Genomic DNA, 222505 nt, shown 5'->3' on the forward strand with positions numbered 1-222505 from the left:
TGGCCGACGAGACCGCCTGGAATGTCGGGCTGTCCTGCGGCGGCACCATCCGCGTCTTCGTCGAGAAGGTCGGTTAGTCGTGAAGCTCGCAATCCTGCACGAACTCAATGCCGAGCGCGCCGCGCGCCGGCCGGTGATCCTGGTGACCGACACCGAGAGCGGCGAGCAGCGGCTGGTGAAGGCGAAGGATTTTGCGAGGGATCCGCTGCGCACCGAGCTGGAGAAGCAGCTCCGCATGGGCAAGAGCGCCAGTGTCGAGGCCGGCGGCAAGAAGCTGTTCCTCAACGTCTACGCGCCGACGGCAAAGCTCGTCATCGTCGGCGCGGTCCATATCAGCCAGGCGCTGGCGCCGCTGGCGCGCTCGCTCGGCTACGACGTGACTGTGGTCGATCCCCGCACGGCCTTTGCAAGCCCGGAGCGCTTCCCGGACATTCCGCTCATCGCCGAATGGCCGGACACCGCGCTGCCGCCGCTCAACGTCGATGCCTATACGGCGTTTGTCGCTGTGACGCACGATCCGAAGATCGACGACCCCGCGCTGCTGCACGCCTTCGAGCGCAACTGCTTCTACATCGGCGCGCTCGGCTCGCGAAAGACCCATGCCAAGCGTGCCGACCGGTTGCGGGCGCAGGGCGCCAGGGAAAGCGACATCGCGCGCATCCACGCGCCGATTGGCCTTCCGATCGGCGCGGTCTCTCCATCCGAGATCGCGGTGGCGATCATGGCCGAGATCACGGCCGCGCTTCGGCTGCCTCCAAAGGAAAAAGAAGAAGCGGCATGAAATTCGGACCAGCGAGCCCGAGGGATGCGATTGGCGGGGTGACCGTCCACACCCTGCGCCAGGGGCCGCTGGTGCTGAAGAAAGGCACGACGATCGGCGCCGCCGAGGTCGAGGCGCTGGAGCGTGCCGGCATCAAGGACATCGTCGTGGTGCGGATGGAGGCCGGTGACGTCTCCGAGGACGTCGCGGCTGCCAGCATCGCGCTCGCCGTCGGCGGCGAGGGTATTCATGTCGAACGCGCCTTCACCGGGCGCGCCAATCTGTTCGCCGCGCGCCCGGGCGTGCTGGTGATCGACCGCGCTGCGGTCGACCGCATCAACAATGTCGACGAGGCCATCACCTTCGCCACGCTCACCGCCTACAAGCCGGTGGTCGAGGGCGAGATGGTCGGTACCGTCAAGATCATCCCGTTCGGCGTCGATGGCGCGTTGCGCGATGCGGCGGTGAAGGCGGCCGGCAAGGACGTGCTGAAGGTCGCGCCTTACGTCATCAAGCGCGTCGGCGTCGTCTCGACGCTGCTGCCGGGCCTGTCCTCCAAGGTGATCGACAAGACCCTGCGCGTCACCGCCGAGCGGCTCGCGCCGGCCGGCGCCAGCATCATTGCCGAACGGCGTGTCCCGCATGAGGAGCAAGCGCTATCGGCCGCGATCAAGGAAGTGCTGGGCCTCGGTGCCGAGCTCGTGATCGTGTTCGGCGCCTCTGCGATCGCCGATCGCCGCGACGTGATCCCCGCGGCGGTTACCGGCATCGGCGGCGAGATCGAGCATTTCGGCATGCCGGTCGATCCCGGCAATCTGTTGCTGATCGCCCGCGCCGGCGGCGTCCCGGTGCTGGGCGCGCCGGGTTGTGCGCGCTCGCCGGTCGAGAACGGTTTCGACTGGGTCTTGATGCGGCTCCTCGCCGGCATCAAGGTGACGCGGTCCGAGCTGATGGGCATGGGCGTCGGCGGTCTCCTGATGGAGATCGTGACGCGGCCGCAGCCGCGCACACAGCCGGAGACGGAGGGCAACAGCCAGGTCGCGGCCATCGTGCTCGCGGCGGGCCGTTCGACCCGCATGGGCGGCCCGAACAAGCTGCTCGCCGAGCTCGACGGCAAGAAGCTGGTGCGCCTTGCGACCGAGCAGGCACTGGCCTCGAAGGCGTCAGAGGTGATCGTCGTCACGGGGCATCAGGCCGAGCTGATCGAGCAGGCCCTGCAAGGCCTGAACGTGAAATTCGTCCGCAATCCGGATTTCGCCGGCGGCATCGCCAGTTCGGTCAAGGCGGGCATCGCGGCCGTGTCGGAGACCTGCAGCGGCGCCGTGGTGTGCCTCGGCGACATGCCGCTGATCGATGCCGGCCTGATCGACCGTCTCATCGACAGCTTTGCACCCGACCGCGGCAATCTCATCGTCGTTCCCGTCAGCGAAGGCCGCCGCGGCAATCCCGTGCTGTGGTCGCGTCGCTTCTTCAAGGAGCTGATGACGCTCGACGGCGACGTCGGCGCGCGGCATCTGATCGCCAAGCACACCGAGGCGGTGGCCGAAGTGCCCGTCGACGGCGAGAGCGCCTTCCTGGACATCGACACGCCGCAGGCATTGGAAGCGGCAAGGCGGAGCTAGTCCACCCTGCAAGGTTACTAAAGGCCGCCGACCGTCTTGAGGACCAGCTTTGGAGCTGATCCCGAAAGGTCGTGGACCAGCGTTGCCGACATGGCATCGCTTTCGCAGATGAAAGCGTTGCTGAGCGCATAGGTTCGGCCGGATAGCGTGAAGGCCAGCTTGATGCCGCCGCAGATGCGGTCTGTGTCATTTTGCTGCGAGGGGCGGACTTCCCGGAATAGGTCGTAGAGGTTTGTTCCGACCACCAGCGGTACTTTCTCGCAGACGTCGCAGCCGCTTGGAAGTTGCTTGGTCAGCTCAGCCACATCGTTGGGGGCGCTCAGAAACGTCTCCGAGAGCAGGATCGTCGGTGAAAGCCTGAACAGGCGTGTCTGCAGCAGGCGGATGTCCGGTGCGAGCTTGAGCTCCTTGGTCCTTTTGATGTGCTCGCCGATTCGTTGGACCAGAGCCCGGTCCTGAATTTCCTCGAGCCTGACTTCGTTGACGGCGTCCGCCGGAGCCAGGACGGCGATCATGGAAGCGCCCTTCGGCGGTTGGGTTGCGACCTGCAGCCTTGTGCTTGTCGCAATGCCGTTCTGGAATTCCTCGTTCTTGTTCGAGAACCTTTCTTTCGGCTGGGCCGTGCTCTTCCAGCCCTTGGCGATCACCGTCACCTGCGCGTCCTTCGGGATCGTCCCGTACACGCAGACGGAAGAACGTCCCCGACTCGGACAGGCATAGGCGTCGCGAAAGAAGCCGCTTTGTTGGTCGGCGAAACAGGCATCTGCCGCCGACAGCATGGCGAGTATGACGAGTGACAAGGACCTCATGCGATCAGGCTTCTCCTCCCGGGCCACAGCGGCGAGCCTACCTGGGCGGCCGCAATGATGCCAGAGGGGCCGGGCATGCGATGTCTTCGGCAGGTCGCATCCCCCTATCGAGAGGGGCGCCGCAGCGAGCGGCGTAGGTCCGCCGCCATGGTCCGTCGCAGCTCTACGTGTCGGCGGACAAGTCGCAACTCTCCCGAAGCGACGGCTTGTTCGACCACGTAGCTTTTCAACCACCCGTTCACCATCTGGAAACGACCGCGGCTTAGAGTCAGCCGCACCTGCCTTGGGGGGAGGGGTTTTTCCATGGCTTCGAACGTCGTCGCGCGCCGTTGCGCGATGTTTTTCTTTGCGCTGTCCGTCTGTGTCACCGGTGCCCGCTACATCACCGAAGCCCATGCCGCCGGCGCCTTTGCAGTCGGCAAATGCGGCGCTTATGGCCAGGCCTATGACTATGGCCACGAGCACGAGGCCCGCGCCGCGGCGCAGAAGCAGTGCAACGGCGATTGCACCACGGTGACGATGAAGCGCGCCTGTGCCGCGATGTCGGTCGATATGACAAATCCCTGCGGCGCCTATGGCTATGCCGTCAAGCCGAAGATCTCGGCCTCGCTCAATGCCGCCACGCGCGAATGCTACAAGTACGGTGGCAAGGAATGCGTGATCCGCGCCTGGGCCTGCGACGCCAAGGGTTGATTTCTTGTATAGTCATTCCGGGGCGCGCGGAAGCGCGAACCCGGGGTCTCGAGATTCCGGGTTCGGTCCTTAGACCGCCGGAATGACAATCGAGGGAATACATGCAGTTCGACACCAAGATCGCAGTCGTGATCCGCACCGATCTTCAGACCTGGCAGAAGCTCAACGTCGCCTCCTTCCTCACCAGCGGCATCGCCGCCGCTTTTCCCGAATGCATCGGCGAAGCCTACGAAGACGCCTCAAGCACGAAATATCATGCGCTGATCGGTCAGCCGATCCTGATCTATGGTGCCGACGGTCCGGCGTTGTCGCGTGCGCTGGACCGCGCGCTCACTCGGAACGTCACGCCGGCTGTCTATACCGAGGACATGTTCAAGACCACGCACGATGCCGCCAACCGCGAGGCGGTGAGGGCGGTCGCGCGCACCGAGCTCAATCTCGTCGGCATCGCCATGCGCGCCGAGCGCAAGGTGATCGACAAGATCGTCGACGGCCTGAAGTTCCATAGCTGATGTCCGCCTGCGAAGTCCTGTCACCGCGCTGTCATGACGGCGGCACGTTGCGCAACGATTGGGCGGTTTGACCCGGATCAAGTGCCGGCCGCGCGCGGCCGCTACTCTGCCATTCGCAATGCGAAGGAGCAGAGATATGCCGACCATGAAAGCCGCAATCGTCAAGCAATTCGGCAAGCCGCTGGTGATCGAGGACGTGCCGGTGCCGCAGCCTGGTCCCGGCGAGGTCCTGGTCAAGGTCAAGGCCTGTGGCGTCTGCCATACCGATTTGCACGCTGCCTCCGGCGACTGGCCGGTAAAGCCGGTGCCGCCCTTCATCCCCGGCCATGAGGCCGCTGGCATCGTCGCCGCGCTCGGGCCCGGCGTGAAGAATCTCAAGGTAGGCGACGCCGTCGGCGTCGCCTGGCTGCATGATGCCTGCATGGCTTGCGAATATTGCGAGACCGGCTGGGAGACCCTGTGCGAGCACCAGCACAATACCGGCTACAGCGTGAACGGCGGCTTCGCCGAATATGTCATCGCCTCGGCCGCCTTCGCCGCGAAGCTGCCGGCGACGGTGGATTTTGCTGCCATCGCGCCGATCCTGTGCGCCGGCGTCACCACCTACAAGGGATTGAAGGAGACCGAGGCCAGGCCCGGCGAGTGGGTGGTGATCTCAGGCGTCGGCGGGCTCGGCCATGTCGCGATCCAGTACGCCAAGGCGATGGGGCTCAAGGTCGCCGCGGTCGACATTGCCGAGGACAAGCTCGTGCTTGCACGCGAGGCCGGCGCCGATCTCGCGGTCGATGCGCTCGCAGCCGGCGCTGTCGACAAGGTGCTGGCCGCGACCGGGGGCGGAGCCCATGGCGTGCTGGTGACGGCCGTCTCGACTGCCGCGTTCGCGCAGGCGCTGAAGATGGTGCGCCGCAAGGGCACCGTCAGCCTCGTCGGCCTGCCGCCGGGTGAATTCCCGACGCCGATCTTCGACGTCGTGCTCAAGCGCATCACGGTGCGCGGCTCCATCGTCGGTACGAGGCGCGACCTCGACGAAGCCATCGCGTTTGCCGCTGACGGCAAGGTGAAGGCCGAGGTGGCCAAGGTGCCGCTCGCGGAGATCAATCACGTCTTCGATCGGATGAAGGCCGGCAAGATCGAAGGCCGCATGGTGCTCGACTTCGCCTAACCTCTGCCGGGAGCAGGGCATGGCCCGGACAACGAAGATCGTCTTCCTCGGCGCCAGCAGCGCATCCTTTGGGATGAGCATGTTCCGGGACCTGTTCTCGACCCGCGATCTGGCCGGTTCAACACTGGTCCTGGTCGGGCGAAGCGTCGACCGGCTCGGCCGATCGACGCGGCTCGCGAAACTGCTCAACGAGAGATCCGGCGCCGGCTATGCCATCGAGGCCACGACGGATTGGCGCGCGGCGCTCGACGGCGCCGAGTTCGTCGTGCATTCCACCGCGATCGATCGCAATCGGCTGTGGCGGCTCGATTTCGAGATTCCGCGCAAATTTGGCATCCATCATACGCTGGGTGAGAACGGTGGGCCCGGCGGTTTGTTCTTTACGTTGCGCACCTTGCCGGTGGTCTTCGACTTCGTGCGCGAGATCGAGATCCGCTGCCCGCGTGCGACCTTCCTCAACTTCTCCAATCCGGAAAGCCGCATCATCCTGGCGCTCGGGCGGTACAGCAGGATTCGCAGTGTCGGCCTCTGCCACGGAATATTCCTTGCCCGTGGCGATGTCGCCCGAATTTTGGGGATGCCGGAAAGCCGGGTGGATGTGTGGGGTGCAGGCCTCAATCATTTCCAATGCCTGACCGAAATTCGGGATCGCGAGACGGGCGAGGACCTCTATCCGCTGTTGCGGGAGAAGGAGCGGGATTTCGATCCAACCTTCTCGCCCCTGACGCGGAAGTTGCTGCATGCGTTCGGCTACTGGCTCGGCTGCGGCGACAGTCATGTTGGTGAGTATCTCTCGTTCGGCTGGGAGGCCGGCGAGGGTGGCTACAATTACGACTGGGACGAGAGCGAACGCGCGAAACTGGCGCGGCTGATCGATGATGTGCTCGCTGGTCGTGCCGATGTGCCGGACTGGTGGTCGGCGCCGTCGGGGGAGCGCGCGATCAGCATCATCGCCGCCATCGTTCATAACCGGAAGCAACTTATCGAATCCGCCGTCGTCCACAATCGACAGGTGATCCCGAACCTGCCGGCCGATGCCGCGGTCGAGGTGCCGGTGGTGGCAGATGCCGCGGGCATCCACCCTGTCTCGCTCGGGCCGCTGCCCGACGGCGTGGCCAAGCTGATGACGACCCAGGTTCAGGTTCAGCAGATGGCGGTGGAGGCGGCGATGCATGCCTCGAAGGAAATGGCGCTGCAAGCGCTGCTGCTCGATCCCGTCATCCATTCCGAGCAGGCCGCGCGCGGCCTGCTCGAGGAGTTGTGGGAGATCAACCGACCCTACATCCGGCCATGCATCTGAGCGGCCGACCACCCCCAGCGCGCCGTAGCCTACGCCGGTGGCATGCCTGCAAATTTCGCCAGGTCGGGGTCAAGACGATCCCAGCCGTGACCGCGCGCGGCGAAAGTGACTGCCTGCGGCCTGTAGCGGGCGGGCTCGTCGAGGCTCGCCGCCCGGATCGTGAAGACGTCGGGCTGTGCTGCGAACGTCATGTAAACAGGAACGCCGCATTGCGCGCAGAAGCCGCGCGTCTTCACGTTGCCGCTGTCGGCGACCATGTCCCAATGCTTCGCTTCGCCGCTCAGCGTGACGCCGGCGCGCGCGAACGTCGCGTAAGAGCCGTGGCCGCTGCCGCTTTCCCGCTGGCAGTCCCGGCACTGACAGTGATTGCTGAACAGCGGCTCGCCGGAAATCGAATAGCGGATCGCGCCGCAGGCGCAGCCGCCGGTATAGGGCTTGTCCATCGCGATATCTCCCACTCACTCTTCGCCGCTGATCTCGTCGAGCTTGCGCACAACCTTCTTCCAGCCGCCGCTCATCACCGTGTAGGCCGACTCGTTCCTCGGCAGGACGAAGCCCGCATGGACCAGGCGGATCCGCGTGCCGGCTTCGACCGGCGTGAGCGACCACGTCACGACGGTGTCGAGCGGTGCGCCATAGCCGGTGTTGCGCTCATCGCCGCCCTTCCAGGCGTAGACGAGGCGGCGGTTTGGTACGACCTCCAGAACCCGGCAATGGATCACGCCGTCCCAGTTGCCGCCCGGCGTGGTCTGGAACGTGAAGCTGTTGCCTTCGACGGCCTCGAAGCCGGTCGGCTGCATCAGCCAGCGCGCGATCAACTGCGCGCTGGTCAGCGCCTTCCAGATCGTCTCGGGCGTGTGAGGGAAGACCTCGTCGATGACGATGTCCCTCGTTTCGGCTTTCAACGCGGCAGCACTCACGGATCGATCTCCTTCAAGAGGTCACGCAGGTTCTGGAAACGCTCGCGCCAGAAGACGCCGTAATGATCCATCCAGGTCACCAGGGGTTCGAGGCCTTGCGGCGCGGCGCGGTAATAGACGTTGCGGCCCTCCGCGCGCTCGGCGACGAGACCGGCCTGCTTGAGAGACTTCAGGTGTTGCGAGATCGCGCCCTGAGTGACGCCGCTGCCACGCGTCAACACGGCGACGCTGATCTCCGTGCTCTCGAACACGCGCTCGAACACGGCGCGCCGCGTCGGGTCGGCGAGGGCGCGCATCACGGTGGTGACGGGGTTTGGGGCAGCTTCGAGCATGCCGATCGATTAGCATTCGCTAATTCATTAGTCAACACTAATCTAACCTCAAAGGCGCTTGCCTACGATGGACTTGACTATGACTGACCAGTCAGTCATAAAGTTCGAATGACCAGGAAGCCGATCAATGCCGCCTTGCCGCCAGCAACTCGCGCCAGCGCCAAGGGCCCTGAGCCCGCTCGCAGCGACGAGGCGCCTGCCACAAACCGCGCTACGCGCGCGGCGGAGCGGCGTGCGGCGATCGTGGAAGCGGCGATGGAGGAATTCATCGCGCGCGGGTTTGCGGCGACGCGGCTCGACGACATCGCCAAGCGGGCGGGCGTCGCCAAGGGCACGATCTACCTGCACTTCAAGGACAAGGAATCGATGTTCGAGGAGCTGGTGCGCATCGTCATCGTTCCCGTGGTCGCACGGCTGACCACGCTGCCGCCGCCGGCGGGCTCGGTGCGCGACCTGATCGAGGCTTTCGCGAGCAACTTCCTGAACGAGGTGATCGGCACGAGGCGCGGCGATCTGGTGCGCCTGATCGTGGCGGAGGGCCCGCGCTTTCCGTCGGTCGCCGATTTCTATTACCGCGAGGTGGTCTCGCGCGGGATCACCGCCATGCGCGCGCTGATCGAGCTCGGCATCGCCCGCGGCGAGATCCGGCAGAAGGACCTCGCGCGCTATCCGCAGATCCTGGTCGCGCCCGCGATGATCGCGGTGATCTGGCAGAGCCTGTTTGCGCGGCACGCGCCGCTGGACGCACAGGAGATGCTGCGCGTCCATCTCGATTTGATTTTTGGCGAACGGAGCACGACATGACGTCGTCGCAAGCAATTTCCGTATTGGCATTGGTAGCTGTGCTTGCAACCGGGCTTGCCGGGTGCAACGAGAGGCGTGATCCCGGCTTCCAGGGCTGGGTCGAGGCCGACATGATCTTCGTCAGCCCGGACGAAGCGGGGCGGGTCACCAAGCTCAACGTCCGCGAAGGCGACGAGGTCAAGGTCGGTGACGCCCTTTATTCCGTCGACGACGATCTCCAGCGCGCCGATCTCAATCAGAACAAGGCGACACTGGCGAACGCGCAGCAGACCTATGACCGGGCGGCCTCGCTGAGCAAGACCGGCTCGGGCACGCAGGCCAATCTCGATGCCGCCGTGTCGGCCTTGCGCGTCGCGGAAGCGCGGGTGGCGACGTCGGAGACGCGGATGGCGCGGCGCAAGGGCTTTGCGCCCGTCGCCGGCACCATCCAGCAGATCTATTTCCGCGAGGGCGAGATGGTGGCGGCGCAGCGTCCGGTGCTGTCGATCATGCCGCCCGGAAACATGAAGCTGCGCTTCTTCGTGCCGGAAGCCGAATTGCCCAAGCTCGCGATCGGCGACACGGTGCGCGTCTCCTGCGACAATTGCGCGGCCGACCTCACCGCAAAGATCTACTTCATCGCAACCTCGGCCGAATACACTCCGCCTGTCATCTACAGCCTCGATGAGCGCAACAAGCTCGTCTATCTGATCCAGGCGCGGCCCTCTCGTCCCGATGCCTTGCGAGTGGGGCAGCCGATCGACGTCTATCTCAATCCGAAGACACCCGTGGCGGACAAGCGATGAGCGGCGGCAACGGCATCGCGATCGACGTCAAGGGTCTGACCAAGTCGTTCGGCGGCCGCGAGGTCGTGCACGATCTGTCGATGCAGGTGAAGCGCGGCTCGATCTACGGTTTCCTCGGACCCAACGGCTCGGGCAAGACCACGACCATCCGCATCCTCTGCGGGCTGCTCACGCCCGATAGCGGCGAGGGCACCTGCCTCGGTTACGACATCCGTCGCGATGCCGAGAAGATCAAGCGCCAGGTCGGCTACATGACCCAGCGCTTCAGCCTGTACCAGGACCTGTCGGTGCGCGAGAACCTCGAATTCGTCGCGCGGCTCTATGGCGTCACTGACGCGCGCGGTGCCGCGCGTGACATGATCAGGCGGCTCGGGCTCTCGGGGCGCGAGGAGCAGCTTGCGGGCGAGCTCTCCGGCGGCTGGAAACAGCGGCTGGCGCTGGGGGCCTGCACGCTGCCCAATCCGCAATTACTGCTGCTCGACGAGCCCACCGCCGGCGTCGACCCCAAGGCGCGGCGCGATTTCTGGAACGAGATCCACGCACTCGCAGCCGAAGGCCTCACGGTGCTGGTCTCGACCCATTACATGGACGAGGCCGAGCGCTGCCACGAGATCGCCTACATCGCCTACGGCTATCTGCTGGCGCACGGCACGGTGGAGGAGGTGATCGCGAAATCCGCGCTGACGACCTACACCGTCACGGGCGAAGGCCTGAACGAGCTCGGCACCGCGCTCTCGGGCAAGCCCGGGATCGATATGGTGGCGCCGTTCGGCACCTCGCTGCATGTTTCCGGCCGCGACGTCCCGGCGCTCGAAGCCAGCATCGCGCCCTGGCGCGAGAAGGGCGGACTGCACTGGCAGAAGTCGCAACCATCGCTCGAAGACGTGTTCATCGAGCTGATGGGGCGCTCCAAGGACAATTTCCAATGAGCGCCGTCGACCATGCCTCGCCACGACGCGAAATCCGCGAGCGCTTCGGCTTTCTGCGGCGCTCCTATGCGATGCTGGTCAAGGAGTTCATCCAGCTCAAGCGCGATCGCGTCTCGTTCGCGATGATCGTGATGTTGCCCGTGATGCAGTTGATGCTGTTCGGCTATGCCATCAACACCACGCCGCGCCATCTGCCGAGCGCCGTGCTGCTCCAGGAGGACTCCGATCTCGCCCGCTCGATCCTGAAGGCCCTGGAGAATACCGCCTATTTCCGCTTCCTCTATGAAGTGCACGACGTCGACGACTTCGACAACCTGCTGAAATCCGGCAAGGTGCTGTTCGGTGTCGAGATCCCGCGCGGCTTCGAGCGTGCGGTGCGGCGCGGCGACAGGCCGGCGCTGCTGGTCGCCGCCGACGCCACCGATCCGGTCGCGGCGAGCGCGGCGCTCGGCTCGCTCGGCATGGTCGTGCAGACCGCGCTCAAGCACGATCTCTACATCGGCGATCCCCCCGAGATGCCGTTCGAGATCCGCGCGCACGCGCGCTACAATCCGGCCGCAGTCTCCAGCCTCAACATCGTGCCGGGGCTGGTCGGCACCATCCTGACCATGACCATGCTGATCTTCACCGCGCTGTCGGTCACGCGCGAGGTCGAGCGCGGCACCATGGAGAGCCTGTTGTCGATGCCGATCAAGCCGGTCGAGGTGATGCTCGGCAAGATCATCCCTTACGTGCTGGTCGGCTTCGTCCAAGCCTTCCTCATCATCAGCATCGGCGTCGGCCTGTTCGGCGTGCCCGTGCTCGGCAACCTCGTCCTGCTGGCGCTGCTCTCGACGCTGTTCATCACCACCAACCTGTCGATCGGCTACACGATATCGACATTGGTGCAGAACCAGCTCCAGGCGATGCAAATGTCCATGATGTTCTTCCTGCCCAGCATCCTGCTCTCCGGTTTCATGTTCCCGTTCGCGGGCATGCCGGCGTGGGCGCAATATCTCGGCGAGGGTCTGCCGCTGACCCATTATCTGCGCATCGTCCGCGCCATCATGCTGAAGGGCGCGACCATGCAGAACCTGCACTTCGACACGCTGGCGCTGGCGGCCCTGATGCTGCTCGCCATGACCATCGCCGTGACGCGCTTCCGTCGCACGCTGGATTGAGGCAAACTGCCCTGTGACGTCATTCCGGGATGCGCCAGCATCGAACCCGGAATCTCGAGATTCCGGGTTCGCGGTTGCGCCGCGCCCGGAATGACAAGGGGGTGGAATGGTCAGGTTTGCCAGCAGGAAGACACGGCAGCATGCCGTCCTCTCAAACGATTTCGAGCGCGAGCTGACGCGGGAAGTGCTGCGCACCGAGCTGTTGCGGGTGCGGGCGCTGATCCTGACGGGGTGCGTCATGATGCTGTTCCTCACCGCGATCTATTTGCTCGATCCCGCTGTCGTCGACCGGGTCTGGCGCGGGACGGAAGGGATCATTCAAGTCTACGGCCTTCTCTTCGGCTTCATCCTGTTCGAGGTCTGGGTCCACACCCAGATCAGGAAGAATCTCCGTCTCGATCGCGACCTGCCGGTGATCAGGCGCTATATCGGCGCGCTGATCGAGACCTCGGTGCCGACCGTCATCCTCATCCTGCAAATCCGGTCCATGGGCGCGAGCCAGGCTCTCGGTTTCGCAGTACCGCTCATGTATTTCATCTTCATCATCCTCTCGACTCTGCGGCTCGATTTCTGGCTTTCCACATTCACGGGTCTGGTGGCTGCCGCCGGGCTTCTGACGGCCGCGCTGCACTACAACCTGACGAGCGAGACCGGCGAGCCCCTGATCTACTTCCACGCCGTGCGCAGCGTGGTCATCCTGATCTGCGGCGTGCTGGCGGGTGCCGTCGGAGCGCAACTGCGACGGCAATTCGCCGCGAGTATTACGGCAGCGACCGCGCGCGACCGCGTGACGAACCTGTTCGGGCAGCACGTCTCCCCCCAGGTGGTGGAGCGGCTGATGGCCGCCGGAGCCAGCGCGGGCGGCGATCTCCGCCGTGTCGCGGTGATGTTCGTCGATTTCCGCGGCTTCACCGCCGGCGCGCAGTCGCGCACCCCGCAGGAGGTGGTCGATCGGCTCGACGGCGCCTTTGCCGTGCTGGTCGACATCCTCGACCGCCACGGTGGCATCGTGAACAAGTTTCTGGGCGATGGCTTTCTGGCGTTGTTCGGCGCGCCGCTGGAGGCTTCCGACGCCGCGCACCGCGCGGTCGCCGCCGGCCGCGAGATGCTGACCGCGATGGACCGCATCAACGCGCAGACGAGCTGGCCGCTTCGCATCGGCATCGGCATCCATTTCGGCGAAGTCGTCGCCGGCAATATCGGCTCACCCCGCCGCAAGGAGTACACGGTGATCGGCGACACCGTGAACTTTGCTTCGCGCCTGGAGGCGTTGAACAAGGAATTCGGCTCGCAGTTCCTGATCTCGGCATCTGTCCGTGAAGCGCTGGGTGACGACGGCGACGACGCCGTCGCGCTCGGCGAGGTCGAGGTGCGCGGCTATGAGCGGAAAGTGCCGGTGTTTCAGCTCGGATAACCTCTCCGAGGCCTGTGAGCCAAACGGGTATCATAGTAGTGCTTGACTCGCCAATCATCTAGTCATCTATATGACTATATGAATCCAGCGCCGCTCGACGACCGCCTGCCACGCTATCAGCGCCTGCGCGACGACCTCGCGGCGCGGATCAACCGCAATGAATGGCGGCCGGGCGAGCCGATCCCGTCGGAAGCCGAGCTGGCTGCGCATTACGGCGTTGCCATCGGCACCGTGCGCAAGGCGATCGACCAGCTCGTCAGCGATACCGTGCTGGAGCGGCAGCAGGGCCGCGGCACGTTCGTGCGCCGCGCGCGGTTCAACTCGTCGCTGTTCCGCTTCTTCCGCTTCCAGTCCGAGAGCGGCGAGCGGCGCGTACCGAAGAGCCGGATCATCCGCCGCCGAAGCGTGCCGGCGACGTCGGCGGTCGCATCCGCGCTGCGTATTCCCATCGGTGAGCCCGTGATCAGCCTGTCGCGCCTGCGCCTGATTGATGACGTCCCGCTGCTCGCGGAAGAGATCTGGCTGCAGCAATCGCGCTTCGCGAAGATCCTGGAGATTGACACCGCCGAATTCGGCGATCTCCTGTATCCGCTCTACGAGGAGCGCTGCGGCGAGGTCGTTGTCTCGGCCGAGGAAATCCTCACGGTCGAGACCGCCAACGAGATGCAGGCGCGCCTGCTGAGGCTCGAGCCGCACGCGCCACTGATTGTGATCGAGCGTCTCGCGCTCGACCTCGAGCGCCGGCCCATCGAATGGCGCAGGTCGCGCGGGCCGGCCGACCGCTTCCGCTATCACGCCGAGATCCGGTGAGGCGGTTCTTCAACGACATCAACCAATAAACGAGTACAGGGGTAGGAAACATGTCGAACTGGTACAGCGAGAGCTCGCCGCTGGAGCGGCGCACGTTCTGGGCAAGCTTTGGCGGCTGGGCGCTCGATGCGCTCGACGTCCAGATGTTCGGCCTTGCGATCCCGGCGCTGATCGCAGCTTTTGGCATCAGCAAGGCTGATGCCGGCCTGCTCGGCTCGGTCACGCTGTTCTTCGGTGCGTTCGGCGGCTGGTTCGGCGGCTGGTTCGGCGGCGCGCTCGGCGATCGCTTCGGCCGCGTCAAGGCACTGCAGATCACCGTCGCCACCTTCGCGCTCGCGACCTTCGCCTGCGCCTTCGCAATGACTTACACCCAGCTCCTGGTGTTGAAGGCGATCCAGGGCCTCGGCTTTGGCGCCGAATGGGCCTGCGGTGCGGTGCTGATGGCCGAGATCATTCGGCCCGAACATCGCGGCAAGGCGCTTGGCTCGGTGCAGAGCGCCTGGGCTGTCGGTTGGGGTGCAGCCGTGCTGCTGTCGGCACTGGTCTTCACCTATGCACCGGCGGATATCGCCTGGCGGCTGCTGTTCGCGCTTGGGCTGTTGCCCGCGCTCCTCATCATCTTCATCCGCCGCGGCTTGAAGGAGCCACCGCGCGCGGTCGCGGCCGAGAAGACGCCATTCTTCGCCACGCTCTCAGGCATCTTCCATCGCGACGTGCTGCGCTCGACGCTGATCGGCGGTCTGTTCGGCATCGGCGCGCATGGCGGCTATGCCGCGCTCACCACTTTTCTGCCGACCTACTTGCGTGAGGTGCGGCATCTGTCGGTGCTTGGCTCCAGCGGCTATCTCGCCGTGATCATCGTTGCCTTCTTCTGCGGCTGCGTGACCAGCGGCATCATCAGCGATCGCATCGGGCGCCGCGCCAACGTCGCCTTGTTCGCCACGGCCTGCATCGTGACAGTGCTGATCTACATCTTCGCGCCGCTGACGAACGGCCAGATGCTGGTGCTCGGCTTTCCGCTCGGTTTCTTCTCCGCCGGCATTCCTGCCAGCATGGCGGCGCTGTTCAGCGAACTCTATCCCGCCGGCGTGCGCGGCACCGGCGTCGGCTTCTGCTACAATTTCGGCCGCATCGTCTCCGCGGCGTTCCCGTTCCTGGTCGGTTTCCTCAGCGACCATATCGGACTTGGACCCGCGATCGGCATCGATGCGGCCCTTGCCTATTCGCTGGTGCTGATCGCGGTGCTGCTGCTGCCGGAGACGCGTGGCAAGGTGTTCGAGCAGACCGCTGCGACGCGCGTCTGACATCGAGGCGACATTGCCGCCGACCATCGATACCCATGCCCATGTCTTCCATCGCGGCCTTGAGCTCGCGTCGGGCCGGCGTTACGCGCCCGACTACGACGCGCCGCTGGCGCTCTATCTGGAGCAGCTCGACCGGAACGGCATGAGCAATGGTGTGCTGGTGCAGCCGAGCTTTCTCGGCAGCGACAATTCTTATCTGGTCGCGTGCCTGAAACAGGCAGCCGGTCGTCTGCGCGGCATCGCCGTGGTCGATCCCGCGGCGGCCACGGACGAGTTGCGCGCGCTCGATCGCGCCGGCGTCGTCGGCATTCGGCTCAACCTCGTCGGCCAGCCCTTGCCGGATCTTGCCGCCGGTGAATGGAAGGCGCTGCTCGCGAACCTGAAGGCGATGGGCTGGCAGGTCGAGATCCAGCGCAATGCGGCCGATCTCGCCGCGCTTGCGCCGCAGCTGCTCGATTACGGCGTCGCCATCGTGCTTGATCACTACGCGCTGCCGGATCCGAAGCTCGGTGTCGTTGATCCCGGCTTTCGGTCGGTGCTCAAACTCGGTGCGACACGAAACGTCTGGGTCAAGATCTCTGCGCCATACCGCAACGGCGCGGCGGGCGAGGAGTTTGCCAAGGCGGCCTATCCTTTGCTCCGCGAAGCCTACGGCCTCGATCGCCTGTTGTGGGGCAGCGACTGGCCACACACGCAATTCGAGGCGACGCAGACCTACGCGAAGAACCGGGAATTTCTTGATGCGCTGATCGCCGACAAGAGCGAGCGCGCGCAAGTGCTGGCGTCGCCGCTTCAGCTCTTTCGTTTCTGAATCTCTTCCCCCGATTGCTCCGATTGCACTCAATTTTGGGGCATGACGAGCGACGTTTTCGGCTTGTAGAGTGCCGCGCGATGCGGCCGGTCGCGGCCGCGACTTGCATGAGGAAACGAAAATGCAGCGCCGCTACGTCACCGTCGACGTGTTCACCGACCGCGCCTTCGGCGGCAACCAGCTCGCCGTGGTGCTCGATGCCGGCGGGCTGACGACGCAGCAGATGCAGGCGGTCGCCACCGAGTTCAATTATTCCGAGACCACCTTCGTGCTGCCGCCGCGCGACAAGGCAAATGACGCAGAGGTGCGCATCTTCACGCCGGTCCGGGAGCTACCGTTCGCGGGCCATCCCAATGTCGGCACGGCCTTCGTGCTGGCGGGAATCGCGAAAGAGCCGAAGCTGCGGCTGCTGTTCGAGGAGAAGGCGGGTCTGGTTCCGGTCGATATCGTGCGGGAGCAGGGCAGGGTGATCAGCGCCGAGCTCACCGCGCCACAGCAACTGTCGAGGCTTGCGCCGCTGTCCGCGGCCGACGTCGCCGCCTGCATTTCGCTGGCGGCGGATGACATCAGGACCGATCGTCACGCGCCGCAAGTCGTCGGTGTCGGAACGCCGTTCGTGGTGGCGGAGGTGCGATCGCGCGAAGCCGTGCGCAGGGCCAGGCCCGACGCAGCAGCCTTTGGCCGGATGCTCCCGCGCGACGGCGCTTTCTCAGTCTACTTCTACACGCGCGATGTGCCGGCAGCGGAGGCGCCCTGCGAGCGTCAGGCGCGGATGTTCTTTCCCGGCGCAAGCGGCCTGATCGAAGATCCCGCCACCGGCAGTGCGACGGTCGCCGCTGCCGCGCTGTTCGCCGATCTCGATCCCATGCGCGACGGCGAATTGAAGCTCACCATCGGCCAGGGCTTTGACATGGGCCGTCCCAGCATGCTGCTGACGCGTGTGCGCAAGCAGGACGGCAAGATCGTCTCCGCCCATGTCGGCGGGCAATGCGTGCAGATGATGGAGGGAACGTTCAACCTCGCGGGAGGGTAACTTGTCATTCCGGGGCGCGCGTAGCGCGAACCCGGAATCCATCTAGCCGCAGGGTTGGTGGAGGAATGGATTCCGGGTTCGCGCCAAGAGGCGCGCCCCGGAATGACGGCGACGGCTAAACCTGCCGCCCCGCCAAATTCTTCACCGCAACCCCGTCGCGTTCCTCGATGATCTCCGCGATCATCTGGCGATGGCAGTGGGTGTGGTCGCGCTCGTAGCAGAGCAGGCACACAGGGCCGGCCTTCTTCACCAGCGACGAAAGTTCGTCCATCGCTTCCCTGGCTTCTGGCGCCTTCAGGTGCGTTGAGAAGATCTTCTCCAGCACGTCGTATTGGCCGCTGCGGGCGGCGAGGCGGCCTTCCTTCGGTGTGCCGAGCGCGGCGAGATGGACATAGGCGATCCCACGCTCGTCGAGGCCTGCCGCCAGCTGCTTCTTGGAAAAGCCCGGGCGGCGGGACGACGTCACGGCGCGCACATCGACCACGAGCTTGACGCCGGCTTCTTCCAGCTCGTCGAGCACCGCCTTGGGCGGCGTCTGCTCATAGCCGATGGTGAACAGCTTATTGGCCTTTGCCATGGACCACCCTCAGCTCACGCGCGCAATCAGTTCCATGGCGCCGGCCGGCGCGCGCACCTTGCCCTCGTGGATGACATAGGCGAACACGTCCCGCGGCTCCTTCTTCGGTTTGCCCTTGTCAACCTTCGGAAGGTCGTCGGGTTCACCGCCCGAAGCCCAATCCTGGAAGCGCCTGGCCCAGGCATCGAGCTGCTTCGGCGGATAGCAGGTCTTGATCTCGTCATTGCCTTTCTGCAGCCTTGCATAGACGAAATCGCCGGCGACATCGGCGATAGCAGGATATTTGCCGTGCTCGGCGAACACGACGGGCGTCTCGAACTCGCGGATCAGCGCGACGAAGTCCGGCGTGCAGAAGCTGTCATGGCGCACTTCCACGACATGGCGCAGCGCGCGCCCGTCGAGCTTGCGCGGCAACAGCTCCAAGAACTTGCCAAAATCGGCGCCGTCGAATTTCTTCGTCGGGGCGAACTGCCACAGCACCGGCCCGAGATGGTCGCCGAGTTCCAGCACGCCGGAATCATAGAACCGCTTGATGGAATCGCCGGCCTCGGCGAGCACGCGGCGGTTGGTGGCGAAGCGCGGCCCCTTCACCGAGAACACGAAGCCATCGGGAACTTCGCTCGCCCATTTGCGAAAGCTCTCCGGCTTCTGCGAGCCGTAATAGGTGCCGTTGATTTCGATCGAGGTCAGCTTCGAGGCGGCATAGGACAGCTCCTTCGCCTGCGCCAGCTTCTCCGGATAGAACACGCCGCGCCAGGGCTCGAAGGTCCAGCCGCCGATGCCGATGAAGATGTTGCCGGATTTTTTTGACGCGGTTTTTGCTTTGGCCACGGAATTTCTCGCATCGACGGGGAGGGACCCCATCCTAGTCAAACCAGTTGTGATTGGCCAGTTGGCCCGCCCCGTCTAAGCTTGCGCCCGGACCCGCGAAAAAAGGAGAACAAGATGCGGATGCTGTCGGTGGGAGCGGCGCTCGTCGTGATGACATCTGCTGCCATGACATGGCCCGCTTTGGCCGACGACGACGCGAGAAGCGCACAGAAACTCGCCCAGCAGGGCCGCGACGATTACTGGCATTGCCTGGCGCGGGAATATTCGCGCGACTCCAATCAAGGCCTGTCGGAGCAGGATTTCGGCCGCTCGGTTGCGGGCGCCTGTCCCTCGGAGCGGCAATATTACCGGGTCGCGCTGCTCGACTATCTCACCACGCAGTATCCGACCATCGATGCCGACGCCCATCTCGCCACCGCGAACAGGGCGGTGGAGGCGGCGCAGAAGGACATCGTGATGGCCTTCGTCAAGCACCGGCCGCCGGCGAAGTAGGGAATGGCGAGTGGCGAATAGCGAGTAGGGCGGAAGCCCGGGTCGTCTCATTCGCTACTCACCATTCGCCACTCGCCCCCTTTCGGCAGCTCTTCCGGCCGCGCGCTCATCCATGGTATCACTCGCCGCATCTCGAGCAGGGATGGACTTGCATGTCGTCTGAGTCGGTGGGGGGCATTCTGGGGGCGATCGTCGCAGCGGTCGTGCTTGCGGCTGCCGTCGTGTTCGGGCCGATCGGTCAGTACGGCAAGCCGCCCAGGCCGGCGAAAGTCGAACCGGCCCCGGCGGCAGCGCCGTCGGCCCCAGCCGCTCCTGCGCCGCGTGGGCCGATAATTCGGGAAGTGCCCAACCAATAGAGCAGGAAAACGAGCTTTCTGCCCCTTGCGAAGCGCTTCTGCCGTCCCCATCTAGCCTGTAACGGCGACGTTGAGCGAAGAGCTCCGTCGCTGGGACGACCTTGGAATAGCTCAGGCCTGCGCCGGATGTACGCGCAGGTCCGCCGTTCCGGGGTCGTTGGCATTTTAGGGCCTCTTTTCGGCCGTTCCCCAGAGACCCCGGCTTGGCAGCGCAGGACGCGGCGGATATACGCTGCCGTCATGAACGAAGCGATCAGACCCGGCGCCGACATCCCGCCGCAGGCTCAAGAGGGGCCGGAACTGTCGGTCATCGTCCCGACCTTCAACGAGCGCGACAACGTCACGGTGCTGTACCGGCGGCTGGAGGCGACGCTCGCCAATATCGCGTGGGAAGTCGTGTTCGTCGACGACAACTCACCGGACGGCACCTGGGACGTCGTGCGCGCGCTGGCGCAGCGCGACAGCCGCGTGCGCTGTGTCCGCCGCATCGGCCGTCGCGGCCTCTCGGGCGCCTGCATCGAGGGCATCCTCGCCTCGAGCGCTCCCTATGTGGCCGTGATCGATGCCGACCTCCAGCACGACGAGACGCAGCTGCCGAAGATGTTGCTGCTCCTCGCCAGCGATCAGGCCGACCTCGTGGTCGGCAGCCGCTACATCGAGGGCTACAAGAGCGAAGGCTTCAACAAGCAGCGCGCCGGAGCCAGTGCGCTTGCGACCGAGGTCGCCAGGAAGATGCTGCGGGTCGAGATCGCCGATCCCATGAGCGGCTTCTTCATGATTCGCCGCGACCGTTTCGAGCAGCTCGCGCCAAAGCTCTCCGTCCACGGCTTCAAGATCCTGCTCGACGTCGTCGCGAGCTCGCACGGCAGCTTGCGCGCCGTCGAGATCCCCTACACTTTCGGCGCCCGCCAGCACGGCGAGAGCAAGCTCGATTCCATGGTCGCACTCGACTTCCTGGGTCTCGTGCTGGCCAAGCTGACCAACGACATCGTCTCGCTGCGCTTCATCCTGTTCGCCATGGTCGGCGGCATCGGCCTCGTGGTGCACTTGACCACGCTGTTCATCGCGCTCCAGCTGTTCAACGCGCCGTTCGCGGAGGCGCAGGCCGCCGGCGCCGTCGTCGCCATGACCAGCAATTTCATCCTCAACAACTTCCTCACCTATCGCGACCAGCGGCTGAAGGGCTTTGCGCTGCTGCGCGGCCTCATCGCCTTCTACATCGTATGCAGCGTCGGCCTGCTCGCCAATGTCGGCGTCGCCTTCTCGGTCTACGACCAGGAGCCGATCTGGTGGCTGGCCGGCATGGCCGGCGCGCTGATGGGCGTGGTGTGGAACTACGCGATGTCCGGACTGTTCGTCTGGCGCAAGAAATAGCACGCCATGGGCGGGGCCGACGCGCGGATCGTCCGCAACACCGCGCTGCTGATTCTCGCGCTGATCGGATTGCGGCTCGTTGCGGCCGCATTCACGCCGATCACGTTCGACGAAGCCTATTACTGGATGTGGTCGAAGAATCTGGCGGGCGGTTACTACGACCATCCGCCGATGGTCGCCTATGTGATCCGCGCCGGCACCATGATTGCCGGCGATACCGAGCTCGGCGTCCGCCTCGTCTCGATCCTGCTGGCGCTGCCGATGAGCTATGCGGTCTATCGCTCTGCCGCGATCCTGTTCGGCGGTGCGCGCGTGGCCGCGACCAGCGCCATCCTGCTCAACGTGACGCTGCTGGCCTCCGTTGGCACGCTGATCGTCACGCCCGATGCGCCGCTGCTGGTCGCCTCCAGCTTCGTGCTGTTCTTCCTCGCCAAGGTGCTGGAGACCGGCCGGGGCGCCTGGTGGCTCGCGGTCGGTGCGGCGGTCGGCGCGGCGCTGCTGTCGAAATACACCGCGATGTTCTTTGGGCCGGCGATCCTGATCTGGCTCGCGGCCGTGCCGAAGCTCAGGCGCTGGTTTCTCTCGCCCTGGCCCTATCTCGGTGGCCTCGTTGCCTTGGCGCTGTTCTCGCCGGTGATCCTGTGGAATGCGGACCATCAATGGGTCTCGTTCGCAAAGCAGCTCGGCCGCGCCAGGATCGAGGACTTCCGCCCCGTCTTCATTGCCGAGCTGATCCCGACCCAGATTGCCTTCGCGACGCCGCTGGTCTTCATCCTCGGCGCGATGGGCCTGCACGCGCTGACCTGGCGGCGCGCCGGCGCGCTGGCCTCGCGCGTGCTGATCGAGACGATGTTCTGGACCATCGTCGTCTACTTCGTCTGGCATTCGCTGCATGCCCGCGTCGAGGCCAACTGGTTCGCGCCGGTCTATCCGCCTTTCGTCATCGCCGCGGGGGCCGCCGCCAACCTCGTGCAGTGGAAGCCACGCCAGCGGTGCCTGGTCGATTTCTGCCTGCGCTGGGCGGCGCCAACAGGCATCGTGATGTTTGCAGCCCTGATCGTGCAGGCCAATACCGGCTGGCTGTCCGGATATCGCCGCGATGCCACGGTGCGCAGCGTCGGCGTCGGCTGGCGCGAGCTTGCCGCCGAGATCGAAACGGTGCGCGCACGCAGTGGTGCGACCTGTGTGCTGGCGCAGGACTACGGCACCACGGGCTGGCTCGCGTTCTATCTGCCGCGCGGCACCTGCGTCGCGCAGCAAGGCCAGCGCATCCGCTGGGTCAACATGCCCGAACCCGATCCCAGGCTGCTCGCCGGCAAGCTGCTCTATGTCGACGAGCTGCGCGCAGGAGGCCATCCCGCCCTCGATGCTCTCTTTGCGCAGGTGACGCAGATTGCCCAATTGCAGCGCAAGCGCGGGCCGCTCGTGGTCGAGACCTATGGCATCGACCTGCTGGAGGGTGCCAAGGGCGAGGTGCTGGATCGCTCGCCGCCGCCGGAAGCGCGGTAAGCCCTACTGTCCCCCCATCGTCGTCCCGGCGAACGCCGGGACCCATACCCCAGGGAGAAGTTTAGCGAAGGCTGTTCGTGGGTGGTTTTTCAGTTCGGAACGGCAACCTGCGCTCATCGATAGATCACGCGGTATGGGTCCCCGCGTCGGGCGGGACGACGGCGGAGTGTTGGGCCGATGGCAATGGCTATTCAGTCGATCACCTCGGCCTTGGTCGCGGCCTCCTTGGGCCCATCCCGGTCGCGCCAGAACCAGACCGTCACGATGCCGGAGCGGCCGCGGACCTGGGCGAGCAGGGGCCCGGACAGGATGCCGTCGGGAGCGCCGCTGAAATCGGCAGTGTCGAGCAGCGTATCGCTCAGCGCGAGCTGCGCATCGTTCTGGGCGGCAATCTCCATCAGGCGGCTTGCGACATTGACGGTATCGCCTGTCGCCGTGATGTGCTGATGGCTTTCGCCGAGCCGGGATGCGACGATCGGGCCGCAATGCGCGCCGATCTTGAAACCGAGCTGACCTGCGATCGCCGGCGGCAGCGAGGCGATCCAGCGTTCGAGGCCGCGATGCAGATCGATCGCGCATTTCAGCGCGCGCGCCGCGTCGTTGGGCATCGCGCGCGGTAGCCCGAACAGGATCATGGCGCCGTCGCCGAGAAAGCCGGTGATCATGCCGTCATAGTCGATCGCGGCCTTGTCGATCAGTGCATGAAACGCCTTCAGGAGAGTCCTGAGTTCGTTCGGATCAATTCGCTCGCTCAGTCCGGTGAAGCCGGAGAGATCGACGAAGACCACGGCTGCGTCCTGCCGGACGGGCTTCGACAGGAAGTTCGGATCTCGCGCCAGCCACTCCTGCAGCGCGGGAGCCTGGAATTGCGCAAGCGACCGGCTCTTGGCGGCAAAATATTGCGTGCGGCGGCCTCCGGCCCACAGCTGCACGCCGGCAAAGACCGCAACCGGCGGCATTGCCGCGGCGAGCGTGGTTGCGGCGTTCAGCCAGACACCGTGCGTGAATGCGAACAGGTTGACGCCGGCCCAGGCGATCATCACCGCGGCCGCCGTCATGATGCCCAGCGCGCTGCGCCGCCAGGCGAGCAGCCCGACCAGCAGCATCGGCAGCAGGATCGCAGTGAGCGCGTCGGCAATGCGGACCCTGCGGTCGCGCACCATGGCGTCGCCGGCGACGAGATGCGTGATCGCGGTCGAGACCACCTCGACCCCGGGCATCAGGGAATCGAAGGGCGTCGGATAGAAGTCGCCACCGCCGGCGACCGAGGCGCCGATCACGACGATCCGGTTCTCGATCGCCGCGCGATCGAGCGTGCCGTCGAAAATGCTCTGGGCGCTGACGGTACGGATCGTGCGCCGCGGGCCGTAATAGGTGATCGGCAATGCCAGATCGCCGTCGGTCGGCACCGCGCGATCGCCCAGCATGAGATGGTCCGGCGCGACCGTCAGCGGCTGGTCGAGCGCGCGGGCCGCGACGCGCAAGGGGAACGACAGCTCGACCTTGTCGCGCGTCCGGAACAGCATCGGTACCGATAGCGGTGAGCCCGATTGTCCCGTCGCGACGTTGACGACGCCGACCTCGGCGTGTTCAGCGAAGGCGGGCAACGGCTGCAGGAAGCGCTCGGCCTGCGGCAGAGTGGCGAGGGGACCTTCGCTGTTCGGATCCACGGTCTCGCTGGCGGAGGGGAAGATCGCCGCGGCGGCGAGCACCATGGGACCGGTGGCGAGCGTGCTGGCGAGCGTGGCATCGCCGATCGCAGCGCTGCGGTCGACGAGCAGGAGATCAATCCCGATGACCTTCGGCTTGAACTGCACGATGGTGTCGACGACACGGGCGAGATCGGCGCGTGGCAGCGGATAGCTGCCGCCGCGCTTCACCACGGTGTCGTCGATCGCGACGATGGTGACGAGGTCGGGTGGACGCCGCACGCCGCGGGCTTGCGTCCGCCAATCCGTCAGCGTGGCTTCGAGGCGGTCGAGAAAACGCAGACGACCGTTGGCGTGCGCGGCAAAGATGCCCGCGCCCCACAGCGCGGTGAGGACGAGTGCCACCAGGATCTGAACGCGTCGGTTGCGCATGCGCTCGTTTTGCAATCTTCTATTGTCCAAATTCAAATTTCGTGGGCGAGCGTTGTTGACCCGGTCTTATTGCCCGAGTCTTGCCATGAGCGCGTCGACGCGCGGCTGGCCCCAGGTCTTGACGGTCAACGGGCCGGTTGCCTCGACATCGACGCCTTCGCCGGGTCCAAGCACGACGCCGCGTCCACGAGCCCTTCGGGTCACGCCGACCCGGCCGTCGGCGACGAACACGGAGGTCTTGGCGTCGGCGACATCGACCGCCCATTTCGTGCCGCGCACCGCGGCGATCGCTTGCGGCGTCAGCACCTTGAACGGATTGCCCCGCGGCTTCCGGGGCACCTCGACCAGCAGGGCTTTGCTGCTCAACTCCACGGAGTCTATATGTCCGTCGCGGTTGGCGTCCTTAAGTTCAAATCTGGCGCCATTTTCCGCAACGATGGTGATGCCGTTGTCGCAGCGCCAGGTCTGCGTCCCGGCAGCAGACGGCGATGCCGTGCAGCCCAAATTGGCACCAGGCTGCGCAGTCGCAGATCCAATCAACAGAAACGACCCCGCCAGGGCGAAAAGCCCTGCGCGCGCAATCCCTCTCATGCCAGCCTCCGTTTGCGTGCACGGCACAGTTCAGGGCAAATCGATACGGTACCGTATGACGCGCAGAGGCTGCTGAAAAGTGCCGAGATAGGAGCTACTTTCTCGCGGCGGCGATTACCAGAACCGACGTGATCAACTTTCGGTCACAGCGCCGTGCCGCGTGAGGGCGCAGGGCCCGGACGCGGAGCCCGCCAGCCTCGCGCAACGCTTCCGCGCTACGGTCGGGGCCAGTTGGCGACCACGAAAATGACGTTGTTGAATGTCTCGTGGGTGCGGGCCGCAAGCGTCGAAGAACCGACGTGAGCCGGTCGAGAAACATGGTTAACAGATGCGTCTAAGTCCGTAATTCTGCGGGATTTTTCTCAAAACGGGACAGCATTAACGAGTTGCCCCATATCCGCCCGAACTTAATCTGCATTTAACTAAAAGTCGCCTTAATGACGCTCCGACCCTCTGCGAGATGCTGTTCCCGGATCGTGACCAGCGGCACTTTGAAGGGGGACCGAGTGACACCGTCCTGGACGCAAGGCGAATGAGTACGAGTATCGCTGCGCAAAGTATCGCGGCACGGAAGTCCAAAAATCCTGGCAAGAATTCTCTTCGGAAGCCTTCCCGGAAAATGACCACGGCCAATTGGCTGGGCACCGCGGCGATCGGCTGCGTCCTGATGGGCGCCGGCTGGATCATCTACAGCAACATTCTCGGCGCGAGCGTCTACCCCACCGTCGGCAGCATCGGTTATGACGAACCGGTGGTCAGGCGCGCGCCCAAGGTCGTGCTGCGCGAGGCCGGGGAGGCCATCAGGGAAACCTTCGCGCTGCTGCCCGACCGGCTCCAGGTCGCAGCTCCGATCTCGCGCGAGATGTTCAACGAGCGCTTTGCCGCGGCCGCGACGCAAGGCGTGCCGTCGAATGCAGCGAGCGCAGCGCCCCCGACCCAGGTTGCGCTGGCCAAGGAGACTTCGAAGGACGCCCCGAAGCAGAGCGTGGTCGCGAGGGTCGCCGACGCGCTGAAGCCGGCGGCCAAGACTGCTGACAAGACTGCTGACAAGACCAGGCGCGCGCCGGATGCCCAGATGCAGCTGGCCTCGGCCGATCCGGCCCAGATCGTGCCGGCGCCCGAGGCGCAGCCGAAATCGTTCGCCGACCGCGCCAAGGCCGCGGTGATGTCGATCACCGGGCCGCGCCAGTCGATGGTGGAAAAGCTCTGGGGCAAGCGCGAGCCGTCCGGCGGGCTGCTCGCCTACGCCTCGGCCGATGCCAGCGTGACCGCGTCCATCGCGCCGAAGGAGCAGAACCCGATGTTGGGCGGCGCGCCGCCCTATGAGCGCGACACTGCGGTCTACGACATCACCGCGAAGACGGTGTATCTGCCCGACGGCACCAGGCTCGAGGCGCATTCGGGCCTCGGCTCCAATCTCGACGATCCGCGCTCCTCGAAAATCCGCATGCGCGGCGTGACGCCGCCGCACATCTACACGCTGAAGCCGCGCGAGGCGCTGTTCCACGGCGTGCCGGCGCTGCGCCTGACGCCGATCGGCGGCGAGAGCGCGATCCACGGCCGTGACGGCCTGCTCGCGCACACCTTCATGCTCGGGCCGAACGGCGACTCCAACGGCTGCGTGTCGTTCAAGGACTATTACGCGTTCCTCGACGCCTACCGCAACAAGGGCATCCGCAAGCTCGCGGTGCTGGCGCGGGTGGAGTGAGGCAGCGCGATCGGCGCGCGGTCGCCGTCATCAGGCGCGGACGCCGCGCATGATTCCGGTCTTGAGCTGGCGCGGCATGAGGTTGCCGTCCCAGCCGCAATTGTAGCGGATGCGAATTGAACCTGCCGCGCATCGAGCGGCCGGCCAGGAGCCGCCAAAGACCGGCCCGACCAGTTGCTTTGCCATCGATCGCCTTCATTCGCCGCAAGCGATCGTCGGTCCATGCGAGTTCTCCCCTTGGATCTGCGGTTCCCTTACCTAGTTAAATGCGCCCGTCGTGGAACGTTGATATCAGGCGGCATGACATCCCGCGCAACTTCGCCGGCTCAAAGCGGCGGCACGACGGCAAGCGGCGCTGACGAGTGATCAGCGCACAAGGGACGTGCTTCTGGAAATGCGGAGGAGTACCGATTGCGAGCGTAGTTTCAGGAGCGGCAGGTGTCAGCGCGATCCCGAGCAAGCTTACAACTTTGGCGCGATGCATCGGAGTTTTGCACTGCGCTCGATCGATAAGATTGACGTGCGCTGGCCCACACGCCTAGGCTTGATCGATGCCCGAAACCATCCAAGAGGAGATCAAGCGAATCGAGAGACAGATTGAAACCTACGAAGCTTTCGATCTGGCCGAGAAGGCGCGGTTTAATCGCGAGTCCTACCTTTGGACCGCGGAAGATCGTATAGAGTGGCAGGAGCTTCAAGCCGACAACGAGCTCATGCTTCGCAAGCTGCGCGAAGAGCGAAATGCACTGCTCGAACAGCTAAAACCGCCATGACCGCAATTTCACCGGCCTTGATGCGAGTCGGCTAGATTCAACTTGGCCTTGCAATCCGACTTGCCTGAAGTTGTGATGAACCGAAGCAACAACTGCGTTTTCCAACCTTGTTCATTGCCTCTGTCGGATTTCGCCGCATTGTTTCTTCGAATTTCCTCTTGATTGCAGGAGCCACCTGGCTGCTGCGCAACCTGCTCAGCGCGATGCGGCTCGAGAGCGAGCAGGCCAGCGGGAAGAATAAAGCTGCAGCATCGCACGCTCCATCAAGTCAGTGCTTCGACTTGCGCGATGATCGCGAAGCGATCCGAGAGTTCGGCCAGCGCGACCTGATGGACCGTCCGCGCGTCCAGCGTGCCGCCGCGGCCGTCGGGCAGATCGCGGGTGGCGCAGGCGTCGGCCGCGATCGTCGTGCGCAGGCCGAGGTCAAGCGCGGCGCGGGCGGTCGAACTGACGCACATGTGGGTCATGAAGCCGGCCAGCACGATGTTCTTGAGTCCGGTCGCCGCCAACCTGGCCTGCAGGTCGGTGCCGGCAAAGGCATTCGGCAGCGCCTTCTCGATCACGGGCTCGCCCGCGAGCGGCACCAGGCGCTCGACGATCGCGCCGCGCGCGGCCTCGCGGTCGAACAGTCCGCCGGCGCGGCCCTTGTGCGCGACATGGAAGATCGCAGCTCCGCTCTCCCGTGCGCGCGCGAGCAGGCGTGCAGCCGCGGCGATCGCCGCTTGCGCATCGGGCAGGGCCAGCGGACCGGCGCAATATTCGTTCTGGATGTCGATCAGCACGAGGCAGGCCTCGTTGAGCTTCGGCGGATTGAGATCGGCGCCGGCGAGTTCGAGCAGGGTTTTTGGAGCGGTCATGGCGGTCAGCCTTTCTCAGGATGTCGGATGGCGTCACCCTAGCGCAGCCGTGGCCTGCCATTGTGCAGGAATATTGCGGAATATGGCTGCAAATTTGCAGGATATGCCATCGCCTGCTAGGCTCGCGGAATGAACTGGGACGACCTGCGCATCATCGCCGCGGTGAGGGACGAGGGCACCTATGCCGGCGCCAGCGCACGGCTGCGCATCGACGAGACCACCGTCGGCCGCAGGCTCGCGCGCATCCAGCGCGATCTCGGCGTGCCGCTATTCGACGCCGTGGACGGCATGCGGCGGCCGACGCGCCACTGCGAGGCGGTGCTCGAACATGTCGGCGCGATGGCCGCCCATGCGGCGGCGATCGACCGCATCAAGGACACTCAATCCGGCCCGGTCGGACGGCTGCGCATCGCCTCGACCAATGCGGTCGCCGAAGAGCTGTTGGCGCCGCATGCGGCCAGCTTCCTGCGCGATCACCCGGGGCTGACGCTGCAATTCCTCACCTCCAGCGGCAACGTCAAGTTCTCGCGCTGGCAGGCCGATCTCGCGATCCGCCTGCGCAAACCGGAAAAGGGCGACTTCACCATCTCCAAGCTCGGCGAGGTCAGGCTGTATTTCTTCGAGCCCGCGGACCGCAGCGGTGCCGAGCCGGTCGCGTGCATCTATCCCGACGAGCTCGAGGCGATTCCCGAGCAGCAGTTCCTCCGCGCCAAGCGTCTGACGAACGCGCGCTGCGTCACCGACAATGTCCGCATCATCCGCACCATGATCCAGTCGCATCAGGCTATCGGCGTGCTGCCCGAGCACAGCTGCGGGCCGCTGCTCGCCGACCGCAGCCTGCGCGCCACGCTGCTGCCGAAACGCCGCGACGTCTGGCTTCTGGTGCAGAACCACCTCAAGCGCGATCCGGCGACGCGCGTGACGATCGAGTGGGTACGTCACTGCTTCAGGGATTTGTCCCACGGCTGACCGCTGACGACGTTCATGGCCTCGCATTGAACGCGGGTCGCGGGACGTGCGACCAAATTCGCAAGTTCGCCGGGGATTGCCCGCGCGCGCAGGTTGCGTAATCTCGCGACGTCGACGTCTTTGAACAGGGCCGCTGCATGACCACTCTTGAGCAAACGATCCGTCCCTCGGCACGATCGCGGGAATGGAAGGCGATTCTCATCCTGATCCTGCTGATCCCGGTGCTGTGGTCGCCGCCGTTCCTGTTTCGCTACTTCCTGTATCAGCCGTTCAACATCCCCTCGAATTCGATGGCGCCGACGCTGATGGTCGGCGACTACGTCTTCGCCGCGAAATATGCCTATGGCTACGGCCGCTATTCCTTCCCCTTTGCTTCGTCCTGGATCTCGGGCCGCTTCCTCGCCGCCGAGCCTAACTATGGCGATATCGTCGTGTTCCGGACGGCGAAGGACAGTGCGGCCGATTACGTCAAGCGCGTGGTCGGACTGCCCGGCGACCGCATCCAGATGCGGCAGGGCCGGCTCATCCTCAACGACCGTCCGGTGACGCGCGTCGCGCTGAAGGAGGCACAAGCCGGCACCGCCTGCGGGGGCGATGACGAGGCGAAGGTCAAGCGCTGGCGCGAGAGACGCTGCCGAACGGCGCGAGCTATGTGACCTACGACTGCCTCGACAATGGCTTCCTCGACAACACCAGCGTCTTCACGGTGCCGCCCAGCCACCTCTTCGTGCTCGGCGACAACCGCGACAACTCAACCGACAGCCGGATGATGTCGACGTTCGGTTTCGTGCCGATGGATAATCTCGTCGGCAAGGTCGCGCGAATCATCTGGTCGCTCGACGAAGACGGCGAGCCGCGCTTCGAGCGGTTGGGGAAAGTGGAGTGAGGCTTCCTCTGTCATTCCGGGGCGCGCCTTCTTAGGCGCGAGCCCGGAATCCATTGATCTACAATCTTAGACGGCAATTTGCGGATACAGGTCGATCCATTGAGGATTCTTCTCCTCAATGAGCCGGACCTTCCATTCCCTTCACTTCTTCAATTCCTTCTCGCGTGCGATGGCGGTGAGGGGATCGTCGTAAATCTCGAACCAAACGAGCCTGTCGACAGAGTACCGTTGGCTGAAACCGGCGACGGCTTTGCTCTTATGTTCATAGATGCGGCGCACGATGTCATTCGTCACGCCGATGTAGAGCGTGCCGTATTTCTTGCTGGCGAGAAGATAGACGTAATAGGCCATGAGCACGCAGTGAAATGGATTCCGGGCTCGCGACTTCGCCGCGCCCCGGAACGACCACCTCTACCGCTTTGACGTGCATGATCGAAAAACAAAAACCCCGGCATCGCTGCCGGGGTTTCGCATGTCTCGACTGTGCCTGAGAGGCTGGATCAGAAGTCCATGCCGCCCATGCCGCCGCCCGGGGGCATTGCGGGGCCGGCGCCGCCCTTCTTGGGCAGCTCGGCGACCATGGCTTCCGTGGTGATCAGGAGCGCGGCCACCGAGGCTGCGTTCTGGATCGCGGTGCGGACCACCTTGGTCGGGTCGATGATGCCCTTCTTGACGAGGTCGGCATATTCGCCGGTCTGGGAGTCGAAGCCGTAATTGTAGGCCTTGTTCTCCAGGATCTTGCCGACGATCACCGAGCCGTCTTCACCGGCGTTGATCGCGATCTGGCGGGCGGGCGCCGACAGCGCCTTGCGCACGATCTCGACGCCGGTCTTCTGGTCGTCGTTCTTGGTGCGCAGGCCCTTGAGCTGCTCGGAGGCACGGAGCAGGGCGACGCCGCCGCCCGGGACGATGCCTTCCTCGACAGCCGCGCGGGTCGCATGCATCGCGTCATCAACGCGATCCTTGCGCTCCTTCACCTCGACCTCGGTCGCGCCGCCGACGCGGATCACCGCGACGCCGCCTGCGAGCTTGGCGAGACGCTCTTGGAGCTTCTCGCGGTCGTAGTCCGAGGTGGTCTCCTCGATCTGCGCCTTGATCTGGGCCACGCGCGCCTCGATGTCGGCCTTCTTGCCGGCGCCGTTGACGATCGTGGTGTTCTCCTTGTCGATCATCACCTTCTTGGCGCGACCGAGCATGTTGAGCGTGACGTTCTCGAGCTTGATGCCGAGATCTTCCGAGATCGCCTGGCCGCCGGTCAGGATCGCGATATCCTGCAGCATGGCCTTGCGGCGATCGCCGAAGCCCGGAGCCTTGACGGCCGCGACCTTCAGGCCGCCACGCAGGCGGTTCACGACCAGGGTCGCGAGGGCTTCGCCTTCGACGTCCTCGGCGACGATGACCAGCGGCTTGCCGGTCTGCACCACGGCCTCGAGCAGCGGCAGCAGCTCGTTGAGCGAGGAGAGCTTCTTCTCGTTGATGAGGATGTAAGCGTCGTCCATCTCAACGCGCATCTTGTCGGCGTTGGTGACGAAGTAGGGCGAGATGTAGCCGCGGTCGAACTGCATGCCCTCGACCACGTCGAGCTCGGTCTCGAGCGACTTGGCTTCCTCGACGGTGATGACGCCCTCGTTGCCGACCTTCTTCATGGCGTCGGAGAGGAACTTGCCGATCTCCTGGTCGCCGTTGGCCGAGATGGTGCCGACCTGGGCGATCTCGTCGTTCGAGGTGACCTTCTTGGAGTTCTTCTGGAGGTCCGCAACGACCGCCTCGACCGCGAGGTCGATGCCGCGCTTGAGGTCCATCGGGTTCATGCCGGCGGCGACCGACTTGGCGCCTTCGCGCACGATCGCCTGGGCCAGCACGGTGGCGGTGGTGGTGCCGTCGCCGGCCGCATCAGCGGACTTGGAGGCGACTTCGCGCACCATCTGGGCGCCCATGTTCTCGAACTTGTCCTCGAGCTCGATCTCCTTGGCGACGGTGACGCCGTCCTTGGTGATGCGGGGAGCGCCGAACGACTTGTCGAGCACGACGTTGCGGCCCTTCGGGCCGAGCGTGACCTTCACCGCGTTGGCGAGAATGTCGACGCCGCGCAGCATCTTGTCGCGCGCATCGACCGAGAATTTGACTTCTTTGGCTGCCATCTGGATTTTCCTTGGAATGATTTGACTGGAGGGAGAAGGGGGCTCTTAGGCCGCCTTCTTCTTGGACTCGCTGACCTCGAGAACGCCCATCACGTCGCTCTCCTTCATGATCAGCAGGTCCTGGCCGTCGATCTTGACCTCGGTGCCGGACCACTTGCCGAACAGCACGCGGTCGCCAACCTTCAGGTCGATCGGGATCAGCTTGCCGGACTCGTCGCGGCCACCCGGGCCAACAGCGACGATTTCGCCCTGGGAGGGCTTTTCCTTGGCAGTGTCGGGAATGATGATGCCGCCAGCGGTCTTCTCTTCTGCGTCGATGCGCTTGACCACGACGCGGTCGTGAAGCGGACGGAATTTCATGCAGTCCTCCTAAGCAATTGCACGTGTTGAGGATTTTGAGATTGTTAGCAGTCGTTGCCCGCGAGTGCTAGCACAGGCGAGGCTGAGATAAGCCAGGAATTTTGCGGGGGCAAGGCCTTCTAGCAGAAAAATTAGCACCCGAAAGCGCGGACTGCCAGAATCTCTTTGCCATCGTTAACCGACGCCGGGCCCGTATTAGCACGGAGCTGTATCTGCTGCTAACGCATTGAATTTCAACAGCTTGTTAAACTTTTGGGCTTGAGATGGGTTGTCAGTTTGCGTCACATTTCTCTCATGTGAGCGCGTCGTTTCCGGGTGGCTCCCGGGGCACCGATCAAGCCACCCCCCGAATGCGCTCCTGCAAAGGAGGTTTGGCATGGGACTGCGGAGTGGGGGCGTTTCCGAGGATTTCCGGAAACAGATGCTGGGCTACGGACTGACGACGGCGCAAATTCTCTATCGGATGCCGGATCATCCTTCGCTGCTCCAGACCTATGTCTGGCAGAACTACGACATGTTTCCGAAATTTCCGGCGCTGAAGGATTTCCTGGCGTTCTGGCAGGAAAAGCTCGACGGCCCCCTCCATTCGGTCACGGTGGCGCATTCCAAGCTGATCAAGCCGGCCGAGCTGCGCGCCGTGGATGGTGTGTTCCGGCTGCATTGAACACCGGTCTCGTGGGGTGGGCAAAGGCGCGCACTTCGCGCGCCGTGCCCACCATCACTCCGCGATATCCGGCAAATGGTGGGCACGCTGCGCTTTGCCCACCCTAAGAAATCACGCCATCAGACGCCGCCGCTGCAGTAGCGTTTCCACATCGCGCGATAGGCGTCGTCCACGGCTCGCGCATATGAGACGGGGTTGCCGGCGGCCGCGGCGTTGATCTGTGCGGGCAGTTCGCGGCGCAATCGGTCGAGATCCCCGATCCGCGCCGCGCGGCCGACTGCGATCTCGACATATGCCTCATCGCTGTCTGCGACCCAGTCCGGCAAGCCAAGCGCGGTGAGGATGGCGCCGGCGGCACGGCTGGGCAGACTGTTCCCGAGCTTCGCCACCACGGGCACCCCCATCTGCAGGGCTTCCAACGTGCTGACGCCGCCGTTCTGGGGGAACGGGTCGAGGGCGATATCGATACGATTGAACGATGCCAGATGTTCGCTCCGCAAAGTGGCTCCGAGCAGATCGACGCGTGCGGCCGGCAATCGACAAGCCGCAAATCGCGCCAGCAGCTTGTCGCGAACCAGCTGATCGTCCAGAGCAACATCCTTGATCAGCAGTCGCGAGCCAGGGACCCGATCGAGAATCCTGGACCAGACTTCCGCAGCCTCGTCCGAAATCTTGCTGATGCGGTTGAAGACACCGAACGTGACGAAGCCGTTCGAGAGAGCAGGCGCCTGCGCCCGCGCAATCCCGGCCGGCAGCGGCGCCAGCGTCACGAAGCATGGCAGGTCGACAACGGTCTCCGCAAACAAATTCCGAACCGCGGCAGGAATCGCGACCGGATCCGAGAACAGATAATCGATCGTCGGCAGCCCGGTGCCGGTGCCGTGGCCCCAGCCGTGCACCTGGATCGGTGCCGGCTTGCGCGCAAACACGCCGAGGCGGTTTCCTCTGGTGTGGCCGGACAGGTCGATCAGGATATCGACGCGATCGGCGCGAATCTGAGCGGCGAGGCGATCGTCGGTCCATTGCGAGGCGTCGCGCCAGCGGTCGGCGATCTCCTGGAATTCGCTCGTCGTCGCATCCGCTTTCGACGAGCAGGAGTAGCACACGATCTCGACCTGCGCGCGGTCATGGTGTTGCAGCACGGGCTTGAAGATGAACGCGGCCGAATGCGCGTTGAAATCCGACGAGACATAGCCAAGCACCAGACGCCGATCCGGATCGCGGCTGTTGTCATGGGGCGCCGCCGCCACCTCTGCAGCGATCTTCGCGCCGATCCGCTCCCACCACACTTGCCGCGCTTGCTGATGCTGTTCGACGCTGGCGTCCGGCGCGAAATCGAGCGTGAATATCTTGCTGGAGATCGCGCTCTGGAGGTCAGGCCGGATGTCGAGAGCTCGGTCGAAGCTGGCGAGGGCTTCGTCGACCCGGCCCAGCCCGGCGAAACAAAGGCCCAACACAAGGTGGGCTTGGTCGGAATCGGGAGCGATCGCGAGAGCCCTCTCGCAATCGGACAATGCCTCGGCAATTCGCTGCGTCTGGAGCAGGACATTGGCGCGCCAGAGCCATCCGTTCACGTCGTCGGGTGCCAGGGCGATTGCCCGATTGCAATCCGCCATGGCCTCGTCAAACCGCTGAAGCTCCCGCAATGCGACGGCGCGGTTCGCCAGTGCAGCGGCATAGTCGGGCTTGATCGATAGCGCGCGGTTCAGGCTTGCAAGAGCTTCGTCATAGTTGCGCAGACGGCAGAGCGCAGAGCTCCGGCCGTTGTAGGCTTCGGCAAGGTTTCCGTCCAATGCGAGCGCCCGATCGTAGCTCTCGAGCGCTTCGAGGTGCAGATCAAGCGCCGCGTTGGCGTTGCCGAGATTCGACAGGGCCAGGGCGTAGTTGGGCTTTAGGGCGAGTGCCCTTCGATAGCTTGCTCGGGCCTCATCGTGGCGTTTCAGCCCGTTGAGCGCGACGCCCAGGCCCATGTGAGCTTCGGCAGATCGCGGATCCACGGCAACCGCCCGGCTCAGTAGAATCTCAGCCTGCTGATAGTTCTTGGCATCGGACTCCAGAATGCCGAGCATATGCAGCGCGATGAATTGATTGGGCGCGATCTGCAGCAGTTGTCGATAGGTCACACGTGCCTCGGACAGGAGTCCTTTCTTGTGCAACTCGAGTGCGCGCTGAAGCAATGGCAGCACTTCGGCCTTCTGCCGTTTCTGGAGCCGGGCATTCTGAAATGCACGCTGACCGACGCTGCTGCCCATGAATCAATTCCCTCAGATCTCCCGGCGAGATTAATTCAGCGAGAGAATGAATACGAGACGATGCCCGCTCGCCACGACAGCCTGGGACAAGCTACGGCCGGTTGGGTTCGTCGAGCTCATTGCCCCAGGCCCCGCAATTGCTGCTTCGCCCAAGACTGGGTAATCTGCCCTACGGGTTGGCCCCGTCGGGCGGGCGCGGCTCGGATCAGGGAGGCAGACAATGGCCAAGCAAAAGGCATCGAGACCCGCAACGAAGACTGCGGTGAAGAAGCGGAGCGGCGTGAAGGCAGCGGCGCGATCCCCGGCTCGCGCGGCGGTCAAGGCGAAGGCGCGCACCGTCGCTCCGAAGAAGCCCGTGCGGCCGAAGCAGCGTATCGCCGTCAGCCATCACCGCGAGGAAGACTTCAAGGCCGACGGCCTGCGCGCCTATGCCAAGTACCGCGATCTCGGCATTGCCGACGCGACCCATGGCCTCGCGCAGGCGCATGTGATCCGCCTGCAGGGCCCCTGCAATCCGGCCGAGGTGTCCAAGCTCCATTATCACGACGTCGAATTCCAGATGGTCTACGTGCTCAAGGGATGGGTGAAGACCTATATGGACGGGCAGGGCGAGACCCTTATGAAGCAAGGCAGCGCCTGGACCCAGCCGCCAAAGATCAGGCACATGATTCTGGATTATTCCGATGATGTGGAACTGCTGGAGGTGATCCTGCCGGCGGAGTTCAAGACGGTGGAGCTGAAGGCGTAGGCAACGCCTACCGCCGCTCTCTCTGTCGTCATGCCCGGGCTTGTCCCGGGCATCCACGTCTCGGCCGCAGCTAAGAACGTGGATGGCAGGGACAAGCCTGGCCATGACGGCAGTTTGTCAAGCCAACACCCCCACCATCGCGCCCATCAAGCACGTGGTCAGCGTGCCCGACACGATCGACTTCAGCCCGAGCGCGTTGATCTCCTCGCGCCGCTCGGGCGCCATCACGCCCAGGCCGCCGATCATGATGCCGAGGCTGGCGAAATTGGCGAAGCCGCACATGGCATAGAGCATGATCAGGCGCGAGCGCGGGTCGAGCGCGTCGGGCGGCAGCTTCGAGAAGTCGACATAGGCGATCAATTCGTTGAGCACGGTCTTGGTACCCATCAGGCTGCCGGCGATGATCGCCTGATCCCACGGCAATCCCATCAGCCAGCACACCGGCGCCATGACCAGGCCGAGCAGGCGCTGCAGCGAGATCGCGGCGCCGCCGATGTGCGGGAGCAGGCCGAGCGTGGCGTTGACAAGATAGACCAGCGCCACCAGCACCAGCAGCATGGCGACGATGTTGAGCAACAGTTCGAGGCCGGCAGTGGTGCCCTTCACGATTGCGTCCATCGTGCCGGACACATTCATCTCCGGATCCTCCAGCGCGCCGCCGGTGCGCTTGTCGGAGGTCTCGGGCACCATGATCAGGCTGACCAGGATCGCGGCCGGCGCGCCGAGCACGGAAGCGATGACGAAATGCGCGGCGGCGTCGGGAATGAGGGGAGCAAGCAGCGTCGCATAGAGCACCAGCACCGTGCCGGCGATGCCGGCCATGCCGCCGGTCATCACCAGGAACAGCTCGCTGCGGGTCATCTGTGCCAGATACGGCCGCACGAACAGCGGTGCCTCGACCATGCCGAGGAAGACATTGGCGGCGGTCGACAGCCCGACCGCGCCGCCGACGCCGAGCGTGCGCTCCAGCAGCCAGGCCATGCCGCGGACGATCGGTGGCAGCACGCGCCAATAGAACAGCAGCGTCGTCAGCACGCTCATCACCAGCACGATCGGCAGCGCCTGGAACGCCAGGATGAAATCGGCGCCGGGCACCTTCAAATCGAATGGCAGGGTGCCGCCGCCGATATAGCCGAACACGAAGGCGGAGCCGGCGCGGGAGGCCGCCGAGATCGCGCCGACCGCGTCGTTGATGGTGCCGAACGCATGCGCGACGACCGGCAGCTTCAGCAGCACGAGGGCGGTGACGAAGGTCGCGGCGAGGCCGACCGCCGCCTGGCGCAGCGAGACCGCGCGGCGATTCTCCGCCAGCGCGAAGGCGATCAGCAGCAATGCGAAAATGCCGAATGCCGATTGCAAGCGCAGCATGATGTCCCGAAGCCCTCGATGATTATGGCCGGGTGTACACTGCAAAGGCAATGCCGTTGGGGCGCGGAAGCCCGAGATGGCCTCGTGTCCCGGACAAGCCGCAACGCATCAGCGTTGCGGCGCAGGGCCGGGGACCCAGACGACCAGGCGCGAGATCGTGAAGGCATGGGCCCCGGCTCAGCAGCGCGTCATTGCATGCCGCGCTGCGTCCGGGGCAGGAGACCGAGCATAGAGGAATCAATGAGATCCCTACTGTGGCATGGGGGTGTTTTCGCGTTTTGTTAGCCCCGTCCGACGAACGGCATCTTGGTCGCCATCACCGTCATCGTCAGCACGTTGGCATCGAGCGGCAGGTTGGCCATGTAGGCGACGGCGTCGCCGACCGCCTTGGCGTCCATGCGCGGCTCGTGCTTGGTGGTGCCGTCGGGCTGCAGGACGCCGGGGCCGTTGACCATGCGGTCGGTCATCGGGGTCGCGGCATTGCCGATGTCGACCTGGCCGACCGCGATGTCGTACATGCGCCCGTCGAGATTGCTGGCCTTGGTCAGGCCGGTGATGGCGTGCTTGGTCGAGGTATAGGCGGCCGAGAACGGCCGCGGCGCATGCGCCGAGATCGAGCCGTTGTTGATGATGCGGCCGCCGCGCGGGCTCTGGTCCTTCATGATGCGGAAGGCGTGCTGGGTGCACAGGAACGGGCCGGTGAGGTTGGTGTTCACCACCGCCTGCCACTGCTCGAGGCTGAGGTCCTCGAAGTTCACCGCCGGTGCGCCCATGCCGGCATTGTTGAAGAGCACGTCGAGGCGGCCATAGCTCGTCTTCACCTTGTCGAACAGTGCGGCGATGGAGTCCGGCTTGGTCATGTCGGCGGTGACGCAGAGGCTCTTTCCGGCGGGGCCGAGCTTCGCCGTCTCCTCGAGCATGTCGAGCCGGCGCCCTGCGAGCACCACGGTGAAGCCGGTGTTCATCAGCGCCAGCGACGCTGCGCGCCCGACACCGGTGCCGGCGCCGGTCACCAACGCGATCTTTTTCGCTTCACTCATCGTTTCCTGCCTTTTCTCTTCTGCTGTCAGGTTTTGGGTTCTTTTTCGTTCTTGTAGGGCGGGCGCGGAATGTTCTGGTGCGCAGCGCGCAACGCCGCCGACCAGCGCGAGCGCAAATCGTGGAAATAAGGCTCGCCCGCTTCGATCCGGTGGTTGAGATCGGCTTCGCAGGCGTCCGTGCGCACGACCAGCACGTCGATCGGCAGGCCGACGCCGAGATTCGAGCGCATGGTCGAGTCCATCGAGATCAGGCCGGTCTTCAGCGCCTCGTAGAGCTCGACGTCGTAATGCATGGCGCGGTCGAGCACCGGCTTGCCGTATTTGTGCTCGCCGATCTGCAGGTAGGGCGTGTCGGTGGTGCACTCGATGAAATTGCCGGCGGTGTAGACCATGAACAGACGCATGCGCGCGCCCTTGATCTGGCCGCCGAACAGGAAGGAGACGTCGAAGGACACGTCCTCGGATTTCAGCGCCGGTCCTTCGGTCGCATGCACCGCCCGGATCGCCCGGCCGATGCGCTGGGCGGCCTGGAACATGGTCGGCGCGTTCATCAGCGTCTCGATTTCGCCCGTGTTGGGGTCTTCCAGGCCTTCGGTCAGGGTGGAGAGCACCGACTGGCTGATGGCGAGGTTGCCGGCGCTGGCGATTGCCATGATGCGCTCGCCGGGCTTGGAGAAGATGTGCAGCTTGCGGAAGGTCGAGACGTTGTCGAGGCCGGCATTGGTGCGGGTGTCGGCGATCATCACCAGACCGTCCCGAACCAGGATTCCGCAACAATAGGTCATTTCCAGTCCCCGAACGCGTTTGCGCGGAATTACTAGCCAATTTCAGGGAGCCATGAAACCCCCGATTCCCGCGGGGGGAAGGCTGTCATTCCGGGCTCGCGCTGTGCGCGCCCCGGAATGACAGCTAACTTGTCGCTCAATCCGCGGCATCGACCAGAAACGCCTCGTCGACGGGCACGCCAAGCGCCGTGACCAGCCGGTTCGTCTCCGCAGCCATGCCGACGATGGCGAGCAGTTCGCCATATTCGGCCTCGGTCATCCCCTTGGCCCGTGCCGCGGCCGTGTGCGAATGGATGCAGTAGCTGCAGCCATGGGCGATCGAAACCGCGACGTAGAGCATTTCCTTGGTCTTGGGGTCGAGCGCACCCGGAGCCATCACGTCCTTGATGCTCTCCCAGGTCCGCCGCAGCGTCTTCGGATCGTGCGCCAGCGCCCGCCAGAAATTGTTGACGAAATCCGATTTCCGCACCTTTCGGATGTCGTCGAAAACGGCGCGCGCGTCGGCGGAGAGTTCGTCATCCGAAAGCAGTTTTACAGTCGCCATGGGCTACCTCGCTGGGCTGATCCGATCCCGCGATTGTAGCACGGCGTATGCGCTCGTCCGCCAGCACCTAGCTCTGCCGCTGTGACTGCGATTGCGACTGCCCGCCGCGGCTGGTCTGCTCGACCTTCACGGCCACCGCCAGCGTTTCCGTGCCGCCGCCATAGCGCGTGCCGCGCACCGGTGCCGCGCCGAGATAGTCGAGCCCGATCGCAACGCGGACATGGGCGTCGGTGGCGCAGATGCTGTTGGCGGGATCGAAGCCGACCCAGCCGAGATCCGGCACGTAGGCCTCCGCCCAGGCATGGCCGGCCTCCTGATGCGCCGTGTCGTCCGATCGCAGAAAGTGCCCGGAGACGAACCGCGCCGGCACGCCGCCGGCCCGGGCGCAGGCGATGAAGATGTGCGCGTAATCCTGGCAGACCCCGCGCTTGAGCGCGAACGCCTCCACCGCGGACGTGCCACTGTTGGTGGGGTCTTCGTCGAACGTCATGTGATCGGCAATCTGCGTCATCAAGGTGTGCAGAAAGCCGAGCGTGTCGCTCTCGGCCTCGCTGCGCAACTGGCGCGCGACCGCCGTCATCGCCGGATTGACGGAGGTGAGGTCGGTGGAACGCAGGAACATCCCGGCCGGGAAACGCTCGTCCGTGCCGCGCAGCACGCCGCCGGTATCGTGGGTCTCGATCAACCCTTCTGCCGTGATCCGGATGTCGCCGACAGGTCCGCAGGACAGCACGTGGGTGACGTTGCCGAACGCGTCCTCATGCATGTCGAGCTTGGTGTCGGTGGAGACGTCGATCTGCCATTCCGCGACGTATTGCCCGTCATGACTGCCAGGCGTCATGCGCAGGATCTGGATCACGCTGGTGGCCGGCGGCTCGTAGCGATAGGTCGTGGTGTGCAGGATTCGCAGGCGCATGGTGGACCGTTGTTCTTGCGTCGTCATTCCGGGGCGATGCGCCAGCATCGAACCCGGAATCTCGAGATTCCGGGTCTGGTCCTTCGGACCATCCCGGAATGACGGCGTGTATCAGATCAAATACTGCTTCGTGATGATTTCGCCCAGCCTGGAATTGTCCGTGATGAATTCCTGAATGAATTCATGCACGCCATGCTGGAAAATGTCGTTCATATTGCTGTGTTCCAGCCGGTTGCGGATGCCGCGGGCGTGGCGCTGGGCCGGGCCCTGGCGGCCATAGGCGACGCCGATCTGGTCGAGGTTGCGGACGAGATTGCCGTAGCAGCTGGCGAGCGAGCGCGGCAGGGTGTCGTTGAGGATGAGCAGATCCGCGATCAGCCACGGCTTCAGCGTCTCGCGATAGACCCAGTGATAGGCCGTCAGCGCCGAGACCGAACGCAGGATCGAGCTCCATTGATAGAAGTCGAGCGGGCCGCCGACATGCTCCTCCTCGGGCAACAGCACGTGGTACTTCACGTCGAGAATGCGCGCGGTGTTGTCGGCGCGCTCCAGATGCACGCCCATGCGCGAGAACCAGTACGCGTCGTTGCGCAGCATGGTCCGGTAGGCCGAGCCGTCGAAGCGCAGCGAGGTCTCCTGCACGAAGCGCAGGAACTTCGCGAGGTCCTCGCGCGTCGAGGTGCCCTTGCTCCACACCGCCTGAAGCTCGATCCAGGCCGAGTTGATGGTGTCCCACATCTCGCTGGTGAGCGCGGTGCGCACCGAGCGCGAGTTCAGCCGCGCCGCCTCGATGCAGTTTCTGATCGAGGACGGATTGTTCGGCGAGAACGAGAGATACTCGACGACGTTGTGCTCGTTGGCCTCCTCGTAGGCCTGGTAGAAGCTGGCGGCGACCCCGGCGGTGAGCAGCGCCGAATCCCATTCATTGGTCTTGCCGATATAGGCGGCGGGAAGCGCGGTGACGCGCAGCGTCGCGTCGATGGTGCGCGCGAGATATTCGGCCCGTTCGACGTAGCGGGCGAGCCAGTAGAGGTTTTCGGCGGTACGCGACAGCATCTCTCTACTCGTCCAGGATCCAGGTGTCTTTGGTGCCGCCGCCCTGGCTTGAATTCACCACCAGGGAGCCTTCCTTGAGCGCGACCCGGGTGAGTCCGCCCGGCACGATGGTGGTGCTCTTGCTGCCCGTGAGCACGAAGGGGCGCAAGTCGACATGGCGCGGGGCGAGGCCGGATGCGGTGCAGGTCGGGCAGGTCGAGAGCGCCAGCGTCGGCTGCGCGATGAAACCTTCCGGCTCGCGCTTGAGCTTGTCGCGGAAAGCTTCGATCGTCGCCTTGGTCGCAGCGGGGCCGATCAGCATGCCGTAGCCGCCGGAGCCGTGCACTTCCTTGACGACCAGCTCGCTCAGATTGTCCAGCACATAGGCGAGGTCCTTCGGCTCGCGGCAGCGCCAGGTCGGCACGTTCTTCAGGATCGGCTCCTCGCCGAGATAGAACTTCACGATGTCGGGCATGTAGGAGTAGATCGCCTTGTCGTCGGCGATGCCGGTGCCGACGGCGTTGGCGAGCGTGATGTTGCCGGCGGCGTAGGCCGACATCAGGCCGGGCACGCCGAGCACGGAGTCGGGACGGAAGGTGAGGGGATCGAGGAAATCGTCGTCGACACGGCGATAGATCACGTCGACCCGCTTCAGCCCTTCCGTCGTCCGCATGAACACTTCGTTGTTCTTGACGATGAGGTCACGGCCTTCGACCAGCTCGATGCCGAGCTTGTCTGCGAGGAACGAGTGCTCGTAATAGGCCGAGTTGTAGACGCCGGGCGTGAGCAGGGCGACGGTCGGCTCGCTGGAGGCGCTCAGCGGCGCGACCGAGCGCAGGGCTGCGAGCAGCTCGTCCGGGTAGCGCTCGACCGGCGCGACCTTGTGGCGGGCGAACAGATCCGGAAACAGCCGCATCATGATCTCGCGGTTTTCCAGCATGTAGGATACGCCCGACGGCGTGCGGGCGTTGTCCTCCAGCACGATGAAGTCCTCGGCGTCGACCCGGACGATGTCGATGCCGGCGATGTGCACGTAGACGTCGTGCGGCACCTGCTGGCCGTTCATCTCGGGGCGGAATACCGGGTTCTGGAAGATCAGATCGCCGGGCACGATCTCGGCGCGGAGGATGTCGCGGCCGTGATAGATGTCGCGCAGGAACATGTTGAGCGCGCGCACGCGCTGCTTCAGGCCCTTCTCCAGCAGCGCCCATTCCTTGCCGGACATGATCCGCGGGATCACGTCGAAGGGGATCAGGCGCTCGGTGGACTCGGAATCGCCGTAGACCGCGAAGGTGATGCCGATCCGGCGGAACAGGAGCTCGGCCTCCTGGCGCCGATATTCGAGGGCTTCCGGGGGCGTTTCCTTGAGCCAGCGCGCCAGCTCCCGATAGGCGGGGCGAAGGTCTCCGCCGGCAATATTCATTTCGTCAAACGCGACTGCCATAGAATCCGACTGTTCTCCCTGGCCATGCCGTGAGAGTGCATGACTTCCCTAGGAGGTAGCAAGGGCCGGGCCAGCGCGATAAGCATGGAGGAGGGGCATTTGCCGGGGACGGCCGGCGGCCTGCCTGAAAAAATGGCTGAGGACTGCTTATTTCAGAAGCAAAACCACGTGACTTCAACGCGTTACCTCGGCAAAGTCGGCGTCACAGGTGAGGGACTTAAGGCATGAGCGACATCGTCACGGCGGGCATTCTGGTCATTGGGGACGAAATCCTGTCCGGCCGGACCAAGGACAAGAATATCGGCTTCATCGCCGAATACCTGACCAATATCGGCATCGACCTGAAGGAGGTCCGGATCGTTTCCGACGACGAGGCCGACATCATCGCCGCCCTGGATGCGCTGCGGCATCGCTACAGCTACGTCTTCACCACGGGTGGCATCGGACCGACGCATGACGACATCACCGCCGATGCCGTCGCCAAGGCGTTCGGCGTCGGTATCGACCACCATCCGGAGGTCGTCGCCCGCTTCCGCGAGCGCTGGAGCGAGCAGGACCTCAACGAGGCCCGCCTGCGCATGGCCCGCATCCCCGACGGTGCCGAGCTGATCCAGAGCGCGACCATCCTCGCTCCCGGCTTCAAGATCGGCAACGTCATCGTCATGGCCGGCGTGCCGTCGATCATGCAGGCGATGATGGATATCGTCTCGCCCAAGCTGAAATCGGGCGTGCGCATGCTCTCCGAATCGGTCCGCGCCAATGCGCGCGAGGGCGACATCGGCAGCCCGCTGCGGGCGATCGCCGCCGCCCATCCCGACACCATCATCGGCAGCTATCCCTTCATGGACGAGGAGCAGAAGCCGAACACCAATCTGGTGGTGCGCTCGCGCGATCCGGAGAAGCTCGCCGCGGCGATGGCGGCGGTGAAGGAAATGCTGGCGGGACTGAATATCACCCGCTAGCAGAAGACGCTCGAGACGAATGGAGACGACGATGGGTGAAGCACCGGAACTGAGCGCGCAGGAGCGCGCGGGCAGGGCCTTTCCGGTCTCGTGGGACCAGTTCCACCGGGACTGCCGGGCGCTGACCTGGCGGCTCAACGAGGTCGGTCCGTTCCACGCCGTGATCGCGATCACCCGCGGCGGCCTGGTGCCCGCCGCGATCGTGGCGCGCGAGTTAGGGGTGCGCGTGATCGACACGGTCTGTATCGCCAGCTACGATCATGACAAGCAGGGCGAGCTCCAGGTCCTCAAGGGCATTTCGGACGCGGCCATGAAGCTCGGCGGCGGCACCGGCAAGGGACTCCTGATCGTCGACGACCTCGTCGACACCGGCAAGACCGGCAAGCTGGTGCGCGAGATGCTGCCGGATGCGCATTTCGCCACCGTCTACGCCAAGCCGATGGGACGCCCGCTGGTCGACACATTCATCACGGAAGTGTCGCAGGACACCTGGATATTCTTCCCCTGGGACACCGCGTTGTCCTACCACCCGCCGCTACGCGACGGGGCGGCGTAACCGAGTGCGAATGGCGAGTGGCGAATGGCGAGCAATGAATCCCCAGTTCGCAATTCGCCATTCGCTACTCGCCCCCTGCAAAACCGCGTCACGCCCGCCGGCGATATCATCGCCACCCCATATCGCGGCCTCTTCACCGGCAATCGCGGCATCATCCACGATCCCGCGACGAAGACGCTGCTGAAGAGGCGCTGGTCGTCGCCGGCCTGGATCACGTGTCTATGCGAGTTCCGCGGCTGGCGGCGGCCGGTGATGGCGCGGCGCAGCTGGACCGAGCTGTTCTTCCTCGACGAGGCCACCGCCTTTGCCGCGGGTCATCGTCCCTGCTTCTTCTGCCGCCGGGACGATGCCAGACGATTCCGCGCCGCGTGGGAAGCGGGCAATGGTGTGAGCGATGTCAGCGCGAAGGCGATCGACGCCGCCCTGCATCGGGAGCGGCTCGATCAAGGCAAGAAGCGGTTGCACCCGCTTCCGATGCCGCTGCCAGACTTGCCTGAGGGCGCGATGGTACAGCAGGGCGAAGACAGCTTTCTGCTGATGCACGGAAAGGCACTGCTATGGTCGCCGGCGGGCTATGCCGCCAGCGAGCGTCCGCTTGAGAACCTGGAGTTACTGACGCCCCCCTCGACGTTGCGCGCGATCATCGCCGGCTATCGGCCAGTGGTGCATCCAACTGCTTTGGGCTAGAGCGAGGCCGACCACGGCGTCGTGATCACCCCAGCTTCTCGCGCGCCAGTGCGGCGCCGGCGCCGAGCGCCATCAGCTTGGCTTCGGCGATCTCCCGCCGCATCGGCGCCATGCCGCAATTGGTGGTGGCGATGATGTTGCTCTTCGGCACGAATTGCGACACCGCGTCGATCACCTTCACGACGTCCTCGGCCGTCTCCACCGTGTCGCTAGCGACGTCGATCACGCCGGCCTGCACGATCTTGTTCTTCAGCAGCGCGAGCAGGTCGAGCGGCACCTTCGAGTTGCGGCACTCGATCGCAACCTGCTGGATCGGGCTGGCGTCGATTGCCGGGAAGATCTGCTCGTACTGCCGCCATTGGCTGCCCAGCGTCTCCTTCCAGTCGGTGTTGGCCTTGATGCCGTAGCCGTAGCAGATGTGAACGGCGGTTGCGCAGGTCAGGCCCTGCGCGGCGCGCTCCAGCGCCTTGATGCCCCAATCGTTGACCTCGTCCATGTAGACGTTGAAGGCGGGCTCGTCGAACTGCACGAGATCGACGCCGTCGGCCTGCAAGGCCTTGGCCTCCTCGTTGAGCAGCTCGGCGAAGGCAAAGGCCATCTTCACGCGGTCGCCATAGTAGCGATCCGCAATGGTGTCGATGATGGTCATTGGGCCGGGCAGGGTGAACTTCAACTTCTTCCTGGTATGTGTGCGCGCCACGCGCGCCTCGAAGGCGTGGACGCGATCCTTCAGGCGGAGCGGCGCGACCACCTGCGGCACCATCGCCTTGTAGCGGTCCTTGCGGATGCCCATCTCGACCTTGTGGGCGAAATCGATGCCCTCGATCTTCTCCAGGAAACCGTGGACGAAATGCTGCCGTGCCTGCTCGCCCTCGGTGACGAGGTCGATGCCGGCGTCCTCCTGGATCTTCAGCCAGATCAGGGTCGCATCGCGCTTGGCCCGGAGAAGCTCGTCGCCTTGCGCCTTCCAGGGCGCCCAGAGCATGTTGGGCTCGGCCAGCCATTCCGGCTTCGGCAAGGAGCCGGCGATCGTGGTTGGAAACAGCATGGCGGCCCTCCCGGCAGGTTGTGTTGCGCCTCTTCCTGCCATGACTTAACGTCGAGGTACAGAACAACAAAAGTCGCTCTCTAGTCCGACGGCGATGACAGGGAAGGCCAAAGAAAAGGCCAGGGGAAGGGTCGTGATCGATCTCTATTACGCGCCGACGCCGAACGGCTGGAAAATCTCGATCATGCTGGAGGAACTCGGGCTGCCCTATACGGTGAAGCCCGTGAACATCCGCGCCGGCGAGCAGTTCAACCCTGACTTTCTCGCGATTTCCCCGAATAACCGTATCCCGGCCATCGTCGATCACGATCCTGCCGACGGCGGTCCTCCGTTCTCCGCCTTCGAGACCGGCGCCATCCTGATCTATCTCGCGGAAAAGACCGGCCGGTTCTTGCCGACGGACTTGCGCGGGCGTTCGACCACGATCCAATGGGTGATGTGGCAGATGGCTGGGCTCGGCCCGATGCTCGGCCAGCATGGACATTTTGCGCTCTACGCGGCGGAGAAGATCCCCTATGCGATCGAACGCTATCGCGACGAGGCCGCGCGGCTCTACGGCGTGCTCGACCGGCAGCTGGAGAAGACCGGGGCTTATGTCGCCGGCGATTATTCCATCGCCGACATCGCCTGCTTCCCCTGGACCATGACCCACAAGGCGCAGGGCTTCACGCTCGACGACTATCCGAACGTGAAACGCTGGTATGCCGAGGTCCGCGCCAGACCGCAGGTGCAGGCCGGGCTCGCGATCGGCAAGTTCGCGAAAGAGCCGTTCGACGAGGAATCACGCAAGATCATGTTTGGCCAGCGGGCTAAGGAAGTTTTGGGAAAGAGATGAGCTCCGCTCGCTCCGCGTCATTGCGAGCGAAGCGAAGCAATCCAGGATCTTTGCACGGAGGGATTCTGGATTGCTTTGTCGCTTCGCTCCTCGCAATGACGGTGGAGAGAACGGGACAAACAAACAAGGAACCCCCTATGATCGAATTCTTCTTCGACTGTTCCAGCCCCTGGACCTATCTCGCCTTCCACAACATCCAGCCGCTGGCCAAGGAGCTGGGCGCCGAGATCGTCTGGCGGCCAATCCTGGTCGGCGGCATCTTCAACACGGTCAATCCGAGCGTCTACGCTCAGCGCGAAAAACCGGTGCCGCTGAAGGCGCGCTACATGAAGAAGGACCTTCAGGACTGGGCGCGCTCGGCGGGCCTTGCGATCAAGATGCCGCCGACCGTGTTCCCCGTGAACAGTGTCAAGGCAATGCGCGGCTGCATCTGGCTCGGCAAGGACATGGTGCCGTTCGCAACCGCCGTGTTCGAGGCCTATTGGGGCGAGGACAAGGATATTTCGCAGGATGCGGTGCTCGCCGAGATCTGCAGGAAAGTCGGCATCGAGGAGCAGAAGTTCTTCGCTGGTATTGCCGAGCAGGGCATCAAGGACCAGCTCAAGGCCAATACCGAGGAGGTCGTCGCCCGGGGCGGCTTCGGCTCGCCGACGATCTTCGTGAACAAGACCGACATGTACTTCGGCAACGACCGCCTGCCGCTGATCCGCGAAGCGCTTCAGCGCAGCAAGGCGAGCGCGGCCTGATGGTACGTGCTGTCGTGTGCAGCGCGCTCGGTGCGCCCGAGACGTTGCGGCTGGAAGAATTTCCGTCCCGTGCGCTGAAGCCGGGCGAGGTGCGCGTTGCGATCCGCGCCGCCGGGCTGAACTTTCCCGACGTGCTGATGGCCGCCGGCGAATACCAGCTCAAGCCGGAGCTGCCGTTCACGCCGGGCATGGAAGCTGCAGGCGACGTCAGCGAGGTGGGATCGGAGGCAAGCGGCGTTGCCGTCGGCGACAAGGTCATCGTGAAGATGCGCCACGGAGCCTTCACGGATGAAGCGGTGGTGACGCCCTCGCAGCTCACGCCGATGCCGTCCACCTTTGACTACGCCGAGGCCGCGACCTATCTCGCCGGCCACGGCACGGCCTATCACGCGCTGATCGACCGCGGCCGGGTCGGGCCGGGTGAGGTGCTGCTGGTGCATGGTGCCGGCGGCGGTGTCGGTCTTGCCGCCGTCGAGATCGGCAAGATGCTGGGCGCGATCGTGATCGCGACGGCCTCGAGCGACGAGAAGCTTGCGATTGCGAAATCGCGCGGCGCCGATCATCTCGTGCGCTATGACCGTGAGCCGTTTCGCGACGCGGTCAAGCGGATCACCGACGGCCGCGGCGCGGACGTCGTGTTTGATCCGGTCGGCGGCCAGGTCTTTGAAGATTCCATGCGCTGCATCGCCTGGGGCGCGCGGCTCCTCGTGATCGGCTTCACCGGCGGCATCGGCTCGGCCAAGACAAATCTATTGTTGATTAAGGGCGCCAGCGTGCTCGGCGTGCGTGCCGGCGAAGCCGTGCGGAAAAATCCCGCGCTCGGCGAAGCGCGCCTCAAGGCGCTGCTGCAATGGGCGGAGGAGGGCAAGCTGCGCCCCAACGTCTCGCATCGCCTGCCGCTGGAGGACTATGCGAAGGCGATGCGGCTGTTGATCGACCGCAAGGCGATCGGACGGGTAGCGCTGGTGATGGAGTGACGGTGTTGTAGGGTGGGCAAAGGCGCTCTTGCGCCGTGCCCACCATCTCTCTTCTTTGAAAAAAATGCGTGGGCACGCTTCGCCTTGCCCACCCTACGAGGGCGTCACTTGTACTCCCGCTCCGTCCACCACGGGAAGTAATCCGGCATGTCGGTCGAGACCTTGTTCTTGAACTGCGCCGGCCGCTTTTCCAGGAACGACACCACGCCTTCCTTGACGTCGTCGGAGCGGCCGCGGGCGTAGATGCCGCGGCTGTCGACCTTGTGCGCCTCCATCGGATCGTCCGCGCCCATCATGCGCCACATCATCTGGCGGATCAGCGCGACCGAGACCGGCGCCGTCTTCGCGGCAAACTCCTTGGCAAGCGCGCGGGCGGTCGGCAGGAGATCATCCGGCGCCACGACCTTGCTGACGAGACGGCCCGCAAGCGCCTCCTGCGCCGGGAAGACGCGGCCGGAATAGCACCATTCCAGCGCCTGCGAGATGCCGACGATGCGCGGCAGGAACCAGCTCGATGCGGCTTCCGGCACGATGCCGCGCTGGGAGAACACGAAGCCGAAACGTGCAGCGTCCGAGGCAATGCGAATGTCCATCGCGAGTTGCATGGTGACGCCGATGCCGACCGCGGGCCCGTTCACCGCGGCGATGACCGGCTTGAGGCACTTGAAGATGCGCAAGGTCACCTGGCCGCCGCCGTCGCGCACCTGCGGATCGCTGTAATCGACCTTGCCGTCGGCGAGACGCCTCACTGGCCCGCGCCGCGCATCGCGGTCGAACGTGTCGGCACCGGACGACAGATCCGCGCCCGCGCAAAAACCGCGGCCGGCGCCGGTGACGATGATGGCGCGGACGTTGTCGTCCTTGTCGGCGGCGTCGAACGCGTCGATCAGCTCTGCTTGCATCTGTGCGTTGAACGCGTTGAGCTTGTCGGGCCGGTTCAGCGTGATGGTGAGGATCTGCTCGGCGACCTCGTATTTGATCGTCTCATACGCCATGGTGGTTTCCTTCCTTTGTTTCTTTTCGTTGTGTGAGCGGCAGAGGCTCTGACCCTCCCCTGGAGGGGGAGGGTCGATCGCGCGAAGCGCGAGCGGGGTGGGGTGATCTCTCCACGCGGGCACAGCGTCCGCGGAGAGACTGTCACCCCACCCCGTCTCACATGTCGCTGCGCTCCACGTGAGCCGACCCTCCCCCTCCAGGGGAGGGTGAAGCAATAAGCTCGGCATACTCTTTCAAGCAAGTCATTCGGGCTTGTGCCCAAAGGGTACGCCCTGGAATGATCCAACGTTGCTAATGTGCCGGCGGCTCGGGCCAGGGCCGCTGCGGGCCACGCAGGCCCTCGAACGCCTTGGCCATGCCGAGCACGCCGATGTCGTCGAAGCGCCGGCCGACGATTTGCACGCCGATCGGAAACCCCTTGGCGTCGAAGCCGCCGTTGACGGAGATCGCGGGGTTCTCCGACATATTCCACGGCACGGTATAGGCGATGTGCTCGAACGGCTTCATGGGATCGTTGGTCGGCGAGGCCCAGTCGGCCGGATAGTTGACGTTGGGCGCGGTCGGCGAGATCACATAGTCGAGCTCGCAGAACAGCTTTGACGCCGCCGCGCGGATCGCCATCGTCTGGTTGAAGCCGCGGATCACGTCGACGCCGGAGAGCCTGGCGCCGGACTCGCCCCACTTGAAGATATAAGGCAGCACCTTGGCCTGCTCGGCCGGCGCCAGTTTAGACAGATCGTCCCACATCCGCGCGCGCCAGAAATTGTCGAGGCCGTCGAGCATCTCGCGCGTGAGGATGCCGTCGACCTGGGTCACGACCGCGCCCGCGGATTCGAACGCCTTCGCCGCCTTTACCGCGACCTCGCGCACCGGCTTCTCCAGCGGCAGGCCGCAGCCGGGATCGAGCATCAGGCCGATGCGCAGTTTTCGCGGCGACTTCTCCAGCCCTTTCCAGTTGAGCGGTTCGGCCGGCAGGCTCATGCCGTCGCGCCGGTCGGGTTTTGCGATCACGCTCATCATCAGCGCGCAGTCGTCGACCGTGCGCGTCATCGGGCCGGCAACGCGGCCGACATAGGTGGGATCGATCGGCACGCGGCCGAAGCTCGGCTTCAGGCCGACCAGGCCGCACCAGCCGGCGGGCAGCCGCACCGAGCCGCCGATATCGGTGCCGAGATGCAAGGGACCATAGCCGGCCGCTGCCGCCGCGCCTGCGCCCGCGCTGGAGCCGCCGGGATTCTTGGAGAGGTCCCAGGGGTTACGCGCCAGCGCATGGAAGCTGGAGAGACCGGAGGACAGCATGCCGTAATCCGGCATGGTAGTCTTGGCGAAGATGACCGCGCCGGCCTCGCGCAGCCGCGCGGCGGGCGGGGCGTCCTTCTCGGCCGGCACGAGCTTGACACTGGCCGCGCCCAGCGGCACCGGCACGCCCTTGGTCGCGATGTTGTCCTTCACCGTGACGGGCACGCCGTCGAGCGCGCCGGACGGCTCGCCGCCGGTCCAGCGCGCAGTCGAGGCCTTTGCGGCCTCGCGCGCGGCGTCGGGATCGAACGCATAGAGTGCCTTCAGATGCGGTTCCCACGCGGCGACATGCGCGAGCACGTCCTCCAGCACCTCGCTCGGCGAGAACTGCTTGGCGCGATAGCCCGCGATCAGATCGACCGCGGACAGATCGTGCAGCGAGGTGACCGCCTCTTCGACGCTCTTCTTATGCATGGGCTCCCACCGGCATGCGCGTCTCGATGATGCGGGCGAACATGCTGGCGCCGATCGGCAGGATCTTGTCGTCGAGCACGAAGCCGGGATTGTGCACGGGCACCGAGCCGTCATGGCCGACCCAGAAATAGGCGCCGGGAATGGTCTGCAGCATGTCGGCGAAATCCTCGCTGCCCATCTTCGGCTGGGTGCGGGTGATCACGTTGGCGGGATCGACGATGGTGCGCGCGACCTCCTCGACCACCTTGGACTGCTCGACCTGGTTGACCAGCACGTCGAAGGTGTCGCGGATGTCGACGTCGATCACGCAGCTATAGGCGCTCGCGATGCCGGCGCAGATCGTGCGGATGCGCTCGGCGATCAGGGTGCGGACTTCTTTCGAGAAGGTGCGGATGGTGCCGCAAAGATGCGCGTCGCCGGGAATGACGTTGTAGGCGGAACCGGCGTGAATCTGGGTGATCGAGATCACCGCGGCCTGCAGCGGCTCGACGTTGCGGCTGACGATGGTCTGGATCGCCTGCGCCAGCGTGGTCGCGATGATCACCGCGTCCTTGGAGCGTTCGGGCATCGCGCCATGCGCGCCGTAGCCGGTGATGCGGAGGTCGAAGAAGTCGGCGCTGGCCATCGCGGGGCCGGGCAGGATCGCGATCTCACCGTGGTTGAGGTCGGGCGCGTTGTGCAGGCCGTAGAGCTCGTCGCAGGGAAACTTCTCGAACAGGCCGTCCTTGATCATGGCGCGGGCGCCGCCGAGGCCTTCCTCGGCCGGCTGGAAGATCAGGTGCACGGTGCCGTCGAAGTTCCTTGTCTCGGCGAGGTAGCGCGCGGTGCCGAGCAGCATGGTGGTGTGGCCATCATGGCCGCAGCCGTGGAAGCGGCCGGGGATCTTCGAGCTCCATTTCAGATTGGTGTTCTCCTCCATCGGCAGCGCGTCCATGTCGGCGCGCAGGCCGATGCGCTTGCCGCTCGAACCCTTGCCCTTGATGACGCCGATCACGCCGGTGCCGCCGAGGCCGCGATGCACCTCGATGCCCCAGCTCTTCAGCTTGTCGGCGACGATGCCGGAGGTGCGCACTTCCTCGAAGCCGATCTCGGGATGGGCGTGGAGGTCGCGCCTGATAGCGGTGAGTTCGTCGGCGTAGCCGTCGATGCGGTCGATCGTGGGCATGTGTCCTGTCCAGTTAGCGTGAGGGAGGATCGAAAACAGGGCCGTTCGGTTTGATGCGGATGCCCGGCCGCAGCCGCGTCCAGGGCAGGGAAGCGGTGTCGGCCGGCATTGCGCCGGGGGCGGCGCAGATCATCAGCTTCTCCGCGATCGGCTCGAAATCGGCGCGGAAGTGGACCGAGCTCTTGTTGACCAGGATCTTCTGCGCGGTCGGCTCGATTCCGACATAGCGGTACATCGCCTGGTCGGCGAGCTGCGCCTTGTGCGAGGAAACAACCACGCGGACGTCGCCGATGCGCAGGCAGGCGGAGGGACCCATCTCCATCTCGCGGCCGCCGTAATAGGGGCCGGGCGCGATGAAGCGGCCGTCGGAGAGCTTTTCGACCACGAAGGTCTCGCGATAGGGCTCATCGCCGGGGATGCCGGACTTGCCGCCGAGCGAGAGCGTCACGCTGGCGCCGACGCCGGCCGCATGCGCGGCCCTGGCCGAGTCCGGATCGTAGATCGCGCCGGTGGCGGCGCTCGCCTTGTTGCGCACCAGTGCGCGCAGCATGCCCGTCGTGTCGGAATCGCCGCCGGCGCCGGGATTGTCCTGGGTGTCCGCGATGATGATCGGCTTGCTCGCATTCCTCGAAAGTTCCATGGCATGGCGCACGCCATCGTCAGGCGACCAGATCTTGCCGTCGAAATCGTCCTCGTGGCTCTCGATCAGCTTGACGATCGCATCGGCCGCGCGGTCGGCGTCCGCTTGCGTCTTGCCGTAGGCGAATACGCTCGGCCCGCAATCGCGGAAATCCGCGGCCGGGAAGCCGGGCGCGAAAGAGAGTGTCGGAACCGAATCGCCCTCCAGCGCAGCGAGCTTCTCGTAGATGCCTCTGGTCGGTTGGTCGTTGGTACATTGCCAGCTGATCGGGATCAGGAACGGCAATTGCCGGAACGCCTTTGCGAAGCGCTGCTTCGTCTGCAGCAGCAGCGCCAGATGTCTCGCGCAGGCGCGGCCGGTCTCGGCCATGTCGACATGCGGATAGGTGCGGTAGGCGATCAGCGCGTCGGCATGCTCGATCATCTCGGGCGTGACGTTGGCATGAAGATCGAGGCTGGTGACGAGCGGAACATCCTTGCCGATGACGCGGCGCACGCGCGCCAGGATCTCGCCTTCGCCGTCGTCGAGATGCTCGGTCACCATGGCGCCGTGCAGGTCGAGATAGACCGCATCGATCGGCCCGGCGGCTGCGATGCCGTCGACGATCACCTTCACGATGCGTTCGAAGGCGTCCTTGGTGACATGGGCCGAGGGGCTCGCCCCGCAGGCAATCGTCGGAACCAGTTCCCAGCCGCTGGCTTCAGCGCTGTCGACGAAGCCGGCAAGGCCGACATTGATGCGCCGCATCACCTTCAGCACGCCGGCGCCTTCCGTCATCGCCGGCCAGCCGCCGCCATGCTGGAAGTCCGCGAATGTCGCCTTGGTCGGAGCGAAGGTGTTGGTCTCGTGCAGGAAGCCGCCGATGGCGATACGTGTCATCAATTCAAGTCCAGCGTTGGAAAGTGCGCGACGTTAGCCTTGGCTCTGAGGAGAGAGCAAGGTGAGAGGCCATCGCGCCGTGCATGGCCTCAAGCTGTTTTGGGATTGCTGCGGATACGGTGCGTGTCGTGAGTAGCGGTGCATCCAAGCTCTCCATGTCGTCCCTGCGAACGCAGGGACCCATAACCCCAGGAAAGAGTTTGGTGAATGCTGGTCGTTCGGATTAACGCCGCACGCGAACGATAGATTCCGCGGTATGGGTCCCTGCGTTCGCAGGGACGACACCGTGAGTGTTGCTACACGGTGGCTCCCACACCCTCGGCCACCGGCCGGAAGTTCGCAAAATCCCAGCCTCGGCCCGGCGCGGCCTCCAGCAAAGCCCTGGTATAGGCTTCCTTCGGATACGTCAGCACTTCGGCGGCGGGACCCTGTTCGACGACGCGGCCATGCTGCATCACCACGACCTCGTCGCAGATTTGCGCAGCGACGCGCAAATCGTGGGTGATGAACAGGATGGCGATGCCGAGCCGCTTCTGGATCTCGTCGAGCAGTTCCAGCACCTGTGCCTGCACGGAGACGTCGAGCGCGGAGACCGCCTCGTCCGCGACCAGCACGTCCGGATCGAGCGCAAGCGCACGGGCGATGGCGATGCGTTGGCGCTGGCCACCGGAGAACTGGTGCGGATAGCGCGACACCGCATCTGCCGGCAGGCCGACGAGCTCGAGCAGCTCGCGTGCCCGCTTCATCGCATTGGCCTGGGAGACGCCGTAGTTGATCGGGCCTTCCGCGATGCTGTCGCCAACGGTCACGCGCGGGTTCAGCGAGCGGTAGGGATCCTGGAACACGATCTGGATCTTCTGCCGGTGCGGCTGGAGCAGGCGGCGCGAGATGTCGGCGATCTCGCGGCCGGCGAGGCGCACGCCCCCGGAGGTCGGATCGATCAGGCGGACGATGCAGCGCGCCACCGTCGACTTGCCCGAGCCGCTTTCGCCGACGATGCCGAGGGTGCGGCCCTTGCGCAGCGTCAGCGTGACCTTGTCGGCGGCGACGACCTCGCGGCCTTTGCCGAAGAAGGCGCGCTCCTTGTAGACCTTGCTGAGCTCGTTGGCTTCCAGCACCACGGGCTCGCGGCTGTCCTCGCGCGGCGCTCGCGGCACCAGGCTCGGCACCGAGGCGAGCAGGTTGCGGGTGTATTCCATGGTCGGATTGCGCAGCACGGTGTCGAGGGGGCCGGTCTCGACCAGGCGGCCCTGCCGCATCACCGCGACGCGGTCGGCGATCTCGGCGACCACCCCCATGTCGTGCGTGATGAACAGCACGGCGGTGCCGTGATCGCGCTGCAGCTCGCGGATCAGCGTCAGGATCTGCTTCTGCGTGGTGACGTCGAGCGCGGTGGTCGGCTCGTCGGCAATGAGGAGCTTCGGCTCCAGCACCAGCGCCATCGCGATCATGATGCGCTGGCGCTGGCCGCCGGACAGGCGGTGCGGATAGGACGCGAAGATGCGCTCGACCTGGGGCAGGTGGACCTGCTCCATCATGTCGAGGATACGCTTCCTCCGCGCTTTTCCGTCGAGATCGGTATGCGCGCGCAGGACCTCGTCGATCTGGCGGCCGACCGGCACCACCGGATTGAGCGCGGTCATCGGCTCCTGGAAGATCATGGCCATCTTCGTCGCGCGAAGCTGGCGCAGGCGGCGGTCGGTCGCGGTGAGCAGCTCCTCGCCGACCAGCTTGATGCTGCCGCCGGTGGGAACCAGCGTGCCCTTCGGCAAGAGGCCCATCGTGGTGAGCGACGTCACCGACTTGCCCGAGCCGCTTTCGCCGACGAGGCACAGCGTCTCGCGCTCGCGCACCTGGATCGAGATGCCGTCGATGATGTTCACGCCCTTCGGCTTCTTGCCGATGGAAACGACGAGGTTGTTGATGTCGAGGATGGTGTTGGTCATCACTTGCCTTCCCGCTGCTTCATGCGCGGATCGAGTGCGTCGCGGGCGGCGTCGCCGATCAGGTTGATGCTGAGGATGGCGATCGAGAGCAAGAGGCCCGGCCAGAAGATCAGCGACGGCTTGATCTGGAAATACTGGCGGCCCTCGGCCATGATGTTGCCCCAGGTCGGCGTCTCCGGCGAGATGCCGGCGCCGAGGAAGGAGAGGATGGCCTCGGTCAGAATGGCGCTCGCGCAGACATAGGTGCCCTGGACGATCAGCGGCGCGATCGTGTTCGGCATCAGGTGGCGCCACATGATCTTCGGCAGGCTGGAGCCGACCGAGATCGCAGCCTCGACGTAAGGCTCCTCGCGCGCCGACAGCACGACAGAACGCACCAGGCGCGCCACCCGCGGAATCTCGGGAATGGTGATCGCGATCAGCACGGTCCAGAGGCTGGCGCCGGACAGCGACACAACGGCGATCGCGAGCAGGATGCTCGGCATCGCCATCAGGCCGTCCATGACGCGCATCAGGACGGAATCGACCAGCTTGAAGAAGCCGGAGACGAGGCCGATCGCGAGCCCGATGGCGATCGACAGGATCGCCGAGCCGATGCCGATCAGAAGCGAGATGCGGCCGCCATAGATCACGCGCGACAGCAGGTCGCGGCCGTAGGCGTCGGTGCCGAGCAGGAACTGTGCCGAGGAGGGCTTGAGCCGCTGCGACGGCGCGAGCTGGATCGGATCATGCGGCGCGATCAGCGGCGCCAGGATCGAGACCACCACGACCAGCGTGAGCAGGACCGTCGCGGTCGCAATGATGGGCGTCGAGGTGAGGAATCCGAAGCGCGGCCGCAGCGGCGACGTGACCGGAATGGACGACTGGGGAAGGGTATCGACTGACATTTGTATTCTTATCCTTGCCTCAGTACCGGATCCGGGGATCGAGCAGGGTGTAGGCGACGTCGATGAGAAGATTGACGACGACATAGATCAGCGACGTCAGGAGGATCATCGCCTGGATCACCGGATAGTCGCGCGCCAGCACCGCATCGACGGTGAGGCGGCCGATGCCGGGGATGTTGAACACGCTCTCGGTGACGACGACGCCGGAGATCAGGAGCGCGAAGCCGGTGCCGATCACGGTGATCACGGGGACCGCGGCGTTGCGCAGCGCATGGCGCATCATCACCGCGACCTCGTTGATGCCTTTGGCGCGCGCGGTACGGACATAGTCCTCGCCGAGCACGTCGAGCATCGCCGCGCGCGTCATGCGCGCGATCAGGGCGATGTAGATGAAGGAGAGTGCGCAGGTCGGCAGGATGATGCGCTCGAAGAACGGACCGAAGCCGTTGAAGATGCTGCGGAAGCCCTGCACCGGCACCCAGCGCAGCTCGATCGCAAAGACCTGGATCAGCACATAGCCGACCACGAATACCGGCACCGAGAAGCCGAGCACGGACAGGCCCATCACGAAGCGGTCGATCCAGGTGCCGTGTTTCCAGGCCGCGATCACCCCCAGGGGAACGGCGACGATGACTGCGAGGATGATGGTCGACAGCGCGATCGAGATCGACGGCTCGACGCGCTGGCCGATCATCTTCATCACGGGCAGGTTGGAGATCAGCGAGGTCCCGAGGTCGCCGTGCAGCAGCTTGTTCACCCAGGTGATGAACTGCACGATCAAGGGCTCGTTCAGGCCGAGCGAGGCGCGGATGCGCTCGAGCCGTTCCGGCGTCGCGTTGTCGCCGGCGAGAATCGCGGCGGGATCGCCCGGCGTCAGCCGCAGAAGCAGGAACACGAACAGCGCGACGACGCCCATCACGGGCACCGCGGCCAGAACGCGGCGAATAAGATAACCCAGCATGCACTTATCTCCGGCTACGGAACGTGTGGAGCCCTGAGGCCCCCGTGAACTCTGTCGTGTCTATCATGCCTATCACTTGGGCTGGAAAGGCCGCTCGGAGACGCCGTCCTCTTAGGGCAAATTGTGTGCCAAGGGCTGCGCCGTAGCAAGAGGCCGGCATGTCTCCGATAGCGACCACTCAGGATGCATGTCGCAATTCACGCTCAACCCCAAGTGAAGGAACCGTCGGCGGAGCGTTGAGGCCGCGCCAGCCGTCGATGGTCTGTGCGATCATCTGCGCCGTCGCGGCCGACAGAGTCCAGCCGAGATGGCCGTGGCCGGTGTTGAAGAACACGCCCGGCATCCGTCCTGCGCGCACGACCGGCATCATGTTCGGCATCATCGGGCGCAGCCCGGCCCACGGCACGACGCGCGACGTTTCGACGGCGGGGAAGTTGTTGCGCACCCAGTCGATCAGCGGCTGCACGCGGTCCGCGCGGATATCGCGGTTGAAGTCGTTGAACTCGGCGGTGCCGGCGACGCGAAAGCGATCGCAGCCGAGCCGGCTGGTGACGATCTTGGCGGCCTCGTCGAGCAGGCTCACCGTCGGGGTGGCGTTGCGGCTTTCGGCGGTGTCGAGCTGCACCGTGATCGAGTAGCCCTTCACCGGATAGACGTTGACACGCTCGTCGAGCAGGGCGGCGAAGTGACGGCTCGCAACGCCAGCGCAGACCACGACGCCGTCCACGTTCAGTGCGCCGCGCGCGGCCGCGACGGCATCGCTCGCGGCCAGATCGGTCCAGCCGATGACGAAGCCGCTGCCGGCACGTGCGATCGAATCGATGTTGGCCTCGTGGATGAAGGTCGCGCCGCGTCGCTTGCAGGCTTCCGCCAGGCCGCGGGTGAACTTGTGGATATCGCCGGTCGCATCCGACGGCGTGTAGAAGCCGCCATAATAGTCCTTGCGCAGTGTCGGCTCGATGCTGCGGATTTCCTCCGGCGTCACCGGGCGGCGGTCGAGGCCGCCTTCCTGCAGCAGCGCGTTGACGCGCAGACCGGATTCGAAGCCGGCCTTGTCACGATAGATGTGGAGGATGCCGCGGCGTTCGAGATCGAAGTCGATGCCTTCGCGCGCCGCAATGTCGAACAGATGCTTGCGCGCTTCGATCGCGAGCCGCGTGGTCTCGATGGTGTTGGCGCGGTAGTTGCCGATGTTGGCGACGAACTCGCTCATCCACGAATATTTGTGCCAGTTCGGCCGCGGGTTCATCAGCAGCGGCGCGTCGCGCCGAAACATCCAGCGCAATCCCTTCAGGATCGTCGCCGTGCTGTTCCACACTTCGGCGTTCGATGCGGAGAGCTGCCCGCCGTTGGCGAAGGACGTCTCCATCGCGGCGTAGCGGTGCTTGTCGAGCACCGTCACCCTGTAGCCGCGTTCGAGCAGGGCATAGGCGGTCGTGACGCCGGTGATGCCGGCGCCGATGATGGCGATATGGGTCATGACTAGGTTCGGGGCTCCCGTGTTTAGAGTCGGCTAACCGCCGGCCAAAGGCCGTTGGCGGCGCCCCATCTGTCACGGTTACCTGAGAGCTTGATCCGCTGCGGATATCGCAACGGACTATCCCCTTCGGTGGGCGTCACGATTGCCTGAAATCGCGCCGCCTCTCTCCAGATCGTCCTGACGAAACGGTCCTTTTGCCTGAGAGTTTCCGGGGCGGTTGCTCCGTCGGCGCCGCAACGAAGGCTGAAAGCCTTCGCCGCGATCTCTCCCGCATCATCGCGTGGACGGCCGAGCAGTACGATACGCCTCATTTTTAGACAAGGCTAAATTTCGACCGCGACTGCCGACCTATTGTGCAGTGCAAAGCCCAGCTCGTCGCCCCGGGGCGATGCGAAGCATTGAGATTCCGGGTTCGATGCTGTCGCATCGCCCCGGAATGACGAGTTCACTATTCCAACGTCGCCAGAAGACCTGCCATCAGCCGGCCGCGCTCGACCAGGCTGTCGACTTCGATGAATTCCTCCAGCGTGTGCCCGTTGCCGCCGCGCACGCCCAGGCCGTCGAGCGTGGGAATTCCCATCGCGCCGGTGAAGTTGCCGTCGGAGCCGCCGCCGGAGCTGGCATGCGGTAATTCCGCGCCGAGCGATTTGGCGATGCCGCGCGCCTTCTCGTAGAGCGCCATGGTACCGGCATCCGGCTCCCATACCGGACGCGTCACGCCGCGCGTGACCTTGAACGTGACGTCGTTTGTGGTGCCCGACAGCGCCAGCATCCTCTCGACACCGCGGTCGAGATCGGCCTGACGCTTGGCCATGGAGAGCGCTTCGCCGGTTGCGGTCGTCGCAACGCAATTGACCCATTGTCCGCCGTGAACGACCCCGACCGAGAAGGTACAGTCCTCCGTCGTCATCGCGTCGATGGCGAGGATCTGCCGCGCCATCTCGCGGATCGCCGAGCGTCCGGCCGACAACGTGGCGCCGGCGTGGCTCGGCCGTCCCGTCGCCTCGAGATTGAAGCGCGCGATGGCGTAGCGTCCGGTGGTGACGCCGTTGTCGGCGCGGCCGGGCTCCGGCACCAGCACGTATTTGTTGCGCGCCGCTTCCGCCTCGATGATGTCCCGCGTCGAAGGCGTGCCGACTTCCTCATCCGGCGTGAACAGCACGGTGATCGGCAGCGGTGTGGTGAACGAGGCGCGCGCCAGTTGCCGTATCGCTTCCAGCGAGAGGTAATTGCCGCCCTTCATGTCGTAGATGCCGGGGCCATAGCACTTGTTGCCCTCGCGCCGCCATTTCAGCTTCTCGATGGTGCCGACCGGATGAACGGTATCCATGTGTCCGGCGATCAGGATGCCCGGCTCGCCCTGCTTGGGATGCGGAAAGCGGGCGCGGATGACGCCGCCAAAGCCCTGGCGGCCGGCAATGCGCTCGATCGTCGCACCCATGATCGCCATGTCCCGCGCCGCGATATCGAGCATGCGGTCCACGGCGCCTGCATCCCAGGTCGGACTCTCGCATTCGACCCAGCCGCGCAGGCCCTCGAGCATCGCCTCGGAATCAAAGGGAAGATTGGCAGGATTCATCTCAATGTCTCTCAAGCTTCGAAAGATGGAACGCGCATTGCATCGGCGCGGGGCAGGACAAGCGGAGGGTGTTGTAGAGCCAAACCGATCGTTGTGGAGCCCGTGCGCGCGCCGTGAGGGGCTGCGACGAAACCGGATTGACGCGCTCGGCACTGTCTGCAAGTCTCAAAAAGATAAAGGCATTGCATGAGGTTAGTTCGCCCAACGAATGAACCGCATGCTCAACCAATGACCTGCCTTTGAACAGTTTCACGTCAGGAGAACTTTCTATGTTCCACTTCATGCGCCGGGGGCGTCGCGCGTTCGCCTCCAAACTTGCGCTGTCGGTCGTCGCGCTTTCGACCGCGCTGGCCTCGCCAGTGCTTGCGGCCGGCAAGACCATCACGGCGGTGATGCATTCGGATCTGCGCATCATCGACCCGATCTTCACCACGGCCTACATCACGCGCGACCATGGCTACATGGTTTACGACACGCTGGTGGCCCCGGATTCGAGCTTCAAGATCCAGCCGCAGATGGCGGACTGGAAGATTTCCGACGACAAGCTGACCTACACCTTCACGCTGCGCGACGGCCTGAAGTGGCATGACGGCGCGCCGGTGACGGCGGAAGACTGCGTCGCTTCGCTGAAGCGCTGGGCCGCGGTCGACGGCATGGGCCAGAAGCTCATGGACTTCACCGCGAGCATCGAGGCGACCGACGCCAAGACCATCACGCTGAAGCTGAAGGAGCCCTACGGCCTCGTGCTCGATTCCATCGGCAAGCCGTCCTCGCGCGTCGCCTTCATGATGCCGAAGCGCCTCGCCGAGACACCGCCGGACAAGCAGATCCCGGAGCAGATCGGCTCGGGTCCCTTCAAGTTCGTGGCATCGGAATTCCAGCCCGGCGTGAAGGCGGTCTACGTCAAGAACACCGACTACGTGCCGCGCAAGGAGCCGGCGAGCTGGACCTCCGGCGGCAAGGTGGTGAAGGTGGACCGCGTCGAGTGGATCACCATGCCGGACTCGCAGACCGCGGTGAACGCGCTGCAGTCGGGTGACATCGACTTCATGGAGAACCTGCCGTTCGACATGCTGCCGGTGCTGGAATCGAACAAGGAGCTCACGATCGAGGTCTCCAACAAGTTCGGTTTCCAGACGCTCGGCCGCATGAACTTCCTGCATCCGCCGTTCGACAACGTGAAGGTGCGGCGAGCTGCGTTCCTGGCCATGAACCAGAAGGACGTTCTCGATGCACTCGTCGGCAACGCCAAATATCAGAAGATCTGCGGCGCCTTCTTCGTGTGCGACACGCCGCTCGAGACTGACGTCGGCGCCGAGACCCTCATCAAGGGCAACGGCATGGCTGCAGCCAAGAAGGCGCTTGCCGAGTCCGGCTACGACGGCACGCCGATCGTGATCATGGCGCCAGGTGACGTCACGACGCTCAAGGCGCAGCCGATCGTTGCAGCCCAGCTGCTGCGTGAGGCCGGCTTCAAGGTCGACCTGCAGGCGACTGACTGGCAGACGGTAGTAAGCCGCCGCGCCAGCCAGAAGCCGCCGAAGGAGGGCGGCTGGAACATGTTCTTCACCAACTGGGTCGCGGCCGACGTTGCCAACCCCATCGCCAATCTCTCGATCGGCGGCCAGGGCAAGAAGGGCGGCTGGTTCGGCTGGGCCGAAGACCCCAAGATCGAGCAGCTCAAGGACGCGTTCGTCCGCGCACCCTCGCTCGACGAGCAGAAGAAGATCGCCGCCGAGATCCAGAAGGAGGCGTACGATCAGGTGATCTACATCCCGCTGGGGCAGTATCTGTTGCCGAGCGGCTGGCGCAAATCGCTGACCGGCGTGCTCGACGGTCCGGCAACGCCGCTGTTCTGGAACATCAGCAAGTCGGAGTAGGCCGGGAGTTCTCGCCGCGACCTTCGTCCGGATCACCATACGGCGCCGCTGGTATCAGCGGCGCCGCCCGCCATGAGATTCCAGGAGAGCCTCGATGTTCCAACTCATGAGCCTGGGGCGTCGGGCGTTCGCCTCCAAACTTGCACTGTCGGTCGTGTCGCTTTCGGCTCTGGCTTCGCCAGTTCTTGCCGCGGGCAAGACCATGACCGCCGTGATGCATTCGGATCTGCGCGTCCTCGATCCGATCTACACCAGTGCCTACATCTCGCGTGATCATGGCTACATGATCTTCGACACGCTGATCGCGACGGATTCGAACTTCAAGATCCAGCCGCAGATGGCGGACTGGAAGATCTCCGACGACAAGCTCACCTACACCTTCACGCTGCGCGACGGCCTGAAGTGGCATGACGGCCTGCCGGTGACGGCGGAAGACTGCGTCGCTTCGCTGAAGCGCTGGGCCGCGGTCGACGGCATGGGCCAGAAGCTCATGGACTTCACCGCGAGCATCGAGGCGACCGACGCCAAGACCATCACGCTGAAGCTGAAGGAGCCCTACGGCCTCGTGCTCGATTCCATCGGCAAGCCGTCCTCGCGCGTCGCCTTCATGATGCCGAAGCGCCTCGCCGAGACACCGCCGGACAAGCAGATCCCGGAGCAGATCGGCTCCGGTCCCTTCAAGTTCGTGGCGTCGGAATTCCAGCCCGGCGTGAAATCGATCTACGTCAAGAACACCGACTACGTGCCGCGCAAGGAGCCGGCGAACTGGACTGCTGGCGGCAAGGTGGTGAAGGTGGACCGCGTCGAGTGGATCACCATGCCGGACGCCCAGACCGCGTTGAACGCGCTGCAGTCGGGCGATATCGATTTCATGGAAAATCCTGCCATTGAAATGTTGCCCACCATCGAAGCCGACAACGGACTCAAAACAGAGATCCTGAACAAGTTCGGATTCCAGACGGGTGCGCGGATGAACTTCCTCCATCCGCCATTCGACAACGTCAAGGTTCGTCGCGCAGCACTCCTGGCGGTCAAGCAGAAGGACGTGCTCGATGCGCTGATCGGCGATCCCAAGTACTACAAGACCTGCGCCGCGATCTTCATCTGCGACACGCCTTTCGCAACCGATATTGGCGGTGAGACCCTCGCAAAGGGCGGTGACATGGCTGCGGCCAAGAAGGCGCTCGCCGAGTCCGGCTACGACGGGATACCCGTCGTGCTCATGGCGCCGGGCGACGTGTTGGCGCTGAAGGCTCAGCCGATCGTGGTGGCCCAGCAACTGCGGGAAGCCGGCTTCAAGGTCGACCTGCAGGCCACCGACTGGCAGACGGTGGTGAGCCGGCGCGCCAGCCAGAAGTCCCCGAAAGAGGGTGGCTGGAACATGTTCATCACGAACTGGGTCAGCGCCGACGTGGTCAACCCGATCTCCAACGTCGCCGTCGGCGGGCAGGGCAAGAAGGGGGGCTGGTTTGGCTGGGCGGAGGACGCCAAGGTCGAGCAGCTCAAGGACGCCTTCGTTCGCGCGACCTCACCGGAGGATCAGAAGAGGATTGCAGTCGAGATCCAGAAGGAAGTCTACGATCAGGTGCTCTACGTGCCGCTCGGCCAGTACCAGAGTCCGAGCGCATGGCGGAAGTCGATCAGCGGCGTGATCGACGGTCCGGCGACGCCGGTGTTCTGGAATATGGACAAGTCGGAATAGGACAAGACCGAGTACGCAAAGGGGGCGCCTCGCACCCTTTCGTGCGAACGAGCGTGGCGCCGTCGTCAACGGCGCCGTTTTCGTTTGTCAGTTTCGCGCACTGCGGGTGATTTCGGCGCTAAAGCATGATCCGGAAAAGTGCGAAGCGGTCTTCCGGAAAGATCATGCGTAAACAACAACCTAAAGCGCGATGACGATCCAATCTCATCGTACATTAGCCTGCGAGCGACCGAGTAGGCATCGTGCTCAGCAGTGGCTGTCGCGCACCCCTTCGAGCCCCTCGCTCGCAAGCGGCGTGGTGAAAGTGGCTTGCTCAGCGCGCGGTTCGGAACGTTCCGTATTCTGCCGCTCTACGTCGCCGTGGTCTTCGCGGTGTTCCGGTTCCATTGCAGCGCCCTTTCGAATTGCTGCAGGACAACATCGAGGCCGTCGCGTGGTTCCCTAGAGCATGATCCGGAAAAGTGCGCAGCGGTTTTCCGAAAAGATCATGCTTAAACAACGACCTAAAGCGCGATGACGATTCGTCCTCATCGCATCGCGCTTTAGACCGGGCGATGATGTGGCTTGAACAGCCGTCCCTTCTCGACCACCAGCACGATCGCGAGCGCGGCGAGCGTCGACAGGAAGAAGCCGATCGAGAAGGGCAGCAACGTGCCGTCGAAGCTCTGCCCGATCGCCATGCCGACCACGATCCCGATCAGCGTCGTGATCGAGCCGTAAAGCGACGAGGCGGTCCCGGCGATGTGGCCCTGCGGCTCCATCGCGAGCGCAGTGAAGTTGGCGACCATCATGCCGAACGAGAACATCATCAGGGCGGAGAGCACCATGAACAAGGCGAGCGGCAGCACGCCGAGGCATTCCGTCAGCAGCATCACACCGGCCACCGCCGTGTAGAGCGCCAGCGCCCCGTGCGAGATCACGCGCATGCCGAGCCGCCCGACCAGCCTTGCATTGAGGAAGCCGGCAATGGCGACGCCGGCCGCGATCGCCGCGAAAGCGAGCGGGAAGTAGTGGCCGAGGTGATAGATGCCGGTGAAGATCTGCTGGGCGCAGAAGACGTAGGCGAACAGGGCGCCCATCACGCCGCCGGCGGCCGTGGCATAGCCGATGGTCTGGCGATGGGTGACGGTTTGCCGGAACGCCGAAAGCACGTCGGCGGGCGCCAACGACCGGCGCTCGGACTGGGGCAGGGTTTCAGGCAGTCGCAGCACGCACCATGCGAGTGCGAGTAGGCCGTACAGCGTCAGCACGACGAAGATGCCGCGCCACGCGGTCACCAGCAGCACCGCCTGTCCGAACGAGGGGGCGACCACGGGCACCGCGATGAACACCATCATGGCGAGCGACATCACGCTCGCCATGCGGCGGCCGACATAGCAATCGCGCACGATCGAGGTCGCGATTACGCGCGTCGCCGCGGTGCCGAGCCCCTGAAGCGCACGTGCCAGCAGCAGCGTCTCGAACGAAGGCGCGGCGACCGCCAGCACGCTCGCCACCGCATAGACTGCCATGCCGCCGAGCAGCACCGGCCGGCGTCCGAAGCGGTCCGACAGAGGACCCATCACGAACTGGCCGGCGCCGAAACCGATCAGGAAGGTCGACAGCACCAGTTGCAGATGGTTGGCGACGGGAATCTTGAAGGCGGCGCCGATATTGGGCAGCGCCGGCAGCATGATGTCCATCGCGAGCGGATTGAGCGCCATGATAGACGCGATCACGATGACGAATTCCGGAAAACCCATCGGGCGGTGTCCCGCGGACACCCAATCGTCGGCATTGACGTCAGACAAGAAGATTACCCCTGAAATAGAGCGACTTTATCTCCGTAGAATGCTGCGTTGCACAACCCATGTTTCGGGATGGCTGGCAGGCGGATCGAGGGGCGGACAAGATTTGGCGAGAGCCGGGAGCGCCGTCGGCAAATGAGGTCAGCGGGTGCTGCGGGCCCGCTCGAACAGATCGGGCGCCAACTGTCCGGCGGCATCGACGAGATCGCGATGGATCAGCATCACGGTCGTGGCGCCGTCGAGCAGGATCACGAGCTGGCGCGTGAGTCCCATTGAGATCTCCTTTGCGGGAGAATCTGATCGGGCAGTTTTGTACCGCGCTCATATGCTTCTGGATCGGACGAATTCGCACGGCCCGAAAGCGTCTTGCAGGACGTCGTGGATTTACCGCGCGGTCGTTTCCGGGCCGCGCACGGCCTGAGCGATCAGCTCCGTTGGTGCGGGCAGCCGGGGTCGAACCGGCACAGCGCTTGCGCACCGAGGGATTTTAAGTCCCTTGCGTCTACCAATTCCGCCATGCCCGCTTGATCCAACGGGATCAAACACTTAAGTCCATCTCCGGCCATCTGGAATTGGCGCGTTGGGGACGCGGAGGGACGGTTCTTCCTTAAGCGAGCTGGGCGCACAAGGCAAAGCCTCAATCCGGACATCTGTTGTTGCTTTAGGCATTCTCAATCCACGGGGACTATTCATCCGGCATGGCTGCTTCGTTTTCCACTTCGCCGCGCGGCTTTGGCGCGCTCCTCGTGCTGCTTGTCGCCGGCCCCGCGCTCTCCGGCTGCGCCAGCATGAGCGAGACGATCGCACCGGCCTTTGCCGATCCCGCAAGATACGAATTGTACGACTGCAAGCAGCTGCAGACCGAGCGCAAGGCGCTCGCCAAGCGCACTGCCGATCTGCAGAGGCTGATGGAGAAGGCCGAGACGGGGGCAGGTGGCGCGGTCGTGTCCGAGCTTGCCTATCGCAACGACTATATTGCTGTGCGCGGGCAGTCGCAGTTGGCGGAGGAGGCTTGGCGCCGCAACAAGTGCCGGGAGATGCCGGAGACGACACCGCCTGCGGCGGAGCCGCCATCACCCGCTGGCAAGCCCGCTTCGACGTCCGGAAAAAGGTGATCTGCTAAGGCGCCCCGCGGACCGCGCTTCGCATCAGGGACGCCAGCTATAGATCCAGTCCTGCCGCGCCAGCATGCGCTCCGGGCCGAGCGCGCGGATCGCAAGGTCGCGTGCGAGCGCGAGCGGCCCGCCGAGATGATAGATCCTGCCTTGCTGCCGCGCGGTCCGCTGCACCCGAAGGACCCGCGCCTGGCGGGCACGGCCGTATTGCGTCAGCGCGGCGGCGATGTCCCCGGTGCTCTCCGCGGCCTCGGGGCTCAAATGCCGGGCGAGCACGGCGGCATCCTCGATCGCCATTCCGGCGCCCTGGGCCGCAAAGGGCAGCATCGCATGCACGGCGTCGCCGAGCAGCGCCACCGGGCCCTTGCTCCAGGGGCAGCCGTCGGGCACGCCGAACAGCGCCCATTTCCGCCAGCTGTCGACCGGGGCGAGCATCATCCGCGCCGGCGGCGGCCAGCGCGGGGCGGCAAAGGCGTCCATCACCTCGAGGGGATCGCCGGGCGTGCTCCAGCCCGGCCGGTTCCAGGTGCCGGGCAGCACCGCGACCACGTTGATCTGGCGTCCGCCGGCAATCGGATAGGCGACCAGATGCGCGTTCGGGCCCATCCAGAGCTGCACCCGGCGCGCGGCATAGTCCTTCGGCAGTTGCGCGGCATCGAGCGTGCCGCGCCAGGCGATCAGCCCGGAGAAGCGCGGCTGCACCTCGGGAAACAGATGCTGGCGGACCGTCGACCAGATGCCGTCGGCGCCGATCAGGGCGCTCGCGAGATCGCTGCGGCGGATCGTGCCGCTGCGATGGACGACGGTGAGGCCCTTGGCGTGGGGCGCGACGTCCTCGAAGGTTGCACCCAGCTTCAGGTCGATGTCGGGATGATCGGCGACGGCGCCTGCCAGCGCGGATTGGAGGTCGGCGCGGTGCACCACCCAATACGGAGCGCCGGCACGCGCCGACGCTGCTTCACCGAGCGGCATGCGCAAGAGCTCGCCGCCGGCGCGCGCGCTCATGATCGAGACCGCTTCCGGGGTTACCGCGCGCGCCTTGAGGCGTTCGGTCAGGCCGAGATCGACCAGGACGCGGCTGGCATTGGGGGAGAGCTGCAGGCCGGCGCCGACTTCCTCGAGGCGCTCGGCCTTTTCCAGCACCACGATGCGGAAGCCGCGGGCCGTGAGCGCAAGCGCGGCCGTCAGGCCACCGATACCGGCACCGGCGATGACAATCGTTCGGGAGAGCGCCACCCCTGACCGACGGAAGCGGTCAGGCCACCTTGTCCTTCAGGACGCATTCCGGCGGGCGGGCTTCGCCCGGCTTCAGGTCGGCCGCGAAGCGGTACAGCGTCGAGCAATAGGGGCAGATGATCTCGTTGTCGTTGCCGAGGTCGAGGAAGACGTGCGGATGGTCGAACGGAGGGTTGGCGCCCACACACATGAACTCTTGCGAGCCGATCTCGATGACGGGAACACCGGCATCGTTATGGAAGTGCGGGACGACATGGTCGGACATCGTAACTCATCCTGGAGTGGCAATGGCGGCAGACACAATCAAAAACTGACGCGGCCTCTTTGAGGCGCCGCGGACCATACTTGCGGGTACAGTTGATTGCTAGTCCAGCGGAACCGAAAGGTTCGCAATTGCCCCATGCTCATTTGCTCATGCAAATTCGACACAATCTTGGGGCCTGAGAGAAGCCCTTCTTTCGTCGGGGACGTTGTGTCGCAATTTTGGCAAACTATCTCTATGGACGACTGCAAGTTGCGACGAAAGACGAATCGTCAGGCGCAAACGACCCGAAGGGACCATCCAGGCTTTCCGCATGAAGTGGCTGCGAATCAGCACAGCGTTGACCGGTATCGCGGCGTGCAGCTTCATGCTCGTGCAGGTCGCGCCGCATGCCCGTGAGGCCGGCGCGATCCTCGCTGCCCAGGATGATCCCTCCGCGCTGTCGGAGCTGAAGCTCGATGCGCTGCTGCGGCAGAACGACCGGCTGGTTCAGGACAATATCGAGGCCGCACTCGCGGCTGATGATACCGATCTCGCCGACAGTTTCGTTGCGCTGGCGCGCGATCGCAACATCGCGCTCCCCGACGACCTCCTGAACCGCGTCAGCGACGCCGTCAAGGCGGAGAACTCCACCTCGCATTTCGCCAAACGCTTCGCCACCGGTCTCGTCACCGGCAACGCCGACGACGTCGCGAGCCTGTCGGGAACGGTGGCCGGCGACCTGTTCGTGTTCGGCGACATCAGGGACGTGGTGCGCGAGGGCAAGCACCTCGCGATGGGCGAGGACACCGACCGTCTCGTGCTCGGGCTTGCGGCAGCCGGCCTTGCGGTGACGGCGGCAACCTACGTGTCCGTCGGCGGTGCCGCGCCGGTGCGCGCCGGACTGACGCTGGTGAAGGATGCGCGCAAAGTCGGACGGCTCGGCGAGGGGCTTGCCGCATGGGCCGGCCGGTCGGCGCGCGAGGTTGTCGACGCGCCGATGCTCCGGAGCGCGGTGGTATCAGGCTCGGTGCTGCGCCCTGGCCAGACCGTGAGCGCGATCAAGGCCGCGTTCCGGGCCGAGAAGGCCGGTGCGCTGGTCCGGCTCGGCAAGGACGTCACGCGCGTCGCCGAAAAGACCGGCACGCGCGGTGCGATGGACACCTTGCGCGTGGCCGAGGGTCCCAAGGACGTCGCGCGCGCGGCGCGGCTTGCGGAAGCGCAGGACGGCAAGACGCGCGCGATCATGAAGCTCCTGGGCCGGGGCGCGCTGCTGCTCATCGGCGGCGCGTTCGATCTGGCGCTCTGGCTGCTCGGTGCGGCACTGACGCTGTTCGGCCTTCTGTCCTCCATCAAGGCGACGACCGAGCGCCTGACCCAGGCCTGGTGCGATCGCAGGCGGGCGCGGCGGGTTCGCCGGGCGCAGATCGCGGCTGACGCCGCTCTGGCCGGTGCGGGCACCACGGCCTGAACTGCGACGCGCTCGAGACTATTGTTTGAGCATGATGTTGCCGGAAAACCGCTGCACACTTTTCCGGATCATGCTCTAAGATCGACCCATCCCCAAAAGACTCCACGGAACTGATGATGCCGAGCTTTCACAACGGCGCCGTTGAAATTGCCTATCTCGACGAAGGCGAGGGCGATCCGATCGTCCTGGTGCACGGCTTTGCCTCCAGCAAGAACGTGAACTGGGTCTATCCGACCTGGGTTTCGGAACTGCGCAAGAACGGCCGCCGCGTGATTGCGCTCGACAATCGCGGCCACGGCGAAAGCGCGAAGCTTTACGAGCCCGAACAGTACTCGATCCCGACCATGGCCGGCGACGTGGTCGCGCTGATGGATCACCTCGCCATCCCGCAGGCCGACATCATGGGCTATTCGATGGGGGGACGGATGACGGCGTGGCTCTCGCTCAACGAGCCGCAGCGCCTGCGCTCGGCGATCCTCGGGGGCATCGGCATCGGCGGCCTGATCGAGGGCACAGGGCCCGGCGAGAACGTGGCGAAAGCGCTGGAAGCGCCGGAGCTCGAGGACGTCACCGATCCCGTCGGCCGCACGTTCCGCGCGTTTGCCGATCAGACCCGCTCCGACCGCCGTGCGCTCGCCGCCTGCCTGCGCGGCACGCGCGATCTCATGACGAAGGACGAGGCTGCGCGCATCGACGTGCCCGTGCTGATCGCGGTCGGCAGCGCCGACGACGTCGCAGGAAGCGCCAGCGCGCTCGGCGCGATCATCCCGGGCTCGGAAGTGCTCGACATTCCGAACCGCGACCACATGCGCGCGGTCGGCGACAAGGTCTACAAGACCGGCGTGCTCGACTTCCTCTCCCGCCGCGGCTGAGCCGGCAAAGGGCCAAGATAGTTTCCTGGCGCCTCAATTTCGCTGACGACCGCTGCTTCACACCGCCTTGTCGCTGAACGCGGCGGGAAGCGTGCTGAGGAACGACATGACGCGCTGCGTGCGCAGGGGCGGGCGGCGGCCCGACGTGCGCAGCATCCATAGGGGTTCGCGAGGCGCGCGCCATGGCGCAAGCACCTCGACCAGCCGGCCGGTGCGAAGGTCTTCGCCAATGAGCCACGCTGGCCCCCAGCCGATCCCAAACCCATTCGCCATCAAAGCGAGCGAGGCATGCGCGTCATCGCAAATGTGCTTGGGCTTGGGCGTGACGCGAACGGGCGCTTTGCCGCGCGGGTCGGCGAAGCGCCAGGTCAGGATCTGACCGCTTGCGGGATTCCGGAAGCCGACGTGGTCGTGCGCGGAAAGCTCGTACGGAGTCGCCGGCGCGCCGCGCGCCTTCAGATAGGCGGGCGAGGCGCAAGCGATCCAGGAGAACGTGCAAAGCCGCCGCGCCTGATGGCCGGGCGCGCGGTCGAGGGGCCCCGAGCGGATCGCGATGTCGACGCCTTCCGCCGCGAGATCGAGAATCTCGTTGCGGAACTTGACCTCGATTTCGATTTCCGGCCGTTCCCGCAGGAACGCGGGCAGCCGCGGCAGGATGCAGGCGCGCGCGAACGAGGCGGGGGCGGTCACGCGCACCCGTCCGCCATCGTCGCGCGCGACTTCGCCGAGCGCGGACTGGACACGGGCGAGACTTTCGACCAACGCGCGTCCCGCCGTCATCAGCCTGTCGCCCTCGTCGGTCAGCGCCAACGAATGGGTGGAGCGATGCAAAAGCCGCAAGCCGTGAGCCTTTTCGAAGCGGGCGACCGCCTTGGACATCGCCGAGGTGGTCGTCCCCGCGCGCCGCGCGGCTTCGGCGAAGGAGCCCGCCTCGACCACGCGGACGAAGGCGAGGAGACGCGAGAGATCGGGAGGCAAAGTCGTTGTGGACATGCAGTCCACATAGTCATGGCTTTGCGGTCACTACAAGAGCCATTCCCGAACGGCTAGACAGGAAGCGTCAGCCCGCATTCTGCGGCGCTGGAAACGCGGGAAGTCCGATGAACCCCATTGAAATCACTCTGCAAGCCCTCGACGCCGCCGAGCGGGCGATTCCATCCGGCCAGCCGGTCTACATGCTCAATCTGCTGCGCTACCGCTCGCAGGCGCGTTACGAGGACGGATTCAACGCCGCGCCCTGCTCGGGCCGCGAAGCCTTTAATGAACGCTACAGGCCGGCATTCCGGCGTCTCGCGGCCGGCAAGCCGCTCGCGCGGATGTTTTCCGGGCCGGTCCTGACGAGCCTCGTCGGCTCGCCCGGCGAACGCTGGGACGAAGCGGCGATCAATGAATACGGCGATTTCGCCACCTTCCGCGCGATCGTCGACACCGAGACCTACCGGCGCGAAGTCGCTCCGCATCGGCACGCGGCGCTCGAGGATTTCCGGTTGTTCGCGCTCGCCAAGGCAATTTGAAAAATTACAGAGAACGGTGACTGTGCACAATCATTGGCTCTGACCAGATCTGTCAGATATGCGGAGATTGGTGTCACCGTAGTGAGAGGGCACCGGTCCCGGCGAGAACGTCGCGAAGGCGCTGGAAGCACTCTCGCTCGACGACGTCACCGGTTCCGACAGCACGCTCGCGCGATCATCCCCCGGCTCGGAAGTGCTCGACATTCCGAACCGCGACCACATGCGGGCGGTCGGCGACAAGGTCTACAAGAATGGCGTGCCGGGAGTCTGCGAAGGGGGGATATGAGACGTCAGTTCGAAGTGGATAGGAACGTCGGCAAAGGGCCAGGAGCAGTCAGGCGCCTGCCTTGCCGCGACGAGAACTTCGGCCGTCAGCGATAACCCAGCCAATTAGGCAGGCTGGAATAGCGATGACGGCCAGATCTTCGCCACAAGCCAGAAGCGACAATGCGACAGTTGGAAGAAGGGATCACCACGTCACTTCGCGTAACCCTGTGATCGGAGCCAAGCGATCCGGCGCTCCCCGTTCATCCAATCATCGATTTCGGCTTTGCTCGTGAAGCCCGTGATTTCTCGGGGTTCTGCGCCGGGGTACTCGGCAACAATAGTCCAGTCGCCCTCTGAGTTACGAAGTGGTTTGAAGCTTACTTTTGCTTTTGCCATGCCGAACTATGCAGGAAAGCGCGCGAAAAGGGAACCTTGGCTTCTCCTTGAAGTCTCACAATTACTGATGTATGGTCTCAAGCATCGATACTGGCCGAACAACTGCTCCGCTTTCGCCTCAGATCCTGACGGCGCGCACGTTTCAGACATTCTCCAACATCGACAAACTGGAACACTGGCCGCAAGTCCGCGCGCCAGCTCCTGCGCGTATGCGAAAGGAAGACCCGATGAATACAGGTACAGTGAAGTGGTTTAACACCCAAAAGGGCTTCGGCTTTATCCAGCCGGCAAACGGCAGCAACGACGTTTTTGTTCATATCAGCGCGGTCGAACGCGCCGGAATGGGCACCCTGAACGAAGGTCAGACGCTGTCTTACGACGTCGTCGCGGACCGTCGTACGGGCAAGTCCGCTGCCGAAAATCTTCGTGCTGCTTAGTTAAGCGCACGACAGACCTGTTGCTCTAGCCACGGATGTACTGGCAGAGCTTGTGGTCCCCCGCGCCTGAGTCATCAGGGGCGGGGTTCTTGCTTCAACCCGTGGAAGCGACCGTCAAGTGAGCTGTCGTGGCTTCTCTTCGACATTCGGCCCGGTGGTTGCCCAGCTAAAACTTGAACGGACCGAAAAGGTGAAACGACGAGGCGTCTCTGTCTCGGAGCTCAATAGCCAAATCGAATTTGGACGTGGCTTGTTTCATCTTTCGGGCGCATAGATCGGCATGATCGAATCTCATCACCGATCCTGTCAGTGCGGCGCCGTCTATAGTCGAACCGAGGGAATAGCCCCCAGTCGGCAAATCGCCAGCTTCGAGTGCACGGTTTGCGGCGCGACCCTGGAATCGTGGAACACTGCTTCGGTGCCCACCTACAGGTTGATTATCGGTCCCGTGCGGAATTCCCCGTCCGAGAGATGATGCAACTGGCAGATTGGACCAGCAGCCGGCGATCGGATGAGACGTTCATGGCGCATTCGTCCGCCAACGCCCCCAGCCGGCTGAGCCATCTTTGTCCCATGCCAGGCGCGTCATTCCTTAAGTGATGTCGCTCACTCCTTTCAGCGGCTTGTTCCAGCTCTCTATGAAGTCATTCGCGTGTGCATTGGGCGGCGATGCACCCGAAGAACGTGGATCAGCGCAAAGCAGGAGTTTCAATGAGCATTGTCAGACGGCATCTCGCCGAGCAAGAAGAGCGACTGGTTCTAATCGAAGAAATTTGCATCGATAAAGGAGCGCTTGTCTTGGATACCGCCACCGATGAGGTCTACTTCTCTGCAGACGAAGAGGCTTACAAGAGCGCCTACGTGACCGTGTTTCAGGCCTGGGCCAAGGGCACGATCAAAGGCACAGCGGAACAGATATTCGAGGCTACAAAATCCATTCTCGAGGACTAGAGCATCTCGTATTCGATTTACGAGCCAGAGCCGACAGTACGCGTTACGTCACTCCAAGCCGCAAACGTTGAGGTCACACATGTCGTATGCTTATAAGTTGAATGAAGACGTTCGCCACCAACCCCAAGGTCCGCAAGGACGTGCCACCGCTGAACCGCCGATGATTTATACCATCATTCAATGTATGCCCATCGAGTCCGATGGACGAGTTAGATACCGCATCAGGGGCAAGTCCGAGAAGATCGAGCGCGTCGTAACGGAAGATCAACTTTCGTATTTTCAGTAACCTTCCGACTAAAACAGCACTGACAAGAGATTTTGACGGGGCCGGATGTCGCCTCGGGTCATTCGCGCCGACTTTGGGTGGCACCTGTGAGGTCCGGCTTACCCTTCGGCTCGGACGTGGCGGCACGCTGGACGAGCCGGCGCAAAGGGCCAACAACGGACTCAGGTGCCACGGGTGACCAACCAAGCGTTGGCTAATTCGCTCTCGGCGGCCAACGCCGGGCCGCCAGCCAGCCCGCCAGAGGCGCGCCAAAGGCCAAGCACCAGAGGAATTGTGCAACGAATGGAGCGACGGCGGCCATCACCGTTCCGAACACCAATGCGAAGACCGGAAAGATCGCGGTTGCCAGCAACTCGGGATCGCCGCGCCCTCGCAGCGCCAGAAGCCAGAGCAGCGCGTTCAGCGTTGCGACGAAAGTCAGATGAACCCCGTAAACAACGGCGACGACGCTGTCGAGCCGATAGGTTCCGTAAAGACCATTCGTAACGGGAAGGATGATGATCGATAACAGGAAGATCAGATTGAGGAAGACTTCGCCCCGACTGCCTTCCGGAGCAACCGCAAGCCGCCGATGATGGCTGAACCAGAACATGCCCGCGACAATGAAGCTGATCATCAGCGCGATGAGGGGCTGCGCATAGGCGTTCGCCAGATCGATCCAGCTCGGCGCTTTCGCAAAACCGCGCGCCTTCGGCAGATCATAGGCGAGCAGCGTCATCGCAACGCCGAAGATCGTGTTGCTCAACGCCTCCAATCGACGCATTTCGAAAAGACCGATGTGCTTCAACCTCGTTCCCCCTCAAAGCCGCCCGATACGAGACCAGGACATGCTTTCAGCTATCGGATTGCCGCAAATAGATTGCGCCCTGTGGGCAAGGATCGCTACGTTTCTATAGTGATCATCAAAGCACGTTGGTTGCTGTTGGGATAGGCCGGCCATGTCCGAGTTGGGTCGCGAGCAGACGTGCAAGCGGCCCGCTCGATAGCGCCCAGAGTCCGCCAAGGGCTGTTATCGGAGTCTACTTCTTTGCCGACTCGGAGAGGCTGTTGAACGCTGGGTCAGCTCTGAGTGTTGCTTGCGATGAATGTGATCGCTGCTCGGACAAACCAAGCGCGAAGGTGCTTCACCCCAATCTCATCGCGCTTTGGCATCCTCGCCCAACCGCCGCGCCAGCGCCATCAGCACCACGAACGTGGCCACCCACACCATCCGCGCGCCGTAGCGGTCGTGCGGGCCGGAGATCACGCCGCAGATGAAGGCGTTGCCGAGCAAGGCCAGCGTCACCGTTGCGGCCAGCAGCGTCAGGTCGTCCAGCCGGCGCTTCGCCAGCGCATGGGCGAGCAGCCAAACCAGCCCCAGCATCGAGGCCAGCGCGACGGGGACATGCAGCCAGTTGACGTAGACGAAATCGATGTCCCAGTGCTGCTGCCGCGCCGCCCGCATCGGCGCGACCTGTGCGGGTATGTAGCGCTCGATGATGCCGTAGGTGTGCGGGATCCAGCCATTGGTGCCTTCGCCGGTCGCCACATGCAGCAATTGCTGGCCCATCGCGCGGAGCGCCGCGCCGGCTTGCCAGGCCGGATAGTCCTTGAGCGAATGCACGACGATGTAACCCATCTCGTCATTCATGCCTTCGAAGCGGCCGAGCGTGTTGAACATGCTCTTGCCCCACAGGAATTCGTCGGCGCTCGCCGGCAGCTCGTTGCGATAGGGACAGAGCTTGTAGCGTTCGCGCGGGCAATGGTCGTTGAGATAGCGCGCAACGATGCCATCCTGCAGCATGCGGCCGAAGGCGACGCCATAGCCGCCAGGCGTCCAGGCCAACTTGCCGGACAATGCATAATTCGCCGACACCAGCATCAGGCCGCCGGCAACGATGGTGAGGCTCGCCTGTGTCAATCCGGCAAGCGGAAGCCGCTTGCCCACGAACGGCCGCGCCATCCAGCCCGCGGCGCAGAGACCGAGCAGCACGCCGAGCGTCGCGCTGTGGGTCGCGGCCGCAAAGGCGGTGAAGGCAAACAACGCGATCTTTTCGAGCCGCGACGTGCGCTGTCCTCCGATGACCAGCAGGAACAGCGACAGCACCGAAAGTCCTGCAAAGATGTCGGTGAGCAGCAGGCTTGCAAGCCAGGGCAGCGCGGTCGACAGGATCAGGCCAAGGCTGATCGCGACGAAGCGGAAGGTCTGCATCATCGAGAGCAGACGCAGCGTGAGTTGCAGCAGCCACAGCGTCGCCAGCGACTGGATGGCGAGATTGATCCAGAAGCCGAAGCTCTCGCCATAGTGCAGATAGAGGCCGAACACCGTGGAGCGGCTGGGGACGAGATAGCCCTCGTACCAGCGCGCAAGATAGCCGCCGGTATCCCATTGCAACAGCGGATAGCCGTTCCAGAACGCCGGCGCGATCATCAGGAGGGGCAGGGCCGCCGCCGCGAGCCGAAGCCAAAACGTATCAGCGGCGCGTGCGCGCAATTGATCGGTGGTGATGGTCAAATCGGTTCCGTGCCCCTCGTTCGGACCTCGCCTGCAATAGCGGCTCGGAGGGAATTCACCAATAGTTTGATGCCGCCCCGCTTGAATTTGGCAGAACTCTGACCACTTTGAGCCGGCCTGGCCGCCTGGGGGCGTCAGAAGAAATGCTTGTGTTTCAAAGTCTTGGCGGACCCCCGCGGGGCAAGGTGCTGTTCACTCCTGGGGCAAGCCCGTCAGGACTTTGTCGCCTGGACTGTGCTATACAGCCGGTAAAAGAGGCCAATTCGAGAGAGCAAATCGCATGGCAGTGCATCAGGTCAATCCGGGAGGAAAGCTCGCATCGCTCGATCCGATCTGGGATCGGATCCGGGGCGAGGCGGAGGACATCGTTCACCGCGAGCCCGAGCTTGCGACCTTCATCTATTCGACGGTGCTGCACCACAGCCGCCTCGAAGACTCCGTGGTCCATCGTGTCGCCGACCGCCTCGATCACTCCGCGCTGTCGGGCGATCTGGTGCGCCAGACCTTTGACGAAGCGCTGCGTGACGATCCCGATCTCGGCAACGCCTTCCGGGCCGATCTCGTCGCCGTCTACGATCGCGATCCCGCGACCTCGCGCTTCATCGATCCCTTGCTCTACTTCAAGGGCTTCCACGCCATCCAGACCCATCGCCTCGCGCACTGGCTCTATCTGAAGGGCCGCAAGGACTTTGCGTATTATCTGCAGAGCCGCGCCTCCGCGGTGTTCCAGACCGACATCAATCCCGCCGCACGCATCGGCCGCGGCATCTTCCTCGACCACGCCACCGGTTTCGTCTGCGGCGAAACCGCGGTGATCGAGGACGACGTCTCGATCCTGCACGGCGTCACGCTCGGCGGCACCGGCAAGGAGAACGAGGACCGTCATCCGAAGATCCGTCACGGCGTGTTGATCGGCGCCGGCGCAAAAATTCTCGGCAATATCGAGATCGGCCACTGCGCCCGCATCGCTGCCGGCTCGGTCGTGGTCAAGCCGGTGCCGCACAACGTCACGGTTGCAGGCGTGCCTGCCAAGATCGTCGGCGAAGCCGGCTGCGCCGAGCCTTCGCGCACCATGGATCAGATGATCAACGCCATGGGGCTTTGAGACGGACTTTGATGTTGCGAAGGGCCGGATTCTCCGGTCCTTGTCGTCCCCAAATTCTTTGGTAATTCATGCTGGCGGTTCGTCGCGTCTCGTCCTAAAACCCCGCCACGTTAGATTTCGATTGGAGACTTGCCGTGGACGTCAAGGAAGTAAGGAAGCTCGACGCGTATCTGAAGCGCGTATTCGGCAATCCCAAGATCCGCGTCGTGCCGCGGCCGAAGAAGGACGATTCCGCCGAAGTCTATATCGGCGAGGAGTTCATTGGCGTGCTCTTCGTCGACGACGAGGATGACGATCGCTCGTTCCAGTTCCAGATGGCGATCCTCGAGGACGATCTCGTCGATCAGGAGTAGAGCAGGCGCCCTGCGGCGCCTCGGAGTCACGCATCCATCGCGGCGAGCATGTCGGGAATCGTGACAAACTTCTCCCGGGGCTTGCCGAGCGCGGCTCCCCTGCGCTTCTCGGCCGCGTCGATCGTGGCCCAATCCGGATAGCTCACGATGCGTGCGCCGCGGCCGGTCAGGCGCGCGAGCAGTGCATCAGGCGTATCCGAGTGCGGCCGTCGATGGGTGATATCCGCCAGGACGGCCTCTGCGGTCGCAATCCCGCAGCCGCGATTGGTGCCGATCGTGCCGTTCGGCCCGCGCTTGCTCCATCCGCAGACATAGAGGCCCTCGATCACCGAACCATCGGCTGCGACACGTCCGTCGACGTTCGCATGCACGCCGCGATGCGCGTCATAGGGAACCCCGGCCACCGGCGTGGTCTTCCGGCCGACGCTGCTGAGCGAGAGGCCGCATGCGATGTCCTCGACAGCGCCCGATTCCTGCTTGAAGGCGATGGCCTCCAGGCGGCCTCGTCCTCGGAGCGCGACGGGTGACAGACGAAATCGAAAAACGCAGCGCCGCGGCTTCGTCACGGCGGCCTGCGAGAACGCGCGCAGCAACGACAATTTTTCGGTCAGCTCCGGATCGTCGGAAGATCGCGGCTCGAATTCATCGGAGCTGACGTTGCGCATGTCGACGCATGTGTCGCATGTGCTGAGCTCGAGAAAGTCACGCAATTCCTTCGCGGTGAATCTGGCCTGCGCCGGTCCGCCGCGGCCGACGACGTGGATTTCGCGGATCCGGCTCTCTGCCAGCACCTCGAGCGCATGGCGCGCGATGTCGGTCCGGCGCAGCTCGTCCGCGGTCTTGGCTAGGATGCGCGCCACGTCGAGAGCGACGTTGCCATGGCCGATGACGATCGCGGTCTCATGATGAAGATCGAACCGCAGATCCGCAAACTGCGGATGTCCGTTGTACCACGCGACGAAATCGCCCGCCGTGTGGCTGCCCGGGAGTGCTTCGCCGGGGATGTCGAGCGGCCGGCTCAGTTCCGCGCCCGTTGCCAGCACAACGGCGTCATAGGCCTCGCGCAGCTCGGCGATCGAGAGGTCGTCTCCGATGGTTACGCCGCCGATGAAGCGAAACCCGGGCATGGCGGCGATCCGGTCGAAGGCCGTTGTGACCTGCTTGAGCTTCGGGTGGTCGGGGGCCACGCCGAACCGCACCAGCCCGTACGGCACCGGGAGCCGTTCGAACATGTCGACCGTCAAGTGCACGCCCGAGCGCAACAGGGCCTCGGTGGTGTAGAAGCCGCCCGGTCCGCTGCCGACGACGGCGATGCGGCTTTCGTTTGCGACGGACCCCGTCATCGGCCCAGCGCCCGCCTGCGTTCATCGGCCCCCGGCAGAGCCGGCAGGCGCGCACTGATGACGGGAGTCTCGGTCGCGCGCTTGCGGTTGACGTCGATCCAGTACTTCTTGTCCGCGGCGAGGCGATAGTCCGGCTCGATCGCGCCGACCGGGCAAGCCGGCGCGCAGCCGCCGCAGTCGATGCAGTTTTCCGGATCGATATAGGTCATGGCGTCGTCGACGTGGAAACACTCCACGGGACAGACGGTCACGCATTCGGTGTAACGGCAGCCGCGGCAATTGTCGGTGACCACATATGTCATCGTCAGGCCCCGCTGACCTGCACGAGGATGTCGGAGAATGTCGGGGCACGGCCGAGGTCGGCGAAGGCGGGCGGCGTCAGCACGTGAACCGTGGCACCCTTGCGGTTGGAGCGTTGCCAATAGCCGGACGGAGCCACCACCACGCCCGGCATGATGTCGGGCGAAACGGTCGCGAAGGCCTCGAACGCGCCGCGGTCGTTGAACACGCGAATGGGCGCGCCCGCGACGATGCCGCGCTGTGCGGCATCGTCCGGATTGAGGAGCACCGCCTGTTCTTCGCCCGCCTGCGCGGTCTGCGCCGGCAGGTTGCCGTAGTTCGAATTCAGGAAGGCGTGGCTTTTCGGCGAGATCAGGCTGAGTGGATAGCGCGCTGCGAGGATAGGCGCGGTGCGCGGGTTCTCGTTCGGCGGGATGTAGTGGGGCAGGGGATCGACCGGCGTGGCATCCTGATCGCCATTGTAGCCCTGGCGGAACAGCGGCACCACGAAGTTGCCGCCGCCGGCGATGGTCGAGCTGAATTCGCACTTCCCCGATGCGGTCGGAAAATTACCCTCGCGGTGCGGCGCCCAGTCGGCCGGCGCGGGCATGTTGAGGCGCGCATAGCCCTTGGCCTTGACGTCGTCGAGCGTGATGCCTGCGAGCACCGGGCTGCTCCAGTCGAGGGAGGCTTCGATGATCTCGTCGTCGCTCCGGAAGAAGGAGGGGTCGGTGATGCCCATCGCGCGCGCGAGCCGGCGGAACAGCTCGGTGTTGGACACGGCTTCGCCGAGCGGCGCGATCGCCTGGTTGTTGTAGGACAGATAGAGATGCCCCCAGGAGAACATGATGTCCTTCTGCTCGAGCTGCGTGGTCGCGGGCAGAACGATGTCGGCGTATTTGGCGGTGTCGGTCAGGAAGTGCTCGCTGACGACCGTGAAGAGATCCTCGCGTTCCAATCCCCTTTCGAGCTTGCCCTGTTCGGTCACCATCGCCATTGGATTGGCGTTGTAGACGAACAGCGCCTTGATCGGCGGATCGAAGCCGAGCTCGCCCGTCAGCGCAGCTCCAAGGCGCCAGGAATTGAGCACGCGCATCTTCTCAGGCTGGAGATCGGGGCGCATCAACACGTCCCATCTGACCGGGAAGGCCCAGATCGGGAGCTGGAGCAGTCCGCCGCCGACGTGCTTCCAGGCGCCGATCAGTCCCGGAAGACAGGCGATCGCGCGCACGGTCTGACCGCCGCCGGCATGCCGCTCGACCGCGACGCCGATGCGCACGACGGCCGGAGGCGTCGTCGCATATTCCCGCGCCAGCTTGACGATGTCGCTGGCGGGAATGCCGGTTTCCTGCGAGGCGAATTCGGGTGTGTAGCTGGACGCCCGTTCGGCCAGCTCGTCATAGCCCACGGTGTATTTGTCGACATAATCGCGATCGACCAGATTCTCCTTGATGATGACGTGGATCATCGCGAGCGCCAGCGCAGCGTCGGTGCCCGGACGGATCGGAATGTGCCAGTCGGCAAGGCGTGCGGTGCGGGTGCGGACGGGATCGATCACCACGAGCTTGGCACCGGCCTTCTTCGCCTGCTCGATGAACGGCCAGTGATGCGAGTTCGTGCTCAGCGTGTTGCAGGCCCACAGGATGATGTACTTCGAGTGCACGAAGCTCTCGGGATCGACGCCGGGCGTGTGCCCGATCGTCATCATGTACGCGGTGCAAGAGCCGGAATCGCAGAAGGTGCGCTCCAGAACGGTCGCGCCGAGCTTGTTGAAGAGGGGATCGCCGACGTTCAGCCCGTTGATGATGCCCTGCGTGCCCAGATAGCTGTAGGGCAGGATCGCCTGCGCGCCGTGCTCGGCAATGGCGGATGTCCAGCGCGAGGCGATGGTCGCGAGCGCTTCCTCCCAGGAGATCCGCTGGAACTGCCTGGTGCCCTTCGGTCCGACGCGTCTAAGCGGATACAGGACGCGCTTGTCGCTGTAGACGCGCTCCTCGTAGTTGTTGACCTTGACGCAAAGCCGTCCACGCGTGAACGGATGATCGGGATTGCCGCGGACGGCGATGGCCTTGCCGTCCTCGACCGTGGTCAAAATCGAGCAGGTGTCCGGGCAATCGTGGGGGCATGCGCCGATGACCGTGGTCCTTGCCATGGATCTCTCCTGATTTGAGGCAATCCGAAGGATGCGGCGGCCGGGCGCGGTCTGGCTTTTCAAAATGTGCGGTGTTGTTGTCCCGGACTGCTCTCGGCCCGTGGACGGCTGGCCGGATGTCTGGCATGCTAATTGCTGGATCCGGCAAGACCTTTTTACCCACATCGCGCTTTCTGGCGGAGATTGACGATGGGTATGCTTGGCAACTCTGTCGACAAATATGTGACCGGCCGAATGCTTCAGACGTCGAACGACCGGCGATGGGGGCATCTCCTTGCCGAGCGATGGAGCCACGAGCCGGGCGATCTGCCGCCGCAATTGCCGCGGGACACCGAAATCGCAATCCTGCTGCGTGGCAATTCGGTCGTCGACCGCGAAGGTGCGGGCATGCGGCAGCGCACTTTCGGCAGAAGGGGCACCGTGTGGCTGTGTCCGGCCGGCATCCGCGAGGATTTCATCCGCGTCGAGAACCAGATGCAGGAATGCCTGCATCTCTTTCTTCCCGGACAACCATTCGACGACACGATGCTCCGGGATCTCGATATCGATCCGTCGGGAATGTCCATCCGCTATGAAAGTATCGATCAGGACATGTTCATCGAGCATGTCGCCTATCGGATCCTCGGAGAGCTGGAACACGAAACCTCCACCGGCCGCCTGTTGGTCGAGAGCCTCGGACGAGCCCTGTCGGCTCATCTCGTGCACAGTTACGCGGCGACGTCAGTCCGGCTGAAGCAATCCCATGCCGTCCAGAAGCCGCTCGATGCCAAACGGCTGTCGCGTGTGACGGAGTTCATCGACGCATCGGTCGAGCGCGATGTCACCGTGAAGGATCTGGCCTCGGTGGCCTGCATGAGCCCCGCGCACTTCTCCCGCAGCTTCAAGGCCGCGACAGGTAGCGCACCGCACGAATATGTCAGCCGTCAGCGTCTCGATCTGGCCAAGCGGCTGTTGTCCACCAGCGATCGCCCCCTGGTCGATATCGCTTTTGCCGCAGGATTTTCATCGCAGGCCAATTTCAACCGCGCCTTCCGCAAGGCGGTCGGGACGACGCCGAGCCTGTACCGGGCGCAGAAGGGGCGGGACTGAGCTTGCCGGAACGTCCCGTGCGGCTGCTGACGGGCGGCTATGTCCGGGGACGGACTGCGCCATCTGACGGTGCGGCTTGTCGATCTCCCACGATGACATCATGCCCGTGTTTTGCCCGACGGGTCAAGTGTGTTTCGAAAAATACGAAATTTCGGAGCGCGATGGGTCATCTGATCGATCACGGCACGACCGTCGGCCAAGCTTCTAGAAAAACGAAGTCGCGTCAAAGGCCTGGCTACTGTGCATGGGGTTGTTTTCGCAGTTCCTGTCGTGAGGGCCCCCACGAAGGGCAGAGCGGCCCCCTCAGCCCCGCGGACCGCGCAGCTGTGCGGTCAGCCGGTCCATCGCCTCCGCCACGTCGCGCCACTGCGACAGCCAGCTGCGCGGAAAACGGAAGGTGAGGTCGGCGCCGCCGACGCGACGCTCGGCGAGGCACATGCCGGGGGTCGCCCCATCGCGCGTGCAGCGCGCGGCCAGCGCCGGGCTTGCGGCCGAATAGAGATCCTCGCTGCCGTAGGGCGTGTCGGTGCGGAACGTCCGCATCGTCAGGCCGTCTGCAGGGTTCGCCATGGCCGGGTCGAGATAGCGCGGATAGATCGTCGCCATTCGCAGCTCGGGCGAGAGCGCATCGTGATGGGCCGCGATCGACAGGAAGATGCGGTCGATCGATTGCACCGCCGCTTCCACCGTGTCGGCGGTGACGTGCTTCGGCGCGCCGGGCGGCTCCAGCGAGGGATAGAGGAAGTCGAGATCGATGCGCTCCTGTGGCCCCGAGTGCCGCTGGATCTTCATGCGTATCGCGGTCACTGGCAGGTTGAACAGCGTGCCGCCGATGCTCACCGGCAGCTTGTCCGGGGCGTTGACGCCCCTGGCGCCCCAGGTCGGCCACAACAAATAGGCGACGAGCGCAACCGCGCATGCCGCGGCAGTGCCGGCGAGCACGATCGGGACGACATGCGCGCGGGTGCGCGCGCGGGGGGACCTGAGGGGAGCTGCCGAAAACACCGTCATGAATTGCGCAAGTCAGCCGGAGGTCGGCCGATGGCCGACGAATCAGCGGCGAATATGCCACGCGAGGGCGGTTTCGCGGAGCATTCCCGGCTGCGGGAGGCGGGGACGGCCCTGCGTGGACCGGCCGGCCGCGTTAACCTTCCCTTAAGGATAATGTAGCGTTAACCGGCACTCTTTGTCACAGGTAGGCTCCGGCGTTGCGTAAATGCGGACTGTTCCGATGACACCCGAAGCTCTCAATACCTTCTTCTCGATCTGCATCGGTTTCGCGCTCGCTGGCGCGCTCGTGAACGGCTACCAGGCGCTCGCGCAGCGGCCCGCCGGCTTCGGCCTGTTGCAGGATGGTGTGGCGCCGAAAACTTTCGCGGCGGTTCCGTTCCTGGTGTTCGCCGCGCCCTTCATCATCATGCGCAACACGCTGCGCGGCGTGCGGGTGGAAAGCCGCCGCGTGGAATTCGTGATGATGGCGACCGTCATCGCCGCCTTCTGGAGCATGATGAGCGGCACCTTCTTTCTGATGACGCTGCGCGCGGCCGGCATTCTGGTCTGATACCCGCACTTTGAGTGCGGCCGGCCCTTTGCGTCGGGGGCGCCGTTTCGCTATGGCTGGGTCAACCCGACAGGAGACCTTGATGGCGATCTACGAGCTCGACGGGCAGGCGCCCGATCTTCCCGCCGACGGCGATTATTTCATCGCGGAGACCGCGACCGTGATCGGCCGCGTGCGCCTGAAGCCCGGTGCGAGCGTCTGGTTCGGCGCCGTGCTGCGCGGCGACAACGAGTGGATCGAGATCGGCGAGGGCGCCAACGTGCAGGACGGCTCGACCTGCCATACCGATCTCGGCTTTCCGCTTCACGTCGGCAGGAACTGCACGGTCGGCCACAATGTCATCCTGCATGGCTGCACCATCGAGGAGGGCGCCCTTGTCGGCATGGGCTCGATCGTGATGAACGGCGCCAGGATCGGCCGCAACAGCATTGTCGGCGCCGGTTCCGTCATCCCCGAGGGCAAGGAATTTCCCGAACGTTCCCTCATTATCGGCTCGCCGGCGCGGGTGGTCCGCACGCTCGACGACGCCCAGGTGCAGCGAATGGGAGGCGCGGCCAAGTTCTATGTCGCCAACGGCCCGCGCTTCAAGAAGGGCCTGAAGCGGATCGGTTGACGCATCGCGGTATGGCGCGGAGTGTGGACATCAATCAGCCCGGCAGCTGCCCGTGAATGGGCTCCGATGATGCAGGCCGCGCATTGCGCGGCGAACGCGACGGCCGTTGCGCCTAGGACGCCTGTTCCGGAACCTGTCTTCACCGCGTCGGTTGACCGGCAAAGGAGACTTCCGATGGCCAGATCGTCTGCAAGCGGTTCAATCAAGACTACGATCATGATCCTCGCACTCGCGGCCTTGCCCGCCTTATCGTTCGCGCAAACGACCGGCGGCTCTGCCGGATCGAGTGGAGGCTCGGTGGGATCGACTGGAGGCTCGGTCGGATCGGCCGGCGGCTTTGCCAATTCGCCAGTTCCGCCGCCGGGTCTCAACAGCCTGGGTACGGCTCAATCATCCGGCCCTGGCTCCGGAGTCACCACCGGCATCGGCGGAGGTGAGGCGACAGATGCCGCCGTCAATGCTGAGAACCGGCAGCTCGACAGGAAAATCAAGAGCATCTGCCGCGGCTGCTGACGCTCGCGCGGAAGTGAGACAGCGTGGCTGTCACGAGTTCCCAACTGACGTTAGCTTGGTCCTGCTTTGAAGCGTGGAGTGTGTCCACGCGGAGGATCGAGTGATGTTTCGCAAGATGATCGTGACGGCGCTGACTGTGGCGGCGTTCGGACTGTCGGTGCCGCAGGCGGCCGAGGCGCGCGGCGGCTTCGGACATGGTGGCGGCTTCCATGGCGGCGGCTTCCATGGTGGGGGCTTTCGCGGCGGTGGCTTCCATGGGGGAGGCTGGGGGCATCGCCACTGGCATGGCGGCGGCTTTTGGCCAGGTGTCGCAATCGGCGCGGGTTTCGTCGGTGCCGGCTACTACGGCGGCTATTACGGCTACGGTTATCCCTACTACGGCGATCCCTACTATTACGGCCCCGGCTACAACGACGGTTACGGCGGCTGCTATGTCGCGCGGAAGCGCGTCATGACGCCGTCGGGATGGCGGTACCGTCGGGTCGACGTCTGCGAGTGAGACCGCAATAACCTGTTAAAGAACAAGGCCGTTGACGCAGTATACCGTCAACGACCTTGCCAGCCCCGGATATTGAAATCGGCTCACGCCATCCGGTAGCGCTCAACATCGCGCGGAATCCTACGGGCGAATGTGATCCAGTTCACAAGTGGCGAAAATAAAGTTCCCGCGGCTGTCGGCTCAGCTGCGCGACCGCTTGCGCGCGCTGGCCTGGACGCGGTGCCGCGCCGGTTTCCTGCGGGTAACCGACGGTGTCTCGACCTCGGTCGCCCGCGCACTGGCAAATGACTGCCGCAAGCCGTCGATGGATTCGTTCAGGGTGGCAACCTGATCTGACAGGCGCTTGGTATCGGCCTGTTGCGCGGCGAGCAGCCGCTTCATGGTCAGGAGCTGGTCCTGCACCACCTGGAGCTGGTCGATCGATTCCTGCTGGGTCGCCTCCAGACCCTTGGTCTTCTCGACCAACTGCTCGGACGCCTGGGCCGCGCGCGCCTGGAGTTGCCGCGATGCCACCATGCGGTCGCTCTCAGGGGCGGCGCCGGTATAGGCACGCCAGATCGCGATTGAAGTCACGCCCGCGATCAGGAGCAAGAGGGCGGCAGCGGTCAGCGCGATGGGCTGACCGCCAAGGCGAAGGAAGGAGGTGGACGGTGTGTCCCGGGCGAGATCGATCATCGCTGACAAAACCCAAATGGAAACTTGGCGAATGGCGAAGACCGGCAACCCAGAGGGCCACCGGGGCGTCCCGAAAGCCTTAGGTTTCGGCAAGGAATAGGACCAAAAAGAGGCTGGTTGGGATTAATGGGACGGGCGGGTGCAAAAAGAGGTTCAATAACACCTTTTTTGCCGCTCTTTCGCGAGATCCGGTCGCAGGCGTCTGCCCGAGGATGCGTTGCTGATCCGGTCGTCAGCTGCGCTCGTCAGTGATTCCGCACCAGAATCGGTAGGCGAGGCCGACCGCCGCGGTGTGGGTGCGGCCGGGCACACTGACCCTGTGCTCATGCCGTCCATAGGTATCTGCTGCTGCCTACGGCTGAAACTGCGACAACAATCCATCATAGGGCTTCGATCGCGGCGCGGCATAGGGCCCGAGCCGGGAGGTCTTCAACCCCAGTCGCACCAGTGATTCCGCCAGGGCCACCGCAGCAGTGACGCCGTCGACCACGGGCAGGCCGTGCGTGGCGGCGAGTTCGGCGGCCAGGTCGGCCATGCCGGCACAGCCGAGCACGATGGCTTCGGCGCGGTCGTCGCGGATCGCGGCCGTGATCTCCGCCGAAATTCTGCCGAGCGCATCGGTATTGCGCTCTTCCAGTGCGAGCACCGGCACTTCGGCGGCGCGGACGCGGGTGCAGCGCTCGGCGAGTCCGTATTTTCTCAGATTGTGCTCGATTGGCACGATGGACACACCGAGCGTCGTCACCACGGCGAAGCGCGCGGCGATCAGGCTCGCCATGTGGAAGCCTGCTTCGCCGATGCCGATCACCGGCGCCTTTGCGGCGGCGCGTGCGGCGTCGAGGCCGGTGTCGTCGAAGCAGGCGATGACGTGCGCATCTGCACCGTCGCGGTCGGCTTCGCGGATGCAGCCGAGCATGCCGGGGACCGCGAAGGCCTCGTCGTAAAAGCCCTCGATCGAGACCGGACCCATCGCCGGCTGACGCGCGTCGATCACCGTGCCGGGCAGGGCGACGCTGCGCGCCGCAGCGGCGATCTTCGCCGTCATCGACGCGGTGGTATTGGGGTTGACGACGTGAAGCCGCATCGGATCAGACAAGTTCCTTCTCAGACGAGCCCCTTGCCGGCGTCCGAACCCTTGGCCGCCTGCCGCTTGTTGAGCATGTGGATGGTGCCGAGCGCAAGCGAGATCACGGTGAACGAGACCGCCGAGATCACCGTGCCGAGCGCATAGATGTCGGGGTTCGTCACGGTGGTGGTGAGGCCCTGCAGATCGAGCGGCAATGTATTTACCGCACCGATGGCCTGGCTGGAGCGGGCGAGTTCGTCCCAGGACAGCGTGAAGCCGAACAGGCCGATGCCGATCACCGACGGCAGGATGATCGGGAGCACGACGTGACGGAAGGTCTGCCATGGTGTCGCGCCGAGATCGCGCGCGGCTTCCTCGAGGCGCGGGTCGAAGCGGTTGAAGATCGCGAACATGATGAGCAGCCCGAACGGCAGCGTCCAGGTCAGATGCGCGCCGAGCCCGGAGGTGAGCAGGCCCATCGAGGTTTCGAAATTCTCGTTCCAATGCGCCTTGATCAGATCGTCGATGATGCGGAATTCCAGCGAGATGCCGAGCGAAGTGATGATCGAGGGCACGATCAGGCTCGCGATCGCCGAGTAGAACAGGATGCTTTGCGCCTTGAATTTGCGGCGGAACGCCATGCCGGCGGCGACCGACAGCACGACGGTGACGATCATCACGATGATGCCGAGCAGCAGCGAGCGGCGGAAGGCCGCGCCGAGATCGACGATGCCGGTGCCCTGGAACAGTTTCGCGATCCAGAAAGTCGAGACGCCGTTCATCGGGAAGGTGAGGCCGCCCTGCGGCCCCTGGAACGACAGCACGTAGATCGCGATCATCGGGCCATAGAGGAACAGCACATAGGCCGCGAAGAAGATCGCGAGCACGTAGAAAGAGCGCGGACGTCCTTCCCTCATGCTCAGAGCTCCCTCTTGATGTCGACGATGCGCGACATCATGGTGATGATCAGGAAGGTGATGACGAGCAGGATCACCGCATTCGCGGCGGCGGCCGGGAACTGCAGAGCATTCACCCGCGTCTCGATGATCTTGCCGGCGGCGGCGATCTGCTGGCCGCCCATCACGCCGATGGTGATGAAATCGCCCATCACGATGGTGATGACGAAGATCGAACCGATCACGATGCCGGGCTTGGACAGCGGAATGATGACGTTGACGAGGGTCTGGAAGCCGGTGGCACCGGCGTCATAGGCCGCCTCGATCAGCGATTTGTCGATGCGCACCATGGAATTGAAGATCGGCACCACCATGAAGAAGGTGAAGAGGTGCACCAGCGCCAGCACGACGGAGAACTCGGAGAACAGCAGCCATTCGATCGGATGGTTGATCAGGCCCGTCTTCATCAGGCCCGAGTTGACGAGGCCGTTGCGCCCGAGCAGTGGAATCCAGGCGATCATGCGGATCACGTTGGAGGTCCAGAACGGGATCGTGCAGAGCAGCGAGAGTCCCATCTGCCAGGTCTTGGACCTGACGTGGAAGGCGAGGAAATAGGCGACCCAGAAGCCGATGAACAGCGTGATGGCCCAGACCATGAAGCACAGATTCAGCGTCTTTAGATAGGTCTTGCCGATGGTGCAGAGATCGGGGAGCTGTGCGATGCAGCCCTCGAACGTGTCGGTGTAGCCGCGGCCGGAGAAAGCCGGCAGCAGCTGGTATTCGTTGTAGTCCCAGAACGAAACGATGACGACGAAGACGAGCGGGATCAGGAAGAAGGCGAGAAACACCAGCATCATCGGCCCGGCCTGGAGCCAGGAGATGAAGGACGGCGATAGGCGCGTCGGCTTTGCGGCGCGCGCTGTGCCCGACCCCGGGATCAAGCCCGGGGTTGCCTGTTGCAGAACTTCTTCCGACATGTCCGTTACGCCGCGATGAACTCATTCCACTTGCGGACCATGTAGTCGTTCTCGTCCATCACCGCGTTCCAGCAGGCAACGGCGCCCATGCGGTCCTCGTAGGAGCCGCCGTCGCGCACCGCGCCCGCCTTCTCCAAGAGCGAACCGTCGGGCGCCTTGATGTCCTTCTCGGCCGGCTTGCCTTCCATCCAGTAGGCCCACTCGTAGGGCTCCATATGCGCCTTCGCGGTGGAGAGGACGGCCGAGTAATAGCCCTGGCGGTTGAGATAGGCCCCGGCGTAGCCGGACAGGAACCAGTTGACGAACTCATAGGCCCATTCGAGCTTCGCGCCCGAGACGCCCTTGGAGACGCAGAAGCCGGAGGCCCAGGAGCGGTAGCCTTCCTTCAGCGGCTGGAAGGTGCAGGCGATCCCCATCGAGCGCACCTTCGTCACCGCCGGCGACCACATCGACTGAATGACGGTCTCGCCCGAGGCCATCAGGTTGACGCTCTCGTTGAAATCCTTCCAGAAGGCGCGGAATTGACCGGCCTTCTTGGCTTCGGTCATGACCTTCATGGTGAGATCGATCTCTTCCTTGGTCATGTTGCCCTTGTCGGCATATTTGTACTTGCCGGAGGCTTCCACGACCATCGCGGCGTCCATGATGCCGATCGAGGGGATGTTGAGGATCGAGGCCTTGCCCTTGAACTCGGGGTTGAGCAGCTCGGACCAGGAATTGATCGGCCGCTTGATCAGGTCGGGGCGGATGCCGAGCGTGTCGGCGTTGTAAACGGTCGGGATCAGCGTCACGAATTCGGTCGCCGACGTCGCGAACTTCTTGGAGTCCTTGCCTTCGAGGTAGAGCACCTTCCAGGGCGCCGTGCCCTGGCCGCCGATCTTCTTGCCGCCGGGCGTCTCGCCCTTGGTGAATACAGGCGTGATGTTGTCGAACTGTTTGATCTTCCTTGCGTCGAGCGCGAGGATGTTGCCCGACGGCACGATCTTCTTCAGCGAGAAATATTCGGTGTCCAGCACGTCGAAGGAGTTCGGCTGGGTCATCACGCGCTTGGTGACGTCGTCGGTGGTCGCGGTGATGTATTCGAGCTTGATGCCGGTGTCCTTCAGGCACTGCTTGGCGATGTCGTCGCCCTCGTTCACGGCGGTGCCGAGATAGCGCAGCACCTTCGCGTCGGCCGACTTCACGTAGGGAAAGCCTGTGATCGCCCCCGAGCCGGCCGCAAGGCCGGCGAGACCTGCGGTGCCCTTGAGCAGCGTGCGGCGGCTGACGCCCTTCGTCCTGGTGGTCTCGGTCATGTCATCACTCCTCTGTTGCGCATTCCGGTGATTGATCGGCGCTATTGCAGGGGTTGCGCCTTGGCGGGATCCCAGGTGGCCAGCACGCGGTCGCCCGGACGGAACGGGTGGACGTCGAAGGCGGCCTCGGGAAGGTGGGAGAACAGGGCGGTGCCGTCGTCGAGCGTGAGCGAGACGGCGATGTAGGAGCCCTGGTACTCGGTCTGGGTCAACAGCGCCGGCGCGCCGAACGCGCCATCAGTGAACGGCACGATGCCGAGTTGATCGGCTCGCACGGCGATGAGCTTGCCGGAGTCGCTGAGGACGTTGTGGCCGCCGATGAAGCGCGCCACGAATTCGGTGCGGGGATGGTGGAAGATGTCGCGTGCCGTGCCCTGCTGCTCGATCCGGCCCTGGTTCATCACCACGATGTGGTCGGCGAGGGCCATCGCCTCTTCCTGACCGTGGGTGACCTGTATGAAGCTGATGCCGAGCTCGCGCTGCAGCCGCTTCAACTCGCCGCGCATCTTCACCCGCAGGAACGGATCCAGCGCGGAGAGCGGTTCGTCGAGCAGGAGGATCTGCGGCTCGGTGATCAGCGCGCGGGCGAGCGCCACGCGCTGCTGCTGGCCGCCGGAAAGCTGCGCCGGGAGACGGCCCGCATATTGGCTCATCGCGACCAGCTCGAGCAATTCGCCGGCGCGCTTGTGCCGCGTCGACTTGTCGATCCCGCGCATCTTCAAGGCGAAGGCGACGTTGTCGAGCACGCTAAGGTGCGGAAACAGCGCGTAGGACTGGAACATCATCGCCGTGCCGCGCTTGGCCGGCTCGAGGTCGGTGACGTTCTGCGCGCCGAGGATGATGTCGCCCTCGCTGACCGCCTCGTGGCCCGCGATCATGCGCAGGGTCGAGGTCTTGCCGCAGCCGGAGGGGCCGAGCAGGCAGCAATAGGTGCCGGCCGGGATTTTCAGGTTGACGTTGTCGACCGCCAGCGTGGTGTCGTAGCGCTTGGTGACGGCGACCAGTTCGAGAGCTGCGGGAGTGGCCATGGCGTGTCCGAGCAGGGGCGATGCTTCCCGCCTCTCCGCAAGCTCCGTGCCAACAACCCTCAGCCAACCGATTTCAGAAAACTGTGCAGTGGAGTCAGATCGTTAGGTCAATTCCGACCTCGGCTGGCTGGCCGGCGCCGGCGCGACCACATGCACACAAAACGGGCGAGGATTGTATAAAGTTTCGCCTGTGATTGGATACAGCTCGTCGATTACCATTCGGCCGAACGTCGCCGATCGAGCCCTCACACCCATGGCCGCCAAGACCCGCCCGAAATCCGATGCGCCAGATGCGAGCGATCGGGTCAGCCGTATCCGGGAGGGCGTGACCGCCGCGATCCTCGAACATCGCCTGCTGCCGGGCACGAAGCTCGGCGAGGACGAGATCGGCGACATCTACGGCGCGAGCCGCACGCTGGTGCGCACCGCGCTGCAGCAGCTCGCGCATGAGGGCATCGTCAACATCGAGAAGAACCGCGGCGCCTTCGTCGCGCGCCCGACGCCTGCCGATGCCCGCGAAGTGTTCGAGGCGCGGCGCCTGATCGAGCCTGCCATCGTCGATCACGCGATCGATGCGGCGTCTCCGGCCTGGATCAATCGCCTGCAGCGCCATCTCACCGAGGAACGCGAGGCGGAGCTGCGCGGCGATGCGCGTGCCTCGGTGCGGCTCTCCGGCGAGTTTCATCGTCTCGTCGCCGAGATGAGTGGCCACAGCATCTATCTCGGCTTCCTCAAGGAGCTGATCGCGCGCTCCTCGCTCATCATCCTGCTCTACCGCCGCCACGACACGCCGGCCTGCGGCACCGATCACCACGCCGGGATCGTCGAGGCGATCGGCCGGCGCGATGGCGAGGCCGCGCGCGCGCTGATGTTGTCGCATCTGCAGGAGATCGAGGCCGAACTGTTCCTGAAAGAGCTCGACGCCGCGGATCGGCGGCTCGCCGACGTGCTGGGCGCCTGAGCGGTCCTGATACTAAAGCGTGACCCGGAAAAGTGCGCAGCGGTTTTCGGAAAAGATCATGCTTGAACGACAAGCGCGATCACGATTCATCCTAATCGCGTCGCGCTTTAGCGGCGCGCGGAGGCCTTCGCCGGGTTTCGCGCCGTCTGCTTTGCAGCCGCGGGACGTCGCTCATAGGCCGCGAGAAACACGTTGATGCCATTCTCGATCAGCGCGCGATGGCGGGCCGGGCTCGGCGTCTTCATCGAGAGAGCCCATTTCAGGATCTCCTTGCCTTGGATCAGGCTGAGAAACTGCGTCGCGGCCATGGCGACGTCGGGAACGTCGACAAGGCCCTGCGCCTGCGCCGCACGCAGGAAGGCAGCCACCTCGGCGTCGCAGCGCTCCGGGCCCGACTTCATGAAGACCTCGGCCACGCGCGGGTAACGCGAGGCGCAGGACATCACGAGCCTGTGCACGGCAAGCCCGCGCGGATCGAGAAAGGCTTCGAGGAACGTCGTGCCAATGGCGTGGAGTTCTGCCCTGAGATCGATCCTGCCGCCGTGGTCGCGCCATAGCGTCTTCGGCCCGAAGCGCTTGCACTCCTCGTTCACGAGCGCCAGCAGCAGATCGTCCTTGTCGTCGAAATGAACGTAGAGCGTCGCCTTCGAGACCCCGGCCTCGCGCGCGATCGCGTCCATGCTGGTGGCATCGAAGCCCTGATCGAGAAAAAGAACGCGAGCGCTGTCGAGAATCCGGCTGTGCTTGGCCCTGGCTCGCGGCTTCTGACTCGTATCGGCCGGCTCCTTGGTCTCTCGCATCTGCGCCTTATGCACTGTCGTCGTCATCGACCCGTAACCCCACGGCTTGACTTTTGGTTCCAACCTGCAACATACAGCCTCCCAGACAAAAACTAAACGGTTTAGTTCTGTGACATCTGACCATTGCGGCCCGCGCCGGCGCTGGCTTTCCGTCGTGGCCGACCGCCAGGGCAGGGCACTTGCCAGGGCGAGCATGCTGCTTCCCGGAGTTCTGCTTGCGTCCTGTGCCGTCGGGCCGGACTTCGTCACGCCCTCGAGCCCGGGCGTCGACGGCTTTACGCGGGAGCGCCTCGCCAGCACGACGAGCGCCCCGGTTGCCGGCGGCGGCGCGCAGGGCTTTGCCTCCGGCAGCGACATCTCTGGCTATTGGTGGACGCTGTTTCGGTCGAAACAGCTCAGCGCCTTTGTCGAGGAGGCGGTGCGCAACCATCCAGACGTCCAGGCGGCCCAGTTCGCGCTGCGCAACGCAAGGGAAACCATGCTGGCGCAGCAGGGCAGCCTGTTTCCGCAGGTGACGGCGAACGGATCGGCGGAGCGCGATCAGGCTTCGACGACCCAGCAGGGTTACTGGCCGGGGCAGACCTCGAACTATGCGCTCTATGGCGCCTCTGTCAGCGTGTCATACACGCTGGACATTTGGGGCGGCACGAGACGTCAGGTCGAATCCCTCCAGGCGCAGGCCGACTACCAGGCGTTCAAGCTCGAGGCGACCTACCTTGCGCTGACCGCCAACGTGGTCACCGCCGCGATCACGGATGCCTCGCTGCGCGATCAAATTGCCGCGACCGAGGAGATCATCAAGGCCGAGTCGGACCAGCTCGTGCGCATCCAGCGCCAGTTCGGCGTCGGCGCGAACTCGAAATCGGACGTACTGTCGCAGGAAGCGACGCTGGCGCAGGCGAAGGCCACGCTGGCACCGTTGCAGAAGCAGCTGGCGCAGCAGCGCAATCAGCTGATGGCCTATCTCGGGCGGCTGCCGAGCCAGGACCGGGGTGAGCACGTCAGGCTTGCCGATCTGCGCCTTCCCGGACGGCTTCCTGTCTCGCTGCCCTCCACACTGGTTCGCCAGCGCCCCGACATCCGCCAGGCGGAGGCAACGCTGCATCAGGCGACCGCAACCGTCGGCGTCGGCATCGCCAACCTGTTGCCACAGCTCACCCTGTCCGGGAGTTACGGCGCCAGCGGTTCGGAGCGGCTGTTCTCGCCCACCACCATCGTCTGGAGCGCGGCCTCCAGCGTCAGCCAGAAAATTTTCGACGGCGGGACGCTGTATCACACCAAGGAAGCCGACGTGGCGACGTTCGAGCAGGATCTGGCGCTCTACAAGAGCACGGTGGTGACGGCGTTCCAGAACGTCGCCGATTCGCTGCGTGCGATCCAGTACGACGCCGCGACGCTGAAGGCACAGGCGGCCTCGGAGCAGGCCACGGCCGACAGCCTCGCGATGGCCATCGAGCAATTCAAGATCGGCGCGGTCCCCTATGTGACCGTGACCAACGCGCAGCAATCCTATCTCAATGCGCGGGTGTCCCGCATCAAGGCGCAGGCAACGCGCTTCACCGATACGGCCGCGCTGTTCCAGGCGCTCGGCGGCGGCTGGTGGAACAGGACGGACGAAACTCCGGACGCGCTGCCGCGCGCCAATGCCGGCTATTTCGCCGGCCCCGACAAGAAGACCGAGGACGCGTTGCGATGATCAAGCGTATGACAATCATGCTGTGCGGGATGGCGATCCTGTTCGGCGGCCTGTACGGATTCCAGACCTTCAAGGCGATGATGATCCGCAAGGCGATCGGCGCGATGGCCAATCCGCCGCAGACCGTCTCCACCGTGGTCGCCGCCAACGCGCCTTGGCAGCCCAGCCTGAGCGCGGTCGGTTCGCTGCGCGCCGTGAACGGCGCCGACCTCGCGCTTCAGGTCGCGGGCATCGTCCAGAGCATCCAGTTCTCCTCCGGTGACAGCGTCGCGGCGGGGCAGCCCCTGCTGTCGCTGGTCGCAACCGACGACATCGCCAAGCTGCACTCGCTGCAAGCGACGGCCGAGAACTACGCCATCGTGCTCAAGCGCGACGAGGAGCAGATCAAGTTCAACGCGGTCAGTCAGGCGACCGTCGACAGCGACAAGGCCAATCTCAAGAATGCGCAGGCGCTCGTCGAGCAGCAGAAGGCGGTGGTCGAGCAGAAGACGCTGAAGGCGCCGTTCGCCGGCCGGCTCGGCATCCGCGCGGTCGATCTTGGTCAGTATCTGAGCGCCGGCACGAGCATCGTTACCCTGCAAAGCCTCGATCCGATCTTTGTCGACTTCTATCTGCCGCAGCAGGCGCTGGCGTCGATCAGCATCAACCAGGATATCGCGATCTCCGTCGATTCGTTTCCGACCGAGCGATTTACCGGACAGATCACCGCGATCAATGCCAAGGTCGATTCGAGCAGCCGCAACGTCCAGGTCCGTGCCACGTTGCGCAACGGCGAGGCGCGGCTGCTGCCGGGCATGTTCGCCAAGGTCGAGATCGCAGTCGGCAAGCCGGACCAGGTCGTCACGGTGCCGCTCACGGCGATCGTCAGCAACTCCTACGGCGATCTCGTCTACCTCGTCGACAACGTGCACGACGGTCAGGGCACCGCCCGTCAGATGTTCGTCAAGACCAGGCCGCCCAAGGGCGATCGCGTCGCAGTAACCGAGGGGATCAAGCCGGGCGAGACGGTGGTGATTGCCGGCCAGCTCAAGCTGCGCAACGGCAGCCCGGTGAAGATCGACAACACCCACGTGCCGGTCGCCGAGGCCGCGCCGAACATCGTCGATCAGTAGACCGACCACGAAATCCAAGCGGGTAGGCATAAGCGATGCGTTTCACCGATATCTTCATCCGCCGGCCGGTTCTGGCGCTCGTGGTCAGCGCCCTGATCCTGGTGCTCGGCCTGCGCTCGATGTCGACGCTGTCGATCCTGCAATATCCGCGCACCCAGAACGCCATCGTCACGGTGACGACCACCTATGCGGGCGCGGATTCCGACATCATCGCGGGATTCATCACCACGCCGCTGGAGAACGCCATCGCGCAGGCCAACGGCATCGACTACATGACGTCGACCAGCGTCACCGGCACCAGCACCATCACGATCAATCTGCGGCTGAACTACGATTCCGGCAAGGCGATGACGGAGATCAACGCCAAGGTCAATTCGGTGCTCAATCAGTTTCCGAGCGGAACGCAGCAGCCGACGCTCACGCTCAAGGTCGGCCAGACCATCGACTCCATGTATATCGGCTTCGCCAGCGAGGTGCTGGCACCGAACCAGATCACCGACTATCTGACGCGCGTGGTGCAGCCGCGGCTCCAGGCCGTGGCCGGCGTGCAGACCGCCGAATTGCTGGGCGCGAAGAAGTTTGCGCTGCGTGCATGGTTCGATCCGGACAAGCTGGCGGCCTACGGCCTCACCGCGAGCGACGTTTCGACGGCCCTGTCCGGCAACGACTATATTTCGGGCCTCGGCTCCACCAAAGGGCGCCTGGTGCAGGTCGACCTCGCCGCCTCGACCAACCTCCATTCGCTGGAGCAGTACCGCAACCTCGTGGTCAAGACCGTCAATGGCGCCATCATCCGCCTGCGCGACGTCGCCAATGTCACGCTCGGCAACGACGATTACGACAGCGAAACGAAGTTCAACGGCAAGACGGCAGTCTATATCGGCATCCAGACCGCTCCGACGGCCAACCTGCTCGACGTGATCAACGGCGTGAAGGCGGTGCTGCCGGACATCAAGGCGCAGCTTCCGAACGGGCTCGTCGGCGAGGTGCTCTACGACTCCACCGATTTCGTCAATTCCTCGATCGAGGAGGTCGTGCATTCGCTGGTGGAAGCGGTGCTGATCGTGATCGTGGTGGTGTTCCTGTTCCTGGGCTCGTGGCGATCGGTCCTGATTCCGGTCATCGCGATCCCGCTGTCGCTGATCGGAACATTCGGGCTGATGTTGCTGATGGGCTTTTCCATCAATCTGTTGACCCTGCTCGCACTCGTGCTCGCCATCGGGCTCGTGGTGGATGACGCCATCATCGTCGTGGAGAGCGTGCACCGGCTGATCGACGAAGGTGTCGCGCCGGTCGAGGCCGCGATCCAGTCCGCACGCGCGCTGGCAAGCCCGATCATCGCCATGACCGTGGTTCTGATCGCGGTCTACGTGCCCGTGGGATTCCAGGGCGGCCTCACCGGCGCGCTGTTCACCGAGTTCGCCTTCACCCTGGCCGGCGCCGTCACGGTGTCGGCGGTGATCGCGCTGACGCTGTCGCCGATGAACTGCGCCTGGCTGCTGCGCAAGACCGAGCGCGATGCGACCAATTGGGAAGCGCGCCTGGTGCGCGCGATCGACCACGTGCTGGAGCGGCTCTCGAGCGCCTATCGTCGCCGGCTCGAGGCCGTTTTCCGCATGAAGCCGGTCGTGGCCGTGTTCGCGCTGCTGCTGCTTGCCGCGATCCCGTGGCTCTATGCGACCTCGACCAGCGAGCTTGCGCCGGACGAGGATCAGGGCGTCGTGCTCTCGCTGACATACTCGGCTCCGTCCGCAACGCTCCAGCAGCGGCAGTTCTATGGCCGGCAGCTCTACGAGCTCGTGGCCGAGCGCCCCGAGACGGCGACCGTGTTCCAGATCGACACCTCGACCCAGGTGATCAGCGGCTGGGTGCTGAAGCCCTGGGAGCAGCGCGTGCTGACCACGAAGACGCTCCAGCCGGAGTTCCAGAGCCTACTCAACACCATCGCCGGCACGCGCTCGGTCGCGTTCCAGCCCTCGCCGCTGCCGGGCAGCAACGGGCTTCCGATCCAGTTCGCGATCGGCACGACCGGCTCGTTCAACGAGCTCGACACCGTCTCGCGGAATTTCATGGCAGAGGCGCTCAAGACCGGCCAGTTCATCTTCCTCGATACGGATCTGAAGGTCGACAGGCCGCAGACCATGGTCGTGTTCGACCGTGACAAGGCCGGCGCCCTCGGCTTGAAGATGAGCGACCTCGGCGGTGCGCTCGCCACCATGCTGGGCGGCAACTATCTCGATTATTTCAGCCTTGACGGCCGGTCCTACAAGGTTATTCCCCAGGCGGTGCAGAACCAGCGACTGACCAGCGACCAGTTGCTCGGCTACTACATCCGCGTCGGCGACAACTCCATGGTGCCGCTGTCGACGGTGGCTCATCTCGAGAAGAAGACCGTTCCCCAGTCGCGCAACCACTTCCAGCAGATCAATGCGGCGACGATCTCGGGTGTCGCGATGCCCGGTGTCTCCATGGGCAGCGCGCTGGCGACCTTGAAGGGTCTCGCGAAGACGTTGCCGGTCGGCTACACGGTGGATTTCGGCGGTGCCTCGCGGCAGCTCGAGCAGGAGTCGGGCGGCTTCGTCACGACGTTCGCGTTCGCCGTCATCATCATCTTCCTGGCGCTCGCCGCGCTGTTCAACAGCTTCCTCGATCCCATCGTCATCCTGGTGTCGGTGCCGATGTCGCTGGCCGGCGCCCTGATCTTCATCAGCCTCGGCATCGGCGGCGCGAGCCTCAACATCTACACCCAGGTCGGGCTGCTCACCCTGATGGGCCTCGTCAGCAAGCACGGCATCCTGATGGTCGAGGTGGCCAACGAACTGCGCCTCGAGGGCAAGGCGGCGACGGAGGCGATCATCGAGGCCGCGGCGATCCGGCTGCGGCCGATCCTGATGACGACCGCGGCGATGGTGCTCGGCGTCGTTCCGCTGATCACCGCGAGCGGAGCGGGCGCGGTGTCGCGCTACAACATGGGCCTCGTGATCGCGACGGGACTGTCGATCGGCACGCTGTTCACGCTGTTCGTGGTGCCGGTCGCTTACGCCCTGATCGCGCGGCCAGCGGCGGCTCCGGCTGCCGCCGAGACAGTGCCGGCATAGCCCAAAAAGTTGCGCCCAGCCATTGGGGGATGGCTGGGCGCGCGCGAACCGGTCTGGGACGGGGAGGGGTGGGGATGTGACCGGGCCGCGTAACTCGTTGTCTCGTTTCTACTGATCCTTCGCGCTGGCGGTGGAGACCGCCGGCTTGGTATCGCCCAGCGAGACCCAGACGTTGGGATCGCTCTGCGACTGGCGCTTGACGAAGCGGTAGCCGGTCTCCGTCCAGGCGACGACGTTCTCGTTTTGATTGTCGAGAACGAACTCGCCCTTGTCGGTCTTCACCGTCAGCACCGCGTGGCCTTCGCCCTTCTTGTCGCGCACGACGGTGATCAGCAGGGCCTGGCGCGGCCATCCGGCGTCGATCAGCATCTTGCGCTTCAACAGCACGTAGTCTTCACAGTCGCCGTAGCCGTCTGATGGCAGCGACCACTTCTCGATCACGCCCCAGTGCTCCTGGTCGGTCAAAGGCTTGACGGTCTCGTTGACCCAGCGATTGACCTTGACGAGGTCGCGCCATGCGGCTTGCGACATCACGATGTCGCGCGGCTGCATCGGTGCGCCCTGGCACTGGGCGGCATTGTCCGCGCAGAACTCGACCCAGCCGATCGGCGCACGCGTGGTGTCGCCGAGGCTCGCGTAGAGCAGACGGCTTTCGCCGGCCTGCGCCGTCGCGCTGATCCCGAAGAGCATGGCGGCCAGCGCCAGCCTCTTCCCCTGTCCCCTGAAGTCAAACATTGCGGTCCCCGTTTCTTGTTGGGACCACGTTTCGCACGGAGCTTTTGAGTTGCCGCTAAGTCAACCAAGTCAAGTCGAGACGAATGCAAGTAAAAAGCGCGGCGAATTCGATCTATACTTGAATCGAATTCGAATAAAATTCGATATGACTGCAATCGATTCAAATTTTACCGATTAACGCGGAAACGCTGGCAGAAGCGGCATTCGCGCCCGATCGCGACCGACGCGTTAACCGCAAGGCGGCCGTCGCGGGACGTGAAAAAGGCGGCGTCCGCATCCCGGAGGCCGCCTTCCAGATTGGAAATAATGAGGTTTTCGCGTCCGCGCGCTTTACCGCGCGGTAACGCTCTCTTCGAGTGTCTCGATCGGCTGCTCGTGCAGGAACTCCAGCGCGAAGCCGTCTTCGATGTTTCGGACCACGCGGCCCTGGACCCGGCCGAGCAGAACCGTCGATTTCAGCGGCGGGCGGTTCTCCGCGGCGATCGCGGCCCCCGACAGCGAGAGGTCGATGATGCGGCACGTCATCTTGGTGCCGTCCTCGAGCGTCAGCACCGCGATGGGGTTGCGCGGCACGATACGGTCGTGGCGGCGGTCCTCCGGCAGGTTGAGGATGTCGCGATTGGCGAGCCAGGTCAGCTGCGCCGCGAGCTTGTCGCGCTTCCTCGGCGTCGCGCCGATCGTCATGGCGAAGCCGTTGTCGATGATGCGGGTGATCTTGCCCTCGACGCGGCCGATATGGTCGAGATAGGCGACCACGCGGTCGCCGACATTGCCGATGCCGGGCGCGAGCAAAGCGAGGCCGCCCGGCGACATGTTGATCACCTGGCAGGGGAATTCCCGGCGGTCCGGCAGCATGTAACGGCCGAGCAGGTGCACCTTCACCCGCTGGAAACGCCGACGTTCCTCGGCGGCCGGAAGAAATTTTTTGTTCGCCAACGCCATTTTCACAACCCGACCCCCCGCCTGGCGGAGTCCGGCACGACCCTAAGGTGCATAGGGTTAATGTCGCGTTAGGATTGGGCGCGGCGGCAACGGACAGACACAATGCGTTCGAAAAGCCACATCAGGGGCGGGCACGCCAGCACCGCCAGTGCGCCGAGGTCGAGCGCGACCGCCGCGGTCCCGGCCGATTTGGCGAGCCGACCCGCCACCGCTGGCCCCAGCATCATCGCCGCATAGAAGAAGGTATAGAACACGCCCATCCCGATCGCCCTGGTGTCCGGGGCGAGCACGCGGGCGGCGAGGCTCATGATCGGCCCGGCCGGATGGCCTCCGATGAGGCCGATCAGGACCAGGATGGTGATCACCGCGTCCGATCGCGGCAGCCAGGCCAGCAGTCCCGCCACGATGAGGCTGGCCCCGATCGCCAATATAAAGGGTCGCTTGAAGCGGTCGGCGAGATAGCCGCCTGATGGCACCGAGATCACCGACAGCCACATCACGAGGCTGATCGCCGAGCCCGCCGCGGCGATGCTCCAGCCGCGCTCGGCCAATAGCGTCGGGCCGAACGAGAAGATCATGGCGAAGCCGACATTGTAGAGGCCCCAGATGAGCCCTGCGACGATCACCGCCAGCAGCGCCAGCGGATCGAGCCGGCCTGAGCCGGCAGCGCCGGCGCCTGCTCCCGGCGGCGGCTGGTAGAACGTGATCAGCAGGATGCCGATCGCGGTCAGTGCGCCCACGGACAGGAACACGGCGCCCGCGCCAAGGCCGGTGCCGATCGCCGGCAGCACCAGCAGCGAGATCGCGACGCCGGCCGGCCAGGAATTGACGAAGATCGCCATCGCGGTCGCGATCTCCTTTCCGGCGAACCAGTCGGCGGCCATCTTGGTGAGCTGCACCGTCAGCAGCACGCCGCCGGCGCCGGCGGCGAGGCGGCCCGCCATCTGCACGCTCCAGACGTCTGTGACGGCCATGACGAGGCTGCCCGCCGTCATCAGCAGCAGCGCGGCAATCGTCGTCGGCTTGTCGCCGAGGGTCCGGCCGATGGCGCCGCCCGGCAGCGCAAGCACCACGCCCGGCGCGAAATAGAGCCCGATCAGGATGCCGATATCGGCGATGCCGACGCCGAAGGTCTGTTGCAGCAGCGGCGCGACCGCCGCAACACTCTGGAACTGGAACGCGATGGTGAGGCGCACGACAAACAGGATCGCAAGAATGCCCCAGCGATTGCGCAATGCCTCATCTCCCAAAGGTCTCGAGCGTGCGGTGGGGAGACGCCGGAGTCAATCGGCTGTGTCGTAACGCTGCGCCCTCATGCCCCCTTCGCCGCGCGCTGATACAGCAGAGCCAGCAGCGCCAGCAGCACGGCGGCCGACAGGCCGAGCGACCAGTGGATGCCGATCGCCGCGCCTGATACCCCGACCGTGATGCCGCTGAAGGCCCGCATGCCGAGCCCTGCCATGTTGTAGAGGCCGACGACCCGGCCGCGGATGTCGTGCGGCGCGCTCAATTGTACCAGCGCCTGCGCCATGGTGTTGAAAGAGAGCTCGAAGAAGCCTGCGAAGAACAGTAGCGCGATCGCGACCGGATAGACCGGCACCAGGGCGAAGCCGAGCAGCGCCACGCTCCACAGCATCGCAAGCGCGATCGCGATGCGCGGCGTCCCCTTGAGGCGCCCCCAGGATTCCAGCGCGATTGCTGCGAGCACTGCGCCGGCCGCATCGGCCGCGAGCAGCACACTGTAGGAGACGCCGGGATCGCCATGTCCGAGATCGCCGGCAAAGCCCGGCATCTGGGCGTGATAGGCGTTGCCGATCATGAAGGAGGTGAGGCCGGCAAGCCAAGTCATGGCCGACAGCACCGGCTGGGGGCCGATGGCGCGGATGGTCAGCACGATGTCGGCGAATCCGCGGACCGCGAAGCGCCGCACGGCCGTGGCCTTGTCGCGCGCCGGCGCCCAGAACAGCCAGAGCAGCATCGGCAGATAGAACAGCGTGTTGAAGATGATGCCGTGCGAGGTCCCGAGCGTCAGCATGATCACGCCGCCGACCGCCGGCCCAACGAGGATACCGAGATAGCGCGCCATCGCGTTGAGCCGCACTGCGCTCGGCAGGTCGGCGGGGCCGACGAGGTCGTAGAGCAGGAGCTGGTTCGGGGTTTGCCAAAGGACACCGGCGCAGCCATGGATCACCAGGAGCAGCATCGCGTGCCACATCTGGATCGTGTCGGTGAGGAAGAAGAAGCCCCATCCGGCGGAGGCGATGATGAACAGCAGCATGCCGCACTGGATGATGCGGCGCGGGTCGAACCGGTCGGCCAGCCCGCCGACCGCGACCGAGAACAAGAGGAACGGCAGCCAGTGCGACAGCACGGCGAATCCCCCCAGCGTCGGCGAATGGAATTTCTGGAACACCACCCAATAGCTGATCACATGCTCGATATTGTCCGCCATCATCGCCAGCACGTAGGCGGTGAACTGGAGCCGGTAGGGCGCGGACTTCATCGCCGCAAACGATCCGGATGCGGCCACGGGATTTCGGGGGAGGGGATTCAAGCGAGCACCTGGGCGGGACTGCTCGGGCCTTACACGTTCGCTGGCGACGGCTCAAGACTTTGCACGTCGACAAGACCAGCCATGCCTTGCATGGCAGCCGTGACTTCGTCGCGCTATCGACCGTGCTCCGGCGCCGAAAATCGCGACGGGCGGACGAGCGGCGCCCCGAACTCGATCTCTCCTCACGTCTTGCGGCGGGTCCAGCTGATCTGGGGCTCGTCGGCCCATGCAGTCCCAAGATTAAGCATCGTGATCCAGGTCTCGGCCAGCTTGCCGCCTTCGATACGGTAGCTTTGCATGCCGGCGCGGCTGCGCTTCTCGCCGGTCGTGGGATCGGGCCAAACGAATGCAAATCGGAACCACGCGCGGTCAGTCGAGAAAGAATGGTCATACACGACGACGCGGATTCCGGGCCGGTCTTGGTGCACCGTGTGCAATTCCGCAGCATACTCGTCTCGCGTGACGGTCCGGTCGCCTCTCTCGTCGTGACGGATGTAATGCGATCCCACACAGTCCGGGATGAGGTCAAATCGTCCCTCATGCCAAACCCGTTCCCAGCGATCGAAGAGTGCGCGTATGTTCTCGGTCATGGGTTCCTCGACATGGAATCGCTGTGGCACTGCTTGCGTCGTTGCAAATATCTTGCCGAAGTGCGGGCGCCTGCAGCGCAACGAGGGTGCGCCGGTCACATAGGCCACTTCCGCCTTCGCTGGCTGAGCTATGATAGCTTCGCGATACGCCCGCACCACAAATCACAACAAGCGGGCATCGAGGAAACAGCCATGGAATCCATCCGCGTCTGCACCCACGCCGGTCCCGGCTCGGAGCCCATCATCAAGACCGTGCCGTGGCCGAAGGTCGGCAAGAGGGCTGCGCTGATCAAGGTCGGTGCCTGCGGGGTCTGCGGCACCGATCTGCACATCCTCAAAGGACATTGGCCGAAGCCGCTGCCCTGGCCGTTCACGCTGGGACACGAGCTCGGCGGCGTCATCGTCGAATGCGGCGAGGAGTTCACCGAGGATTTCATGAGCAAGCCGCTTCAGGCCGGCTCGAAGGTGATGATCCCGCCGCTGATGCCCTGCGGCCGCTGCTACTACTGCATTCACTATCCGCAGACCGCGAACAAGTGCCTGACGCCGGTCTATTACGGCCGCTATCTCGGCTTCGACAAGGCGCCGCACCTGTGGGGCGGCTGGGCCGAATATGTCTATGTCGATCTCGACATGCTGCCGGGCACCAAGATCTACAAGCTGCCCGACGACATGTCCCTGCGACTCGGCGCACTGTCCGAGCCGCTGACCTCCTGCATCCGCGCCTTCAATCGTGCGACGCGCGCCGGCGGCTTCAGCTGGGGCGACACGGTGGTGATCCAGGGCTCGGGCCCGATCGGCATTCTGGCGGTCGCGGCCGCCAGGGAGATGGGAGCAGGGCGCGTCGTCTGCGTCGGCGCGCCGGAGGAGCCGCGGCTCAAGCTCGCGCGCGAATTCGGCGCGGAAGCCACGGTGAACATCGAGGACCTCAAGTCGCCGCAGGAGCGCATCGCGCGCGTACGGGAGATCGTCGGCGGCTTCGGCGCCGATCTCGTGATGGACTGCTCGGGCCATCCGACCGCCGGTCCCGAAGGCATCGAGATGCTGCGCGACGGCGGCACCTATGTCGAGATGGGCCAGTTCACCGACGCCGGCTCGATCGACACCTCCTGGCACCGCATCTGCACCAAGGATCTCAACGTGCTCGGATCCTGGGGCTTCACCGGCAACGACCTGCCGCTCGGCGTCGACATGCTCTACCGCACGGCGAAGAAGTATCCCTGGCTGAAGATGCAGACGATCTATCCGTTCACCGAAGAAGGCGTCGCGCAGGCGGTGAAGGATGCGATGGCAATGAAGACGGTGAAGTCGACCATCGTGCCGTGGCCGGAGCTGGTGGAATAGACAATGCCGTCCATCCCGCCCGATCTCGCGGCATTTCTGGTCGAAGCCAAGCGGCGCACTTATGCGGGTCTCGACGACGACGCGACCGTGGCTGCGCCGCTGCTTACCGGCTCCAAGCAGCTTGAGCATCGCGCGCCGCCTTATGCCTATCGCGATATCTATTTCGGGATGGTTTTTTTCGTCGGGCAGGAGACCGTATCGCGGGACGAGCGCGTCATCTGGTCGATGAGCTACAGCGGCGGCGTTCGTGGGGAGATTAGGGATCGCGACACTTTCCTCGCCATTTACAAATTCCTGCGTCAGGCGTTGCTGGACGTGCCTGTCGAAGAGCCGTACCGCGGACCGCGTCGGTTCGAACAGGCGGGGATGGTCTATCGCAATGAGGTCGAAGGCGCGCTCGATCGGTTTCACGGCATCGAGACGATTGCTCGGCACGATGGTACACCGCTTTTTGAGCTGCGTTATGGTGGCGGCCTGCTGCGATAGACAAATCTGTAGCCCGGATGAGCGAAGCGACATCCGGGGCCTTCGCCGAAGCCTTCCCGGATGTCGCTTCGCTCATGCGGACTGAGTACTGAAATATGGAATGGAGACAGCGGATGACCCTCACTAAGTGGGATGATAGATTTCTTGATGTCGCAAAGCTCGCTGCGCAATGGTCGAAGGATCCGAATGCTCAAGTTGGCGCAGTTATAGTGGACGCTCAAGGGCAAATAGCGGCAGTCGGATATAATGGTTTTCCGAAAATGGTTGAGGATTCCGCCGAACGATACGCAGACCGCGATACGAAGCTGGAGATGGTGGTTCATGCGGAAGAAAACGCGATCCTGGGTGCTGGGGGCAGAGCTAGAGGTGGTTGGATCTTCGTTTTTGGAAAGCCGATTTGCGCGCGGTGCGCGCAGGTTCGATTATTCAATCTGGCATAGCGCGGGTGGTTGCTCAGCTTCCCAAGGAAGGAACTGATTCCAAGTGGGACAAGAGCGGGCAAATTGCGCGGCAGATGCTAGATGAGGCCAAGGTGGATTTCGTAAGTATAGATCCGACTTAGTTCCTATCGGGGACTGCCAATATGTCGCTTCGCTCATGCGGGCGACAACTCGGAGTTTGGATTTAAGTGACGAAATGACCGACGAAAAGACACCCGAATCAGCCCGGCGCTCCCCCTTCAGCGCCATCCGCGCGATCGACTACACCGTCATCTTCGTGCGCGACATGTCCGAGATGCGCCGCTTCTATGAGGATGTCCTCGCCTTCCCGCTGCTGCGCGAACTGTCGCCGAACTGGATCGAATACGGCTTGGGCAGCAACACGCTGGCCTTGGCGAGGCCGAGCCGGACTGCCTCCGATGCGCCGATCCCGCCGGGCAGCGCCTCGCTGCAACTGGCCTTCAAGGTCTCCGCCGCCGAGGTCGATCAATGCGCCGATGAACTGCTGCGGCAAGGCGTGGCGCTGCTGTCGCCGCCGATGGACCAGTCCTTCGGGCATCGCACGCTGTTCTTCCGCGATCCCGACGGCAATCTGCTCGAGGTGTACGCGGAGATCTGAGTGCACGAACAATGACGCCGAGCAAGTGGCCCTCTATGCGAGCTTGCGCGCCGCCGCGGTTGCCTTGTCGCCGGTGTTCGGCGTCCCGGTCGGCTCGATCAGCAGAAGATGAACCTCCTCGCGGGCTACCGGGCGATGTTCGACGCCTTTGGAGACGACGTAGAGTTCGCCTGGACCGAGCGTCACCGTCCGATCCCGCAGTTCGATGTCTAGGGTGCCCTTAAGCACGAGAAAGAAATCGTCGGTGTCGTAGTGCTTGTGCCAGGTGAACTCGCCCTTCACCTTCACCACCATCACGTCGCAATCGTTGAAGGTCGTGACCGTGCGCGGCGACCAGAAATCGTCAAAGGTCGCGAGCTTGCCGGCAAGCGATATTCCGTCGGTCATGTGTCCCTCGGTCTTGTTCTTCCGTCAGGCTCGATTTGGGATCGCATCTCCGATGCGGCAAGGGCTCGCATCCAGTCCATTGCTCTCCCTCACCACTCTCGCATCCACCACCTTCGTGCCCTCGAGCTCGCGTACGATCCGCTCGTCCGATCCCACGATCCCGAGATCGAACTCGCGATCCGGGGTGACGAGGATCAAGCGCTGGCCGGCAATCACGACCACCGTCATGTCGTTGCGCTCGCCTTCCGCCGCCCATGCGCGGATGTCGCCGGCGTAAGGCTCCTTGCGCCAGGCGTTGGGAGAGCCCGGGTCGCACCGGACTTCGATGCCGTCCTCCGAGGTGGTCACGACGAGCTTTGACCGGCTTGGCTTCCATCGTTCGTCGAGCAGATCGTTGACCAGCCACAGGCAGGCGAAGTCCTCGCATTCACCCGGCCGCGCGGCGTAGATCGCGCAGCCGCGGCCGGGCTTGCAGTGCTGGCACCAGGCATTTGCGGGCTTGGCCAGCGCCTCGATGGCCATCACCTTGCAGCAGAGCGTGCAGTCGCCGCAGCTGCGTTTGACGGAGGGCGTCACGCGGTCGTTCCCATGAGATCCGGTTGGTGTCACGTTAATGGAGGTGGCGGTAGGCATCTACTACAACCTTCGGGCGCGGTGTGCTTGCCGTCAAGCCATGCAACATAGGCATGGCGATCTGCCGGCGCTTGGCGTAAAGAGCGCCCAGATCAAATCGCCAGCGTGCGGCCAGGCCGTTCGCCGTGCATGCAGCTCAGGTTCGCCGGATCACCGTTCCGCGCCTGAATTAACCAAGGTTCTCCATCCCGTGTCTTTTCCGGCCCTGACCCCGCCGCTCGCCCGTGCTTTGGCCGAGCGGAATTACGATTCACCGACCCCCGTTCAGCTCGCCGTGCTCGCGGACGAAGCTGCCGGCCGCGACCTCCTGGTTTCGGCCCAGACCGGCTCCGGCAAGACCCTCGCTTATGGCCTCGCCATGGCCAGGGACCTGCTCGGCGATGCCGAGCGGTTCGGGCGGGCAGCCGCACCGCTCGCCTTGATCGTGGCGCCGACCCGCGAGCTCGCGATGCAGGTTCAGCGCGAACTCTCCTGGATCTACCAGCATGCGGACACGCGCGTCGTCTCCTGCGTCGGCGGCATGGACCCGCGCCGCGAGCAGCGCGAGCTTGCGGCCGGCGCCCACATCGTCGTCGGGACGCCCGGCCGGTTGTGCGATCATCTGCGGCGTAACCGCCTCGACATCTCGGAATTGAAGGTCGTCGTTCTCGACGAGGCCGACGAGATGCTCAATCTCGGTTTTCGAGAGGACATGGAGTTCATCCTCAAGACCACTCCGGAGACGCGCCGCACCCTGCTGTTCTCGGCGACGTTCCCGCGCGGCATCGTCGCGCTCGCCAAGCAATATCAGCAGCAGGCGTTCCGGATCGAAGTCGCCGGCGACGAAGGCGGCCACGCCGATATCGAGTATCGCGCCATCCGGATCGCGCCTGCCGATGCCGAGCATGCGGTCGTCAACGTGCTGCGCTTCTACGAAGCGCCGAGCGCGCTGGTGTTCTGCAGCACGCGCGATCACGTCAGGCATTTGCAGGCGGCACTGCTGGAACGCGGTTTCTCCGTGGTCGCGCTGTCGGGCGAATTGACGCAGAACGAGCGCACCATGGCGCTGCAGTCGCTCCGCGACGGACGCGCCCGCGTCTGCGTCGCGACCGACGTCGCCGCCCGCGGCATCGACCTGCCGAGCCTCGACCTCGTCATCCACGCCGACCTGCCCAACGACGCCGAAGTGATGCAGCACCGTTCGGGCCGCACCGGGCGCGCCGGACGCAAGGGCACGAGCGTCCTGCTGGTGCCGCCGGCACGGCGGCGGCGCGCGGAGCTGCTGCTCGATCTGGCAGGGGTCGACGCCAATTGGGGCACCGCGCCGCAGGCGGACGAAATCCGCAAGCTCGATCATGAGCGCATGAAGGACGTTCTGTTCACCGAGGAGACGACGGCAGACGATCTGGTGCTGGCGCAGGCGCTGCTGGCCGAACGCTCGGCGGAGGACATCGCCGCCGCGCTGGCGCGGCTCTATCGCGCAAGGCTGCCGTCGCCCGAAGACATCCTCGATCCCGGCGAGCGAGCAAGCCGGCCGCGCGACGATCGCGGTCGCGACAATGTTCGCACGCCGCGCGACGATGGCCGCAGCTCACGCGGCGATGATCGCCCTGTGGGGCAGCGATCGAAACCAGGCAAATCCTCGCCGCGTCACGGCATGGGCGAGGCCACCGTCTGGTTCCGCGCCAACATCGGACGACGAAAGAATGCGGAAGCGCGCTGGCTGCTGCCGATGATTTGCCGTCGTGGCGGCATCGACAAGGGCGATATCGGCGCCATCAAGATCATGGACACCACGACCGAGTTTGAAATCTCCGAGCGGGTCGCAGAGTCCTTTGCCGCCAAGATCAAGCGTCCGGACAAGGAAGACAATATCCGCCTCGAGCCGATGGCGGGCGCGCCGCAGCAACAGGCGCCTGCGGAAGAGCGGTCCCACGCGCCCCGGCGCGAGAACCGCGACAGCGATCATCGCGAACAGCGCGACGATCGTCCGCGCGACAAGAGCGAGTTCAAGCTGCGCAGCAAGCCTCACAGCGAGCGCGGGCCGAAATTCGACGAGGCTCCGTCTTCTTTCGGAAAGAAGAAGCACAAGAGCAGGCCGGGCCCCGCAGAGCCGTCGGTCACGCCGTGGCACGCAAAGGGCGCGCCTGGAAAGAAGACCAAGAAGAAACGGCGAGGCTGATCGGCCACCGATCAGCCCAGACTGCAATGATGCCGCCGGATCGCTCCGGCGACATCATCTGAAAAGGCAGGTGTGGCTCAGCGGCCGCCACCACCACCACCACCACCTCCGCCTCCGCCACCACCGCCGGCATCACGCATGGACGAGCTGTAGCGGGGATCGGTCTGCTTCATGTAGATCGGCGAGGTATCACGATGGATGGTGCTGGGGCGCGTTTTGCCTCCTGGCGTCTCGATCAGGACGCCGCAGCCTTCGAAGAACGCGGTGTCGCAGCCATACGTCCGGTACTGCGCCGCGGTGGCGCTGGTCGCGGTGAACGCGGCCGTCCCAACGCATGCGATTAAAGCAACTTTCGACAATGTGAGCTTCATGGATATTCTCCAGCCTCGGTTCGGCGAGACCGGAAGGGCTCGCACACGCACTTTCGACGGAGGCTGATCTGACTCGGTTCGAGGAGGCGGTTTCACGCCCGCGTGAGCCCGGGGCGGGATGTTACGTCGCAGCGAGGTCGCGCAACATATAGGTCGCGCCTTCTCCGTAGCAGGCCAGCTTCGCCTGCAGCGACGCATCCGCCGCCACGGCACGGAAGCCGAGACGTTCCCACAGCGGCCGCGTGGCGTAGACCGAGACCAGCGCGAGCGTCGCGATGCCGGAGGCGCGCGCCAGCTCCGCGACCCCGGTCACATAGGCGCGCGCAACGCCGCCGCGCCGATCCGGCAGCACTGCGATATCGTGCACGTAGAGACAGTCTGCATACTCGGGGAGTCGTTCCAGGAAACGATCGAGCGGCGGGATCTGATGCTGCTTCCAGGGATGTGCGAGCCCGTAGCCGGCGATCTCGTCGCCGGCGACAAGCACGCGGCATCCGTCGGGATAGAGCCGCATCTTCTCCGCGAACACCTCGGGGCGTTCCGGAAGATCAGGATGGATCTGCGCCGCGATGGCGCTGATCGCGGGCAGATCGGAGGTGTGCGCGGGACGCCAGTGCGGCTTGCTCATGTCGATCCGTCGTTACGTCTCCGGTTGCTCCAGTTTATTCCGCCGCGTTGGCGCGCGCAGCGAAAAATTTCTTTCTGCGGTCCGAGGAATACGAGGCCGCGTGCGGCGTCCTACCCATGCAGGCCAATTGCATGACAGGAGATATCATGACGTCCTCGTTCCGCCTCGCGCTCGCGCTGGCAATATCGCTCGCGATCGTTCCCGCCGCCTTCGCCGCCCCGCCGACCAAGACGGGCAAGACCGACAAGGGCAACGTGCTTACCGATGCCAAGGGCATGACGCTCTACACTTTCGACAAGGATGCGGACGGCAAGTCGGCCTGCAACGGTCCATGTGCGACGAACTGGCCGGTGCTGAAGGCCGAGGCGGGCGACGCCGCCGGCGACGGCTACACCATCATCACGCGCGACGACGGCTCCAGGCAGTGGGCCTACAAGGGCAAGCCGCTCTACACCTTCGCCAAGGACCAGAAACCCGGCGACGTCACCGGCGACGGCTTCTTGAACGGCGCCTGGCATCTGGCGACGCCGTAACGACGCCCTGCGCAAACACGGTGCGTCGGCCGTTGCACGCGACAGCCGACGTATTGCCGCGCCGTCATCTCGGATATTCGAGCTGCATCGCAACGAAGTCGGCCGTGCGCGGCCCGTAGCGCGCATCGATGGATTGCAGCGTCTGGTCCAGCGCTCGCGCCGGCGGCAGATCGACGGCGGCCGGCGGCGTCTGCTGTGCCGGCCAGTCGGCCGCGATCCTGTCCGGCAGGATGCGGAGGCCGCTGCGGCTCGTCCGTGCCTCCGCCGTGGCGGCGAAGGTGAGGGCGTGCGAGCGATAGGTGCGCGACCACGCATCGGCGATCAGCGCAAGCGACACCTCGTCGATATCAGGCGTCAGCGCGATGCCGAGTTGCTCGCGGTTCCAGAATGCGAGCGTGTTGGCGATCGCCGTCAGTGCAAAGGGGCGTGTGAACCGGAAGGCTTCGCTGCGGTGGCGCGCATCCCATTCCGCAAGTCCGATGTCGCGGGCGACGGCTTGCGCCTTGGCGCGGCCGGCAATGGCCTCGACCAGGGTCAGGGCCATCGGCATGGATGCGGTGATGCCGGTCGTCGTCGCGACGCCGCGGTCGACCACCAGCCTGCGGTCCGCGACATAGCGGATCGCAGGATGCTTTTGCAGATCGCGCACGGAATACCAGTGCGTGGTGGCTCGGCGGCCGTCAAGCAGCCCGGTATTGGCAACGACCATGGCGCCGACGCAGACGCCGATGACGATCGCGCCCTTGCCGGCCTGGCTTTTGATCCACTGCAGGGCCACGGCATCGTCTTCGCGGCTCATCGCCGGCACGATGACGTAATCCGCGCCGTCGGGATGCGCAGCATCGAACTCGGCGATCGTCGCGTGCGGCTGCACTTTCAACGCGGGATAGAGCGCGACGGGGCCGGGCTGCGTCCCCAATGTGAGGACGTCGGCGACGTCGGCGCGCGCGAGGATGCCGTACGGCATCAGATAGTCGGTGGTCTCGCTCATCTCGTTGATACCGACGATGGCGATCAGGGGACGTTTGCGCTTCGGCGGCTTCAACGCCGCAAGCGTCGCCTCGGTCTCGTCCCTGGATATCGCAGGCGCGGTCCCTTGAGCCGGCGAGCCAGGCAGCAGGAACAGCCAGGTTCCACCGATCGCCGCCAGCAGTGCCACGCAGCCGACGCCACACCACGCCAGAATGCGCCATATCATGATGGTGTCACCCGATCCTCGTTGCTTCACGCAAGGCGGAAGCTAGCCGCTGGCGACGACATCAGGAATGACGCAGATCCGGCAAAAACCGCCATCCGCGCGTTGGCTTGTCGCGCGGCGGGTGACGGAGACTATCTCAGCCCCTCGTAAACCATCAGCCCGCGTGCGATCTGCAATTTGCGGATGGCGCGCGGCAGAAGTTTCTCCGGCTGGTGCAGATAGCGCCAGGAGGTGAGGGTGAAGGCGGAGAGCATGCCGCATTCGTCGTCGAACGGCGCGAGCACGCCTGTCACGCTCACCGGCGTGTGCGGGCGGGCGTTGAAGGGGAGCAGCAGCAGTTCGAGATGCGCCTTGCTGCCGTCCTCGCGCACCGCGGTGACGCCTGCGATCGCGCCGAGCGTCTCGTCGGCGACGATTGTCGTGATCTCCTCGATCTCGCTGCGGCTCGCGTCAGTGAACAGCGCCGCAAAGCTCTGGTCCTTGAGGTCTGTTCCTGCGAGCGCGCAGACGCGCGTGCCGGCGACGCGAAACGGGAAGCCGAGGTTCGGCTCGCAGGACAGCACGAAGATGTCGCCGAGCAGGCCGCGGACCGCAGCCGGATCGATGTCGGCCCGGTCAGGGGCTCGCGCAGTGCCGCGCTTCTTGTTCCAATACGCGAAGAACGCGCGGCTCGACGGATGTTTCATGTCTGAACGCTAACCCCCGGGCGCGACCTCGCGGGACAAACCTGTCCCGCTTCAGTGCACCCGCGATCCCTTCTCTTGTTGTGCAGGAGGGGATTTGCAGCGTCCATGCCGCAGCGGCGTTTTCGGCCCCCTTGTGCCTGCCTTTGCGTCGTTAACGTTAAATTAACTATGCGCTTTGTGCCGGCCGCGTGCCTGCTATGGTGACCGAGGTCGCAAGCCTTGCCGCTTTCTCCAGGTTCTCGGCAGGGCGTGTACACAGGGCGTCAAACAGTTTGGTCACGGGCCGCGGGGAGGGGTGGGGATACTCCTTATCTCTCCGGCCACCGGAAGACCGACACGGACAGGCAGGGCTTTCCCAGGGCCCTGCCTTTTCCGTTTGTGCACTTGCGCAGGGACGGTAAAGGCGACTATCTCCAAGCCTACCGCTCCGATCGCGCCTGAAAGCGAAGCTGCCTTGGATTCCCCGCAAGATTCGTCACCGGACGTGCCTGCCGTCGTCGAGGAGGCTCCGCGCGAGCCGATCCTGACGCTGCCCGCGGCGCTGACCGCCTATATCCTGCTTTTGGCGGTGATCCATCTGCGGGTGTTGCTGCCGCCGGAGCTCGAGAACTGGACCATCGACGTGTTCGGCTTCATCCCGAAGCGCTACGATTCCTCGCTGCTCAATCTGCAGATCCCGGGCGGGGCGGGGGCGAAGGTCTGGACTTTCGTCACCTATTCGCTGCTGCACGCCAATCTGACCCATCTCGGCTTCAACGTGCTGTGGCTGCTGCCGTTCGGCAGCGCGCTGGCGCGGCGCTTCGGCGCGGTCAGGTTCTACGTCTTCCTGGCGGTGACGGCGGCGGCCGGCGCGCTGGCCCATCTCATCACCCACGAGCATGCGGTGGCGCCGATGATCGGCGCCTCGGCCTCGGTGTCGGGCGCGATGGCAGCCGCAATCCGCTTCGCCTTCGTCCGCGGCAGCTTCCTGTCGTTCAGCCGTTCGGACGCCGATACCGCCGCAAAAGTTCCAGCGCTGCCGCTGTCGCGCGCGCTGCGCGACGGACGGGTGATCGGCTTCCTCAGCGTTTGGTTCGGCGTCAACATCATCTTCGGCGTCGGCGCGATCGGGATCGATTCCGAGACCACGAGCGTCGCCTGGCAGGCGCATATCGGCGGCTTCTTTGCCGGTCTGCTGCTGTTCGCCCTGTTCGATCCCGTGCCGCGCGTTCGAGGCGATGCTGCGGATGCGTCATCACAGGACATTTCAAACCGTATTTGAAGCGGCGCTTGCGGCGCGGCCCGAATTCATCCATCATCCGCGAGAACAATGTTTCGAAGCCGCAAGCTGCTAGCGGCGATGTTTCGCAACGCGCCTGAACGTGAAACCGGCGCCAAAACTGTTAGTTGAAGACTCGAAGAACAAGTTCGGATCGCCTCAAGGGCGGACGGCTCCGATTCAGGGAGGCTGCAATGACGGTACGTTCCATTCTGAACACCAAGGGCCACCAGATCATGAGCGTCGAGCCCGACGCCAAGCTGGCCGCCGCGATCGAGCTGCTCGCTGAGAAGAAGATCGGCGCGGTGCTGGTGATGAACCAGAGCCGGCTCGAGGGCATCCTGTCGGAGCGCGACATTGTGCGCGTGCTCGGCGAGCGCGGCGCCGGCGTGCTGGAGGCGCCGGTCTCGGAGGTCATGACCCGCAAGGTCGTGACCTGCAAGGAGACCGATACCGTGGCCGAGCTGATGGAGATGATGACGTCGGGCAAGTTCCGCCATTTGCCCGTGATCGACAACGGCAAGGTGGTCGGCCTGATCTCGATCGGCGACATCGTCAAGCGCCGGGTCCAGGAATACGAGGCCGAGCAGGAAGCCCTGCGCGACTACATCAAGACGGCCTGAGCGGACTTCACTCCCGCGCCGTCGGCGCCGCGCCTTCGGGCGGCGGGGCCAGTACGTGGATCGCCTCCTGGATCGACTCCAGCGCGCGCTCGGCTGCGCGCGTGCCGTGTGCGATCAGGTCCTCGGCGCGGTGGAAGTCGAACCAGCCGAACTGGCCGACTCGCGGGGTGATCAGCATGTCGGGAGGATCGCCGGCGAGGCGGGCCCGGGTGATGCGGTCCTGCATGATGTTGAAGGCATCCACCATCACCGAGGAGATGCCGGGCCGGCCATTGCCGCCGAAGAACTGTCGCTTCATCGTCTTCTCGGGCGAGAACAGGCGCGGGAAGCGCCGCTTGGCCACCGGCTCCTCGGCCTCCGGCACCACCGGAGCCGGCACCGCGCCGTGCGAATAGATCGTCGTGGAATGGGTGAAGATGTCGCTGGAAAGATTTGCGGCGATGACGATTTCGGCGCCGAGCGCGCGGGCGGCCGAGACCGGCACCGGGTTCACCAGCGCGCCGTCGACCAGCCAGCGGTCGCCGATCAGCACGGGCGCGAAGATGCCGGGCAGGGCGTAGGACGCGCGCATGGCATCGACCACGCGGCCGCGTGTCAGCCAGATCTCGTGGCCGGTGCGAACCTCGGTTGCGACGCTCGCGAACTTGATGGGCAGGTCCTCGATCAGGATCTGCCCGATCGCCTCCTCGAGCCGGGTCGCGAGCTTCTCGCCGCCGAGCAGGCCGGAGCCGTTGAGACGGATATCGAGATAACCGAGGATGTTGCGCATCCCTTGCAGGCTGCGCCCCCATTCCTCGAACGTATCGAGCCGTCCGGCCGCGTGGAGGCCGCCGACCACGGCGCCGATGGACGTGCCGACCACGACATCGGGCACGATCCCATTGGCAAGAAGGGTCCTCAGGATGCCGATATGGGCAAAGCCGCGCGCCGCGCCGCCGCCGAGGGCAAGGCCGATGACCGGCCGGCGAATGCTGCCGAGTCCAACCTTCTCGCCGTTGGAGCCCCGACCCTTCAATCTGTCCAGCACCGAAACCCTCCTAACGCCGAGGCCAGCCCGTATCACCAGACTAGGCACCGCTGCTGTGCTCCGCCATATCAGGGGTGAAGCATGGTTTATGCCGCTTTGCGAAGGGCACGGGGCGGGAGTATGGCGATGGATGGCTGGCTCCGGGGTAATCACGCAAGCGTCAATCAGGTTCCAGCTATTGTACGCGAGGCCGTATTTCCTGGGGTTTCAGAGGCTTGAATTTGCCGCGTTTTCAGTGAAAAGCAGGGGGTATGACACGCGGGGGTGACGGCATCATCGGATGGCGGCGCAGCGGCAGGCTGCTGCCGGCGCTGATCCTTGCTGCGTGCCTCGTTACCTCAGGCCAAACTGCTGCGCAGGCGCAGCTTTTCTCCGATCGTCCGCCGCCGGTACCGCCGGCATCGGTGCCCGACCCCGGCGGCGCCGTCAGCCTGGCGCCGCCCTCCGGCCCCAGCGCGGGACCCCCAAGCCTGCCGCCGACGCTGATGCAGCCCGTGACGCCCAGCATGCCGCCGCCCGCGGTCACGACCGTGCCACCGGCCGCCCCGCTGAACGCGGCCGTGCCCGGCCAGGGCGTGCTGTCGCTGACGGCGAAATACGGCAAGGACTCTCCGCCCATCACCAGCGGCCTGGTCTGGCGCGTGTTCGCCGACCGTCCCGACGAGAACGGCACCTTCAAGCTGATCCGCGAGGACCGCAACGCCACGCCCAACATCGTGCTGCCGCCCGGCAATTACGTCGTGCATGTTGCCTTCGGCCTCGTCAGCGCGGTGCGCACCGTCGCCCTGAAGGCGGAGACGGACCGCGAATCCTTCGTGCTGCCGGCGGGCGGCCTGCGCATCGAGGGCCGCGTCGGCACCAGCCGCATTCCGCAGAACCAGATCTCGTTCGCGATCTACAAGGGCAGCCAGTTCGAATCCGGCGAGCGCGCATCGCTGGTGCCGAACGTCGCCGCCGGTGACGTCGTGCTGATTCCGGAGGGCACCTATTACATCGTCTCCAACTACGGCGACGCCAATTCGGTGGTGCGCTCGGACATCCGCGTCCAGGCCGGCAAGCTCACCGACGTCACCATCACCCACCGCGCCGCCGTCATCACCCTCAAGCTGGTCAGCGACAGGGGCGGCGAGGCGCTCGCCAACACCGCCTGGTCGGTGCTGACGCCCGGCGGCGACGTCATCAAGGAATCGATCGGCGCCTTCCCGCGCGTCGTGCTCTCCGAAGGCGAATACCGCGCTATCGCCAAGAACGAGGGCAAGGTCTACGAGCGCGGCTTCAACGTCGTCAACGGCGTCGACGGCGAAGTCGAAGTCGTCGCGCGCTGAAGCATGATCCGGAAAAGTGCGTAGCGGTTTTCCGACTGATCGCATCGCGCTTTAGAACCCAGGCGACGCTGCGCGCAGCCTGACTTGACGCACCGCACGATTGGTTCTCATCTAGCGCACGGCTGTGCATCTCTTGTTACCGCTAGATCGGTCTCGGGTGCCGGAAGCAACCGCTCTTCGCCGCTGCCCCCCGTGTTTTGACCAAATGGCCGCTCGGGGACGGAGGTAACACCGCTGACCAGGGCTTATTCCCGCACCGCGGCTTCGTCACACTCTGGTGCACGATACGAATTTCCGATCATCTATTTTATTCTCTTTCCACCGCGCTGGGTTATATGTCGGGAATCCATCTAATGGGGGTAGCCGGAGCAGGCCTGTGCGTCTGCGAGACCGGCAAGGAGCAGGGACCAAGCCCGTCGGCATGTTCGAAGTGATCCTTACGAGGCGCAAGCGGTTTGGCTGGCGATGGCAGGTGTGCGACCAGTCCGGCAAGATATTTGCCGACGGCTTCGAGCGCACCCGGCCGTCTGCCAAATATCAAGGCGAGCGCGCGTTGTTCTTTCTGTTGTCGCAGGCCTATCTGCGCAACCGCTCCGCCGCGTCCAGCGAGGACTAGCGGCGCCAACGGGCAACAGGCTCGCCTAGACGTCGACGACCAGCTTGCCCTTCGCGGCGTGATCGCGGATCAGCGCATAGGCGTCGCCGACATTCTCCAGCGTAAAATGCCTGGGATCGAGCAGCGGCACCAACTTGCCCGCCTCCACCAGGCGCGTCGCTTCCATCATGATCTCCCCATGATGCGCACGCCCTTCGCCCGACAGCAGCGGCAGCAGCGTGAACACGCCGGAATAGGTTGCGGCGCGGAACGACAGCGGCGCAAGCGCGTGCGTCCCCCAGCCGAGCGCACTCACCACATGGCCGAAGCGGCGCACCGCTTCAAAGGAGGCGTCGAGCACCTTGCCGCCGACGGTGTCGTAGACGACGTCGAAGCCGCGGCCGCCGGTATGCTGCGCAACATAGGTTTCGACAGGCGTGTTGCGGTCGATGAACACCGCGCCAAAATCTTCGATCGTGGCGCGCTGCGCCGCTGAGCCGGTTGCGAACACATTCGCTCCGAAGGCGCGCGCGATCTGGATCGCGACATGGCCGACGCCGCCGGCGCCGCCATGGATCAACACCTTCTGGCCGGCCCCGAGCGAGGCGCGGTCGATCAGGCCTTCCCAGGCCGTGATGAAGATCAGGGGCAGGGCTGCCGCCTCCCGCATACTGAGATTGGCGGGTTTCGATGCCAGCAGGTCGGCATCGACAGCGGCGAATTCGGCCAGCGATCCCTGCACGCCGCCGACGCCACCGGTCATGCCATAGACTTCATCGCCCGGCTTGAACCGCGTCACGTCGTGCCCAACCTGCTCGACCACGCCGGCGAGATCGATCCCGGGGATCGCAGGCAGCGGATGCCGCGCATGCGGCGCCGCGCCGGCGTGGATCTTGGTGTCGAGCGGATTGACCCCGCTCGCGCGCGCCCGGACCAGCACCTCGCGCGGGCCGATTTCGGGCGTGGAGATGATCGAGAGCCGCAGCGGCGCGTTGTGCGCCTCCAGTACGGCTGCACGCATTGTCGATCGCTTGGTCATGATCGTTCTGCTCCGTTGTCGCCCTCCAATATGCCCATTAATTTTTGCATGGAAAGCAACAACGATGTACGATCACCGTGCATTATTGCATGAGGGCTTCCGATGGACTGGAGCGATCTGCGCATCTTCCTGGCGATCGCGCGCGAAGGCACGCTTGGGGCTGCCGCGCGAAAGATCGGCCAGACCCAGCCGACCATGGGCCGGCGGCTTCGCGCGCTCGAACAGGCGTTGGGACAGACGCTGTTCCAGCGCACCGCCGACGGCTTCGTCCTCACGGACGAGGGCACCGCCGTGCTGCGCCATGCCGAGCGGATCGAGGAGGAAGCGCTCGCCCTTCAGCGTTACGCCTCCGGCGCGGAGACGCAGCTCGATGGCCTTTTGCGCCTGTCGTCGTCGGACTGGTTCGGGACGGTGATGCTCGCGCCGGTGATCGCCGCCTTCGGCAAGCGTCATCCGAGGGTGACCGTCGAGCTCCTGACCGATGCGCGCCTCTACAGCCTGCCGCGCCGCGAAGCCGATCTCGTCTTCCGCATCAAGCCGTTCAGCGAGCCGGAGATTATTTCCCGGAAGCTGCTGCACATTCCCTACGCGCTCTATGGCAAGAAGGGCAGCAAGCCGCCGCGCGCCGGCGACGGGCGTGGCGTCCGCGTCGTGACCATGAACGTCGAATTCGCCGATATGCCCGATGCAGCCTGGCTGAAACGCGCGCTGCCCAATGCGGAAGTCGCTTCGCGCAGCAACAACAGGCAGGCGCAGGCCGAGCTCTGCGCGAGCGGCGGCGGGTTGGCGGTGCTGCCCCGCCCGCTCGGCGACCGCGACCGCCGCCTCGTCGCGCTTGACATCGGTACGTCGCCGCCCGGCCGCGATACTTTCGTCGGCTATCACCGCGACCTCAAGCGCCTGGCTCGCCTGCGCGCGCTGCTGGATCTGGTGATCGAGCGGTTGGCAGGCACGCACCCGTAGCAGCCCGGGTGGAGCCAACTTCAGGGCTACCAGACTTTGCGTTGCCGGTCGGGCAGAACACCCAAACCATCGGTCAAGACGCTTCGCCGAAAATATTCAGCTTTACCGAAATTCGGAAACGGCGTATGTGTCGCCGCAACCCGGCCCAAGGAAGAGGGGCGTATCGCGATCGTCACGAACGCGGGCCGGGCGGCGGTGGACGCAGATGGCGTTGGCGCGAACGGGCTTGCAGGGCGGGCAACCGTGAGCAGGGTCGTCGCGCATACGACCGGTGCCATCAGCGTACGGCAAAATCGTGTGGTCCTGGCGCCCGGGGTCTGTGCGCCAAGTGTTGCGGTGACGTTGCGGCCCGACCGGGTTCGCACCGTCAGTCATCCGCAAGGCGACGGGGGCAATAGTGCATCGCTCCCCGGGGAGAGCGCGACATAAGCCGTAAAACCACTGCGCAGGGAAGGCCGGATGTTTGGCTTCACCTGTATGCCGCTGTGCAAATTCTTCGTTGCCACCTTTCGCACAGTGGACCGTGGGTGCCCGGCCGGCACCCGGTCTTCCCTGCGCCCCTTTTCACAGAGGGTGAAGCCACCAGGCAAAGCTCGGGCGAGATGCGCCGCGAGGATGCGAAGGTGTGCCTGCGAGCGAAATGTGAATTAAGGAACTGCGCTGCCCACCACGAACGCCGTCACTGCGAGCGCAGCGAAGCAATCCAGAGTCTTTCCGCGGAGGGATTCTGGATTGCTTCGCTGTGCTCGCAATGACGCTGTTGATGCAGTCGCGCGTGAACACTCCGCTCTCGTGCCCCGGACGCAGCGCCGCGCGAAGCGATGCGCTGCAGAGCCGGGGCCCATGCAAGAGCGCGTTGCGGCATTGCGCCGCGTCCGGGACACGAGAGCATCACCTTTGCACAGCTGTCATAGTCTCTAACGCCCACTAACCAACGCCTGACTTAAAACTGTCATAATCGCCGAACGGAACCCGCGCCGGCGCGCTTTTTACACGTCGTTAAGCGCGTCTGCATTGGATGCGCCGGCAAAGTGCGTTGGGGACTGCCATGAATGCCGCGAAGAGGGTGTCGGGAAAGCCGGCCACCGAAATGTTTGACGACATCCCGGTGCTTCAGCGCAAATGGCATGCGGCATTGAAGCCGGGCGAGCGGTTGCCGCGCTATGAGGACGTGATGCTCGGCAGTCTCGGACGGCTTGCCGACCACATCGCGCTGCTGAAGAACGATGGCGCGCTCGAACTGTCGCGCAGCGGACGCTACGTGCAGAAATGGCTCGGCGAGGAAGCCTGGGATATTCCTGTCGCCGAGCTGTCGCCCGATTGTGCCACGGCGCTGTCGGAAGCCGCGGCAAGCGCGCTTGCGACCGGACGGCCGCACCGGGGAAGAGCGCATTGTGTGCGCGACGGCATGGTCAGGACCTACGACGTGCTGGCGTTGCCGACGTCCTCGCGCTGGGGCGCGACGCTGGTCGGCGCCTATGTCAACGAGCGCGGCGCGCAATACAATCTCCTCGACGCGATCTTTTCCTCGACCGACGATGCGGTGGTCTCCCTCGTGATGCTCCGCGATGCGGGCGGCAAGCCGTTCGACCTTCAGGTCGTGCATCACAACAAGAGCGCGGGCGCACTGCTGAAGGTTGCGAGCGGAAGCCTGTTGTGGCGACGGATCGGCGAGGGCGGCACGCTGCTGGCCCTGCCCGAGGTGATGGAATTCCTGTTCAAGGCCGTTCTGAGCGGCCGCGGCGAGCAGCTCGAGATCGAGAGCGAGGGACGCTACCTCAGGCTCAGCGCCACCGCCTTCGCCGACGTGGTTTCGCTGACGATCTCCGATGTCACCGCGCTGAAGCGGCGCGACGCCTCGTTCCGCCTGCTGTTCGACAGCAACCCGATGCCGATGTGGGTGTTCGACGCGCAGACCAAGGCGTTCCTCAGCGTCAACGACGCCGCGGTCCAGCATTACGGCTACAGCCGCGCCACCTTCCTGCGCATGAAGTTGCACGAGATCTGGCCGGAGGACGAGTGGGACAGCCACGCCGAGGCGCTGGAGCGCCTCGGCGACGCCTATCACTCCTCGCGCAACTGGCGGCATCTGCGCGCCGACGGCAGCGAGATCGAGGTGCTCACCTTCGGCCGCCGCGTCGCCTTCGACAATCGCGACGGCTATTTGGTGGCGGTGGTCGACATCACAGAACGGCGCAAGGCCGAGGCCCGCATCGCCCATATGGCGCACCATGACGGGCTCACCGACCTGCCGAACCGAGAGTTTTTCCAGGAGCGCCTGAAGCAGGCCCTGGGCCAGGCCGACGGAAAACGGGTCGGCGTGCTCTACATGGATCTCGACCTGTTCAAGAACATCAACGATTCCTTCGGTCATCCGGTGGGCGATCGCCTGCTGAAGCAGGTCGCCGAGCGCCTGACCACCGCGGTCCGCGGCGCCAATCTCGCGGCGCGGCTCGGCGGTGACGAGTTCGCCGTCATTTTGGCCGCCGACGTCTCGCCCAACGAGGCCAGCGCCTGCGCGTCCTTGCTGATCGACATGGTGAAGGCACCTTATGATCTCGAGGGGCAGGAGATGGTGATCGGCGCCAGCATCGGCATCGCGCTGTCGCCGGGCGACGGCACGACGCCGGAAGAGTTGATGCGCAATGCCGACATGGCGTTGTACCGGGCGAAGTCCGATGGCGGTGGCGTGCACCGCTTCTTCGAGCGCGAGATGGACCTCCAGGCGCAGAGGCGCCGTGACATGGAGCTCGACCTGCGTCGCGCGTTCGCCAATGGCGAGTTCGAGCTGCACTATCAGCCGCTCGTGTCGATCGCCTCCGACCGCATCTCCGGCTTCGAGTCGCTATTGCGCTGGCATCACCCCGACAAGGGCATGATCTCGCCGGCGGAGTTCATCCCTGTTGCCGAGGACATCGGCCTCATCATCCAGCTCGGCGAGTGGGTATTGCGCGAGGCCTGCGCCGAGGCCGTCAAATGGCCTGCCGACATCAAGGTTGCGGTCAATCTGTCGCCGGCGCAATTCCGCAGCCGCAACCTGGTTCAGGTGGTGATCTCGGCCTTGGCGCAGTCCGGCCTGTCGCCGAAGCGGCTCGAGCTCGAGATCACCGAGTCGATCTTTCTGGCCGAGACCGATGCCAATCTCGCGACCCTGCATCAGTTGCGCGAGCTCGGCGTCGGCATTTCCATGGACGATTTCGGCACCGGCTATTCCAGCCTGAGCTATCTCCGCAGCTTTCCATTCGACAAGATCAAGATCGACCGCTCCTTCGTCAAGGATCTGGCGCAGCGGCCCGACTGCGGCGCGATCGTGCGCGCGATCTCCGGGCTCGGCCGCAGCCTCAACATCACTACGACCGCGGAGGGGGTGGAGACTGAAGATCAGCTCGACTGGCTGCGCGCCGAAGGATGCAACGAGGTGCAGGGATTCCTGTTCAGTGCCGCGCGGCCCGCGGCCGAGATCGGAAAGCTCCTAGCCGATTTCGGTGAGCGCACCTCACGGGCGGCGTAGTGCGGGCGGGTAGCAGTCGTACACCAGCGCCTTGAACGCCGGTGTGATGCGGCTGCGCTCGTTCTGAGTCTGTTGCATCATGAGGTAGACCATGTCGAGCTTGGGATCGACGCCGAAATAGGTGCCGCTGCCGGAGTCCCATTTCAGTTCGCCGAGCGAGCCCGGCGGCGGCGGTTTCGCATTGCCGGGATCGGTCCGCACCGCAAGGCCGTAGCCATAGCCGAAGCCGTCGCCCGGGAAATAGAAATAGTCGCGTGCGACGCCGGAGCCCGGTCCGATGTGATCGGTCGTCATGGCTTCGAACGCGGCCGGGCTGAGGTAGCGATTGCCCGCGAACTCGCCGCCGTTGAGCAGCATCTGCGAGAAGCGTTGATAGTCGGTGATGGTCGAGAGCAGGCCGCCGCCGCCGGATTGCCATTCGGGATGGGCGAGGCGCTCGCGTTCGCCGGCAAGCAGGATGAAGTCGTTCGGCAGCGGCCGCGCCATCCGCGCAATCTCGTCCTCGGTCGCGAGCACGAATTTGGTGCTGTTCATGCCGAGCGGGTCGAAGATGCGCTGTTTCAGGAATTGATACAGCGTCTGGCCCGAGACGATCTCGATGATGCCGCCGAGCACGTCGGTGGAATGGCCGTAGCGCCACAGCGTTCCTGGCTGCCGTGCCAGCGGCAGCCTGGCGATCCGGTCGGCGAACTCCCTGTTGTTGAAAGGACCTTCGAAGATGTTGGCCGCCTTGTAGGCATGCTCGACCCATTCGGCTCCGATATAGTCGTAGCTGATGCCCGAGGTTTGCCGCAGCAGATCCTCGATGTTGACGGGACGGACCGGGGCCACGAAGTCAAGTTCCAGCTCGCCGTGCGGATCGGTGGTCTGGAGGCCCACCTTGGTCTTGGCAAAGGGGGGGACGTATTTGGATACGGGATCGGTGAGCGCCAGCTTGCCCTCGTCGATCAGCATCATCGCGCCAAGGCAGGTGATCGGCTTGGTCATGGAATGGATGGCAAAGATCGTGTCCGGCGTCATGGCGAGGCCGGTCCTGGTGTCGCGCACGCCGAAGGTCTTCAGATAGACTGGCTTGCCGTGCTGCTGGATCAGGATCACCGCGCCCGGCAGTCGGCCGCTCGTCACCTCGTTGTCGAAATACGCCGTGATGCGATCGAGCCCCTCGGATGACGGGGCGCGGACGTTCGCCGCCCGGCTTCGCGCCATCGTGCCGGCGAGCATCGCGGCCCCGACCAGAAATTCACGCCGTCGCATCCGAGCTTCCTCCCTCGCCGGGATCAAAGCCGCACAACGTTCGGGGCGTCAACAAGCCTTCGGTCAAAAACGCGTCACGATTTCCGAAAGGAACGGTCGCGGACGGTCTTCGCTCGGCTTGGTCGGCGTGCCGATATGAATGAAGCCGGCGAGCTTCTCGTCCGGCTTGAGGCCGAGCCCGTCCAGCACGTCGCGGTCGAACGAGAACCAGCCGGTCAGCCAGCAGGCGCCGTAGCCAAGCGCGGTGGCGGCCGTGACGATGTTCATGGCGCTGGCGCCTGCCGATAACTCCTGCTCGAACGCCGGCACCTTCGGATGCGGCTTGGTGAAGCTGACGATGCCGATCACCAGCGGCGCGTCCATCAGGCGCTTGCGCTCGGTCTCGATATCGGCCGCCGGCGCGCCCGGATTCTTCCGGGCGAAGACCTTGGCGATCACCTCTCCGGCACGTGCGCGGGCATCGCCCTCGAAGATGATGAAGCGCCAGGGCGCGAGCTTGCCATGATCGGGCACGCGTGCGCCGATGGTCAGGATCGTCTCGAGCTCGGCCGGCGAGGGGCCGGGCCCGGTCATCTCGCGCGGCTTGACCGAGCGGCGGGTCTTCAGGAGTTCGATGGCGTCGGGCACTGCGATATCCTCTTCAAATGGTCGGCGGGCGTGCCATGCCGAGATAAGCATGCACGCCCGCAACCGGAAGCGAATTTAGATCGATTTCAGGGATCAAGCGGCGCCGCGCATCCGCTTCACATCGGGCGGGGTGGCCTCGTCGACCAGGGCGGCGATCGCCTCCTCGGTCGTCATCACCTTCTGGCCGTCGCTGCCGAGCCGGCGGACCGAGACCGAATGCGTCTCGGCCTCCTTTTTGCCGACCACGAGCAGAGCCGGGATCTTGGCCAGCGAGTGCTCGCGGACCTTGTAGTTGATCTTCTCGTTGCGCAGGTCGATCTCGGCCCGCAGGCCGGCGCGGCGCGCCTGCTCCAGCACCACCTTGGCGTATTCGTCGCCTTCCGAAGTGATGGTCGTGACCACCGCCTGCACCGGCGAGAGCCAGAGCGGGAAGTTGCCGGCATAGTGCTCGATCAGGATGCCGATATAGCGCTCCATCGAGCCGCAGATCGCGCGGTGCACCATCACGGGCGGCTTCTTGCCGCCGTCATGGTCGATATAGAACGCGCCAAACCGCTCCGGCAGGTTGAAGTCCACCTGCGTGGTGCCGCACTGCCAGTCGCGGCCGATGGCATCGCGCAGCACGTACTCGAACTTCGGCCCGTAGAAGGCGCCTTCGCCCGGATTGATCTCGGTTTTGATGTGATTGTTCTGCGACTGGATCTCGCGCAGCACGGTGGCCATCACGCGCTCGGCGTGATCCCACATTTCGTCGGTGCCGACGCGCTTTTCCGGCCGGGTCGACAGCTTCACGGTGAGGTCGCCAGTGAAGCCGAAATCGGCATAGGTCGACAGGATCAGATCGTTGATCTTCAGGCATTCCTCGGCGAGCTGGTCTTCGGTGCAGAAGACATGGGCGTCGTCCTGCGTGAAGCCGCGCACGCGCATCAGGCCGTGCATGGCGCCGGACGGTTCATAGCGATGCACCACGCCGAACTCGGCAAGCCGCAAGGGCAGGTCGCGATAGCTCTTCAGGCCGTGTTTGAAGATCTGCACGTGACCCGGGCAGTTCATCGGCTTCAGCGCGAACCAGCGCTTGTCCTCGGCCTCGTCGCCGGCCGATTGCGCCGCGAACATGTTCTCGCGATACCACCCCCAATGGCCCGAGGTCTCCCACAAGACCTTGTCGAGGATCTGCGGCGCGTTGACCTCGTTGTAGTCGCCGGAGAGGCGCCGGCGCATGTAGGCGATCAGCTGCTGGAAGATGGTCCAGCCCTTCGGGTGCCAGAACACGACGCCCGGACCTTCCTCCTGGAAGTGGAAGAGGTCGAGCTCGCGCCCGAGCTTGCGATGGTCGCGCTTCTCGGCTTCCTCGATCTGCTTGAGGTAGGCGTCGAGATCCTCCTGCTTGGCGAACGCCGTGCCGTAGATGCGGGTCAGCATCGGGTTGTTGCTGTCGCCGCGCCAATAGGCGCCGGCCACCTTCATCAATTTGAAGGCATTGCCGACCTTGCCGGTCGAGGTCATGTGCGGGCCGCGGCAGAGATCGAACCAGTCGCCCTGGTAGTAGATCTTGATCGGCTCGGTGCCGGGAATGGCGTCGACCAGTTCGACCTTGAAGGCCTCGCCCTTGTCGCGGAACACCTGCTTGGTCTTTTCGCGGTCCCAGACTTCCTTGGTGAAGGGTTTGTCGCGCGCGATGATCTCGCGCATCTTCTTCTCGATCGCGGCAAAGTCTTCCGGCGTGAACGGCTCGTTGCGGAAGAAGTCGTAGTAGAAGCCGTTCTCGATCACGGGACCGATGGTGACCTGGGTGCCCGGCCACAGCGTCTGCACTGCTTCGGCCAGCACGTGTGCGCAGTCGTGGCGGATCAATTCCAGCGCGCGCGGATCGTCGCGATTGACGAACTCGATCTTGGCGTCATCCTCGATCGGGTCGTTGAGATCGGCGACCACGCCATCGAGGGCCATCGCAACCGTGCGCTTGGCCAGCGACGGCGAGATGCCCTTGGCGATGTCGAGGCCGGTGATGCCCTTGTCATATTCACGCCGGGCGCCGTCGGGGAAGGTGAGGGTGACTTTGGGGGCGGGGGTCACGGGCTTCAGGTTCGACAGGCTGTACTGAAAGCCGGACTCGGATTTGGGCTGGTCGGTCATTGCTTTTCTCCTGAGGCTCACTCCTGCGAACGAGCGCAGGTAAGCGGGAACGAGCGATATATCAGGCGATTCGGCCTGTGCAATCCGGCATTTCCAAGAAAGTGACGCGCAAAACCCGCGACTTTGCACCAACTATATCGAGCAGCGCCCTTCAACTGGCCGCAGGCCTGCTCTACATGCACTTGCATGGAAAAAGCCCCTGCCGCCCGCCGTTTCGCGCCAACCGCCCTGATGCTCGGCAATCTCGTCACCGGCTGCTCGGTGCTGGCGCCGGCAGGCATGCTGCCGGAATTGGCGACGGGACTTCAGGTCAGCATCCATGCGGCCGGGCTCCTGATCACGTTCGGCGCGGTCACGCTGTGCATTGGCTCGCCGCTGACGGCCTGGCTCACCAGCCGCATGGAACGGCGGACGCTGCTCGCGACGACGCTTGCGGTGCTCGCCTTCGGCAATCTCGCTTCGGCCTTTGCGCCCGACTACGCCAGCCTCCTTGTCATTCGCCTCGTGATGCTCGCGGTCGGCGCGCTCTACACGCCGCAGGCCGCCGGCACGGCAGCGCTGATCGTGCCGGCGGAACGGCGCGGCAGCACCATTGCATACATTTTCCTTGGTTGGTCGTTGGCGGCCGCCGTCGGCCTGCCGCTGATCACCTTCATCGCCAGCCGCTATGGCTGGCGCGCGGCCTATGGCGGGATCGGCGCGCTCGGTTGCATCAGCTTGCTGCTGTTGCTGCTGCGCCTTCCGGCAGGCCTGAAGGGCGCACCGGTGGATCTGAAGACATGGGCCGCGGTCGGCCGGAGCAGGACGATCCTGCTGCTGCTTGCGATCACGATGTTGCAGATGTCGGGGCAGTTCGTGGTGTTCACCTACATGGGCCCGCTGCTCAACAAGCTCACCGGCGCGGGTGCCGATGCGATCGGCATGGTGTTCGCGCTTTACGGCATCTGCGGGTTCCTTGGCGTTGTCATCGCAACCCGCATCGTCGACACCTCGGGGCCCTATCGCACCTCGTTGCTGTTCACCTGTCTGCTGCTTGCCGGGATGACCGGATGGGCGCTCGGCGCCGGCTCGCTCGTCTTGATGGCGGGCGCGGTCGCGACCTGGGGCCTTGGCTTCGCGTCGACCAATTCGATGCAGCAGGTGCGGCTGGTCGCGGCCGCCCCGCCGCTGGCATCGGCGACCGTCGCGCTCAATACCTCGGTCCTCTATATCGGCCAGGCGGTCGGCTCCGCCGTCGGCGGGCTGCTGTTTGCCCGCGAGCTCCTGCACGCGCTCGGCTTCGTCGCGGTCGGGTTCGTCGTGCTGGCGCTGATCCTGTTGGTGCTGACCCGGCCACGGCCGGCGGCTGCCACAACCGCCTGAACGCCGTCTTTCCTGTGCGCAAGGTGCTTGGCAAACCTCGCGTGAGGGCGCTAGAAGGCCGGACATGGGGACCAAAGAGAGTTGACTGAGATGAGGATGATTCTGGCGGTTGCCGCGGTGCTCTATTCAACCTCCGCACTTGCGCAAGCCGACAAGCCTCCGATGGTGGGGGACAAGCCGCTGGTGCAGGTCAAGCCCAAGGGGACCAACGAGGCCGCGGCCAAGCCCGCCGCGGCAGCGAAGGGCAAGCCGCAGTCGATTGCCGTCCGGCTCCAGGCCTGCCTCGAGATCGACGACGGCACCAAGGATCGCCTCAACTGCTACGACGCCGTGATCCCGCCGGCGCCGAAGCCGAAGCCGGCGAAGGCCAAGGGCTACGCCGATTGCCGTTTCTTCAAGGAAGAGGACGAGCGGCTGACCTGCTTCAACGGCTTTGCCGAGAGCATTCCGAAGCTGCCCAAGAACTGATATTCGCCAGGTCAGGGCTCAGTCGCCGATCGAGCTGAGCAATTGGGCCTAGCGGCTCGATGCGGATGGATTGGTCGAGGCGACGCGCGTGAGCGCGAGCGACGGCGTTGCCGACATCTTCACCAGCACGTCCTTGAGCGGATCCCGCGTCCAGGCGCGGGTCACGTAATCGCGATGGGTGATGCCGTCGCCGGTCTCCACGAACACCACGCTGCCGGGACGGAGCGGCCCCTCCATGTCTTCGGCGACGCTGATGCCCTTCTGCCGCAGCATGCTCATCAGCTCACGGTCGCGCCGCGCCGTGTAGCGGGTGTAGGAGCTGACGAAGAAGCCGGAGCGGTGGCTCTCGATCCAGGAGGCGAACTTGTCGAGTTCGCCGTAGATGGCGTCGAGCAGCACCACGCCGCGGACGCGGTCGCTGATGCCGCCGACCTCCAGGCTCCAGGCCGTCGGCAGGAAGCCGCCGCTATAGCCGACGATCACGATCGGCATGTTGGCGAAGGCGCGCGCACTGTTGGGATCGCCGCTGAGGCGGGCGAGATGGTCGGCCGATTCCGCCATGAAGCGCTTGAACCCGCCCGGTTGCCAGAACTTGCCGGCGCTCGAATCGGCGGCATCGACGGCCATTTGCGGTGCAAGGAGCACGGCATTGGCGCCGGAATCGCTGATCTGCCTGGGCACCAGCTGGCGGTCGCGTACGTCGCGCTCGAGCGTCGCGCCATTGCCGTGGAAGAACACCACGATTACACCGGGCTTGTGCACGTCGAAATGCTCGGGCACGTGCACCAGCACCCGGCTGTCGCTGTAGGTCTCGTCTTGCCAGTAGACGCGCCCGGAATAGCTGCGGTGACCGCGGCGGTCGCCCTTGGAAATGTTGAGGAAGGGCGCGTCGGAGGCGGGGTTGTTGCCGAAGTAGGGGAAGGCCGACGACTTCATGCTGACGAGTGTCGTCAGGTCGTCGCGCGGCGGACGCTTGTAGGGGACCTGCGGCTCGAGCGAAGCTACCTTGTAAGGCGCTTGCTCCGGCGGTTGTTGCTGAACGGCGCGCCTGGGCGAGAAGTCCGACATCTGCCGTTGCGGGAAGCTTTCGCTCGCCGAGGGAAAGCGCTCCTTGAACTGCGGGGCGGGGAAGCGGTCCTCGAACGTGTCGCCGGTTGCCACGCGTGGGTTGGAGGCTTGCGAACTGGTTTTCGCGACGACCTGGACATTCGCCTGCGAGTTCGTTGCCAGCGCCGCCGGATCGGGTGCCTTGCCGCATTGAACCAGCGTCAGCGACAGCGGCACCAAGGCCGAGATCAGGCCGACCCGGAGCGCGCGATCGCGCGCACCGGACGTTGTCCGATCGGCACGACAGTCAGCTCTCAGTCTCGGAACGGCCCCGAACATCCACCCATGACCCCAAGTCACGACATCAAGTCCGTCGGCATGCTTTAAGACAATTGAGCCGACTGGCGTTTAGGCGACGTTAAGCGTCCGGAGCAACTTCCCCACATCCGGAACGCTCAAAAGGACCATGCAATCGTGTCCTGATTGTGGGGAGCGCGAACGGGAAATTTCGCGGCAATCCAGGCGTCGTTGTCCAAAAGCGAGGTTAGTCGGTGTTTTGGTACCCGCTGCCGTTGCCTCATTTAACCCTTGTTAACCCTGCTTGAATTGACTGGGCCGAACTGCACGATGGCCTGCGAGGCGAGACGCCTGAGGTTAAGGACCGCGATGACGGCATCACATGCGGGAACCGCAGCCTGGATGGGCCGGCTGACCGGGAGCGGGGCCGGGGTCTCCGTTCCGGTCGCAACCGCGATCGTCGTGGCCGACATGATCGGGGTCGGCGTCTTCACCAGCCTCGGCTTCCAGGTCAAGGACATCCCGTCCGGCTTCTCGATCCTGCTGCTCTGGACCGTCGGCGGCATCGTCGCCTTGTGCGGGGTGTTCGCGTACAGCGAATTGGGCGCGATGTTTCCGCGCTCGAGCGGCGAGTACAATTTCCTCGGCCGCGCCTATCATCCTGCCTTCGGCTTTCTCGCCGGCTGGGTGTCGGCCACGGTCGGCTTCGCGGCGCCGGTTGCGCTCGCGGCGATGGCGTTCGGCGAATACGCCAAATCGGTTGTCCCGGATCTGCCGCCGATTCCGCTTGCCATCGGCGTGGTGTGGCTGGTCTCGCTCGTGCAACTGACCGGAGTCCGGCACTCCTCGACCTTCCAGCTGATCTCGACCATCCTCAAGGTCGTCCTGATCGTCGCCTTCCTGGTCGCCGGCTTCGTCGTCGGCGCGCAGCAGCCGATCGCCTTCACGCCGCAGCCGGGCGATCTCGCCCACATCGTCAGCGCGCCGTTCGCGATCGGCCTCGTCTTCGTGATGTATTCCTTCTCGGGCTGGAATGCCGCGACCTACATCATCGGCGAGATGAACACGCCGCAGCAGAGCCTTCCGCGCGCGCTGCTTGCGGGCACGCTGATCGTGCTCGTGCTGTACGTCGCGCTGAACGCGGTCTTTCTCTACACCACGCCGGTGAGTGCGCTCGCCGGCCAGCTCGACGTCGCCAGCGTCGCCGGCAGCGCCATCTTCGGCAGCCTCGGCGGCCGGATCGTCGGCGCCATGATTTGCGTCGGCCTGATTTCCTCGATCAGCGCGATGATGTGGATCGGGCCACGCGTGATGATGACGATGGGGGAGGACATTCCGGCCCTGCGCGTGTTTTCGAAGCGATCGGTGAGCGGCGCGCCGGCCTATGCCGTCCTGTTCCAGCTCGCCGTCGCCAACCTGCTGTTGTTCACGCGCAGCTTCGAGGCGGTACTCGACTTCATCCAGTTCGCGCTGTTGTTCTGCTCGTTCTTCACGGTCGCCGGCGTCATCAAGCTGCGCATCACCGATCCCGACCTGCCGCGGCCCTATCGCGCCTGGGGATACCCGTTCACACCGCTCGTTTTCCTGCTCGTGACCGCGTTCATGATGTACTACCTCCTGACCGAGCGGCCGGTGCAGTCGCTCTCGGGGATGCTCGTCATGCTCGCGGGCCTGTTGATTTATGCTGTGTTCCGCAGGCGGCCGGCTGCCGCCGGCAACTCGTCACACCGCGAATAGAGATGTTTTGACCCATGAGAATTGCGGCGCTCGCTCTTGTCCTGCTGGCTGCGGTCGTCTCGTCCGCGCATGCTGCCGACGCCAGCTTCGACGACACTGCGCGCTTCCTTGCGGGCATGCAGCCATCGGCGGACTCGCCGCTGGTGCCGCTCACCAAGGATCCGGGCTGGCAGCGCCATGCAAAGTTCTTCGACGGCGCCTTCGCCCAACTCGAACAGCGGCAGCTCGCCAATATCCGCAGCTGGGCCGACGCCAATCTCGCCGCGCCCCGGCCGACCATGTTCTACATGTTCAGCGGCCCGGATTTCCTCTACGCCGATGCCTTCTATTCCAAGGCCAGCACCTATGTGCTCGGCGCGCTGGAGCCGGTCGGCGCCGTGCCCGACCTGACGCGGCTGCCGCGTGGTTCGGTCGCCGCCGCGCTCTACAATGTCGAGCGTTCGCTCGGCTCGATCCTGAGCTTCTCCTTCTTTATCACCAAGCAGATGAAGGTCGACCTGCGCGCCAACCCGGTCAACGGCACCTTGCCGATCCTCTATGTCTTCCTTGCGCGCTCCGGCAAGACCATCCGCAATGTCGAGATGATCGCGCTCGACGACAAGGGCGGGGTGCATGTCGGCGACGACAATCCGGGACGAAACGCGACGCGCGGCGTCCGCATCACCTTCGCCGGCAGCGATGGGGAAGCGCGCACGCTGTTCTATTTCTCGACCGATCTATCCAATTCCGGCGCGCGCGCCGCAGGCTTCCTGAAGTTCTGCGAGACGCTCGGGCCCGGCAACAGCCTGCTCAAGAGTGCCTCCTATCTGTTGCACTCCGGCAATTTCTCCGTCGTGCGCGACTGGTTGCTCGCCAACAGTGCCACCATCATCCAGGACGATTCCGGCATTCCGCTCGCGAACTACAACGCACGGCAATGGCGGTTCTTCCCATTCGGCCGCTATCTCGGCCCCATCGACGAATTCCCCGGCCGCTATCAGGAGCGCTACGCCGAACTGTTCACGCGCGCCCAGCCGATCGATTTCGGCGTCGGCTATCGCTGGCGGATGCGCGAGTCGAATTTGCTGCTGTCGGTGAAGGTGCCGGGCAGCGAGACTGCGCCGACTGCGGAGACCACTTCGGCGACCGAGCCGCCGCCAAGGCCGCCGCGCCCGAAGCGGCTGCGGCCGCCGGAGTCCGTCCCACCGTCACAGGGACGTTTCTTCTGGTTCCGGTAGGCTATTTGGCGAGGCCGGGCGTCAAGAGGTCTGGGCCACGACGACCAGCACTTCGGCCTTCTGTCGGCCGAGGCTCCTGACCTCGTGCGGCGTCTCGCCTGAAAAATACAGGCAATCTCCCCTGCCGAGGACGAGCTCTTCGCCGTCGAGCTTGATCGCGATCCTGCCGTTGATGACGAACAGCAGCTCCTCGCCCGCATGCGAGGCGCGCGTCGCCGACTTGTGCGGCGGGCTCAGCAGGAAAGGCTCCATCATCTTGCGGGTGCGACCGGTCGCCAGCGGGACCACGCCGAACGTGTCCTGGAATAGCGGCACATTGCCGTCCTGGCGGCGGAACAGCGTGTAGCGCGGTGCCGGCTCGGCGTTCGGGTCGAAGAAGGTCGCGACATTGACCTCGAGCGCGGCGGCCATCCGCAGCAGGGCTGCGAGGGAGGGGATCTTGAGGTTGCGCTCGACCAGCGAAATGTAGCCGCGGGTGAGGTCGCTTTGCTTCGCAAGCTGGTCCAGCGTCAGGCCCTTGGCGATCCGCGCCTGGCGGATGTTGGCCCCGACCGCTGTCGCTTTGCTGACGTCAAGCACGCATGAGTCTCCCGAGCTGCTGAAGCCTGTTTTGCAACAGATGGCGCCAGACTGCCAGCCCGGCGGACGGCAAGGCCCCGCGCCGGTCGCCCGCGAGGGTATTCCATTAGAAAACTTCTGAGCAGAAATTTCGGGCAAGGGCGCGGATATTATGAGCAGGTGAATTGGTATAACGCGGAAAATCGCCGAATATTGGTGCAATTCGTTCGCATTGCCGCGATCGTCGGCATCTGCCGCGTTCCGTGGCGTTGATTTCCATTAGTAAACATGATCGATTTTTACCGTCGCGGCTGCCGATGGGCACCACGACCGAACCAACTGCTTTTCCCAGGCGCCGGTACCTTTTGGAGAGATCGATGACCGTAGCAGACGACGTAACCCTGAACGTAGCGCCGGACGAGGCGGCGAGCTTGCGACGGATCGTGTGGTCGAGCGTGATCGGCACCGCGGTCGAATGGTACGACTTCCTCATCTATGGCACGGCGACCGCGCTGGTGTTCAACAAGGTCTTCTTCGCCGCAGGCAATCCCGCGCTCGCCACCATCGCGGCCTTCGGCACCTACGCCGTCGGATTTCTGGCGCGCCCGCTCGGTGCCGCGATCTTTGGCCATTACGGCGACCGGGTCGGCCGCAAGGCGATGCTCGCGATCACGATCATGGTGATGGGCATCGGCACCTTCCTGATCGGCCTGCTTCCGACCTACCAGCAGATCGGCATTGCCGCGCCGGTGCTGCTGATCGGATTGCGCTTTCTCCAGGGTATCGGCCTCGGCGGCGAATGGGGCGGCGCCGTGCTGATGGTGGTCGAGAATTGCCCGACGCATCGCCGCGGCCTGCTCGGCAGCATGGTGCAGGTCGGCAACCCCATCGGCAATCTCGCCGCGATCGGCATGTTCGCGCTGGTGGCGAGCCTGCCGGAGAGCGACTTCATGACTTACGGCTGGCGCATCCCCTTCCTGATCTCGATCCTCCTGGTCGGCGTCGGTCTCTACATCCGCCTCAACATGGAGGAGACCGCCGCCTTCCGTCAGGTCCAGGCCAAAAAGGAAGTCGCAAGCCTCCCACTGCTCGAGATCTTCAGGCACCACCGCCGGCCGTTCTTCACCGCGGTCGGTCTGAAGATCTCCGAGATCGCCTATGCCAGCATCGGCGGCGTGTTTGTGATGTCTTATGCCACCGCCAATCTCGGCCTGCCGCGCGCGGTGGTGCTGAACGGGGCGTTCGCCGCATCGCTGGTCGCGCTGCTCGCTATCCCGCTGTTCGGCTGGCTGTCCGACCTGGTCGGCCGCAAGACGATGTTCTATGCGAGCTGCCTGTTCTCGGCGCTGTTCGCCTTCCCGCTGTTCTGGCTGCTCGACACCCGCGATCCGACGATCGTTGTCTGCACCATCGTGGTCGCGATCACCTTCGGTCAGATGGTCATGTTCGGTATCGGCGCGCCCTGGTACTCCGAACTGTTTACCGCGCGGCTACGTTACAGCGGTGCTTCGCTCGGGTTCCAGGTCGGTGCGGCCCTGAGCGGCGGGTTGACGCCGCTGATTGCGGCCTCTCTGATGGCCTGGAGCGGCGGCGCAACCTGGCCGGTCTCGCTGCTGCTCGTCGCCTGCGCCGCCATCACCGCGATCGCGACCACGTTCGCCCCGGAGATGGCGAACAAGGAACTGACCTGATCCCGCGGCGCCGCTGCCGGCGGCGCCACGACTTCTCAAAAGGATTTGTCATGCTTGATACGATCAGCGCCGGTGCGGCGCAGGGCGCAGCACAGCTCGGATGGACCGGCGTGGTGCGCTTCCTCCATCTCACCCCGCGCGCGTTCCTGCCGATGCGCGCAGCCGAGACCATCACCCTCGTCGCCGGGAAAGGAATCGAGGGCGACCGCTACATGATCGGCAGGGAAGAGGGGTTTTACTCGCACAAGCCGGAAGAGGGCCGGCAGGTGACCCTGTTCGAACTCGAGACGCTGGTTGCGCTGAAGCGCGACGCCGGGATCGAACTGGGCCCGGAAGAGCATCGGCGTAACGTCACGGTGGAGGGCGTGCCGCTGAATCATCTCGTCGGCCGCCGCTTCTGGCTGGGCGAGACCCTGCTGGAAGCGACGCGGCTGTCGGTGCCGTGCCGGCACATTGAGGAGATCACCGGCAAGGCGATCTTCGATCCCTTGATCAATCGTTCCGGCCTCAACTGCAAGATCCTGCAAGGCGGCATCGTCAGGGTCGGCGATACCGTGCGGAATGCGGCATGAGCGCGCGACCGATCACGACGGTCAAGACGGTCGTCGCCGGCATCGAGGAGGCGGGGGCAGGCATCAAACTGTTCACGCTCGCCGATCCCGACCGGTGGGAACTGCCGCCGTTCAAACCCGGCGCACATATCGATCTGCATCTGCCGAACGCGCTGGTCCGTACCTATTCGCTGTGCAACGATCCCGCCGACAACACGCGCTATGTCATCGCGGTGAAGCGCGAAGCGGATGGACGCGGCGGTTCGCGGGCGCTGCACGACGAAATCGGCATCGGCGATGTCATCGGCGTGTCGTTGCCACGCGGCGGACTTGAGCCCCAAGCTCGCATCGCGCGCTACGTGTTCCTGGCTGGCGGCATCGGCGTGACGCCGTTCCTGTCCATGGTGCGGCATCTCGAACGAACGAGGCAAGCCGACTTCACGCTGCATCTGATCGTGCGTGAGGAGGTGCCGCTCGCCACGCATCTCGGCTCGCTGGTCGAAGAGGGGCGCATCATCGTGCACCGGACGTCCCGGAGCGGGCGTCCCGATCTCGCAGCGCTCGTCGGAGAGGGTGGATCTGAGACGATGGTTGCCTGCTGCGGCCCGGAGAGCATGACCGACGATTTCGAGCGGGTGACCGCAGCGTGGCCGGCTGCGAGCGTCCATATCGAGCGGTTCATCGCACCGCCACCGGTCATCGATCCCGACGCCAAGCCGTTCACACTGTCACTGGCGCGCTCGGGCGCCGAGATCGAGGTGCGGGCCGGCCAGACCATGCTGGCCGCATTGCAGGAGGGAGGCATCGACATCGCGACCTCCTGCTGCGGCGGCATCTGCGGCGCCTGCAAGGTCGGATGGATCGAAGGCAAGCCGGTTCACCGCGACCGCATCCTGTCGCCGTATGAACGCGAACGCTATCTCATGGTTTGCGTGGCGGGCTCGGACGCCGAGCGGCTGGTGCTGGATCTTTGAGCTACCAATGCACGCTCTGGCTCGGCACGATGAACGTCGTCGTGCTCGGCTGTGTCGCGAAGCTCCTCGCCAGATACCAACCTGAGCCGAGGACGAGCGCGAGCAGTGCGATGGCGGCGAGCAGGTCGACGGTTCTGGGATCGTGTCCCCTGTGACCGAAATTCGGACCAGGCCGGACGTGAAAATGAGGGCTGATTTTCCAGCGCATTGTTGTTTCCTCCCGTGGGAGCATCGAAACAACGCGAGCGGAAAGCGCCGGTTCCGGTCAGGGCGGCGATGCACCAGCACCGGAGCCTCTATCAGGGTGCATTGACCCCGCGCCAGCGGCCGTAGCGCCAGGGCAGATACCAGCGTGCGCCTTGCGGTGCGGTGAGGGGCACGTTGTCGATGCCGGACGTGCCGAAGGGATTGCAGCGGAGCAGGCGCGCGAGCGTCATCCAGCCGCCGGCCCAGAGCCCGAACCGTTCGATCGCCTCATCGCCGTAGACGGAGCATGTCGGCAAGTGCCGGCAGTTGTAACCGACCAGGGGCGACAGCGTATGCCGATAGAGCCAGATCAGCGCGCGCCCAAATCTGCGGGGCAGCCGGAGCGCACCGTCGACGGAGCTGGAACAATGCTCGCAGGCTGAATGCTTCATGTGCGCTTTGCTGCGACCTTAAGCCAAGGGGTGCCCAGTTCCGGCGCAGGGAACCGTAAGCTGTTGTTTGCACGCCCTATTTTGCGTGCTTTTTGGGAGCAGTGCAGCAAGTATCTCTGGACGAGCTGTATTCCCCCGGATACCATTTTTGTGACGTTCATGTGTAGACTCATTGAACGCGCAAAACGGGGCTTACCTGAATCGCCTTGGGGCTTGGGGAAGGGACCAGTTTGAAACGTCTGACGTCGCTCAATCTTCGCGGCTGGTTGCTGGTGGGAACCGCCATCTGTGGAGTCGCGCTGGCTGGCGCCGTCGCGACTTTCGGGTCGTCGGCCCGGGCAGGCAACACCCTCGAAGAGCGCAAGCTGCCGATGAAATTCAGCTGGGTCGCCTGCGAGCCGAACTGCCGCGGCTGGGTCAGCGCGGTCGGCATCATCACCGCCGACACGCCAAGGGAATTCGAAGAGTTTTCGCGCGGGCGCCAGCTCGGCGGCGCGACGGTCGTGCTCGATTCGAGCGGCGGGTCCGTCAATGATGCGATCACGCTCGGCCGGCGCTTTCGCAATCTCGGGCTTTTGACCACGGTCGGCGTCAGCCTCCGCGGCGGGCCGTCGACCCGCCCGGCGGTCGCGCCGGAGGCCTATTGCGAATCCATGTGCGTGTTCCTGCTGCTCGCCGGCAAGAAGCGCTACGTGCCGGAAGCCGCCCATGTCCGGGTCCACCAGATCTGGATGGGCGACCGGGCTGACGATGCCAAGGCGGCGAGCTACAGCGCGCAGGATCTGATGATCGTGGAACGCGACATCGGCCGACTGGCCAAATACACATTCGACATGGGCGGCGCCGGCGACCTGCTGTCGCTTGCGCTCAGTGTTCCGCCCTGGGAAGACCTGCACGAGCTCGACGCCGGCGAGCTCAAGCTCACCAATCTGGTCACGACCGATCTCGTGGCTGATGTACTCCCGCATGTGGATATTTCGGCGCCGGCAATGGCGGAGCTGGCACCGAAGACGCAGGCCAGGTTCGGCGCGGAACCGGAGCAGGCGCAGCCTGCCAAATCGACCAAGACGGCGGAAGCCCTGGTCCCGACGGGTGGCGCGGCCGCGCCGGCTGCGGCGATGCAGAAGTAGGCTCCCCGCACGGTCATTCCGAGGCGTCGCGAAGCGACGAACCCTGAATCCCGGATATTGTACCGCATGAGTTCCGGGCTCGCCTTTGGGCGGTCCGGAATGACATCGGCTTGGGATCAGCCCTGCGCAGCGGCCGGCTGCTTGGCCTTGGCTTCGATCTGGCCGATGGCATCGACCACGGCATCGAAGGTGAGAAGCGTCGAGGCATGGCGCGCCTTGTAGTCGCGGACCGGCTCGAGGAACTTGATTTCTTCCCATTTGCCTTCGGGAGGCGCACCGTTCTCCTTCAGCATCTTGCGAACGGTTTCGCGTAGCTCACGGAGTTCGCTCGCAGTCGAGCCGACCACGTGACTTGCCATGATGGATGAAGAGGCTTGGCCCAAGGCACATGCCTTCACGTCATGCGCGAAGTCGGTGACGGTATCGCCATTCATCTTGAGGTCGACCTTCACGGTCGATCCGCAGAGCTTGGAGTGGGCAGTGGCGGAGGCGTCGGGGTCCGACAGCCGCCCGAGGCGCGGAATATTCCCGGCCAGTTCGATGATCCGCTTGTTGTAGATGTCGTTCAGCATGTGATGGAGTCCAACACGTCCACAGCCACTTCCGGGCCGGATCGGCCTTGGCGGGCGCCGCCCACGGTCCTATATAGAGACGGAACTGGTGGAAAAACAGTCCAGCGGTGCGGTGGCGGTGATCCAGATATGCGCTGCCGGCGTTATCGCCTCAGGACTTTCCGCCGAAACTTGTTCTGTTCAGGCGTCCGGCGGCTTGGCCGCCCCGTCTGCCGGTGACACTCCGGCCGCAAGGCCGTCGAACGGAGTCGATATGGACGCTGCAATCAAATCCATCCGCCCCAACAAGCCCTCCGACCGGCAGCCCGAGAGCCGCCCGGCCGAGCTTGATCCTGCAGAATTCCTTGCTGCCGCCGTTCGCGCTGACCAGCCGCGCCCGGCACGCGCCGAGGCGGAAGCCGCGGTGAAGACGTTGCTCGCCTATATCGGCGAGAACATCGAGCGCGAGGGCCTGCTCGACACGCCGCGCCGTGTCGTCGAAGCTTTCGACGAACTCTATCAGGGCTATCACCAGTGCCCGGCCGAGGTACTCGACCGCACCTTTGGCGAGACCGCCGGCTATGACGATTTCGTCCTGGTGCGCGACATCGAATTCACCTCGCAGTGCGAGCACCACATGATGCCGTTCTACGGTAAGGCGCACATCGCCTATACGCCGGTTGAACGTGTCGTCGGCCTGTCCAAGCTTGCGCGTCTGACCGACATCTTCGCCCGCAGGCTCCAGACCCAGGAGCACCTGACGGCGCAGATCGCAGCGGCCATCGACGAGATCCTCAAGCCGCGCGGCGTGGCGGTGCTGATCGAGGCCGAGCATACCTGCATGTCGGTGCGTGGCGTCGCCAAGCATGGCGCCTCCACCTTCACCAGCCGCTTCACCGGCATGTTCCGCGACAATCCGGCGGAGCAGGCCCGTTTCCTGTCCCTGGTGCGAGGCACGACGCGCTGACCTCGCAAGTAAACTCGCGAGGGTCCTGTGTCCGCTCACTCCCATGAGATCGAAGAAGGTCTCGCCTTCCTGCCCAGGTTCGATGCCAGCGGCCTCGTGACATGCGTCGCGACCGACATCGCCACCGGCGACGTGCTCATGGTCGCGCACATGAACGAGGAGGCGCTGCGCAAGACGATCGCGACCGGCGATGCCTGGTACTTCAGCCGCTCGCGCAATGCCTTGTGGCGAAAAGGTGAGACCTCAGGTCAGATCCAGCGCGTGGTCGAGATGCGCACCGATTGCGACCAGGACGCGGTCTGGATCCGCGTCGAGCAGGTCGGCGCCGCCTGCCACACCGGGCGGCGGTCGTGCTTCTATCGCAAGGTCGAGGGAGCTGACGGGGAAGCGAAGCTGGTGTTCGCCGACGCCGAGCGGCTGTTCGATCCGGACTCGGTCTACAAGAAATAACTCGCTGCCATTCCGGGGCGCACCGCAGGTGCGAGCCCGGAATCCATTCAGCCGCGCGTAATGCCCTGCGATGGATTCCGGGCTCGCGCTGCGCGCGCCCCGGAATGACGGTGAGGGCTGAATTAACTCCGCATTAACCATGACTGTCCCACGGTGACACGACGGGCGCCGAATTGCCGGCGTCGCTCCATGCCGCGCGGGGCGGGCACTTCATCATGTCGATCGACAATTCCGGTGCCACGCAGACCGTCGGACTCGATCCGTCGCGCGCGCGTGTCGCCGGTGCGATCAAGCAGGCCTCGAATATCTCCGGCGTCAGCTTCCAGTACATGCTGACCACCGCCAAGATGGAATCGGATTTCGATCCGACGGCGGGGGCCACCACCTCGTCCGCGCACGGGCTCTACCAGTTCATCGACCAGACCTGGCTTGGCACGGTGAAGGAAGCCGGCACCCAGCTCGGCTATGGCAGCTACGCCGACGCCATCACCAGAACCTCGGCCGGCACCTACACCGTCGATGATCCCGTGATGAAGCGGTCGATCATGAAGCTGCGCGACGACCCTGAAGCCGCCTCCAGCATGGCGGCGGCATTGACGCAGTCGAACAGCTTCAAGCTCACCGGCCTGCTCGGCCGCAGGCCGAGCGATAGCGAGCTCTATATGGCGCATTTCATGGGTGTCGGCGGCGCGGCCAGGCTGATCGCCAATGCCGAGGACAATCCGCAGGCGGTCGGTGCGCGGCTGTTTCCCAACGCGGCATCCGCCAATCGCTCGATCTTCTACGCCAAAGACGGCCGCGCCCGCAGCGTCTCCGAAGTCTATTCGGTGCTCGACGCACGCTACGCCAGTGCCGCCAATTCGAAAGTGACGCGCAGCGCGATGGCGATGTACGGCGACACGCCGTCGACCACCGAGGTCGCGAGTGCGATCAGCGTGCAGCCGACGGCGCCGGTGATCGACAATGCCGTCTATCTTCAGACTTTCCCGAACACACGCGCCGCGACGCCCGTCAGTGCGACCTCGCCGGCGACGCTCGCGGACAATGCGGCGGGCACGCCGGTGTTTCGTTCGATCTATCAGCCCGGCGATGCGACGCAGCCGGTCTCGACCACGGTGCAGAAACTATGGGGCGACAACGCCTCGCTCACCTCGATGGCGTCGGCAACGCCGGACGTGCGGCCGCCGCAGCCGCTCGATCTCTTCAGCGACCGTAGCGGCACGTTCTCGAGCTAGTCGCCGTCTCGTGTCCCGGACGCGCTGCAGCGTGAAACGCTGCTGCGCTGAGCCGGGATCCAGTGCTGCGAGCTTTCTCTCGAAATTCTGGGCCCACGGCTCGGCAGCGCATTCGCCGAAGGCGTGCGTTGCTGTCGGTGCACGTGTGGGTAGTGCTTTTGTTCCATTAACAAAACGTCAATAATACCAGTCAGTTATGGTGAACGCTTTGTTAAGCGTCATGGTTTATTTTGTGTTGCAGGTGACGAGCCGTCACTCTTTTCGTTTGTTTGTGTAAGCCGGAAGCAGGATGATTGTTCGGCAGTTCATTAATTGGATCAGGACGGCGCCCGCAGGCGAGCGGGCCGAGGCGACACGGGCGCTGGCGCGGGCCTGGCTGATCTCAGACCTTTCTGCAGACGACCGCATCGCCGCCGAAGGCGCGCTTCTGATGCTGCTCGACGATCCCTCGCCGCTGGTGCGGCAGGCGATGGCCGAGGCTTTTGCCCGCAGCGGCGAGGCGCCGGCCGCGATCGTGCAGGCGCTGTCGACGGATCAGCCGACCGTCGCGCTGCCGGTGCTCGAACATTCCCCGCTGCTGATCGACGCCGACCTCGTCGACATCGTCGCGACCGGCAACGAGGAGGTGCAATGCGCGGTGGCCCGCCGCATCGCGTTGCCGGTGTCGGTGTGCGCCGCGATCGCCGAAGTCGGCTGCGCAGCTGCCGCACTTGAGCTGATCGAGAATCCCAACGCCGAACTCGCCCCGTTCTCCTGGGACCGCATCGTCGAGCGCCACGGCCATCTCGCCGCGATCCGCGAGGCGATGCTGGTGCTGGAGGATCTGCCGGCCGCAACGCGCGCGGCGCTGGTGGCAAAGCTCTCGCAGACGCTGGCGCAATTCGTCGTGGCGCGGAACTGGCTCAGCGCCGACCGTGCGGACCGCATCACGATCGAGGCACGTGATCGCTCCACCATGAACATCGCGGCGCGCTCGCGCGGCGAGGACATGCAAGGCCTGGTCAGGCATTTGCGCATCACCGGCCAACTGACCGCGGGGCTGATCCTGCGGGCACTGCTCTCGGGCAATCTCGACTTGTTCGACGCGGCCCTCGCCGAACTCGCCGATTTGCCGCTGGCGCGTGTCTCCGCGCTGCTGCACGATCGCGGCGGCAACAGCCTGCAGGCGCTGCTCCGTCGCGCCGGGCTTCCGGAGGTGACGTTTGCGGCGTTCCAGGTCGCGCTCGATGCCTGCCACGAGCAAGGCTTTGTCGATAGCGACGACGGCGCGGCGCGGCTGCGCCGGCGCATGGTCGAGCGCGTGCTCACCCACTGCGAGACCGACCGGGGCGCCACCGAGCCGCTGATGGTCCTGCTGCGCCGCTTTGCCACCGAATCCGCGCGCGAGGAGGCACGGTTGTTCTGCGACGAGCTCGTCGCGGATGATGCGATCGACCCGCTCTATGACGATCTGATCGCGGCGTAACGAGATGCCGTAGGGTAGGCAAAGGCGCAAAGCGCCGTGCCCACCATCTATCCGCACAATTCATGCTGATTGGTGGGCACGCTACGCTTTGCCCACCCCGCGATTCCAGTCGTGGCGATAGAGCCGGGCTTCCCAAACACCGTCATTGCGAGCGCAGCGAAGCAATCCAGACTGTCCCCGCGGAGGGATTCTGGATTGTTTCGCTGCGCTCGCAATGACGAGAGGAGAGAGCCTTACTACTCCACCGGCGCGATGCTCGGGGCCAGGATGACCTCGAGATGCTCGGGGCGGTCGCGGTTGACGTTGGCGAGATAGTCGTCGGCGACCTTGCGCAGGCGGCGGCTGAGCTCGGCGGAGACGCTGAGGCTGTCGAGCCTGGTGTTCTCGTGCACGATGGCGAGAATGGCATTGATGTGGTGCGTGAACAGCTCGGCCGGCACCTTTTCCAGATCAGGCGCGTGCTCGATGATGCGGCACAGGCTCTCGGCAATTCCCGCTGCCGAAGGAAAGCCGAATGTCGCCGCATCGCCCTTGATGTCGTGTGCGGCGTGGAACAGCTCGTCGCGCAGCTTCTTCGTGAAGCCATCCTTCTGCACGGCGGTCCAGGCGGTGGACAGTCTCTGGACCTCGATCGCCATCCAGTCCTTGAACTCACCGGAGAGGCTCGCGAGCGCCTGTTCGGCGCGGCGGACCGGATCGTCCATGTCCTTTTCTTCGACGCGGCGCAGGACCTTGCGCAGCGGGTTGGGCTGAGTGATGACGTGGTGCGTGGCGAAGGCCTTGACCTCGATGTCCTTTGCGCTGTTCTTCGCCATGATACCTGCCTCGCCTGAAGACGTTGCGCTAGATGGAGGAGCGGGCCTTGTCGAGCAGCGAGGGCTGCTGCAGCACCTCGTGCTTTTCGCCGACGCGGCGTTCGGGTCCCATATAGGCGGAGTTGGTGTTGCGGCGCCGGTCCGGCCCGAAATAGGTCTTGGTCTTGATGAAGGGGCGGGGATTGGCGACCACGTTGAGGATGCGCTGATAGAGGCCCTTGGCCGAGATCGGCTTGGCCAGGAATTCGGTGACGCCGGCATCGCGCGCGACCGTGACGCGACGCTTCTCGGAGTGGCCGGTCAGCATGATGATCGGCGCGTAGGGGTTGCCCTTGGATTCCGGCTGCCGGATCATCTGCGCGAGCTCGAGCCCGTCGAAGATCGGCATGGCCCAGTCCGTGATGACGATGTCGGGCACGTAATGGCTGTACATTTCGAGCGCGGTGGCGCCGTCCTCGGCTTCATAGACCTCGCGCGCGCCGAACGAATGCAACAACGTCCGCAGGATGCGGCGCATGTGCGGATTGTCGTCGCAGACGAGGAAGCGCAGCTTGTTGAAGTCGATGCGAAACATGACGCCCGGGCCAAAGCGGTCAACCTTCGTTAACCATATCGCGCCGGGAGTTAACGAAGGGTTGCGACCGGGGCTCAGTAGCCGAACTGCTCGCGCAGGATACGCTCTTCGAGGCTGTGGCCGGGATCGAACAGCATCCGCATCGAGATGGTCCTGTCGGAGAGCACCTCGACGCGGCGGACGTCGCGGACCTCGTCGTGGTCGGCGACCGCCGCGACGGGACGTTTCTCGCCCTCCAGCACCTCGATCACGACATAGGCCGTGTTGGGCAGCAGCGCGCCCCGCCAGCGGCGCGGACGAAAGGCGCTGATCGGTGTCAGCGCCAGCAGCGCGGCGTTGATCGGCAGGATCGGTCCCTGCGCGGAGAGATTGTAGGCGGTGGAGCCCGCCGGCGTCGCCACCATGATGCCGTCGGCGATCAGCTCGGACATGCGCTCGCGCTCGTCGATCAGGATCCTCAGGCGCGCCGCCTGGTAGGTCTGCCGGAACAGGGCGACCTCGTTGATGGCGTGGTGCAGATGCACCCGGTCGTGCATGTCGGTCGCGCGCATCAGGAGCGGGTTGATCTCGGATTCATGCGCGGCTTCGAGCCGCGCCCGCAGATCGTGCGTCGAGTACTCGTTCATCAGGAAGCCGACCGTGCCGCGGTGCATGCCGTAGATCGGCTTTCCCGTATGCATGTTCTGGTGCAGCGTCTGGAGCATCAACCCGTCGCCGCCGAGCGCGACGACGACGTCGGCATCCTTCGGGTCGCAATTGCCATAATCCCTGGTGAGCTGGCCGAAGGCGGCCTGCGCCTCGCTGCTCGGGCTGGCGACGAAGGCGATCCGGTCGTATCGCGAGGGCTTTGTCATGGCTTCCCGGGCAGGTGCCGCTGGCTCGAGTAAGTTCCGCCGGGCTCGTCTATACGAGGTAGGCCTGCATTGTCGAGGAGGACCGCCCTCCAAAGCTGACGGAGACTGTCGCTCCGGGTGATTTGACCCTCTGCGGCCGGTTCAGGCCCCCGCCGGACCAAGGATTCCCCAAAGCGTCGCAATTCCGGGCTAACCTTTTCGTCCTCACCGGCTGTCACAGCCGGGCAGGGAGAACGATCATGGTCACGAATTTGCCGCTGCTCCGTCGAACGGTCCTGGTGCTGGCGGTCTCGGCTTTCGCGCTTGCTGGATTTGCGCGCGCCGACGATCCGCCGAAGCCGCGCCCGGAGACAGCTGCTCCGACCGGGCAGAAGGGTAGTCGCGGCGGTGGTCCGCAGAACGCGTCGCAGGCGTCGCTGTCGGCGGCCGAGCTGTACCGTCTCCCGCCGGATTCGACCACGAAGCAGACGCTCGATCTGCCCGGCCGAACCCTCAATTTCGCCGCGACCGCCGGCTCGATCCGTGTGTTCGACGGCAAGGGCGAGCCGCTGGCCGACATCGCCTACACGTCCTATGAACTGGATGGCGCCGACCGCGCCACGCGTCCCGTGACGTTCCTGTTCAATGGCGGTCCCGGCGCGTCCTCTGCGTGGCTTCAGTTCGGCGCGGCCGGTCCCTGGCGTCTGCCGCTCGATGGCGAAGCATTGTCGCCCTCGGCCTCGCCCGAGGTGAAGCCGAACGCGGAGACCTGGCTCGACTTCACCGATCTCGTCTTCATCGATCCCGTCAGCACCGGCTATAGCCGATTTGTCGCCAGTAGCGAGGACGCGCGAAAATCGTTCTACTCCGTCGACGGTGACGCCAATTCGATCGCACTCGTGATCCGCCGCTGGCTGGAGAAACATGATCGGCTGACCTCGCCGAAATACGTCGCCGGCGAAAGTTATGGCGGCATTCGCGGCCCGAAGGTCGTGCGCCAGTTGCAGCTTCAGCACGGTGTCGGCGTCAGGGGACTGATCATGGTGTCGCCGTTGCTGGATTTCCGCGAGTTCACCGGCACCAGCCTCCTGCAATATGTCGCGACACTGCCGAGCTATGTCGCGGTGGCGCGCGAGGCCAAGGGACCGGTCAAGCGCGCCGACCTCGCCGACGTCGAGGCTTACGCGCGCGGCGAGTTCCTGGCCGACCTCGTCAAGGGCGAGGCGGACAAGGAAGCCACCAATCGCCTGGCCGACAAGGTCGCCGAACTCACCGGCATCGACCAGGCGGTGAGCCGCAGGCTCGCCGGCCGCTTCGACGTCGGTGAATTCCGCCGCGAGTTCGACCGCAAGGACGGCAAGGTGACGGGGCGCTACGACGCGTCCGTGCGTGGCTTCGATCCCTATCCGGATTCCAGCAGCTCACGCTTCGGCGATCCCTCCGGCGATTCGCTACAGGCGCCGCTGACGAGCGCAGCGGTCGACGTGCTGACGCGCAAGCTCAACTGGCGGCCCGACGGCTCCTACGAAGTCCTGAACGGCTCCGTGGAAGGCAACTGGGACTTCGGCCGTGGCATCAACCCGCCGCAATCGGTCTCCGAGCTGCGCCAGATCCTCGCCACGGATGCGAAGCTGAACGTCCTGGTCGGGCACGGGCTGTTCGATCTCGCCACGCCCTATTTCGGAACGAAGCGGGTGCTCGACCAGCTGCCGGCCTTCGTGACGCAACGCGTGAAGTTCGTCGTCTATCCCGGCGGCCACATGTTCTACTCGCGCGACGGATCGCGGCAGGCGTTCCGCAGCGAGGTCGAGGCGATGATCAGGGAATAGAGCAGGATCCGCAAAAACGTGTGGCGGCTTTCCGATAGGATCATGCTCTAGCTAGAGGCCGGCGTCGGCGCGGCTTGTATCTGCGCGCGATCTCTCGCGCGACGACTTTTTCCGGCTTCACGTTCGCGCCGGCGATCCAGATGTCGCTGATCTTGCCGCGCTTGTCACGGATCCGGCGCACCGGCTCGCCATGGCTGGAATAGCCGGCCGCCCAGGCAAGCCTGCCGGTGTCGCGGCCGGTGACTTCGATCTCGGCGGCATCCATGAAGGGATTGCTGAACTGCGGATTGGCGACGAGCACGCGGTTGCCCGCGGGGACGAGATCGGTCGCACCCCAGATCGTCCACCATCGGCCGGTCCAGTCGCGCACGCGGCGGTCAGGCGCGCCCCGGGTCTTGTAGGTGCGCAGGATCTGCATCGCGCCATCCATCCAGAACGGGGCCGCGCCGTCGATGGAGTTGCTGAGGATGCTGATCGAAAGCTCACAAGCGGGAATGGAGCAGGTTCGGGAGATGTAGCCCTGGAAACCGCCGCCATGGCCGAACCAGTCCCAGCCGTCGGTCTTGCCGGCATTGACGCCCAAGCCGTAGTAGGTCTCGAAGCTCTGCGGGATGCGCCAATGGTGCCGCGTCATCTCGCGGCGGCTCGCGACCGACAGCACGCTCTTCTTCGCGTTGGGTGCGAGCTGCGCGAAGAAGCGGGCGGTGTCGGCGGCGGTGGCGACGAAGCCTGCGGCGGATGCCATCGCATGTGCGGGATTGTCGCCGGGGATCACGCAGCGTTCGCCCAGCGGGACGATGCGCGTATGACCGCACGCGAACGGCGCGCCCTTGGCAAGCGGTGCATTCGGCTCGGTTTCGCGCAAGCCCGCAGGTTCGATGATCTCGCGCTTGATCCAGACCGGGTAGGACTCGCTGGTCACCGCTTCGATCACGAGGCCGATCAGCCCAAAGCCGTGATTGGAATATTTGAAGCGGGTGCCGGGTTCGATTGCGGTCGGCAGCTTCAATTCCGCGAGCAATTCTTTCGTGTCGAGATAGGGGCGGCTGTCGATGAACTGGCCGGAATCGGCGCCGTCGCGCGTCAATCCCGCGCTGTGCGACAGCACTTGCGCGATCGTCGTCTGGGCGACGCGCGGATGCAGGCCGCCGACATAATCGCCCACGGGATCGTCGAGCCGGATCTTGCGCTGCTCGCGCAGCTTCATGATGCCGGCCGAGGTGAAGCTCTTGGAGTGCGAGGCGATGCGGAAGCGGTGGCGTGGGGTGAGCTTCTCGCCGGTATCGAGATTGGCAAGGCCGAACGCATGCTCGGCGACGACCTCGCCGCGATGGGCGAATGCGACGATGACGCCGGGCTGCTGGATTGTCGTCAGTTGGAATTCGATCCAGGAGCCGATGTAGTCGATCGCGGATCGCAGCCACGTGTCCATTGCACACCAATCTGCAGGGAAGATTGGTGGCGGAGGCTAGCCGAGAAAGCGGAACGGGCACAACCCGAAAGGTTGTGCCCGTCAACTTCGTTCAAGGATACGATGTCTCAGTAGACCAGCGTCGCGCCGGTCGGCTTGTCGAGCGCTGCGGCGAGCGAGCGATACTCCGAGCTGTCGGTGCCGGCAAGCGAGGCGATCTTGTTCAGATGATACTGCGCCTGTTCGCGGTTGCCCTGTTCGAGCTGCCAGAGGCCGTAATACTGCCAGGTGCGGACGTGGTTCGGATCGTCCTTCAGCGCCAGCTCGTAATAGGCCTTCGACGACTGGTAGTCGCCGAGCTTGCGATAGGAGTAGCCGATCAGATTGGCGACGTCGGCGACGTCGTCGCGCTTGAGCGACTTCAACTGGCCGATCGCGCCCGTGTAATCGTGATTGTCGTAGATCGCGGCGTAGGCGGTGCGATAGGCCGCAAGGAACTTGGGATCGCTGACGGAAGAGCTCTTCTTCTTGCCCTTTTTGGACGAGCTATCCGACTTCGGCGGCGAGGACGGCTCGTCGCTGCCTGCGGCATAGGCGCTCGACAGTACCGGCGCCGCCGCCAGCGTCATGGCGACGAGGCCCGGCACGACAAGCATTGAGAGTTTGCGCATCGAAATTCTCCCGTATGGAACGTGGCGATCCTACACGATTGCCCGAAGACCAGAACCCCCATCGCGCAAAAACATTCCCGCTTCGCACGATCTATTCGCCCGGTCGCTGATGACAAACTTGTCATCGAGATGAACGGAAGCCTGCCGGGGGCTTCAGACTGGGTTCAATGTGCCCCGCCTAGGCTGCCATCTATGATCGAAGGGTGGGCGAGAGGGCGCCGCCTCGAGATCCTTCCAAGAGGAGACCACCATGTTGAAGACCATGTCCGCAGCCTTGCTCGCAGCATCCGTGATCGCAGCCCCGGCCTTCGCTGCCGAGGCCGGAAAGACCGCCACGACTGCCCCGGTGATCAAGGCGGACCAGAGCCAGACCAAGGCGTCGACCACCGCCGCGAAGCCGGACGCCGGCGTCAAGGCCGACGCCAAGGCTGATCTCAAGCCTACGGACGTCAAGGCCACCGACGCCAAGGTGGATCCCAAGTCGAAGGCGATGAATGCGAACGCCGCGGTCACCACCGGCGAGCACAAGACCGTGCGCAAGGATCGCCATGATCACAAGCAGGTCACGGCCAAGGAGTCGCAGAAGGCGCAGCCGGACGTGACCAAGCCGGCGGCATCAGACCAGCGCAACTGACGGCTGATCCCGCGCGGCGGCATCCCTGGCATTGCCCCGCCGCCGCGCGGACTTCAGGCCCGGTCCGTTCGCGGTGTCTCGTGCGAAAGCCCGAGGTGCCGGCGGCGGGCCGGTGCGCTGCTTGCGCCGCGGCAAGCGAATTCCCTTCGTGCAGGCTTGGAGCTAGAACGTCTCCTGATCTGATCGAGCGGAGAGCGGGGCCTGTGGGGCGGTTGGCGAGATGTGCGGTGATATTGGCATTGCCTTTGGCGCTTGCGGCCTGTTTCGGCAGCGACGGTGACCGTCCAACGCTGATGGGCGGGACCCAGGCCGGCGGGCCGCAGCCGTTTCCCGACAATTTCCGGAGCGACACGCTGGCTCTGATGCGGACCTATCTGAACAATCCGGTCGGCGTGCGCGACGCCAGCATGGCCGAACCGGTGCAGCGCGAGGTCGGCGGCCGGCAGTTCTATGTGAGCTGCCTGCACTTCACCCCGCGCGAGACCGATGGCAGCTACAAGGCCATGCGCGAACGGGCCGTGATCTTCGTCAACGGCCGGGCGGACCGCGTGGTCGACAGGACCAGCGATCTCTGCGCCGGTGCGGTTTACGCACCCTTTCCGGAACTGGAAAAGATGACGCGGTAGCGCAAAGCCCGCCTTCATCGCCTGATGTTAGACAGACGCAGCCGAAGCCGCTCGATCACATTTCGGCGAGCTTTGAACGGGGTGATTTCCTCTTGAGACAAATCGTTGCGCCAAGCCTTGTGCACGTGACAAAAACAGTTAGCTCAGGGTGGTGTGACGGAACAAAATCGCGTTGTTGCCACCCCGTCACAGTGACGAGCGATCAACGTTCCGGCATCGCCGCGAAGCAACCCAATTCACGCCACGTTGTTTCCTGAGTGTCGTTATGAAAGAACGGGGACGATCATGAAATCGATTTTGCTGGGTGCAGCCGCTGTGCTTGCGCTGGCCGCGCCGGCCGCCGCCGCGGACATACAGCCGCGCACCTACACGAAGGCTCCGGCCTATACGCCGCCGCAGGTCATTTACAAGTGGACCGGTTTCTATATCGGCGGCCATGTCGGCGGCGCGTTTGCCGGCGACAGCAGCTTCCAATCCAGCGACGCTCGCTTCATGGGCGGCGTGCAGGGCGGCTTCGACTACCAGTTCGCGCCCAACTGGGTGGTGGGTATCGAAGCTCAGTATTCCTGGCTGCCGACCAACAACAACGGTGCCACCTTCCCGCTGGGCACGCAGGTGACCTCCAACACCGACCAGATCGGGTCGGTGACCGGTCGCATCGGCTACACCTGGGGACCGACGCTGCTATACGCCAAGGGTGGCTATGCCTGGCGCAATAACGGCCTTGGCGTGAACATCGCCGGGGTGCCGCAGGCCTTCACCACCACTGGCAACAACAAGGACGGCTATACCGTCGGCGCCGGCCTCGAATACATGTTCGCGCCGAGCTGGTCGGCCAAGGCCGAGTACCAGTACTACAATTTTGGCAGCACCACCTTTACCTCCGGCCCGGCCGACATCGTCGGTGTTCGCGGCCGGGAGGACGAGCATACCGTCAAGGTCGGGGTGAACTACCGCTTCGGCTGGGGCGGTCCGGCCGGCTCCCGCTACTGACGTCAGCGGCGATTGAAGACCCGACAAAGGCCGGCTCCGCCGGCCTTTGATTTGCCGGTTTGTCAGCCGATTGTTTGCTTTGCGTGAACCATCTGGCGCGTCATTTGCTTGCAAATGGTGGCTGGCGCGCCTTCTCACGCGCGTCATGGGGCCGGGGTAAAGCAAAAATAATTTTTGCGATCTACGGAACTCGCGCTCCGGAACGCGTTATATGACATTTATCGGGCTGGTGGGACGACGGACATGCGTATCTTGGTGTCGGCAGTGGTGCTCTCATGCTTCTCCTGCCTGCCGTGCTCTGCACAGACAATCCTCAAATCCGAGCCTCTGATGCTGGCACCTTATGAGGTGGCCTTCGTCAAGGACGCTTCCTGTCCGTCGGGCAAGGTGATGAAGGTCACCGGCGCCATCCGTGGGTTACATCGCCGCAAGGCCTGCGTGGCCATGCCGGGCGAGCAGGCTTCGCTGGCGGCCGCGACGCCCTGAGCCCCGCTCCGGTTTCGCGCCGGAACTCAGGAATTCAGCTCAAGCTCCATCCTCGCCTGCTGGTCGGCCTCAGCCTTGTTCTTGGCGGGGTCCTCGCCGTGTGCTGCCTGGCACGGGGCGATCTCGTAGCCGTTGTCGAGCACCCGGTGCGGTCCCGGCCGCTCGTCGTCCGCAACCACGTCCACGACGAGACCGCTTCGCTGCGCGAGCTTCCAGACGTCGGACTCGCTGGGATAGGCCTTGCTGATCTGGGCATCGTTGCAGAACAGGGCGTAGGGCATTCTTCCCGCTCCAAGAAACCCCGTTAACGAGCTTGCCCGCTCGGGGTTCCGGCCCGCCGCCAGATCACGGGGCCGTGATCGGCCGCAACCGGCCCTTGAGTCCTTAACGAGTCCTGAATCCCGGAAAAAAGAATCCCTGGGACTCGTCGGCCGGAATCAGCGGATGTTTTCCGCCATGACGAGCGACCTGAAGACATCCTGCGGGCACATGCTCCTGCCGCTCACGCTGGCGCTGCTCGGCGCCTGCGCGGCCAATCTCTGGCTGGTCTGGTCCTGGCTATAAGCCTTTGACCGGACGCTATTTTTTGGCCGGTGGGACGGCGTCGCGGATGGCGGCACGCAGTCTGGTCAGGGTCGCCGTACAGTATTCCTCACGCTCGCGCTCGAAGCGCTCCTGATGCTTCCGGAAATTGGCAAGGCGAGCCTGCATCTCGGTGCGGAAATCGCCGCTTGCCCGCGCCATGAGAGGTACGGGCCGGGGCGGAAGCGGAACTTGCGGCGGCTCGACATCGACGGGGATCGCCTCCATGGCGACGATCTCGACCGCGACGGGCGAGCCAACCGCCGGCGCATCCGGGTGCAGGACGGCATCCTTCCTGCCGGTCACCGATTGAACGAAGGCCAGCGTCTGCGCGATCAGTGCGTCGCGCTCCCCGATCCATTTCATGATCCACCTCAGCCGCGCTCATTCCAGCAAAGCGGCCGCATCGAATCAAGAAGGTTCGAAAAGGATTGCATATTTTTCCCGATCGCCCGACATTGAAAGAATGGTTGCGGGAGAAGAACGGTCGGACGAAGTGGAGGGGCTGAGGCTCATCCGTGCGTTCCTGTCGCTGCCGCCCGACAAGCGGGCGGAGGTGATCGCGTTCGCCGAAGAATTGGCGCGTGCCCACGCCCTGTCTGCGGAAGGCAGAGAGGCCTTGCCGCGGTGAGCGTTACCGCTCGCGGGGATTGACGTTGGGCTCAAACGGCGCGCCGACCACCCGGACTGGAGCCTGGATCGATGTCCGGGCGACGTCGATCACGGCTCTCTCGGCGACGCGCTTTTCAGGGGCCGGCACCAGCTCCGGCTCGAACAGCGTCAACGTGCCGGCCACGGCGCCACAGCACAGCATCACCGTCACCAGCAGAATGATGTTTCGGTTTTCTTCCCTGATCCGCATGGGTCGAAAACGAGCGACGCACGTCTTTGGTTCCGGTCCGGCATTTCATCGACCTGTCGTGCCTGCAGAGAACCCGTTGCGATCGCAAACAGCACGGCCGTCATTACGACAGCCGTAACCGCACCGGCGGCGACCTGGCTTTCACGCTACCTCATGTTGAACTCTGATCCAGATTATGGTCAGTAGCGGCGCCCCGCGATGCGCGGCCAACATCCACTCCTGAAGGTCTGCCTATGAACGAGGACGTCAGCGACGGCTGGGCCGCGTCCGCGGCCGCCTGGATCGTCGAGCAGGGGCAAGATGGCGACTATGGTCGCCGTTTCGTGCTGGACGCGCCGATGAAGGAGCGCATCGAAGGGCGCGGCTTCCGCAATGCGCTCGACGTCGGCTGCGGGGAAGGGCGCTTCTGCCGCATCATGCAGCGGGCCGGCATCCGCACCACCGGTATCGATCCGACCGAGGCGTTGCTCGCGCGCGCCCGCGAGCTGGACCCTGGCGGCGACTATCGGCTCGGCCGCGCCGAGACGATGGAGGTCGATGCGAGCTTCGATCTGGTCGTCAGCTATCTCAGCCTGATCGACATGCCCGATCTCGATACTGCGATCGCAAGGATGGTGGCGGCGCTGCGCCCGGGCGGTACGCTGCTGATTGCCAACCTGACGAGCTTCAACACCGCCGGCCAGCCGGACGGCTGGACACGCGACAGCGAGGGCGAGATGCGCTTCGCCATCGATCACTACATGGACGAGCGTCCCATCTGGGCCGCCTGGCACGGCATCCGAATCCAGAACTGGCACCGTCCGCTCAGCGCCTACATGACGCTGTTGCTCGATCACGGTCTGCAGTTGCGTCTGTTCGTCGAGCCACAGCCGACAGGCGGCAGTCCCGAGCAGGTCGCCCGTCATCGCCGCGTGCCCTTCTTCCACGTCATGGAGTGGCAGAAGCCGGCCTGAGGGAAAGGCAGGCGATTTCGGCGGCGACGCATCGCCTGTACACTGGCTCACGACTTGGCTCGAGGCTCGTCCGATGATCTCCAATCGTCCTCCCGTGCTCGCCCACCAACGTTTCCTCGCCGACCGCGAGAACTTCGCGGGCCTCGATCTCGCCGCACGGTTCGAGCGCATCGAGCGGACCAACCTTTGGGGCGCGGCCACTTCGGTATCCGGCCTCGGCTCGGAGGATCCCGCGACCGCCGCGATCCGCGAGGCGCTTCCTGCGCTGCTGCAACGGCTCCGCGTGCGCTCGCTGCTGGATGCGCCCTGCGGCGATGCCGGGTGGATTGGCCGGCTCGAGCTCGATGTCGATTACACCGGCATCGACATCGTGCCGTCGCTGATCGAGGCCAACCGCCGGCGTGTCGCAAACGGCGCTTCGCCTGGCCGGTTTCTCGTCGCCGACATCACGCGCGATGCATTGCCGCGTGCGGACATCGTTCTCTGCCGGGACTGCCTGGTGCATCTGAGCTTTGCGAACATCGATCGCGCCCTCGCGCAATTTCGGATGAGCGGCGCGCGCTTCCTGCTGGTCACCACCTTTCCCGAATGGGACTGCAATCAGGATTGCGAGGACGGCGACTGGCGGGCGCTCAACATGGAGAAGGCGCCGTTCAACTGGCCCGCGCCGCACGCGCTGATCAACGAGCGTTGCGAAGAGGGCGGTGGTGGCTGGCGCGACAAGAGCCTCGGGCTGTGGCGGCTGGAGGATGTCGGATGATCGATGCCAGATGCAGTTGCGGCGCAGTTTCACTTTCGCTTCCGGGATCGACCAGGCTGGTCGCGGCCTGTCATTGCATCGACTGCCAGCGGCGAACCGGTGCACCGTTCGGTGTCGGTGCGTTCTACCCGGTCGAAGCCGTCACGATCTCCGGCGCGCCGAAGGAGTATGTTCGCGCCGCCGCAAGCGGGGGCAAGGTCCGCCTCTATTTTTGCTCCGACTGCGGCTCGACGGTCTGCTGGAAGGCCGACAATCTGCCTGACATGATCGGCGTTGCCGTCGGCGCCATCGCGGACCCGGATTTTCCGGCGCCCGTCAGATCGGTGTTCGAGCAATCGAAACATGCCTGGGTCGAGATCGGCGGCCCGAGTGTTGAGCACTTCGAACAGAGCAGCGCGCGGAAGAGTTCAGGCTGAGGCACAGGCGTCGACCGCTGGTGCCGGCGGGCCGGTGTTCGGTCAGGGACGCGGCCTTGCGTTAGACGGCGTTCCTGTCGTCTGTATCGGTTCACCGGGAGCACGGTCCAGCGGCGGGTGAGGCCTGGCCAGTCCTACCGTTCCGGGAGGTGCGTCGTTGCTGGCGGTACGGGTATTGACGCGCTCTAACGTGACTGTCGATGCAACCACAATGGCGATGGCCAAGGCGACAGCGGATAGGGCTAAGGCTGCTCGATCATTCGGGTCCATCGCGAGACCTCCGCGAGACGGCTCTGGATAACGCCGAACCGACGATTTGGTTCTTGCGTCAGGCCACGACGCGGTCTCGCTAAATGCATGGTGCCGGCTGAGGGGATTGAACCCCCGACCTTCGGTTTACAAAACCGCTGCTCTACCGCTGAGCTAAGCCGGCGACGCTTGAAAGCAGAGCGGGGCACGGCATATGCGCCGGTTGTCCGCCCGGGCGTCGCAATATCAGACTTGGTCGGAAAGTGCCAGAACCCGCGATGATTGATGCAGGCACGAAACAGGCGGCCCGAAGGCCGCCTGATCCATCGCGCTCGCGCTCGTTGGCCTACTGGCAGATGTGCCGGCGGCCGTCTTCGCCCTTGAACCAGGTCCCGGGCGTGCAGACGAAGCCGTTGCGCTGGGCGTAGGTGCGGGTGTCCCATCCACGATTGTTCCAGCCGCGGTCCCACGAATTGTCATAGGCGTAGGAATTGTCCCAGGCGCGGAATGGGGCGGTGGCGATCGCGCCAGCGGTGCCGATCGCGGCGCCGGCAACGCCCGCGGCGACGTCGGTCGGCCAGAAGCCGGTGCGGCTCCTGTTCCAGTCGTTATTCCAGTCGCTATTGGTCTGACGATAGGACGCGCGGCGATGACGATAGCCGCTATCGGTGTACGGGTTTCCCGGGCCGAGGTTCTGGCAGTTGGCGTTGGGGAATTGCGCCGCGCAGCGGCCAGGATTGGTGACGACCGCTTGCGCCATGGCGGAGCCTGCCAGCATGGTCGCTGCAATCGCCGTCGCCCCGAGAAGCTTGATGTTCATGGCTGTTCGCTCCCATCTTGTTGACGGGGGCTAAACGCCGACGGCGCAGGACGTTCCGATGCAACCGTGGGATTTTCGCGAGCGGACAGTCAAACGGATGTGAGCACGGCGACGTTGTTCCGGCGGCGGAGCCCCTGCGCCGTTAACGCTTCGCTAGCTCGCTTTGCAGCATTTGAGCGGCGCGCAACCCTTACACATTAGGCTTACCGGAAATTGGTGAGCAGGCCTTAACCCTCTCTGCGTGGCGATCGGTTAGGTTGTCGCCGGATAATCGGGGTCTCCTCATGCGCGCCGTGGCGCTCGCCGCCTTTCTGATCGGACTGCCTGCGACGGCGTTTGCCGGCGAGGGCTTCGATATCGTCGTTCCCGGCCGCCCCGGGGTGCCGATCATCATCAACAACATCGACGCCTCCTATGCCGTGGTCGAAGGCACCTGGGGCCTCGGCAAGAACCAGCAGGTGCAGCCCACGATCTATGGCGGACGCTATATCGCCGAGCGTCAACCCGACCATGTCGGCCACTATTATCCGACGCTGGGCCTGCGGCCGGGCTACGGCCGGCTCGAGGTCGAGCCGCCTGCCAACCGCAAATTACCCAAGCCCGCCGAGAGCTACCACGAGAGCTGGGGCGCCTCGTCCGCGCCGCTGCCGGTGCAGATGGACCCGCCGGTCGATCCGCCGCCGGTGATCTACGCACCCGAGATCAACGAACGTCCTCGGCCCCCTCGGCCGCGGCCGCGTACAGAGCTACCCGGCAGGCGGCCGGGTTGAGAAACGTGACAATCCAAAAAAACGGAAATCAACAGGAGAGAGTAATGCGTCAGATGATTTCGGGACTGGTCGTGGCAGCAGCCGTGACGTTCGCCGCCGCCGCGCCCGCCGCCGCCTGCGGCTTCACCACGTGCGCGCCGGTTGCGCCGGTCTATTCCGGCTGCAACACCGGCTGCGGCGGCTATGGGTATGGCTACGGCTACGGCTACGGCGCCTATGAGCGTCTCGTCGAGCCGACCACGCAGTATTACTATGTGAACCAGGGCCCGACCTATACCGGTCCGGGCGCGTTCGCGCCGTATCCGACCTACCGTGAGGACGCGGTCGTTGCGCCCGCCAATTACGGCTATGGCTACGGCTATCGTGCCGCTGCGGTCGCGCCGCCGGCCGCTTACCCCTATCGCCGCCCGTACTACCGTCCGTATCGCTATGGCTACGGCCCCCGCTACGGCTATCTGCCGCGCGTGCACTACGGCCACGGTCCGCGCTATGGCTACGCTCATCGCCACGCGCCGCACTACTATGGTGGCCACCGCGCGATGCGCCGCTATCACTGATCTCTGATCGGCTAAAGCCAACGAGACGCCCGTCCGCGCGATGCGGGCGGGCGTTTTGTTGTGCTAGCGCTGCATCAGGCCGAGCCGGCTCGCGCCCACATAGAGCGCGAGCACGGCGGCGTTCGAGACGTTGAGGCTCTTGATCTCGCCGGGCATGTCGAGCCGCGCCACGACGCTGCAGGTCTCGCGGGTCAATTGCCTGAGGCCCTTGCCTTCGGCGCCGAGCACGAGTGCAAGCGGCTCGCGCAGCGCGACATCGCTGATATCCTCGCTGCCTTCGCTGTCGAGGCCGACGGTCTGGAAGCCGCGCTCGTTCAGCGCGGTGAGCGCGCGGGCGAGGTTCTGCACCGTGACCATCGGGACCAGCTCGAGCGCGCCGGAGGCGGCCTTGGCCAGCACGCCGGTCGCTTCCGGACTGTGCCGCGCGGTGGTCACGATCGCCTTCACCGCGAACGCCGCGGCCGAGCGCAGGATGGCGCCGACATTGTGGGGGTCGGTGATCTGGTCGAGCACCAGCACCATGCCTTCCTGCGTCAGGGTCTCGATATCCGGCGAGGGCAGGGGATCGGCCTCGGCCAGGAGGCCCTGGTGCACGGCGTCGGGCGACAGCAGCCGGTCGATCTCCTGGGGCCGCACGATCTCCGGCGCCACGCGGGTCTCGATGTTCTCCTCCGCAAGGCGCCTTGCGGCGTTCTCGGTCAACGTCAGCTTGCGGATCCGGCGGTGGGGGTTGGCCAGCGCCATGGTGACGGTGTGCCAGCCATAGAGGATGACGGGTCCGTCGCCTTGCGAATCACGGTCGCGCCACGCCGAGCGGCCGGCCGTTTTTCCGGGCCGGTTGAAGGGCTTAGCCCCGCCGCGAGCCCCCTTGGGGCCGAATTTTCGATCCTTCATGGGCTCGCTTCTGTCATGGGTTCCGGAATATGGCAATTTCGGTGGCTGCGAGGGCGATTTTAGCTGTCCGCCTCGGTTGACTTTGCCCCACCGCATCGCCCATAAACGCGCCCGGTCGCGCCCCGATCCGGGTTGTCGCGGCCTTCACGTTCCATGGCCGACTTCGGTCGCCGGCAAGGTCCGGCCCGATTGTGCTGCCGTCGAGCGGGGGAGTGTCCCGAGTGGCAAAGGGAGCTGACTGTAAATCAGCCGCCTCATGGCTTCGCAGGTTCGAGTCCTGCCTCCCCCACCAGCCTTCGCTCGCTTCGCGAGCTTCGGCTCGGCAAGCCGGCAAAAGTGCTCGTGGCGCGAAGTGAGCGAAGGCTGTCGCGCCGTAGCCCGCAGGGCGTAGGCGGACTGGCTCTGCACATGCGCTACCCCATCATCTCCCGCACCATCGGCACCACCTTCCGCCCATAAAGCTCGATGCTCCGCATCAGCTTCTCGTGCGGCAAAGGTCCTGCCGAGTACTTCAGCTGAAACCGCGAGATCCCGAGCGCCTTCGCGGTCTTCGCGATCTTCCGCGCCACCGTTTCCGGCGAGCCGACATAGAGCGAACCATGCTCGGCCTCGCTCACGAACTCGTCGCGCCCCATCGGCGGCCAGCCGCGCTCCTTGCCGATGCGGTCGCGCATGGCCTTGTAGTCGGGCCACAGCTCCTCGCGCGCCTGCGCATCGGTCTCGGCGACGTAGCCCGGCGAATGCACGCCGATCGGCTTGGACGGGCGGCCGAACTCCTTGAACGCGCGGTGATAGAGATCGACGTAAGGCGCAAAGCGCGCAGGATCGCCGCCGATGATCGCGAGCATCAAGGGCAGGTCGTAATGCGCGGCGCGGACCACCGATTGCGGGCTGCCGCCGACGCCGATCCAGGTCTTGAGCGTGCCGTTCTCGACTGGCGGATAGACCAGCTGATCCCGCAGCGGCGGACGCAGCTTGCCTTCCCAGCTCACCGCCTGCTGCGGCAACAGCGCGGCGAACAAATCGAGCTTCTCCTCGAACAGCTCTTCATATTTGCGCAGGTCGAAGCCGAACAGCGGAAAGGATTCCGTGAACGAACCGCGGCCGAGGATCACCTCGGCGCGCCCGTTCGAGAGCGCATCCAGCGTGGCAAAGCGCTGGAATACGCGAATGGGATCGTCCGAGGAGAGCACCGTCACGGCAGAGCCCAGATGGATGCGTTTGGCGCGCGATGCGATCGCGGCGAGCACGGTCTCGGGCGAGGAGATCGCGAAGTCGGCGCGGTGATGCTCGCCGAGCCCGATGAAATCGAGCCCGAGCTCGTCGGCCAGCACGGCTTCGTCGACGACGTTGCGGATCACCTGAGCATGCGGGAGCATGGCGCCGGACGCATCTCTCGTGACGTCGCCAAAGGTATCCAGTCCGAATTCAAGCGGTGCGGTCATTGATCGGGTCTCTGTGGGCGCGCGAGCGGCCCCGGTCATGTGGAAGGAAATAGTTTGCTTCCAGGTAGGGCGCTGAGGCCGCTTCGGCGATGTCGCTCCGGGAAAGGCATCGTTTCCGGTTCTGCATCGAACTGTTAGCCTTAATCGGATCTGGAGAACATCCCAACCAGGGTTTCGCGCAGCCAGCGCTGCGCCGGCACGGTGTCGTTGCGCTGGTGCCAGAACAGGCTGACGATGCGCGGCGGCGCTTTGAGGGGAAGCGGCATCGCATGCAGAAGCGGCGCATGCTTCGATTGCGAGCGCAGGTCGCTCGGCAGCACGGCGATCAGGTCGGACTGTCGCACGACCTCATAGGCGGCGCTGTAATGATTGACGGTCGCGACCAGATTGCGGGACAGCCCGCGCGAGGCGAGGAAGAGGTCGTAGGACGGCATGGTCTTGCCCGCAAGGCTGACATCGACATGGCCCGCGTTCAGGAATGTCCGGGTGCTCAGCCGCTTCTGGGCCGCGAGCGGATGACCGCGCCGCATGAAGCAGGCGTAATCGACGGTCCATAGCGAGCGCGAGCGAATGGCGGCCGGCTGCTGCGCTTCATTGACATAGACGCTGAGCACGCAATCGACCCTGTTTTCCTCGAGCTGGTCGGCGATCTCCAGGATGGTGTTGGGGACGCTGTGGATTCGCGCCTTGGGCGCGACCCTGCCGAGATGGCTGAGAAGGTTCGGCATCACCAGCGAGGAGACGTAGTCCGACATCGACAGGCTGAACTCGGTCTGCGCGCGGGCGGGATTGAATACCTGCTCGTCGAGTGCGCCGCGCACGCTCTCCAGCGCCTCGCCGATCGGCTCCCAGAGCACCACGGCGCGCTGGGTCGGACGGATGCCCGTGCCGGATCTGACGAACAGGGGATCGCCGAGCGCGTCGCGCAGCCGTGCAAGTGCATTGCTGACCGCCGGCTGAGTCATCGTCAGCGCGCTTGCGGCGCGCGTGACGCTGCCTTCGGTCATCAGCGCCTCGAAGACTTTCAGCAGATTGAGGTCGAGCGCGCGGAACGACACGAACATTCACCATGGTGATATATTAGATCATAATTATAAATTATGACGATAATGTCACTTTGTCTATGGTTCCCCTTAGGGACACGCGGAGCGCCGGGCCGCCAGACTGAGGGGACTTTCATGTCGATGATATCGGCGCGCATCGAGCGCCTTCCGTTCGCACGCTTCCACAAGCATCTGCTGCTGATGGGCGGGCTTGGCTACATGTTCGATGCGATGGACGCGGCAGTGCTGGCCTTCATCCTGCCGGTGTTGCGCACGGCCTGGAATCTGACCAGCGTCCAGATCGGTGTGCTCGGCAGCAGCACCTATATCGGGTTCCTGTTCGGAGCCCTGTTCGCCGGCACGCTGGGCGACCTGATCGGCCGCCGCGCGGTGATGATGTCGGCGCTGGCACTCTATTGCGCGGCGTCCATCGTGAGTGCGATGGTCGATACATGGCCGTCCTTCTTCGCCGCCCGCGTCGTCGCCGGCATGGGCACCGGCGCGGAGAGCGCGATCATCGCGCCTTATCTCGCGGAGTTCGTGGCGCGCCGCTACCGCGGCAGCTTCACCGGCGCGTTGGCCGGTTTCTTCTCCTTCGGCTTCGTCGCCGCGGCCTTGCTCGGCTACTTCATCGTCCCCGCCTATGACAATGGCTGGCGCATCGTGCTGGTCATCACGGCGGTGCCGGTCGTCATGCTGTTGTGGTGGCGCCGGGCGCTGCCGGAATCGCCGCGCTGGCTCGAAAGCCGGGGACGGGAAAAGGAAGCCGAAGCCGTCCTCGACAGGATCGAGGCAGGTTTTGCGCGCGCAGGCCATGTCCTGCCGCAGCCGGTCGTCGAAGCCTCAGCGCCGGCCGGAGCCACCGGAACGCTGCTCGCCAATTTTGCCGCGCTGCTGGCGGGGCGACAGGCGCGCATCACGATCATGACCTGGATCATGTGGCTGGCGATCACCTTCAGCTATTATTCTTTCTTCGTCTGGATTCCCGGCCTGCTGGTCCAGAACGGCATGAGCATCACCAAGAGCTTCGCCTATTCGATCGCGATCTATTGCGCGCAGATTCCCGGCTATTTCAGCGCCGCATATTTCAACGAGCGCATCGGCCGGCAGGCGACGATCGCGACCTACATGGTGCTCGGCGGCGCCAGCGCGCTCGGGCTCGCCTTCGCGCAGAGCGACCAGCAGATCATGGCGGCGGGAATCTTCCTGTCCCTGTTCATGAACGGTACCTATGCGGGCGTCTACGCCTATACCGCCGAAGTGTTCCCGACGCCGGTCAGGACCACGGGCGCCGGGCTCGCTTCCGCAATCGGCCGCATCGGCGCGATCGTCTCGCCGATCCTGGTCGGCTATCTCTATCCCAATTTCGGCTTTGCCGGCGTGTTCGGCGTCACCACCACCGTGCTGCTGCTCGGGGCAGTGACCGTCGTGCTGATGGGCGTGCCGACCCGCGGCCGCTCGCTGGAAGAGATCGCGGCGGGTGAAGTGGCATGACGCGCACGAAAGTTGCAGCTGATCCGTTGCTTTGCGCCGTTGCGGCGGCGCAGGGCAGGGCGGATCAGCCGGACGCGCTGTTTGCGGCGCTCGACCAGGCCGTGAAGTCGGCGATCGGGCACAAGCTGTTCACGATCCTGACCTATGACGGCGACACCGGAGAAGCCGCGCGGGTCTATTCCAACCTTCCCGGCCCATATCCGGTCGGCGGACGCAAGCGCCTCGCGCCGGGCTCGTGGACCGAGGCCGTGCTCGACCGTGGCGAGGCCTATATCGGCCGCACGCAGGATGATCTGCGCAAGGTGTTCAACGACCACGAGCTGATCGCCTCGCTCGGCTGCGAGAGCGTGCTCAACATGCCCGTGCGCTGGAGCGGGCGTACGCTCGGCTCGCTCAATCTGCTTCACGAGGCGGGCTGGTACGGCGAGGACGACGTCGCCGCATGTCTTCCCTTTGCCCAGCTCACCTTGCCGGCGCTGCTTGCGCCGGCCCACTTCTGACAGGACGCCGCGATGCCCAGCATCCTCTTCGAGAACGCCGCTTTGCTCGATCCGCTCCAGCCGGACTTGCTGGCAGGCCATCACGTGCTGGTCGAAGACGGCCTGATCAAGGAGGTCTCGGACCGGCCGCTCCAGGCCACCGCCGATCGCACCATCGATCTCAAGGGCAAGACGCTGATGCCCGGCCTGATCGATCTGCATGTGCATGCCATCGCCGTCGAGCTCAATCTGGCGCAGCAGGTGCACATGCCGAACGTGCTGGTGACGCTGCGCTCGACGCTGCTCTTGCGCGGCATGCTTCGGCGCGGCTTCACCACCGTCCGCGATGCCGGCGGCGCCGGTCACGCGCTGAAACAGGCGATCGAGACCGGCCTGACCGACGGCCCGCGGCTGTTCGTCTCCGGCCGCGCGCTCAGCCAGACCGGTGGCCACGGCGACATGCGAGCGCGCTCTGATTATCTGGCGAGCGACGCGCCATGCCCGTGCTGCGTGCGTGTCGGCGCGCTGGCGCGCGTTGCCGACGGCGTCGACGGTGTGAGGAAGGCGGCGCGCGAAGAGCTCCAGATGGGCGCCGACCAGATCAAGATCATGGCCTCCGGCGGCGTTGCCTCTCCGACAGATCCGGTGGGCGCCTTCGGCTACTCCGAGGACGAGATCCGCGCCATCGTCGAGGAAGCGCGCGGCCGCCAGACCTATGTGCTCGCCCACGCCTACACCGCGGCCGCGATCGAACGCGCCATTCGCTGCGGCGTGCGCACCATCGAACACGGCAATCTGGTCGATGCTCCGACCGCGCGGCTGATGGCCGAGAAGGGCGCCTATGTGGTGCCGACGCTCGTCACCTACGAGGCGCTCGCCAACGAGGGGGCCCAATATGGCCTGCCGCCGGAGAGCGTCGCCAAGATCGCCGATGTCCGCGACGCCGGCCTGCGCTCGCTTGCGATCTATCGCGACGCCGGCGTGAAGATGGGGTTCGGCAGCGATCTGCTCGGGCCGTCGCAGCGCCTCCAGAGCGACGAATTCCGCATCCGCGCCGAAATCCTCGGCCCGCGCGCGGTCATCGCCAGCGCGACAGTGATCGGCGCCGAGGTGCTCGGCATGGAGGGCAAGCTCGGCCGCATCGCACCGGACGCCATCGCGGACCTCTTGGTGGTTGACGGCAACCCGCTGCGCGATGTCGCCTGCCTGCTCGGGCAGGGCGAGCACATTCCGCTGGTGATGAAGGCGGGCAAGGTTCAGTTCGACCGGCTGAACGCGTAATTACCGCCACATCCCCCGCATCCGCGCGCCGATGTCGATCTTTGGCCCCTGCGCCGCGGTGCGGGCCGCACCTGCGGCGGCCTTCGGCCAGGCGGTGCGCTCGAACAGATGGACCAGCTGCTCCGGGATGAAGCGGGTGCGCGAGGCGTAGACGTGGCGATCGCCCTTGGCGGCCTGGCCGTGGGTGAAGAAGCGCTGGGGAACGACGAGGTGCAGATCGTCCTTGGCGCGGGTCATCGCGACGTAGAGCAGGCGACGCTCTTCCTCGATCTCGGCGCTGGTGCCGGCGCCGAGATCGGACGGCATGCAGCCGTCGACGACGTTGAGCACGAACACCGATTTCCACTCCTGGCCCTTGGCGGAGTGGATGGTGGAGAGGATCAGGTAGTCTTCGTCGCGCAGGGGCGGTCCGGATTTGTCGCTGGTCGCATCCGGCGGATCGAGCGTGAGCTCGGTCAGGAATTTCTCGCGGCTGGCATAGCCGCTCGCGATCTGCTCCAGCTGCATCAGGTCGGCGCGGCGCGTCTCGGAATCCTCGTGGATGCGATCGAGATGCGGCTCGTACCAAAGCCGCACGCGCTCGAGGTCGACCGGCCATTCCGAATAGCGCAGATTTTCGACCGTGCGGACGAAGTCGGTCCAGTCCTCGCCGGTGCGCGCCGGCACCGGGAGCCGGCCGAGCACGGCAAGCGGATCGGTGCTCTCCGCCATCTCCTCGAGCACGCGCTGCGCGGTCGCGGGGCCGATGCCCGGCAATAGATGCAGGATGCGAAAGCCGGCGACGCGGTCGCGCGGATTTTCGGCGAAGCGCAACAGCGCCAGCACGTCCTTGACGTGCGCGGCGTCGAGGAATTTCAGCCCGCCGAACTTGACGAAGGGGATGTTGCGACGCGTGAGCTCGATCTCCAGCGGACCCGAATGCGAGGACGTGCGGAACAGCACCGCCTGGTGCTTGAGCAGCGCACCTTGCTCGCGGTTTGCCAGCACCGCCTCGACGATGTAGCGCGCCTGGTCGGCTTCGTCGTGCACGGTGACGAGCTGCGGCTTCTGCCCGGAGGTGCGGTCGGTCCAGAGATTTTTTGTGAAGCGCTCGCGAGCGAGGCCGATGACGCCGTTCGCCGCCGCCAGCACCGCTTGCGTCGAGCGATAATTGCGGTCGAGCGTGATCATCTCCGCGCGCGGCGAAAAGCTCTGCGGAAACTCCAGGATGTTGCGCACGGTGGCGGCACGGAACGAGTAGATCGACTGCGCGTCGTCGCCGACCACGGTGAGGCCGCGCCCGTCGGGCTTGAGCGCCAGCAGGATCGAGGATTGCAGACGGTTGGTGTCCTGGTACTCGTCGACCAGCACGTGATCGAAGCGACCGCCGATCTCTTCCGCGATCAGCGCATCGCTCATCATCTGCGACCAGTAGAGCAATAGGTCGTCGTAATCGAGCACGTGCTGGGCCTGCTTGGCCTCGACGTAAGCGGCGAACAGGCCCTTCAGCTCGGCCGCCCAGCCGCTGCACCAGGGATAGTGCACCCCCAGCACCTTCTCGATCTCCATCTCGGCGTTGACGCAGCGGGAGTAAATCGACAGGCAGGTGCCCTTGGCGGGAAAGCGGCTCGCGGTCTTCGACAGTCCGCGCTCGTGCCGCACCAGGTTCATCAGGTCGGCGGAATCCTCGCGGTCGTGGATGGTGAAGGCGGGATCGAGGCCGATCCGCTCGGCATATTCGCGCAGGAGCCGCGCGCCGATGCCGTGGAAGGTGCCGGCCCAGGTGAGCGCATCGCGCATGATCGCGGCGTTGTTCTCGCCGAGCACCTTTCGGGAGATGCGCTCGACGCGGCCGGCCATTTCCGCCGCCGCACGGCGCGAAAACGTCATCAGCAGGATGCGGCGGGGATCGCTGCCTGCGACGATCAGATGCGCGACGCGGTGGGCCAGCGTGTTGGTCTTGCCGGAACCCGCGCCGGCGATGACGAGCAGGGGAGCGCCCACGGTCGAGCGCCCGGCCACGCCATGCTCGACGGCGCGGCGCTGCTCCTCATTGAGCGTGTCCAGATATGTCGCCACGAATCGCCCCGGTGAAAGGATGAGAGTCGGCGATCCCGGCGCGAATCGCAATGCAGCTGGACGGGGACGAGTTTAGGATTTAGGGGAATACGGCCCCCAGTTCCAGTGCACCCCATGCCCGACATGACCGAGCTCAAGCCCGACCAGTTCGAGATGCGACGGCTGGAATCGCTCAGCAACACCATTTTCGGTGTCGGCATGACGCTTCTCGCCTATGATCTGCCCAAGGCCGCCGTGTTCACCAGCGCGCCGGACTGGAACGATCTTGCCCGGGTCTATTCGGGCAAGCTGATAGGTTTTGCGCTCAGCTTCATCATCGCCGGCGTGTTCTGGATCAGCCATCACCGGCGGCTGGCGCGCCAGCCGGTCGGCAGCCGCGGCGACGTGATCCTCAACCTGTTCTTTCTGCTCTCGATCGTGCTGCTGCCGGTCACCAACGGCCTCTACACCAATTACGGCATGAGCAGCGCCGTCGCCGTGCTCTACGGCTTGCATTTGACCGCGATCGCGGGCCTCAACGCCTGGCTGTGGTGGACGATCCTGGGCGGCTGGCGCCAGGAAATCATGGCCGCGCTGTTTCCGCTGCTGGTGTTCATCCCGGGCACGATCGTTGCGGCGTTCGCGCCGCACGTCGCGCCCTTCTTGTGGTTCATCGCCTTCGGCGGAATCGTGATCCAGCGCTTCTACAACGCCCGGACCGGGCCGGACGCCTGACGCGCGATGCGATCAGGATGAATCGCCGTCGCGCGTTAGGTTGGTATTTCAGCATGATCTCCGCGCAAACGCGTTCCGCATTTGTCGCGAGGGAAAACCGCTGCGCGCTTCTCCGGACCATGCTTCAGCTCACCCCTCCGTCGCCCCGAACCCATCGGCCGGCACATAAAGCTTGACCGGCCGGATTTCGTAGACCGCCGTCGGATTGACCGCGCGCAGCTTCCGCGCCGCTTCGATCGCCTCCTCCTCGGTGGCGCATTGCATCAAATGGAAGCCCAGAAGCTGTTCCTTGGTCTCGGCAAACGGCCCGTCCAGCACCATTCCCGCGCCGGGGCCGCGCAACGTGCGGGCCTTTCGGGTCTCATCCAGGCGGGCGGCCGGTCCAAACTGTCCACTTGCCCGGAGGGGCGCCTGAACCTCGATGACTTTGGCCACGACTGCGGCGTCCTGCTCCGGCGTCCAGGACAAGATCTCGTCTTCCACGTGGTAGGCCAGGATCGCGTAGAGCATCTTCACCTCTTTTTTTTGCACAGGTCCCAAGGACGTAGCACGGCAGCCCGTCCCGACAATCCCGAGACGAATATTGCGTGCCCGGCGAGCGGCGAAACGGTTCTGAAACCCGATTGCGAGCCTGCCACGTGAACGCCGCCGGAGCGGGTCGCGACTGATGGACCATAAACAACAGGCTTTTGCTGGAGGCGGCAATGTCGGGTCATACCATCAGGATCATCTGCGACGCGCGGCGGGCGGGACAATCGGAGCCGGCCGATCTGCACGACCATGCCGGTCATCACCGCTATTACGGCAGTTCGGCCGAGAACGGCGGCGAGCGGATCGTGGAAAGCCGGCGCGGCAAACGGCCGCGCGCGCTCAACATCTGCGGCTTCTGAAGCCTTTCGGCGAGCCGGTCGTTCATATGAACGTCCTGCAATTGTCGATCGCGGCGATGCCGTTCCTGCTCGCAATCATAAGCCGGACGGGCAAGGCGGTCCGTCCCGTGCCTTCTGACGAGCCTCTTCACGGTGCTGCTTGGCGGCGAGCCGCACCGTGCAAGTCGCGAGCCCGGTGCCCCGGCATGCTGATCGCCGCGTCGCGCCGCGCGAGCGGCTTCGCGCCGGCTGACCGGCTTCCGGTTTGAAAGAAACCGCAAGGAAAAGGCGCGGCGGGGAGGCCCCGTCGCGCCCGATTTCTTGCTCGCTGGTCCAGGGCTGAGAGCGCCCCGATGCCAAGCCTTTAGTCAAAGCTCAGCGGGCGATCCCAGCGAGGTGACAGCGCTTGAGATAAGACACTGGATCACCTCCTTTCGTTGGTTTCGGGAAACATCAATATAGGCTGCCTTGCTGCCGCTGTTAAGGGCGGCAGGTCCGGAGGAACCGGGGCGGTCCGCGAAGCCTGTGAGGGCCGAGAAAGCAACCTCCTCGGCAGTTGAGGCCGCCGCCCGGCCGTGTTAGGGGATCGGCCGACGCGGGTGTAGCTCAATGGTAGAGCAGCAGCCTTCCAAGCTGAATACGAGGGTTCGATTCCCTTCACCCGCTCCAATCTTTTCAAACACTTATCGGACTGCATAATTCTTATTCCGACAAGACGGCGGAATCCATTCCGACAAATGTTCACTTTCTGGCCGCCTGCTTGCGCCGCTTGATGCGCTTGATCTGTGCGTCCTGCTTGGCCTCATCATCGTGTTGAAGGTAGTGCGCCATCGCTTTTGTCGATGACCATTGACCCTTCTTCATCAGCTGCGTTTCTGTGAGGTCGGACGTGCTCGCCTCGGTGGTCCCGCCATGCCGGCCAAACGTCGTGAAAGTCCGCTTAGGACGCAAACCCGCCTCCAGAATGATCTTCTTCGAAATGCGTTCGGCTTGAGTCGGCATCTCGCTCTTTCCGCTCCAGGGTAGACGACTGCCATCTCGGTGCAGCATGAGGCCGCCCGTCGGCCGCAAGGCTTTCATGGCGTCGAGCTCGGCGATTAGCAGGGGATAGAACGGCTTGCCCTTCTTATCGAAGAGCGGCTCCCACGAGCCCGTGCTCGTCTTGTAGTTGATGACACGGATTGCCGGTATCGGTAGTCGCGCCTTCAATACCGTAACCCGCTCGCGGCTCTCCGTGAGTCGCCGTCAGATCGCTTTGAAACTGAGTGGCATGTGGATAATCGATTCCACCGGATTTGAGGACGACGCCGGATCACGCAGGCTGGGTCCGGGCCAGAGCAGCAGGGAATATCACCGCGCCCTTGCTTCCAGAACAACGCCGGATCGGCAGCTTCAGGCGTTGTTACGGTCTGCATCGGAAAGCAGCAGGCGGACGCGAAGCCCCCTCGGTTCGTTGTCGAGCAGCAGCAGCCTTCCGCCATGCGCGGTCACGATCGCCTGCGTGATCGAGAGGCCGAGGCCAAATCCCGCCGTTTCGTCCATGGTGCGGGCTTCCTCTCCTCGCACGAAGGGTTCCAGCATCGCCGCCTTCCTCTCATCGGGTATTCCAGGGCCGTCGTCGACGACGTCGATGACGATCTGGTTGCCGGAGATCAGGAGCTCGACGCCGACTTCGGTTCCGAAGCGCGTGGCGTTTTCGACCAGGTTTGTGACCGCGCGGATGATCTCGTCCGGCCGGACGATGAACGCGGCTCTGTCCGGACCAAGATAGTGCACCGCGTAGCCGCTATCGGAGAACTGGTCGCAAACCATCTGGAGCAGCGCGGCAACGTCGACCAGTGTCGGTCTGGCAGCGCTTTCACTGCGCAGCAGCGAGAGCACCGACTCCAGCATCGACTGCATCTGATCGAGGTCGCGTACGGTCTGGGTGCGCTGTGCTGGATCCTCGATGTATTCCGAGCGTAGCCGCAGGCGCGTGATCGGGGTGCGCAGGTCGTGGCTGATGGCGGCCAGCATTCGAGTTCTATCGTTCATCAGTGCGGTAACGCGTTCGCGCATCCGGTTGAGTGCTCTCGCCGCGGATCGGATTTCCTCCGGGCCGTTTTCAGGCAACGGCTCGGACGAGCGATTCAAGCTGAAGTCCTCCGCCGCGCGCGCGAAGGCCGACAGGGGCGAACTGAGCGCGCGGCCGGCCCAGATGCCGAGCAGCGTCACGCTTGCCACCAGGAACAGGAGTGTGCTCGTCCAGAGGCCGCTCACGAAGTCAGGCATCTTGAATGTCCCGATCGTCGCCTCGAGCACGTCGCCGTTTGCCAGATAGAACCAGAGGCGATTGTCTTCCGGTGTGGAACCGCGGATGAGATCGACCGGGCCTTCGATAGTCGAGGGGGTAGCTATGCGCGTCCGCTCCGGCAACGGAGCGGTGGAGGCGGAAACATCCTTTCTCAACTGCAGCTTCAGCGCCGGAAAGGTCCGGCTGGCGTTTTCGAGAACGACATCTCGCTCTCCCTGCGGCGTATTGACGATGATCCTCGCAACCAGCTCGAACTGCTTCAAGGGGCTGTCCGTCAGAACGTTCGGCCGGTTGAGCAGAAAGTAGCCGGCAATCAGCAAATGGATCAGGATCAGTGATCCCAGAACCAAGGCCGCGATCTGGCCGCTGATACGCCTGAAGCTGAACAGCGCGACGATGTCGGCGGCGCGCCTCATGCTTCCTCCACCACCGGCGTGAAGATGTAGCCGCCGGTGCGCACGGTCTTGATCACGGACGTGTCCTGGGTGCGGTCGAGCTTGCGGCGCAACCGGCTGACCAGGACGTCGATGCTGCGGCCGAAGCTGCCGCCGGGCCGGCCGCGCGTCACGCTCAGGAGATTGTCGCGGGTGAGGATGCGTCCGGCCCGTTCGCAGAACGCCTGCAGCAGATCGAACTCGGCGCTGGTCAGCGGCACCTGCGCGCCCTCGGGGTCGCGCAACTCCCGCAAACGAAGATCGATGATCCAGCCCAGGAATTTCAGGCGTGTCGCCGCGCCGCCGGCGGCACGGCCGCTCGCCTGGCGGCGCAGCACAGCGTTGATCCTGGCGAGAAGCTCGCGCGGGTTGAACGGCTTCGGCAGATAGTCGTCAGCCCCCATCTCGAGACCGAGGATCCGGTCGAGATCCTCGCCCTTCGCGGTGAGGATGATGATCGGCGTCATAGATTCCATGCGCACGCGGCGGCAGAGGCTCAGACCGTCCTCGCCCGGCAGCATCAGGTCGAGCACGATCAGGTCCACCCGGTTCTGCGACAGATGCCGGTCCATCTCCCTGCCGTTCGTGACCAGGTGAACCTCGAACGAATGCTCGCGCAGATAGCGCGCGATGAGGTCGCGGGTCTGTCGGTCATCCTCGACGATCAGGATGTTCTGGGGGCCGTTGGTCATGTTTGAGATCGCACCGGGGTTTCCGATCGTTGATCGATTTGCGGACGATTGTCTCGTCCGAAGAACTACGGTCATGTCTGCAATCCTACGGTCAGTCACGGCTCAACGCCACCACGGGATCCAGGAAGGCGGCGCGGCGGGCGGGGAAGAAACCGAAGGCCACCCCGATCCCGGTCGAGGTCAGGAATGCCGCGCCGATCGAGAACAGCGAATAGCTAACCTGGAATCCGGGCATCGCCATGTTGACCAGCGTCCCGAGCAGGATCGCGACGAGGATACCGGCGATGCCGCCGATGGACGAGATCAGGGTCGCCTCCACCAGGAATTGCTGGAGGATGTCGCTGCGTCTGGCGCCGACCGCCATGCGCACGCCGATCTCGTTGATCCGTTCGGAGACGGACACCAGCATGATGTTCATCACGCCGATGCCGCCGACGACCAGCGAGATCACCGCGATCGCCGCCACGAGGAACGCCAGGGTCTGCGTCGTGCTGGTGATGGTGCGGCGGATATCGTCGGTATTGAGGATGACGAAATCCCTGGTATTGTGCCGCTTCGTCAAGAGCGTGGTGACCGCATCCTGGGCCAGCGTGGTCGAGATCTCGTCGCTGATCCGGAGCAGGATGCTGCGAAGCGAGCGGTCGCCCGTGAACTGCGCCTGCACGGTGGTGTAGGGAAGATAGACCGAGAGGTTCTGGTTCGAGCCGAAGCCGCCCTGCTGCTGGGCGATGACGCCGACGATGCGACAGGGCACCTTGCCGAGCCAGATGACGCGACCGATCCCCGAGGTCTGGTCGTCGGCGAAGAAGGTCTTGCGGGTGTTGTCGTCGATGACGGCTTGCCGCTCGATGTTGCGCACCGCGTCGGAGTCGAACAGGCGGCCTGTCGCCAGCTTGGCGCCCTTGACCTGGAAATAGCTCTCGCCGACGCCGTTCACGAGCACGTTGGACTCGCTGCCACGATAGCGCACCGTCGTGCTGGTCGACACTGTCGGGGTGACACCGGCAATGAATTCCTGCCGTCCGAGTGCGCGGGCATCGTCCAGCACGAGAGTCTTGATCTTGCCGGCGCGCGCGTCGCCAAAATCCTTGCCCGGAAACACCTCGATCGTGTTGGTGCCGAGACTCGAGATGTCCGACAGCACTTTGCGCTGTGAGGCGTTGCCGAGCGCAACAACGGAGGACACTGCTGCGATGCCGATGATGATTCCGAGCATGGTCAGGAAGGCGCGCAGCCGGTGCGCGGCCATCGCCACCAGCGCCATCCGCGTGGCTTCCCGCAGGCGCCGCAGCGCGCCGGGCCAGCCGGCGCCGCTATCCCATGGGGCCCGGGCCGCCGCGACAGGCGGCGCCGATGCGCCTGCGGTCTCGGTGCGGCGATCGGAAACGATCCCGCCGTCGCGCAGTTCGATGATGCGCTCGGCCCGCGCGGCGACGCCGGCATCGTGTGTGACGATGATGATCGTCCGTCCCTCGCCGTGCAGTTCCTTCAGGATCTTCAGGACCTCCTCGCCGCTGTGCCGGTCGAGCGCGCCGGTCGGCTCGTCCGCGAGGATGACTTCGGCGCCGTTGATCAGCGCCCGTGCGATCGAGACGCGCTGCTGCTGGCCGCCCGACAGCTGGTTCGGGCGGTGGCCGCGCCGGTCGGCCACGCCGAGCCTTGCGAGCAGCTGCTCTGCGCGCGTGCGGCGCTCCCGCGCCTTCATCCCGGCATAGATCGCCGGGATCTCGACGTTCTCGGCGGCGGAGAGGTCGCCGAGCAAATGATAGCGCTGGAAGATGAAGCCGAAATGCTCGCGCCGCAGCGCCGCCAGCTCGTCTGCGTCGAGTTCGGAGGCGTTCTTGCCGGCGACACGATATGTGCCCGAGGTCGGGCGATCGAGGCAGCCAAGAATGTTGAGCAGCGTCGATTTGCCGGATCCGGACGAGCCGATGATCGCCACCATCTCGCCAGGCTGGATGCGCAGCGACAAATCGTCGAGCGCAACCACGCGCGTGTCACCGGCCGCAAACTCCCGCCTGACGTTCTCGAGGGCGATGATCGGATCGGCCATCTCAGGGACCTCCCGGCGGGCCGCCGGACATGCTGCGCGATGCGGTCTGCTCGCTGGCTTCTCCGGTGACGACCCGGTCGCCCTCGTCGAGGCCGGACCTGATCTCAACCGTGGTGCGGTCATTGAGGCCGGTCTTGACCTCGCGCTCGCGCACGTCACCCGACGCATCGAGGGTGCGGACGGTGCTGCGGCCGTCGGATTTCCGCATCAGCGCGAGCGCGGGGATGACTTTCACGCGCTTGGCCTCGCCGGTGATGATGTGCACCTCGGCGGTCATGTAGGTCCGCAGCGAAAGATCCTTGTTGGGGACGTTGAAGACGCCGATGTAGTAGATGGCGGTGCTGGTGGAGCTCGACGAACTCGAACTCGTGCTCGAACTCGAGGTGGTGGTCGAGGAGAAGCTGGCGTCGCTCTTGATCGATTCGGGCGCCGGCTCGATCTGCTCCAGCCTGGCCTCGTAGCGATGGTCCTGGTCGCCGAGGATGGTGAAATAGAGCGCCTGTCCCGGCTTGACCTTGACGATGTCGGCCTCGGAGATCTCCGCCCGCACCGTCATGGTCTCAAGCTGGCCGAGCACGACGATGGTCGGAGCGGACTGTACCGCGTTGACCGTCTGTCCCTCCTGCACCACGGTGGCGAGCACCGTGCCGTCGATGGGCGCGGTGATCCTGGTGTAATCGAGGTTTACCCGCGCCGTCTCGACGCTGGCTTCGGCTCCCACGATCAGAGCTTCGAGCGCGGCAATCTGGGCGCGGGTCTGCCGCACCGTCGAATCCGCGCTGTCGAAATCGCTGCGCGAGGTGGCGCGCTGCGCCAGTGTCGCCTGCTGTCGTGCGAGATTGGCTTCCGCCAGCACCAGCGCGGCCTCCTTCTCGAGTTTTTGCGCGCGGTAGTTCTTGAGCGAAGCCTCCGAATTGCGCAGATCGTTCTGCTTGGTGACAGGGTCGATCTGGGCGATAACGTCGCCGGCCCTGACCGTGTCGCCGACGCGGACATTGAGGGCAGTGATCCGGCCCGACACCTGCGCGCCGACGGCAGTCAGGCGTGCCGGCTTGAGCGTGCCGCTGGCGAGCACCTCCTCGCGCAGATCGCTGACGGTGACCGGTGCAGTGATGTAGGACTGTGCCTTGCTCGACGTCGCCGGAAAACGCATGGCGGCCACCACCCCGGTTGCCACGACGGCAACCACCGCGGCGGCAATCTTCACGCGCTTGGCGGTGATGATGTCAGTCACTTCACCGTCTCCCGGAAGTGTGGTCCTGTATTGGTGTCCACGATGATCGGCGTCGATGTGTCAACCGGATCGGACCAGCCGCCACCGAGCGCCTTCGCCAGGGAAATGTAGTCCTTGGCCGCGGACACCTTGCTCTGGATCAGTGAATCTTCAGCCGAATAGAGCGAGCGTTCGGCGTCCAGCACGTCGATGAAGCTGGCGCTGCCGGTCTCGAACAGCGATCGCGACAGCCGGGCGGCCTCCCGATAGTTCTTTGCTGCCTCGGCCAGCTTGACCCCGCGGACGCGCTCCTGCGAAATCGACACCAGCGCGTTCTCGACGTCTTCAAGGGCGGTGAGCAGGGTCGAATGGAACGTCGCGAACGCCTGGTCGCGTTGCGCCTCGGCGATCTTGACGGTCGCCAGGCGCTTGCCCGCGTCGAACACCGGCACCGTGACCGAGGGGCCCACCGACCAGCTCACGTTGGAATATTTTGCGAGGTCGCCGGCGCGCAGCGCGGAGGTGCCGACCGAGCCGGTCAGCGACACCGCAGGATAGCGGTCGGCCTCGGCCGCGCCGATCTTGGCGGTGGCCTGGGCGAGCTTGCGCTCGGCGCTGGCGACGTCGGGGCGGCTCATGAGGAGATCGGCGGGCAGGCCCGTGGGCAGCGGCATGCGCGGTGCAGGCACGGGCGCGGACCGAGCCATCAGCGAAGCGACGCCGTCGGGCGGTCGTCCGAGCAGGATGCCGAGCCGGTGAATGTCGGCCGCAAGCGCCGCCTGATAGGTCGGAACGTTCGCCTCCGTGCTCGCCGCTTGTGCGGTCGCCTTGGCGAGATCGACGGCGTTGCCGCTGCCGGCCTCGTATTTGCTGCGGGTGAGCTTTTCGGTGTCGCGCTGCGAGACCGATGTTCGCTGCGCCAGCGCGATCCGCGCCTGGTAGCCGCGCGCCTCAACGTAATAGGCGGCAACGTCGCCGATCAGCGTGACGAGGCTGTCGCGCAGATCCTCCTCTGCCGATTGCTGCCCACGCACCGCTGCCTCGATGCTCCGTTGCGTGCCGCCGAACAGGTCGAGCTCCCAGCTCGAATCGAAGCTCGCCTGGTGCAGCGTGTAGGGTGCTGTGTCGACGACGGCCGAGGCGGAGCCCGCGCTGGTCTTGTTGTTGGTCACCGAGGCCGAGCCGCTGACGGAGGGAAACAGACCGGCGCCGGTCTGTTGCACCGTTGCGCGCGCCTCGCGCACGACCGCCTTGGCCTTGGCGACATCGGGGTTGGCATCGACCGCCTGTTCGATCAGCCGGTTGAGCAGGGGGTCGCGCAGCCGCTGCCACCAGCGATCCAGCGTGCCGGCTTGTCGCCGGGACGTGGGTCGCGCGCTCCAGTGCGACGGCATGTCCAGCCCGGGCGGCCCGGCATAGTCCGGCCCGACGGCGCAGCCAACCAATGTGGCACCCAGCATCAGCGCGACGCAGGCCGATCCGGCGCGCGACAGGGCGGCGCGCAGTAAGGACGGCGTCGGGTGATGGTTCTCCTCTGCGGATGGCGTGAGAACTGCGACGAACAGGTGTGACGGCATCAAATCGGCTGAGATCCATGGCCCTTGCCGCGGGACGTGCGGTGCTCATGGCCTTCGGAAAGGTACGACGAACAGGGTCCACTAGCCGGGCGATCGTGGCCTTTCGGCAGCCGGAATATTGCTGGATGTAAACAGATGTTGCGGGGCATCTCGGGCCCGCCGCACGGTGCCTGCCAAGCCAGACATCGACCCTGTTTTGCCGCTGCGTCAAGCCCTCCTTGTGAAAATATGCCGCTTTACCGAAATTCGGATTTGTCGTATGTGTCGCCCATCCCGGCTCATTCTTGAGGGGCGATCGTGTGGTCGTCATTGTCGCGAGCCGGGCTTGCGGTGGACGCGGCAGCGTCGGGCACGAGAGGTGAAGGGCAGGGGGGATTGCTCTCCGTGAGCCCGAAGCTGCGTGCCGACGAGCGGCGCTGTCAGGCTTCGTCTCGCCTGTAAGTTTCCAGCTCCGTGGACAGGGCCGGGAAAACTGCGGGCGAAATGGCGGGCCGCGCGTACGGCAAAACCGTGTGGTCCTGGCCGTCGTTGCTACGGTCAAGCCCTTGCGAATGCGGCAGTCGCGTCAATCGGCGCGGCGCCGGTGAATTTCGCGAGGGCGAGGGAGGCCAGAACGAACTCGGCTCCCGAGAGAGCACGGCATAAGCCGTCCCATCCAGGCCGCGAAGTTGCGGCCGCAACGGAAGGCTTGCGGATCGGGCGCCTTGATCGCCAGCAGACAGGCGCCGTTCGGGCCGCTGCGCTTCGACTACGCCGTGCCGCTGACGAAAGGCAAATACGACACGGTTCAGGAGTTCAGGTTCAGGGGCGGCACTTCGTTCTCGTTGGGCGCTGTGGCCTTGCCGTGCGGGCGCCGGATGATCGCGATCGGCGGCGCCGGAGCACCGGCAGGTGCTCCTCGCGCAGCCTCATACCGCGCTGGCGCCCTTAGTTCATCATCGCGGGCGCTGGACACCGGTTTTCACTGGACTCGATAACGCCAGGGAGATCGATGGCCCCGCCGGCGATCATGCCCGACATCTGCCAGAACAGGTGCGCGAGGCGAGAGAACACCATCCGCTCGCGCTCGGCAGCAACGGTGCCGTCAGGAATCGTCACGGTCTCCAGGCCGACCACCTTCTTGAAGTCCGGCCAGATCATCATCGACTGCGCGATCACGGAATAGCAGCGCGGATCCTCGTCGCTCTCGTCGGGCGCCGGTGGCAGGCCCGGATATTGCGTCGGCGCGACGTAGAATTTGTAGGCACCATAGCCGAGCCGGAGCAGGAATTTTTCCGGGACGGCGACGTCGGCGGCAAACGACACCAGCCGAGCCTCGCCCAGCATGTCGGCTTCGATCGCGCCGAGGTCGGACGCGCGCAGCGCCGAGCAGAATGTGAGATCGCGATTGTGTTCGCGGAGCAGATTGGCCAGCGGCCGTTGTTGTTGCACGGTGTCGGTGAGCAGGATGATGGTCTTGAGCATCGTGAGGTGTCCGTCAGGGGAAGAGATGGCGGGCGGTCATGGCCGCTTCGTCGGAAGCGTGGGTCGCAAAGAAGTCGTTGGCGATGCGCTGTCCCGGCGCGATCTCCAGGATGCGGTAGCGCGCCTGGGCGGCGGCTTCGCGGGCGGCGCCGACGTCGTCCTGCCAGGCGCAGAGGGACAGTTCGAGCCGGCCGTAGCCGCCGCAATTGGCGGCATAGGCGCCCGTCACGGCTTCCACGGTCGCAGCCACCGCGCCGGCGTCACTGGCGGAGACATCCCGCAGGATCACGGCGATGCCGGTGCCGGTCTCGGCTTTCGAGGTCATGACCATGAAGGCGTCGCGAGCGCCGGTCCGTCCGGCGCGGCGAGCTGCGCGCGCGATGCCGGCAAAGCCGGGATCGGGACCGAGCTCCAGCGTCGTCGTTTGCTGGTCGTGCAGGATCGTGGCACGCATCGCGCCGAGGTCACCCTTCAGCGCGTGGTAGGAGCGCGGCAACCAGACGGTGTCGAGAGGCGTTTGGGAAGATGTCAGGCTCCAGGCCTGGTCGAGCAGATAGCCCTCCCAGATCGCAGGATAGGACGCGGCGAGCTGCTGCCACGTGCGCAGCATCATCTCCGCAGCCCTGGTGCGGCCGAGATAGAGCGTGCGCGCCGACATCTCCCAGCGATTCCACTTGTGCAAGGCCACGTCGCAGCCCAGGAAGGACGGCAGCAGCGGCGGCTCGCGCAGCACCGCGCCGGCTTCGACGAACAGCAGCGGCTCGCGATACTTGTTCCACATCCTCATCATGAACTCGGTCTTCTCGAAGCAAAGGATGCGGTCGCCGAGCTGAGTGTCGATCGGCTCGATGTGGCAGGCGAGGTCAAACCGTTCGAGCGAATACCGGAGCGCGGAGACCGCGGTTGCGTCGCCGCCGCGCGGGTAGCAGGAGACGATCCGCGGACGGACAGTGGATGAATCGGCTGAGGTGAGGAATTTCGACCAGCCGATGCCGCCCCACCACATTTCATGCGGGCCGTCCGCGCCGCCGGGGCTGACAGTGCCGAACTCGGTCAGCTTGGACTTGAGGAAGTCGAAGCCGGGGTTCTCGCCTCTGGGAATGACGACGGCGCAGCCGGGCGTTAGTGAGCGGTAGAACAGCTCGGCGGCCGCGCCGCTTGGCGGCTCCTTGAGGATGATGACGCCGGCCCGCCGGCACTCGCTGAAATCGCGAAGCGGCGCGCCGTACTGCTTGACCAGCCAGTCGAGGCGGTCGCGCTGGGTCCGGCCGAGCCTCACGCCGTCGGATTGCAACAGCCGATCAAGGTTTTCGCGCGTCTCGTCCGTCAATTCCGTACCCCCGGTCTCAGCCCTTGGACTTCAACGGTCGAGGCGATGCGATCAGGCGGACGATTTGGGAGGGGCGCCAAGCGGCGTAATTGCCACGGAGTAGATCGCGATATCCTCGGTCATGGGAGCGACCGGGATCAGCAGGCAGCCATCCTCGCCCTCGGCGCGATAATGGTCGCCGCTGCGCTCTATCCCGGCGAAGACCAGGCTCTCAGCCGCGATGCCGACCACGTTCTGGCTTTCCGCGGCGTCGCGGACGTCGGCGGCGCTCTGGATCGTCACGCCATGCAGCAGACCTTCGGCGGCGAATTTGGGCAGCGGCAGGACAATCGTGGCGATGCCCATCGCGCGCGAGACCGGAATACGGACGCGCAGCTCGCCGAGGCCGGTGTGGTGAACTGTCACCGTCTCCAGCGTCGCTTCACCGTTCCCGCGAAACAATCCGACCTGGACCCGGCCGCGGGGCCTCTCCTCGAAGACGTCGGCCGGCAGGCGGTTGGCGCCGAACAGCGTGTAGAGATAGGAGTGGGACGCCGACAGGCGCGCAAAGCAGCCCGCAAGCCACATCGGCGGTGCCGATGTCGTGCAGGCGGCTGAGAGGCCGCGGGCGGTGATCTGCCGACGGATGAAGTCGCCGTCGATCATTGGCGCCAGCGCATGGGTGCCGAGATTGACGTCGTGCTTCAGTTCGCCCAGCAGCGCCAGTTCGTCCTCGTCCGGCAGCAGCAGAAGCCGGGCCAAGGTCGCCACGCACCAGCGCGCGGCGACATCGGGCGCGGCATAGGGGCTCAGACGAAAATCCACCGCGACCTGTTCTGCACATTCCGCAAAGGCCAGCGTACCGGCCTGGATGTCCGCCGCCAGCGTGATCTGGCTGGCGGGTCGCGGATTGATCTCCCGCAGCACCGTGCCGCCGTCATAGTCGCGGACCGAACCGTCGGCCGAACAGCAGACCTGCTCCAGCAGCGCAATGTTGCGGATCAGCATGCGCTTCACATGGGGCGTGACGACGAGATCGGAGATGAAGCCCGTGGCGCTGTCCTCCTCCGCGACGTCGTCGAAGGCGTCATCGAGCGAGATCAGATAGGCGCCGTGGAGGCGTATATTGAGGCCTTCCAGCTCGAAGATCCGACGCAGCGCCTTCTGCACGCTCCCGGAATAGCCGAGATCGGCGAGCACGAGATCGGTGCAGTCGTCGAAGTCGGGGATCGCGTGACGCAGATGGGAAAGCAACCGCGCGCGGAGGCCCGTTGCGAGCTCGCCGATCGCATCCGCTTCCATCAGCTCGGGCAGCGCCTCGGCAATCTCCAGGCCAGTCACGATGCCGTCGGGCGACTTCGCAAAGAACGCGGCGACCTTCGGGGGCATGAGCTTCATCATGTCGCGAAAGGTTGGAGCGTCGATCTTCAGGACCTTGCTCAGAAGATCGATGATCGGCTGCATCGTGTCGGCGGAGGCGATCAGGCTGACGCGGCGGTTGATCTCGATATAGGCCGAGGTCATGCCGTGCAGTTGCTGCCAGATCCGGTGCGACAGAAAGCCGTCGCGGCCGAGGAAGCCGAGGGCGACCTTTCGGCCGGGACCTGCAACCTCTTCGCAGCGCCGGGCGACAAAGGCATCGAATGCCGTCATCACCGCACCGAGCACTGTCACTCCCAGATGGAAGGCCGGCGACCTCCCGGCGCTGCGCGCGGCGACCATGCGCCGCAAAGTGCGTGCGCCGTGATCGAGCCGAGACGGCGCACCCGTGCACAACAGCTCGAACAGCGCGGTCTCGCGCTGAAATTTCGCTGCAAGCTCGGCGGTGGCTTGCGGATAGTAGCGCGGGCGAATGCCGTGGCGCTTCGCGCCTCTGATGTCGGCCTTGTCATTGTCGCCGACGTGAAAGGAGGCGCTGGCGTCGATGCTCTGCTCCGACAAATAGGTCGCGAACAGCGACCCGCTCTTGCCGCTGCCGTGGTCGCAGGATGCGTAGAGAAAGTCCCAGCTCAGATCGGGATGGCAAGCTTGCAGCAATCGCGCCAGCCGGTCGGAATTCCAATACGTGTCGGAGATGAAGCCGACGCGGTGACCCGCGCGCTTCATGTCTTGATATTGCCGAAGCATGTCCGGATTGACGCGGCAGAGCTCGATCTCCGCCGCAAACTCCGATTCGACCAGATCCGTCAGATCGCCGCGCGCCAGACCGAAGAGCCTGAACGGAAAATAGGAATAGATCTCGTCGATGTGCACCTCGCCCACGCCGCGTTTCTCCTTCGCGGTCCGGCGTGCACGCGATTCGGCCTGGATGCGATGCTGGACGAAACTTGCGGAAACATTGGGACAAGATCTTGAAATGCCAGAAAGCTCATAAGTCCTTTCAAAAACGCCATCTGGCGTCGTGCAGGCGCGAAGCAGAAATGTATCGAAAACATCGAACGACCAAGCAGAAACAATTTGCGCGCGGCGCGCGGCGCCAGTCGTTGCGATCGTCATGCCAGTAATCCCCGCCAATCAGAGCGATTAACGTGCCTGCGCGTGAGGTCAGGCGCCACGCGAGCGAAAAAAATTCACGCGCGATTCAAAATCGCATTCGTCGCGACTGACAGATCGAAAAAAATCGTTAGGTTCGAAAAGGTGATTCGGAAAAAATTGCCGGGTGCGGAAGTCGTCTCGCGTTCATTCACACTCGGAAATAATCGTCGCTTCATGCACCAAGCGCGTGTCGCGCTTGATCACCTAGTGCCGCGTAATGTCAGCGTTTTCTCTCGACGACATCTGTTCAGGATGGACGATCCGCCATGGCGCGAGACGATGTGATGATTGCAGGTGCGACGCGCGCGACGATCACGCAACCGGGCAATTATTGCCCGGCACCCGGCAAAAATGACCAGATAACATCTTGAAAAACAAGAGAAATTCATCGCCTGGATTGCTTTCGCCGCGCGTTCAACGCTTGGAAGCCGTGTGGCATGGGCGCCGCCGGCATTGCGGGTTGGAGGTTGCGGGATGAGTTACGCTGCTGATGTCTGGGCTCCCGCCGAGACCGAGATCGCGACAACGGTGCCGGTCGAAGCGACGGTGCCGATGATGCCGTCCGCGCCGCTCGCGCCGGACGGCGCTCCTGATACTGCCGATGTCGTCTATGACGAGGACAGCGAACTCCTGGACAGGCTCGCTACCGGCGACGAAGTCGCATTCCGCATGCTGGTCGAGCGTCACATCGATCGTGCCTATGCCATTGCACTGCGCATCGTCGGCAATGCCGCGGACGCCGAGGACGTGGTGCAGGATTCCATGCTCAAGATCTGGAGCCATCGCGGACGCTGGCAGCACGGCCGCGCCAAATTCTCGACTTGGCTCTACCGTGTCATCTCCAACCGCTGCATCGATCTGCGTCGCAAGCCGCGCACCGAGAACGTCGAGGCCGTGCCGGAAGTCGCCGACAATCAGCCTGGCGCCGTCGAGCTCATCGAGCGCAATGAGCTGAACGACATGCTTGAACTCGCGATGCAGCGCTTGCCCGAGCAACAGCGCGTTGCGGTGATCCTGTCCTACCACGAAAACATGAGCAACGGCGAGATTGCCCAGGTGATGGATACAACCGTCGCCGCCGTCGAGTCGCTGCTCAAGCGCGGCCGCCAGCAGCTTCGCCAGCTCCTGCGCAAGCACGAGCGTGACATCCGCACTGCGTTTACTGACTGCTAACCATAAAAATCGCCTCGCGAAGATTTTCGCGCCTGATCTCCTCGTACTCCGCCGTTTGAGCGAACGGACGGGGCTGCGGTCCGCGTCGTCGTAAGTCGATTCCCACGAAGCGGCACGCCGTGCCCATCAAGATAGGAGCTTCAGATGCCCGCAATCAACACCAACACTGCCGCCAATGCGGCGGTCCGCTATCTCAACATCAACTCCGCGCAGGAAACCAGCTCGCTCTCGAAGCTGTCGAGCGGCTCGCGTATCACCTCCGCATCCGACGACGCCGCCGGCCTTGCGATCTCCACCCGCATCTCCTCGGACGTCACCACCTTGCAGCAGGCTGCGACCAACGCCTCGCAGGCCACCGCGATCCTGCAGACTGCTGACGGCGGCGCCTCCAACATCTCCGACATTCTCGCACGCATGAAGTCGCTGGCGTCGGAATCGGCTTCGGGCACCGTGACGGACTCCAGCCGCGCCTACATCAACTCGGAGTTCACGCAGCTGACGGCTCAAATCGACTCGATCGCGTCCGGCACCCGCTATTCCAGCCAAAGCCTGCTCGACGGCTCGAGCGTGTTCGCCTCCGGCGTCTCCGTTCTGGTCGGCTCCTCGGGCTCGGATACCATCACCATCACTCTCACGAGCCTCACGGCCTCTTCGCTCGGCGTGTCTTCGCTCGACGTGAGTACGCTGTCGGACGCGACCACGGCGTTGACCGCGCTGGATACGGCGATCGACACGGTCTCCGCGGCCCGTGCCAGCATCGGCGCCCAGGAGTCCCGCTTCAATTTCAGCGCCGACTCGATCTCGACCCAGACCCAGAACCTGCAGTCGGCGAACTCGGCGATCGAGGACGTCGATATTGCGGCCGAACAGTCCAAGCTTTCCTCCGCGGAGGTGAAGACCCAGGCCGCGGTGTCGGCGCTGGCGGCGGCGAACCAGATGCCCCAGTACCTGCTCAAGCTGCTGGGCTGATGATGATCTGGGCGGGCCGGCATGATGCCGGCCCGCCCACTACCAGGGATATTCGGGCAAAGTGACCAGCGTCAGTTCGACCAGCAGCACAAGTTCGGGCGTCACCGTCACCACGAGCGGGACCACCAATTCGAGCAGCATTGATTGGTCTGCGCTGATCCAGTCCGCCGTCGATGCGAAGACCGCGCAGGCGGACACGATCTCGACGACGATCACGAACAACGAGGCCAAGATAGCGGCCTACCAGACGCTCCAGAGCGATCTGAAGACGCTGTACTCCGGCTTGGCATCGCTTTCGACTGCGGTGGTCAACTCGCTGTCCACGAGCGCCTTTGCGACGCGCGCGGCGAGCATCGGCTCGACCGGCGACGTCAGCGCCTCCTCGGCGCTCTCGATGAGCATCAAGAACGGGGCCGCGATCGGCGACCACACGCTGACGATCAGCCAGATCGCCACCGCGCAGAAGGTGTCCGGTGCTTCGCAATCGAGCCAGACCGACGAGCTCGGCTATTCCGGCACGTTTTCCATCGGTCTGGACGGCGGGGCTACGTCCGACATCACGGTCACCAGCACGATGTCGCTACAGGACGTCGTCGATACCATCAATGCACAGACCTCGACCACCAACGTCCAGGCCTCCATCGTGCAGGTGTCCAGCACGTCATTCCAGATGGTGCTGACCGGCACCGCGGATGCGGCGGACATCACCTATTCCAGCACGTCCGGTGACGACATCATGAACGAGCTCGGCGTGACCGACAGCTCGGGCAGCTTCACCAACATCATCCAGGAGGCACAGTCGGCCGAATTCACGCTGGACGGCATTTCGATGACCCGCGACACCAACGACATCACCGACGTTCTGAGCGGGGTCACCTTCAACCTGCTCCAGGCGACGCCGGACGGAACCTCGCTGAACATCAGTATCGAGACCGACACCAGCCAGATCCAATCGGCGCTGGAGACCTTCGTCACCAACTACAATGCCTTTCGCGACGAGGTCATCGCCCAGCAGACGACCGCGACCGACGGCACCGCAGATTCGAGCGCGGTCCTGTTCGGTGACGGAACCATGCGCAACATTATGGATGCGCTCCAGAACGCCCTGAACAGCACCGTGGGCGGCATGACGATGGCCGATCTCGGCCTGTCCTTCAACGAGAAGAACGAGCTTGAGCTCGATACCAGCACGTTGTCGGAGATCCTGAGCACCAACCTGAGCGGCGTGACCGAACTGCTGTCGGCGCAGACCACGACGTCGTCGAGCCAGCTCAGCGTCGTCAATACCGGTACGTCGCCGCAATCCTTCACCCTGGAACTGAGCGTCGATTCCGACGGCAACCTGTCCTCGGCCTCGGTCGGCGGCGACTCCTCGCTGTTTACGGTCAGCGGCACCACGATCATCGGCGCGTCCGGCTCGATCTATGCCGGCATGGCCTTCACCTATAGCGGCTCGACGTCGCAGTCGATCACGGTAACCTCGACCACCGGGATTGCATCGCAGATCTACGAGATTGCGAAGAATTATTCGTCATCGACTGGCGCGCTGCAGACGCAGATCACCAGCCTGACGACGCGCGACGACGAGCTCCAGCAAAAGGTCGATGACATCAACAGCGCCGCGGCGACGCTGCAGTCGCAGCTGCAGACGCAGTACGCGAAATACCAAGCCGCGATCGAGAGTGCGAACAGCACGCTCGATTATCTCAAGGCCCTGCTCAACAGCTCGAGTGATTGATGATGCATAATCCGATGGCGTACATGGCCAACCAGGCCTATCGGGGAACGGCAACGACTGTGCCGCCGCTCAAGGCGGTCGTGATGCTGCTCGGCGGCACGATCACGTCTCTCCAGAAATCGCTCGCCGCCCAGGAGGCAAGGCGTTTCGAGGAAGGGCACGAGCACCTGATGAAGGCGACCGCGATCCTGCGTGGGCTCAGCCACAACCTCGATTTCGCCAAAGGCGGCGACGTGGCGGAGCGGCTGTTCCAGACCTACCACGCGATGATCCTGGCGAGCCACAAGGCCTATGGCCGTCCGCACGCCCGCCAAAGTTTCGGCCGCATCATCGCCGGGCTGACCGAACTGCGGGAGGCCTGGGAGTTCGTCGACACGATCGTGCGGGGCGGCAAGCCTGGGCCAGCCGATTCGGCCCGCAAGGGCTGAAGTCGCCCGCCCAATGCGACGCGGGGGAGAGCAGGCGGTCATCCAGCCCGCCGTTTCCCTCGCTTTCCGCGGTGCTGCGGCGCTTTTGGCGGCCGAGGCCGCCGAAATCCGGTTTCCGCCGCGCCTGCGATGCTTTATGACGGGCCTGACCGAGGCGGGATCGGCGATGGACGTTACCGAGTTTGAGGAACTGATCGATCGGCTGGGCGAGGATCTCTCCCTCTGGCCCGACGACCGGCGCTTGCCCGCCGAAGAGCTGCTGTCGCGATCGCCCGCTGCGCAAGCCCTGCTGGAAGAGGCGCGCGCCCTGCGCCTCGCGCTCGCGGCACCGCCGGTACGCGCGCCGGCAGGGCTCGCCGACCGCATCGTCGCTGCGGCCGCGAAAATGAAAGATGACACGACCGAGCCGCGCACCGAAGGCGAGACGGCGGAGAGCTGAGCTCTCACATCGACTGCCAGAGCATGATCCGGGAACGCGTGCAGCGGCGTTCCGAAAAGATCATGCTCAAACAATAGTTCATCCAAATCTCATCGCGCTTTAGATGTCCTCATGTCCGGGCTTGTTCCGGCATCCACGGTCGTCGTGCTGCGCGGCGAAGCGTGATGGCCCGGATAAGCCGGGCCACGACGCTGTGGAAGCATCGGTGCCCCAACGCTCGATCGTGAGCGATGGCTTTGCCGCAGCCGAAGCAAGAGAGCACGGCTCTATCGCCGCAACGAATTACCTTGATCTCGTCGCTCCTCTAACGCCCGCCCGCACACGGCAGTTTTTGCCGCGTCGAATGCCGTTCTCGCGCGCGTGAATCGCCGCCTGAATCCGCACGCCCACCCGTTTCATCAGCACACAGATTTCAAGCGCCGCGAGCCAACACTGGTCGCCGGCAGCAAGAGAAGGCCGGAGTTTCCGATGACCGTTTCCGCCGTGAGTTCTGCAACGACTGCGACCGCCACGACATCGTCGTCGTCGAGCACGTCGTCCAATTCGACGCTGACATCCAGCGATTTCCTGAGCATTCTGGTCAGCGAGCTGCAGAACCAGAATCCGCTGGATGCGACCTCGACCACCGACCTCGTCAATCAGCTCACCTCCTACGCCAATTTCACCTCGCAGGAGTCGATCAACTCCAACTTGTCGTCGCTGGCGAGCTCGTTCTCGAGCCTCGTGACGCTGAACTCGGTGAACTACATCGGCCACACCGTCGAGGCGAAATCCGATACGGCGACCTTGAGCAGCGGCGAGGCGACCTATGGCTACTCGCTGTCGTCGACCGCTTCGGACGTCTCGATCAGCATCTCGGATTCCTCCGGGAATGTCGTCTACACCGGCACCGGCACCGGTAATTCCGGCTCCAACAGTTTCACCTGGGACGGCAAGGACTCCAGCGGCAACCAGCTCTCCGACGGCGGCCAATACACGATCTCGGTGACCGCGACCGACTCCGCCGGCAACTCGGTGCTCAACTACACGACCGTCACCGGCAAGGTGACCGGCATCGACACTTCGACGTCCACGCCCTCGCTCACGGTGAACGGCGTCGCGGTCAGCGCCGCCAACATCCTCGGCGTCACATCCTGATCTCACGTCCTGCTTTTCTCGGAGCTTCATCATGAGTCTCACTGGCGCATTGTCATCGGCGATCTCGGCGCTCAGCGCCCAGAGCCAGTCCCTGTCGATGATCAGCGACAACATCGCCAATTCCGACACGACCGCCTACAAGACGACGTCGGCGATGTTCGACTCGCTCGTGACCGCCTCCAGCAATACGACTTCCTACGCTTCTGGCGGCGTCACCGTCTCGGGCCGCGCCAACATCACCCAACAGGGCCTGCTCGCCGCGACCTCCAACGCCACGGACGTCGCGATCCAGGGCTCCGGCTTCTTCGTGGTGACTGATGCGACCTCCGGCGGCACCGCCGCCTACACGCGCAACGGTGCCTTCACGATCAACAATGCGGGCTATCTGGAGAACGACGGCTACTATCTCGAGGGGTGGCGCACCGATGCCGACGGCAACGTCGTCGGCAGCGAGTCGGCGAGCAATCTCGAAGCCATCAACACCCAGATTGCCTCGACCAGCGGCAGCGCCACCACCAAGACCACGATCGCGGCGAACCTGCCGTCGGACGCGGCCACCGGCGACACCTATACGAGCTCGATGACGGTCTACGATTCGCTCGGTGCCGCGAACACGATGCAGATCACCTGGACCAAGACCGGCGCCAACGCCTGGAGCGCAAGTTTTGCAAATCCGACGTCGGCCTCGGACACGACGACTGCGACAGGCACGGCCTCCGGCACGATCGACATCACCTTCAATAGCGACGGATCGCTCGCCAGTACCAGCCCGGATCCGGCCACCGTCTCGATCACCGGCTGGACCGATGGCGCGGCCGATAGCACCATTACCATGGATCTGGGCACCGCCGGCAAGACCGACGGTCTGACGCAGTACGCCTCGGGCGAGACCACGCCGTCGGTCAACGTCACCAGCATCGATTCGGACGGCCTGTCCTACGGCAAGCTGTCGAGCGTCTCGATCGGCGACGACGGCATCGTCAACGCGACCTATTCCAACGGCCAGACCATCGCGATCTACAAGATCGCGGTGGCGACCTTCGCCGATCCGAACGGACTCGCCGCCTCCAGCAACGGCATCTATTCAGCGACGGTGACGTCGGGCAATGCCGCGCTGCAGGGCTCCGGGGAGAACGGCGCGGGCACGATCTACGGCAGCGAACTGGAATCCTCGACCACCGACACCTCCAGTCAGTTCTCGAGCATGATTTCGGCGCAACAGGCGTATTCCGCTGCGTCACAGGTCATCTCCACCGTCAACAAGATGTACGACACCCTGATCTCGGCGATGAGGTGAGCGATGCCAGGCGAAAAGGCAAACGCCGTCGGCGAGGCTCTGCTGCTCCGGTTGCGGCGGCTTCTGGCGCGGACCGCGACGGTCAAGGGTAACGACCGCAGGCAATTGCTCGCGCTGCTCGACGACCTGGAGACGACGCGGCGCGGTCTCCTGCGGCAGGCCGCGGAGATCGAGAGCGAAATGAGGCAGGCAACCGTCAGGACGACCGCGATCGGCGCGTATTTGCGCAGCTCGCAGGCCGACCGCGGCAAACGGCACAACTAGAAGAAAGCGATGACCATGAGTGTAGCCAAAGCCAACAGGCAAGCCACCGGCACGAACGTCGCGAGCGGCGATAACAGGATCAAGTCGCTGATTGCGCTGATCGACACGCTGACCGCGCTGGTTGCCGAGGAGAACGCCGAGCTCGCCAAAGGCCTGCCGGCCTCCCGCCTGAAGCAGGTCGACGAGAAGAACAAGCTCGCGGAGATTTTCGAGCGGACGGTCGCCGAGTGCGCGGCGGGAACGACCAGCCTGACCGTCAGGGATCGGATCTTGCGCGAGCAGCTTCTGGGCAAGATCCTGAAGCTGCGTGCGGCGATGGACGAGAATCTGGTGCGCTTGCGCGCGGCGATCGAGGCCAGCAACCGCCGGATCGAGGCCGTCATGCAGGCGATCCGCGAGCAGATCGCGGCGGTGTCGCCCTATGGCGCGTCCGGTCGCGTCGCCGCCGCCCGCACGGTCTCCAGCGGCACCAGCCGCAGCATCTGACGGAACGAGGGAAACCGCCGTGTCGCTCGATATCGCACGATCGATCGCCTTCAGCGGACTGTCCGCGACGTCCGTGCAGATCAGCGTGACGTCGTCGAACATTTCGAACGCCGATACGACCGGCTACACCAAGAAGTCCGCGACCCAGTCGAGCAGCGTCACCAACGGCGTCGGTACCGGCGTCACGGTGACGGGCATCACCGCGACGGTGGACAAGCTGCTGCTGAAGTCGCTGGTTAGCGCGGATTCCGATCTCGGCGCGGCCGACACCACCAACACCTATTTGACGTCGCTCCAGCAGCTCTACGGTTCGATCAGCAGCAGCGGCGATTCGTCGTCCGGGACCTCACTCGCCAACAGCATCGCCTCGCTGGAATCGGCGCTGTCGTCGCTGGCGAGCACGCCGAGCAGCGCATCGCTGCAATCCAACGTCGTCAGCGCGCTCGACGACGTTGCAAGCCAGCTGCGTGAGACCTCGAGCGGGATCCAGAAGCTCCGGTCGGATGCCGATCAGGACATCTCCTCGTCGATCGACGACGTCAACGCGGACCTGGAGCAGATCGCGGACCTCAACGCCGAAATAAAGCAGACGGCGGCGACCGGCCAGTCGACCGCGGATCTCGAGGACCAGCGCAATACCGCGCTCCAGGACCTCGCCTCGAAGATGAATATCAGCTATTTCACGGCGTCGAACGGCGATCTCCAGATCTACACCACGTCAGGCCAGGCGCTGGTGGACTCTTCCGCGCATACGATCAGCTATACGGCGGCCGCCAATGTGACGGCGTCGACGACCTACACCGCCGGCTCCTCGTCGAGCGGCTTCAGCGCGATCACCGTGAACGGGGTGGACATCACCTCCCAGATCACCGGTGGGGATATCGGCGCACTCATCACGCTCCGTGACGACACTCTGCCGGACGCGCAGTCCCAGCTCGACCAGCTGGCGCAGCAGCTTGCGTCCGTGATGAGCGACGTCTCGAACAGCGCCTCTTCGGTGCCGGCGCCGACCAGCCTGACGGGGACGACGGCCGTCACCAGCAGTTCTGCCTTGTCCGCCTCTGGCTCGGTGCGTATCGCGGCAACCGACCAGAGCGGCAACCTGGTCTCCTACGCCGATCTCGACCTGTCGTCCTACGCGACGGTCGGCGATCTCGTCACCGCCATCAACGGTATCTCCGGCTTGTCCGCCTCGGTCGATTCGGATGGCCATCTCTCGATCACGGCGACCGGCTCCGGCAACGGCGTCGCCATCAACGAGATGACGAGCTCGGTCGGGAGCTCCAGCGAGGGATTCTCCGAATATTTCGGCCTCAATGATCTCGTGACCGGAACGAGTGCCTCGGACATCGCGGTCAACAGCAAGATCCTGTCCGGGACGAACGAGCTGCAGCTCGCGACGCTGGATTCGTCTTCGAGCCTGACGGTCGGCAGCTCGGTGCTGGCGTCGGGCTCGGCCACCGTGGTCAATGCCTTGTACGATGCGCTGACGGACTCGCGCACTTTCGCGTCGACCGGCGGGCTTGCCGCCACCACGGGTTCGCTGGCCGACTACGCCTCGGCCATCGTGTCCGACGTCTCCAGCAAGGCCTCGCAAGCGTCCACCAACTACACGGCCAAAGAAACCGCTCAGTCGACCTACGCGAACTCGCTGGCGTCGCAGTCCGGCGTCAACCTCGACGAAGAATCAGCCAATCTGAGCACGCTTCAGAACAAATATTCGGCGGCGTCAGCCCTGATCCAGGCCATCAATTCCATGTACTCGGCGTTGCTCACCGCCGTGCAGTCGACGTAACGGGGGCGCGCTGATGATCGCGATGCGGGTTGCCACCTTCGCCCAGTCGAACCGGATGATCGCCGACGCGATGCGCGTGGAATCGGTCATGGCCAACATGCAGATCCAGGAATCCTCGGGCGTCGTCTCGACCGATTTCGGCGGCTATGGCTCGGATGCGCAGCACGTCGTCAACCTCCAGGTTTCGGTGACGCGCGCGCAATCCTATATCGATGCCGCTACGCTCGCCGATAGCAAGGTCCAGGTGATGTATTCGGCGGTCGGCTCGGTGACGGACATCCTCACCCAGCTCCGGTCCCAGCTCACCGCCGCCTCGACGGGAAGTTCGACTGAGGTGAATTCGGTGATCAGCTCCGCTCAGCAGATGCTGGAGCAGATGGGCTCGCTGATGAACACGCAATACGACGGCCAGTACGTCTTCGCCGGCGGCAAGACGGACACGGCCCCGGTCGATCTCACGAGCTTTTCGTCCGGCACCGGTTCGACCACGCCTGCGGACACCAGCTACTACAATGGCGACAACGAGATCGCTTCGGTGCGGGTCGCCGCCGACGAAGCCGTATCATACGGCGTCACCGCCGACAATTCGGCGTTCGAGGAAGTGATGCGCGTGCTGAAATTCGTCGCCAACAGCACCACGCTGTCGTCTTCGGACATCACCAGCGCGCTCGATCTCGCCAGCACGGCGCTCGACGACACCGCCGCCGTGCAGGCAAGGCTGTCGGGATCGTCGTCCGCGATCGAGACCGCGAGCGCTCGCCAGGCCGAGTACAAGAGCTATGCGGAGACCTTGTCGAATGACCTGACCAGCGTCGACGTCGCCGCCATCACGGCGCAGCTGTCGACTTACCAGACGCAGCTCACGGCGTCCTATTCTGCTCTCGGGAAGATCTTGAGCCTGAATCTTGCGAGTTATCTGAAGTGAAGCAAGGCCTGTAAGTTTCCAGCTCCGTCGACAGGGGAAGTGAGCCTCCCAAAGATCGGGCGGCTCAGACTTGCGATTAGCCTGGGCGGAAGACGCCGCAATCTGCCAGTCGAAACTGGTTGGTCGATGTCGATCCTGCCAAAAAGTAGATTGTCGGTATCAGTGCAATATCATCGTATCTGAGCCATTTCGCATTGACGCACGCTCTTGTCGACGCCGATCTAAATTACGGTTCTATCGGAGCGAATTTGTGGTGGCGCTAGCGCAACGTAGTCGCGTCACGAACGCCTTGGACGGAGGTATTGGTAATCTCCTCGCTTTTGCGCCAAAGCTCTTCGGCAGCTTTCTGGTCAACGGCATAGGCTTGGACGCCGGTGCCGCGATTGGTGCGATCTTGAGTCAGATCAGTGGAACCGACCTCCGGCAGTACGGGAGTGATGTCGGAATCGGCGCAGAATACCCCGCCTTTGCCGTCGAGCTGCGGACTCACCGCGCACCAGACGTGCGTAGCCGCTCCCTGCGGCACCGATTTCAGGTCACGGCTCAGATCCACGACCGGCCGATCATTTCATTCTCGTCGACAAAGCCAGTCTTTTTCAGCATTTCCAATCCGATGTGCGCCCCGAGATTCGTTCCTGCAAAGCTGCTGTAATCAAAAAGGAAAATCTACAGAAATGGTTGCGTCGGAGCGCTTCACCCGCTCCATCCCGATCCCGTTGCTCCGGCTCCAAAGGGCCGGGCGGCGGCGCTCGCGGAGAACATTGCAGGCGCGACCGGCGGCGGCGATTTAATGATCTCGATTGGCAAGCGCGATGATGGCGCGGCCGACCTGAATGAGCAGCGATGGCGCCAGGCTGCAGCCCATGATGACGGCCCACATCGCCGCCGTCGGGGAGGTGACGTGCAAGACCTCCGCCATCAGCGGCCAGTAGGGAGGAACCGCGAGCAGAGCGCCGCAGAGGCCGACGGCAGCCCAGATCCATGGATTGCGCGTGACTTCGTTGGCGACGATGCCGGAGCGGCTGCTGCGTATGTCGAAGACGTGCCAGAGTTGCGCGAATGCGATCGTCAGGAATGTGGTGGTGACCACTGCCTCGCCGGTCCAGCCGGCCGAAAGTGCCAGCCCAAGCGCCGCGAAAGTTCCGCCGGCCAGCGGAATGCTCTGCAGCACGATCGTTGTCCATTGTCGGCGACCGAGGATCGGCTCCTTCGGATGGCGCGGCGGCCGCTCGAGAATATCGCGTTCTCCCTCGCCCATTGCCAGTGCGAAAGCGGGGAATACGTCGGTCACGAGATTCAGGTACAGGATCTGCAGCGGAAGGATCGGCAGGGGCAGTGCCGCCGCGATCGCGATCCCAACAACCAGGACCTCGCTGATGTTGCAGGACAGAAGGTAAGCGGCGGCCCGACGGATATTGCCGAAAATGACTCTGCCTTCCCGAACCGCCTTGACGATCGTCGGAAAGGCGTCGTCGAGCAGGATCATCGCCGCCGCCTGGCGCGCGACGTCCGTTCCGCGCAGGCCCATGGCCACGCCGATGTCGGCCTGCTTCAACGCTGGTGCATCGTTCACGCCATCCCCCGTCATCGCGACGATTTCACCGGACGCCTGATACGCGCGTACGATCGCAAGTTTCTCGGCCGGGCTGACGCGGGCGAAGATGCCAACGCGCTTCAGCTCCTGCGGGTGCTTTTCGATGAGATGCTGGACATGGCGGCCTTCTGCCACATGGTCAGTCTCGAGTCCGATCGCACGGCCTATGCTACGGGCCGTGACGGCATGATCGCCGGTCACCATCACGACACGGATGCCGGCATGACGGCAATCGCGGATCGCCTGCGGAACGTCGGCGCGCGCAGGGTCTTCCAGGCCGACAAGGCCCACGAATACCAGCGCGCGATAAGGCTCAGCATCTGCGGATATCGCCAGTTTGCTCGCGCAGGCGAGCACGCGCAGGCCGTGCTGTCCGAGCTCGGCAATACGCCCGCTCCATAGACGGCGCGCGGCTTCGTCCAGTGTCGTCTCGCCGTTCTCGGTGAGCATGCCGGTGCACGCGGCGAGCACATGCTCCGGTGCACCCTTCACGGCATAGAAATACGCGTCGCCGTGCTGGTGCACGGTCGCCATCATCTTGCTTTCGTTGTCGAAAGCGTGCTTGGCCGCGATCGGGAAGCCGCGCAGCAGCTCGCGGCGATTCAAACCTGCCGCCCGGCCAGCCTGCAGCAGCGCCACTTCCATGGGATCACCGCTATGGGCTGCTCCCCCGCGGCCAAGCGAGGCCTCGTTGCAGAGTACCATTGTATGCAGCAGCCGCTGGAGCAGCGCATCGCCGGCCAGCTCCTCCGCGCCGGCCTTTTCGACTTCGCCGGATTCCACCCACAACCGCCGCACGGCCATCCGGTTCTCGGTGAGCGTTCCGGTCTTGTCGGTCAGGATCACCGTGGTCGCGCCCAATGTCTCGACCGCGGAGAGCCGCTCCAGCAGCGCATTCTGGCGCGCCATGCGCCACATCCCGCGGGCGAGCGCGAGTGTGGCCACAATCGGCAGGCCCTCGGGAATGGCGGCCACCGCGAGCGCGATCGACGATTCCACAACCAGGAAAGCATCCTCTCCCTTCGCCATTCCAACCGCCGCGATCACGACGGTCAGAAGCCCGACCGCCCAAACAAGCTGCCCGGACAACCGTGCGAGCCTGCGTTCAACCGGTGAGCTCTCTGGCTCCGCTTCTTCGACGAGGTGAGAGATCCGGCCGAGTTCCGTCCGGGGGCCCGTCGCGACGACAACACCAAGACCGCTGCCGCGCGTCACGGCCGTGCCCTTGAACAGCATCGATGTGCGTTCGGCGATCCGCGCATCTTCGGCGGCCGGCTCGGGCGACTTGTCAACCGGCACCGACTCGCCCGTCAGGGTCGACTCGTCGGCCGCAAGCCGCGAGGCTTCCACGATGCGCAGGTCAGCCGAGATCGCGTCGCCGGCCTCGACGAGGAGCATGTCGCCGGGTACGAGGTCCTCCGCCGGGAGCACGCGCGTGTGACCGTCGCGTCGCACGCGAGCCGATGTCCGGCCAAGCGCGCGCAGTGCCTCGATCGATCGTGCTGCCCTGATTTCGGTCAGGAAACCGATGAGGGTATTGAGGACAAGAACCGCGACGATCGCCACGCCTTCCGCGAGTTCGACGAACCAGAAGGCGAGCGCAGCGGCTGCCGCCAGCAGGTAGACCACCGGGGTCTGCAGCTGGTGAAGAAGTATGGTCAGAGCGCTGATCCGCTTCCTTGCAGCGATCGCGTTTGAACCGAAACGGATGCGGCGCGCCGTCGCCTCATGTTCCGCGAGGCCTTGCTCCGGCTCGACTTGAAGCGCGCGAAGGATCTCGCTCGCCGGCAACGAATGCGCGGTCGCTGTTGTCAGTCCAACTTCATGCATCAAATCGCCTTTCGGCATCAGACCTGCGCCTCTTCCCGGCTATCTCCGAAACATTTGGTGAGCGACATCAGGGCCGACTGCACCGGCCCATGCGGCCGCGATGACCAGCACGAGGCCGGGGATCAGCCGCAGCGCGAAGGAGCGTCCGCCGCTGACCCAGCCAACGACGATCTTGCTGACCGTATTTGTCGACAGCGCCGCCAGAATCGGAGCCACAGCATCGGCGGAGCTGATCTTTCCTGAGGCGGCGAGGGTGGCTGCGGCGACGGCCGGCGAATGCGTATCTGCGAGCCCGGCTACGGCCGCGCTGACCAGCAGGCCGATTTCCCCAAACGCGTCCCGCAGGCCGGCAGCGAGCACGAGGACGCCGGAGAGCGTCACGGCGAGCAACAAGGCCGACGGCAGGCTGAAAGCACGTCCGAGCTGGAGCTCGGCGGCGCTCGTCTCTCGCATGCCCTTGACCGTGAAGATCGCGCCATAGAGACCTGCCGCGGCACCGGCACAGAGGAGTGGAATCGTCAGACTCTGCAACGTAGCGAGATTTGTCGCTGCGAGTACCGCGACGAGCTGAACGATCGTTGCGACGGTCGAAAGCGTTGCGCCGGCGGTGGCGGCGCCAAGCAGCTCCGGTGCCTCGCGAGCCCGCGCCCCCATCGCTCCGATCGTGGCCGTGCTGGAGACAAAGCCCGAGGCGAAGCCTGAGATGGCGAGACCGCCTCTTGCGCCGAGCAGGCGTATTGCAACATGCCCGGCGGCGCCGATGGCCATTACCAGAATGACGATGATCCAGATCGCACGTGGATTGAGCGCGCCATAGGGGCCGACCGGCCGATCCGGAAGCAAGGGTAGGACAACGAGCGTGGCGGCGGCAAAGATCAGGCCGTCCTTGACCTCGTCTTCGCTGAGCACCTTTCGGACGAAGTCGTGCAATGCCGCACGGCCTGCAAGCAGAATGGCCAGAATGACGGCAACGCCCGCGGCCAAAAGGGGACGCTGGGTGGCCAGTCCGCCAAGCAGAACCGTCAGGATGAGTGCGGTCTCCGAAGTCAAGCCGGGATCGTCGCTCCTGGACCGGAGATAGGCGATCGCGGTCATGGCCATGATCCCCGCGGTCACGAGCGCCAGCAGGCCCTTGCCGCCGATCATGACGCTGACGGCGCCGGCGAGTGATGCCGCGGCAAAGGTACGCAGCCCGGCAGGCGAGCGCCCCGGTCCCTCGCCCTTGCGGCGTTCTCGCTCGAGACCGATCAGGAGCCCGATGCCGAGTGCAACGATGATGGCGATGACGTCGGGGCTTAGACTCGGCTTCAGAAAGTCCATCATGTGTACTGCACGGCGTCACGTTCTTGTGCTTGTGGCGGTGCTTCGATCGCGACTGCTGCCCAATCCCGCCGGAGTCGTATCATCGTCATGGTCACCGCGGGCAGCAATAGATCAAGTGCCACGCCCGCTGGCTCGAGAAAAGTGAGGCTGACGACGACAGCAATGAACGGCAGCATCGCATGCATCCGCCGCGAGCGTGCCGGAGATGCGACAGGAGATCCCGGCACGGTATCCACTTTGAGCTATCTCATGCAAGGACCAGCGGCTGGAACTATCGACGAGGCCGCCGCCAGGCCACTTGATTTCGCTCAATCTGACGGCCGCAGCCATGTCGCAAGCCCGCGATCTCGTTGAACGTGGCTGAGAATGTTGACGCCGCACGGGATTTCGTTCGGGCGCAGTGGATAGAAAACCTGAGACGTCGCGGTCCGTGAGTGGCAGAGATTCCCGCTATCGCCCCGCATACGCCAGGTGCGACCAGCCTTGCAATGATCCCTCTGAATGAGCGCTTGCGAATTGGTGTTTCTTCATCTCTGCGGTTGATCCTGCTCAAGCAACGGTGCTGGTTTCGGGAGAGAGTAACGTTCCGTTAGCTGTGGGACCAAACCATGTCGTTTGAACGGGTCTTGCGATGGACCCTGGTTGCGATTGCAATCGCCGGATTGGCCGCGGGTATTCTTGCGCGAGCCGCCGGCCGCCTCGATCTGGCCGATCTCGCATGGGCGCTCGGCACTGCGCCCGTGATCGGCGGACTGGCGGTCTCGATCGTCAGGGACCTGATGGGCGGCCGTCTGGGCGTGGACGCGATTGCGCTGCTGTCGATGAGCGCGGCGCTGGCCCTGGGCCAGCCGCTTGCCGGCGCCGTCGTCGCGCTGATGTATTCCGGCGGCAATGTGCTGGAGGACATCGCGATCGCGCGGGCGGAGCGCGACCTGCGGTCCCTGGTCGATCGGGCGCCGCGGCACGCTCATCGCAAGAACGACGAGCGGATCGAGGACGTCCCGATCGAGAAAGTCGCAGTCGGCGAACAGCTCCTGGTACGGGCAGGCGAGATTGTGCCTGTCGACGGTATCGTCGGCTCGGTCTCGGCCACGATCGACGAGTCCGCCGTCACAGGCGAACCCATTCCGGTCGAGAAGACACGCGGCAGCGCAGTGCTTTCGGGCTCACTGAATGCGGGTGAGACCTTCGAGCTGACCGTGACCGCGCCGGCTGGCGAGAGCACCTACGCCGGCATCGTGCGGATGGTGACGGCGGCCCAGACGGCGAAGGCTCCCTTCGTGCGAATGGCCGACCGCTATGCGCTGATCTTTCTGCCGGTGACGCTCGTCATGGCCTTCGTGGCGTGGCGCATCTCCGGTGATCTGACCCGTAGCCTTGCCGTGTTGGTGGCGGCGACACCTTGTCCACTGATCCTGGCCGCACCGGTCGCCTTCATCGCCGGCGTGGCGCAGGCCGCCCGCCGCGGCATCCTGGTCAAGGGCGGAGCAGCGCTGGAGGCGCTGGCGCGCGCGCACACCGTCCTGCTCGACAAGACCGGCACCCTGACCGTGGGAGGGGCGCGGTTGCTCTCCGTCGAGGTCGCGCCGGGGCAGGACGCGAACGAGGTCCTGACGCTCGGGGCGTCGCTCGAGCAAGCCTCGCATCATGTGCTCGCGAAGGCGGTCGTTGCTGCCGCCGTCGATCGCGGTCTCAAGCTGAGGCCGCCGGAACATGTCAAGGAGACCATGGGGTCTGGTCTGAGCGGCTTGATCGATGGACGCCAGGTCACCGCCGGCTCGCGAGAGATGCTTCCCTCACATGCCGAGCTATCGCCGTGGGAACTGCGTGCCATCCGGCGCGCCTCGTGGCGTTCGGCGTTGATCGTATTCATTGCTGTTGATGGGCGACCAATCGGCGCACTGCTGCTGGCCGACGAACTGCGGCCCGATACGCCACGCGCGATCCGGCTGCTGCGCGATGCCGGCATTGTGCGGATGGTGATGGTCACCGGCGATCGCGCCGCAGCGGCGCAGGCAATCGGTGCGGCGCTCGATCTCGATGCCGTGCTGGCCGACCGCGTTCCTTCGGACAAGGTCGAGGCGGTGCGTACCGAACAGCGCCAGCATCCGACCATCATGGTTGGCGACGGCATCAATGATGCCCCGGCGCTGGCCGTGGCCGACATCGGGGTCGCGCTCGGCGCTCGCGGCGCGAGCGCCTCGTCCGAGGCTGCAGACGTGGTGATTCTGGCGGACCGGCTCGATCGGGTTGGGGAAGCGATCGTGATTGCACAGCGGGCACGGCGTATCGCCGTGCAGAGCATTGTCGTCGGCATGGGGCTGTCACTGGCGGCAATGGCCGCCGCCACGCTTGGCTGGCTCGATCCCGTGCCCGCGGCGATCGTCCAGGAGGTGATCGATGTTGCGGTCATTTTGAACGCGCTGCGGGCGCTCACTCCGGCCCTGGTCAGGGGCGGCCCGCGCATCACGACAGAGCAGGGCTTGTCCTTGCATCACGATCATCAGGCTCTCTTCAAGGATCTCGACCGCCTGCGCGAGATCGTCGACGCGCTGGACGACGTGACGCCCGAATCCGCCGCGGCGTTGATCGGGGAAGCCCACCGCCTGGTTCAGACGAGCGTCGTGATGCACGAGCGCGAGGATGAGGACAGCGTCTATCCAAAGCTTGCGGAGGTTCTGCGCGACCGCCATGGCCTGTCCGCCATGAGCCGCGCGCATCGTGAGATCCTGCACCTCGCCCGGCTGCTCGCTCGGATCGTCGAGGACATTCCGTCTGAGAAGATCGACCGCTATCTGGTCCGGGACGCTCAGCGGGTCATCGAGGCGATTGAAACGTTGGTGCGCATGCACACGGCTCAGGAGGAGGATATCTACGAAGCCGTGGCGGCATAGGCGACAGCTCGATATGCGGGAGGGCCAAGGTTGATCTGGAGGGATTCCTTGCTCCTCCTGTCGCTCAGATATGGGAAGTGTACCGGCGATCTCACCAATGCTGTAGCCGGTCTTCGCCGGTCTTTCCGTCCCTGGCGTAGAGCGCATTGTAGACAGTGCCCATGACGATGCTGTAGCTGAGCAGCATCATCAGAGAGAACAATGCCGGCGAGATGCCGAGCCCTGCATCGAGTGCAAAGAAGCCGAGGCCGATGATCGGGAAGAATGCCAGCCCCATGATGATCCATCCGAAGACTCCGAACACGGCACCCTTCGTCACCCCAGTCTTGCCGGGTAACCGCTGATAAGAGTATCCGAAGACAAGCCCGACCAGTGTCGAACCGTTCAGGAATGATAGCGCCCACGGCACCATCGGATCGACGGCGCTCCCAACTAAATGACTGAGCGTTGCCTGGAGATTGTCGTAGGGCTGAAACGATGGAAGCAGCCCTGCGCGAGATTTGAGATACATCAGCAGCGAATGGGCGATACTGCCGGCAATACCTGCGGCAATCGACTTCCAGATCCGATCGCCAGTTCGTCGAGACATCCGCAGCGCATCCGGAGCCTCAGTGGCTGGCCGGAAACTTGGCTCCCTATTTGCTCCGGCCCTTGGATATCTTGCGTGCATAGCGCGGCGACAGGACCGGTCTGACCAAATGCTGAAGTTGTGGTGCAAGCCGCACCTGCAGCTCCGACGAGCAGCATTCTCATCGCGGTGCTCCGGTTCAGCGAAACACTTGTCAAAGCCTGCCCGCAGTTCGATCCCTTTGTCTTGACGTGGATCAACGCTGGAAGGGTTGCCAGACGGGAGAAGCTGGCCTCCCACAGCTGCCTTTGTGGCTTCTGATGTGTGCCGCATTGAGTGAGCTCAATGCGACACGGCTCGATCGGCTGCATTGTGCCCTGCGATCGGTCACGCCGATGTCGAGACAGGGCCCACATGCAAAATCCAAAGCGGGCATTTTGGGGTAGTCTGGCGGTTCTCGTCCTGCTCTGGCTGGTTGCGGAACCCCGTCCATTTGGGACCGGTCCCTTTTTCCCGCTTCGCGAGAGGATGGTGCAGTTAAGCGGCGTCCTGGCAATCGGTTGCATGAGCATGGCGATGACCCTCGCACTGCGACCGCGCTGGCCGGAGGCGTGGCTCGGCGGCCTCGACAAGATGTACCGCTTGCACAAATGGCTCGGCATCGCGGCCCTTGTGACGGCCATTGTTCATTGGCTGTGGGCCAGTGGCCCGAAATGGGCGGTCGGCTGGGGTCTACTGGCGCGACCGGAGCGCGGGGCGAGGCCCGTCATCGAGAATCCCATTGAAGCCTTCTTTGCCGGTCTGCGCGGATTGGCGGAGGGGCTCGGCGAGTGGGCATTCTATGGGACTGTGGTGCTGATCGTTCTGGCACTCGTTCAGTGGTTTCCCTACCGGCTGTTCTACAAGACGCATCGGCTTATCGCTCTTGCGTACCTCGTGTTGGTCTTTCATGCCGTCACTCTGATGAAGTTCAGCTACTGGATGTCTCCGCTCGGCTGGATCATGGGCGGGCTGCTTGCCTGCGGCACGTGGGCGGCCGTTCTTGCGCTCCTGCGACGCGTGGGTGCTGGGCGGCAGGTCAATGGCAGGATCACCTCTCTGAAATACTATCCCGGCGTCAGGGTAATCGAGACCGAAATCGAGGTGCCGCACGGCTGGCCGGGACACAGTCCGGGCCAGTTTGCCTTCGCCACGTCGGACACCTCGGAGGGCGCCCATCCCTATACGATCGCGTCCGCCTGGAGCGCTGAAAACCCCAGGATCACCTTCATCACCAAGGAACTGGGCGACCACACCAGCCAGCTGCGGGAGAAGCTCCGGATCGGGCAGGGAGTAAAGGTGGAAGGGCCCTATGGTTGCTTCACTTTCGACGACGATTGCGCGCACCAGGTCTGGATCGGCGGAGGCATTGGCATCACGCCTTTCGTCGCCCGCATGAAGGAGCTGGCCATGCGGACGGGTACTCCCGCCTGCACCATTGCGCCGACGGTTCACCTCTTTCACACCACGGCTGATGTCGACGAGGAGGCGCTGGGAAAGCTTGCAGCAGATGCGCGCTCGGCTGATGTACGTCTGCACGTGCTTGTCGACGCCCGTGATGGACGACTGAGTGGCGAGCGCATTCGCGAAGCGGCGCCGGAATGGCGCACGGCAAGCATCTGGTTTTGTGGCCCGACCGCCTTCGGTGAAGCGCTCAGGCGAGACTTCGCCAGGCACGGCTTTCCCGTCGGCGAGAGGTTCCATCAGGAACTCTTCGCGATGCGATAGCGCAGAGATCGAAACCGCCGCACACTTCGCTGGCGGAATGCCAGAATGCTATGCCCTGCGGCGAGCTGGAGGAAGGACACGCCGCCATAGTCATCTTCCGCTCGCCCAAGAAGTGACCGAAATCCAGTCGGGATGCTGGTCGCTGTTGAGCCAGAGGCAAGGATCCAGCGTCGGCGCTGCTATTGTTTTGGAATCGCATCAAGAGAGTGTCTCCGTCCCTTGCTGGGGTAGAGACGGCAGGCGGATCGCAAGACGAGCGCCATCTCAAAAGCACCCGGCTATTGCTTCAGCCGGGCAATCTCAAATACAAAGGCGGCCTGGAAGATTGGTCCGCTCATCGTTCGAACCTCGATCGCCATGTGCTGGCGCTCATCGAGTGGGGGGAGGTCCTTGGCCAGATCGCCTAACGCTCTTGCAGCTTCGATCTCGGCCGCCTTCTGATCGGCGAGATCTAGGCCCTCTTCGTCGGGGTAGAGATCCTGGCCGTCCCTGATGTCGAAGTAGTACCGGGTCATCACGGCGCACCCTCTGCAGGCGGGAGCGCGCGTGGTCTCTCAGCCACCGACGCCCATGGTTGGCTGATGTCGATGATACCTCAAAATATGGGGCAAGAGGTCCGATGTTCCAAGCTAATTCTTCTTCGATCCGGGCTCGTCTGGAGCTAAGGAACTCATGGTCGAACGATGAGTTGACTTGGATCGGCTTGCGAGCAGCCGCGCCCGAAGATGCCATAAGCGCAAGCACTGTGGTGGCCAGCCACGACGATCGATCAAGCTGCTTGCAAGCGCTATTCGCCTCAGACAATCAGGCAATGTGACCGGCAGGCGCCGCGTTCACTCAATCGAAGGACGATGAAATGAGGACGAATGACAATCGCACGGCTCGTGCCAAGCGCGAGGCCGACAAGCTGTTCAAGCAGGTCGACACGGCGAAGAAACAGCCGAGCGACTACGAAATGGCGCAACAGTCGTTTCAAGACAACCGCGAGCGCTTGAAGGCGGAGCGCTTGGCTCGGGAGGCCAAGTCGACTGGTCGACGCGAATAGGGACGTGTTCGGCAGCGCTGCTGTTTCGACGTCAGGGATGGAGAGACGCTCATAGCGAAGCGCACGAGGACAACGATGCTGCCTTAACTTCTGGCCGTCCGGGCCCTCATCCCAAGGACGCCTGCCGCGCATCGCGATCCCATGCTCCTTCGGGCGGCCTGTCGCTTCATCCGCGTTTTCTTTTGCGCGAATGGCCTTGTTCTGATTTCGGGAGAGGCTCCTCTTTGTTGCTTTAAGCCGCCGCCGGCCAACAGGCCAAAAGCAAGACCATAATGAGCGCGATCATCCCTTCCGATAGCATGGATCCGGGGCGCCGTCCGTTAATTCTGCGTCCGCCGATCGACGGTTTGCGGCCGATCCCGCTCTAGGGAACGACGACCACGGCGCAGGGAGCGAGGCTGACGAGCTTTTGGGAGACGCTGCCGAGCAGCAAGCCGGCCAGCTGGCCGCGTCCGCGCCGTCCCACGACGATCATCTTGGTCGACGTCTGGGCCGCGAGATCGATCACGGATTGGGTGATGTCACCCCAACATGTCCGAACGTCAATATGGATGGGGCCTGCTTCGCGCGCACGGGCTTGCGCGGCCTTGAGGGTCTGCCCTGTCAAGGCTTCCAACAGGTCACCGGCAGTGGCTCCGCCGTGCGGAAGTTGCCGAACCTCTTCCCCCAGAAGTCGATCGGCAACCGTGACGATCAGGAGATCGCATGCCAACGCTCTGGCGAGCTCTGCCGCCACGTCGATTGCGCGGCATGCGCCGCTCGATCCGTCGGTTGCCACCATGATGTTCGTCATGAGAAAGTCCCTTGGGCCTTTTAAGCATTCTACCGTGGTTCATCGACGCCGTACTGATCCAGCTCACGCCGTGCCGGGCGCCGCGGAATAGCCGATCGGTCGGCAAAAGCACTGGACAGGAGCTGCATGGTCTCTCTCCTAGCCTGCGGCGCGGACTGACGCTGGCGGCTGCAGATACCGCTCAAACCATCGGCCGGCATGTTCGATGACGGCGTCCATGGCGCCCGGCTCGGGAAACAGGTGCGTTGCATTGGGAATGATTTCCAGTGCCGACGGCCCGCCAAGGCAGGAGAGCGCCTCCTCGTTGAGCTCGATCACGCCGAAATCGGCGCCGCCGACGATCAACAGGGTCGGCGCGCGGACATGGGGCAGGGCTTCGCCGGCAAGATCCGGACGTCCGCCACGTGAGACCACAGCGGCAATTCGGTGAGGCAACTGAGCGGCCGCGATCAGGGCGGCCGCCGCGCCGGTACTGGCGCCGAACAATCCGACAGGGAGGCAGGCAACCGCAGGTTCAAGGCCTTGAAGCCAGTCGACAGTCGCGACCAGTCGTTGTCCAAGCATTGCAATATTGAAGACGTTCGAGCGGTCCTGCTCCTCTTGCGGGGTGAGAAGATCAAATAGCAATGTCGCGAAGCCGCGTGCGTTCAGTCCCTGCGCGACCGCGATATTCCGGGTGCTGAACCGACTCGAGCCGCTGCCGTGCGCAAACGCGACCAGGCCTCGAGCCTTTTCCGGCAGCGTCAGCGTTCCTGCCAGCCCCAGCGGCGGAATGAGAACGTCGAGCGATTGGTCGCGTTTCATGAATCGTCCACGGTCCGGTCAGCCCTGCAGATTTTTGAGCGGCGCCGGAAGATGGGCCATCAACTTCTCGAATTCGCCGGGATCCAGCTTCTCCCACAGCACTTCGTAAACGCCGCGGGCTGCGCCGAGCGCGGTGATGGGGAACTGCGGCGGAAGCTCCCTGGCGACATGTGCCGCAAACTCCTCGATATGCCGTTCCTTGGTCGGGGTTGCCGCCATATGCCAGCCTTCGTAGTAGATGCCACGCACCATGATCGGCAGCTGAGCCCCGAGCTTGACGGCGACTTCCGGCGGCAGGCGATCGCGCAACGCATGCAGGACGGCTCGCAACGCATTGTAGGCTTGATGACGGTTTTCCAGGGCCAGCTGCTCGTCGATGGCCTTGAGCCAAACATTTGTTTCCTGGACCGAGTGGTCCAACGCAGTCACACCCGTGGACGTGCTCATGATGTTGCTCCCGGATCAGAGACAGGTTGGTAATTATCTGCAGGCTCGGGCCGGCTGCTTTGATGTGCCGCAAGGTTCCCCACCCTGGATTGCCAATCGGATCGGGTTGATCTCGCGCAAAGCTCTGGACGCATCGTGTGCTCAGATTGTTTATCTGACAGGAGGAGCGCGACCATGCAAACCCCGGCTCAAATCGAGTTCGAACACGTGATGCCGTCCCCGAAGCTGCAAGCTGCGATCGACGAGCACATCGCTGAGTTGGAAAAGCGCTACGGTCGAGCGACAGCGGGGCGCATTATCGTGAGAGGCCCCGGTGACCGTCACAAGACGGGCGGTCAATACCAGGTGAGCATCCGGCTGTCCCTTCCCGAAGGGCGCGAGGTCAATGTCGGACGGACCCCCAAGGAGGACGAGCGGTACGCCGATCTGACCTTTGCGGTGGACGATGCATTCAAGCGCGCGCGGCGGCAGTTGCAGGACCAGGTGCGTGTGATGCATGGCCAGACCAAGCTCCACGAAGGAGAGCCGGTTGGAACCGTCGTGCGTATCGATCCCAGCGGCGAGTTCGGCTTTCTGGAAGGGACCGACGGCCAAGAGATTTACTTCAATTGCAACAGCATTGTGGAGGGGCGCGCGAACATCGCCGTCGGCTCGCGTGTCAGCTTTGTTGAAGAGCTCGGAGAGAAGGGGCCGCAGGCCAGCACGGTCAGGGTTCTGAACAAGCACAGCTTGCGGACCTAGGTGCTCCATCATCGCATTGTGGAGTGCCCATGATGGATAGTAGCTGGATGCCTCGGACCGCATTGGCGCGTAGCGATCGGCTGCGCCTGTTCGCCCTGGACGGCAGCACCGAGTTGGGCGAGCGCATCGCGACATCGTTGGGCTGCGCGCTGGCTACCCACGAAGAGCGCAGCTTTGGCGACGGCGAGCACAAAATCCGTCCGCTCGATGTGGTGGCCGGTTGCGACGTCTATGTGGTTCACAGTCTTCACGGTGGCCCCGTCGAAAGCCCGAATGACAAGCTTTGTCGTCTGCTGTTCTTGGTCGGCGCGTTGAAGGACGCGGGCGCCACGAGCGTGACCGCAGTCACGCCATACCTTTGCTATGCGCGAAAGGATCGCCGAACCAAGGACAATGATCCAGTGACCATCCGCTATCTGGCGTCCCTGTTCGAGGCGGTCGGTACAAGCAGGATCGTGACGCTGGACGTGCACAACGAAGCTGCCTTCGAGAACGCCTTTCGCTGTCCTTCCGTTGCACTCACGACGGCGCCGCTGCTGATCGAAAAGATCAGGTCGATCGCGGGCGACAGGCCAATCAGCGTCGTGTCCCCGGATCTGGGTGGTGGAAAGCGAGCCGATCTGTTGCGCGAGGCTCTTGAGAAGGCGTTGCAGAGGCCAATAGGAAAGGCCTTCGTCGAGAAGCATCGTAGCTCGGGCCGGGTGTCCGGCGACCTTTTTGCCGGTGACGTGACTGATGCATTCTGTGTCGTGGTCGACGACCTGATCAGCAGTGGGGGAACCCTGGTCCGTGCGGCAAGGGCGGCGCGGACGCATGGTGCAAGAGGCGTCATAGCGTGCGTTGCCCACGGCCTGTTCATGCCGGGGGCCGAGACAGCACTTGCGGACGCGTCGATCGATCGCATCATCGCCACAGACACCGTTCCGCCATTCAGGCTTCCTCCCGGGCCGGTGCTCGCCAAGCTTGAGGTGATCTCGGCGGCTCCGCTGCTCGCCGAGGCCATCAGACGGCTGCATCAGAACGAATCTCTGGCTGATCTGCTGATGTACCAGGCTTGACGGAGCTTTACTCCGTTCATCGGTCGAGCAGCCGTTCGAGTTGCCTTGCGTCGGTTTCGGCGAGGGCGAGATAAGCACGCGCGAGGCGGGGCCATTTTTCGGGTGTGCGCGGGTGCGCATCGAACAAATGCGCGATGGACAAGCGTGCCCTCAGCATCGCGCGACCAATCCGATAAAACAGGAATACGCCGCTCGCGGGGTCATCGTGCAGCGTGCGTGCCAGCCGCCGGCGGATCGCATCACCGAACCATCGACCGCAGAGCCTCTCGCATTCCAGGTGCAGAAACGCGATCTCGTCCAATGCATCGCTGGCCCGCAAACGTGAGTTGAACTCGAGACAGTCGATGATGGGATAAGGAGGCGTCAGCCAGATGTGCTCCGGTCTGAGGTCGCCATGACCATCGACGACGAGCCTTCGCGAGACCCGTTTGACAAGGATTTGGGCATTTTGTTCGAGAAATCGCCGTTGAACGGACGCAACACGCAGGATCGTGCCATGCGGCAGGCCGAAGCTGCTGTTCAGGAGAACTCGCCAATCAAGGATCGCGGCTTCGTGCAGCGAGGCGAGATAGGTTTCTGGCTCGATTAGGACCCGCGCGGCATGCGAATAGAAGCGGGCGAGAGCCGCCGCCAGCTGCTCGGCGTCGGCGCTGCGAGCCTTGCCGCTGCGAAGCATGGCTTCGAGCGTTTCATCCTCGTTCAGCCGGCGCATTACGACAAGCCAGTCAGCGACTGGACCGTGGCCGCCGATCGCGTAGCCCGAGGCACTTTCGGTCAGCGGCACGACGCCCAGATAGACATCAGGCGCAAGCCGGCGGTTGAGGCTGGCTTCCGCCAGGCATGCTGTCCTGCGGCGAGCCAGCGTCGAGAAATCGAGATAGGGAAATCGCACCGGCTTCTTCAGCTTGTAGACCCGCGCGCCGTTCATGAAGACCCAGGACATGTGGGTCTCGCGCGCCTGAAGGCGATCGGGAACGGGGCTGTAGCTCTCGGGTCGGCTCAGGAAAGCGACCTTGCGGATCAAGGCAGAGATGCTGTCGTTCGCGGCATCCTCGATCGAAACTTCGTCCTGACGCTCCAGCATGACAACTTATTGCCAAACGAACAGCGATACGGTTTGACGCTGATCAACGATCCCGGCCGCTGGCGCAATAGTCTGAGCCAAATTCAAGCGGATTTGCCGATATGCTGTTTCGAGACAGGAACGATGCCGGCCGCCAGTTGGCCGAAGCCTTGGTGAAGTACAAGAACCGCCATCCCGTGGTCCTGGCACTGCCGCGCGGCGGCGTTCCCGTGGCGGCGGAGGTGGCGGAACGGTTGGAAGCGCCCCTCGATCTGGTCTTAGTGCGCAAGATTGGCGCGCCCATGCAGCCGGAACTTGCGATGGGCGCGGTCGTGGACGGGGAGCAGCCTGTCATCGTTCGCAACCAGGACATCGTCGATTTGACCGGCGTGAGCGAGGAGACGTTCGACGCCATCTGCAAGGAGGAGCTTGTCGAGATCGACAGGCGACGCGAACGTTATCTGGGCAATCGCGCCCGGTCCGACGTCAAGGGACAGGTCGCGATCATCGTCGACGACGGTATTGCGACAGGCGCGACGACCCTTGCAGCGATCCGGGCGCTGCGAAATCGGGGGCCAAAGGAACTGATCCTCGCAGTACCGGTGGCGCCTCTCGAGACGCTGCAGCGACTGCACGGAGAGGTCGACGCGATCGTTTGCCTGGATACGCCGCGCGACTTTGGCGCGATCGGCTACTACTACCGTGATTTCAGCCAGGTCAGCGATGACGAAGTCGTCGCAATCCTGAAGCGGTTCCCGGCTAAGAAGACGACGGCACCAACCTCGTGAGTCTTTCAGGCTGCCGGGAGACGAGAATTTCCGGGATTGGCATGGACACGTCACCAAGCGCACTCCTGACCGATCTGTACCAGTTGAACATGGTGCAGGCCTACCTGGAGGCGGGCCAGACCGGGACCGCGGTCTTCGAATTCTTCGTCCGCAAGCTTCCGCCGCAGCGCAATTTCCTGATGGCGGCAGGGCTCGAGCAGGCGCTGGAATTCCTCCAAGGTCTGCGCTTTTCCGATGACGAATTGAGCTGGCTCATCCGCAGCGGCAGGTTCAGCGCGCGCCTGATCGACTATCTCTCCGATTTCCAGTTCAGCGGCGACGTTCATGCTATGCCGGAAGGCACGGTGTTCTTCGCCAACGAACCGATCCTCCGCGTCACGGCGCCGCTCCCCGAAGCTCAGCTTCTCGAAACCCGGCTGATCAACGTGTTGCATTTCCAGTCGCTGATCGCGTCCAAGGCCGCCCGCATGGCGCTGCTCGCACCGGACAAGCTGCTGGTTGACTTCGGGCTGCGCCGGGCCCATGGCGCCGAAGCCGGTCTTCTGGCTGCGCGGGCCAGCTATATCGGGGGCTTTGCCGGCACCGCCACAGTTCTCGCGGAAAAATGCTTCGGGATTCCTGCCTATGGCACGATGGCGCATTCATTCATCCAGTCGTTCGACGACGAGACGGCCGCCTTCGAAGCGTTTGCGCGCGCGCGTCCGAAGGACCTCGTGCTGTTGATTGACACATACGACACCGAGGCGGCGGCCAGGAAGGTCGTGACCTTGGCCCCGCGGCTGCGGGCGCTCGGAATTGCGATCCGCGGGGTGCGGATCGACAGCGGCGATCTGGTAGCGCTCTCGAGAAGTGTGAGGCGGATCCTTGATGAGGGTGGCCTCAACGACGTCACCATCTTCGTCAGCGGCGGCATCGAGGAAGAAACGTTGTTGTCCTTTGTCCGCGAGGCCGCTCCCATCGACGGCATCGGGATCGGCACCAGCCTGGCGACGTCGTCCGACGTACCGGCGCTCGATTGCGCCTATAAGCTGCAGGAATATGCCGGCGAGCCGCGGCGGAAGCGTTCGACCGGCAAGGCAACCTGGCCCGGCCGCAAGCAGGTGTGGCGCCGCTACGATGCCGACGGCCATATGGCGTCGGACGTTCTGTCGACAGAAGACGACGTTCAAGAAGGAGAGGCCCTGATCGTCCCTGTGCTGCAACAGGGCCGTCCGATCGCGCGTCAGCCGTCGCTCCAGGACATCCGCGCCTACGCCCGGACGCAGTTCGAACGATTGCCGAGGGGCTTTGAAGGCTTTGAAGGTCGCTCGTCCTATCCCGTCCATGTGGCGGCCCGGCTTCAACGATTGGCAGCCGCTGTCGACCTGAGAATGAGATAGGCCTCTGCCGCAAGTCCTTCTGATCTGGATCAAAGCGAACGGCATGTGTGCGCCTAGCGTATCACGGCATGGAGAGCGCCTGTGCCGGTTCAGAATGCTGAAATCGCCGAGATGTTCGACCAGACCGCCGAGCTCCTGGAGATCAAGGGCGACAATCCTTTCCGCTCCCGCGCCTATCGAAATGCGGCCCGTCTGATCGAGCGCCTGCCGAAGAGCATCACGAGTTTGCTGAAAGCAGGCGAGGATCTCTCCGAGCTGCCGGGGATCGGCAAGGATCTCGCGGGCAAGATCGAAACCATCGTCGCGACGCACAAATTCGATGTGCTCGACAAGCTCAAGCGCGAGCTACCGGGCGATCTTGGTGAGATTGCCGCGCTTCCCGGGCTCGGTCCCAAGCGGGTGAAGCTGCTGTACGACAAGCTGGGTGTCCGTTCGCTCGAGGATTTGCGGCGGGCGATCAGGTCGGGACGATTGCGGGAGCTGAAAGGCTTCGGAGCCAAGAGCGAGGAGAAGCTCGCGGCTGCGCTGGCCAAGCCGCAGGCGGAAAGGCGCTTCAAGCTGTCAGAGGCCGAGGCTGAAGCGGAGGCGCTGCTGAACTATCTGCGCAGTACCAAGCTGGATCAGATCGCGGTTGCCGGAAGCTATCGCCGCAGGCGCGATACCGTGGGTGATCTCGACATTGTCGTGGCCGCGCACGGCGGCGCGGCGATCGGCGACAAGCTCACCAGGTACGAAAATGTCGCCAAGGTCCTTGCGCACGGCCCAACCAGAACGACGGTAATCCTCCGCTCCCGCCTTCAAGTCGATCTGCGGGTCGTCCCAAAGGCAAGTTACGGGGCGGCGCTGATGTATTTCACGGGGTCGAAGGCGCATAACATTGCCCTGCGCGGCCTTGCCAACGACCATGGCTGGAAGCTCAACGAATACGGCCTGTTCGAAGGCCAGCGACGCATCGCAGGCGCGAGCGAAGAGGAGATCTACCGCAAGTTCGGCCTTGCGGCGATTCCGCCGGAAATGCGCGAGGACCGCGGCGAGATCGCGCTCGCAAGAGCCGGCAAGCTTCCCAGGCTGATTGCGCTTGGCGATATCAGGGGTGATCTGCATGTCCATTCCAACTGGAGCGATGGTACGGCGCCGATTGCGGACATGGTGGCCGCGGCGAAAGCTCGAGGATACGACTACATCGCCATCACCGACCACAGCCGGCATGTCACGGTGGCGCATGGCCTGGATGCCGCAAGGCTAGGTCGGCAGATCGATGAAATCGACCGATTGAACGAGCAACTGGGCGGTTTTGTCGTCCTCAGGGGAGCGGAGGTCGACATCCTTGCCGATGGGCATCTCGACCTGCCGGACAAGATCCTGTCGCGGCTCGATATCGTCGTCGCGGCCGTGCACTACAAGTTCGATATGTCTCGCAAACTGCAGACCGAGCGCATCATCCGTGCGATGGACAACAGGCATGTGTCCATCATTGCCCATCCGACGGGACGGCTCATCGGTGAGCGGGAACCCTACGAGGTGGACGTCGAGGCGATGGTCGCGGCCGCCGCCGCTCGCGGTTGTTGTCTCGAGCTGAACGCTGATCCCGACAGGCTGGACCTCACGGACATTCACGCCCATGCGGCCAAATCGGCGGGCGTCAAGCTCGCCATCTCGACCGACGCGCATGCGGTGGCTGGTTTCGACAACATGCGATTTGGTATCGATCAGGCACGCCGCGGCTGGCTAGGGCCATCCGACGTGATCAATACGCTGCCTTTGTCCAGTCTGCGAAAACGGTTGAGGCGCTGATTTGACACTTTGATCCCCGTCAATGTGACGCCGGGCCGCCGTGGAATCCTTATGAATAATTGAAACACGTGAGGTTTCTGATGCGGTGCGTTGTAACCTTGAGGGACGGGAGCGCAATGGAACGGGCCATGGGCGCGCTGGCGAAGTACCGTTACACGGCGGGCGGCGAACTGGCCGCCCCGGAGGGACATCCGCGGGAGTGGAGAAAGTGGCTGCTTGAGATCAATGCGGCAGAGCTCGAAGCGATTCGGGACCACGTCGATGACGGAGATGTTATCGACGTCAAGCCGATCAGCGGATGAGGCTGCGTCGAGTTTCATGCCCTGGGGCCTGAAACTCGCGACAAAACCTCTCGTGGACTGTGAAGGATTTGGTCCGGCCGATAGCCCGGCAGATATGGGCGCGCGGGCGAGCTATGGCCTCGCTTCACGATGGCCAAAGCGCGCAGGGGCGGCGTGTGAGGTCTGCGCAAGGCTTGCTGCACAACGGTAGGAACCTTCATCGCTAGCCTGAGTTGGCCGCACGGGCAGGGGCCAAAAGTCACACGAGGCCAATCGTGCAAGAAGACGTGCGCGTGCGCAGCACTGCGCAGATCGCTGGTCATCCCATTCATCCGATGCTGGTGCCGATCCCGATCGCGTGTTTTGTCGGGGCGCTGCTGACCGACATCGCCTATGTCGTCAGCGCCGAGATCATGTGGGCGGATTTTTCGGCCTGGCTTCTGCTCGTCGGCGTCATCTTCGGTGTGCTGGCGGCCATCGCGGGCCTGATCGATTTCCTCGGTAACCGGCTGGTGCGGGCGCAGGCGCCGGCCTGGCCGCATTTGATCGGCAATGCGGTGGTGCTGATCCTGGCGATCTTCAACACGATGATCCACACGCGCGATGCCTGGACCTCGGTATGGCCGAGCGGGCTCGTTCTGTCCGCGATCACCGTGCTGATCCTGCCGGTCACGGGCTGGCTCGGCTGGGCCATGGTCTATCGCCACGGCTTGGGAGTTGCGCGATGAAGCACTTGTTCACCCATGCGCTGCTGTGCTCGTCGCTTCTGTTTCTGGCCGGATGCAATGACGGCAGCGGCGATCCCAAGGCGCAAGTCGGCGCCAACCCGACACTCCCCGACATCCAGCAATATCTGCTGCCGCCGATCCATATCGCCCGCATCGTCGGCTGGAAGAAGGACGAGACGCCGACGGTCGCGCAGGGTTTGCAGGCCAAGGCTTTCGCCACGGGCTTGCAGCACCCGCGCTCGCTCTACGTGCTGCCCAACGGCGACGTGCTGGTGGTGGAATCCAAGGCGCCGAAGGGCGCACCGATCAAGCGGCCCAAAGAGATCGTGATGGGTTTCGTCGAATCCTGGGCGACCTCCGGCGGTGATACCGGCGCGAGCAACCGCATCACGCTGCTGCGCGACAGCAATGGCGACGGTGTGCCGGAGACGCAAAGCGTGTTCCTCGACCATCTCAATTCGCCGTTCGGCGTCGCGCTGGTCGGCAATGACCTCTACGTTGCCAACACCGACGCGATCGTCAGATATCCCTACAGGGAAGGGGATACGAAGATCACCGCGCCGGGTACGGTGCTGACGCCGCTGCCGGGCGGACCGATCAACCATCACTGGACCAAGAGCCTGGTCGCCAGTCCCGACGGATCGAAGCTCTATGCCGGCGTCGGCTCCAACAGCAACATCACCGAGAACGGCATGGAGGCCGAGCACAATCGCGCTGCGATCCTCGAGGTCGATCGCGCCAGCGGCCGCTGGCGCGTGTTCGCAAGCGGTCTGCGCAACCCGAACGGCCTCAGCTTCGAGCCGCAGACCGGCGCGCTGTGGACGGTGGTGAACGAGCGCGACGAGCTCGGCCCCGATCTCGTCCCCGACTACATGACCTCGGTGAAGGGCGGCGGCTTCTACGGCTGGCCCTACAGCTATTTCGGCCAGCACGTCGATCCCCGCGTCAAGCCGGAGCGGCCGGATCTCGTCGCCAAGGCGATCGTGCCGGATTATGCCCTGAGCTCGCATGTCGCACCGCTCGGGCTCGCCTTCAACACCGGCACCGGCCTGCCGGCCGCCTATCGTGGCGGCGCGTTTGTCGGCGAGCATGGCAGTTGGAACAGGCATGTGCTCAACGGCTACAAGGTCGTGTTCGTGCCGTTCACGGACGGCAAGCCGAGCGGTCAGGCGCAAGACGTCGTCACGGGCTTTCTCAACAGCGACAACCAGGCGCGTGGCCGTCCGGTCGGTGTCGCCATCGACAAGGCCGGCGCGCTGCTGGTTGCTGACGACAGCGGCAACACGGTCTGGCGGGTGAGCGCGGCGCATCCGCAACTGACGCAACATTAGACATCGAGAACGGGAGGAGTTCGACAATGGGCCTTGCTCAATATGCCATCGTACCGGTGCAGGACGAATGGGGCGTGCTACATGACGGCGACGTCAAGAGCCGGTATGCCACCAAGGAAGCCGCCTTCGAGTCCGCGGTCGCCGCGGCCTCCCTGGCCCTTCGCGAGGGACACGAAGTCCATGTCAGCGTGCCCGGCCGCGAAGCTGGCGACAACGCGCTCGGTGTGTAGAGCGTCCGAGGGAAGGAGGCTGAGGTGACCAAGCCCCGTGAGCAGAACGGCGTCGAACCGCCCCAGTCCGAGGACGACATCCAGCGCGAGCAGCTCGGTCCGCGCGGGGTGCCCGGCGCGCCCGACCCGGCCAAGATGACGCCGCGGCGCGCAAGGAAGACGCCGAAGCACATCGATCCCGGCCACACCTCCTGACAATCGCTCTGCGGCTGGCGCCGCGGTGCCATTCGGAACCGACATTCCCGCTCGTCCCGTATACCGGGTATGACGTGCCGCCGGGCGCGATCTGCGCCTGGCGGGCAGGCGATGTTTGGAATGCGGTTGTTGAAATCTGACGGCAGGCTCATCGGGGTCCTGCTGGTGCTCGCGATCACGCAGCTGGTCGGATGGGGGACGATCGGGCTTCCTGCCATCGTCGGGCGCGATCTCGCGGCCGATCTCGGCATGAGTCTGCCGGCCGTGTTCGCCGGGACATCCGTTCTCTACGTCTCGATGGGGCTGTGCGGCCCGTTGCTCGCCAAATCGTTTGCGCGGCGTGGCGCGCGGACGGTCATGATGGTCGGCACGATCGTCACTGCGCCGGGCTTCGTGCTGCTGTCGCTGGCGCGCGAGCCGGTCCTGTATTTCGCCGCGTGGATCGTGCTCGGCATCGCCGGCAGCGCCACGCTGTCGACCGGCGCCTATATCATGCTGAACGAGGTCGCGGGGCGGCGGGCCAAGAGCGCGATCGGCGCGCTCATGCTGGTGACGGGCCTGTCCAGCAGCATCTTCTGGCCGACCACCTCGTTCCTGAGTGGTCACCTCGGCTGGCGGGGGACATGCCTCGTCTACGCGGCGATGATGCTCGTCGTCAGTCTCCCGCTCTATGCGTTTTTCGCGCCGCGCCGGTCCGTCGCGGAGGACGATGGCGCCGAGCCGACAAGGCGGTCGCGGCCGCCTGCGATTCCAAGGAGCACGTTCGGCCTCGTCGTCGCCGCGATCACGCTGAACGCCTTCGTCACTTTCGGCATCAGCGCCGTCCTGATCGAGCTGTTGCGCGCGGAGGGGCTGGCGCCGGCTCAGGCGCTTTTGTTCGGCTCGATGCTGGGCGTGATCCAGGTCAGCGCCCGAGGGCTGGATTTTCTCGGCGGCGGGCGGTGGGACGGGATCACGACCGGGCTCGTGGCTGGCACCGCATTGCCGGTCGCCATGCTGCTGCTGATGATGAGCGAGGGCGCCACCTGGGCGGTCGCGGTGTTCATCCTGCTCTATGGCGCCGGCAGCGGCGCGATGGCGGTGGCGCGGGCGACCATCCCGCTCGTGTTCTACGACCAGGCCGAGTTCGCCAAGGCCATGTCGATGATCGCGCTGCCGCTCAATCTGGCATCGGCTGTCTCGCCGCCGCTCCTCGTCGGCCTCCTGACCCAGTTCGGCAGCCGCGGTGCGCTCGGTCTCACCTTCGTCTTCTCCTGCGCCGCGGTGCTGATCCTGGTCCTGCTCGGCCGCCGCCGGCCGCAGGTGGTCGCGGCGGGCGCAACCTGAGACGTCGAGGCGATATTCGCGGTGCGGAAAGCTGCGGGCAGGAATTGGCGCCGCTGCCCGGCAGGAGATGGCCGTATGCCGTCAGTGCAGTGCTCAGGGCGCGAAAATAGTGTATCCGCAGGGAGCGCGGCCTTTCGATCTCGCCGCCGCGCCAAGATCAGTTCCCCGGAGGAAATCGATATGTCGGCCTTGCCGCTCTCAGGCATCAAGATCCTTGACCTCACCCGCGTGCTTGCCGGGCCCCTGTCGGCCCAGATGCTCGGCGATCTCGGCGCGGAGGTGATCAAGATCGAGCGGCCGGGCACCGGCGACGACGCGCGCGCCTTCGGCCCCCCTTACCTGACCGACCCCGAGGGCAAGGCCAACAACAACAATTCGTTCTATCTCTGCGCCAACCGCAACAAGAAGTCCGTCACCGTCAACATCGCCAAGCCGGAAGGGCAGGCGATCGTCCGGGAGCTCGCCAAGGACGCCGACGTCTTCATGGAGAACTACAAGGTCGGCGATCTCAAGCGCTACGGCCTCGACTACGAGACCATCAAGGCGATCAATCCCGGCATCATCTATTGCTCGGTGACCGGCTTCGGCCAGACCGGGCCGTATGCGCCGCGTGCCGGCTACGATGCCATCCTGCAGGCGATGGGTGGATTGATGAGCGTCACCGGCCATATCGACGGTGAGCCGGGCGAGGGCCCGATGAAGGTCGGCCCGTCGATCGTCGACTACATGACCGGCATGAACTCGTCGATCGGAATTCTCTCGGCGCTCTACCATCGCGACGCCAATGGCGGGCAGGGACAGCACATCGACGTCTGCCTGTTCGATACCGTCATCGCATCCCTGTCGCACTGGCTGCAGATCTATCTCGTCAACGGCAAGACGCCGCCGCGCCGCGGCACCTGGGGCAATGGCGGCATGCCGGCCGGCGTGTTCCGCTGCGCCGACGGTGAACTGATGCTGGTGGTGGGCAATGACGGCCAGTTTCAGCGTACCTGCGCGGTCCTCGGCGAGCCCGAGCTCGCAAACGATCCGCGCTTCGTCAAGAACAACGACCGCGTCGTGCACGGCAAGGAGATCATGGCGATCTTCGCCGGCCTGTTCCTGAAGAAGCCGGTGGCTGACTGGCTGGAAAAGCTGGAGGAGGCCGGCGTGCCGTCAGGTCCGATCAACAATTTCGAGCAGGTGTTTTCCGATCCGCACGTACAGTCGCGCGGCATGCGGGTGAAGGTCGAGCATCCCTTCAAGCCCGATCTTTCGCTGGTCCGCAACGCGCTGACCCTCTCGGAGACGCCGATCGAAACCTACCGCGCCCCGCCCTTGTTAGGGGAACATACCGAAGAAGTGCTCGGCGGCAAGCTTGGCTATGATGCCGGCAAGATCGAGCAGCTGAAGCAGCAAGGGATCATCTAGCCGGAGGGAGCGCGAGCCTCGGTGCGACCGTGCGACGGCGAGGACCCACGCGCGATGCCGGGGCTTGCCTGAGGCTTGCGCACAATCCCCAAATAATCCCGGTCCGTAGTCGCGCAGGCTTCCCCTTCGCGCGAGACTCTGATTCGATCTCTCCACTTGAGTTCGGGAGGGAAGTGAATGTCCTACACGATCGGGTTCCAGGCCAAGGACCAGAAGGCCATTCTGGCGACCGAGGCGGCCACCGCCAACCAGGCCGTCGCCATCGTTGCTGCGCTGCGGCAGAGCGCCGACGAAATAAAGTTCATCCGCTCGCCGCAGGAAGGCGAGATGGGCATCGAGATGCTGCTGCTGCTCGCCAAGGAAGAGGCCGAGGAGATGCCGAGCGGGCGTAGCCCGCTGTCGCCCCTAATCTAGACTGCGGATGTCCGGGGTCTTGCCGCAAGCGGGACTGACCTCGCACGGCTTTCGACCGATATTTTCGATCAGCGCGCATCCCGCGCCAGTGCGCGCGGCTTTGCCTCGACCTTTCCCGCCGTCAGTGCCATCGTCGCGACGCTGACCACGCGCGCGACCACGTCCTCGACGTCGTCGAGGTCGCATTTGCCTTCAGACAGCTTCGTCAGCCGTTCGCTCTCGCGGATGGTGTGGTGCGCCATCGCGAGCGCGAAGTTGAGGCCCCAGTAGATATCGACCTCGCTGCGCTCGGGCAGGGCGCGGCGCATCGCGCCGGCGAATTTCCGCAAATGGTCGATCTCACGGTTCTTGATGCGGCGGATCGGTGGCACGGATTCGATCGAGGCGCGGATCATGAAGCGCGCGGCGGTAGAGCGCTGGTTCTGCGGGCCAAGGCAGCCGCGCAAGGTCGGCCCGACCAGCGCGCGCAGGATCACCTCGATCGGCGCGCGGCCGCCGCCTTGCTCTTCCGCCGCCTTCAGTTCGCGCAGGCGCTCGCGGTTGGTCGCGATCGAGCGTGTGACGAACAGCTCCGCGATCAGTTCGTCCTTCGAGCCGAAATGATAGTTCACCGCCGCCAGGTTGACATTGGCCTCCGCGACGATGTCGCGCAGCGTCACGTCGCCGAAGCCGCGATCGGCGTAGAGCCGTTCGGCGGCGGCGAGAATGGCAGACCTCGTATGATCGCTGGCCATGACCTTGATCCCGTCATTCCGGGGCGACGCGTTAGCGTCGAACCCGGAATCTCGCGCCACATCTCGAGATTCCGGGTTCAGCCCTGCGGGCTGCCCCGGAATGACGTCGTGAGCGAGGGAGTTGCAATTCAAACAGTTGTATGAAACTATCGTTTGAAGGTCGGGAAAAGTCAATCCGCAATCGGGACTCGTTCGCAACTGCGATGGGTTCCGGTGCGCCTCGCAGCTTCGCGCATTCGCGCTTGCGGGCCGCGCGCGGCGGGAGGACAGTCCGGCACAAAAGGGTTTGCGAGAGAGAAAACGAGGAGCGTCCCATGGATTTTGATCTGTCCACCAAGCAGAAGGAAT

The 222505-nt window shown here is 64.6% G+C and carries 221 protein-coding genes, 4 tRNA genes, 4 pseudogenes and 2 riboswitches (2 of these 231 only partly in view); of the genes and pseudogenes, 123 read left to right on the forward strand and 106 right to left on the reverse strand.

Features of this window, described 5'->3' with window-relative positions:
• The 3 genes in view from XH96_RS14945 to XH96_RS14955 are tightly spaced (at most 2 nt apart) and all read left to right on the forward strand, a layout consistent with a single transcriptional unit that may run on beyond the window.
• A protein-coding gene (locus tag XH96_RS14945) for an XdhC family protein (protein ID WP_007602422.1) crosses the window boundary here: on the forward strand, positions 1-77 show its final stretch. Its footprint begins 247 nt before the window's first position; 77 of the gene's 324 nt are visible here — the last part of the coding sequence; the start codon falls outside the window, past its left edge; its stop codon occupies positions 75-77.
• A 2-nt stretch (positions 78-79) separates the two neighbouring features.
• The gene (locus XH96_RS14950) at positions 80-781 is read left to right on the forward strand and encodes an XdhC family protein (protein ID WP_194393157.1); all 702 of its coding nucleotides are present in this window, start codon (positions 80-82) and stop codon (positions 779-781) included.
• A complete protein-coding gene (locus tag XH96_RS14955; protein ID WP_194393158.1) occupies positions 778-2382 on the forward strand; it encodes an NTP transferase domain-containing protein in 1605 nt (534 codons plus the stop codon). The genes XH96_RS14950 and XH96_RS14955 overlap by 4 nt, the downstream gene beginning before the upstream one ends.
• 17 nt (positions 2383-2399) lie before the next feature.
• On the opposite strand, the gene XH96_RS14960 is transcribed toward XH96_RS14955, so the two are convergent.
• On the reverse strand, positions 2400-3161 hold the full coding sequence (locus XH96_RS14960; protein ID WP_194393159.1) for a hypothetical protein: 762 nt from the start codon (positions 3159-3161) through the stop codon (positions 2400-2402).
• A gap of 333 nt (positions 3162-3494) precedes the next feature.
• On the opposite strand from XH96_RS14960, the gene XH96_RS14965 reads away from it, so the two are divergent.
• The 4 genes from XH96_RS14965 to XH96_RS14980 all read left to right on the forward strand — a co-directional run bounded on the left by XH96_RS14965 (position 3495) and on the right by XH96_RS14980 (position 6858).
• Complete coding sequence (locus XH96_RS14965; protein WP_194393160.1) at positions 3495-3884, forward strand: DUF4189 domain-containing protein; 390 nt, start codon at positions 3495-3497, stop codon at positions 3882-3884.
• 101 nt (positions 3885-3985) lie between these two features.
• Positions 3986-4396 (forward strand): DUF2000 family protein, encoded by a 411-nt coding sequence (locus XH96_RS14970; RefSeq protein WP_194393161.1) that lies wholly within the window; start codon positions 3986-3988, stop codon positions 4394-4396.
• Positions 4397-4532: 136 nt separating this feature from the next.
• Positions 4533-5558, forward strand: coding sequence for an alcohol dehydrogenase AdhP (gene adhP / locus XH96_RS14975; protein ID WP_194393162.1), 1026 nt, complete (start codon positions 4533-4535; stop codon positions 5556-5558).
• 19 nt (positions 5559-5577) lie between these two features.
• Complete coding sequence (locus tag XH96_RS14980; protein ID WP_194393163.1) at positions 5578-6858, forward strand: alpha-glucosidase/alpha-galactosidase; 1281 nt, start codon at positions 5578-5580, stop codon at positions 6856-6858.
• A 29-nt stretch (positions 6859-6887) separates the two neighbouring features.
• Here XH96_RS14980 and XH96_RS14985 read toward each other — a convergent pair whose 3' ends face one another.
• From XH96_RS14985 to XH96_RS14995, 3 genes are read right to left on the reverse strand one after another with little or no spacing between them, the layout of a single operon-like run.
• On the reverse strand, positions 6888-7301 hold the full coding sequence (locus XH96_RS14985) for a GFA family protein (protein WP_194393164.1): 414 nt from the start codon (positions 7299-7301) through the stop codon (positions 6888-6890).
• A 15-nt stretch (positions 7302-7316) separates the two neighbouring features.
• Positions 7317-7778 carry an SRPBCC domain-containing protein gene (locus tag XH96_RS14990; RefSeq protein ID WP_194393165.1) on the reverse strand — a complete coding sequence of 154 codons (462 nt, stop codon included), beginning with the start codon at positions 7776-7778 and terminating at the stop codon, positions 7317-7319.
• Positions 7775-8110, reverse strand: a complete 336-nt coding sequence (locus XH96_RS14995; protein WP_194393166.1) for a helix-turn-helix transcriptional regulator — start codon at positions 8108-8110, stop codon at positions 7775-7777. Before XH96_RS14995 ends, XH96_RS14990 begins: the two co-directional genes overlap by 4 nt.
• Positions 8111-8218: 108 nt before the next feature.
• Here XH96_RS14995 and XH96_RS15000 point away from each other — a divergent pair, with 108 nt between their 5' ends.
• The 9 genes from XH96_RS15000 to XH96_RS15040 all read left to right on the forward strand — a co-directional run bounded on the left by XH96_RS15000 (position 8219) and on the right by XH96_RS15040 (position 17160).
• A complete protein-coding gene (locus tag XH96_RS15000) occupies positions 8219-8914 on the forward strand; it encodes a TetR/AcrR family transcriptional regulator (RefSeq protein ID WP_194393167.1) in 696 nt (231 codons plus the stop codon).
• A complete protein-coding gene (locus XH96_RS15005) occupies positions 8911-9699 on the forward strand; it encodes an HlyD family secretion protein (RefSeq protein ID WP_194393168.1) in 789 nt (262 codons plus the stop codon). Before XH96_RS15000 ends, XH96_RS15005 begins: the two co-directional genes overlap by 4 nt.
• Positions 9696-10628: an ABC transporter ATP-binding protein gene (locus XH96_RS15010; protein WP_194393169.1), complete on the forward strand. Its 933-nt coding sequence runs from the start codon at positions 9696-9698 to the stop codon at positions 10626-10628. Before XH96_RS15005 ends, XH96_RS15010 begins: the two co-directional genes overlap by 4 nt.
• Positions 10625-11788, forward strand: coding sequence for an ABC transporter permease (locus XH96_RS15015; protein ID WP_194393170.1), 1164 nt, complete (start codon positions 10625-10627; stop codon positions 11786-11788). The genes XH96_RS15010 and XH96_RS15015 overlap by 4 nt, the downstream gene beginning before the upstream one ends.
• A 106-nt stretch (positions 11789-11894) precedes the next feature.
• Positions 11895-13202, forward strand: coding sequence for an adenylate/guanylate cyclase domain-containing protein (locus tag XH96_RS15020; protein ID WP_194393171.1), 1308 nt, complete (start codon positions 11895-11897; stop codon positions 13200-13202).
• A gap of 78 nt (positions 13203-13280) precedes the next feature.
• On the forward strand, positions 13281-14012 hold the full coding sequence (locus XH96_RS15025; protein WP_194393172.1) for a GntR family transcriptional regulator: 732 nt from the start codon (positions 13281-13283) through the stop codon (positions 14010-14012).
• Between the two features lie 50 nt (positions 14013-14062).
• A complete protein-coding gene (locus tag XH96_RS15030) occupies positions 14063-15316 on the forward strand; it encodes an MFS transporter (RefSeq protein ID WP_194393173.1) in 1254 nt (417 codons plus the stop codon).
• A gap of 13 nt (positions 15317-15329) precedes the next feature.
• On the forward strand, positions 15330-16127 hold the full coding sequence (locus XH96_RS15035; protein ID WP_246790086.1) for an amidohydrolase: 798 nt from the start codon (positions 15330-15332) through the stop codon (positions 16125-16127).
• 121 nt (positions 16128-16248) lie between these two features.
• Positions 16249-17160 carry a PhzF family phenazine biosynthesis protein gene (locus tag XH96_RS15040; RefSeq protein ID WP_194393175.1) on the forward strand — a complete coding sequence of 304 codons (912 nt, stop codon included), beginning with the start codon at positions 16249-16251 and terminating at the stop codon, positions 17158-17160.
• Positions 17161-17275: 115 nt separating this feature from the next.
• Here the strand turns inward: XH96_RS15040 and XH96_RS15045 are convergent, their stop codons facing one another.
• Together XH96_RS15045 and XH96_RS15050 are read right to left on the reverse strand one after the other, a co-directional pair.
• Positions 17276-17737, reverse strand: a complete 462-nt coding sequence (locus XH96_RS15045) for a DUF488 family protein (protein ID WP_194393176.1) — start codon at positions 17735-17737, stop codon at positions 17276-17278.
• Between the two features lie 9 nt (positions 17738-17746).
• Entirely contained in the window at positions 17747-18568 is an 822-nt protein-coding gene (locus XH96_RS15050) for a DUF72 domain-containing protein (protein ID WP_194393177.1), read from the reverse strand.
• Between the two features lie 114 nt (positions 18569-18682).
• Between XH96_RS15050 and XH96_RS15055 the strand changes: the two genes are divergently transcribed.
• The 4 genes from XH96_RS15055 to XH96_RS15065 all read left to right on the forward strand — a co-directional run bounded on the left by XH96_RS15055 (position 18683) and on the right by XH96_RS15065 (position 22299).
• Positions 18683-19060: a hypothetical protein gene (locus XH96_RS15055; RefSeq protein WP_194393178.1), complete on the forward strand. Its 378-nt coding sequence runs from the start codon at positions 18683-18685 to the stop codon at positions 19058-19060.
• A 152-nt stretch (positions 19061-19212) separates the two neighbouring features.
• Positions 19213-19416, forward strand: coding sequence for a hypothetical protein (locus tag XH96_RS39130; RefSeq protein WP_246790087.1), 204 nt, complete (start codon positions 19213-19215; stop codon positions 19414-19416).
• A gap of 240 nt (positions 19417-19656) precedes the next feature.
• Positions 19657-20790 (forward strand): glycosyltransferase family 2 protein, encoded by a 1134-nt coding sequence (locus XH96_RS15060; RefSeq protein WP_194393179.1) that lies wholly within the window; start codon positions 19657-19659, stop codon positions 20788-20790.
• A 6-nt stretch (positions 20791-20796) separates the two neighbouring features.
• Positions 20797-22299 carry a glycosyltransferase family 39 protein gene (locus tag XH96_RS15065; RefSeq protein WP_194393180.1) on the forward strand — a complete coding sequence of 501 codons (1503 nt, stop codon included), beginning with the start codon at positions 20797-20799 and terminating at the stop codon, positions 22297-22299.
• 191 nt (positions 22300-22490) lie between these two features.
• On the opposite strand, the gene XH96_RS15070 is transcribed toward XH96_RS15065, so the two are convergent.
• Positions 22491-24380, reverse strand: coding sequence for a CHASE2 domain-containing protein (locus XH96_RS15070; RefSeq protein ID WP_194393181.1), 1890 nt, complete (start codon positions 24378-24380; stop codon positions 22491-22493).
• Positions 24381-24446: 66 nt separating this feature from the next.
• The gene (locus XH96_RS15075) at positions 24447-24971 is read right to left on the reverse strand and encodes a FecR domain-containing protein (protein WP_194393182.1); all 525 of its coding nucleotides are present in this window, start codon (positions 24969-24971) and stop codon (positions 24447-24449) included.
• A gap of 619 nt (positions 24972-25590) precedes the next feature.
• On the opposite strand from XH96_RS15075, the gene XH96_RS15080 reads away from it, so the two are divergent.
• Complete coding sequence (locus XH96_RS15080) at positions 25591-26679, forward strand: DUF2778 domain-containing protein (protein ID WP_194393183.1); 1089 nt, start codon at positions 25591-25593, stop codon at positions 26677-26679.
• Between the two features lie 30 nt (positions 26680-26709).
• On the opposite strand, the gene XH96_RS15085 is transcribed toward XH96_RS15080, so the two are convergent.
• Positions 26710-26865, reverse strand: coding sequence for a hypothetical protein (locus XH96_RS15085; RefSeq protein WP_194393184.1), 156 nt, complete (start codon positions 26863-26865; stop codon positions 26710-26712).
• A gap of 365 nt (positions 26866-27230) precedes the next feature.
• On the opposite strand from XH96_RS15085, the gene XH96_RS15090 reads away from it, so the two are divergent.
• Positions 27231-27452 carry a hypothetical protein gene (locus XH96_RS15090; protein WP_194393185.1) on the forward strand — a complete coding sequence of 74 codons (222 nt, stop codon included), beginning with the start codon at positions 27231-27233 and terminating at the stop codon, positions 27450-27452.
• Between the two features lie 263 nt (positions 27453-27715).
• On the opposite strand, the gene XH96_RS15095 is transcribed toward XH96_RS15090, so the two are convergent.
• Complete coding sequence (locus tag XH96_RS15095) at positions 27716-28309, reverse strand: cysteine hydrolase family protein (protein WP_194393186.1); 594 nt, start codon at positions 28307-28309, stop codon at positions 27716-27718.
• A gap of 129 nt (positions 28310-28438) precedes the next feature.
• Between XH96_RS15095 and XH96_RS15100 the strand changes: the two genes are divergently transcribed.
• Together XH96_RS15100 and lepB are read left to right on the forward strand one after the other, a co-directional pair.
• Entirely contained in the window at positions 28439-29278 is an 840-nt protein-coding gene (locus tag XH96_RS15100; RefSeq protein WP_194393187.1) for a LysR family transcriptional regulator, read from the forward strand.
• 137 nt (positions 29279-29415) lie between these two features.
• Positions 29416-30164: pseudogene (gene lepB, locus XH96_RS15105) on the forward strand (signal peptidase I).
• Positions 30165-30230: 66 nt separating this feature from the next.
• Here the strand turns inward: lepB and XH96_RS15110 are convergent.
• The 3 genes and pseudogenes from XH96_RS15110 to XH96_RS15120 form a co-directional block, all read right to left on the reverse strand.
• Positions 30231-30515 (reverse strand): annotated as a pseudogene (locus XH96_RS15110) (GIY-YIG nuclease family protein).
• Positions 30516-30664: 149 nt separating this feature from the next.
• Positions 30665-32305 carry a chaperonin GroEL gene (gene groL, locus XH96_RS15115; protein ID WP_035696468.1) on the reverse strand — a complete coding sequence of 547 codons (1641 nt, stop codon included), beginning with the start codon at positions 32303-32305 and terminating at the stop codon, positions 30665-30667.
• A 45-nt stretch (positions 32306-32350) separates the two neighbouring features.
• Positions 32351-32665 (reverse strand): co-chaperone GroES, encoded by a 315-nt coding sequence (locus XH96_RS15120; RefSeq protein ID WP_028137285.1) that lies wholly within the window; start codon positions 32663-32665, stop codon positions 32351-32353.
• 376 nt (positions 32666-33041) lie between these two features.
• Here XH96_RS15120 and XH96_RS15125 point away from each other — a divergent pair, with 376 nt between their 5' ends.
• Positions 33042-33329 carry an usg protein gene (locus tag XH96_RS15125; RefSeq protein ID WP_028177340.1) on the forward strand — a complete coding sequence of 96 codons (288 nt, stop codon included), beginning with the start codon at positions 33042-33044 and terminating at the stop codon, positions 33327-33329.
• A gap of 119 nt (positions 33330-33448) precedes the next feature.
• Here XH96_RS15125 and XH96_RS15130 read toward each other — a convergent pair whose 3' ends face one another.
• Positions 33449-35581, reverse strand: coding sequence for a tetratricopeptide repeat protein (locus tag XH96_RS15130; protein ID WP_194393188.1), 2133 nt, complete (start codon positions 35579-35581; stop codon positions 33449-33451).
• 220 nt (positions 35582-35801) lie between these two features.
• On the opposite strand from XH96_RS15130, the gene XH96_RS15135 reads away from it, so the two are divergent.
• Positions 35802-36329: a cupin domain-containing protein gene (locus tag XH96_RS15135; RefSeq protein ID WP_194393189.1), complete on the forward strand. Its 528-nt coding sequence runs from the start codon at positions 35802-35804 to the stop codon at positions 36327-36329.
• A gap of 117 nt (positions 36330-36446) precedes the next feature.
• Here XH96_RS15135 and XH96_RS15140 read toward each other — a convergent pair whose 3' ends face one another.
• The 7 genes from XH96_RS15140 to XH96_RS15170 form a co-directional block, all read right to left on the reverse strand.
• On the reverse strand, positions 36447-37697 hold the full coding sequence (locus tag XH96_RS15140; RefSeq protein ID WP_194393190.1) for a NupC/NupG family nucleoside CNT transporter: 1251 nt from the start codon (positions 37695-37697) through the stop codon (positions 36447-36449).
• A 281-nt stretch (positions 37698-37978) separates the two neighbouring features.
• Complete coding sequence (locus XH96_RS15145) at positions 37979-38737, reverse strand: SDR family oxidoreductase (protein WP_194393191.1); 759 nt, start codon at positions 38735-38737, stop codon at positions 37979-37981.
• Positions 38738-38763: 26 nt separating this feature from the next.
• Complete coding sequence (locus XH96_RS15150) at positions 38764-39522, reverse strand: proteasome-type protease (protein WP_035678903.1); 759 nt, start codon at positions 39520-39522, stop codon at positions 38764-38766.
• Positions 39523-39658: 136 nt separating this feature from the next.
• Positions 39659-40066, reverse strand: coding sequence for a carboxymuconolactone decarboxylase family protein (locus XH96_RS15155; RefSeq protein WP_194393192.1), 408 nt, complete (start codon positions 40064-40066; stop codon positions 39659-39661).
• Between the two features lie 67 nt (positions 40067-40133).
• Positions 40134-40982 carry a transglutaminase family protein gene (locus XH96_RS15160; RefSeq protein ID WP_194393193.1) on the reverse strand — a complete coding sequence of 283 codons (849 nt, stop codon included), beginning with the start codon at positions 40980-40982 and terminating at the stop codon, positions 40134-40136.
• A gap of 111 nt (positions 40983-41093) precedes the next feature.
• The gene (locus XH96_RS15165) at positions 41094-42038 is read right to left on the reverse strand and encodes an alpha-E domain-containing protein (RefSeq protein WP_027575996.1); all 945 of its coding nucleotides are present in this window, start codon (positions 42036-42038) and stop codon (positions 41094-41096) included.
• 4 nt (positions 42039-42042) lie between these two features.
• Positions 42043-43461 (reverse strand): circularly permuted type 2 ATP-grasp protein, encoded by a 1419-nt coding sequence (locus XH96_RS15170; protein WP_194393194.1) that lies wholly within the window; start codon positions 43459-43461, stop codon positions 42043-42045.
• 224 nt (positions 43462-43685) lie between these two features.
• Here XH96_RS15170 and XH96_RS15175 point away from each other — a divergent pair, with 224 nt between their 5' ends.
• Genes XH96_RS15175 through XH96_RS15185 form a run of 3 tightly spaced genes read left to right on the forward strand, consistent with a single transcriptional unit; the run spans position 43686 to position 45666 of the window.
• Positions 43686-44423 carry a molybdopterin-binding protein gene (locus tag XH96_RS15175; RefSeq protein ID WP_131871220.1) on the forward strand — a complete coding sequence of 246 codons (738 nt, stop codon included), beginning with the start codon at positions 43686-43688 and terminating at the stop codon, positions 44421-44423.
• 31 nt (positions 44424-44454) lie between these two features.
• Positions 44455-44979 (forward strand): xanthine phosphoribosyltransferase, encoded by a 525-nt coding sequence (gene gpt, locus XH96_RS15180; protein ID WP_194393195.1) that lies wholly within the window; start codon positions 44455-44457, stop codon positions 44977-44979.
• 24 nt (positions 44980-45003) lie between these two features.
• On the forward strand, positions 45004-45666 hold the full coding sequence (locus tag XH96_RS15185) for a hypothetical protein (RefSeq protein WP_194393196.1): 663 nt from the start codon (positions 45004-45006) through the stop codon (positions 45664-45666).
• 25 nt (positions 45667-45691) lie between these two features.
• On the opposite strand, the gene XH96_RS15190 is transcribed toward XH96_RS15185, so the two are convergent.
• A complete protein-coding gene (locus tag XH96_RS15190; protein ID WP_194393197.1) occupies positions 45692-46714 on the reverse strand; it encodes a methionine synthase in 1023 nt (340 codons plus the stop codon).
• 133 nt (positions 46715-46847) lie between these two features.
• Here XH96_RS15190 and XH96_RS15195 point away from each other — a divergent pair, with 133 nt between their 5' ends.
• The 3 genes from XH96_RS15195 (at position 46848) to XH96_RS15205 (ending at position 49272) form a co-directional block, all read left to right on the forward strand.
• Positions 46848-47549, forward strand: coding sequence for a glutathione S-transferase N-terminal domain-containing protein (locus XH96_RS15195; RefSeq protein ID WP_194393198.1), 702 nt, complete (start codon positions 46848-46850; stop codon positions 47547-47549).
• A 137-nt stretch (positions 47550-47686) separates the two neighbouring features.
• Positions 47687-48295 (forward strand): 2-hydroxychromene-2-carboxylate isomerase, encoded by a 609-nt coding sequence (locus tag XH96_RS15200; RefSeq protein WP_194393199.1) that lies wholly within the window; start codon positions 47687-47689, stop codon positions 48293-48295.
• A complete protein-coding gene (locus XH96_RS15205) occupies positions 48295-49272 on the forward strand; it encodes an NADPH:quinone oxidoreductase family protein (protein ID WP_194393200.1) in 978 nt (325 codons plus the stop codon). The genes XH96_RS15200 and XH96_RS15205 overlap by 1 nt, the downstream gene beginning before the upstream one ends.
• A 104-nt stretch (positions 49273-49376) precedes the next feature.
• On the opposite strand, the gene XH96_RS15210 is transcribed toward XH96_RS15205, so the two are convergent.
• The 9 genes from XH96_RS15210 to XH96_RS15250 all read right to left on the reverse strand — a co-directional run bounded on the left by XH96_RS15210 (position 49377) and on the right by XH96_RS15250 (position 61518).
• On the reverse strand, positions 49377-50267 hold the full coding sequence (locus XH96_RS15210; protein ID WP_194393201.1) for a crotonase/enoyl-CoA hydratase family protein: 891 nt from the start codon (positions 50265-50267) through the stop codon (positions 49377-49379).
• A gap of 292 nt (positions 50268-50559) precedes the next feature.
• Positions 50560-51981, reverse strand: a complete 1422-nt coding sequence (locus XH96_RS15215) for an amidase (protein WP_194393202.1) — start codon at positions 51979-51981, stop codon at positions 50560-50562.
• Positions 51974-53146, reverse strand: a complete 1173-nt coding sequence (locus XH96_RS15220) for a M20 aminoacylase family protein (protein ID WP_028177321.1) — start codon at positions 53144-53146, stop codon at positions 51974-51976. The genes XH96_RS15215 and XH96_RS15220 overlap by 8 nt, the downstream gene beginning before the upstream one ends.
• A gap of 13 nt (positions 53147-53159) precedes the next feature.
• Complete coding sequence (locus XH96_RS15225) at positions 53160-54665, reverse strand: M81 family metallopeptidase (protein WP_194393203.1); 1506 nt, start codon at positions 54663-54665, stop codon at positions 53160-53162.
• A gap of 296 nt (positions 54666-54961) precedes the next feature.
• Entirely contained in the window at positions 54962-56611 is a 1650-nt protein-coding gene (locus XH96_RS15230) for an ABC transporter ATP-binding protein (protein WP_194393204.1), read from the reverse strand.
• A complete protein-coding gene (locus tag XH96_RS15235) occupies positions 56611-57498 on the reverse strand; it encodes an ABC transporter permease (protein WP_194393205.1) in 888 nt (295 codons plus the stop codon). Before XH96_RS15235 ends, XH96_RS15230 begins: the two co-directional genes overlap by 1 nt.
• A 19-nt stretch (positions 57499-57517) precedes the next feature.
• On the reverse strand, positions 57518-58459 hold the full coding sequence (locus XH96_RS15240; RefSeq protein WP_194393206.1) for an ABC transporter permease: 942 nt from the start codon (positions 58457-58459) through the stop codon (positions 57518-57520).
• Between the two features lie 178 nt (positions 58460-58637).
• Positions 58638-59939 (reverse strand): D-amino acid dehydrogenase, encoded by a 1302-nt coding sequence (locus tag XH96_RS15245; RefSeq protein ID WP_194393207.1) that lies wholly within the window; start codon positions 59937-59939, stop codon positions 58638-58640.
• 67 nt (positions 59940-60006) lie between these two features.
• Positions 60007-60112: riboswitch (glycine riboswitch) on the reverse strand.
• 3 nt (positions 60113-60115) lie between these two features.
• Positions 60116-60220: riboswitch (glycine riboswitch) on the reverse strand.
• A gap of 167 nt (positions 60221-60387) precedes the next feature.
• Positions 60388-61518 (reverse strand): M20/M25/M40 family metallo-hydrolase, encoded by a 1131-nt coding sequence (locus XH96_RS15250; RefSeq protein ID WP_035674943.1) that lies wholly within the window; start codon positions 61516-61518, stop codon positions 60388-60390.
• Between the two features lie 269 nt (positions 61519-61787).
• Here XH96_RS15250 and XH96_RS15255 point away from each other — a divergent pair, with 269 nt between their 5' ends.
• Positions 61788-63398 carry an ABC transporter substrate-binding protein gene (locus XH96_RS15255; protein ID WP_194393208.1) on the forward strand — a complete coding sequence of 537 codons (1611 nt, stop codon included), beginning with the start codon at positions 61788-61790 and terminating at the stop codon, positions 63396-63398.
• A gap of 94 nt (positions 63399-63492) precedes the next feature.
• Complete coding sequence (locus XH96_RS15260; RefSeq protein WP_194393209.1) at positions 63493-65100, forward strand: ABC transporter substrate-binding protein; 1608 nt, start codon at positions 63493-63495, stop codon at positions 65098-65100.
• 542 nt (positions 65101-65642) lie between these two features.
• Here the strand turns inward: XH96_RS15260 and XH96_RS15265 are convergent.
• From XH96_RS15265 to XH96_RS15275, 3 genes are all read right to left on the reverse strand, one after another.
• Complete coding sequence (locus tag XH96_RS15265; RefSeq protein WP_194393210.1) at positions 65643-66890, reverse strand: multidrug effflux MFS transporter; 1248 nt, start codon at positions 66888-66890, stop codon at positions 65643-65645.
• 138 nt (positions 66891-67028) lie between these two features.
• A complete protein-coding gene (locus tag XH96_RS39635; protein ID WP_256439352.1) occupies positions 67029-67160 on the reverse strand; it encodes a hypothetical protein in 132 nt (43 codons plus the stop codon).
• Between the two features lie 162 nt (positions 67161-67322).
• Positions 67323-67411, reverse strand: a tRNA-Leu gene (locus tag XH96_RS15275).
• A gap of 174 nt (positions 67412-67585) precedes the next feature.
• Between XH96_RS15275 and XH96_RS15280 the strand changes: the two genes are divergently transcribed.
• Positions 67586-68002, forward strand: coding sequence for a twin-arginine translocation pathway signal (locus XH96_RS15280; protein WP_194393211.1), 417 nt, complete (start codon positions 67586-67588; stop codon positions 68000-68002).
• A 33-nt stretch (positions 68003-68035) separates the two neighbouring features.
• Here the strand turns inward: XH96_RS15280 and XH96_RS15285 are convergent, their stop codons facing one another.
• Together XH96_RS15285 and XH96_RS15290 are read right to left on the reverse strand one after the other, a co-directional pair.
• Complete coding sequence (locus XH96_RS15285; RefSeq protein WP_194393212.1) at positions 68036-69238, reverse strand: FAD-dependent monooxygenase; 1203 nt, start codon at positions 69236-69238, stop codon at positions 68036-68038.
• A 19-nt stretch (positions 69239-69257) separates the two neighbouring features.
• Positions 69258-69503, reverse strand: coding sequence for a zinc-finger domain-containing protein (locus XH96_RS15290; RefSeq protein WP_008562814.1), 246 nt, complete (start codon positions 69501-69503; stop codon positions 69258-69260).
• 310 nt (positions 69504-69813) lie between these two features.
• Here XH96_RS15290 and XH96_RS15295 point away from each other — a divergent pair, with 310 nt between their 5' ends.
• Together XH96_RS15295 and XH96_RS15300 are read left to right on the forward strand one after the other, a co-directional pair.
• Positions 69814-70950, forward strand: a complete 1137-nt coding sequence (locus XH96_RS15295) for a hypothetical protein (RefSeq protein WP_194393213.1) — start codon at positions 69814-69816, stop codon at positions 70948-70950.
• 116 nt (positions 70951-71066) lie between these two features.
• On the forward strand, positions 71067-71822 hold the full coding sequence (locus XH96_RS15300) for an alpha/beta fold hydrolase (protein ID WP_194393214.1): 756 nt from the start codon (positions 71067-71069) through the stop codon (positions 71820-71822).
• 57 nt (positions 71823-71879) lie between these two features.
• Here XH96_RS15300 and XH96_RS15305 read toward each other — a convergent pair whose 3' ends face one another.
• On the reverse strand, positions 71880-72815 hold the full coding sequence (locus tag XH96_RS15305; protein ID WP_194393215.1) for a LysR family transcriptional regulator: 936 nt from the start codon (positions 72813-72815) through the stop codon (positions 71880-71882).
• A gap of 182 nt (positions 72816-72997) precedes the next feature.
• Here XH96_RS15305 and XH96_RS15310 point away from each other — a divergent pair, with 182 nt between their 5' ends.
• The 4 genes and pseudogenes from XH96_RS15310 to XH96_RS15320 all read left to right on the forward strand — a co-directional run bounded on the left by XH96_RS15310 (position 72998) and on the right by XH96_RS15320 (position 75387).
• Complete coding sequence (locus tag XH96_RS15310) at positions 72998-73336, forward strand: hypothetical protein (RefSeq protein ID WP_246790089.1); 339 nt, start codon at positions 72998-73000, stop codon at positions 73334-73336.
• An 85-nt stretch (positions 73337-73421) separates the two neighbouring features.
• Positions 73422-73622, forward strand: a pseudogene (locus tag XH96_RS39135) (hypothetical protein); the annotation flags it as partial.
• 604 nt (positions 73623-74226) lie between these two features.
• The gene (locus XH96_RS15315; protein ID WP_028180113.1) at positions 74227-74436 is read left to right on the forward strand and encodes a cold-shock protein; all 210 of its coding nucleotides are present in this window, start codon (positions 74227-74229) and stop codon (positions 74434-74436) included.
• A 711-nt stretch (positions 74437-75147) separates the two neighbouring features.
• Positions 75148-75387, forward strand: a complete 240-nt coding sequence (locus XH96_RS15320; protein WP_194393217.1) for a hypothetical protein — start codon at positions 75148-75150, stop codon at positions 75385-75387.
• A 479-nt stretch (positions 75388-75866) separates the two neighbouring features.
• Here the strand turns inward: XH96_RS15320 and XH96_RS15325 are convergent, their stop codons facing one another.
• Complete coding sequence (locus XH96_RS15325; protein WP_194393218.1) at positions 75867-76436, reverse strand: TMEM175 family protein; 570 nt, start codon at positions 76434-76436, stop codon at positions 75867-75869.
• 372 nt (positions 76437-76808) lie between these two features.
• The gene (locus tag XH96_RS15330) at positions 76809-78167 is read right to left on the reverse strand and encodes a hypothetical protein (protein ID WP_194393219.1); all 1359 of its coding nucleotides are present in this window, start codon (positions 78165-78167) and stop codon (positions 76809-76811) included.
• A 280-nt stretch (positions 78168-78447) separates the two neighbouring features.
• On the opposite strand from XH96_RS15330, the gene cysE reads away from it, so the two are divergent.
• Together cysE and XH96_RS15340 are read left to right on the forward strand one after the other, a co-directional pair.
• On the forward strand, positions 78448-79272 hold the full coding sequence (gene cysE / locus XH96_RS15335) for a serine O-acetyltransferase (RefSeq protein ID WP_028180886.1): 825 nt from the start codon (positions 78448-78450) through the stop codon (positions 79270-79272).
• A gap of 134 nt (positions 79273-79406) precedes the next feature.
• The gene (locus XH96_RS15340) at positions 79407-79625 is read left to right on the forward strand and encodes a DUF3126 family protein (RefSeq protein WP_007602550.1); all 219 of its coding nucleotides are present in this window, start codon (positions 79407-79409) and stop codon (positions 79623-79625) included.
• A 26-nt stretch (positions 79626-79651) separates the two neighbouring features.
• Here the strand turns inward: XH96_RS15340 and XH96_RS15345 are convergent, their stop codons facing one another.
• From XH96_RS15345 to XH96_RS15355, 3 genes are read right to left on the reverse strand one after another with little or no spacing between them, the layout of a single operon-like run.
• Positions 79652-80968 (reverse strand): FAD-dependent oxidoreductase, encoded by a 1317-nt coding sequence (locus XH96_RS15345; RefSeq protein ID WP_194393220.1) that lies wholly within the window; start codon positions 80966-80968, stop codon positions 79652-79654.
• Positions 80965-81270 carry a ferredoxin family protein gene (locus XH96_RS15350; protein ID WP_061882850.1) on the reverse strand — a complete coding sequence of 102 codons (306 nt, stop codon included), beginning with the start codon at positions 81268-81270 and terminating at the stop codon, positions 80965-80967. The genes XH96_RS15345 and XH96_RS15350 overlap by 4 nt, the downstream gene beginning before the upstream one ends.
• A gap of 2 nt (positions 81271-81272) precedes the next feature.
• A complete protein-coding gene (locus tag XH96_RS15355; protein ID WP_194393221.1) occupies positions 81273-83399 on the reverse strand; it encodes a molybdopterin-dependent oxidoreductase in 2127 nt (708 codons plus the stop codon).
• Between the two features lie 189 nt (positions 83400-83588).
• On the opposite strand from XH96_RS15355, the gene XH96_RS15360 reads away from it, so the two are divergent.
• A complete protein-coding gene (locus XH96_RS15360; RefSeq protein ID WP_246790091.1) occupies positions 83589-84488 on the forward strand; it encodes an AraC family transcriptional regulator in 900 nt (299 codons plus the stop codon).
• Positions 84489-84791: 303 nt separating this feature from the next.
• Here XH96_RS15360 and XH96_RS15365 read toward each other — a convergent pair whose 3' ends face one another.
• A complete protein-coding gene (locus XH96_RS15365; protein ID WP_194393222.1) occupies positions 84792-85499 on the reverse strand; it encodes a hypothetical protein in 708 nt (235 codons plus the stop codon).
• A gap of 220 nt (positions 85500-85719) precedes the next feature.
• Here XH96_RS15365 and XH96_RS15370 point away from each other — a divergent pair, with 220 nt between their 5' ends.
• The 4 genes from XH96_RS15370 (at position 85720) to XH96_RS15385 (ending at position 87674) form a co-directional block, all read left to right on the forward strand.
• A complete protein-coding gene (locus XH96_RS15370) occupies positions 85720-86049 on the forward strand; it encodes a hypothetical protein (RefSeq protein WP_194393223.1) in 330 nt (109 codons plus the stop codon).
• A gap of 82 nt (positions 86050-86131) precedes the next feature.
• Complete coding sequence (locus tag XH96_RS15375) at positions 86132-86662, forward strand: gamma carbonic anhydrase family protein (RefSeq protein ID WP_194393224.1); 531 nt, start codon at positions 86132-86134, stop codon at positions 86660-86662.
• 174 nt (positions 86663-86836) lie between these two features.
• The gene (locus XH96_RS15380) at positions 86837-87175 is read left to right on the forward strand and encodes a hypothetical protein (protein WP_194393225.1); all 339 of its coding nucleotides are present in this window, start codon (positions 86837-86839) and stop codon (positions 87173-87175) included.
• A gap of 103 nt (positions 87176-87278) precedes the next feature.
• Positions 87279-87674: a hypothetical protein gene (locus XH96_RS15385; protein WP_194393226.1), complete on the forward strand. Its 396-nt coding sequence runs from the start codon at positions 87279-87281 to the stop codon at positions 87672-87674.
• 180 nt (positions 87675-87854) lie between these two features.
• Here the strand turns inward: XH96_RS15385 and XH96_RS15390 are convergent, their stop codons facing one another.
• The 6 genes from XH96_RS15390 to XH96_RS15415 all read right to left on the reverse strand — a co-directional run bounded on the left by XH96_RS15390 (position 87855) and on the right by XH96_RS15415 (position 93611).
• Complete coding sequence (locus XH96_RS15390; RefSeq protein ID WP_194393227.1) at positions 87855-88349, reverse strand: hypothetical protein; 495 nt, start codon at positions 88347-88349, stop codon at positions 87855-87857.
• 352 nt (positions 88350-88701) lie between these two features.
• Positions 88702-89433 carry an aspartate/glutamate racemase family protein gene (locus tag XH96_RS15395; protein ID WP_194394141.1) on the reverse strand — a complete coding sequence of 244 codons (732 nt, stop codon included), beginning with the start codon at positions 89431-89433 and terminating at the stop codon, positions 88702-88704.
• A 20-nt stretch (positions 89434-89453) separates the two neighbouring features.
• Positions 89454-90332 carry an ABC transporter permease gene (locus XH96_RS15400; protein WP_194393228.1) on the reverse strand — a complete coding sequence of 293 codons (879 nt, stop codon included), beginning with the start codon at positions 90330-90332 and terminating at the stop codon, positions 89454-89456.
• 2 nt (positions 90333-90334) lie between these two features.
• On the reverse strand, positions 90335-91288 hold the full coding sequence (locus tag XH96_RS15405) for an ABC transporter permease (protein ID WP_194393229.1): 954 nt from the start codon (positions 91286-91288) through the stop codon (positions 90335-90337).
• Positions 91289-91293: 5 nt separating this feature from the next.
• Positions 91294-92583, reverse strand: coding sequence for a PotD/PotF family extracellular solute-binding protein (locus tag XH96_RS15410; RefSeq protein ID WP_194393230.1), 1290 nt, complete (start codon positions 92581-92583; stop codon positions 91294-91296).
• 41 nt (positions 92584-92624) lie between these two features.
• Positions 92625-93611: an ABC transporter ATP-binding protein gene (locus XH96_RS15415; protein WP_194393231.1), complete on the reverse strand. Its 987-nt coding sequence runs from the start codon at positions 93609-93611 to the stop codon at positions 92625-92627.
• A 253-nt stretch (positions 93612-93864) separates the two neighbouring features.
• On the opposite strand from XH96_RS15415, the gene XH96_RS15420 reads away from it, so the two are divergent.
• On the forward strand, positions 93865-94572 hold the full coding sequence (locus tag XH96_RS15420; RefSeq protein ID WP_194393232.1) for a GntR family transcriptional regulator: 708 nt from the start codon (positions 93865-93867) through the stop codon (positions 94570-94572).
• 107 nt (positions 94573-94679) lie between these two features.
• On the opposite strand, the gene XH96_RS15425 is transcribed toward XH96_RS15420, so the two are convergent.
• Positions 94680-95399, reverse strand: a complete 720-nt coding sequence (locus XH96_RS15425; RefSeq protein ID WP_246790092.1) for a TetR/AcrR family transcriptional regulator — start codon at positions 95397-95399, stop codon at positions 94680-94682.
• A 166-nt stretch (positions 95400-95565) separates the two neighbouring features.
• Between XH96_RS15425 and XH96_RS15430 the strand changes: the two genes are divergently transcribed.
• Genes XH96_RS15430 through XH96_RS15440 form a run of 3 tightly spaced genes read left to right on the forward strand, consistent with a single transcriptional unit; the run spans position 95566 to position 101278 of the window.
• Positions 95566-97068, forward strand: a complete 1503-nt coding sequence (locus XH96_RS15430; protein ID WP_194394143.1) for an efflux transporter outer membrane subunit — start codon at positions 95566-95568, stop codon at positions 97066-97068.
• Positions 97065-98180, forward strand: a complete 1116-nt coding sequence (locus XH96_RS15435; RefSeq protein ID WP_246790093.1) for an efflux RND transporter periplasmic adaptor subunit — start codon at positions 97065-97067, stop codon at positions 98178-98180. Before XH96_RS15430 ends, XH96_RS15435 begins: the two co-directional genes overlap by 4 nt.
• A 35-nt stretch (positions 98181-98215) precedes the next feature.
• Entirely contained in the window at positions 98216-101278 is a 3063-nt protein-coding gene (locus XH96_RS15440) for an efflux RND transporter permease subunit (protein WP_194393233.1), read from the forward strand.
• 108 nt (positions 101279-101386) lie between these two features.
• On the opposite strand, the gene XH96_RS15445 is transcribed toward XH96_RS15440, so the two are convergent.
• The 5 genes from XH96_RS15445 to XH96_RS15465 form a co-directional block, all read right to left on the reverse strand.
• Entirely contained in the window at positions 101387-102013 is a 627-nt protein-coding gene (locus XH96_RS15445) for a transglutaminase-like cysteine peptidase (protein ID WP_194393234.1), read from the reverse strand.
• A 330-nt stretch (positions 102014-102343) separates the two neighbouring features.
• The gene (locus XH96_RS15450) at positions 102344-102955 is read right to left on the reverse strand and encodes a PilZ domain-containing protein (protein WP_061882830.1); all 612 of its coding nucleotides are present in this window, start codon (positions 102953-102955) and stop codon (positions 102344-102346) included.
• 68 nt (positions 102956-103023) lie between these two features.
• The gene (locus XH96_RS15455; RefSeq protein ID WP_194393235.1) at positions 103024-104190 is read right to left on the reverse strand and encodes an MFS transporter; all 1167 of its coding nucleotides are present in this window, start codon (positions 104188-104190) and stop codon (positions 103024-103026) included.
• 77 nt (positions 104191-104267) lie between these two features.
• Entirely contained in the window at positions 104268-105458 is a 1191-nt protein-coding gene (locus XH96_RS15460; protein ID WP_194394145.1) for an MFS transporter, read from the reverse strand.
• 233 nt (positions 105459-105691) lie between these two features.
• On the reverse strand, positions 105692-106099 hold the full coding sequence (locus XH96_RS15465; RefSeq protein ID WP_194393236.1) for a nuclear transport factor 2 family protein: 408 nt from the start codon (positions 106097-106099) through the stop codon (positions 105692-105694).
• A 192-nt stretch (positions 106100-106291) separates the two neighbouring features.
• Between XH96_RS15465 and XH96_RS15470 the strand changes: the two genes are divergently transcribed.
• From XH96_RS15470 to XH96_RS15485, 4 genes are all read left to right on the forward strand, one after another.
• Positions 106292-107443, forward strand: coding sequence for a zinc-binding dehydrogenase (locus tag XH96_RS15470; protein WP_194393237.1), 1152 nt, complete (start codon positions 106292-106294; stop codon positions 107441-107443).
• Positions 107444-107446: 3 nt separating this feature from the next.
• The gene (locus tag XH96_RS15475) at positions 107447-107929 is read left to right on the forward strand and encodes a DUF5680 domain-containing protein (RefSeq protein WP_194393238.1); all 483 of its coding nucleotides are present in this window, start codon (positions 107447-107449) and stop codon (positions 107927-107929) included.
• Between the two features lie 113 nt (positions 107930-108042).
• On the forward strand, positions 108043-108369 hold the full coding sequence (locus XH96_RS15480) for a hypothetical protein (protein ID WP_210337887.1): 327 nt from the start codon (positions 108043-108045) through the stop codon (positions 108367-108369).
• 196 nt (positions 108370-108565) lie between these two features.
• Positions 108566-108988, forward strand: a complete 423-nt coding sequence (locus XH96_RS15485) for a VOC family protein (protein WP_194393239.1) — start codon at positions 108566-108568, stop codon at positions 108986-108988.
• 33 nt (positions 108989-109021) lie between these two features.
• Here the strand turns inward: XH96_RS15485 and XH96_RS15490 are convergent, their stop codons facing one another.
• Both XH96_RS15490 and XH96_RS15495 read right to left on the reverse strand, forming a co-directional pair.
• Entirely contained in the window at positions 109022-109375 is a 354-nt protein-coding gene (locus tag XH96_RS15490) for a cupin domain-containing protein (protein ID WP_194393240.1), read from the reverse strand.
• A gap of 24 nt (positions 109376-109399) precedes the next feature.
• On the reverse strand, positions 109400-109951 hold the full coding sequence (locus tag XH96_RS15495; protein ID WP_246790094.1) for a hypothetical protein: 552 nt from the start codon (positions 109949-109951) through the stop codon (positions 109400-109402).
• Positions 109952-110198: 247 nt separating this feature from the next.
• Here XH96_RS15495 and XH96_RS15500 point away from each other — a divergent pair, with 247 nt between their 5' ends.
• Entirely contained in the window at positions 110199-112169 is a 1971-nt protein-coding gene (locus XH96_RS15500) for a DEAD/DEAH box helicase (RefSeq protein WP_194393241.1), read from the forward strand.
• A 77-nt stretch (positions 112170-112246) separates the two neighbouring features.
• Here the strand turns inward: XH96_RS15500 and XH96_RS15505 are convergent, their stop codons facing one another.
• Positions 112247-112540, reverse strand: a complete 294-nt coding sequence (locus tag XH96_RS15505) for a hypothetical protein (protein WP_194393242.1) — start codon at positions 112538-112540, stop codon at positions 112247-112249.
• Positions 112541-112661: 121 nt separating this feature from the next.
• Positions 112662-113168: a GNAT family N-acetyltransferase gene (locus XH96_RS15510; protein ID WP_194393243.1), complete on the reverse strand. Its 507-nt coding sequence runs from the start codon at positions 113166-113168 to the stop codon at positions 112662-112664.
• A gap of 146 nt (positions 113169-113314) precedes the next feature.
• On the opposite strand from XH96_RS15510, the gene XH96_RS15515 reads away from it, so the two are divergent.
• Positions 113315-113701 carry a hypothetical protein gene (locus XH96_RS15515; protein WP_194393244.1) on the forward strand — a complete coding sequence of 129 codons (387 nt, stop codon included), beginning with the start codon at positions 113315-113317 and terminating at the stop codon, positions 113699-113701.
• A 64-nt stretch (positions 113702-113765) separates the two neighbouring features.
• On the opposite strand, the gene XH96_RS15520 is transcribed toward XH96_RS15515, so the two are convergent.
• Together XH96_RS15520 and XH96_RS15525 are read right to left on the reverse strand one after the other, a co-directional pair.
• Positions 113766-114899 (reverse strand): DJ-1/PfpI family protein, encoded by a 1134-nt coding sequence (locus XH96_RS15520; RefSeq protein WP_194393245.1) that lies wholly within the window; start codon positions 114897-114899, stop codon positions 113766-113768.
• A gap of 131 nt (positions 114900-115030) precedes the next feature.
• Positions 115031-115585, reverse strand: coding sequence for a PAS domain-containing protein (locus XH96_RS15525; RefSeq protein WP_061882823.1), 555 nt, complete (start codon positions 115583-115585; stop codon positions 115031-115033).
• Positions 115586-116039: 454 nt separating this feature from the next.
• Here XH96_RS15525 and XH96_RS15530 point away from each other — a divergent pair, with 454 nt between their 5' ends.
• Both XH96_RS15530 and XH96_RS15535 read left to right on the forward strand, forming a co-directional pair.
• Positions 116040-116846, forward strand: a complete 807-nt coding sequence (locus XH96_RS15530; protein ID WP_194393246.1) for a rhomboid family intramembrane serine protease — start codon at positions 116040-116042, stop codon at positions 116844-116846.
• 191 nt (positions 116847-117037) lie between these two features.
• Positions 117038-117466 carry a CBS domain-containing protein gene (locus tag XH96_RS15535; protein WP_194393247.1) on the forward strand — a complete coding sequence of 143 codons (429 nt, stop codon included), beginning with the start codon at positions 117038-117040 and terminating at the stop codon, positions 117464-117466.
• Between the two features lie 7 nt (positions 117467-117473).
• Here the strand turns inward: XH96_RS15535 and XH96_RS15540 are convergent, their stop codons facing one another.
• On the reverse strand, positions 117474-118493 hold the full coding sequence (locus tag XH96_RS15540) for a patatin-like phospholipase family protein (RefSeq protein WP_194393248.1): 1020 nt from the start codon (positions 118491-118493) through the stop codon (positions 117474-117476).
• 251 nt (positions 118494-118744) lie between these two features.
• Here XH96_RS15540 and XH96_RS15545 point away from each other — a divergent pair, with 251 nt between their 5' ends.
• Complete coding sequence (locus tag XH96_RS15545) at positions 118745-119818, forward strand: hypothetical protein (RefSeq protein ID WP_194393249.1); 1074 nt, start codon at positions 118745-118747, stop codon at positions 119816-119818.
• Between the two features lie 376 nt (positions 119819-120194).
• The gene (locus tag XH96_RS15550; RefSeq protein WP_239624609.1) at positions 120195-120434 is read left to right on the forward strand and encodes a hypothetical protein; all 240 of its coding nucleotides are present in this window, start codon (positions 120195-120197) and stop codon (positions 120432-120434) included.
• Positions 120435-120459: 25 nt separating this feature from the next.
• On the opposite strand, the gene XH96_RS15555 is transcribed toward XH96_RS15550, so the two are convergent.
• Complete coding sequence (locus XH96_RS15555; RefSeq protein WP_246790095.1) at positions 120460-121452, reverse strand: zinc-dependent alcohol dehydrogenase family protein; 993 nt, start codon at positions 121450-121452, stop codon at positions 120460-120462.
• A gap of 102 nt (positions 121453-121554) precedes the next feature.
• On the opposite strand from XH96_RS15555, the gene XH96_RS15560 reads away from it, so the two are divergent.
• Positions 121555-122415, forward strand: a complete 861-nt coding sequence (locus XH96_RS15560) for a LysR family transcriptional regulator (RefSeq protein WP_194393250.1) — start codon at positions 121555-121557, stop codon at positions 122413-122415.
• Positions 122416-123463: 1048 nt separating this feature from the next.
• A complete protein-coding gene (locus tag XH96_RS15565; RefSeq protein WP_194393251.1) occupies positions 123464-125926 on the forward strand; it encodes a bifunctional diguanylate cyclase/phosphodiesterase in 2463 nt (820 codons plus the stop codon).
• Here the strand turns inward: XH96_RS15565 and XH96_RS15570 are convergent.
• From XH96_RS15570 to thrS, 3 genes are all read right to left on the reverse strand, one after another.
• The gene (locus tag XH96_RS15570; RefSeq protein ID WP_194393252.1) at positions 125912-127180 is read right to left on the reverse strand and encodes a serine hydrolase; all 1269 of its coding nucleotides are present in this window, start codon (positions 127178-127180) and stop codon (positions 125912-125914) included. The genes XH96_RS15565 and XH96_RS15570 overlap by 15 nt on opposite strands.
• A gap of 63 nt (positions 127181-127243) precedes the next feature.
• Positions 127244-127807, reverse strand: coding sequence for a nitroreductase (locus XH96_RS15575; RefSeq protein WP_194393253.1), 564 nt, complete (start codon positions 127805-127807; stop codon positions 127244-127246).
• 93 nt (positions 127808-127900) lie between these two features.
• Positions 127901-129943 (reverse strand): threonine--tRNA ligase, encoded by a 2043-nt coding sequence (thrS, locus tag XH96_RS15580; protein ID WP_194393254.1) that lies wholly within the window; start codon positions 129941-129943, stop codon positions 127901-127903.
• Positions 129944-130129: 186 nt separating this feature from the next.
• On the opposite strand from thrS, the gene XH96_RS15585 reads away from it, so the two are divergent.
• A complete protein-coding gene (locus tag XH96_RS15585) occupies positions 130130-131305 on the forward strand; it encodes an MFS transporter (RefSeq protein ID WP_194393255.1) in 1176 nt (391 codons plus the stop codon).
• A gap of 90 nt (positions 131306-131395) precedes the next feature.
• The gene (locus XH96_RS15590; protein WP_194393256.1) at positions 131396-131773 is read left to right on the forward strand and encodes a hypothetical protein; all 378 of its coding nucleotides are present in this window, start codon (positions 131396-131398) and stop codon (positions 131771-131773) included.
• 48 nt (positions 131774-131821) lie between these two features.
• Here the strand turns inward: XH96_RS15590 and XH96_RS15595 are convergent, their stop codons facing one another.
• Complete coding sequence (locus XH96_RS15595; protein ID WP_194393257.1) at positions 131822-133159, reverse strand: alpha/beta hydrolase; 1338 nt, start codon at positions 133157-133159, stop codon at positions 131822-131824.
• Positions 133160-133486: 327 nt separating this feature from the next.
• Here XH96_RS15595 and XH96_RS15600 point away from each other — a divergent pair, with 327 nt between their 5' ends.
• Both XH96_RS15600 and XH96_RS15605 read left to right on the forward strand, forming a co-directional pair.
• Positions 133487-134854 (forward strand): APC family permease, encoded by a 1368-nt coding sequence (locus XH96_RS15600; RefSeq protein ID WP_194393258.1) that lies wholly within the window; start codon positions 133487-133489, stop codon positions 134852-134854.
• Positions 134855-134868: 14 nt separating this feature from the next.
• Positions 134869-136071: a hypothetical protein gene (locus XH96_RS15605; protein WP_194393259.1), complete on the forward strand. Its 1203-nt coding sequence runs from the start codon at positions 134869-134871 to the stop codon at positions 136069-136071.
• A gap of 21 nt (positions 136072-136092) precedes the next feature.
• Here the strand turns inward: XH96_RS15605 and XH96_RS15610 are convergent, their stop codons facing one another.
• Complete coding sequence (locus XH96_RS15610) at positions 136093-136650, reverse strand: helix-turn-helix domain-containing protein (protein ID WP_194393260.1); 558 nt, start codon at positions 136648-136650, stop codon at positions 136093-136095.
• Between the two features lie 356 nt (positions 136651-137006).
• On the opposite strand from XH96_RS15610, the gene XH96_RS15615 reads away from it, so the two are divergent.
• Genes XH96_RS15615 through XH96_RS15625 form a run of 3 tightly spaced genes read left to right on the forward strand, consistent with a single transcriptional unit; the run spans position 137007 to position 139845 of the window.
• The gene (locus XH96_RS15615) at positions 137007-138320 is read left to right on the forward strand and encodes an MFS transporter (protein WP_131871145.1); all 1314 of its coding nucleotides are present in this window, start codon (positions 137007-137009) and stop codon (positions 138318-138320) included.
• A gap of 50 nt (positions 138321-138370) precedes the next feature.
• Positions 138371-138892: an MOSC domain-containing protein gene (locus XH96_RS15620; RefSeq protein WP_194393261.1), complete on the forward strand. Its 522-nt coding sequence runs from the start codon at positions 138371-138373 to the stop codon at positions 138890-138892.
• Complete coding sequence (locus XH96_RS15625; RefSeq protein ID WP_194393262.1) at positions 138889-139845, forward strand: PDR/VanB family oxidoreductase; 957 nt, start codon at positions 138889-138891, stop codon at positions 139843-139845. The genes XH96_RS15620 and XH96_RS15625 overlap by 4 nt, the downstream gene beginning before the upstream one ends.
• Before the next feature lies 1 nt (position 139846).
• Here XH96_RS15625 and XH96_RS15630 read toward each other — a convergent pair whose 3' ends face one another.
• Both XH96_RS15630 and yidD read right to left on the reverse strand, forming a co-directional pair.
• Positions 139847-140053 (reverse strand): hypothetical protein, encoded by a 207-nt coding sequence (locus XH96_RS15630; RefSeq protein ID WP_194393263.1) that lies wholly within the window; start codon positions 140051-140053, stop codon positions 139847-139849.
• 91 nt (positions 140054-140144) lie between these two features.
• Entirely contained in the window at positions 140145-140483 is a 339-nt protein-coding gene (yidD, locus tag XH96_RS15635) for a membrane protein insertion efficiency factor YidD (RefSeq protein ID WP_061880573.1), read from the reverse strand.
• A gap of 230 nt (positions 140484-140713) precedes the next feature.
• On the opposite strand from yidD, the gene XH96_RS15640 reads away from it, so the two are divergent.
• A complete protein-coding gene (locus XH96_RS15640; protein ID WP_194393264.1) occupies positions 140714-141613 on the forward strand; it encodes a hypothetical protein in 900 nt (299 codons plus the stop codon).
• Between the two features lie 116 nt (positions 141614-141729).
• Here the strand turns inward: XH96_RS15640 and XH96_RS15645 are convergent, their stop codons facing one another.
• On the reverse strand, positions 141730-142185 hold the full coding sequence (locus tag XH96_RS15645) for an iron-sulfur cluster assembly scaffold protein (protein ID WP_024340718.1): 456 nt from the start codon (positions 142183-142185) through the stop codon (positions 141730-141732).
• 253 nt (positions 142186-142438) lie between these two features.
• Between XH96_RS15645 and folE the strand changes: the two genes are divergently transcribed.
• The 4 genes from folE (at position 142439) to XH96_RS15665 (ending at position 146281) form a co-directional block, all read left to right on the forward strand.
• The gene (gene folE / locus XH96_RS15650; RefSeq protein WP_194393265.1) at positions 142439-143131 is read left to right on the forward strand and encodes a GTP cyclohydrolase I FolE; all 693 of its coding nucleotides are present in this window, start codon (positions 142439-142441) and stop codon (positions 143129-143131) included.
• Between the two features lie 27 nt (positions 143132-143158).
• Positions 143159-143581, forward strand: coding sequence for a phosphoribosyl-AMP cyclohydrolase (gene hisI, locus XH96_RS15655; protein ID WP_194393266.1), 423 nt, complete (start codon positions 143159-143161; stop codon positions 143579-143581).
• 215 nt (positions 143582-143796) lie between these two features.
• Positions 143797-144816: a lytic transglycosylase domain-containing protein gene (locus XH96_RS15660; protein ID WP_246790096.1), complete on the forward strand. Its 1020-nt coding sequence runs from the start codon at positions 143797-143799 to the stop codon at positions 144814-144816.
• Positions 144817-145105: 289 nt separating this feature from the next.
• Positions 145106-146281 carry a DUF2336 domain-containing protein gene (locus XH96_RS15665; RefSeq protein ID WP_194393268.1) on the forward strand — a complete coding sequence of 392 codons (1176 nt, stop codon included), beginning with the start codon at positions 145106-145108 and terminating at the stop codon, positions 146279-146281.
• 236 nt (positions 146282-146517) lie between these two features.
• Here the strand turns inward: XH96_RS15665 and XH96_RS15670 are convergent, their stop codons facing one another.
• From XH96_RS15670 to XH96_RS15680, 3 genes are all read right to left on the reverse strand, one after another.
• Positions 146518-147096 carry an Hpt domain-containing protein gene (locus XH96_RS15670; protein ID WP_194393269.1) on the reverse strand — a complete coding sequence of 193 codons (579 nt, stop codon included), beginning with the start codon at positions 147094-147096 and terminating at the stop codon, positions 146518-146520.
• A 28-nt stretch (positions 147097-147124) separates the two neighbouring features.
• Positions 147125-147670 (reverse strand): response regulator, encoded by a 546-nt coding sequence (locus XH96_RS15675; protein WP_008549760.1) that lies wholly within the window; start codon positions 147668-147670, stop codon positions 147125-147127.
• Positions 147671-147744: 74 nt separating this feature from the next.
• Positions 147745-148524: an NAD kinase gene (locus tag XH96_RS15680; RefSeq protein ID WP_194393270.1), complete on the reverse strand. Its 780-nt coding sequence runs from the start codon at positions 148522-148524 to the stop codon at positions 147745-147747.
• Between the two features lie 239 nt (positions 148525-148763).
• On the opposite strand from XH96_RS15680, the gene XH96_RS15685 reads away from it, so the two are divergent.
• Positions 148764-150332 (forward strand): S10 family peptidase, encoded by a 1569-nt coding sequence (locus XH96_RS15685; protein ID WP_194393271.1) that lies wholly within the window; start codon positions 148764-148766, stop codon positions 150330-150332.
• A 40-nt stretch (positions 150333-150372) separates the two neighbouring features.
• Here the strand turns inward: XH96_RS15685 and XH96_RS15690 are convergent, their stop codons facing one another.
• Both XH96_RS15690 and XH96_RS15695 read right to left on the reverse strand, forming a co-directional pair.
• Positions 150373-151764, reverse strand: a complete 1392-nt coding sequence (locus XH96_RS15690; RefSeq protein WP_194393272.1) for a serine hydrolase — start codon at positions 151762-151764, stop codon at positions 150373-150375.
• A 107-nt stretch (positions 151765-151871) separates the two neighbouring features.
• A complete protein-coding gene (locus tag XH96_RS15695) occupies positions 151872-152414 on the reverse strand; it encodes a tetratricopeptide repeat protein (RefSeq protein ID WP_194393273.1) in 543 nt (180 codons plus the stop codon).
• 250 nt (positions 152415-152664) lie between these two features.
• Between XH96_RS15695 and XH96_RS15700 the strand changes: the two genes are divergently transcribed.
• The 4 genes from XH96_RS15700 (at position 152665) to XH96_RS39845 (ending at position 155153) form a co-directional block, all read left to right on the forward strand.
• Positions 152665-153048 (forward strand): His-rich protein BRANT, encoded by a 384-nt coding sequence (locus XH96_RS15700; RefSeq protein ID WP_194393274.1) that lies wholly within the window; start codon positions 152665-152667, stop codon positions 153046-153048.
• 230 nt (positions 153049-153278) lie between these two features.
• Complete coding sequence (locus XH96_RS15705) at positions 153279-153674, forward strand: hypothetical protein (RefSeq protein ID WP_035676852.1); 396 nt, start codon at positions 153279-153281, stop codon at positions 153672-153674.
• Between the two features lie 285 nt (positions 153675-153959).
• Positions 153960-154667, forward strand: a complete 708-nt coding sequence (locus tag XH96_RS15710) for an outer membrane protein (protein WP_194393275.1) — start codon at positions 153960-153962, stop codon at positions 154665-154667.
• A 243-nt stretch (positions 154668-154910) separates the two neighbouring features.
• Positions 154911-155153: a DUF6719 family protein gene (locus XH96_RS39845; RefSeq protein WP_124157539.1), complete on the forward strand. Its 243-nt coding sequence runs from the start codon at positions 154911-154913 to the stop codon at positions 155151-155153.
• 26 nt (positions 155154-155179) lie between these two features.
• Here XH96_RS39845 and XH96_RS15720 read toward each other — a convergent pair whose 3' ends face one another.
• A complete protein-coding gene (locus XH96_RS15720) occupies positions 155180-155434 on the reverse strand; it encodes a hypothetical protein (protein ID WP_131871129.1) in 255 nt (84 codons plus the stop codon).
• 298 nt (positions 155435-155732) lie between these two features.
• Entirely contained in the window at positions 155733-156101 is a 369-nt protein-coding gene (locus XH96_RS15725) for a hypothetical protein (RefSeq protein ID WP_194393276.1), read from the reverse strand.
• Here XH96_RS15725 and XH96_RS15730 point away from each other — a divergent pair.
• Complete coding sequence (locus XH96_RS15730) at positions 156100-156366, forward strand: hypothetical protein (RefSeq protein WP_194394434.1); 267 nt, start codon at positions 156100-156102, stop codon at positions 156364-156366. The genes XH96_RS15725 and XH96_RS15730 overlap by 2 nt on opposite strands.
• 3 nt (positions 156367-156369) lie before the next feature.
• Here XH96_RS15730 and XH96_RS15735 read toward each other — a convergent pair whose 3' ends face one another.
• Entirely contained in the window at positions 156370-156597 is a 228-nt protein-coding gene (locus tag XH96_RS15735) for a hypothetical protein (protein ID WP_194393277.1), read from the reverse strand.
• A 233-nt stretch (positions 156598-156830) separates the two neighbouring features.
• On the opposite strand from XH96_RS15735, the gene XH96_RS15740 reads away from it, so the two are divergent.
• The 3 genes from XH96_RS15740 to XH96_RS15750 all read left to right on the forward strand — a co-directional run bounded on the left by XH96_RS15740 (position 156831) and on the right by XH96_RS15750 (position 158726).
• Positions 156831-157550: a bifunctional 2-polyprenyl-6-hydroxyphenol methylase/3-demethylubiquinol 3-O-methyltransferase UbiG gene (locus XH96_RS15740; protein WP_194393278.1), complete on the forward strand. Its 720-nt coding sequence runs from the start codon at positions 156831-156833 to the stop codon at positions 157548-157550.
• A gap of 73 nt (positions 157551-157623) precedes the next feature.
• Positions 157624-158310, forward strand: a complete 687-nt coding sequence (locus XH96_RS15745; RefSeq protein ID WP_194393279.1) for a class I SAM-dependent methyltransferase — start codon at positions 157624-157626, stop codon at positions 158308-158310.
• Positions 158307-158726 carry a GFA family protein gene (locus XH96_RS15750; protein ID WP_194393280.1) on the forward strand — a complete coding sequence of 140 codons (420 nt, stop codon included), beginning with the start codon at positions 158307-158309 and terminating at the stop codon, positions 158724-158726. Before XH96_RS15745 ends, XH96_RS15750 begins: the two co-directional genes overlap by 4 nt.
• A gap of 358 nt (positions 158727-159084) precedes the next feature.
• On the opposite strand, the gene XH96_RS15755 is transcribed toward XH96_RS15750, so the two are convergent.
• Positions 159085-159159 (reverse strand) — tRNA-Thr (locus XH96_RS15755).
• A gap of 162 nt (positions 159160-159321) precedes the next feature.
• The gene (locus tag XH96_RS15760) at positions 159322-159795 is read right to left on the reverse strand and encodes a hypothetical protein (protein ID WP_194393281.1); all 474 of its coding nucleotides are present in this window, start codon (positions 159793-159795) and stop codon (positions 159322-159324) included.
• 284 nt (positions 159796-160079) lie between these two features.
• On the opposite strand from XH96_RS15760, the gene XH96_RS15765 reads away from it, so the two are divergent.
• Both XH96_RS15765 and XH96_RS15770 read left to right on the forward strand, forming a co-directional pair.
• The gene (locus tag XH96_RS15765) at positions 160080-160565 is read left to right on the forward strand and encodes a hypothetical protein (RefSeq protein WP_194393282.1); all 486 of its coding nucleotides are present in this window, start codon (positions 160080-160082) and stop codon (positions 160563-160565) included.
• Between the two features lie 44 nt (positions 160566-160609).
• Positions 160610-161122: a hypothetical protein gene (locus XH96_RS15770; protein ID WP_194393283.1), complete on the forward strand. Its 513-nt coding sequence runs from the start codon at positions 160610-160612 to the stop codon at positions 161120-161122.
• Positions 161123-161185: 63 nt separating this feature from the next.
• On the opposite strand, the gene rlmB is transcribed toward XH96_RS15770, so the two are convergent.
• On the reverse strand, positions 161186-162016 hold the full coding sequence (gene rlmB / locus XH96_RS15775) for a 23S rRNA (guanosine(2251)-2'-O)-methyltransferase RlmB (RefSeq protein WP_194393284.1): 831 nt from the start codon (positions 162014-162016) through the stop codon (positions 161186-161188).
• A gap of 206 nt (positions 162017-162222) precedes the next feature.
• Between rlmB and XH96_RS15780 the strand changes: the two genes are divergently transcribed.
• Positions 162223-162308 (forward strand) — tRNA-Tyr (locus XH96_RS15780).
• A gap of 121 nt (positions 162309-162429) precedes the next feature.
• Here the strand turns inward: XH96_RS15780 and XH96_RS15785 are convergent.
• Positions 162430-163461: an LLM class flavin-dependent oxidoreductase gene (locus tag XH96_RS15785; protein ID WP_194393285.1), complete on the reverse strand. Its 1032-nt coding sequence runs from the start codon at positions 163459-163461 to the stop codon at positions 162430-162432.
• A gap of 140 nt (positions 163462-163601) precedes the next feature.
• A complete protein-coding gene (locus XH96_RS15790) occupies positions 163602-164525 on the reverse strand; it encodes a LysR family transcriptional regulator (RefSeq protein ID WP_194393286.1) in 924 nt (307 codons plus the stop codon).
• A 114-nt stretch (positions 164526-164639) separates the two neighbouring features.
• On the opposite strand from XH96_RS15790, the gene XH96_RS15795 reads away from it, so the two are divergent.
• Genes XH96_RS15795 through XH96_RS15805 form a run of 3 tightly spaced genes read left to right on the forward strand, consistent with a single transcriptional unit; the run spans position 164640 to position 167758 of the window.
• Positions 164640-165998: an MFS transporter gene (locus tag XH96_RS15795; protein ID WP_194393287.1), complete on the forward strand. Its 1359-nt coding sequence runs from the start codon at positions 164640-164642 to the stop codon at positions 165996-165998.
• A complete protein-coding gene (locus XH96_RS15800; RefSeq protein WP_194393288.1) occupies positions 165995-166498 on the forward strand; it encodes a GAF domain-containing protein in 504 nt (167 codons plus the stop codon). Before XH96_RS15795 ends, XH96_RS15800 begins: the two co-directional genes overlap by 4 nt.
• Before the next feature lie 12 nt (positions 166499-166510).
• Positions 166511-167758: an amidohydrolase family protein gene (locus XH96_RS15805; RefSeq protein ID WP_194393289.1), complete on the forward strand. Its 1248-nt coding sequence runs from the start codon at positions 166511-166513 to the stop codon at positions 167756-167758.
• On the opposite strand, the gene XH96_RS15810 is transcribed toward XH96_RS15805, so the two are convergent.
• On the reverse strand, positions 167759-169816 hold the full coding sequence (locus XH96_RS15810) for an ATP-dependent helicase (protein WP_194393290.1): 2058 nt from the start codon (positions 169814-169816) through the stop codon (positions 167759-167761). It lies immediately after the preceding gene.
• Between the two features lie 123 nt (positions 169817-169939).
• Here XH96_RS15810 and XH96_RS15815 point away from each other — a divergent pair, with 123 nt between their 5' ends.
• Complete coding sequence (locus XH96_RS15815) at positions 169940-170530, forward strand: TMEM175 family protein (protein ID WP_194394148.1); 591 nt, start codon at positions 169940-169942, stop codon at positions 170528-170530.
• 129 nt (positions 170531-170659) lie between these two features.
• Here XH96_RS15815 and XH96_RS15820 read toward each other — a convergent pair whose 3' ends face one another.
• The gene (locus tag XH96_RS15820) at positions 170660-171040 is read right to left on the reverse strand and encodes a YciI family protein (RefSeq protein ID WP_194393291.1); all 381 of its coding nucleotides are present in this window, start codon (positions 171038-171040) and stop codon (positions 170660-170662) included.
• Between the two features lie 194 nt (positions 171041-171234).
• Between XH96_RS15820 and XH96_RS15825 the strand changes: the two genes are divergently transcribed.
• Complete coding sequence (locus XH96_RS15825; protein ID WP_194393292.1) at positions 171235-171420, forward strand: hypothetical protein; 186 nt, start codon at positions 171235-171237, stop codon at positions 171418-171420.
• 574 nt (positions 171421-171994) lie between these two features.
• Positions 171995-172068: transfer RNA gene (locus tag XH96_RS15830), tRNA-Gly, on the forward strand.
• Between the two features lie 72 nt (positions 172069-172140).
• Here XH96_RS15830 and XH96_RS15835 read toward each other — a convergent pair.
• The 6 genes from XH96_RS15835 to XH96_RS15860 form a co-directional block, all read right to left on the reverse strand.
• The gene (locus XH96_RS15835; RefSeq protein WP_246790097.1) at positions 172141-172608 is read right to left on the reverse strand and encodes a hypothetical protein; all 468 of its coding nucleotides are present in this window, start codon (positions 172606-172608) and stop codon (positions 172141-172143) included.
• A gap of 183 nt (positions 172609-172791) precedes the next feature.
• Complete coding sequence (locus XH96_RS15840) at positions 172792-174108, reverse strand: ATP-binding protein (RefSeq protein ID WP_194393293.1); 1317 nt, start codon at positions 174106-174108, stop codon at positions 172792-172794.
• Positions 174105-174818, reverse strand: coding sequence for a response regulator (locus XH96_RS15845; protein WP_194393294.1), 714 nt, complete (start codon positions 174816-174818; stop codon positions 174105-174107). Before XH96_RS15845 ends, XH96_RS15840 begins: the two co-directional genes overlap by 4 nt.
• A 91-nt stretch (positions 174819-174909) precedes the next feature.
• On the reverse strand, positions 174910-176871 hold the full coding sequence (locus tag XH96_RS15850) for a MacB family efflux pump subunit (RefSeq protein ID WP_194393295.1): 1962 nt from the start codon (positions 176869-176871) through the stop codon (positions 174910-174912).
• Between the two features lies 1 nt (position 176872).
• Complete coding sequence (locus XH96_RS15855) at positions 176873-178105, reverse strand: efflux RND transporter periplasmic adaptor subunit (RefSeq protein ID WP_194393296.1); 1233 nt, start codon at positions 178103-178105, stop codon at positions 176873-176875.
• Complete coding sequence (locus tag XH96_RS15860) at positions 178102-179661, reverse strand: efflux transporter outer membrane subunit (RefSeq protein ID WP_246790098.1); 1560 nt, start codon at positions 179659-179661, stop codon at positions 178102-178104. The genes XH96_RS15855 and XH96_RS15860 overlap by 4 nt, the downstream gene beginning before the upstream one ends.
• Positions 179662-180386: 725 nt before the next feature.
• Between XH96_RS15860 and XH96_RS39850 the strand changes: the two are divergent.
• Positions 180387-180482 (forward strand): annotated as a pseudogene (locus tag XH96_RS39850) (BamA/TamA family outer membrane protein); the annotation flags it as partial.
• A gap of 106 nt (positions 180483-180588) precedes the next feature.
• Here XH96_RS39850 and XH96_RS15870 read toward each other — a convergent pair.
• From XH96_RS15870 to XH96_RS15880, 3 genes are read right to left on the reverse strand one after another with little or no spacing between them, the layout of a single operon-like run.
• Positions 180589-181125, reverse strand: a complete 537-nt coding sequence (locus tag XH96_RS15870) for a hypothetical protein (protein WP_194393297.1) — start codon at positions 181123-181125, stop codon at positions 180589-180591.
• Between the two features lie 13 nt (positions 181126-181138).
• The gene (locus XH96_RS15875) at positions 181139-182455 is read right to left on the reverse strand and encodes a hypothetical protein (protein WP_194393298.1); all 1317 of its coding nucleotides are present in this window, start codon (positions 182453-182455) and stop codon (positions 181139-181141) included.
• A gap of 51 nt (positions 182456-182506) precedes the next feature.
• A complete protein-coding gene (locus XH96_RS15880; RefSeq protein WP_371740103.1) occupies positions 182507-184696 on the reverse strand; it encodes a hypothetical protein in 2190 nt (729 codons plus the stop codon).
• Positions 184697-185443: 747 nt separating this feature from the next.
• Between XH96_RS15880 and XH96_RS15885 the strand changes: the two genes are divergently transcribed.
• From XH96_RS15885 to XH96_RS15935, 11 genes are all read left to right on the forward strand, one after another.
• Complete coding sequence (locus tag XH96_RS15885) at positions 185444-186142, forward strand: RNA polymerase sigma factor (RefSeq protein WP_194393300.1); 699 nt, start codon at positions 185444-185446, stop codon at positions 186140-186142.
• A 144-nt stretch (positions 186143-186286) separates the two neighbouring features.
• Positions 186287-187111, forward strand: a complete 825-nt coding sequence (locus tag XH96_RS15890; RefSeq protein WP_194393301.1) for a flagellin — start codon at positions 186287-186289, stop codon at positions 187109-187111.
• Positions 187112-187172: 61 nt separating this feature from the next.
• Entirely contained in the window at positions 187173-188849 is a 1677-nt protein-coding gene (gene fliD / locus XH96_RS15895) for a flagellar filament capping protein FliD (RefSeq protein ID WP_194393302.1), read from the forward strand.
• Positions 188849-189277 (forward strand): flagellar export chaperone FliS, encoded by a 429-nt coding sequence (gene fliS / locus XH96_RS15900; RefSeq protein ID WP_194393303.1) that lies wholly within the window; start codon positions 188849-188851, stop codon positions 189275-189277. Before fliD ends, fliS begins: the two co-directional genes overlap by 1 nt.
• 166 nt (positions 189278-189443) lie before the next feature.
• Positions 189444-189716 carry a hypothetical protein gene (locus XH96_RS15905; RefSeq protein WP_194394150.1) on the forward strand — a complete coding sequence of 91 codons (273 nt, stop codon included), beginning with the start codon at positions 189444-189446 and terminating at the stop codon, positions 189714-189716.
• Between the two features lie 468 nt (positions 189717-190184).
• A complete protein-coding gene (locus tag XH96_RS15910; RefSeq protein ID WP_194393304.1) occupies positions 190185-190853 on the forward strand; it encodes a flagellar hook assembly protein FlgD in 669 nt (222 codons plus the stop codon).
• A gap of 31 nt (positions 190854-190884) precedes the next feature.
• Positions 190885-192150 (forward strand): flagellar hook protein FlgE, encoded by a 1266-nt coding sequence (gene flgE / locus XH96_RS15915; RefSeq protein WP_194393305.1) that lies wholly within the window; start codon positions 190885-190887, stop codon positions 192148-192150.
• 3 nt (positions 192151-192153) lie between these two features.
• Positions 192154-192414 (forward strand): hypothetical protein, encoded by a 261-nt coding sequence (locus XH96_RS15920; protein WP_194393306.1) that lies wholly within the window; start codon positions 192154-192156, stop codon positions 192412-192414.
• Between the two features lie 9 nt (positions 192415-192423).
• Positions 192424-192900: a flagellar protein FlgN gene (locus XH96_RS15925; RefSeq protein WP_194393307.1), complete on the forward strand. Its 477-nt coding sequence runs from the start codon at positions 192424-192426 to the stop codon at positions 192898-192900.
• 19 nt (positions 192901-192919) lie between these two features.
• Positions 192920-194695 (forward strand): flagellar hook-associated protein FlgK, encoded by a 1776-nt coding sequence (gene flgK / locus XH96_RS15930; protein WP_194393308.1) that lies wholly within the window; start codon positions 192920-192922, stop codon positions 194693-194695.
• Between the two features lie 13 nt (positions 194696-194708).
• On the forward strand, positions 194709-195620 hold the full coding sequence (locus tag XH96_RS15935) for a flagellin (protein ID WP_194393309.1): 912 nt from the start codon (positions 194709-194711) through the stop codon (positions 195618-195620).
• A gap of 259 nt (positions 195621-195879) precedes the next feature.
• Here XH96_RS15935 and XH96_RS15940 read toward each other — a convergent pair whose 3' ends face one another.
• From XH96_RS15940 to XH96_RS15955, 4 genes are all read right to left on the reverse strand, one after another.
• Positions 195880-196173 (reverse strand): hypothetical protein, encoded by a 294-nt coding sequence (locus tag XH96_RS15940; RefSeq protein WP_210337888.1) that lies wholly within the window; start codon positions 196171-196173, stop codon positions 195880-195882.
• A 234-nt stretch (positions 196174-196407) separates the two neighbouring features.
• A complete protein-coding gene (locus tag XH96_RS15945) occupies positions 196408-199062 on the reverse strand; it encodes a cation-transporting P-type ATPase (protein WP_246790099.1) in 2655 nt (884 codons plus the stop codon).
• 21 nt (positions 199063-199083) lie between these two features.
• Positions 199084-200367 (reverse strand): DUF4010 domain-containing protein, encoded by a 1284-nt coding sequence (locus XH96_RS15950; RefSeq protein WP_210337889.1) that lies wholly within the window; start codon positions 200365-200367, stop codon positions 199084-199086.
• Positions 200364-200543 (reverse strand): hypothetical protein, encoded by a 180-nt coding sequence (locus XH96_RS15955; RefSeq protein ID WP_194393310.1) that lies wholly within the window; start codon positions 200541-200543, stop codon positions 200364-200366. The genes XH96_RS15950 and XH96_RS15955 overlap by 4 nt, the downstream gene beginning before the upstream one ends.
• 432 nt (positions 200544-200975) lie before the next feature.
• Here XH96_RS15955 and XH96_RS15960 point away from each other — a divergent pair, with 432 nt between their 5' ends.
• On the forward strand, positions 200976-203261 hold the full coding sequence (locus tag XH96_RS15960) for a heavy metal translocating P-type ATPase (RefSeq protein WP_194393311.1): 2286 nt from the start codon (positions 200976-200978) through the stop codon (positions 203259-203261).
• A 91-nt stretch (positions 203262-203352) separates the two neighbouring features.
• On the opposite strand, the gene XH96_RS15965 is transcribed toward XH96_RS15960, so the two are convergent.
• The gene (locus XH96_RS15965) at positions 203353-203850 is read right to left on the reverse strand and encodes a DUF6789 family protein (protein ID WP_194393312.1); all 498 of its coding nucleotides are present in this window, start codon (positions 203848-203850) and stop codon (positions 203353-203355) included.
• Positions 203851-204243: 393 nt separating this feature from the next.
• Here XH96_RS15965 and XH96_RS15970 point away from each other — a divergent pair, with 393 nt between their 5' ends.
• Positions 204244-205596 (forward strand): ferric reductase-like transmembrane domain-containing protein, encoded by a 1353-nt coding sequence (locus tag XH96_RS15970; RefSeq protein ID WP_194393313.1) that lies wholly within the window; start codon positions 204244-204246, stop codon positions 205594-205596.
• 278 nt (positions 205597-205874) lie between these two features.
• Here XH96_RS15970 and XH96_RS15975 read toward each other — a convergent pair whose 3' ends face one another.
• Complete coding sequence (locus XH96_RS15975) at positions 205875-206111, reverse strand: hypothetical protein (protein WP_028182355.1); 237 nt, start codon at positions 206109-206111, stop codon at positions 205875-205877.
• A 341-nt stretch (positions 206112-206452) separates the two neighbouring features.
• Here XH96_RS15975 and XH96_RS15980 point away from each other — a divergent pair, with 341 nt between their 5' ends.
• Complete coding sequence (locus tag XH96_RS15980; protein WP_194393314.1) at positions 206453-206641, forward strand: hypothetical protein; 189 nt, start codon at positions 206453-206455, stop codon at positions 206639-206641.
• A 364-nt stretch (positions 206642-207005) separates the two neighbouring features.
• Here the strand turns inward: XH96_RS15980 and XH96_RS15985 are convergent, their stop codons facing one another.
• The 3 genes from XH96_RS15985 to XH96_RS15995 all read right to left on the reverse strand — a co-directional run bounded on the left by XH96_RS15985 (position 207006) and on the right by XH96_RS15995 (position 208685).
• Positions 207006-207434 (reverse strand): universal stress protein, encoded by a 429-nt coding sequence (locus tag XH96_RS15985; protein WP_194393315.1) that lies wholly within the window; start codon positions 207432-207434, stop codon positions 207006-207008.
• A gap of 138 nt (positions 207435-207572) precedes the next feature.
• A complete protein-coding gene (locus XH96_RS15990) occupies positions 207573-208238 on the reverse strand; it encodes a dienelactone hydrolase family protein (protein WP_194393316.1) in 666 nt (221 codons plus the stop codon).
• Between the two features lie 18 nt (positions 208239-208256).
• Entirely contained in the window at positions 208257-208685 is a 429-nt protein-coding gene (locus tag XH96_RS15995) for a DUF2267 domain-containing protein (protein ID WP_194393317.1), read from the reverse strand.
• A 174-nt stretch (positions 208686-208859) separates the two neighbouring features.
• Here XH96_RS15995 and XH96_RS16000 point away from each other — a divergent pair, with 174 nt between their 5' ends.
• Together XH96_RS16000 and XH96_RS16005 are read left to right on the forward strand one after the other, a co-directional pair.
• The gene (locus XH96_RS16000) at positions 208860-209426 is read left to right on the forward strand and encodes an HPF/RaiA family ribosome-associated protein (protein WP_194393318.1); all 567 of its coding nucleotides are present in this window, start codon (positions 208860-208862) and stop codon (positions 209424-209426) included.
• A 29-nt stretch (positions 209427-209455) separates the two neighbouring features.
• Positions 209456-210484: a ribose-phosphate pyrophosphokinase gene (locus tag XH96_RS16005; RefSeq protein WP_246790100.1), complete on the forward strand. Its 1029-nt coding sequence runs from the start codon at positions 209456-209458 to the stop codon at positions 210482-210484.
• Between the two features lie 16 nt (positions 210485-210500).
• On the opposite strand, the gene XH96_RS16010 is transcribed toward XH96_RS16005, so the two are convergent.
• Positions 210501-211568 carry a hypothetical protein gene (locus tag XH96_RS16010; protein ID WP_194393319.1) on the reverse strand — a complete coding sequence of 356 codons (1068 nt, stop codon included), beginning with the start codon at positions 211566-211568 and terminating at the stop codon, positions 210501-210503.
• A 101-nt stretch (positions 211569-211669) separates the two neighbouring features.
• On the opposite strand from XH96_RS16010, the gene XH96_RS16015 reads away from it, so the two are divergent.
• The 11 genes from XH96_RS16015 to XH96_RS16065 all read left to right on the forward strand — a co-directional run bounded on the left by XH96_RS16015 (position 211670) and on the right by XH96_RS16065 (position 221423).
• A complete protein-coding gene (locus XH96_RS16015; protein WP_194393320.1) occupies positions 211670-212335 on the forward strand; it encodes a phosphoribosyltransferase in 666 nt (221 codons plus the stop codon).
• A gap of 41 nt (positions 212336-212376) precedes the next feature.
• Entirely contained in the window at positions 212377-213714 is a 1338-nt protein-coding gene (locus XH96_RS16020; protein ID WP_194393321.1) for a nicotinate phosphoribosyltransferase, read from the forward strand.
• Between the two features lie 81 nt (positions 213715-213795).
• Complete coding sequence (gene polX, locus XH96_RS16025; RefSeq protein ID WP_194393322.1) at positions 213796-215508, forward strand: DNA polymerase/3'-5' exonuclease PolX; 1713 nt, start codon at positions 213796-213798, stop codon at positions 215506-215508.
• Between the two features lie 128 nt (positions 215509-215636).
• Entirely contained in the window at positions 215637-215810 is a 174-nt protein-coding gene (locus tag XH96_RS16030) for a hypothetical protein (RefSeq protein WP_246790101.1), read from the forward strand.
• A 254-nt stretch (positions 215811-216064) separates the two neighbouring features.
• Entirely contained in the window at positions 216065-216517 is a 453-nt protein-coding gene (locus XH96_RS16035) for a DUF2231 domain-containing protein (protein ID WP_246790102.1), read from the forward strand.
• Positions 216514-217848, forward strand: a complete 1335-nt coding sequence (locus XH96_RS16040; protein ID WP_194393323.1) for a sorbosone dehydrogenase family protein — start codon at positions 216514-216516, stop codon at positions 217846-217848. The genes XH96_RS16035 and XH96_RS16040 overlap by 4 nt, the downstream gene beginning before the upstream one ends.
• A gap of 26 nt (positions 217849-217874) precedes the next feature.
• Positions 217875-218078 carry a hypothetical protein gene (locus XH96_RS16045; protein ID WP_061030115.1) on the forward strand — a complete coding sequence of 68 codons (204 nt, stop codon included), beginning with the start codon at positions 217875-217877 and terminating at the stop codon, positions 218076-218078.
• A gap of 24 nt (positions 218079-218102) precedes the next feature.
• Positions 218103-218273, forward strand: coding sequence for a hypothetical protein (locus XH96_RS16050; protein ID WP_194393324.1), 171 nt, complete (start codon positions 218103-218105; stop codon positions 218271-218273).
• A 120-nt stretch (positions 218274-218393) separates the two neighbouring features.
• Complete coding sequence (locus XH96_RS16055) at positions 218394-219599, forward strand: MFS transporter (RefSeq protein WP_194393325.1); 1206 nt, start codon at positions 218394-218396, stop codon at positions 219597-219599.
• 180 nt (positions 219600-219779) lie between these two features.
• Complete coding sequence (locus XH96_RS16060) at positions 219780-221009, forward strand: CaiB/BaiF CoA-transferase family protein (protein ID WP_194393326.1); 1230 nt, start codon at positions 219780-219782, stop codon at positions 221007-221009.
• A gap of 177 nt (positions 221010-221186) precedes the next feature.
• The gene (locus tag XH96_RS16065) at positions 221187-221423 is read left to right on the forward strand and encodes a hypothetical protein (RefSeq protein WP_194393327.1); all 237 of its coding nucleotides are present in this window, start codon (positions 221187-221189) and stop codon (positions 221421-221423) included.
• A gap of 68 nt (positions 221424-221491) precedes the next feature.
• Here XH96_RS16065 and XH96_RS16070 read toward each other — a convergent pair whose 3' ends face one another.
• The gene (locus XH96_RS16070) at positions 221492-222157 is read right to left on the reverse strand and encodes a TetR/AcrR family transcriptional regulator (protein ID WP_194393328.1); all 666 of its coding nucleotides are present in this window, start codon (positions 222155-222157) and stop codon (positions 221492-221494) included.
• 314 nt (positions 222158-222471) lie between these two features.
• Between XH96_RS16070 and XH96_RS16075 the strand changes: the two genes are divergently transcribed.
• Positions 222472-222505, forward strand: partial view of an acyl-CoA dehydrogenase family protein gene (locus XH96_RS16075; RefSeq protein ID WP_194393329.1) — the 5' portion only. It continues 1202 nt past the right edge of the window; 34 of the gene's 1236 nt are visible here — the first part of the coding sequence; its start codon is at positions 222472-222474; the stop codon falls past the right edge of the window.

It is taken from the genome of Bradyrhizobium sp. CCBAU 51765 (assembly GCF_015291725.1).
Classification (GTDB): domain Bacteria; phylum Pseudomonadota; class Alphaproteobacteria; order Rhizobiales; family Xanthobacteraceae; genus Bradyrhizobium; species Bradyrhizobium liaoningense.

What these genes read in the sequence shown, in the direction of transcription:
- XH96_RS14955 (WP_194393158.1), top strand. Translation starts at nt 778, where the DNA reads ATGAAATTCGGACCAGCGAGCCCGAGGGATGCGATTGGCGGGGTGACC.
- XH96_RS14960 (WP_194393159.1), bottom strand. Translation starts at nt 3,161, where the DNA reads ATGCTGTCGGCGGCAGATGCCTGTTTCGCCGACCAACAAAGCGGCTTC.
- XH96_RS14965 (WP_194393160.1), top strand. Translation starts at nt 3,495, where the DNA reads ATGGCTTCGAACGTCGTCGCGCGCCGTTGCGCGATGTTTTTCTTTGCG.
- XH96_RS14970 (WP_194393161.1), top strand. Translation starts at nt 3,986, where the DNA reads ATGCAGTTCGACACCAAGATCGCAGTCGTGATCCGCACCGATCTTCAG.
- adhP (WP_194393162.1), top strand. Translation starts at nt 4,533, where the DNA reads ATGCCGACCATGAAAGCCGCAATCGTCAAGCAATTCGGCAAGCCGCTG.
- XH96_RS14980 (WP_194393163.1), top strand. Translation starts at nt 5,578, where the DNA reads ATGGCCCGGACAACGAAGATCGTCTTCCTCGGCGCCAGCAGCGCATCC.
- XH96_RS14985 (WP_194393164.1), bottom strand. Translation starts at nt 7,301, where the DNA reads ATGGACAAGCCCTATACCGGCGGCTGCGCCTGCGGCGCGATCCGCTAT.
- XH96_RS14995 (WP_194393166.1), bottom strand. Translation starts at nt 8,110, where the DNA reads ATGCTCGAAGCTGCCCCAAACCCCGTCACCACCGTGATGCGCGCCCTC.
- XH96_RS15000 (WP_194393167.1), top strand. Translation starts at nt 8,219, where the DNA reads ATGACCAGGAAGCCGATCAATGCCGCCTTGCCGCCAGCAACTCGCGCC.
- XH96_RS15005 (WP_194393168.1), top strand. Translation starts at nt 8,911, where the DNA reads ATGACGTCGTCGCAAGCAATTTCCGTATTGGCATTGGTAGCTGTGCTT.
- XH96_RS15010 (WP_194393169.1), top strand. Translation starts at nt 9,696, where the DNA reads ATGAGCGGCGGCAACGGCATCGCGATCGACGTCAAGGGTCTGACCAAG.
- XH96_RS15015 (WP_194393170.1), top strand. Translation starts at nt 10,625, where the DNA reads ATGAGCGCCGTCGACCATGCCTCGCCACGACGCGAAATCCGCGAGCGC.
- XH96_RS15020 (WP_194393171.1), top strand. Translation starts at nt 11,895, where the DNA reads ATGGTCAGGTTTGCCAGCAGGAAGACACGGCAGCATGCCGTCCTCTCA.
- XH96_RS15025 (WP_194393172.1), top strand. Translation starts at nt 13,281, where the DNA reads ATGAATCCAGCGCCGCTCGACGACCGCCTGCCACGCTATCAGCGCCTG.
- XH96_RS15030 (WP_194393173.1), top strand. Translation starts at nt 14,063, where the DNA reads ATGTCGAACTGGTACAGCGAGAGCTCGCCGCTGGAGCGGCGCACGTTC.
- XH96_RS15040 (WP_194393175.1), top strand. Translation starts at nt 16,249, where the DNA reads ATGCAGCGCCGCTACGTCACCGTCGACGTGTTCACCGACCGCGCCTTC.
- XH96_RS15045 (WP_194393176.1), bottom strand. Translation starts at nt 17,737, where the DNA reads ATGGCAAAGGCCAATAAGCTGTTCACCATCGGCTATGAGCAGACGCCG.
- XH96_RS15055 (WP_194393178.1), top strand. Translation starts at nt 18,683, where the DNA reads ATGCGGATGCTGTCGGTGGGAGCGGCGCTCGTCGTGATGACATCTGCT.
- XH96_RS39130 (WP_246790087.1), top strand. Translation starts at nt 19,213, where the DNA reads ATGTCGTCTGAGTCGGTGGGGGGCATTCTGGGGGCGATCGTCGCAGCG.
- XH96_RS15060 (WP_194393179.1), top strand. Translation starts at nt 19,657, where the DNA reads ATGAACGAAGCGATCAGACCCGGCGCCGACATCCCGCCGCAGGCTCAA.
- XH96_RS15065 (WP_194393180.1), top strand. Translation starts at nt 20,797, where the DNA reads ATGGGCGGGGCCGACGCGCGGATCGTCCGCAACACCGCGCTGCTGATT.
- XH96_RS15070 (WP_194393181.1), bottom strand. Translation starts at nt 24,380, where the DNA reads ATGCGCAACCGACGCGTTCAGATCCTGGTGGCACTCGTCCTCACCGCG.
- XH96_RS15075 (WP_194393182.1), bottom strand. Translation starts at nt 24,971, where the DNA reads ATGAGAGGGATTGCGCGCGCAGGGCTTTTCGCCCTGGCGGGGTCGTTT.
- XH96_RS15080 (WP_194393183.1), top strand. Translation starts at nt 25,591, where the DNA reads ATGACCACGGCCAATTGGCTGGGCACCGCGGCGATCGGCTGCGTCCTG.
- XH96_RS15085 (WP_194393184.1), bottom strand. Translation starts at nt 26,865, where the DNA reads ATGGCAAAGCAACTGGTCGGGCCGGTCTTTGGCGGCTCCTGGCCGGCC.
- XH96_RS15090 (WP_194393185.1), top strand. Translation starts at nt 27,231, where the DNA reads ATGCCCGAAACCATCCAAGAGGAGATCAAGCGAATCGAGAGACAGATT.
- XH96_RS15095 (WP_194393186.1), bottom strand. Translation starts at nt 28,309, where the DNA reads ATGACCGCTCCAAAAACCCTGCTCGAACTCGCCGGCGCCGATCTCAAT.
- XH96_RS15100 (WP_194393187.1), top strand. Translation starts at nt 28,439, where the DNA reads ATGAACTGGGACGACCTGCGCATCATCGCCGCGGTGAGGGACGAGGGC.
- groL (WP_035696468.1), bottom strand. Translation starts at nt 32,305, where the DNA reads ATGGCAGCCAAAGAAGTCAAATTCTCGGTCGATGCGCGCGACAAGATG.
- XH96_RS15120 (WP_028137285.1), bottom strand. Translation starts at nt 32,665, where the DNA reads ATGAAATTCCGTCCGCTTCACGACCGCGTCGTGGTCAAGCGCATCGAC.
- XH96_RS15125 (WP_028177340.1), top strand. Translation starts at nt 33,042, where the DNA reads ATGGGACTGCGGAGTGGGGGCGTTTCCGAGGATTTCCGGAAACAGATG.
- XH96_RS15130 (WP_194393188.1), bottom strand. Translation starts at nt 35,581, where the DNA reads ATGGGCAGCAGCGTCGGTCAGCGTGCATTTCAGAATGCCCGGCTCCAG.
- XH96_RS15135 (WP_194393189.1), top strand. Translation starts at nt 35,802, where the DNA reads ATGGCCAAGCAAAAGGCATCGAGACCCGCAACGAAGACTGCGGTGAAG.
- XH96_RS15140 (WP_194393190.1), bottom strand. Translation starts at nt 37,697, where the DNA reads ATGCTGCGCTTGCAATCGGCATTCGGCATTTTCGCATTGCTGCTGATC.
- XH96_RS15145 (WP_194393191.1), bottom strand. Translation starts at nt 38,737, where the DNA reads ATGAGTGAAGCGAAAAAGATCGCGTTGGTGACCGGCGCCGGCACCGGT.
- XH96_RS15150 (WP_035678903.1), bottom strand. Translation starts at nt 39,522, where the DNA reads ATGACCTATTGTTGCGGAATCCTGGTTCGGGACGGTCTGGTGATGATC.
- XH96_RS15155 (WP_194393192.1), bottom strand. Translation starts at nt 40,066, where the DNA reads ATGGCGACTGTAAAACTGCTTTCGGATGACGAACTCTCCGCCGACGCG.
- XH96_RS15160 (WP_194393193.1), bottom strand. Translation starts at nt 40,982, where the DNA reads ATGCGCCTGCGAATCCTGCACACCACGACCTATCGCTACGAGCCGCCG.
- XH96_RS15165 (WP_027575996.1), bottom strand. Translation starts at nt 42,038, where the DNA reads ATGCTGTCGCGTACCGCCGAAAACCTCTACTGGCTCGCCCGCTACGTC.
- XH96_RS15170 (WP_194393194.1), bottom strand. Translation starts at nt 43,461, where the DNA reads ATGGCAGTCGCGTTTGACGAAATGAATATTGCCGGCGGAGACCTTCGC.
- XH96_RS15175 (WP_131871220.1), top strand. Translation starts at nt 43,686, where the DNA reads ATGAGCGACATCGTCACGGCGGGCATTCTGGTCATTGGGGACGAAATC.
- gpt (WP_194393195.1), top strand. Translation starts at nt 44,455, where the DNA reads ATGGGTGAAGCACCGGAACTGAGCGCGCAGGAGCGCGCGGGCAGGGCC.
- XH96_RS15185 (WP_194393196.1), top strand. Translation starts at nt 45,004, where the DNA reads ATGGCGAGCAATGAATCCCCAGTTCGCAATTCGCCATTCGCTACTCGC.
- XH96_RS15190 (WP_194393197.1), bottom strand. Translation starts at nt 46,714, where the DNA reads ATGCTGTTTCCAACCACGATCGCCGGCTCCTTGCCGAAGCCGGAATGG.
- XH96_RS15200 (WP_194393199.1), top strand. Translation starts at nt 47,687, where the DNA reads ATGATCGAATTCTTCTTCGACTGTTCCAGCCCCTGGACCTATCTCGCC.
- XH96_RS15205 (WP_194393200.1), top strand. Translation starts at nt 48,295, where the DNA reads ATGGTACGTGCTGTCGTGTGCAGCGCGCTCGGTGCGCCCGAGACGTTG.
- XH96_RS15210 (WP_194393201.1), bottom strand. Translation starts at nt 50,267, where the DNA reads ATGGCGTATGAGACGATCAAATACGAGGTCGCCGAGCAGATCCTCACC.
- XH96_RS15215 (WP_194393202.1), bottom strand. Translation starts at nt 51,981, where the DNA reads ATGCATAAGAAGAGCGTCGAAGAGGCGGTCACCTCGCTGCACGATCTG.
- XH96_RS15220 (WP_028177321.1), bottom strand. Translation starts at nt 53,146, where the DNA reads ATGCCCACGATCGACCGCATCGACGGCTACGCCGACGAACTCACCGCT.
- XH96_RS15225 (WP_194393203.1), bottom strand. Translation starts at nt 54,665, where the DNA reads ATGACACGTATCGCCATCGGCGGCTTCCTGCACGAGACCAACACCTTC.
- XH96_RS15230 (WP_194393204.1), bottom strand. Translation starts at nt 56,611, where the DNA reads ATGACCAACACCATCCTCGACATCAACAACCTCGTCGTTTCCATCGGC.
- XH96_RS15235 (WP_194393205.1), bottom strand. Translation starts at nt 57,498, where the DNA reads ATGTCAGTCGATACCCTTCCCCAGTCGTCCATTCCGGTCACGTCGCCG.
- XH96_RS15240 (WP_194393206.1), bottom strand. Translation starts at nt 58,459, where the DNA reads ATGCTGGGTTATCTTATTCGCCGCGTTCTGGCCGCGGTGCCCGTGATG.
- XH96_RS15245 (WP_194393207.1), bottom strand. Translation starts at nt 59,939, where the DNA reads ATGACCCATATCGCCATCATCGGCGCCGGCATCACCGGCGTCACGACC.
- XH96_RS15250 (WP_035674943.1), bottom strand. Translation starts at nt 61,518, where the DNA reads ATGAATCCTGCCAATCTTCCCTTTGATTCCGAGGCGATGCTCGAGGGC.
- XH96_RS15255 (WP_194393208.1), top strand. Translation starts at nt 61,788, where the DNA reads ATGTTCCACTTCATGCGCCGGGGGCGTCGCGCGTTCGCCTCCAAACTT.
- XH96_RS15260 (WP_194393209.1), top strand. Translation starts at nt 63,493, where the DNA reads ATGTTCCAACTCATGAGCCTGGGGCGTCGGGCGTTCGCCTCCAAACTT.
- XH96_RS39635 (WP_256439352.1), bottom strand. Translation starts at nt 67,160, where the DNA reads ATGGGACTCACGCGCCAGCTCGTGATCCTGCTCGACGGCGCCACGACC.
- XH96_RS15280 (WP_194393211.1), top strand. Translation starts at nt 67,586, where the DNA reads ATGGCTGCTTCGTTTTCCACTTCGCCGCGCGGCTTTGGCGCGCTCCTC.
- XH96_RS15290 (WP_008562814.1), bottom strand. Translation starts at nt 69,503, where the DNA reads ATGTCCGACCATGTCGTCCCGCACTTCCATAACGATGCCGGTGTTCCC.
- XH96_RS15295 (WP_194393213.1), top strand. Translation starts at nt 69,814, where the DNA reads ATGAAGTGGCTGCGAATCAGCACAGCGTTGACCGGTATCGCGGCGTGC.
- XH96_RS15300 (WP_194393214.1), top strand. Translation starts at nt 71,067, where the DNA reads ATGCCGAGCTTTCACAACGGCGCCGTTGAAATTGCCTATCTCGACGAA.
- XH96_RS15305 (WP_194393215.1), bottom strand. Translation starts at nt 72,815, where the DNA reads ATGTCCACAACGACTTTGCCTCCCGATCTCTCGCGTCTCCTCGCCTTC.
- XH96_RS15310 (WP_246790089.1), top strand. Translation starts at nt 72,998, where the DNA reads ATGCTCAATCTGCTGCGCTACCGCTCGCAGGCGCGTTACGAGGACGGA.
- XH96_RS15315 (WP_028180113.1), top strand. Translation starts at nt 74,227, where the DNA reads ATGAATACAGGTACAGTGAAGTGGTTTAACACCCAAAAGGGCTTCGGC.
- XH96_RS15320 (WP_194393217.1), top strand. Translation starts at nt 75,148, where the DNA reads ATGAGCATTGTCAGACGGCATCTCGCCGAGCAAGAAGAGCGACTGGTT.
- XH96_RS15325 (WP_194393218.1), bottom strand. Translation starts at nt 76,436, where the DNA reads ATGCGTCGATTGGAGGCGTTGAGCAACACGATCTTCGGCGTTGCGATG.
- cysE (WP_028180886.1), top strand. Translation starts at nt 78,448, where the DNA reads ATGGCAGTGCATCAGGTCAATCCGGGAGGAAAGCTCGCATCGCTCGAT.
- XH96_RS15345 (WP_194393220.1), bottom strand. Translation starts at nt 80,968, where the DNA reads ATGACGGGGTCCGTCGCAAACGAAAGCCGCATCGCCGTCGTCGGCAGC.
- XH96_RS15350 (WP_061882850.1), bottom strand. Translation starts at nt 81,270, where the DNA reads ATGACATATGTGGTCACCGACAATTGCCGCGGCTGCCGTTACACCGAA.
- XH96_RS15355 (WP_194393221.1), bottom strand. Translation starts at nt 83,399, where the DNA reads ATGGCAAGGACCACGGTCATCGGCGCATGCCCCCACGATTGCCCGGAC.
- XH96_RS15360 (WP_246790091.1), top strand. Translation starts at nt 83,589, where the DNA reads ATGGGTATGCTTGGCAACTCTGTCGACAAATATGTGACCGGCCGAATG.
- XH96_RS15365 (WP_194393222.1), bottom strand. Translation starts at nt 85,499, where the DNA reads ATGACGGTGTTTTCGGCAGCTCCCCTCAGGTCCCCCCGCGCGCGCACC.
- XH96_RS15370 (WP_194393223.1), top strand. Translation starts at nt 85,720, where the DNA reads ATGACACCCGAAGCTCTCAATACCTTCTTCTCGATCTGCATCGGTTTC.
- XH96_RS15375 (WP_194393224.1), top strand. Translation starts at nt 86,132, where the DNA reads ATGGCGATCTACGAGCTCGACGGGCAGGCGCCCGATCTTCCCGCCGAC.
- XH96_RS15380 (WP_194393225.1), top strand. Translation starts at nt 86,837, where the DNA reads ATGGCCAGATCGTCTGCAAGCGGTTCAATCAAGACTACGATCATGATC.
- XH96_RS15385 (WP_194393226.1), top strand. Translation starts at nt 87,279, where the DNA reads ATGTTTCGCAAGATGATCGTGACGGCGCTGACTGTGGCGGCGTTCGGA.
- XH96_RS15390 (WP_194393227.1), bottom strand. Translation starts at nt 88,349, where the DNA reads ATGATCGATCTCGCCCGGGACACACCGTCCACCTCCTTCCTTCGCCTT.
- XH96_RS15395 (WP_194394141.1), bottom strand. Translation starts at nt 89,433, where the DNA reads ATGCGGCTTCACGTCGTCAACCCCAATACCACCGCGTCGATGACGGCG.
- XH96_RS15400 (WP_194393228.1), bottom strand. Translation starts at nt 90,332, where the DNA reads ATGAGGGAAGGACGTCCGCGCTCTTTCTACGTGCTCGCGATCTTCTTC.
- XH96_RS15405 (WP_194393229.1), bottom strand. Translation starts at nt 91,288, where the DNA reads ATGTCGGAAGAAGTTCTGCAACAGGCAACCCCGGGCTTGATCCCGGGG.
- XH96_RS15410 (WP_194393230.1), bottom strand. Translation starts at nt 92,583, where the DNA reads ATGACCGAGACCACCAGGACGAAGGGCGTCAGCCGCCGCACGCTGCTC.
- XH96_RS15415 (WP_194393231.1), bottom strand. Translation starts at nt 93,611, where the DNA reads ATGGCCACTCCCGCAGCTCTCGAACTGGTCGCCGTCACCAAGCGCTAC.
- XH96_RS15420 (WP_194393232.1), top strand. Translation starts at nt 93,865, where the DNA reads ATGGCCGCCAAGACCCGCCCGAAATCCGATGCGCCAGATGCGAGCGAT.
- XH96_RS15425 (WP_246790092.1), bottom strand. Translation starts at nt 95,399, where the DNA reads ATGACGACGACAGTGCATAAGGCGCAGATGCGAGAGACCAAGGAGCCG.
- XH96_RS15430 (WP_194394143.1), top strand. Translation starts at nt 95,566, where the DNA reads ATGCTGCTTCCCGGAGTTCTGCTTGCGTCCTGTGCCGTCGGGCCGGAC.
- XH96_RS15435 (WP_246790093.1), top strand. Translation starts at nt 97,065, where the DNA reads ATGATCAAGCGTATGACAATCATGCTGTGCGGGATGGCGATCCTGTTC.
- XH96_RS15440 (WP_194393233.1), top strand. Translation starts at nt 98,216, where the DNA reads ATGCGTTTCACCGATATCTTCATCCGCCGGCCGGTTCTGGCGCTCGTG.
- XH96_RS15445 (WP_194393234.1), bottom strand. Translation starts at nt 102,013, where the DNA reads ATGTTTGACTTCAGGGGACAGGGGAAGAGGCTGGCGCTGGCCGCCATG.
- XH96_RS15450 (WP_061882830.1), bottom strand. Translation starts at nt 102,955, where the DNA reads ATGGCGTTGGCGAACAAAAAATTTCTTCCGGCCGCCGAGGAACGTCGG.
- XH96_RS15460 (WP_194394145.1), bottom strand. Translation starts at nt 105,458, where the DNA reads ATGAAGTCCGCGCCCTACCGGCTCCAGTTCACCGCCTACGTGCTGGCG.
- XH96_RS15465 (WP_194393236.1), bottom strand. Translation starts at nt 106,099, where the DNA reads ATGACCGAGAACATACGCGCACTCTTCGATCGCTGGGAACGGGTTTGG.
- XH96_RS15470 (WP_194393237.1), top strand. Translation starts at nt 106,292, where the DNA reads ATGGAATCCATCCGCGTCTGCACCCACGCCGGTCCCGGCTCGGAGCCC.
- XH96_RS15475 (WP_194393238.1), top strand. Translation starts at nt 107,447, where the DNA reads ATGCCGTCCATCCCGCCCGATCTCGCGGCATTTCTGGTCGAAGCCAAG.
- XH96_RS15480 (WP_210337887.1), top strand. Translation starts at nt 108,043, where the DNA reads ATGACCCTCACTAAGTGGGATGATAGATTTCTTGATGTCGCAAAGCTC.
- XH96_RS15485 (WP_194393239.1), top strand. Translation starts at nt 108,566, where the DNA reads ATGACCGACGAAAAGACACCCGAATCAGCCCGGCGCTCCCCCTTCAGC.
- XH96_RS15490 (WP_194393240.1), bottom strand. Translation starts at nt 109,375, where the DNA reads ATGACCGACGGAATATCGCTTGCCGGCAAGCTCGCGACCTTTGACGAT.
- XH96_RS15505 (WP_194393242.1), bottom strand. Translation starts at nt 112,540, where the DNA reads ATGAAGCTCACATTGTCGAAAGTTGCTTTAATCGCATGCGTTGGGACG.
- XH96_RS15510 (WP_194393243.1), bottom strand. Translation starts at nt 113,168, where the DNA reads ATGAGCAAGCCGCACTGGCGTCCCGCGCACACCTCCGATCTGCCCGCG.
- XH96_RS15515 (WP_194393244.1), top strand. Translation starts at nt 113,315, where the DNA reads ATGACGTCCTCGTTCCGCCTCGCGCTCGCGCTGGCAATATCGCTCGCG.
- XH96_RS15520 (WP_194393245.1), bottom strand. Translation starts at nt 114,899, where the DNA reads ATGATATGGCGCATTCTGGCGTGGTGTGGCGTCGGCTGCGTGGCACTG.
- XH96_RS15525 (WP_061882823.1), bottom strand. Translation starts at nt 115,585, where the DNA reads ATGAAACATCCGTCGAGCCGCGCGTTCTTCGCGTATTGGAACAAGAAG.
- XH96_RS15535 (WP_194393247.1), top strand. Translation starts at nt 117,038, where the DNA reads ATGACGGTACGTTCCATTCTGAACACCAAGGGCCACCAGATCATGAGC.
- XH96_RS15545 (WP_194393249.1), top strand. Translation starts at nt 118,745, where the DNA reads ATGACACGCGGGGGTGACGGCATCATCGGATGGCGGCGCAGCGGCAGG.
- XH96_RS15555 (WP_246790095.1), bottom strand. Translation starts at nt 121,452, where the DNA reads ATGACCAAGCGATCGACAATGCGTGCAGCCGTACTGGAGGCGCACAAC.
- XH96_RS15560 (WP_194393250.1), top strand. Translation starts at nt 121,555, where the DNA reads ATGGACTGGAGCGATCTGCGCATCTTCCTGGCGATCGCGCGCGAAGGC.
- XH96_RS15565 (WP_194393251.1), top strand. Translation starts at nt 123,464, where the DNA reads ATGAATGCCGCGAAGAGGGTGTCGGGAAAGCCGGCCACCGAAATGTTT.
- XH96_RS15570 (WP_194393252.1), bottom strand. Translation starts at nt 127,180, where the DNA reads ATGCGACGGCGTGAATTTCTGGTCGGGGCCGCGATGCTCGCCGGCACG.
- thrS (WP_194393254.1), bottom strand. Translation starts at nt 129,943, where the DNA reads ATGACCGACCAGCCCAAATCCGAGTCCGGCTTTCAGTACAGCCTGTCG.
- XH96_RS15585 (WP_194393255.1), top strand. Translation starts at nt 130,130, where the DNA reads ATGGAAAAAGCCCCTGCCGCCCGCCGTTTCGCGCCAACCGCCCTGATG.
- XH96_RS15590 (WP_194393256.1), top strand. Translation starts at nt 131,396, where the DNA reads ATGAGGATGATTCTGGCGGTTGCCGCGGTGCTCTATTCAACCTCCGCA.
- XH96_RS15595 (WP_194393257.1), bottom strand. Translation starts at nt 133,159, where the DNA reads ATGTTCGGGGCCGTTCCGAGACTGAGAGCTGACTGTCGTGCCGATCGG.
- XH96_RS15600 (WP_194393258.1), top strand. Translation starts at nt 133,487, where the DNA reads ATGACGGCATCACATGCGGGAACCGCAGCCTGGATGGGCCGGCTGACC.
- XH96_RS15605 (WP_194393259.1), top strand. Translation starts at nt 134,869, where the DNA reads ATGAGAATTGCGGCGCTCGCTCTTGTCCTGCTGGCTGCGGTCGTCTCG.
- XH96_RS15615 (WP_131871145.1), top strand. Translation starts at nt 137,007, where the DNA reads ATGACCGTAGCAGACGACGTAACCCTGAACGTAGCGCCGGACGAGGCG.
- XH96_RS15620 (WP_194393261.1), top strand. Translation starts at nt 138,371, where the DNA reads ATGCTTGATACGATCAGCGCCGGTGCGGCGCAGGGCGCAGCACAGCTC.
- XH96_RS15625 (WP_194393262.1), top strand. Translation starts at nt 138,889, where the DNA reads ATGAGCGCGCGACCGATCACGACGGTCAAGACGGTCGTCGCCGGCATC.
- XH96_RS15630 (WP_194393263.1), bottom strand. Translation starts at nt 140,053, where the DNA reads ATGCGCTGGAAAATCAGCCCTCATTTTCACGTCCGGCCTGGTCCGAAT.
- yidD (WP_061880573.1), bottom strand. Translation starts at nt 140,483, where the DNA reads ATGAAGCATTCAGCCTGCGAGCATTGTTCCAGCTCCGTCGACGGTGCG.
- XH96_RS15645 (WP_024340718.1), bottom strand. Translation starts at nt 142,185, where the DNA reads ATGCTGAACGACATCTACAACAAGCGGATCATCGAACTGGCCGGGAAT.
- folE (WP_194393265.1), top strand. Translation starts at nt 142,439, where the DNA reads ATGGACGCTGCAATCAAATCCATCCGCCCCAACAAGCCCTCCGACCGG.
- XH96_RS15660 (WP_246790096.1), top strand. Translation starts at nt 143,797, where the DNA reads ATGTCGATCGACAATTCCGGTGCCACGCAGACCGTCGGACTCGATCCG.
- XH96_RS15665 (WP_194393268.1), top strand. Translation starts at nt 145,106, where the DNA reads ATGATTGTTCGGCAGTTCATTAATTGGATCAGGACGGCGCCCGCAGGC.
- XH96_RS15670 (WP_194393269.1), bottom strand. Translation starts at nt 147,096, where the DNA reads ATGGCGAAGAACAGCGCAAAGGACATCGAGGTCAAGGCCTTCGCCACG.
- XH96_RS15675 (WP_008549760.1), bottom strand. Translation starts at nt 147,670, where the DNA reads ATGTTTCGCATCGACTTCAACAAGCTGCGCTTCCTCGTCTGCGACGAC.
- XH96_RS15680 (WP_194393270.1), bottom strand. Translation starts at nt 148,524, where the DNA reads ATGACAAAGCCCTCGCGATACGACCGGATCGCCTTCGTCGCCAGCCCG.
- XH96_RS15685 (WP_194393271.1), top strand. Translation starts at nt 148,764, where the DNA reads ATGGTCACGAATTTGCCGCTGCTCCGTCGAACGGTCCTGGTGCTGGCG.
- XH96_RS15690 (WP_194393272.1), bottom strand. Translation starts at nt 151,764, where the DNA reads ATGGACACGTGGCTGCGATCCGCGATCGACTACATCGGCTCCTGGATC.
- XH96_RS15695 (WP_194393273.1), bottom strand. Translation starts at nt 152,414, where the DNA reads ATGCGCAAACTCTCAATGCTTGTCGTGCCGGGCCTCGTCGCCATGACG.
- XH96_RS15700 (WP_194393274.1), top strand. Translation starts at nt 152,665, where the DNA reads ATGTTGAAGACCATGTCCGCAGCCTTGCTCGCAGCATCCGTGATCGCA.
- XH96_RS15710 (WP_194393275.1), top strand. Translation starts at nt 153,960, where the DNA reads ATGAAATCGATTTTGCTGGGTGCAGCCGCTGTGCTTGCGCTGGCCGCG.
- XH96_RS39845 (WP_124157539.1), top strand. Translation starts at nt 154,911, where the DNA reads ATGCGTATCTTGGTGTCGGCAGTGGTGCTCTCATGCTTCTCCTGCCTG.
- XH96_RS15720 (WP_131871129.1), bottom strand. Translation starts at nt 155,434, where the DNA reads ATGCCCTACGCCCTGTTCTGCAACGATGCCCAGATCAGCAAGGCCTAT.
- XH96_RS15730 (WP_194394434.1), top strand. Translation starts at nt 156,100, where the DNA reads ATGATCCACCTCAGCCGCGCTCATTCCAGCAAAGCGGCCGCATCGAAT.
- XH96_RS15725 (WP_194393276.1), bottom strand. Translation starts at nt 156,101, where the DNA reads ATGAAATGGATCGGGGAGCGCGACGCACTGATCGCGCAGACGCTGGCC.
- XH96_RS15735 (WP_194393277.1), bottom strand. Translation starts at nt 156,597, where the DNA reads ATGCGGATCAGGGAAGAAAACCGAAACATCATTCTGCTGGTGACGGTG.
- XH96_RS15740 (WP_194393278.1), top strand. Translation starts at nt 156,831, where the DNA reads ATGAACGAGGACGTCAGCGACGGCTGGGCCGCGTCCGCGGCCGCCTGG.
- XH96_RS15745 (WP_194393279.1), top strand. Translation starts at nt 157,624, where the DNA reads ATGATCTCCAATCGTCCTCCCGTGCTCGCCCACCAACGTTTCCTCGCC.
- XH96_RS15750 (WP_194393280.1), top strand. Translation starts at nt 158,307, where the DNA reads ATGATCGATGCCAGATGCAGTTGCGGCGCAGTTTCACTTTCGCTTCCG.
- XH96_RS15760 (WP_194393281.1), bottom strand. Translation starts at nt 159,795, where the DNA reads ATGAACATCAAGCTTCTCGGGGCGACGGCGATTGCAGCGACCATGCTG.
- XH96_RS15765 (WP_194393282.1), top strand. Translation starts at nt 160,080, where the DNA reads ATGCGCGCCGTGGCGCTCGCCGCCTTTCTGATCGGACTGCCTGCGACG.
- XH96_RS15770 (WP_194393283.1), top strand. Translation starts at nt 160,610, where the DNA reads ATGCGTCAGATGATTTCGGGACTGGTCGTGGCAGCAGCCGTGACGTTC.
- rlmB (WP_194393284.1), bottom strand. Translation starts at nt 162,016, where the DNA reads ATGAAGGATCGAAAATTCGGCCCCAAGGGGGCTCGCGGCGGGGCTAAG.
- XH96_RS15785 (WP_194393285.1), bottom strand. Translation starts at nt 163,461, where the DNA reads ATGACCGCACCGCTTGAATTCGGACTGGATACCTTTGGCGACGTCACG.
- XH96_RS15790 (WP_194393286.1), bottom strand. Translation starts at nt 164,525, where the DNA reads ATGTTCGTGTCGTTCCGCGCGCTCGACCTCAATCTGCTGAAAGTCTTC.
- XH96_RS15795 (WP_194393287.1), top strand. Translation starts at nt 164,640, where the DNA reads ATGTCGATGATATCGGCGCGCATCGAGCGCCTTCCGTTCGCACGCTTC.
- XH96_RS15800 (WP_194393288.1), top strand. Translation starts at nt 165,995, where the DNA reads ATGACGCGCACGAAAGTTGCAGCTGATCCGTTGCTTTGCGCCGTTGCG.
- XH96_RS15805 (WP_194393289.1), top strand. Translation starts at nt 166,511, where the DNA reads ATGCCCAGCATCCTCTTCGAGAACGCCGCTTTGCTCGATCCGCTCCAG.
- XH96_RS15815 (WP_194394148.1), top strand. Translation starts at nt 169,940, where the DNA reads ATGACCGAGCTCAAGCCCGACCAGTTCGAGATGCGACGGCTGGAATCG.
- XH96_RS15820 (WP_194393291.1), bottom strand. Translation starts at nt 171,040, where the DNA reads ATGCTCTACGCGATCCTGGCCTACCACGTGGAAGACGAGATCTTGTCC.
- XH96_RS15825 (WP_194393292.1), top strand. Translation starts at nt 171,235, where the DNA reads ATGTCGGGTCATACCATCAGGATCATCTGCGACGCGCGGCGGGCGGGA.
- XH96_RS15840 (WP_194393293.1), bottom strand. Translation starts at nt 174,108, where the DNA reads ATGAGGCGCGCCGCCGACATCGTCGCGCTGTTCAGCTTCAGGCGTATC.
- XH96_RS15845 (WP_194393294.1), bottom strand. Translation starts at nt 174,818, where the DNA reads ATGACCAACGGCCCCCAGAACATCCTGATCGTCGAGGATGACCGACAG.
- XH96_RS15850 (WP_194393295.1), bottom strand. Translation starts at nt 176,871, where the DNA reads ATGGCCGATCCGATCATCGCCCTCGAGAACGTCAGGCGGGAGTTTGCG.
- XH96_RS15860 (WP_246790098.1), bottom strand. Translation starts at nt 179,661, where the DNA reads ATGCCGTCACACCTGTTCGTCGCAGTTCTCACGCCATCCGCAGAGGAG.
- XH96_RS15870 (WP_194393297.1), bottom strand. Translation starts at nt 181,125, where the DNA reads ATGCTCAAGACCATCATCCTGCTCACCGACACCGTGCAACAACAACGG.
- XH96_RS15885 (WP_194393300.1), top strand. Translation starts at nt 185,444, where the DNA reads ATGAGTTACGCTGCTGATGTCTGGGCTCCCGCCGAGACCGAGATCGCG.
- XH96_RS15890 (WP_194393301.1), top strand. Translation starts at nt 186,287, where the DNA reads ATGCCCGCAATCAACACCAACACTGCCGCCAATGCGGCGGTCCGCTAT.
- fliS (WP_194393303.1), top strand. Translation starts at nt 188,849, where the DNA reads ATGATGCATAATCCGATGGCGTACATGGCCAACCAGGCCTATCGGGGA.
- XH96_RS15905 (WP_194394150.1), top strand. Translation starts at nt 189,444, where the DNA reads ATGGACGTTACCGAGTTTGAGGAACTGATCGATCGGCTGGGCGAGGAT.
- XH96_RS15910 (WP_194393304.1), top strand. Translation starts at nt 190,185, where the DNA reads ATGACCGTTTCCGCCGTGAGTTCTGCAACGACTGCGACCGCCACGACA.
- flgE (WP_194393305.1), top strand. Translation starts at nt 190,885, where the DNA reads ATGAGTCTCACTGGCGCATTGTCATCGGCGATCTCGGCGCTCAGCGCC.
- XH96_RS15920 (WP_194393306.1), top strand. Translation starts at nt 192,154, where the DNA reads ATGCCAGGCGAAAAGGCAAACGCCGTCGGCGAGGCTCTGCTGCTCCGG.
- XH96_RS15925 (WP_194393307.1), top strand. Translation starts at nt 192,424, where the DNA reads ATGACCATGAGTGTAGCCAAAGCCAACAGGCAAGCCACCGGCACGAAC.
- XH96_RS15935 (WP_194393309.1), top strand. Translation starts at nt 194,709, where the DNA reads ATGATCGCGATGCGGGTTGCCACCTTCGCCCAGTCGAACCGGATGATC.
- XH96_RS15945 (WP_246790099.1), bottom strand. Translation starts at nt 199,062, where the DNA reads ATGCCGAAAGGCGATTTGATGCATGAAGTTGGACTGACAACAGCGACC.
- XH96_RS15950 (WP_210337889.1), bottom strand. Translation starts at nt 200,367, where the DNA reads ATGATGGACTTTCTGAAGCCGAGTCTAAGCCCCGACGTCATCGCCATC.
- XH96_RS15955 (WP_194393310.1), bottom strand. Translation starts at nt 200,543, where the DNA reads ATGCTGCCGTTCATTGCTGTCGTCGTCAGCCTCACTTTTCTCGAGCCA.
- XH96_RS15960 (WP_194393311.1), top strand. Translation starts at nt 200,976, where the DNA reads ATGTCGTTTGAACGGGTCTTGCGATGGACCCTGGTTGCGATTGCAATC.
- XH96_RS15965 (WP_194393312.1), bottom strand. Translation starts at nt 203,850, where the DNA reads ATGTCTCGACGAACTGGCGATCGGATCTGGAAGTCGATTGCCGCAGGT.
- XH96_RS15970 (WP_194393313.1), top strand. Translation starts at nt 204,244, where the DNA reads ATGCAAAATCCAAAGCGGGCATTTTGGGGTAGTCTGGCGGTTCTCGTC.
- XH96_RS15975 (WP_028182355.1), bottom strand. Translation starts at nt 206,111, where the DNA reads ATGACCCGGTACTACTTCGACATCAGGGACGGCCAGGATCTCTACCCC.
- XH96_RS15980 (WP_194393314.1), top strand. Translation starts at nt 206,453, where the DNA reads ATGAGGACGAATGACAATCGCACGGCTCGTGCCAAGCGCGAGGCCGAC.
- XH96_RS15985 (WP_194393315.1), bottom strand. Translation starts at nt 207,434, where the DNA reads ATGACGAACATCATGGTGGCAACCGACGGATCGAGCGGCGCATGCCGC.
- XH96_RS15990 (WP_194393316.1), bottom strand. Translation starts at nt 208,238, where the DNA reads ATGAAACGCGACCAATCGCTCGACGTTCTCATTCCGCCGCTGGGGCTG.
- XH96_RS15995 (WP_194393317.1), bottom strand. Translation starts at nt 208,685, where the DNA reads ATGAGCACGTCCACGGGTGTGACTGCGTTGGACCACTCGGTCCAGGAA.
- XH96_RS16000 (WP_194393318.1), top strand. Translation starts at nt 208,860, where the DNA reads ATGCAAACCCCGGCTCAAATCGAGTTCGAACACGTGATGCCGTCCCCG.
- XH96_RS16005 (WP_246790100.1), top strand. Translation starts at nt 209,456, where the DNA reads ATGATGGATAGTAGCTGGATGCCTCGGACCGCATTGGCGCGTAGCGAT.
- XH96_RS16010 (WP_194393319.1), bottom strand. Translation starts at nt 211,568, where the DNA reads ATGCTGGAGCGTCAGGACGAAGTTTCGATCGAGGATGCCGCGAACGAC.
- XH96_RS16015 (WP_194393320.1), top strand. Translation starts at nt 211,670, where the DNA reads ATGCTGTTTCGAGACAGGAACGATGCCGGCCGCCAGTTGGCCGAAGCC.
- XH96_RS16020 (WP_194393321.1), top strand. Translation starts at nt 212,377, where the DNA reads ATGGACACGTCACCAAGCGCACTCCTGACCGATCTGTACCAGTTGAAC.
- XH96_RS16030 (WP_246790101.1), top strand. Translation starts at nt 215,637, where the DNA reads ATGGGCGCGCTGGCGAAGTACCGTTACACGGCGGGCGGCGAACTGGCC.
- XH96_RS16040 (WP_194393323.1), top strand. Translation starts at nt 216,514, where the DNA reads ATGAAGCACTTGTTCACCCATGCGCTGCTGTGCTCGTCGCTTCTGTTT.
- XH96_RS16045 (WP_061030115.1), top strand. Translation starts at nt 217,875, where the DNA reads ATGGGCCTTGCTCAATATGCCATCGTACCGGTGCAGGACGAATGGGGC.
- XH96_RS16055 (WP_194393325.1), top strand. Translation starts at nt 218,394, where the DNA reads ATGCGGTTGTTGAAATCTGACGGCAGGCTCATCGGGGTCCTGCTGGTG.
- XH96_RS16060 (WP_194393326.1), top strand. Translation starts at nt 219,780, where the DNA reads ATGTCGGCCTTGCCGCTCTCAGGCATCAAGATCCTTGACCTCACCCGC.
- XH96_RS16065 (WP_194393327.1), top strand. Translation starts at nt 221,187, where the DNA reads ATGTCCTACACGATCGGGTTCCAGGCCAAGGACCAGAAGGCCATTCTG.
- XH96_RS16070 (WP_194393328.1), bottom strand. Translation starts at nt 222,157, where the DNA reads ATGGCCAGCGATCATACGAGGTCTGCCATTCTCGCCGCCGCCGAACGG.